We start from the raw sequence: 223,723 nt of genomic DNA, 5'->3' as shown, positions 1-223,723 counted from the left end.
GACCATCGGCGAAGATGCGATCCGCGAGTTGATGGCTGCGGTCGATGCCTATATCCCGACGCCGGTTCGTCCGCTGGACAAGCCGTTCCTGATGCCGATCGAAGACGTGTTCTCGATCTCGGGCCGTGGCACGGTCGTGACCGGCCGCGTCGAGCGCGGCATCGTCAAGGTCGGCGAGGAACTGGAAATCATCGGCATCCGTCCGACGACCAAGACGACCTGCACGGGCGTCGAGATGTTCCGCAAGCTGCTCGATCAGGGCCAGGCCGGCGACAACATCGGCGCGCTGCTGCGCGGCGTTGATCGTGAAGGCGTCGAGCGCGGCCAGGTTCTGGCCAAGCCCGGTACGGTGAAGCCGCACAAGAAGTTCGTGGCCGAAGCCTACATCCTGACCAAGGACGAAGGTGGCCGTCACACGCCGTTCTTCACCAACTACCGTCCGCAGTTCTACTTCCGCACGACCGACGTGACCGGCATCGTGTCGCTGCCGGAAGGCACGGAAATGGTTATGCCCGGCGACAACATCACGGTCGATGTCGAGCTGATCGTGCCGATCGCCATGGAAGAGAAGCTGCGCTTCGCCATCCGTGAAGGCGGCCGCACCGTCGGTGCCGGCATCGTCGTCACCATCAAAGAGTAATCGAGCCCGGCATCGCCGGATCGAAACGGATAGGGGCGGCCCTCGGGCCGCCCTTTTTCGTTGGCTAGATGTGCCTATTTGGGGTCCCAATCTCTGTTGCAAGTCTGTGAGCCTCTACAGTATAGATTGCGTTGAGGGCTTGGTCGGATGGTTCCACAGCACCGTTTGCATAGTCGGCCATGGTTGGCACTGGGGCTGATCTGCCTGGTGTCGATGCTTGCCGTGGGCAGCGCCGCCTTCGCGGCCGAGACAAAAAATTCAGAGCCGGATCCGGATCCGCCGATGCGGTTCGTCGTCGTGCGCAGCGGCGCGGCGGGCTGTGAGCCGACCTGTCCGGAATGGATATCGGCCGAGGGTGCGATATCGGCCAAGTCGCCGGCGCTGCTCAAGGCTGCCCTGAAAACGCTCGGCGGCCGCAAATTGCCGATCGTCATCAACTCTCCGGGCGGCGATGTCGATGCGGCCATCGCCATGGGCCGGATGATACGCAAGAACAAGCTCGACATCGCGGTCGGCAGGACGTGGTTCGTCGGCTGCGAGCCGGGGATGAAAAACTGCAAGGAGAACGACGCCAGAGGCGCGCACTATATCGGCAGCCCCTATGTGCTCGGCAGCTATTGCGCGTCCGCTTGTCCAATGATGCTGGCCGGCGGCACCAGGCGCCTGGTCGGGCCGCTGGCCTATCTCGGCGTCCACCAGATCACGACCACGATCGTGCAGATGAACGTGCAGTATCAGGTCCGCTACCGGATCGTGAAAGGCAAGAAGCGGGTCATCAGCAAGAAGGTCGTCAGCCGCAAGAACACCGGCAGCTACAAGACCTACGAGATGAGCAAGGGGGTGGAGCGCAAGCTGTCCGCCTATTTCAAGGAGATGGGTGTCGACCTCAGCATCATCGAGACGATGAAGAGCACGCCGGCCAGCGACATCCAGCAGATCGACCTCAGCGACATGCTGACAATGAAGCTGGTCACCAGCGACGACGCTGCAGATTTGCTGACCAGCGCAAGCCTGTGCAGGCTGAACCTTCCGGCTCCGAATTGCCGGGAGATACCGGAGAACAAGCCAGCCGGCGGCCTGCCGGACGTGGCAAAGGCTGCGCCGCTGCCGGTGAAGCCGGAGAGCGCGCCGCACGATGACGGCATGCGCTTTGTCGTGGTTCGCGGCAGCAACCCGCTCTGCAATCCCGACTGCCCGGAATGGATTGCAGCGCAAGGCGCGATTACGCCCCAGACGCCGCAGAAACTCAGCCAATTGCTCGCCACGCTTGGCAACCGGCGGCTGCCGGTGGTGATCAGCTCGCGAGGCGGAGACCTCTCCGGCGCCCTGGCGGCGGGCCGGATCATCCATGAAAAGAAGCTCGACGTTGCCGTTGCCCGCACCGATTTCGTCGGCTGCGACCCGGCAGAGTGGAATTGCCTGGCCAAGGACGGCGCCTATGCCGGGCTGAGCGTCGATGGCGACGGCGAGTGCGATTCGGCCTGCGCGCTCATGCTGGCCGGTGGCGCCAGGCGGCTTGTCGGTTCCCAGGCGCGGCTCAGCCTCTATCTGATGGGGCAGAAGCAGGCGGTCAAATCCTACCTCGACGAGATGGCGATCAGCCCCGCTTTGTTCCGGGCGCTCCAGGGCAGTTCGGTCGAGCGTCAGCTCGAACCCGACATGATGCTGGAGGTCGGCCTGACGACCGGGCGCCAGTCGGTGGATGCGCTGACGGGGTCCAGCATCTGCAGATCGGCGCCGAAACCTGAGAATTGCCGCGTGGTGCCGTCGTCCAATGGCTGATCGCGCCTATCGTCATGGAAGAGAAGCCTTGCTTCGCCTTCCGTGAAGGCGGCCGCACCGTCGTGCCGGCGTCGTCATCACCATCGAGAAATAGTCGAGCCGGTGTCAGCCGGATGGACCAGGAAAAGGGCGGTCTTTGGGGCTGCCTTTTTGTTTCCGGCGTTGCGCGGCACAAGTATTGCACGATTGTTTCAAAGCTATTGCAAGCACCGTCGCCGCAACTATTATGGATTGCATTGAGGGGTTTGCCGGGCGTGGTTTTGGGACAACGTTCAGACACTGTGGGACGGTGGCGGCGCGGGCTGGTCCGGCTGTCGACGGTGGCCGCGATGGCGATGGCTGCCTTCGCCGCGAAGGCCGAGGATGCCTCCCCCGGGACATGGCAGACAGTACCCCCTCTGCAGGGAGTGCTCTATCCGACCGATCCGACGATATGGACCGACGATCACTCGGAGATGCAGTTTGTCGTCACGCGCAGCAGCGCACCTGGCTGCGAGCCCAATTGTCCGGAGTGGATCTCCGCCGAAGGCGACATCTCAGCCGGCACGCCAGCCTTGCTCAAGCGTACCTTGAAGAAGCTTGGCAGCCGCAAACTGCCCATCATCGTCAATTCCTTTGGCGGCAACGTCAATGCAGCGCTCGAACTTGGCCGGATAATCCGCAAGAACAAGCTCGATATCGCCGTAGGCAAGACCGAGTTTTCCGACTGTTGGCCCGGGACGGATGGTTGTGGTTTTAGTTACGGCAAAGGTTCCGCCTATCTCGGCCGGGCGTCTGATGGCGCCAGCTGCAACTCCGCCTGTCCGCTGATGTTTGCCGGTGGCGTCCGCCGCGTGGCCGGCGGCTGGAACTATCTGGGTGTTCATCAGATCACCACCACCTGGTTCCCCTCCACAACGCACTACCGGACCACATATCGCGTCAAACGGGGCAAAAAATATCGGGTCACCACGCAAACGGTCACTCAAGGTGAAAGCTACAAGACCTATGAGATGAGCAAGGGGTACGCGAGAAAGATCTCGGCCTATCTCCGAGAGATGGGTATCGGGCAGGGCGTGCTGGACTTGATGAAGGCGACGCCGGCGAGCGACATCAGGCAGATCGGCCTCCACGATATGCTGACGATGAAACTGGCGACCAGCACGGACACTCTTGAGCTGTTTACCAGAGCAAGTTTGTGCATGTTCGACCCGCCGGCTCCGAACTGCCGGGAAGTGCCTGGACCGGCAGGCAAGCCGACGCCGCCGGTCGCTGCCACGACGGTCGCAGTCAAGCTCGCGAATGTGGCAGCCAAGCCCGCCGCTGTCACAAAGCCTTTGCCGGACCCCGCAGCGGCTCGTGTGGATATGAGCTTTGTCGTGGTCCGCGGCAGCGACCAGCATTGCACGCCGCAGTGTCCGCAATGGATTTCTGCGCAAGGCGCGATCACGCCTCAGACACCGCAAAAATTGCGCCAATTACTCGACACGCTTGGCAACCGGCGGCTGCCCGTGGTGATCAGCTCACGAGGCGGAGACTTGTTCAGCGCTCTGGCGACCGGACGGATCATCCATGAAAAGAAGCTCGACGTCGCCGTTGGCCGCACCGATATCGGTGACCCGGTCGAGGACGGCATCTATGCCGGGCTGAGCTTCGACGCCGGAGCCGACTGCGATTCGGCCTGCGCGCTCATGCTGGCCGGTGGCGCCAGACGGTTTGTCGGCCCCCAGGCGCGACTCAGCTTCTACCTGATGGGACAGAAGCAATTGGTGAAGACGTATCTGAATGAGATGGCGATCAGCCCCCGTCTGTTCACAGCGCTTCAGGACCGTTTCGCCGAGCGTGAGCTCGACCCTGATATGATGCTGGAGGTCGGGCTGACGACCGGGCCCCAGTCGGTGGATGCGCTGACGGGTCCCGGCATCTGCAAGTCGGTGCCGAAAGCTGAGAACTGCCGCGTGGCGCCGTCGCCCAACGCCCAGGCCGAAGCGCCGGCCAAATTGTAGCGCGGCGGGTTCACACTCGCCATCGAGGCAGGTTGAGCAGGGCGCGATTTCCGCTATCGTCGTGCCGGCGCCGGGCTGGCGGAGGATCGACAATGAGCCAGGACATCCCGACACTCTACGAATGGGCCGGCGGCATCGAAGCCCTCAACTGGCTGACGGAAACCTTTTACGACAAGGTGTCGCGCGACCCGGTGGTCGGCCCAGTGTTCAAACACATGTCGCCGGATCATCCCGCGCATGTCGCGGCCTTCATCGGCGAGGTTTTTGGCGGACCCAAGACCTACAGCGAACAGCATGGCGGCCATCGCGAGATGGTCATGCATCACTTGGGCAAGCATCTGACGGAGGAACAGCGCCGCCGCTGGATCAGCCTGCTTGCCGATGCCGCCGATGCGGTCGGGCTGCCGGACGATCCCGAATTCCGTTCCGCCTTCATGGGCTATGTCGAATGGGGGTCACGGCTTGCCAAGATGAATTCCACCCTCGGCGAGACCTGCGACCCGCAGACCGAACCGATGCCGGCCTGGGGCTGGGGCGTGCCGGGCGGGCCGTACAAGCCGCCGGCCGGGGGCTGAGCGCCGGCATGCGGCTTCAGGCAGGCGAAAAATCGAGATAGGCAGGGACGGGCTGGTCATCACCTATTCGGATTTTGGCAAAGGATCTGAAAGCGCGTCAGACAACTCTTTACAGCGCGCCCGGAAGCTTTTAGGAAGCGCCTGCGCTGAAACGCGCGTACGGGCATAGCTCAGTTGGTAGAGCGGCGGTCTCCAAAACCGCAGGTCGTAGGTTCGAGCCCTGCTGCCCGTGCCATTTTCCTCGTTGGAATCCGGCATTTTAGAAACGCCTTGTTTTGGCTCCTCGTTTGGTTGGGCTGAAGCCGCGTACTCGACGAGCGACGTTCCGAAGGCATGCGCAGAGCGAGAGCGCTGATGCGCAATGCCGAAGTCGGCGTATTTCCACGAACCGATTTCCTTGATTCAACTGCCATTGGCGAGCCAATTGCCATTTGCGTTCACAATTCAGAATAGGCCTATTTTGCTGCCGCCAGCTGCTTTTCAGCGGCTGCGAATTATTGGAAGCGGGATGCTGGCCTGGCTTCTGGAATTTTTTTGAATAGGGCTCTTGAACCGGTTTTCAGCCCTTCCTAATTCGTTTCCCGCCGAGGCCGATTGGCTTGACAAAAGGCGGCGCTGCTGGGCGGCGCCCTTGTACCCATGTTGCTTCAAGGAGGATGTGGCTATGAGAACCTTTGATACTCTCTATCGCAGCACCGTCGGTTTTGACCGTCTTTTCGACATGCTCGACAGCGGCACGCGTCCGGACTGGCCGCCCTATAACATCGAGAAGGTCGACGAGAACGATTACCGTATCTCGATGGCCATCGCAGGCTTCAGCCAGGATGAGGTTGAGCTGACCCAGCATGGACCCGAACTGGTCGTGGTAGGCCAGAAGGCTGATGACCAGAGCGGACGCCAGCTGCTGCACCAGGGCATCGCCTACCGCACTTTCAGGCAGACGTTTAAACTTGCCGACCACATGAAGATCAAGGCAGCAAACCTTGAGAACGGTCTCCTGACCATCGACATCGTCCGTGAGATTCCCGAAGAGCTGAAGCCGCGCCGCATCAGCATCGGGGCCGGCGACGCCCAGGTGGGCGGCAAGCAGATCGCCCAGGATACGGAACGCACCCGCAAAGCGGCCTGATCGTATCGATTCAGTTATCCCTGCGGTCCGCCTCCCGGCTTCGGCCGGGAGGCCCAGATTGCGGAGAATGGAGATGGACAACTTCTACGAGACACCGACACTTTCTGCGGCACGCTCGGGCAAAATTGAAACTTCTTTGTGCCTGCTCGACAATCCAGACGACGTCATCAACCATCCACGCCTCAGCCGTGGAGAAAAGCGGGCACTGCTTTCCTCGTGGGCGTCCGATGCCTGCGCGGTGGAAAACCAGCCTGCCTTGCGCCGCCTGGACAACGGCACGGTAATCCCTGTCGACCAGATTCTGAGGGCGTTGAAGGCTCTGGATGAGAAACCCACGCTGGGGAAAGAGACTTCAGGCCGGGTGCTGCCTTGGCGACCCTCCACGCGCCGCAGCGGTCTCAAGGCTTGGCGGCGTCGTGGCCGTTCTTTCGGCCCCGACGATGACGACGACCCGCCCCCGTGCCCGGCAGTGATCGCGCCGCGCCCACGCCCGCCACGCGGAATCGGCGCAGTGGCCGGAGTCGAACTCGCCTGCGCCTGAGCTAACCCTGGGTAGATCCAGCTGCCTCGGCATGGGCAGCTGGATTCCAATCTTGCGTGCGCTTCATTTGGTTTCCAAAACAGCAGGTCGCAGGTTCGTCCCCAACGCCATTTCCTGGAACTTGTAATCACGTGCCTGATCTTCCGGATGCACCCTCCGGAATTAGGGTCTGGCATTGAAAAACGGCAGGCGGCTTGCCATATTGGGTGAACTGAGGCATAAGGCCCCGATAGCCGGGACGGGACGACTGGATGGTTCCGAGGCGGCGTTTGGTCATAAAGCGGACACTTGCCACTTGCGTGGATCAAGAATCGGTTTTATGTAGACACAACAGACACGCGACGCGTGGAGCTGGGAAGCCGGCTTTACGCGTCCGATTTGCATGGGCGAAATGGCGCTGATTCGGTGCCGACTTGAACCCAGGCGGCACGTCCCGGCCAGCGGGATCATCCAGGAGACCCGGCCAACGGGTCTTGAAGACAGAGCGGCATATGGCTTCGAAAACCACAAATCCTTTCGTCTTTCTCCAGCAGGTCCGCGCGGAGACCGCCAAGGTGACTTGGCCGTCGCGCCGGGAGACGATGATCTCGACGGTGATGGTGCTCGTATTCGCGGTCATCGCGATGATCTTTTTCTTCACCGCCGACGTGGCCATGGGCTACGCGATCGAGCGGTTACTGAGCCTCGGCCATTAAGTCCGGCGATTACGGAGAAGTCTTGAAATGACCGCGCGCTGGTACATCGTCCACGCCTATTCGAACTTCGAAAAGAAGGTCGCCGAGGACATTGAGAACAAGGCCAAGCAGAAGGGCCTGTCCGCCGATATCGAGCAGATCGTGGTGCCGACCGAGAAGGTCGTCGAAATCCGCCGCGGCCGCAAGGTCGATGCCGAGCGCAAGTTCTTTCCGGGCTATGTGTTGCTCAAGGCCAATCTGACCGATGCGGTGTTCTCGCTGGTCAAGAACACGCCGAAGGTCACCGGCTTCCTCGGTGACTCCAAGCCGGTGCCGATCACCGAAGCCGAGGCGCAGCGCATCCTGAACCAGGTTCAGGAAGGCGTCGAGCGGCCGAAGCCCTCGGTCACTTTCGAGATCGGCGAGGCGATCCGCGTTTCGGATGGCCCGTTCGCCTCGTTCAACGGTTTCGTCCAGGAAGTGGACGAGGAGCGGGCGCGGCTCAAGGTGGAAGTATCGATCTTCGGGCGCGCCGTGCCGGTCGATCTGGAATTCGGACAGGTCGAAAAGGGCTGATCCGAAAACCCTGCGCCGGTTCGCCGGCAAGGGGAGGCGGCGCGGAAAGCGCGCGGCCATGAACGGGTGGGAGGCGAATGCGGCTTTAGCCGGCCGCGCGGACCGCACCACCAGACTGCAACCGCCGGTGTTCCCGATACTGGGGCCGGCACATGAGATAAAGGCAGGAAAGAGATGGCTAAGAAAATTGCAGGCCAGCTCAAGCTCCAGGTCAAAGCGGGATCGGCTACGCCGTCTCCGCCGATCGGCCCGGCACTTGGCCAGCGCGGCATCAACATCATGGAATTCTGCAAGGCGTTCAACGCGCAGACCCAGGAAATGGAAAAGGGATCGCCGATCCCGGTCGTCATCACCTATTACCAGGACAAGTCCTTCACCTTCGTCATGAAGACGCCGCCGGTGAGCTACTTCCTGAAAAAGGCGGCGAACTTGACGTCAGGTTCGAAAGAGCCGGGCAAGATCAAGGCCGGCACGATCGGCCGTGACAAGGTGCGCGCCATCGCCGAACAGAAGATGAAGGATCTGAACGCAAACGACGTCGAGGCGGCCATGCGCATGGTCGAGGGCTCCGCCCGCTCGATGGGTCTGGAAGTGGTGGGCTGAGATCATGGCAAAGATTGCAAAGCGTGTATCGAAGTCCCGTGACGGCATCGACCCCAACAAGGCCTATGCCCTTGATGAGGCGCTGAAGCTGCTCAAGGACCGTTCGACGGTGAAGTTCGACGAGACCATCGAAGTGGCGATGAACCTCGGCGTCGACCCGCGCCATGCCGACCAGATGGTCCGCGGCGTGGTCAACCTGCCGAACGGCACCGGCCGCTCGGTCCGCGTCGCCGTGTTCGCACGTGGCGGCAAGGCCGATGAGGCTCGCGCCGCCGGCGCCGACATCGTCGGTGCCGAGGATCTGGTCGACATCGTCCAGAAGGGCACGATCGACTTCGATCGCTGCATCGCCACGCCGGACATGATGCCGCTGGTCGGCCGTCTGGGCAAGGTGCTGGGCCCGCGCGGCATGATGCCGAACCCGAAGGTCGGCACCGTCACCACCGACGTCGCCGCCGCCGTCAAGGCATCGAAGGGCGGCGCTGTCGAGTTCCGCGTCGAGAAGGCCGGCATCGTTCATGCCGGCGTCGGCAAGGTCTCGTTCGACGTCAAGGCGCTGGAAGAAAACGTCCGCGCCTTCGCCGATGCCGTGACCAAGGCAAAGCCGGCTGGCGCCAAGGGCAACTACGTCAAGAAGGTGTCGGTCACCTCGACGATGGGCCCAGGCCTCAAGCTCGACGTCTCGACGCTCGCAGCGTCTTGATACGAACATCTGGATCGGCTGCCAAGGCGCTGATCCGCAAGTGAATTCCGGGCCTCCGACTTGTCGGCGGCCCGGTACCGGAAGTCGAGAGGCTTCCGGACATCCTGTCCGAGATTGCAGGCGGCCCAGAAGCCTTAATTGAATTGGGCCTGCATGAGACGGGTGAAAACCGGACAACGGAGCGACAAGCTCCAATGAAAGGTTCGAACCGTGTTTGCCTTTTGTCTGCGCATCTCCGGCTTGCCGTCGATGTGGCGAAAGGGGGCAGGATCCTCGAGCGTCGTTCGGGAGATCTGTAATGGATGGCCCGGCCGGCAAAAAGGCAACCCGACGCCTGTCCCACTAGCGGGGCAGGGGTCAACTGGAGATAGGCAGTGGACAGAGCGGAAAAACGCGAACTCGTCACGGGCCTGAATGGTGCTTTTGCAGGCGCTGGTTCAGTCGTCGTGGCCCACTACGCCGGTATCACCGTCGCGCAAATGAACGACCTTCGGTCGAAAATGCGCGCTGCCGGTGGCACCGTCAAAGTCGCGAAGAACCGTCTCGCCAAAATCGCTCTTCAGGGCACGGACTCCGCATCGATCATCGACCTGTTCAAGGGACAGACGCTGATCGCTTATTCGGAGGATCCGATTGCGGCGCCGAAGGTCGCGTCCGATTTCGCCAAGGGAAATGACAAGTTGGTCATTCTCGGCGGCGCAATGGGCACCACCTCGCTCAACGCCGACGGTGTGAAGGCACTCGCCACACTTCCGTCGCTCGATGAGCTGCGCGCCAGGCTGGTTGGCATGATCGCCACGCCGGCAACCCGGATCGCCCAGATCGTCAATGCGCCAGCGGCTTCGGTCGCGCGCGTAATCGGCGCTTACGCCCGGAAGGACGAGGCGGCATGAGGCCGTTCCTCGCTATCACAAACACACGTTCGAACCTGATGAAGGAATACAACAATGGCTGATCTGGCAAAGATCGTAGACGACCTTTCGAAGCTGACCGTCCTCGAGGCGGCCGAGTTGTCGAAGCTTCTGGAAGAAAAGTGGGGCGTTTCGGCTGCTGCTCCGGTGGCGGTTGCCGCTGCCGGCGGCGCTGCCGCTGCTGCTGCTCCGGCTGAGGAAAAGACGGAATTCGACGTCGTCCTCACCGAGGCAGGCGCTCAGAAGATCAACGTCATCAAGGAAGTCCGCGCCATCACCGGCCTGGGCCTCAAGGAAGCCAAGGATCTGGTCGAAGCAGCTCCGAAGCCGGTCAAGGAAGCCGTTTCCAAGGCTGACGCTGAGAAGTTCAAGGCCCAGCTGGAAGCAGCCGGCGCCAAGGTCGACCTGAAGTAAGCGTAAAAGCGGCGGGCGGCCTCGCGCCGTCCGCCACTCCCTTCATCAGAGGGGAGGATGCGTAGCGCGAGATGTACGAGAACCTCTTTCCTGAGGGCCGAAACCGGCCTTCAGGAAACGGGTTTTCTCCCGTTTTAGCCGTCGCCGCCAGGCGGCGGGAAACAGATCAGGGGCCGCCGCCGAGGTGGCCGCGCATGCAAGGTGAGCCGCGGCGAGGCTCGCCCCGAGTTTATAGCTAAGGAGCGACGATGGCCCAGACCCAGACTTTCAATGGCCGCAGACGCGTACGCAAGTTCTTCGGAAAGATTCCGGAAGTTGCGGAGATGCCGAACCTGATCGAGGTTCAAAAAGCATCCTATGACCAGTTCCTGATGGTGGCGGAGCCCAAGGGTGGGCGTCCGGACGAGGGACTGCAGGCCGTTTTCAAGTCGGTTTTCCCGATCTCCGATTTCTCCGGCTCCTCGATGCTGGAGTTCGTGAAGTACGAGTTCGAAGGACCGAAATTCGACGTTGACGAATGCCGTCAGCGCGACCTGACCTATGCCGCGCCACTCAAGGTGACGCTGCGCCTCATCGTGTTCGATATCGACGAGGATACCGGCGCAAAGTCGATCAAGGACATCAAGGAGCAGGACGTCTATATGGGCGACATGCCGCTCATGACGCTCAACGGCACCTTCATCGTCAATGGCACGGAGCGCGTCATCGTCTCGCAGATGCACCGTTCGCCGGGCGTCTTCTTCGACCATGACAAGGGCAAGTCGCACTCCTCGGGCAAGCTTTTGTTTGCGGCGCGCGTCATTCCCTATCGCGGTTCGTGGCTCGACATCGAGTTCGATTCCAAGGACGTCGTGCATGCCCGCATCGACCGCCGCCGCAAGATTCCGGTGACGTCGCTCTTGATGGCGCTCGGCATGGACGGCGAAGAGATCCTGTCGACCTTCTACAACAAGATCACCTACAAGCGCGCCGGTGACCACTGGCGCATCCCGTTCAACGTCGAGCGTTTCCGCGGCTTGAAGGCCGTTGGCGACCTCGTCGATGCCGATACCGGCGAAGTTGTCGTCGAGGCCGGCAAGAAGATCACCGCCCGCCAGGCAAGAGCGCTTGGCGAAAAGGGTCTGAAGGCGATCAAGGCGACCGACGAGGATCTGCTCGGCAATTACCTGGCCGAGGACATCGTCAACTACGGCACCGGAGAGATTTTCCTCGAAGCCGGCGACGAGATCGACGAAAAGACGCTGAAGGTGCTGCTCGGCACGGGCGAAAGCGAGATCAAGGTTCTCGACATCGACCACGTCAATGTCGGCGCCTACATCCGCAATACGCTCAACGTCGACAAGAACGAGAGCCGCCAGGACGCACTGTTCGACATCTACCGTGTCATGCGCCCGGGCGAGCCGCCGACGCTTGAAACCGCCGAAGCCATGTTCAACTCGCTGTTCTTCGACTCGGAGCGCTACGACCTGTCGGCCGTCGGCCGCGTCAAGATGAACATGCGCCTCGAGCTCAAGGCTGAGGACACCGTGCGCGTGCTGCGCAAGGACGACATCCTGGCGGTGGTCAAGACGCTGGTCGAACTGCGCGACGGCAAGGGCGAGATCGACGACATCGACAATCTCGGCAACCGCCGCGTGCGTTCCGTCGGCGAGCTGATGGAGAACCAATACCGCGTCGGCCTGCTGCGCATGGAGCGCGCGATCAAGGAACGTATGTCCTCGATCGAGATCGATACGGTGATGCCGCAGGACCTGATCAACGCCAAGCCGGCGGCTGCCGCCGTGCGCGAGTTCTTCGGTTCCTCGCAGCTGTCGCAGTTCATGGATCAGACCAACCCGCTGTCGGAGATCACCCACAAGCGCCGCCTGTCGGCACTTGGACCGGGCGGTCTGACCCGCGAGCGCGCCGGCTTCGAAGTGCGTGACGTGCACCCGACGCATTACGGCCGCATCTGCCCGATCGAGACGCCGGAAGGCCCGAACATCGGTCTGATCAACTCGCTGGCGACCTTCGCGCGCGTCAACAAGTACGGCTTCATCGAAAGCCCGTACCGCAAGATCGTCAATGGCAAGCTGACCAATGAGGTCGTCTATCTCTCCGCTATGGAAGAGTTTAAGCACCACGTTGCGCAGGCCAATGCCGAGCTCGACAAGAATGGTGGTTTCGTCGACGAATTCGTCATTTGCCGCAGCGCCGGCGAAGTGATGATGGCGCCGCGCGAAAACGTCGATCTGATGGACGTGTCGCCCAAGCAGATGGTGTCCGTGGCCGCGGCGCTGATCCCGTTCCTCGAGAACGACGACGCCAACCGCGCGCTGATGGGCTCCAACATGCAGCGTCAGGCCGTGCCGCTGGTGCGCGCCGAAGCGCCGTTCGTAGGCACCGGCATGGAGCCGATCGTTGCCCGTGACTCGGGCGCCGCCATCGGCGCCCGCCGCGGCGGCATCGTCGACCAGGTGGACGCGACGCGTATCGTCATCCGCGCCACGGAAGATCTCGATCCCGGCAAGTCGGGCGTCGACATCTACCGGCTGATGAAGTTCCAGCGTTCGAACCAGAACACCTGCATCAACCAGCGTCCGCTGGTGCGCATGGGCGACCGCGTCAACAAGGGCGACATCATCGCCGACGGTCCGTCGACCGAGCTCGGCGATCTGGCGCTCGGCCGCAACGTGCTGGTCGCGTTCATGCCGTGGAACGGCTACAACTACGAGGACTCGATCCTGCTCTCCGAGCGCATCGTGGCCGACGACGTCTTCACCTCGATCCACATCGAGGAATTCGAGGTCATGGCCCGCGACACCAAGCTTGGACCGGAGGAAATCACACGCGACATTCCGAACGTTTCGGAAGAAGCGCTGAAGAACCTCGACGAAGCCGGCATCGTCTATATCGGCGCGGAAGTGCAGCCGGGCGACATCCTGGTCGGCAAGATCACGCCGAAGGGCGAAAGCCCGATGACGCCGGAAGAAAAGCTCCTGCGCGCCATCTTCGGCGAAAAGGCGTCGGACGTTCGCGACACCTCGATGCGCATGCCTCCGGGCACCTTCGGCACCGTCGTCGAAGTGCGCGTGTTCAACCGCCACGGCGTCGAGAAGGACGAGCGCGCCATGGCGATCGAACGCGAGGAGATCGAACGCCTCGCCAAGGACCGCGACGACGAGCAGGCGATCCTCGACCGCAACGTCTATTCGCGCCTTTCCGACGTTCTCGTCGGCAAGGAAGCGATTGCCGGGCCGAAGGGCTTCAAGAAGGGCTCGAAGCTGTCGAAGGACACGCTTGACGAGTATCCACGTTCGCAGTGGTGGCAGTTTGCGGTGGAGAACGAAAAGCTCCAGAGCGAACTGGAAGCCCTGCGTGGCCAGTACGACGATTTCAAGAAGGCGCTCGAGCAGCGCTTCATGGACAAGGTCGAGAAGGTCCAGCGCGGCGACGAAATGCCTCCGGGCGTCATGAAGATGGTCAAGGTCTTCGTGGCCGTGAAGCGCAAGATGCAGCCGGGCGACAAGATGGCGGGACGTCACGGCAACAAGGGTGTCGTGTCGCGGATCGTTCCGGTCGAGGACATGCCTTTCCTCGAGGACGGCACGCATGCCGATATCGTGCTCAACCCGCTGGGTGTGCCGAGCCGCATGAATGTCGGCCAGATCCTGGAAACGCATCTGGGCTGGGCATGCGCGGGCATGGGCAAGAAGATCGGCGAGCTTATCGACGCGTACAAGACGGCTGGAGACATCAAGCCGTTGCGCAAGACGCTCGAGAGCTTCATCCCAGCCAACGACCGCAACGAGCCGGTCCGCGAATATGACGACGAGAGCATCGTTCGCCTGAGCGAGCAGATGCGCCGCGGCGTCTCCATCGCGACACCGGTGTTCGACGGCGCGCATGAAGTCGACATCAACATCATGCTGGAGCAGGCGGGCCTGCACACCAGCGGTCAGTCGCAGCTCTATGACGGACGCACAGGCGAGCCGTTCGATCGCAAGGTGACGATGGGCTATATCTATATGCTCAAGCTTCACCACCTGGTGGACGACAAGATCCACGCGCGTTCGATCGGTCCTTACTCGCTCGTTACCCAGCAGCCGCTGGGCGGCAAGGCGCAGTTCGGTGGCCAGCGCTTCGGCGAAATGGAGGTCTGGGCGCTGGAAGCCTATGGCGCCGCCTACACGCTGCAGGAAATGCTGACGGTGAAGTCGGACGATGTCGCCGGCCGCACCAAGGTCTACGAGGCGATCGTGCGCGGCGACGACACGTTCGAGGCCGGCATTCCCGAGAGCTTCAACGTGCTCGTCAAGGAAATGCGGTCTCTCGGCCTCAATGTCGAGCTGGAGAATACCAAGCTCGACGACAACCCTGTCCGGCTGCCAGATGCTGCCGAATAGGGGCGCGGCCGAGTAAGCAAGACATCCGGTCGCGGAACGCCGCGACCGGATGCGACAAATTCTACGGCCAGTGGGCCGACCACTCAGCGGGCATTTGGCCCGCGTTAGATGCAAGGGGTTTTCGAGGACCCCGAAAAGGAGAACGGCATGAACCAAGAGGTCATGAATCTCTTCAATCCGCAGGCGCCGGCGCAGGTGTTCGATTCCATCCGGATATCGCTCGCCAGCCCTGAGAAGATTCTGTCCTGGTCGTTCGGCGAGATCAAGAAGCCGGAGACCATCAACTACCGCACCTTCAAGCCGGAGCGTGACGGTCTGTTCTGCGCGCGCATTTTTGGGCCGATCAAGGACTATGAATGCCTGTGCGGCAAGTACAAGCGCATGAAGTACAAGGGCGTCATCTGCGAAAAGTGCGGCGTCGAAGTCACGCTGTCGCGCGTTCGCCGCGAGCGCATGGGCCACATCGAGCTGGCGGCACCTGTCGCTCACATCTGGTTCCTGAAGTCGCTGCCGTCGCGCATCGGCACGCTGCTCGACATGACCCTGAAGGACATCGAGCGCGTCCTCTACTTCGAGAACTACATCGTCACCGAGCCTGGCCTAACCGCGCTGAAGGAGCACCAGCTGCTCAGCGAGGAAGAGTACATGATCGCCGTCGACGAGTATGGCGAGGATTCGTTCACCGCCATGATCGGCGCCGAGGCCATTCATGACCTTCTGGCCGGCATGGACCTGGAGAAGATCGCCGGCGACCTGCGTTCGGAACTGGCTTCGACCACGTCCGAGCTGAAGCAGAAGAAGTATCTGAAGCGACTCAAGGTCGTCGAGAACTTCATGGAGTCCGGCAACCGTCCGGAATGGATGATCATGAAGGTGGTTCCGGTGATCCCGCCGGACCTGCGCCCGCTGGTTCCTCTGGATGGTGGACGTTTCGCGACGTCCGACCTGAACGATCTCTATCGCCGCGTCATCAACCGCAACAACCGTCTGAAGCGGCTGATCGAGCTGCGCGCCCCCGGCATCATCGTGCGCAATGAAAAGCGCATGCTGCAGGAAGCCGTCGATGCGCTGTTCGACAACGGCCGTCGCGGCCGCGTCATCACCGGCGCCAACAAGCGTCCGCTGAAGTCGCTGTCCGACATGTTGAAGGGCAAGCAGGGCCGGTTCCGCCAGAACCTGCTCGGCAAGCGCGTCGACTATTCGGGCCGTTCGGTCATCGTCACCGGTCCGGAGCTCAAGCTGCACCAATGCGGCCTGCCGAAGAAGATGGCGCTCGAACTGTTCAAGCCGTTCATCTACGCCCGCCTCGACGCCAAGGGGTTCTCCTCGACCGTCAAGCAGGCCAAGAAGCTGGTCGAGAAGGAGCGTCCGGAAGTCTGGGATATCCTCGACGAGGTCATCCGCGAGCATCCGGTGCTGTTGAACCGTGCACCGACGCTGCACCGCCTCGGCATCCAGGCGTTCGAGCCGATCCTGATCGAAGGCAAGGCGATCCAGCTGCATCCGCTGGTCTGCACGGCCTTCAACGCCGACTTCGACGGCGACCAGATGGCCGTTCACGTGCCGCTCTCGTTGGAAGCGCAGCTTGAAGCCCGCGTGCTGATGATGTCGACCAACAACATCCTGCACCCGGCTTCCGGCGCGCCGATCATCGTGCCTTCGCAGGACATGGTCCTGGGTCTCTACTATCTCTCGATCGTCAATCAGAACGAGCCGGGCGAAGGCATGGTGTTTGCCGACATGGGCGAACTCCAGCACGCGCTCGAGACCAAGGCGGTGACGCTGCACTCCAAGATCAAGGGTCGTTTCCGCACGGTCGACGCCGAAGGCAAGGTCGTGTCGAAAATCTACGACACCACGCCTGGCCGCATGATCATCGGCGAGCTGCTGCCGAAGAACGTCAATGTGCCTTACGAGACGGCCAACCAGGAGATGACCAAGAAGAACATCTCCAAGATGATCGACACCGTCTACCGCCACTGCGGTCAGAAGGAGACGGTCATTTTCTGCGACCGCATCATGGCCCTCGGCTTCAGCCACGCCTGCCGCGCCGGCATTTCGTTCGGCAAGGACGACATGCTGATCCCGGACGCCAAGATCAAGCTGGTTTCCGACACCGAGGCTTTGGCCAAGGAATACGAGCAGCAGTACAATGACGGCCTGATCACGCAGGGCGAGAAGTACAACAAGGTCGTCGACGCCTGGGCCAAGTGCTCGGAAAAGGTCGCCGACGAGATGATGGCCCGCATCAAGGCCGTCGAGTTCGAGGACAGTGGCCGTCAAAAGCCGATGAACTCGATCTACATGATGTCGCATTCGGGTGCGCGTGGTTCGCCCACCCAGATGCGTCAGCTCGCCGGCATGCGCGGCCTGATGGCAAAGCCCTCGGGTGAAATCATCGAGACGCCGATCATCTCGAACTTCAAGGAAGGCCTGACCGTGCTCGAGTACTTCAACTCGACCCACGGCGCCCGCAAGGGTCTGGCCGACACCGCCTTGAAGACGGCGAACTCGGGCTACCTCACCCGTCGTCTGGTCGACGTGGCGCAGGACTGCATCGTCAACTCCGTGGATTGCGGCACCGACAAGGGCCTCACCATGCAGCCGATCGTCGATGCCGGTCAGGTCGTCGCTTCGGTCGGCCAGCGCGTGCTGGGCCGCACCTCGCTCGACGACATCACGCATCCGGTTTCGGGTGAGGTTCTGGTCAAGGCCGGAACGCTGATGGACGAACGTGACGTGGAAAAGATCGAAAAGGCCGGCGTGCAGTCGGTCCGCATTCGCTCGGCACTGACCTGCGAGGTCAGGATCGGCGTCTGTGCGGTCTGCTACGGACGCGATCTTGCCCGCGGCACCCCGGTCAACCAGGGCGAAGCCGTCGGCGTTATCGCGGCGCAGTCGATCGGCGAGCCGGGGACCCAGCTCACCATGCGTACCTTCCACATGGGCGGTACGGCGCAGGTGGTGGACAGCTCGTTCCTTGAAGCCTCGTATGAGGGCAAGGTCGAGATCCGCAACCGCAACGTGGTGCGCAACTCGGACGGCCAGCAGATGGTCATGGGCCGCAACATGGCGGTGCTGATCCTCGACGAAGCCGGCAAGGAGCGTGCCTCGCATCGCCTTACCTATGGTTCGCGCATCTTCGTGGACGATGGCGACAAGGTGAAGCGCGGCCAGCGTATCGCCGAATGGGATCCCTATACCCGCCCCGTCCTCACCGAAATCGAGGGCAAGGTGTCGTACGAGGATCTGGTCGACGGCATTTCCGTTCAGGAAACGGCCGACGAATTGACCGGCATCACCAAGCGCGAGGTTATCGACTGGCGCTCGACGCCACGCGGCAACGACCTCAAGCCGGCGATCGCCATCCTTGACCCGAAGGGCAAGGTCGGCAAGCTGTCGAAGGGCGGCGACGCCCGCTTCCTGCTCTCGGTCGAGGCCATTCTTTCGGTCGAGCCGGGTTCGCAGGTTCGTCCCGGCGACGTTTTGGCGCGTATCCCGATGGAAAGCGCCAAGACCAAGGACATCACCGGCGGTCTGCCGCGTGTTGCCGAACTGTTCGAGGCACGTCGTCCGAAGGATCACGCCATCATCGCCGAGATCGATGGCACGATCCGCTTCGGCCGCGACTACAAGAACAAGCGCCGCATCATCATCGAGCCGCATGACTCGACGCTTGAGCCGGTCGAATACCTGATCCCGAAGGGCAAGCCGTTCCATCTCCAGGACGGCGACGTCATCGAGAAGGGCGACTACATCCTCGACGGCAATCCGGCGCCGCACGACATCCTGGCGATCAAGGGCGTGGAAGCACTTGCTTCCTACCTCGTGAACGAAATCCAGGAAGTCTACCGTCTGCAGGGCGTGTCGATCAATGACAAGCACATCGAGGTGATCGTTCGCCAGATGCTGCAGAAGGTCGAGATCACGGTGCAGGGCGACTCGACCTACATTCCGGGCGACCACGTCGACGTGATCGAACTGGAAGAGGTCAACGAGCGCCTGGTCGAGGACGGCAAGAAGCCGGCCGAAGGCCAGCCGGTGCTGCTGGGCATCACCAAGGCCTCGCTGCAGACGCCGTCCTTCATCTCGGCCGCCTCCTTCCAGGAGACGACCAGGGTGCTGACCGAAGCTGCGGTTGCCGGCAAGACCGACATGCTGCAGGGCCTGAAGGAAAACGTCATCGTCGGCCGGCTGATCCCGGCCGGTACCGGCGGCACGATGAGCCAGATCCGGCGCATCGCCACCTCGCGCGACGAACTGATCATCGACGAGCGCCGCAAGGCCTCCGGTGTCGAGGTCGCTGAGCCGATGCTGACCGACATGGTCAACGCCGCGCAGTAAGCGCGGTAGGACGAGAAGAAGGAAGGGGGCCCCAGTGGCCCCTTTTCGCGTTTTGACCCCCAATCGAATCGAGGAAAACATGAGCAAGAAGGTTTGGACTGACGTCGACGACTACATCGTTTCCTCTCTCTTCGAGGCAGATCCCATCCTCGAAGCGGTGCTTGCGGCCAACCGCGACCAGGGCCTGCCGGCCATCGACGTATCGCCGGCGCAGGGCAAGCTGCTGTCGCTGCTGGTCCGCATCAGCGGCGCCAGGAAGGTGCTGGAGATCGGCACGCTTGGCGGCTACTCGACCATCTGGATGGCAAGGGGATTGCCCGTCGGCGGCAAGATCGTGACGCTCGAACTCGAGCCGCATCATGCAAAAGTCGCGCACTCGAATCTCGAGCGGGCAGGGGTGTCGGACAAGGTCGAGCTCAGGATCGGCCCCGCGCTTCAGTCGCTTGAGACGCTGGTTGCCGAAAATGCCGCTCCGTTCGATCTGATCTTCATCGACGCCGACAAGCCGAACAATCCGAATTATCTGTCATGGGCCATGCGCCTGTCGCGGCCGGGGACGGTCATCATCTGCGACAACGTCATCCGCGACGGCACCGTGCTCAACGACGATGGCCGTGACGCGTATGTCGAAGGCGCACGCGGTGCGTTTTCCTTCATCGGCGGCGACAATGGCCTGGACGGCACCGCCATCCAGACCGTCGGCGCCAAAGGCTATGACGGGTTTGCGATTGCGATCGTCGAGTAAGGCTGCATGGTGAGTGTCCGGACTGCGGTCCGGCAGAACTCATCGCTCAATCGAAGAACGCTTCCACCACATTGCGCTTGCCGAGCATGAACGCGTCGGCGACGTGCTGCAGGGGTGCCAAATCGACATCGGAGACGCCGTCGCGTACGACTTCGGCGAAGCGCCGGTAAAGCTGGGGGTATTCGGCCTCCGGCTCGTCGTGAACCAACTTGCCGTCGATGGCAAGCTTGGTGCCGCCGCCGGACAGCACCATCTTGCCCTTGTCGGTGTCCGCCCGGATGTCCCAGCTCTGTGGTCCCGTCTGCAGCCAGTCGAGCTCCATGGTCACCGGCAACCCATCCGAGGTGCGGAAGGTCACGTGGGCCGCCACAGGCGAGGCGCGGTTTTCCGGGAAGTCGAGGACGGCCGAGGTGATGAACATCGCCGGCAGGATGTGGGTTGCGATCGACAGTGCGTTTATGCCGGGATCGAAGACGCCGAAACCGCCCGGCGCCCAGATCCAATCCTGGTTCGGATGCCAGCGGCGGACATCTTCCTTCCAGACGATGGCGGCCGAGTTGACCTTGGCCGACGCCAGGAAGGCACGCGCGGCTTCCACCGCCGGCGCGTAGCGCGAATGCCAGCTGGCGAACAGTGAGACGCCACTGGCTGCCGCCAGCCGCTTCAGGTCCTCGACCTCGCTGACGGTGGCGCCCGGCGGCTTCTCCAGGAAAACATGCTTCTTCGCCATCAGCGCGGTGCGTGCCGCGTCGTAGCGGAACTGCGGCGGCATGCACAGCGAGACGGCCTCGAGGTCGGGCACCGCGTCGAGCATCGCCTCAATGGTCGGAAAATTCGGGATGCCGTCCACCTTGCCGTGCCGGCTGGCAGCGGCGATGAGGCGGTAGTCCGCATCCTTGGCCACTGCCGGCAGATGCTGGTCGCGCACGATCTTGCCGACGCCGACGATGCCGAGCTTGATGGGACCATTGTTCGAGGGCATGGGGACTCCGCGGATTCGAATTTGGCTTGTTAAGTCGCTTGGTTCTTAGCAGAGAACCGGTGCCGGGCAAGCCGGCGCGGTACAGGCGCAAGCAGCCTGTGACGCTCAGAGCGGCACGTCAAACGTGACGATCGACACCTCACCTTCGAGGGCACCCTGAAAGGCTGACAGATGCGGCTCCTCGTCGGGTTCGCCGTCCATATCGCCGATCTGGTCGAGCTCGACTTCGGCATAGCCTTCGGCCGCAAGCGATTCGAGCACCCGGCGCACGGCCGAATCGTCGTCGGGCGCAACCAGCATCACATGGACGCCTTCCGGCTTGCCGCCCTTCTTTTTCCAGACCCGGCCGGTGACGATGGTGACCGGGCGTTCCTCATTGTCGTTCACGGGCTGATTCCTCTTGAGGCGGGGGCGGGCGAGGGGTTTTGGGCTGTCCATGGCGCCTTTTGCCATGAAGAACCCGCGCATGACAGCCAAAAGCCGGTCACTTTCTTGTCTGCCCCGGTCACTTTCTTCCTCTGCCTTGCAAAACGAAGAAAGAAAATTACATGCGTTTTTCGCATGGCTGCCAAGCCGTCGTCAGCGCGCAATATTTGGCGTGCCGGGGTTGACGGTTCACGGTCTTGCGAGTAGAAGCCGCCCAGTCAGAACCGATGTGAGGCTCTCCCTTCCGAAGCGACACGCTTTGGAGTTTGCCTCAAACAGGGTTCGTTTTACGAGCGAAAAGACATTTCCGGCGCGCATGAAGCGGTTCCCGCTTCCTCTGCATTTTGTTCGGGCAGGACCGCGAGGCGCGGTTTATGGCCCGAATTTGCGTATGGAATTGGCGCTTTGAGCGGCCCTGACCGGGCGAGACACGGAATTGAGAGACAAGAGGGTTTAATGCCTACCGTCAACCAGCTGATCCGCAAGCCGCGCATTGCGCCGGTGAAGCGCAACAAGGTCCCGGCCATGCAGCAGAACCCGCAGAAGCGGGGCGTCTGCACGCGCGTCTATACAACGACGCCGAAGAAGCCGAACTCGGCACTGCGCAAGGTGGCCAAGATCCGCCTGACCAACGGCTTTGAAGTGATCGGCTACATCCCCGGCGAAGGCCACAACCTTCAGGAACACTCCGTGGTCATGATCCGCGGCGGCCGCGTCAAGGATCTTCCGGGCGTGCGCTACCACATCATCCGCGGCGTGCTCGACACGCAGGGCGTGAAGAACCGCAAGCAGCGCCGTTCGAAGTACGGCGCCAAGCGTCCGAAGTAAGGGGCGTCCGAAGTAAGATTTTCCGGCCCTGGCGCTGCTTGAATGCGTCGGGCTACGAGATTGAGAGACAAAAGCCATGTCGCGTCGTCACAGTGCAGAAAAGCGTGAGATCAATCCGGACCCGAAGTTCGGCGATCTGATCGTTACCAAGTTCATGAACGCCGTTATGTATGACGGCAAGAAGTCGGTTGCCGAGACCATCGTCTACGGTGCGCTCGACCAGGTTCAGTCGAAGACCAAGCAGGAGCCGGTCACCGTCTTCCATCAGGCGCTCGACAATGTCGCGCCGCATGTGGAAGTCCGGTCGCGCCGCGTCGGCGGCGCTACCTACCAGGTTCCGGTCGATGTGCGCCCCGAGCGCCGTCAGGCCCTGGCGATCCGCTGGCTGATCGCCGCGGCCCGCAACCGCAACGAGACCACCATGGTCGACCGCCTCTCCGGCGAGCTGATGGACGCGGCCAATAACCGCGGCACCGCCGTGAAGAAGCGTGAAGACACCCACAAGATGGCAGAAGCCAACCGCGCTTTCGCACACTACCGCTGGTAAAGCGCGAACGAGACTGAGAAGGCATCCAAGATGGCCCGCGAATATAAAATCGAAGACTACCGCAATTTCGGTATCATGGCGCATATTGACGCCGGCAAGACGACGACCACCGAGCGCGTCCTCTATTACACGGGCAAGTCGCACAAGATCGGCGAAGTCCACGACGGCGCTGCCACCATGGATTGGATGGAGCAGGAGCAGGAACGCGGCATCACGATCACGTCCGCCGCCACCACGACCTTCTGGAAGGGTCGCAGCGGCAAGATGTACCGCTTCAACATCATCGACACTCCCGGACACGTCGACTTCACCATCGAAGTCGAGCGTTCGCTGCGCGTGCTCGACGGCGCCATTGCGCTGCTCGATGCCAATGCCGGTGTCGAGCCGCAGACCGAGACTGTCTGGCGCCAGGCCGACAAGTATAAAGTTCCGCGCATGATCTTCTGCAACAAGATGGACAAGATCGGCGCCGACTTCTACCGCTCGGTCGAGATGATCGGCTCGCGTCTTGGTGCGCATGCCGTCGTCATGCAGCTGCCGATCGGCGCCGAGACCGAGTTCAAGGGTGTCGTCGATCTCGTCGAGATGAACGCGCTGGTCTGGCGCGACGAGACGTTGGGCGCTGCCTGGGACGTCGTCGAGATCCCGGCCGACCTTCAGGCCCGGGCCGAAGAATACCGCGAGAAGATGATCGAAGCCGCTGTCGAAATGGACGAGACGGCCCTCGAGAATTACCTCGAAGGCAAGATGCCGTCGAATGACGAGATCCGCGCCCTGATCCGCAAGGGCACCATCGCGGTCAAGTTCTACCCGATGTTCTGTGGCTCGGCCTTCAAGAACAAGGGCGTGCAGCCGCTGCTCGACGCCGTCGTCGAATATCTGCCGTCGCCGGCCGATGTTCCCGCCATCAAGGGCGTCGACGCCAAGACCGACGCCGAGATCGAGCGTCATGCCGACGACAACGAGCCGCTGTCGATGCTGGCCTTCAAGATCATGAACGACCCGTTCGTCGGTTCGCTGACCTTTGCCCGCATCTATTCGGGCAAGCTGACCAAGGGCATCTCGGTCGATAACACCGTCAAGGGCAAGAAAGAGCGCATCGGCCGCATGCTGCAGATGCATGCGAATTCGCGCGCCGACGTCGAAGAAGCCTTTGCCGGCGACATCGTCGCTCTGGCTGGCCTCAAGGACACGACCACCGGCGACACGCTCAGCGATCCGCTGCACCCGGTCATCCTCGAGCGCATGGAATTCCCCGATCCGGTCATCCAGATCGCCATCGAGCCGAAGACCAAGAACGACCAGGAAAAGATGGGCCTCGCCCTTCACCGCCTGGCCGCCGAGGATCCGTCCTTCCGCGTCAAGACCGACGAGGAAAGCGGCCAGACCATCATTTCGGGCATGGGCGAACTTCACCTCGACATCATCGTCGACCGCATGCGCCGCGAGTTCAAGGTCGAGGCCAATGTCGGCGCGCCGCAGGTGGCTTACCGCGAGACCATCACCCGCAGGCACGAGCAGGACTACACCCACAAGAAGCAGACCGGCGGTACCGGTCAGTTCGCTCGCGTCAAGATCGTGTTCGAACCGAACCCGGAAAGCTCGGAGTTCGAGTTCGAGACCAAGATCGTCGGCGGTGCGGTTCCCAAGGAATACATCCCGGGTGTCGAAAAGGGCATCAACAGCGTCATGTCGTCGGGTCCGTTCGCGGGCTTCCCGATGATCGGCGTCAAGGCGACGCTTATCGACGGCGCTTACCACGATGTGGACTCCAGCGTCCTGGCGTTCGAAATCGCCGGCCGCGCCTGCTTCCGTGAAGCCGCACCCAAGCTTGGCGTGCAGCTGCTCGAGCCGATCATGAAGGTCGAAGTCGTGACCCCGGAAGACTACGTCGGCAGCGTCATCGGCGACCTGAACGGCCGTCGTGGCCAGATCCAGGGCCAGGAAGCTCGCGGCGTGGCTGTCGTCATCAACGCGATGGTGCCGCTGGCCAACATGTTCAAGTACGTCGACAACCTGCGCTCGATGAGCCAGGGCCGCGCGGCCTACACGATGCAGTTCGATCACTATGAGCCTGTGCCGACCGCGGTCGCCCAGGAAGTCCAGAAGAAATACGCGTAACCTGAACGGGTTGCATCGGTAACTTAATTCAAGGCCCGTACGGGCGAGCAGATTGGAGACATCACATGGCAAAAGGTAAATTCGAGCGTAACAAGCCTCATGTGAACATTGGCACGATTGGCCACGTCGATCATGGCAAGACGTCGCTGACGGCGGCGATCACGAAGTATTTTGGCGAGTACAAGCGCTACGACCAGATCGATGCGGCGCCCGAAGAGAAGGCCCGCGGCATCACGATTTCGACGGCGCACGTCGAATACGAGACGGCAGCGCGCCACTACGCCCATGTCGACTGCCCCGGCCACGCCGACTATGTGAAGAACATGATCACCGGCGCCGCGCAGATGGACGGCGCGATCCTGGTCGTGTCGGCCGCCGACGGCCCGATGCCGCAGACCCGCGAGCACATCCTGCTTGCCCGTCAGGTCGGCGTGCCGTCGATCGTGGTGTTCCTGAACAAGGTCGACCAGGTCGACGACGCCGAGCTGCTCGAACTGGTCGAGCTCGAGGTTCGCGAGCTTCTGTCGAAGAACGAGTTCCCCGGCGACGACATTCCGATCGTCAAGGGTTCGGCTCTGGCTGCTCTGGAAGATTCCAACAAGACCATCGGCGAAGACGCGATCCGCGAGTTGATGGCTGCGGTCGATGCCTACATCCCGACGCCGGTTCGTCCGCTGGACAAGCCGTTCCTGATGCCGATCGAAGACGTGTTCTCGATCTCGGGCCGTGGCACGGTCGTCACCGGCCGCGTCGAGCGCGGCATCGTCAAGGTCGGCGAGGAACTGGAAATCATCGGCATCCGTCCGACGACCAAGACGACCTGCACGGGCGTCGAGATGTTCCGCAAGCTGCTCGATCAGGGCCAGGCTGGCGACAACATCGGCGCGCTGCTGCGCGGCGTTGATCGTGAAGGCGTCGAGCGCGGCCAGGTTCTGGCCAAGCCCGGTACGGTGAAGCCGCACAAGAAGTTCGTGGCCGAAGCCTACATCCTGACCAAGGACGAAGGTGGCCGTCACACGCCGTTCTTCACCAACTACCGTCCGCAGTTCTACTTTCGCACGACCGACGTGACCGGCATCGTGTCGCTGCCGGAAGGCACGGAAATGGTTATGCCCGGCGACAACATCACGGTCGATGTCGAGCTGATCGTGCCGATCGCCATGGAAGAGAAGCTGCGCTTCGCCATCCGTGAAGGCGGCCGCACCGTCGGTGCCGGCATCGTCGTCACCATCAAAGAGTAATTTAGACTTAAACCGATCTGTCGCGGGCGCAGGATTTGCCCGCGCCGCGCCAGAACAAGGAAGTGACGCATGAACGGACAGAATATCCGCATCCGCCTGAAGGCGTTTGATCACCGCGTGCTCGACGCCTCGACGAAAGAAATCGTGTCGACGGCCAAGCGCACCGGAGCAAACGTCCGCGGCCCCATTCCGCTGCCGACGCGGATCGAAAAGTTCACGGTCAACCGGTCGCCTCACGTCGACAAGAAGAGCCGCGAGCAGTTCGAGATGCGCACGCACAAGCGTCTGCTCGACATCGTCGATCCGACCCCGCAGACGGTCGATGCTTTGATGAAGCTCGATCTGGCCGCCGGTGTCGACGTCGAGATCAAGCTCTAAGGGAATGAGAGCGCGGTAAGGGGCGGTGCCCCTGGCCCGGAACTCTAAAGGAATTGAACCGATGCGTTCAGGTGTGATTGCAAAGAAGGTGGGAATGACCCGCATCTATAATGATGCCGGGGAACATGTTCCCGTCACCGTTCTCCAGATGGAGAACTGCCAGGTCGTGGCTCAGCGCACGCAGGAGAAGAACGGCTATACCGCCGTCCAGCTCGGCGTTGGCCTTGCCAAGGTGAAGAACACGTCGAAGGCGATGCGCGGCCATTTCGCGACCGCTTCCGTCGAGCCGAAGGCGAAGGTCGCCGAGTTCCGCGTCTCCGCCGACAACATGATCGATGTCGGCGCCGAGATCACCGTCGAGCACTTCGTCGCCGGCCAGAAGGTCGATGTGACGGGCACGACGATCGGCAAGGGTTTCCAGGGCGTCATCAAGCGCCACCACATGGGTGGTGGCCGCGCGACGCACGGTAACTCGGTTTCGCACCGTACGCACGGTTCGACCGGCCAGCGTCAGGATCCGGGCAAAGTGTTCAAGGGCAAGCATATGGCTGGCCACATGGGCGACACCCGCGTCACCACACAGAATGTCGAGATCGTTTCGACCGACGCCGATCGCGGCCTGATCCTGATCCGCGGTGCGGTTCCCGGATCGAAGGGCGCCTGGATCCTGGTCCGCGATGCGGCCAAGGTGGCACTGCCGGCCAATGCGCCGAAGCCTGCCGCGATCCGCGCCGTTGCCGCCGAGAGTGGCGCCAAGAACGAGGCTCCGGCCGCAGAGGGAGCAGAATAATGGATCTCAAGATCACAACGCTTGGCGGCAAGGACGCCGGCAAGGTGAAACTCTCCGAGGAGATTTTCGGCCTTGATCCGCGCGAGGACATCCTGCAGCGCGTCGTGCGCTGGCAGCTGGCCAAACGGCAGCAGGGCACGCACAAGGCCAAGGGCCGCGCCGAAATCGCGCGCACCGGCGCCAAGATGTACAAGCAGAAGGGTACGGGCCGCGCCCGTCACCATTCGGCACGCGCTCCGCAGTTCCGCGGCGGCGGCAAGGCCCACGGCCCGGTCGTTCGCAGCCACGAGCACGATCTGCCGAAGAAGGTGCGCGCTCTGGGCTTGCGGCATGCTCTCTCGGCCAAGGCCAAGAGCGCGTCGATCATCATCATCGACGAGCTGAAGCTGACCGAGGCCAAGACGAAGGCGCTGATCGCGAATTTCGCGACGCTGGGCCTGACCAATGCCTTGGTGATTGGCGGTGCCGAGCTTGACCAGAACTTCAAGCTGGCGGCGACCAACATCCCGAACATCGACGTGCTGCCCATCCAGGGCATCAACGTCTACGACATTCTGCGCCGCGGCACGCTGGTCCTTTCGAAGGCCGCCGTCGAGGCTCTCGAGGAGCGCTTTAAATGACCGACCTCCGTCATTACGACGTGATCGTCTCGCCGGCGATCACCGAAAAGTCGACCATGGCTTCCGAGAACAACCAGGTTGTTTTCAACGTCGCCAAGAAGGCGTCGAAGCCGGAAATCAAGGCTGCTGTCGAAGCGCTGTTTGGCGTCAAGGTTACGGCCGTGAACACGCTTGTCCGCAAGGGCAAGATCAAGCGCTTCCGCGGCACGATCGGCCGCCAGAGCGACGTCAAGAAGGCGATCGTGACGCTGGCCGACGGCCAGTCGATCGACGTCGCGACGGGTCTCTGAGCTAGGCCGCGAGGACAGGACAATGGCACTTAAAAAATTCAACCCGGTAACGCCGAGCACCCGCCAGCTGGTCATCGTCGACCGCTCGGGCCTCTACAAGGGCAAGCCCGTCAAGGGCCTGACCGAAGGCCTGACCAAGTCGGGCGGCCGCAACAATCACGGCCGCATCACGGCCCGCTTCATCGGCGGCGGTCACAAGCGTTCGTACCGCATCATCGACTTCAAGCGCCGCAAGTTCGACGTCGTCGGCACGGTCGAGCGCATTGAATACGATCCGAACCGCACCGCCTTCATCGCGCTGATCAAGTATGACGATGGCGAGCTGTCCTACATCATCGCTCCGCAGCGCCTTGCCGCCGGCGACAAGATCGTGGCCGGCGAATTGGTCGACGTGAAGCCGGGCAATGCGATGCCGCTGGCCTCGATGCCGGTCGGCACGATCGTCCACAACATCGAGCTGAAGCCGGGCAAGGGCGCCCAGGTTGCCCGCTCGGCGGGTGGCTACGGCCAGCTGGTCGGTCGCGACCAGGGCATGGCGATCCTGCGCCTCAATTCGGGCGAGCAGCGTGTCGTTCACGGCTCCTGCATGGCCACCGTCGGCGCCGTGTCGAACCCCGACCACGGCAACATCAACGACGGCAAGGCCGGCCGCACGGTCTGGCGCGGCAAGCGCCCGCACAATCGCGGCGTGACCATGAACCCGGTCGACCATCCGCATGGCGGTGGTGAAGGCCGCACCTCCGGTGGCCGTCATCCGGTCAGCCCGTGGGGCAAGCCGACCAAGGGCAAGAAGACGCGGTCCAACAAGGCGACCGACAAGTTCATCCTGCGCTCGCGCCATCAGCGCAAGAGCTAAGAAGAGGTAACGCCAAGTGACTCGTTCTATTTGGAAAGGCCCCTTCATCGACGGCTACCTTCTCAAGAAGGTGGACAAGGTTCGTGAAGGTGGTCGCAATGAGGTGATCAAGATGTGGAGCCGTCGCTCCACCATCCTGCCGCAGTTCGTCGGCTTCACCTTCGGTGTCTACAACGGACAGAAGCATGTTCCCGTCTCGGTGAACGAGGACATGGTCGGTCACAAGTTCGGTGAATTCGCTCCGACCCGGACCTATTACGGTCACGGCGCGGATAAGAAGGCGAAGAGGAAATAATCATGGGCAAGGCCAAAGCTCCGCGCAGGCTTGCTGACAACGAAGCGCGCGCCGTTCTGCGCACGATCCGTATCAGCCCGCAGAAGCTGAACCTGGTTGCCGCGCTGATCCGCGGCAAGAAGGTCGCGACAGCGCTTTCCGATCTCGAATTCTCGGCCAAGCGGATTTCCGGCACGGTCAAGAAGACGCTGGAATCGGCGATCGCCAACGCGGAAAACAACCACGACCTTGACGTCGATGCGCTGATCGTGGCGGAAGCCTATGTCGGCAAGTCGATCGTCATGAAGCGGTTCCATGCTCGTGGCCGCGGTCGCGCCAGCCGTATCGAAAAGCCGTTCTCGCACCTCACGATCGTCGTTCGTGAAGTCGAAGAAAAAGGGGAGGCCGCATAATGGGCCAGAAAGTCAATCCGATCGGTCTGCGCCTCGGCATCAACCGCACCTGGGATTCGCGCTGGTTCGCGAACACCGGCGAGTACGGCAAACTGCTGCATGAGGACATCAAGATCCGCAAATATCTTGAAAAGGAACTCAAGCAGGCTGCGATTTCGAAGGTCGTGATCGAGCGCCCGCACAAGAAGTGCCGCGTCACCATCCATGCGGCGCGCCCGGGCCTGATCATCGGCAAGAAGGGCGCCGACATCGAAAAGCTTCGCAAGAAGCTGATGGAGATGACGAAGTCCGAGACGCACTTGAACATCGTTGAAGTGCGCAAGCCGGAAATCGACGCGACCCTGGTCGCCCAGTCGATCGCCCAGCAGCTCGAGCGTCGTATCGCGTTCCGCCGCGCCATGAAGCGCGCCGTTCAGTCGGCGATGCGCCTGGGCGCCGAAGGCATCCGCATCAACTGCGCCGGCCGTCTCGGCGGCGCCGAGATTGCGCGCATGGAATGGTACCGAGAAGGCCGCGTGCCGCTGCATACGCTGCGCGCCGATGTCGACTACGGCACGGCCGAAGCGCATACGGCTTACGGCATCTGCGGCGTCAAGGTCTGGGTGTTCAAGGGCGAAATCCTCGAGCACGATCCGATGGCTTCGGAGCGTCGCGCGACCGAGGGTGATGCTGCGCATGGCGGTGGTGGCGATCGCGAACGCGGTCGTCGTCGCGAAAACGCCTGATTATTTAGGAATTTGGAGTTAGAACGATGCTGCAGCCAAAGCGCACAAAGTTCCGCAAGCAGTTCAAGGGCCGTATCCATGGTACCGCAAAGGGCGGCACCAACCTGGATTTTGGTGGTTTCGGGCTGAAGGCGCTTGAGCCGAACCGCGTCACCGCGCGTGAGATCGAGGCGGCCCGCCGCGCGATCACTCGTGAGATGAAGCGTGCCGGCCGCGTGTGGATCCGTATTTTCCCTGATGTGCCGGTGACGTCGAAGCCGACCGAAGTGCGCATGGGCAAGGGCAAGGGCGCTGTCGATTACTGGGCGGCGCGCGTCAAGCCGGGCCGCATCATGTTCGAGATCGACGGCGTCAACGAAGAAACCGCCCGTGAGGCGCTGCGTCTCGGCGCGGCCAAGCTCTCGGTCAGGACGCGCTTCGTACAGCGCATCGCAGAATAAGGACGGGCTGATCATGAAAGCCGAAGACATCCGGACGAAGACCCAGGACCAGCTGACCGACGATCTGGCCAGCCTGAAGAAGGAGCAGTTCAACCTGCGCTTCCAGAAGGCCACCGGCCAGCTCGAGAAGACCGCGCGCGTGCGGCAGGTTCGCAAGGACATTGCGCGTATCAAGACCATCGCTGCGGAAAAGTCCGCGGCCAAGAAGGCTTAAGGACGAAAATCATGCCAAAGCGCATTCTGCAGGGCACTGTCGTCAGCGACAAGAACGAGAAGACGGTAGTCGTCAAGGTCGAACGGCGCTTCACGCATCCCGTGATGAAGAAGACCGTGCGCATGACCAAGAAGTACAAGGCGCACGACGAGAACAACGCCCACAAGGTCGGCGATCAGGTGTTCATCCAGGAATCGAAGCCGATTTCCAAGGACAAGCGCTGGATCGTCGTGTCTTCGGACCAGGCGTAACAAACCGAATTTAGGACAGACCGGGGAGGGGCTTTGAGCCCGTCCCGTTAGAAGAGAAGAAGGCGGCCAGTCATGATTCAGATGCAAACAAACCTCGACGTCGCGGATAATTCCGGCGCCCGTCGTGTCATGTGCATCAAGGTGCTGGGCGGCTCGAAGCGGAAATACGCTTCCGTAGGCGACATCATCGTGGTGTCGATCAAGGAAGCCATTCCGCGCGGCCGCGTTAAGAAGGGCGATGTGATGAAGGCGGTCGTGGTTCGCACGGCCAAGGACATCCGCCGCCCGGACGGCAGCGTGATCCGTTTCGACAAGAACGCGGCCGTTCTCGTCGACAACAAGAAAGAGCCGATCGGCACGCGTATCTTCGGACCGGTTCCGCGCGAACTCCGCGCCAAGAACCACATGAAGATCATCTCGCTCGCGCCTGAAGTGCTGTAAGGAGCCGGACCAATGCAAAAGATTAGAAAAGGCGACAAGGTCGTCGTGCTGGCCGGCAAGGACAAGGGCCGTTCGGGCGAAGTCCTCTCGGTTCAGCCGAAGGAAGACACCGCGCTGGTGCGCGGCGTCAACATGATCCGTCGTCACCAGAAGCAGTCCCAGTCCCAAGAGGGCGGGATCATCACCAAGGAAGCGCCGATCCAGCTGTCGAACATCGCGCTCGCCGACCCCAAGGATGGCAAGCCGACCCGCGTCGGCTTCATCTTCCAGAAGGACGGCAAGAAGGTGCGCGTCGCCAAGCGCTCGGGAGAAGTCATCAATGGCTAAGGCTCAAACCACGAAGCCCAAGGCTGAAAGCAAACAGTCCAAGGCCCAGAACACGCCGCGCCTCAAGCAGGTCTACAACGAGACCATCCGCAAGGCGCTGCAGGAGCAGTTCGGCTACGAGAACGAGATGCAGGTTCCGCGCATCGACAAGATCGTGCTGAACATGGGCGTCGGCGAAGCGACCGCGGATTCGAAGAAGCCTTCGATCGCGGCCGAAGACCTGGCGATGATCGCCGGCCAGAAGGCCGTCGTCACCCGCGCCCGTAATTCGATCGCCGGCTTCAAGGTCCGCGAGAAGATGCCGATCGGCGCCAAGGTCACGCTGCGCAAGGAACGCATGTACGAGTTCCTCGACCGTCTCGTGAACATCGCACTGCCGCGCGTCCGCGACTTTCGCGGACTGAATCCGAAGAGCTTCGATGGCCGTGGCAACTACGCCATGGGCATCAAGGAACACATCGTGTTCCCGGAGATCAACTACGACAAGGTTGATCAGATCTGGGGCATGGACGTCATCGTTTGTACGACTGCGAAGACGGACGACGAAGCCAGGGCATTGCTCAAGGCCTTCAACTTCCCCTTCCGCCAGTAACGGCAGCGAGAAAAGGAAAAATCTGAAATGGCAAAGACCAGCTCAGTCGAGAAGAACAACAGGCGCCGCAAGCTTGCCGACCAGTACGGTCCCAAGCGCGCAGCGCTCAAGGCGATCATCATGGACCAGTCCAAGCCGATGGAAGAGCGTTTCCGCGCTCAGCTGAAGCTTGCTGCCCTGCCGCGCAACTCGGCCAAGATCCGCATCCGCAACCGCTGCGAAGTTACCGGCCGTCCGCGCGCCTATTATCGCAAGCTCAAAGTATCGCGCATCGCGCTTCGTGATCTCGGCAATAACGGCCAGATCCCGGGCCTGGTCAAGTCGAGCTGGTAAGGAGGACATAACATGTCATTGAGCGATCCTCTCGGCGATATGCTGACCCGCATCCGCAACGCGTATGGCCGTAAGAAGTCGAGCGTTTCGACGCCGGCGTCGCGCCTGCGTACCCGCGTCCTCGACGTGCTGAAGGCTGAAGGCTATATCCGCGACTACAGCCAGACCGACTTCGACAACGGCAAGTCCGAAATCGAAATCGAGCTGAAGTATTTCGACGGTGCTCCGGTCGTGCGCGAAATCGCCCGCGTCTCGAAGCCTGGCCGCCGCGTTTACGTTTCGGCCAAGTCGATCCCGCACGTCGCCAACGGCCTCGGCATCGCCATCCTTTCGACGCCGAAGGGCGTGATGGCCGATCACGAAGCACGCGAACAGAATGTCGGCGGCGAAATCCTCTGCCAGATTTTCTAATTCGGCAGACCTGAAACAAGAGAAGTGACGAGGACAACCAAATGTCTCGTATTGGAAAGAAACCCGTTTCGCTGCCGCAGGGCGTGACCGCGACCGTCAACGGCCAGACCGTGACGGCGAAGGGCCCCAAGGGCGAGCTGAAGTTCGTGGTGAACGACGAAGTGCTGGTCAAGATGGAAGGCAGCGAAATCGCTGTCCAGCCGCGTGACCAGACCAAGACCGCCCGCTCCAAGTGGGGCATGTCGCGCACGCAGATCGTCAACATCCTGCAGGGCGTCAAGGACGGTTTCGAGAAGAAGCTCGAGATCACCGGCGTCGGCTATCGCGCGGCACTCCAGGGCAAGAACCTGCAGCTGGCGCTTGGCTTCAGCCACGACGTCGTTTACGAGACGCCGGCCGGCATCACGATCGCCGTGCCGAAGCCGACGGAAATCACCGTGACCGGCATCGACAAGCAGCAGGTCGGCCAGGTTGCAGCCGAGATCCGCGAGTATCGCGGTCCCGAGCCCTACAAGGGCAAGGGTGTCCGCTATGCCGGCGAGAAGATCGTCCGCAAGGAAGGCAAGAAGAAGTAGTAGGCCTGGCCCCGAAAAGTTGCAGACTTTTCGGAAAAGGCCAAGCCAAAGAAGTGCAACGCCGCGGGGAGCGGTCGCGGGAGGCGCTTTCGCCTACCGCACATGGCGGCCCCCGTTTTTTGAAGGCAAGGAAGACTATCATGGCTACCAAGGAATCCATCCAGCGCCGCGCGCAGCGCGTCCGCCGCCAGATCAAGAAGGTCGCCGGCGAACGTCCGCGTCTCTCGGTTCACCGCACGTCGAAGAACATCTACGTGCAGGTCATCGACGATGCCAAGGGCCATACCATCGCGGCTGCATCGACACTCGAGAAGGACCTCAAGGGTTCGCTCAAGACCGGCGCCGACACCGAGGCAGCAGCCGCTGTTGGCAAGCTGATCGCCGAGCGTGCTTCGAAGGCCGGCGTCAAGGAAGTCGTCTTTGACCGCGGCGCCTATATCTATCACGGCCGCGTCAAGGCGCTGGCCGAGGCTGCCCGTGAAGGCGGTCTGAGCTTCTAATTGCCTGATCCCGAACCGAAGGTCAGCGCAGCAAAAAGTTGCAGACTTTTCGGACAAGATCATGCAAGGAAAAATAATTCGCCCCCGGTGACCCAAAGAGGCGCACCGGATCTTATCAGCAACCGTGCTTCCGGAAAAAAACAAGGAACAGGATATGGCACAGGAACGTAGGGATGGCGGCCGCGGCCGCGATCGTGAAGAACGCGATGACGGCATGGTGGACAAGCTCGTCCACATCAACCGTGTCGCCAAGGTCGTCAAGGGCGGCCGTCGCTTCGGTTTTGCAGCACTCGTCGTCGTCGGCGACCAGAAGGGCCGCGTCGGCTTCGGTCACGGCAAGGCGCGCGAAGTGCCGGAAGCGATCCGCAAGGCAACTGAGTCGGCCAAGCGCGACATGATTTTCGTGCCGCTGCGCTCGGGCCGCACGCTGCACCACGACGTCGAAGGACGCTGGGGCGCCGGACGCGTGCTGCTGCGCGCTGCCAAGCAGGGTACCGGCATCATCGCCGGCGGCCCGATGCGCGCTGTCTTCGAGACGCTCGGCATGCATGACGTGGTCGCCAAGTCGATGGGTTCGTCGAACCCCTACAACATGGTTCGTGCCACATTCGACGCGCTGAAGAGCCAGATGCATCCCAAGGATGTGGCTGCTGCACGAGGCATCAAGTATTCGACCCTTCAGGCCCGCCGCGGCACCGCCGTTGCGGCTGAAGAATAGTCGATCTGACCAGGGATTTTGACCATGGCCAAGAAAGCAACCAAGACCATCACCGTTGAGCAGATCGGTTCGCCGATCCGCCGCCCGAAGGAACAGCGCGCGACGCTGGTCGGCCTCGGCCTCAACAAGATGCACAAGCAGCGCACTCTGGAGGACACTCCCTCGGTGCGCGGCATGATCGCTGCCGTCCAGCATCTCGTCCGCGTCGTGGACGAGGGCTGAGCAAAAGCGCAGGAGAACCCAGATGAAACTCAACGATCTGCGTGACAAGGACGGCGCGACGCACTCCAAGAAGCGTCTCGGCCGTGGCATCGGCTCCGGCTCGGGCAAGACCGGCGGTCGCGGCGTCAAGGGCCAGAAGGCGCGCTCCGGCGTTGCCATCAACGGCTTCGAGGGCGGCCAGATGCCGCTCTATCGGCGCCTGCCGAAGCGTGGCTTCAATAACATCTTCGCCAAGAGCTTTGTCGTCGTGTCGCTGGCTCGTATCCAGACGGCGCTCGATGCCAAGAAGCTTGACGCCAAGGCGACCGTGACGGCCGAGGCGCTCGTTGCCGCCGGCGTCATCCGCCGCGTCAAGGACGGCGTGCGCATCCTCTCGGACGGCGAGCTCAAGGCAAAGCTTGCCTTCGACGTCGCGGGCGCCTCCAAGGCCGCGATCGAGAAGATCGAAAAGGCCGGCGGTTCGGTCAAGCTGCCGGAAGCGGCAGCGGAGTAACGGCAATTTGAAGCGCGGTCGGCAGGAACGCTATCCGTTTTTGTTCACGATTGCGCTTTGATCCAATCAATTAGGCGGCCGCGTCAACGCGGCCGCTTGCATGTTTAGAGCCCGGAGCTTATCTCGTGAGCTTCGGTGCCACGCGCCGCCTGAGCTGCGGGCATCGAGCGTGACATACAAATCAAAGAAGTAGCGCATGACGTTGTCCGAAAACCGCTTCACACTTTTCGGCATCATGCTCTAGCGGAGAATCAGGCATGGCTTCGGCTGCTGAACAACTAGCCTCGAATCTGAATTTTGCGGCTTTCGCCAAGGCGGAGGACCTGAAGAAGCGAATCTGGTTCACCGTCGGCGCGCTGCTCGTCTATCGCCTCGGCACCTATATCCCGCTGCCCGGCATCAATCCGGATGCATTCGCGCAGGCCTTCTCTTCGCAGGCCAAGGGCGTGCTCGGCATGTTCAACATGTTCGCCGGCGGCGCCGTGCAGCGCATGGCGATCTTCGCGCTCGGCATCATGCCTTACATCTCAGCCTCCATCATCATGCAGCTGATGACCTCGGTCATTCCGTCGCTGGAGGCGCTGAAAAAGGAAGGCGAGCAGGGCCGCAAGGTCATCAACCAGTACACGCGCTACGGCACGGTACTCCTGGCGCTGGTGCAGGCCTACGGCATTTCGGTGGGCCTGGAAGGCGGCAACGGCATCGTCAATGATCCCGGCATGTTCTTCCGCATCTCGACCGTCGTCACGCTGGTTGGCGGAACCATGTTCCTGATGTGGCTGGGCGAGCAGATCACCGCCCGCGGCATCGGCAACGGCATTTCGCTGATCATCTTTTCCGGCATCGTCGCCGGCCTGCCGCGCGCCATCTCCGGCACGCTGGAGCTCGGCCGCACCGGCGCCCTATCGACCGGGCTGATACTCGCGATCATCGTGCTGGCTATCATCGTCATCGCGCTGATCGTGTTCTTCGAGCGCGCGCAGCGCCGCCTGCTGATCCAGTATCCGAAGCGCCAGGTCGGCAACCGCATGTTCCAGGGCGATACCTCGCATCTGCCGCTGAAGCTCAACACGTCGGGCGTCATTCCGCCGATCTTCGCGTCGTCGCTGCTTTTGCTGCCGGCAACGGTCGCCGGCTTCTCGCAGACGACAAACCTGCCGGCCTGGGCAAGCACCGTGCTCGCCTCGCTCGGCCACGGCCAGCCGCTCTACATGCTGTTCTATGCGGCAATGATCGTGTTCTTCGCCTTCTTCTACACGGCCATCGTGTTCAATCCGAAGGACACCGCCGACCAGCTCAAGAAGCATTCCGGCTTCATTCCGGGCTACCGTCCGGGTGAGCGCACCGCCGATTACATCGACTATGTCCTGACGCGCATCACCGTCGTCGGCGCCATCTATCTGGTGCTGGTGTGCCTGCTGCCCGAGTTCCTGATTTCGGCGACTGGCGTACCATTCTACCTCGGTGGCACATCGCTTCTGATCGTGGTCAGTGTAACCCTCGATACGGTGGCGCAGATCCAGGGTCACCTGATCGCGCACCAGTATGAGGGCCTGATCAAGAAGTCGAAGCTGCGCGGGGGGAAGAAGGCCAGATGAGATTGATATTGCTTGGGCCGCCAGGAGCGGGCAAGGGGACGCAAGCACAAAGACTGGTAGAAAAATACGGCATACCGCAGCTGTCGACGGGTGACATGCTGCGGGCGGCCGTGCAGGCCGGCACCGAAGTCGGCAAGCGCGCCAAGGCGGTGATGGACGCCGGCGAGCTGGTTTCCGACGCCATCGTCAACGCCATCGTGGCCGAGCGCATCGATCAGCCCGATTGCATCAACGGTTTCATTCTCGACGGCTATCCGCGCACGCTGGTGCAGGCTGATGCGGTTGAATCGATGCTCGCCGAGCGCGGCATTGGCCTCGATGCCGTGATCGAGTTCGTCGTCGACGACAAAGCGCTGGTCGGCCGCATCGTCAAGCGCGCCGACGACGCCAAGGCCGCCGGACAGCCGGTGCGCAAGGACGACAATCCGGTGGTGTTCGAAGAGCGCCTGCGGGAATATTACAAGAAGACCGCGCCGCTGATCGGCTATTATTATGCCAAACGCTCGCTTAGGAGTGTCGACGGCATGGCCCCTGTCGAGACCGTGACGGCGGAGATTGAAGCGCTGCTCGCGGCGGTGACGCGGGAAACCGTTACGGCAAAGTAGAGATTGCGCTTGACTGGAACGGTTCGCTGGGTTATGGCGGCCCGTCTTCCTATCAGGCATGAGGCTTGCTTGTCCGCAAGGGCAAGGCAGCCGCATTGAAACTAGGGAACTCCCGCAAGGGCCGGCCTCCACCGGACGCGGGGTAATTTGAACAGCGCCGCGCATGCCTTGTTTTGAAGGCCGGCCGGTCCCACATGGAGAAGAGAAGAATATGGCTCGTATAGCCGGCGTCAACATTCCGACCAACAAGCGCGTCGTCATTGCGCTTCAGTACATTCACGGCATTGGCAAGAAGTTCGCCCAGGAGATCGTCGACAAGGTCGGCATCCCGGCCGAGCGCCGCGTCAACCAGCTGACGGACGCGGAAGTGCTGCAGATCCGCGAGACCATCGACCGCGACTACCAGGTCGAAGGCGACCTGCGCCGCGAAGTGTCGATGAACATCAAGCGTCTCATGGACCTCGGCTGCTACCGCGGTCTGCGTCACCGCCGTTCGCTGCCGGTTCGCGGCCAGCGCACGCACACCAATGCACGCACCCGCAAGGGCCCGGCCAAGTCGATTGCCGGCAAGAAGAAGTAAGTGAGCGAATAGCGAGTAGCCATTAGCGAGTAGGGGTTCCCTATTCGCTGGTCCCTGCTCACTACTCGCTTTCAAAGGTGGAGCCGCTGGCATTACGGCGGTGTAGAGATCAACTGAAAGGACTATCATGGCCAAGGAAGCCGCTCGTGTTCGCCGTCGCGAACGCAAGAACATCTCGTCGGGCGTTGCCCACGTCAATTCGACCTTCAACAACACGATGATCACCATCACCGACGCGCAGGGCAATTCCATTGCCTGGTCGTCGGCCGGTGCCCAGGGCTTCAAGGGTTCGCGCAAGTCGACCCCGTTCGCCGCCCAGATGGCTGCCGAAGACGTCGCCAAGAAGGCCCAGGAACACGGCATGCGCATGCTCGAAGTCGAGGTCTGCGGACCCGGCTCCGGTCGTGAATTGGCGCTTCGCGCCCTGCAGGCGGCCGGCTTCACCATCACCTCGATCCGTGATGTGACGCCGATCCCGCACAATGGCTGCCGCCCGCGCAAGAAGCGCCGCGTCTAAGACATTACCGAACGCCGCGTGAGCGCCTCAAGGCGCTCCTCCACGGCACTCCAGGTCGCCCGCCACGATTGGATGGTGGCGGGTCAACGGAAGGAAAGCATCATGATCCAGAAAAATTGGCAGGAACTGATCAAGCCGAACAAGATCGAGTTCTCGTCGAAGAAGAAGACGCTGACCACGCTGGTCGCCGAGCCGCTCGAGCGTGGCTTCGGCCTGACGCTCGGCAACGCGCTGCGCCGCGTGCTTTTGTCTTCGCTGCGCGGTGCGGCTGTCACCGCCGTGCAGATCGACGGCGTTCTGCATGAATTCTCGTCGATTGCCGGCGTGCGTGAGGACGTGACCGACATCGTCCTCAACATCAAGGAAATCGCCATCCGCATGGAAGGCGATGGTCCCAAGCGCATGGTCGTTCGCAAGCAGGGCCCGGGTGCGGTTCTGGCTGGCGACATCCAGACGGTTGGCGACGTCGAGATCCTCAACCCCGACCACGTCATCTGCACGCTGGACGAGGGCGCTGAAATCCGCATGGAATTCACCGTCGACACCGGCAAGGGTTACGTGCCGGCCGACCGCAACCGCGCCGAAGACGCGCCGATCGGCCTGATCCCGGTCGACAGCCTGTATTCGCCGGTCAAGAAGGTCTCCTACAAGGTCGAGAACACCCGCGAGGGCCAGGTTCTCGACTATGACAAGCTGACCATGACTATCGAGACCGACGGTTCGATCTCGGGGGAGGACGCGGTGGCTTTCGCTGCCCGCATCCTGCAGGACCAGCTTGGCCTGTTCGTCAATTTCGACGAGCCGCAGAAGGAAGTCGCCACCGAGGCCGTCACCGAGCTCGCCTTCAACCCGGCGCTGCTCAAGAAGGTGGACGAACTCGAGCTTTCGGTGCGTTCGGCCAACTGCCTGAAGAACGACAACATCGTCTATATCGGCGATCTTATCCAGAAAACCGAAGCCGAGATGCTGCGCACCCCGAACTTCGGCCGCAAGTCGCTGAACGAGATCAAGGAAGTGCTCGCGGCGATGGGCCTGCACCTCGGCATGGAAGTGCCGGACTGGCCGCCGGAAAACATCGAAGACCTCGCCAAGCGTTACGAAGACCAATATTGAGCATGAATTTCCAAGGATCGGCGGCGTGGGCCGCTCGATCCGACGGTCATGCGGAAAACCATCAGAGGCCACGGCCTCTTGAACAACTGAAGAAGGAAAAGAGCCATGCGCCACGGTTTTAAAGGCCGCCGCTTCGCCCGAAGCATTAGCCATCGCAAGTCGATGTTCGCCAACCTCGCCGTGTCGCTGCTCGAGCACGAACAGATCGTCACCACCCTGCCGAAGGCGAAGGATTTGCGTCCGATCGTCGAGAAGCTGGTGACGCTCGGCAAGCGCGGCGACCTGCATGCGCGCCGCCAGGTCATTGCCCAGATCGGCAATGAAGGCGTCGTCAAGCGTCTGTTCGACACGATCGCGCCGCGCTACGCCACCCGCAATGGCGGCTATCTGCGCATCATGAAGGCGGGCTTCCGCCACGGCGACAATGCCGCCATGGCAGTCATCGAGTTCGTCGATCGCGACACCTCGGCCAAGGGCGCCGGCGACCGCGCCCGCATCGAGGCCGAAGGCACCGACGAGGAAGCCGCTGCCGCATAAGGCTCGGTTTTTCAGGAATGACTTCAAGGGGCCTTCGGGCCCCTTTTTTGCATTGTCGCGAGGGCATGCTTCGCCAGGCTTTTTTGCCTGCCGGCCAAGTGCTTTTGCACGACAATCGCCGCATTTCAGTGCATTAGCCTTTCATTCTGCACAATCGTCGGGACAATGCCCCCGAACTTGCCTTGGAGGATTCGCGAATGCGCGCCAACCGACTGTCTCTTGTTCTGCTCTTCGCCATGATGGCGTTCGCAGCCGCGCCGACAGTCAGGCAGGCTCTGGCCGAGGACGCCGCCAAGCCAGCCGATCCGGGGCTCTCCGATGTGCTGACCGACCTCTTGCATGGCGTCGAGGGCGAGAACGGCACCTCCGGTCCCGACAAGCGCGTGCCGTTCGGCCGCGAAGAGGTGCAGCTGTCGTTTGCCCCCCTGGTCAAGCAGACGGCGCCGGCCGTGGTCAATGTCTATGCTTCGCAGACGGCCAAGGTCACGTCGCCCTTTGACGGCGACCCGTTCTTCGAGGAATTTTTTGGCCGCGCACAGCCGCGCGCGCAATCCTCGCTCGGCTCGGGTGTGCTGGTCGATCCGAGCGGCGTCGTCGTCACCAATTTCCACGTGATCAAGGATGCCGACGAGGTCAAGGTCGCGACCGCCGACGGGCGCGAATTCACCTCGAAGGTCATGCTCAAGGACGAGACGCTCGACCTCGCCGTGCTCAAGATCACCTCCGACAAGCCGTTTCCGGTGATCGCCATCGGCGATTCCGACGCGCTCGAGGTCGGCGACCTGGTGCTGGCCATCGGCAATCCGTTCGGCGTCGGCCAGACCACCACCAGCGGCATCGTTTCGGCGCTTGCCCGCAGCCATATCGGCGTTTCGGATTCGGGCTATTTCATCCAGACCGACGCCGCCATCAATCCCGGCAATTCCGGCGGCGCGCTGATCAACATGGGCGGCCAGCTGGTCGGCATCAACACCGCCATCTACAGCCGCAGCGGCGGCTCGATCGGCATCGGCTTTGCCATCCCGGCCAACATGGTGCGTGCCTTCGCCGATGCGGCCAAGGCCGGGCTCGATTTCTTCGAGCGGCCCTATATAGGCGCCGAGTTCGAAGCGGTCACACCTCAGATCGCCGAATCGCTTGGCATGGAGAAGCCGACCGGCGCGCTGGTGTCGTCGGTCGAGGAAGCCGGACCGGCGGCCAAGGCAGGGCTGAAGCCCGGCGATGTCGTGCTGCAGCTCAATGGCACGACCGTCGAAGGCATCGAGGCGCTGGACTACCGCATGGCGACCCTGTCGATCGGCACCAAGGCGACCTTCGCCATCCTGAGCAAGGGCCAGCAGGCGACGATGGAGATCGCACTGGAGCGCGCGCCGGAAGGCGCCAAGGCGTCGGAAGTGACGCTGCATGGCCGCAGCCCATTCTCCGGCGCCAAGGTCGCGGAACTGTCGCCCAGGCTCGCCCAGCGGCTTGGCCTGCGCACCGACCTCAAGGGCGTCACCGTGGTCGACATCAACCGCGATTCGCCGGCTGCCGATTTCGGCTTCCAGCCCGGCGACATCGTGCGCGAGGTGAACGGCACCACCGTCGATACGGCGGCGACACTGGCGCAGCTTGCCCAGCAGGATACGCGCTGGTGGCGCTTTACCGTCGAGCGCGGCGGGCAGATACTGCGCCAGGTGTTGCGTTACTGAGGCGATCTTCCCATTTCTGAGGATCGTGCTCCAACCAGAAGACCTAGATGGCCGATCTGTTCAGCGTCGATGAACCGGAAAGAGCGCCGCCCGGCCGGCCTTTGGCCGATCGGCTGCGCCCGAAAAACCTTGGCGAGGTCGTCGGCCAGGAGCATCTGACCGGCCCCGACGGCGCACTGACGCGGCTCATCAACTCCGGTTCGCTCGGCTCGATGATTTTCTGGGGGCCACCCGGCACCGGCAAGACTACCGTTGCGCGGCTGCTGGCCGGCGAGACCCGTCTTGCTTTCGAGCAGATATCGGCGGTGTTTTCCGGCGTCGCCGACCTGAAGAAAGTGTTCGAAGCAGCGAAGCTGCGCCGCACCAATGGCCGCCAGACGCTGCTGTTCGTCGACGAGATCCATCGCTTCAACCGTGCCCAGCAGGACTCTTTCCTCCCGGTCATGGAGGATGGAACAGTTGTTCTGGTCGGCGCCACCACCGAAAATCCATCGTTCGAGCTGAACGCCGCGCTTCTGTCGCGAGCGCGGGTGCTGGTGTTTCACTCGCTGGGCGAGGACAGCATCGCCAAACTGATGACGCGGGCGGAGGAGACGGAGGGCAGGGCGCTGCCGCTCGACGACGAGGCGCGGGCGATGCTCATCCGCATGAGCGATGGCGACGGCCGGGCCTCGCTGACGCTGGCCGAGGAAGTCTGGCGCGCCGCCAAACCCGGCGAGGTTTTTGATCCCGAAGGGTTGCAGCGCATCGTGCAGCGCCGCGCGCCGATCTATGACAAGGGCCAGGACGGTCACTACAATCTGATCTCGGCGCTGCACAAGTCGGTGCGCGGGTCCGATCCGGACGCGGCGCTTTATTATCTTGCCCGCATGTTCGACGCCGGCGAGGATCCGCTCTATCTCGGCCGCCGGCTGGTGCGCATGGCGATGGAGGATATCGGGCTGGCCGACCCGCAGGCGCTGGTTATCGCCAACGCCGCCAAGGACGCATACGACTACCTCGGCTCGCCCGAAGGCGAACTGGCCTTCGCCGAGGCCACCGTCTATCTCGCCACCGCGCCCAAATCCAACGCCGTCTATACCGCCTTCAAGGCAGCCACGCGGGCGGCGAAGGAGTTCGGTTCGCTGCTGCCGCCCAAGCACATCCTCAACGCGCCGACCAAGCTGATGAAAGAGGGGGATTATGGCGCCGGCTACCGCTACGATCACGACCAGCCCGATGCCTTTTCCGGCCAGGACTATTTCCCCGAAAAGATGGGCCGGCAGATCTTTTACGATCCGCCCGAACGCGGCTTCGAGCGCGATATCAAGAAACGGCTGGACTATTGGGCAAAGCTGCGCAGCGAGCGGGAAAAATAGGCGCGCGGGACAAACGGGACGAACTCGGCCTGCCCGCGATGAACTGAAATTCTGTCCCCGCCAGTCACAGCAGTGTGATTGTACCGCATGACAAAAAGCCCTATCACGTCGCATGACTCGGCCGGGAGGCTGCCAGGACGGGCGATAATTCGGAACGGGGACAGCGCGCCGCGCGAACAGAAATGACAAAATCCCTTCGCAAGACGCTTCGCCAGGCTGTGATTGCTGTCCCGCTGCTCGCGCTCGGCTTCTATTTCATTCCGATCCTGACCACGATCTGGATCGTCTGCGGCCTGATCGATGTGCTGCGCAACGCCAGCAAGGATCTGTCGCTGTTGCGCGGCTATTTCCTCGGCAATGGCATCTTCACCTGGCTGCTGTCGCCCTTCAATCTGCTGGTGGACCTCGTTTGCTACCGCAACCCGGGTGTGTGGAAGCTGGAGCAGTTTCCTGCCGATTATCAGCGCGAGGTCAACGAGGTTCTTGACGTCTTCAAGGCGCGCAAGGACGAGATCATCGCCGATATCGACGCCAATTTCGGCACCGGTCGTCGCGGCATGTATGTCTATCAGTGGTACGGCAAGCACCGGATCGACAATGTCGCAGAATTCAACAAGGATTTCAAATACATCAAGACCATTGCCGTGTCTGTCTTCAGAGGCAAGGAATTGACTTCCTGGCATTTCGGACCGCTGCGGCTCAGCCTGCGCATCCTCTACAATCTCTTGCCGGTGAAGGCAGAGGTTTTCGTCGAATGCAACGGCGCCAGGAATTACTGGCACGACAACCCACTCTATATTTTCGACGACACGCTGCTGCACCGCTCGGTCAACGAGTATGACGGACGCCGCTACTGCGTGTTCATGGACATCATCCGCCCGTCGCCGTTCCCCGGCTTCATCGCCGGACTTCTGGCCATCGTTTCGGTCACCGTCGAGCGCATCAATTCCATGTTCTACAAGAACTGGAAGATGATCGGCTCGAGCAAGGCAAAGAAGGTCGAGACGACCTGAGGCGTTGGCCTGAAGGGATTGGGCATGTTCAATCTGCTTCTCGTTGTGGTCGGCGGCGGCATCGGCGCCGGCATCCGCCACCTTACCAACATCGGCGCCTTGCGCCTCGTCGGCCCCAACTACCCCTGGGGGACGATGGCGATCAACATCGTCGGCTCCTTTGCCATGGGGCTGTTCATCGCCGCGCTGATGCGGCGCGGCGGTTCCAATGAGCTCCGGCTGTTCGTCGCCACCGGCATCCTTGGCGGCTTCACCACCTTCTCCGCCTTTTCGCTCGATTTCGCGACCCTGTGGGAGCGCGGAGCGACGCTGCCGGCGTTGGGATATGCGCTGGCCAGCGTCGTTGGCGCCATTATCGCCCTGTTTCTGGGACTTTGGCTCGCAAGAACCGTTTCATAGTGTTATTGCCCCGACCTGGAGCACGCCGCATCCTCTGGACGCGCTGCAGAAACTTTGATCTTGCGCATGATCCTTTCCGAAAGCCGGAGTAGATTTTCGGGGTCACGCGCTAGAAACGGATAAAGCGAAAATCATGGCAGGCGTAGAACAGATCACGGTGGAGGCCGGCGAGGCGGGCATGCGGCTCGATCGCTGGTTCAAGACCCATTTCCCCGGTCTCGGCTTTGGCCATCTGCAGAAGTTGCTGCGCTCGGGCCAGATCCGCGTCGATGGCGGCCGGGTCAAGGCCGACAGCCGTGTCGAGCCCGGCCAGGTGGTGCGTGTGCCGCCGCTCGAGGTCGACAAGAAGGGCGAGAGTGCGCTTACGGGTTACTCGATCCGCAACCAGGGCGACGCCGATGTGCTGGCCAAGATGCTGATCCACGAAGATCCAAAAGTCTTCGTCTTCAACAAGCCGGCGGGCCTGGCGGTGCAAGGCGGCTCGGGCGTCACCCGCAATGTCGACGACATGCTGGAGGCCTGGCGCAGCCAGAAGGGCGAGAAGCCGCGCCTGGTGCACCGGCTCGACCGCGACACGTCGGGCGTGCTGGTGGTTGCCCGCACCAGGCTTGCGGCGATGAAGCTTTCCGAGTCATTCCGGGCGCGCGAGACCAAGAAGACCTATTGGGCGCTGGTCAAGGGCGTCCCGCCCAAGCGTGAGGACAAGATCTCGACCTGGCTGATCAAGGAGCCGACCGAGGACGGCGACCGCGTGCGCGTGGCAGCCCATGGCGAAAAGGGCGCCGACCACGCCGTGTCCTACTATCGCATCATCGAGCAGGCGGCCCAGACGATGACCTGGCTGGAAATGGAGCCGTACACTGGCCGCACCCACCAGCTGCGCGTTCATGCCGCCTATATCGGCTGCCCGATCCTTGGCGACCCCAAATATTTCGAGGCCGACACCAACTGGGACTTTCCGGGCGGCATTCAGAACCGCCTGCATCTGCATGCGCGCCGCATCGTCATTCCGCACCCGGACAAGGGCGTCATCGACGTCACCGCGCCGATGCCGCCGCATATGCGCCAGAGCTGGAACCTGATCGGCTTCGACGACGCCAGCGCGGAGGACTGACATTGGGCGTTGCCTCGGCATTGGATCGCCGCGATGCGGTCGATCTGGCTGCTGCTTCCATCATGGTCGGGCTGACCTTTTCCTGGGGATTGAACTACGTCGCCGCCAAGATCTCCTATGCCGGCTTCGATCCGGTTTTCGTCTCGATCGCACGTTCGATCATCGGCGGGCTCTGTGTGCTCGGCTGGTGCTGGCTGCGCGGCATCAGGCTGTTTAAGGCCGACGGGTCGCTTGTCGCCGGCATCATTGTCGGCGTGCTGTTCGGCGTCGAGTTCCTGTGCCTCTATATCGGGCTGGAATACACGACCGTTGCCCGCAACACGCTGCTGGTCAACACCATGCCGTTCTGGGTCCTGATCGGCGGCCATTTCCTGCTCGGTGAGCGTATCAACGCGCGCAAGCTTGGCGGGCTCGTTCTCGCCTTCTGCGGCCTGGTGGCGGTGTTTTCCGACGGGATTGCCGGCGGCACAGACGTGACCTTGATGGGCGATCTGCTCAGCCTCGGCTCGGGCATCCTGTGGGCGGCGACCAGCATCGTCATCAAGCGTTCGAAACTGGTCGAGACCAGTGCCGAGAAATTGCTGCTTTATCAGCTGGCCGGTGCGGCCATTGTCGGTGTCCTGGTGATGCCTTTCGCCGGCCCGCCGATCCGCGCGATGACTGCCTTGCCGACATTGGCGCTGCTGTTCCAGTCGCTCTATATAGTTGCCTTCACCTATGTGCTGTGGTTCTGGCTGCTCAGGCGCTATCCGGCATCGGGCCTGTCGAGCTTCGCTTTTCTGTCGCCGGTGTTCGGCGTCCTCTGCGGCGCTATCATTCTGGGCGAGGCGCCGACGACCAGGATCTTTGTGGCGCTTGGGCTGATCGCTGTCGGCCTGATCATCGTCAACCGGCCGGCGCGCAAGCAGGTACCTGGATAGAAAGTTCGACCATGCGTGACATCCTCAACGACCTCGAAGCGGGAAAGCATCTGTCCGATCCGGATCCGGTGCGCCGCGCGCAGATCCAGATGAAGACGCACCTGCCGAAGCGCTTCTACAAGGACGTGTCGGTCGCAGCTGTGGAAGACGGTTTTGCCGTCCATCTCGACGGCAAGCCGGTGCGCACGCCGGGCAAGGCGCTGCTGGCGCTGCCGACCGAAAAGGCCGCCGCCCTGGTCGCCAATGAGTTCGCTGCACAGGGCGAGACCATCGACCCGGTCACGATGCCGGTGTTGCGTCTGGCCAACACCGCCATCGACGGGGTCGCCAGCGACCCGCAGGCGGTGCTGGAGGACGTCTTGCGCTTCGCCTCGTCCGATCTGACCTGCTACCGCGCCGACGCGCCGCAGGGGCTGGTCGAGCGGCAGAACCAGCATTGGGATCCGGTGATCGACTGGGCGAGGGTGACATTAGGGGCTCGGTTCAATCTCGCCGAGGGCATCATCCATGTCGAGCAGCCGCGCGAGAGCATCGCAGTGCTCGGCGCTCATCTTGCCCAGCGTGCCGAGCCGCTGCGGCTGGCCGCAATCCATGTCATGACTTCGCTGACCGGGTCGGCGCTGCTGGCGCTGGCGGTCGATTACGGTGCGCTCGACGGCGATGCGGCTTGGGCCGCCGGCCATGTCGACGAGGACTGGCAGATCGAGCATTGGGGCCAGGATGCCGAGGCTGTCGCACGCCGCTCGGCCCGCAAACGCGACATGATGGCGGCCGTCGGCCTGCTCGATGCGCTGAAGACCTGATCCTCGGCCTTTGCCGCACTGCACCTAATACCAAAGTCATAAATCCAAGGTCTGTCTGCCTCCGGCGGTCGCTTTCTGTCATTTTTTACGCCGATGGCTGGTTCGAGTCGCGTTCGGAGGGAACGCCGACGATGACGCCCAGCGTCGAAGGCAGACGATTCACGGGAGGACAGTTCAATGGCATTGGCATCGACCGCCGGCGGAGCCAGCCGCGGCATGACACGAGAGGAGAAGAAGGTCATCTTCGCCTCCTCACTGGGCGCGGTTTTCGAATGGTATGATTTCTATCTCTACGGAGCGTTGGCCGGCGCGATCGGCTTGACCTTCTTCAACTCGTTTCCCGAAAGCACCCGCTACATCTTCACGCTGCTGGTCTTCGCCGCCGGGTTCATCGTGCGCCCGTTCGGCGCGCTGGTGTTCGGCCGCATCGGCGATCTCGTCGGCCGCAAATACACATTCCTCGTCACCATCACGATCATGGGTCTGTCGACTTTCCTTGTCGGCCTGCTTCCGGGCTCAGAGACACTGGGCATTCTGGCGCCGATCCTGTTGATCGCGCTGCGCATGCTGCAGGGCTTGGCGCTTGGCGGCGAGTACGGCGGCGCCGCGACCTATGTCGCGGAACATGCGCCGGATGACCGTCGCGGCTTCTACACGTCATGGATCCAGACGACGGCGACGCTCGGCCTGTTCCTGTCGCTGATTGTCATCCTGCTGGTGCAGAATTCCGTAAGCAAGGACGCCTTCAACGCCTGGGGATGGCGCATTCCTTTCCTGGTCTCGGCCATCCTGCTGGGCATTTCGGTCTGGATCCGGCTGTCGCTTTCGGAATCGCCGACCTTCCTGCGCATGAAGGAGGAGGGCAAGAGTTCCAAGGCGCCGCTGTCGGAAGCCTTCGGCCAGTGGAAAAACGCCAAGATCGCCATCCTGGCGCTGTTCGGCCTCACCGCCGGTCAGGCCGTGGTCTGGTACAATGGGCAGTTCTATGCACTGTTCTTCCTGGCCAATGTGCTCAAGGTCGACGCGCAGTCGGTCAACATCATGATCGCCATTGCGCTGGCACTCGGCACGGGCTTCTTCGTCTTCTTCGGCTGGCTGTCCGACAAGATCGGCCGCAAGCCGATCATCATGGCCGGTCTTGCGCTGGCGGTCGTCACCACCTTCCCGCTGTTCAAGGCGTTGACCTGGGCCGCCAATCCGGCGCTCGCCACCGCACAGCAGAACACGCGCGCCACGGTGACGGCGGCTCCGGGAGACTGCAACTTCCAGTTCAACCCGACCGGCACGCGCGTACCGGTCAGTTCGTGCGATATCGCGACCGACTTCCTTGCCAAGAACTCGGTGCCTTACGACATCGTCTCTACCGCGGCGGCGGGGACCCCGGCGAGTGTCATGATCGGCAGCGAAACCGTGGCGTCTTATGATGCCAAGGCCGCGGGCGACAAGAAGGCTGCAAGCGACGCTGCCTTCAAGAAGGGTATCAACCTCGCGCTTCAGGGTGGCGGTTACCCGTTGAAGCGCGCTGCCGCCAAGGTTGCCGACCAGAAGCTCGACGCCTTTGTCGCGGCCAATCCTGAACTGAAGCTCGATGCGGCAGCCATCCGCGCCGGCGAAAAGACCGCGGTCCCGACCGAACAGGCGATCAAGGACAAGGTGCTGACCAAGGATGAGGCCGCGGGCGCCACCGAGGTGACCGTCTACAGCGTTCCGGCAGCGGGCGCGTTCGCGATGTTTGCCGACCCCGCACAGGTCAACTGGGCCAAGGTCATCGGCATCCTGTTCATCCTGGTCCTCTATGTGACCATGGTCTACGGGCCGATCGCCGCGATCCTGGTCGAGATGTTCCCGACCCGCATCCGCTACAGCGGCATGTCGCTGCCCTATCACATCGGCAATGGCTGGTTCGGCGGCCTGCTGCCCGCGATCGTTTTCGCGTTCAGCGCCTACAAGGGCGATATCTACTACGGGCTCTGGTATCCGGTGGTGATCGCGGCGGTGACGCTGATCATCGGCATGATCTTCGTCAGGGATACGCTCGGCACCGACCTGCATACCAAGCAGTAGCCGACGGCTCTGTATCAAACAAAAAACCCGGCGCGAGCGATCGCGCCGGGTTTTTGATTTGTGGGCCTGTTCGATCTGTCAGCGCGGAAGACGCCTAGCTCTTGCGAGGCTGTTCGGCCTCCGCAATGGCGGCCTCATGATACCAGGCCTCGCCATGGGCAAGCGGGTGATCGCGCAGCGAAGCAAGCTCTGCCGCAAACTTGGCCTTTACGCCTAAATTTGAGGCAGTTACACGCGATGCCGCCGGGAACATCAGGATTTTGGCCGACGGACGGGCTGAGGTGATTTCCATGGTCGGTCTCCTTTCTTCTGGAGAGGCTCTTCGATTCATCTTTCCATCAAGGTAGGTCCTGCAATCCTTTTAGGCAAGATGCCTAAAGAAAGATCTGCATTTGCCTGTTATTTAAGCAAATTCTGCCTTTGATTGATCCGGGCGCATTGCTTAGGCGGCTTGCCATCACCGGCGGGATGAAAGGGTATTTTTGCCGCACCCTGACCAACTGAAGTGGCACACGATTTGCATTTTATCGACCGGCAGCTGGGCTGCTGGATGGCTCGGCGCGCCGACGTCATCCAGGTTCGGTGATCAAGCAACGAGAGGCTCTAGAATGACGAAATACAAGCTCGAGTATATCTGGCTCGATGGTTACACGCCGGTCCCCAATCTTCGCGGCAAGACCCAGGTCAAGGAGTTCGCCGAGTTCCCGACGCTCGAGCAGCTGCCGCTGTGGGGCTTTGACGGTTCCTCGACGCAGCAGGCCGAAGGCCATAGCTCCGATTGCGTGCTGAAGCCGGTTGCCGTGTTCCCCGATCCGGCCCGCACCAATGGCGTGCTGGTGATGTGCGAAGTGATGATGCCAGATGGCGTGACGCCGCATGTGTCCAACAAGCGCGCCACCATCCTCGACGACGAGGGCGCCTGGTTCGGCTTCGAGCAGGAGTATTTCTTCTACAAGGACGGCCGTCCGCTCGGCTTCCCCGAGAGCGGCTATCCGGCGCCGCAGGGCCCGTACTACACCGGCGTCGGCTATTCGAATGTCGGCCCGATCGCGCGCCAGATCGTCGAGGAGCATCTCGACCTCTGCCTCGCAGCAGGCATCAACCATGAAGGCATCAACGCCGAAGTGGCCAAGGGCCAGTGGGAATTCCAGATTTTCGGCAAAGGCTCCAAGAAGGCCGCCGACCAGATGTGGATGGCCCGCTATCTCTTGCAGCGCCTGACCGAAAAATACGAGATCGACATCGAGTATCACTGCAAGCCGCTCGGCGACACCGACTGGAACGGCTCGGGCATGCACGCCAACTTCTCGACCGCCTATATGCGCGAAGTCGGCGGCAAGGCCTATTTCGAAGCGCTGATGGCTCAATTCGACAAGAACCTGATGGACCACATCGCCGTCTACGGCCCGGACAACGACAAGCGCCTGACAGGCAAGCATGAGACCGCTCCGTGGAACCGCTTCAGCTACGGCATCGCCGACCGCGGCGCTTCGATCCGCGTGCCGCATTCCTTCGTCAACAATGACTACAAGGGTTACCTGGAAGACCGCCGCCCGAACTCGCAGGGCGACCCCTACCAGATCGCTTCGCAGATCCTGAAGACCATCGCGGAGGTTTCGACCAGCGCCCAGGTTTCGGCGGCCGCCTAAGCATCTATAGCGGCGCAGGCTTCGTAAGCCTGCGCCGTAGCCTGCTGCTACCACGTCTACGGTCTGCTATTGGTCAAACAAAAACCCCGGCGTCTGAACTGACGCCGGGGTTTTTCCTTGTCGCTGAGGCTTATCGTTCAGACCGAATAGTACATGTCGTATTCGACCGGATGCGGGGTCATTTCGAAGCGCATCACTTCGGCCATCTTGAGCTCGATGTAAGAGTCGATCTGGTCGTCGTCGAAGACGCCGCCGGCCTTCAGGAAGCCGCGGTCCTTGTCCAAGCTTTGCAGCGCTTCGCGCAGCGAACCGCAGACGGTCGGAATCTTCTTCAGTTCCTTCGGCGGCAGATCGTAAAGATCCTTGTCCATCGGCTGTCCCGGGTGGATCTTGTTCTTGATGCCGTCGAGGCCGGCCATCAGCATGGCGGCGAAAGCGAGGTAGGGGTTCGCGCCTGGATCGGGGAAGCGGACCTCGACGCGCTTGGCTTTCGGCGACGAGCCGAACGGAATGCGGCAGGAGGCGGAACGGTTGCGCGCGGAGTAGGCGAGCAGCACCGGGGCTTCATAGCCAGGCACAAGGCGCTTGTAGGAGTTGGTCAGCGGGTTGGTGAAGGCGTTGATGGCCTTGGCGTGCTTGATAATGCCGCCGATGTAGAACAGGCACGACTCCGACAGGCCGGCATATTCATTGCCGGCGAAGGTCGGCTTGCCGTTCTTCCAGATCGACTGGTGGACGTGCATGCCCGAGCCGTTGTCGCCGAAAATCGGCTTCGGCATGAAGGTGGCCGTCTTGCCATAGGCGTTGGCGACCTGGTGCACGACATATTTGTAGATCAGCATCTTGTCGGCGTTGCGGACCAGCGTGTCGAACTTGATGCCGAGCTCGTGCTGGGCAGCGGCAACCTCGTGATGGTGTTTTTCGACGCGCACGCCCATTTCGGCGAGCACGGTCAGCATTTCGGAGCGCATGTCCTGCGCGCTGTCGATCGGCGGCACAGGGAAGTAGCCGCCCTTGACGCGCGGGCGGTGGCCGAGATTGCCGGTCTCGTAGTCGGTGTCGTCATTGGACGGAAGTTCGGTCGAGTCCAGCTTGAACCCGGTGTTGTAGGGATCGGCCTTGTACTTGACGTCGTCGAAGACGAAGAACTCGGCTTCGGGGCCGACATAGATGGTGTCGCCGATGCCTTCGGCCTTCATGTAGGCCTCGGCCTTCTTGGCAGTGCCGCGCGGATCGCGGTTGTAGGATTCGCCGGAGACCGGATCGAGAATGTCGCACAGGATGACCATGGTCGACTGGGCGAAGAACGGATCCATGTGGACGGTGTCCGCATCGGGCATCAGCACCATGTCGGACTCGTTGATCGCCTTCCAGCCGGCGATCGAGGAGCCGTCGAACATGACGCCGTCGGCGAACATGTCTTCCTCGACCTCGATGACATCCATCGTCACGTGCTGCAGCTTGCCCTTCGGATCGGTGAAGCGCAGGTCGACGAATTTCACGTCGTTGTCCTTGATCTGCTTCATGATGTCTTTGGCTGTCGTCATGTCGTTTCTTCCCTGTGTGATGACGTTTCGAGGAGACGTTAATCTGAAATCAGAAAGCTCAGACGGCGTCCATCCCCGTTTCGCCGGTGCGGATGCGAACGACCTCCTCGATGTTGGAGACGAAGATCTTGCCGTCGCCGATGCGGCCGGTCTGCGCCGCCTTGCGGATGGCTTCGATGGCGCCTTCGACGGCGTCGTCGCCCAGCACGACTTCGATCTTCACCTTGGGCAGGAAGTCGACGACATATTCGGCGCCGCGATAGAGTTCGGTATGGCCTTTCTGGCGGCCAAAGCCCTTGGCCTCGGTCACGGTAATGCCTTGCAGACCGGCCTCCTGAAGCGCTTCCTTCACTTCGTCTAGCTTGAACGGCTTGATGATCGCTTCGATCTTTTTCATGTAAAAAGTGGCCTCCACTGCCAAAAAAACGGGTTGTGCGCCCCGCTTGCGCCTCCATCAAGCACGAACTGTGCCAATTTCAGCCCACGCGAAGCGGTTTCGCGCAATTCCAATGCCGCGCCGCGCCGGGATGCACATTCGCGTCATCCTCTGCTTCGGCTGCGGCAAAGCTGCCCGAAGCCTACACATTGCCGCTTCGGGCGTCTGCACGATAATTAGGCAGATTGCGCATTTTGCAGGCCCGCGCGGATCCGTGGCACCAGTCTGCGAAAGGATTGGCCGCACGCCAACGCAGCACCTGGCCGTTTGCTTCGAATCCGAAACTGGACAATGCTCGATAGGGACAAAGGGTCGGCCTTGAACGAAATGCGGGATCGGCAATCCATGAGCAATGAAGTCCTGTCGCCGGCCGAGATGGGCGAGGTCGACCGGCTGGCGATCGCGGCCGGTCCGCTCGACGGCTATGGCCTGATGCAGCGCGCCGGCGAAGCGGTCGCTGCTGTGGTCCTGGCACGCTATCCCGCAGCAAGCCGCGTGCACGTGCTGTGCGGCCCCGGCAATAATGGTGGCGACGGCTATGTTGTAGCGCGGTTGCTGGCCGAGGCTGGTGTGAATGTGACGCTCTGGGCCGAAGGCAAGCAGAAGCCCGGGAGTGATGCGGCGCGAGCTTCCGAGGCCTGCAATCTGCCGGTCGAGCACATCGGACACTGCTACCCGGAACCGGGTGAAGTCGTCGTGGACGCGCTCTATGGTGCGGGATTGTCGAAGAAGATATCCCTGCATGCCTCTGCCGTCTCAGGATTGGCCGCGGCGGAGCGCGTGCCTGTGGTGTCAATCGATCTGCCTTCTGGTGTGTCGGGCGAGACCGGCTTGAGCAACGCTTATTTCAAGGCCGACGTGACGGTGACGTTCGTGCGGAAAAAGCCCGGCCATCTGCTGATGCCGGGGCGCAGCCTCTGCGGCGAGATCATCGTCGCCGATATCGGCATTCCGGATGCGATCGTCGATGAGTTCAAGATCAAGACGTTCGAGAACACGCCTGACTTCTGGCTATACTGTTTTCCGAAAACGGCGGTCGATACACATAAGTATAAGCGCGGCCACGTCAGCGTCTTTTCCGGCGGGCCGAGCGCGACAGGTGCGGCGCGGCTGTCGGCGATGGCTGCAGCCAGAGCCGGGGCAGGGGCGGTGACCGTGCTCTCGCCTGAAAATGCCATGCAGGTAAACGCCGCGCATCTGACATCGATCATGCTGCGCGAGGCCGGTTCGATGGAGGAAGTGCAGGAATTTTTGTCGGCGAGGCACCCCGAAGTACTTGTGTTCGGACCAGGGCTCGGGCCGAAACCCAAAGTGGGGGATTTCGCGTTGCAATTGATCGCGACGGTCGCTGACCTAAACCGCACGTCGACGAGTTCATTCGGAATTCAGCGCCCTGCCATTGTCTTGGATGCTGACGCCATCACGTCATTGGCGCATCAGCCTCAGGCCCTGTTCGACGCCGCGCTGCTCCCGTTGGCGCCGGTATTGGTGCTGACGCCGCATGAAGGCGAATTCGCCAGACTTTTTCCCGACATCGCGAAGGACAAGAAGCAGTCGAAACTCGCCAAGGCGCGCGCAGCCGCTGAACGAGCCAACGCCATCATGGTCTACAAGGGCGCCGACACCGTCATCGCGGCGCCGGACGGCCGCGCGGTGATCAACGCCAATGGTGCACCATGGCTCGCCACCGCCGGTTCCGGCGACGTGCTGGCGGGCATTGTCGCCGCGCTGCTGGCGCAGGGCATGCAGGCATTCGAGGCCGCCTGCGCAGCGGTCTGGATCCATGCCGAGGCCGGCAGCCGCTTCGGACCGGGTCTGATCGCCGAGGATCTGCCGCTGGCGCTGGTGCCGGTGCTGCGTGAACTTGTCGAGGCACGGCAGAAGGTGCCGATCGGATGAAGCGTTTCGCGCTCGCCATTGCAGCCATCATCGCGCTGTTCGCCTCGCATGGCGTGCGCGCTGAGCAGCCGGTGACCATCGTCGACGATCCGGCGGTGCTCGCCGCCCTCGATGCCAAGGGGTTTGGCTTCGCCGGCATTTTCGCCGTCGACGGCGCGGACGATCTGAAGACGCTCTACAGCGAGGTGCCGGCCTATCGTGCTGTTGTCGACATGGTGGCGGCCGATATTGCCACGCTGCGGGCCGAGATAAAGGCCGGCGGGCGCACGCTCTACGAGGTGACCGACGGCAATGTCGGCCGCATCATGGATATGCGCTGGCTGAAGACCGAGGCCGCGCGCTTCCGCCTGGTCGGCGTCGTCAACCGGCTGGACCGGCGTGACTTCACCGCGCTGCAAGGCGACAAGAGCTGTGGCGAGGTGCGCTTCATCTATCGCCTGGCCTACAGTTTCCGCAAGAACGGCAAGGTTTTGGCATCGCGGCTGCCATTCAATTTCAACGCCGTCTACAGCGTGGCGCCGGATGCCGATGGCGGCTGCGTCGGCGTTGCCGGGCGCTGGACACCGCAGATCGACGAAAACGTCGATGCCGGCTGGCTGGCCGGCGGGCCGCTGGCACCGGAGGAACTGACGTTCAAGCAGCTTGAACTCAATGCGCAGGTGGTGCGTTTTCCCTCGGGACAGGAGACCCAATTCGGCGGGCAGGCGGCCTATCTGATGCGGATCTTCGGCATCGATGGCGCTACCGTCAGCGAGAATCCGCTGGAGAATACGCCAGACGTCGCGCGGCTCTCCGACGATGCTGCACTCAAGAAAAGGCTCGCCGACTATGTCATCGCCAATGTCGCGGCGGTCGATCTCGGCGTCTACGAAATCCCCGACGAATTCCTGGCGAAGAAAATCATTTCGTGGTCGACCTTCGGCAGCGCGAGACAGGCCAACCATCCGTTCACGCCGCTGTTCCAGCCAGCGGATTTCGCCGGCCTGGACTATGCGGCGCTAAAGCTGGTGCGGACACCGGAGGCGCTGGTCGAGCGGCTGGACAATGGCGCCTGCCAGGGCTGCCACCAGGCGGGCTCGACGGCCGGCTTTCACTTCATCGGCCTCGACGACAAAACGACGTCGCCTCTCAACCGGATCGAGGTCGGCATCTCGCCGCATCTCCATGCCGAGATTCCGCGACGTGAGGCCTGGCTGCGCGCGACGGAAGAAGGCAAGGAGCCGAACCGCTACCGGCCGCTGTCCTTCGCGCCGCCAGCGACATGGACCGATGCCGGCGATGTCGACTACGCCCCGGCCGAGATGGCGATGCCGTGCCTGATGCCGGATGATGCAAAACGCTTCGGCGCGACCTGGCAATGCGGTGGCGGCACCGTCTGCACGCCGCTCGCGACGGCTTCAGGCGTGCATACCGCGTTGGCGCAATGTCTGTTGCCCACGGACAGTCCAAAGATGTTTTCGGGCCATCCCTGCCTGACCGGGTCGATCGCCAGCAACCCGTCTCAGCCGTTCAACGACCGCTACAAGATCACCGGCCAGTTCGCGGCTTTTGCGCCGACCTTTTCGCGGACCGCCTACACCTGCCGGCCACCGAAAATCGGCGTACCGGCAGGCATCGCTTATCGCGCCTGCGACGACAAGGACCGCAGCTTCGCCGCATTCAAGACGGGCAAGCCGATGCCATCGGAAATTTGCGGCATGGTCGGCGGCAAGAAATTCGACACCTGCGTCGCCACCAACAATTTCGACCAGTGCCTCGGCGGCGCGGTCAACCGCGGCAACCGTCCAGCCTGCTCGGCTGATCATTTCTGCCGCGAGGACTATATGTGCCAGTCGCTGCCGCCGGACACGCCGGGTGCTGCCAAGGTGAAAGGCATCGGCTACTGCTCGCCGACCTATTTCATCTTCCAGATGCGCATCGATAATCACGCGACGCCCTGGGCGAGCGCGACCAGCGCCCCCAGGGATGCGGGGTTCGGGGCGGCGGAAGAGGAGTGAGCCTGCGAGTTGGGCGACCACCAGTTCAGCGCTGGAGATAGTCTTCCATCCGCGCAGTCCATTTGGTGTCGAATTCCGAAATGTGGCGCTGTGCTACGCTCGAGTTCAGCAGCGTCGAGAGCGCGGTCACGGCGATCGGGTCCAGGTCGGGCGGCTCCGTGTAGCCAAGCGCCGCCAGCCGTTGAGCCAATGATGGATGGGTGGACTTTGCGTCATCCGGGCTTGCCCACGCCTTGCGGGCGCAAACATCGAGGCAAATGGGTTCTCGCAGCTGGCCGGCAGCTTCCAGCATGCGCTCGAGCGGCGGTCGCGGCGGACGCAAAGCACCTCGCAATTCATGCTGCAAAGGGTCATAGACCGTCTCCGTGAAATGCACGTCTGCCGTGGCAAGAAGCAACAGCGCGCGTGCGGCGTGCTCGGCGTCGCCGGAGGATGCCGCGTGTCGATCTGCCTTGATCTCCGCTTCGCGCGAAAGCCGGATTTCTTCCCGCTCGAACGATTGCGACAGCCAGCCGATAGCGGCGTGGAGCAGGCTGCCTGTGATCGTGGTTCCGGGCGGGGCATACTCGAAGACAAATCCGAAACCGTTTTCGAACTCAGCGAGATTGAGGCTGCCATTGGTATCCTTGTTGCGCACATGCGCGTCCTCATGGGCAAGGATCGCGGCAAGCGCTCTTTCATCGGTCACTGCGAGGAGAGGGATGCCAATGGTTAGAAACAGCCGATTGCCGAGAAGGCCGAGAAGCGTGCGCTCTTCGCGCACGCTGGCGTTCAGGTTGCCCTCTAGTATGACAACCGTGCGCGCAGCACGGTGCGGTCCGGCGACGCTCCGCCACAGCGCCCACAGGCCGGGCGCTTCTGCTTCACTGACGCCTTTGATCTTGCTGCGTCGGAAGCCCGCAAACAATGTGCCGAACAGAAATGCCAAGGCCGTGGTGGCGATCGGCATGACGACGAAGCCGCTGGCGATAAACCAGATTGGATGGTTGTCGAGCAGGGACATCCAGACGCAGAAGATGATGAGAGCGGGAACAACAAAAAACAGGACCGTGAACCTGCCAAACCGCCGACCGGCGCTGATGATCAGTCGCGACATTGGATGTTACAACGGGATGTTGTCGTGCTTCTTCCAAGGGTTCTGCATGTCCTTGTTGCGCAGCATGCGCAGTGCCCGGGCAATGCGGCGGCGGGTCGAATGCGGCATGATCACCTCGTCGACATAGCCGCGTTCAGCGGCGACGAAGGGCGACAGGAAACGGTCCTCGTAAGCCTTTGTGTGAGCTGCGATCTTTTCGGCGTCGCCGATATCCTTGCGGTAGATGACCTCGACCGCGCCTCTCGCCCCCATCACCGCGATCTGCGCCGTCGGCCAGGCATAGTTCATATCGCCGCGCAGATGTTTTGAGGCCATCACGTCATAGGCGCCGCCATAGGCTTTGCGGGTGATGACGGTGATTTTCGGCACGGTCGCCTCGGCGTAGGCAAACAGGAGTTTCGCGCCATGCTTGATCAGGCCGCCATATTCCTGCGCGGTGCCGGGCAGGAAGCCGGGGACGTCGACGAAGGTGACGATGGGAATGGAAAAACAGTCGCAGAAGCGCACGAAGCGCGCCGCCTTGCGGCTTGCGTCGGAATCGAGCACGCCGGCCAGCACCATCGGCTGGTTGGCGACGAAGCCGACGGTGCGGCCTTCGACGCGGCCGAAACCGGTGACGATGTTCTTGGCAAAGTTCTGCTGGATCTCGAAGAAATCGCCTTCATCGGCAACTTTGAGGATCAGCTCCTTGATGTCGTAAGGCTTGTTGGCGTTGTCTGGGATCAGCCGGTCGAGCGACAGATCATGGTCGGTGACCGACTGGTAGCATTCGATCTCAGGAAGCTCCGACGTATTTGACGCGGGCAAAAGGTCTACCAGCCGGCGCATCTGCAACAGCGCCTCGACGTCATTGTCGTAGGCGCCGTCGGCAATCGACGATTTGGTCGTGTGGACGGACGCGCCGCCAAGGCTCTCGGCCGTCACCGTCTCGTTGGTGACGGTCTTCACCACATCCGGCCCGGTGACGAACATATAAGAGGTGTCGCGCACCATGAAGATGAAGTCGGTCATCGCAGGCGAATAGACGTCGCCGCCGGCGCACGGCCCCATGATCACGGAAATCTGCGGTATGACGCCGGAGGCCAGCACGTTGCGCTGAAAGATCTCGGCATAGCCGCCAAGCGCCGCCACGCCTTCCTGGATGCGGGCGCCGCCGGCGTCGTAGATGCCGATGATCGGCGCGCGGTTGCGTAGCGCCATCTCCTGCACCTTGATGACCTTTTCGGCGTGAGCCTCCGACAGCGAGCCGCCGAAGACGGTAAAGTCCTTGGCGAACAGATAGACCGGACGGCCATTGACGGTGCCCCAGCCGGTGACGACACCATCGCCGGCGATCTTGGTCTTCTCCATGCCGAAATCGGTCGAGCGATGCTCGACATACATGTCGAACTCCTCGAACGAGCCTTCGTCGAGAAAGACCTCGATACGTTCGCGCGCCGTCAGCTTGCCCTTCTTGTGCTGGGCGTCGATGCGGGTCTGGCCGCCACCCATGCGGGCGATCTCGCGGCGGCGCTCGAGTTCCTTCAGCACGTCCTTCATCGCTCGGTCTCCAGAAATGGAAGCTGCATTTGTGGTAATGATGCCTGCAGGCGTGTGCAAGCGCCGCTTTCGGCCTCGATTATTGCGCTGCAACATGTGGCCCCTTGCATTCCGGAGCGAACTCAGCCATATGCAGCCCATAGGCGCTTGGGCCGGAGATTCCGGCCTTCTCGACAAATGAGACTGGTTGCGTCTGTTTTCCCTCTTTCCGGTATATCGGCCCCTCTTTCCGATACATCACGAAGTGGCGAAAGAGCCCCGTGGCATGACGCCTGCGGGCACGACAGCGCAGCCGAGTGGACGTTTCCGTCCGCCCGCCTTGTCGTTTCATATCAAATTTTTCGACGGCAGGTTGCGCCCTGCCGCCATCGATGTTTGCGGCCAAGACCGCGTGAAAGAAGACTATTTTGACCAACGAAAACACCTCAGCCGGTAACGCAATCTCGACCGGCAACACTGCGGACCTCACCGGTTTCGCAGCTCTTGGGATCACGGGCGCGCTGCTCAAGGCGACGCATGGCGCCGGCTTCACCGAGCCGAAGCCGATCCAGACGCAGGCAATCCCGCCGCAGATGGAAGGCCGTGATATCTTCGGCATCGCCCAGACCGGCTCGGGCAAGACCGCTGCCTTCGCGCTGCCGATCCTGTCGAAGATCATCGCGCTCGGCACCAAGCGCCGAGCCAAGACCACTCGTGCGCTGATCCTGGCGCCGACGCGCGAACTCGCCGTCCAGATCGAGGACACCATCAAGATCCTCGCCAAGGGCGCGCATGTCTCGACCGCTCTCGTGCTTGGCGGCGTCTCGCGCTTCAGCCAGGTGAAGAAGGTTGCGCCCGGCGTCGACATCCTGATCGCCACGCCCGGCCGCCTGACCGACCTGGTGCGCGAGGGCGACCTCATTCTCTCCGACACCAAATGGCTGGTGCTCGACGAGGGTGACCGCATGCTCGACATGGGCTTCATCAACGACGTCAAGCGGATCGCCAAGGCGACCGCGCCCGACCGTCAGACGGTGCTGTTCTCGGCCACCATGCCCAATGAAATCGCCGAGCTGGCGAAGGGCCTGTTGAAGAACCCGATCCGCGTCGAAGTCGCGCCGCAGAGCACCGCGGCCGCCGAGATCGTGCAGGGCGTCGTCTTTGCCCGCACCAAGCAGAAGCGCCAGGTGCTGTCGACGATGCTCGCCGACGAGGCAATGAAGTCCGTCATCATCTTTTCGCGCACCAAACATGGCGCCGACCGGGTGACCAAGGACCTCGAACGCGACGGCTTCAAGGCCGCGGTCATCCACGGCAACAAGTCGCAGAACGCCCGCCAGAAGGCGCTCAACGATTTCCGCGAGGGCTCGGTGCGCATTCTCGTGGCGACCGATATCGCGGCGCGCGGCATCGACGTCCCCGGCATCAGCCATGTGGTGAATTTCGATCTGCCGGATGAGGCCGAAAGCTATGTCCACCGCATCGGCCGTACCGGCCGTAACGGCATGGACGGCATCGCCATCACGCTTTGCGATCCTTCCGAAAACAGCAAGCTGCGTCAGGTCGAGCGCATCATCCGCAGCAAGCTGCCGATCGTTGCCGACCATCTCGGCAGCCCGGATCCGGTGCGCAATCCGGCCGAAAAGAACGAGCGCTTCGAGCCCGCCAATGATCGCAACGACCGCAATGGCCGTCGCGACGGCAGGCGGCCCGGTGGCCAGAACAACGGCTTCGCCAAGAACCGTTTTGGTGACAAGCCGGCCTTTGCGGGTGCAAGCGAGCGCAAGCCGGAAGGCGCCAAGGCCTTCAAGGGCAACAACAAGCGCCGCTTCGGCGGCAAGCGGCCCGCGGCGCGGGCTGCCTGATCAGACGAACCGGTCAGGCTCGTCGAGCCTGGCTTGATTGCTGACGATTGAATATGAGGACGGCCGGGGCAATGCTTCGGCCGACCTTTTTCGTTTAGGGCTGCCCGGCAATTGCCTGAACCCACACGACGATCCGCTGCGCCAGGAATGCCGTGGTCGAGGGCGACAGCGCGTCGCCGGCAATGACGTGGTTGTCGGGATCGCCATTGTCGTCGACGGGCACCAGTTCATGCGGTGCGCCCCAGCGGCCGGCGATTTCGCGGGTGCGATCCTGGCGCACCACCTTGTCGGAATCCGAGAAGATGAACAGCGCCGGTATGGTTGCCTTCTCCACAGGCGCTGCGTAGGCAAGGTTGGTCAGCGCCGCCATCGGTAGCACGGCCGCCATTGGATAGGTGTGCGTCCAGAGTTTCTCGTGCAGCGCGTTGCGGGTCGTAAAGCTGCGCTCTTTGCCGCCGACGAACTCGGCGATCTGCCTGCCCCAGGGCATGGTCAGCAGCTCGGCGCCTGAAGCCCTGATGCCGAAATTCGGCGAGATGAATGCGATTGCAGCGACGCCGTCCGATGCGCCAGGCTCAGTCGCCGCCCATGCCGCCAGCGATCCACCGGTCGAGGTGCCGATGACGATCACCTTGTCGCCGATGGCCCGGCCGATGGCGAGCGCCTCCTCGTAGTCGTTGATCCAGGCATTGACGCTGCCTTGCGCCATCGAGGCGCCGTCCTGCCCATGACCGGTGAGGCGGGTGTAGAAAAGGTTGGCGTCGAGTTGGTCGGCGACCTCGTCGGCCAGCGGGCGAACCTCGCCCTTCGATGCCGAAAAGCCATGGATATAGACGATCGCCAATGGCGTCCTGGCGTGAACCATCGGATCGGCCCAGATGATTTCTTTCTCGAGCCCGTCGCGGACGTTGGGCACGGCAGCCTCTTCACGCGCGATATATGCTTGCGGATCGTCGCCGATCACCTTGGGGTCGAAGCTGATTGTTGTGTCGACGGGAACGCGCGGACCAAGCAGGAAGGCCAGGACAAGGATGATGACGACGCCCAGCACCGCAAGCACGATCCGCCGCCCCATCTCAGACTCCACGACAATTCTAAAGCTATGGCGGCCGGTGCAGTCAGGCAACAGCCGGGGCTGTGGACAGCTATTCGTTCGGCGGCTTGCGGTCGAAATTCAGCGGCCGCCCTGTCCAGCGGGTCGCCGTGCTGATGAACCACCGGCAGACTGGCCTTGGCAGCAGTGCCAGCAACTTCAGCCCCCAGCTCAGCCGGTGAGGGAAGGTAACCTCGAAGCCGCCATGCTCGATGCCGCGCAGCAGGCGGCGCGAGGCGCGGTTGACCGGCATCAGCCCCGGCATCGGCAGCATGTTCTTTTCCGTCAGCGGGGTGTCGATGAAGCCCGGATTCATCACCTGGATCCGGACATTCATCTTGTCGAAATCGTATTTCAGCGACTCGGCTAGGATGTTGATCGCCGCCTTCGAGCCGCCATAGGCCGCCGTGGTCGGCCAGCCGAAATAGGCGGTAACCGATCCGACAAGCACGATATGGCCGCGCGCACGGATGCGCATGCGCTCCATGAGCGGGACGAGGCCATTGATGATACCGAAATAGTTGACCTCGAAGGTCTGGCGAAAGTCGCGGACCCTGAGGTCTTCGCCGGGCGTGGCGATGTAGTTGCCGGCGTTGAAGACGGCGAGCACGATCGGCCCGAGCTCCTTTTCAATCGCCGCCACCGTGCTTGCCATGCGCGGCTCATCGGTGACGTCGCAAGGGTAGGCGACGACACGTCCCGGCATCTGCGCCGTCTCGACGATGAGCGCGTCGAGTGGGTCGCCGTCGAGTGCGGTGACCGCGACGACAAAGCCCTTTGCCGCGAGGTCCTTTGCCAGCGCACGGCCGATGCCGCTGCTGCCGCCGGTTATCCAGGCGACGCCGTGCTTCGGGTTGGCCCGGTAAAGTGTCATTCTGCGCCCTGCCGATCTGTCATTAGTGCTCTAGCGGTGAAAAAATCGAATGAAAAGAGCGCTTTTCCGTACTGGTTGAAATGATCGTCATCGCGCGATGTCCGGCCGCGGGAGATTGCAGTGCCCGAAATGCGACTGGACCAGGCGAATTCTTGCCTTGAAACGCACGCTTCGGGTTTCTAGGGTCTCGCCGCAGCTACATAAGGAATCCCGGATGCCCCGTTCTGTGATCGAAGCGATCGGCAACACGCCCCTGATCCGCCTCAACAAGGCCTCGGAGCAGACCGGCTGCGAGATCCTGGGCAAGGCCGAGTTCATGAACCCCGGCCAGTCGGTCAAGGATCGCGCCGGCCTGTTCATCATCCGCGACGCCGAACAGCGCGGGCTGTTGAAGCCGGGCGGCGTCATCGTCGAGGGCACGGCAGGCAATACCGGCATCGGCCTGACGCTGGTCGCCAAGGCGCTGGGCTATCGCACAGTGATCGTCATTCCCGACACCCAGAGCCAGGAAAAGAAGGACACGATCAAGCTGCTTGGCGCCGAGCTGATCGAAGTGCCGGCGGTGCCTTACAAGAACCCCAACAATTACGTGAAACTGTCGGGGCGGTTGGCCGAGCAGATGGCGAGGTCGGAGCCGAACGGCGCGATCTGGGCCAACCAGTTCGACAACGTTGCCAATCGCGACGGCCATATCCGCACCACGGCGGAAGAAATCTGGACGCAGACCGGCGGCAAGGTCGACGGTTTCGTCTCGGCGGTGGGTTCGGGCGGAACGCTGGCCGGCGTCGCCTTCGGGCTGAAGGCCAGGAGCAGCAACGTCAAGATCGCACTCGCCGATCCGCTGGGTGCGGCGCTCTATTCCTTCTACACCAGTGGCGAATTGAAGTCCGACGGCAGCTCGATCACCGAAGGGATAGGGCAGGGGCGCATCACGGCAAATCTCGATGGGTTCACGCCGGACTTCTCGTTCCAGGTGCCGGACGAGGAAGCGCTGCCGATCGTCTTCGACCTGATCCAGGAAGAAGGCCTGTGCGTCGGCGGTTCGACCGGCATCAACATTGCCGGCGCGATACGGCTGGCGCGCGAGCTTGGCCCCGGCCACACCATCGTGACCATCCTTGCCGACTATGGCACGCGCTACCAGTCGAAGCTGTTCAACCCGGAATTCCTGCGGGATAAGAACCTGCCGGTGCCGGGCTGGATGGATGAGCGCAGCACAATTTCGGTGCCGTATGAGAAGGTCGCCTGATGGCGCACAGAACAGAAGCGCTGTTTCGCGACGACGCCTATCTCAGAGCGGCTGACGCCACTGTTGTCGCCATCAACGAGCGCGGCGGCATCATTCTCGACCGGACCATCTTCTATGCCACATCGGGCGGCCAGCCTGGCGATACCGGAACATTAGAGCGCGCCGACGGCAGCCGCATCGCCATTGCCGCCACCATCACCGGCGAGACCAAGGACGAGATTATCCATGTGCCGGCGCCGGAGCAGCCGGCACCCGAGGTCGGCGAGCAGGTGAAACTCGCCATCGACTGGGAGCGGCGGCATCTCCTGATGCGCATGCACGCAGCTTGCCATTTGCTCACCGTCGTCTGTCCGTTTCCGATTACCGGTGCCGCGGTTTCCGAAGATGACAGCCGCGTCGACTTCGACGCTCCCGATGCCGGCTTCACCAGGGAAGACGTCACCGCCGGGCTGATGGAGCTGGTGCGAGCCGATCATCCGATCTTCATCAGGCTGATCACCGACGAGGAACTGGCAGCCAATCCTGGCCTGGTGAAATCCAAGAATGTCCGGCCGCCCGCCGGCACCGGCAAGATCCGCCTGGTCTGCATCGGCGACAACGCTTCGATCGACAGCCAGCCCTGCGGCGGCACCCATGTCAAAAGCACCGGCGAAGTCGGTGAAATCCATATCGGCAAGATCGAGAAGAAGGGCCGCGAAAACCGGCGTTTTCGCATTCGCTTCGGACCAATGCCGGTGGCTTGAACGAACCATGATCCCGAAAAGTGGAAGCCGGTTTTCGGGGAAGATCATGGTCAACAGGAAGCAATGCTTCGCCAAGGCGGAGCAGGAGAAGAACAATGGCCGATGACAGCTCTTTCATCGTCGATGCGGACTGGTTGCAGAGCCGTCTTGGCGAGCCCGGCCTGACGATCGTCGATGCATCCTGGTATCTGCCGGCGCAGAAGCGCGATGCGCGCGCCGAGTATGAGGCTGCGCATATTCCGGGCGCGCGATTCTTCGATCATGATGCGGCCTCCGATCCTGATGCCAAGCTGCCGCACACGCTGCCCTCGCCACAGCATTTGGCGCAATATGTAGGCGCCATGGGAATTTCGGCCGACGACACCATTGTCGTCTATGACGGTCCGGGTTTCTTCTCGGCGCCGCGCGCCTGGTGGATGTTCCGCGTCATGGGCGTGTTCCAGGTCTATGTGCTCGACGGCGGCTTCGACCGCTGGAAGGCGGCGGGCCGGCCGGTGACGGCGGAGCCGACCAAGATCGCGCCGAATGTGTTTCATGCCGATTTCGATGCCGCTCGCGTCGCCAGCCTTGCCGACATGCGCCGCATCGTCGAGACTGGCGAGAGCCAGATTGCGGACGCCCGAGGCGCGGGCCGCTTCACCGGCGCCGAGCCAGAGCCCCGCGCGGGTGTTCGCTCCGGCCACATGCCCGGCGCGCACAATTTGCCTTATTCGGCGCTGTCGCTGGATGGCGCGCTGTTGTCGAAGGACCAGTTGCGCAAGGCCGTTGAGGATGCCGGTATCGATCTGTCGAAACCGGTCGTCACCTCTTGCGGTTCCGGCATCACGGCGGCTGTCGTCACTCTGGCGCTGGAGACGCTCGGCCACACCGACAACCGGCTCTACGACGGCTCATGGACGGAATGGGGCGGGCTGGCAGACACGCCCGTGGTGACGGGCAAGGAATGATGGCGATGGAAAATGGCGCGCTGGACGACATCGAGGTCACGGTCACGTTTCTGGAAATGCATGTGCCGCCGGCCTATTCGCCGCCCTTGCCCTACAACAGGCAGATCGCGCTGCTCAGGACCAAGGACATTCCGCTGCATTTCTATCGCTATCTGATGGATCGGGTCGGGCGCAAATGGCATTGGGTCAATGTGCTGAGGCTGGACGATGACGAGCTTGCCGCCGGGATCCACCGCGAGGACCGCGACATCAGGGTGCTTTATCTCGACGGCGCGCCGGCCGGTTTCTTCGACCTCAAGCCGCATTTGCCAGAGGAAGTCGAGCTCGCCTATTTCGGCATGATGGAACATGCGACCGGGCAAGGCATCGGCCGTTGGTTCCTCGGTGCGGCGATTGCCGCAGCATGGTCGTATGGGCCGAAACGGGTAACGGTGCAGACCTGCACGCTCGACCATCCGGCTGCCTTGCCGCTCTACCAGAAGCTCGGTTTTGCGCCGGTGGCGCAAAAGAAGGAGACCGTGCATCCGCTGTCGTTCGCCGAGCGCTCGGCCAGCGTCATGCGGCCGTGACTTTCTCCGACTGAAGGCCGAACCGACCGTTCATGGCGAGGAATTCCTGCTCGTGCGGACCCAGGACGAGAACTGGCGCAGGCGCCGGGTGATGCTGCGCCGCTTCGACGATTTCATCCGCTGAGCCGGCGCGGGACCTGCCCAATGCCGAAGCAGTCCGGCCTGAGACTGGCCGGGCTGCTGACAGTTGACAGGAATCGGGTGGGAAGCACCTCGGCGGGGGCATAATTTCCGGTCAACCACACCGGAGATTTAGCCATGACCGTCCAGTTCAAAGCCTTGCCGACAGAAGATGTGAGAGCGCTGCAGCGCGGCGGGCCGGACGCCTACGGGCAAACGCCGGAGCGGAAGGTTTCAGATGGCGACGGGGTGCCGTGCCGGCATTGCCTGAGAAACGTCGCCGAAGGCGATGGCTATCTGATCATGGCCTATCGGCCGTTTCCGGCGTTGCAGCCTTACGCCGAGACAGGACCGATCTTCCTGCATGCGCAGGAATGCGAACGCGCAGCCGAGACAGAAGCGCTTCCAGAGATGCTTGAGAGCAGCGACTATATCGTGCGCGGCTATGGTGCGGATGACCGCATCGTCTATGGCAGCGGCGGCGTCATTCCGACTGGCGGCATTGCGGCGCGGGCAGAGACGCTGTTTGAGCGCGCTGACATCGCCTATGTCCACGTCCGCTCGGCGCGCAACAATTGTTATCAGTGCCGCATCGAGCGTTTCTGACAAAAAGATGCCCGCCGGTGGTCTGGCGGGCAGTTGGGAACCGTGTGACGGCTCGATCCGTCAAGTTGGCATCCCTGTCTGCGCATGCTTTTCGAATTGCGGATGTGAAGCACTTCACACAGCATCGCGATCCTCGCCGGCATGGCGACGCACGCCGATGGCGGTTGGGACTTGTCGTACTCCCGTCGCATTCTCTCGGTAAAAGACCAGCGTCGATGGATTGCCGACCGCGGATGAACCGGCGGGGATCTCGATGACCGAGGAAGCGGGGCTTTGGCTCCGCTTTTTTGATGTCCGCCAGCCTGTTCAATTCCGGCGCCAGGAATTTTGCGCAAAGAAAAAGCCCGCCGGAATTGACCGACGGGCCTTCGCCGTGTGTGTGTGCGGCGTTTAGTTGAATTTATACTTCGCGCCGACGCGAACGGTCTGGAAGGAAGGCTCGTCGGTGAGGAAGCCGCCCGAGCCGAAATCTTCTTTCTCATACTGCGAATAGCGGTATTCGAGACCAAGCGTCATGTTGCTGGAAACGGCCGTTTCCAGGCCGCCACCGACCGAGAAGCCGCTCGATCCCCAGTCGACGATGTCGCCAACGGGCGAGGAGGCATGCAGGTCGAAATGCTGCCAGCTGTAACCGCCGAGGACATAGGCCAGCGTCGATTCGTTGACCTTGGCGCCGATGCGGGCCAGGGCATCGAAGCCATAGTCGGCATCGCCCTTGATCGACCCACCCGGAATGTCCAGCTTCGAGCGTATGCCGGAATAGCGGGCGTCGACCAGAACGCCGGCGACCCAGCCGCCGAAATCATGGTCGTAACCGATGCTCGCCTCGCCGAACACGCCTTCGCCGCCGATGCCATCCAATTCGAGGGCGCTGGCGAGCGTCAGGTCATGCACCACGGTGCCGGCGCCAAGCGCGCCGCCGACATAGAAGCCGGTCCAGTTGTAGGTCGGAGCAGCAAACGAGGCCCCGCCGCCATTCTGGGCGCCGAAGCGGTAATTGGCCGCGATGTGGAAGGTGTGGCTGGACGGCTCGACATCCAGAGAGGTTCCCGGGCCGCCGATAATGCCGAGGTCAGCCACCGAGTTGTCGCCATAGTTGGCGTAGCGGTACTCGGTCTTAATCGTCCAGTTGCCGCGCAGCACGGTTTCCATGCCAACGCCGACGACATAGCCGCCACGGTTCTCCGTGAAATCAAGACCGTCGGCAAAGCCCGAACCCTCGAGCTTGAAATGGTTCCAAGTGTAGCCGCCGAGCACATAGCCGAGCGTACTGGGGTTCAAGAGATAGCCGGCGCGCAAGCCGACGTCGAAGCCATAAGCGTTCGTCAGGTCGATATCAGCGCCCGGAAGGCTGATCGACGGACCGATATTCCCGATGTTGGCGTCGATGAAGCCGCCGAGCAGGAAGCGTTCAGAGACCATGTAGTCGTAGCCGGCGGTCACTTCGCCAAACACGCCGTTGCCGCCGATGCCATTGAAGTCGAGAAACGGGTCGACGCTGATGCGGTGCACGGTGGCGCCGAAGCCGCCGCCGATGCCGACATAGGCGCCGCTCCAGTTGAAACCGGCAGGTTCTTCCACCGGCTGCACAACGTCGGCGGCATGCGCTACCGATATCAAAGCCATTGCCGAAACGGCGCCGAGAAGAACGGATTTAGCAGAAATAAACATTTTAGCCCCTTAGCATAGAACAAACCCGTCCGTGTTCTAACAGGATGCTCGTTAATATTGGAATGACAAAAATGTCACATCGACAGGCAAAAGCGCTGTCGAGAGGGGCTGCACCTTGCCCTGGAGCGGGCGTTTTGCGGTCTTGTAGCCAAGAAAAACCCGCCGGTACAACCGGCGGGTAAGGGAGGCAAAATGCCAGGTCAGGTCAGGCAGCCAGAACCACTTTCGGTTCGACCAGCTCATAGCCGAGTGCTTCGGCCACGGCGCGATTGGTGATCTTGCCCCTGTGGACATTGAGGCCGTTGCGCAAATGGTGGTCGTCGACCAGCGCCTTCAGGCCCTTGTCGGCCAGCTGCAGGCCATAATGCAGCGTCGCGTTGTTGAGCGCGTGCGCCGAGGTCACCGGCACGGCGCCCGGCATGTTGGCGACGCAGTAATGGATCACGCCGTCGACCTCATAGGTCGGCTCGGCATGGGTGGTGGCGTGCGAAGTCTCGAAGCAGCCGCCCTGGTCGATAGCGACGTCGACCAGCACCGAGCCCTTCTTCATGCCCGACAGCATTTCGCGGGTCACCAGCTTGGGTGCAGCAGCACCCGGGATGAGCACGGCGCCGACGACGATGTCGGCCGAGAAGCATTCTTCCTCAAGCGCCTCGACTGTGGAGTAGCGGGTGTGGACGCGGCCGGTAAAGAGGTCGTCCAGCTGGCGCAGGCGCGGGATCGAGCGGTCGATGATGGTGACGTCGGCGCCGAGGCCGACCGCCATGCGGGCGGCATGCAGGCCGACGACGCCGCCGCCGAGCACGGTGACCTTGCCGGGCAGCACGCCGGGCACGCCGCCGAGCAGCACGCCGCGGCCACCATTGGCCTTCTGCAGCGCGGTCGCGCCGGCCTGGATCGACAGGCGGCCGGCAACTTCCGACATCGGCGCCAAGAGCGGCAGGCCGCCGCGGTCGTCGGTTACGGTCTCATAGGCGATTGCGGTGACGCCGGACGCGAGCAGGCCCTTGGTCTGCTCCGGATCCGGGGCCAGGTGCAGATAGGTGTAGAGGATCTGGCCGTCGCGCAGCTGCGCCCATTCGTTGGGCTGCGGCTCCTTGACCTTGACGATCATGTCGGACTTGGCGAACACGTCGGCGGCGGTCCTGGCGATGGTGGCGCCGGCGGCGCGGTAGGCATTGTCATCGGCGCCGATGCCGGCGCCGGCGCCGCTTTCGACCAGCACTTCATGACCATGCGCGACATATTCGCGGACGGAGCCCGGCGTCAGGCCGACGCGGTATTCGTGGTTCTTGATTTCCTTGGGGCAACCGACGCGCATAGTCTTCTCCTGATCCGGCCCTTCGGGCTCGTTCCCTGTATCAACCGAGTGAACCACAAATCGTTGCGCAGGTGTTTGCGAATGCGCTTGCGCGGGGTCACGCGTTTCGATAATCGTTGCGCGAAATCAAGGAAATTTCGCAGGAATCACGAGAAATGCCGCTCGACAGGATCGATATCGCCATTCTCGAGGCACTGCAGAAGGATGGCCGCATACCCAATGCGGCGCTCGCCGAAAGGGTCGGCCTGTCGCAGTCGGCCTGTTCGCGCCGGCTCGACAATCTGGAGAAATCCGGCACCATCCGCGGCTATCACGCCCGGCTTTCGAATGCCGCGCTCGGCCACCAGATGACGGCGATCGTGCACATATCGCTGTCGGGACAGTTCGAAAAGACGCTGTCGGATTTCGAGGCGGCGATCAAGCGCTGCCCCAATGTGCTGTCGTGCCACCTGATGTCGGGCGAATACGACTATATCCTGCGCATCGCCGCCAAGGATCTGGTCGACTATGAGCGCATCCACAAGGAGTGGCTGTCGGCGATGCCGCATGTGACCAAGATCAACTCATCCTTTGCCCTGCGCGAGATCGTCGATCGGACCGCCATGGGAATGAAGCCGGAACTGGCTTAACGCCACAAACATACTCGGACGTCCTTCCCGATATAGCATGCGCCTTCGCGGCGAAGTTCTTCCCAGCGTTCATCACCGTGGGTGGCGCGAATGTCGGAGTTTGCATAGCCCGCCCAGACATCACCGTCCTTGTAGACATCCGCCCAGTAATCTTTAGACATTTCACTAGCGCCACTATGCGGATCAGGATAGTCGATCCCTGCAAAAACTTGCTTCGGTCCCTGGATATTGAAATCGCCGCCCTGCTCGAGTTGATAAGAGCACCTTCCGGATATGCGGGTCTGACCGCCAACAACAAGCAGGCAGCGGCCCCATTTGTAGCCGCTCGGCAAACGATGCCGTGGTTGCGCATGCAAAGGCGAAAGGGAAAACGCAATTGCGAGGGTAATTGCTATGGTTCGTCCGATCATCTCGCCACCCGTTGCGAAGCAGCCAATTCAAGAGCGGCTCGACACTGTTGGATCCGCCCGAAGCGCATGTCGAAGCGGTTCGCTGCAGCATGGTTCCCTTAAAGAGTATTTATCGACCACGTCGGATTTTTGTCACGTAACATTTGTGTTGCTACACGGCGGTCAACCGGCCTCGATGCGGCGATAAAGTGCTGCCCAAATGTGCTGTCCTGCCACCTGATGTCGGGTGAATACGACTACATCCTGCGCATCGCGGCGAAGCACCTCGTGGGCTATCAACGCATCCACAAGAAGTGGCTGTCTGTTATGCCGCACGTGATGAAGATCAGTTCGTCCTTTGCCTTGCGCGATTGTTGATCGCGCGGCGATGGAGAAGAAGCGGAGAGGCTTAGGAACTGAGTAGCGGAGTGCACGGAATTGTGCGTAAAATCAAATAAAGTGGATACTAGAAAAGCCGCTGAAGAGGTGAAGATAATCGCCGACAATGCCAATGACATGGCCCGATTGATTGAGCTTCCGTCTGCAGGTGCGCTACACGCGCGCACCGGAGATCCGCTTGTCTTGCTGAAAATTCTGTTCAGTGTGTATCGCCGCATTCGTTTGTTGGTCGAGTATAAAGATGCCGGTAAGGCGGATATTCCTCAGTTGCCTGGGAATGACACCAACGGCGATCTTTTCTAAGCGTGATATTTATGAATATGTGCGATCACACGGAGGGTCTCTGAATCTCATCACGCTAGGCTTTTAATACCTCGGTCACCAGTTGGTCCATCGGGATGTCGTGCGGCTGCGGGTAGATGGTGGGGATGCGCTGCAGTTCGTAGCCGACGCCGATGACCAATGGCTTGAACGGCATGGCAGCCAGCGTGCGGTCGAAGAAGCCACCGCCATAGCCCAGGCGGTAGTTTTGCGGGTCGATGCCGACGATCGGCGAGATGACGATGTCGGGCAGCACCGGGTCGCCTTCGGCGGGGATAGGGATGTTCCAGACGCCTTTTTCCAGCCGGTCGCCGGGTACATAAGCGCGGAAGATCAGCGGCTGGCCCTTCTCGATGACGACTGGCAGTGCCGTGCGGCCGCCGCGCTGGTTGATCGACGCCATCCACGGCCGCAGATCCGGCTCGCCGCGAAACGGCCAATAGAGGCTGACCATGCGGCCGGCAATGTCGCCGATTGCCGCGTCGAGCCCTTCGGCGATAGCCCGCGACATCGCCACCCGCGCATCGGCGGAAACCGCCAACCGTGCCGCGATCAGACGCTCGCGCTCGGCCTTGCGCCAACGGCGCACATCGGTCCAGTCGGTCAATGGCGCGCGAAATTCCGGATCGAGTTCGTGCATGAAGCAAGGCGGAGAAGAATATTGCGCCCGCCCTTTGCGATCTTTGTCATCGTCGTTGGCCATGCTTCACTCCCGTGGTTCCAGCCCCTGCAAAGCTATACCCGTCCAGGCTTGCCGACATAGGCATTCGCGACATCCGGCGACGAGTCCTGGGCAGCCTTACGCGCGGCAGTCTAGCGCGCCGCGACATTGTTGCGGTGCACAAAAATCACTAGATAAAGAGAGACAAACAGGGGTGAATGCGATGAGTGAAACCAGCCATCATGTCGTTGTCGTCGGCGCAGGGTTCGGCGGTCTCGAACTCACCCGGGCGCTGGCCGGCGCACCCGTGCGCATCACCATGATCGACAAGCGCAACCATCACCTTTTCCAGCCGCTGCTCTACCAGGTGGCGACCACCTCGCTGGCGACCTCGGAAGTTGCCTGGCCGATCCGTCATCTGCTGCGCAAGCGCGAGGACGTGACGACCCTGCTCGGCAACGTCACCGGCGTCGACCGTCCAGGCAAACGCGTGCTGCTTGAGGACGGCAGTTCTGTTCCCTACGACACGCTGGTGCTCGCCACCGGCGCGCGTCATGCTTATTTCGGCCACGACGAATGGGAGCCTTTCGCGCCTGGGCTGAAGACGCTTGAAGACGCAACCACCATTCGCCGGCGCATCCTGCTCGCCTTCGAGCAGGCCGAGCGCGAGACCGATCCGGCCAAGCGCCAGGCACTGCTGACACTGGTCATCGTCGGCGGCGGCCCGACCGGCGTGGAGCTTGCCGGCACCATTGTCGAACTCGCGCACGAAACGCTGCGCGGCGAATTCCGCAACATCGACACGCGTGAGGCGCGTGTGGTGCTGGTCGAGGCCGGAGACAGGATCCTCGCCAATTTCGCGCCAAAGCTGTCCGACTATGCGCGCAAGGCGCTGGAGCGGCGGGGCGTCACGGTCGAGCTTGGCCGCGCCGTCACGCGCCTCGATGCCGAAGGCGTCGTCTTTGGCGATACGCATCTGCCGGCGCGAACCATCCTGTGGGCCGCCGGCGTAGCGGCTTCGCCCGCTGGAGAGTGGCTGGGAGCGCCGGTGGACCGGGCGGGCAGGGTAATGGTCGAGCCCGATCTGACCGTGCCGAACAGTCCTGAAATCTTCGTCATCGGCGACACCGCGCATGTCTTGCGGCCGGACGGCAAGCCGGTGCCAGGCGTGGCGCCTTCCGCCAAGCAGGAGGGCAAGCACGTCGCCGCGACGATCAGGGCGCGGCTGGCCGGCGATGGCGCGCCGCGCCCTTTCCGCTACAAACATGCCGGCGACCTGGCGACGATCGGCAAGTGGGCAGCCGCGATCGATTTCGGCCGGATCAAGCTCACGGGATGGCTTGCCTGGTGGCTGTGGGGCGTGGCGCATATCTACTTCCTGATCGGCTTCCGCAACCGGCTGTCGGTGTCGCTTAGCTGGCTATGGATCTATTTCACCGGCCAGCGGAGCGCGCGACTGATCACCCAGGGCGATGATAACAAGGGCTGAGGTTCTCAACCGCGGCCAAGGATATTCATCCAGCCGTCACCTTTTGCTGATCGACTGACTTCCCGATGGACATGGCCGGTTTTCGGCGCGAAGCTTCCGCCCGGGGCTGGGATCTTGTCACGTCGCTGGGAAGGAAAACCAATGTCACATTTGCTCAACCCCGTCTCCCGCCGTAGTTTTCTTGCCGGTGCGGCCGCCAGCGGGGCGCTGATCATGCTGCATCCGTTTTCCGCCCGCGCGCAGGCCAACCAGGCGCATCTGAGGATCATGGAGACCACCGACATCCATGTGAATGTGCTGCCTTACGACTACTACGCCGATAAAGCCAACGACACGATGGGCCTGTCGCGGACGGCCTCACTGATCGCGGCGGTGCGCAAGGAAGCCACCAATGCGATGCTGATCGACAATGGCGATCTTTTGCAGGGCAATCCGATGGGCGATTACATCGCCTATGAGAAGGGCCTCAAGGAAGGCGATCTGCATCCGATCATGAAGGGCATGAACCTGCTGGGCTATGAATGCTCGACGCTCGGCAATCACGAGTTCAATTACGGCCTGTCGTTCCTCGACAAGGTGCTGGCCGGAGCCAATTTCCCGTTCGTCTGCGCCAATCTGATCCGCGGCACCGAGCTTGCCGCCAACCCGCGCGACGACAAGCTCTACCTCAAGCCCTATGTCATCCTCGACAAGAAGATCAAGGACGGGTCGGGCGTCGAGCAGCCGATCAAGATCGGCATCATCGGCTTCGTGCCGCCGCAGATCATGGTCTGGGACCTGAAGAACCTGGAAGGCAATGTCAGGACGCGCGACATCGTCGAGGCGGCCAGGGCATGGGTGCCGCAGATCAAGGAGGAGGGCGCCGACATCGTCATCGCGCTCTCGCATTCCGGCATCGATATCAAGCAGGGCGACGGCATGGAGAACGCCTCCTTCTTCGTCGCCGGCGTCGAAGGCATCGATGCGGTGTTCACCGGCCATCAGCATTTGGTCTTCCCCGGCAAGAAGGATTTTCAGGCGCTCGAAGGCGTCGACACCGAGAAAGGCACGCTGCAGGGCAAGCCCGCCGTGATGGGGGGGTTCTGGGGCTCGCATATGGGACTGATCGATCTGCTTCTGGAACGGGACGGATCGAAATGGCGCGTAGCCTCGGCCACATCGGAGGCAAGGCCGATCTACCAGCGCGTCGACAAGGCAAACAAGCCGACGGTGGCGGACGACCAGCGCGTCGTCGATGCGCTGAAGGCGGACCATGAGGCGACACTTGCCTATGTCCGCCGACCGGTCGGCAAGACCTCGGCGCCGCTCTATTCCTATTTCGCGCTGGTCGCCGACGATCCGTCGGTGCAGATCGTCAACCAGGCGCAGAGCTGGTACCTCAAGGACATATTGAAGAGCACGCAGTGGAAGGATGTGCCGCTGCTGTCGGCGGCAGCACCCTTCAAGGCCGGCGGGCGCAACGGCGCCGACTACTATACCGACGTGCCGGTGGGCGACCTCGCCATCAAGAACGTCGCCGACCTCTATCTCTATCCGAACACGGTGCGCGCCGTCGAAATCACCGGCGCGCAAGTGAAGGAATGGCTGGAAATGTCGGCCGGCATTTTCAGGAAGATCGAGCCGGGCAAGGCCGACCAGGCGCTCATCGACACCGAATTCCCGTCCTACAATTTCGATGTGATCGATGGCGTCAGCTACGGAATAGACCTGTCGCAGCTGCCGAAATACGATGCCAAGGGTGGCGTCGCCAATGCCGGCTCGAACCGCATCGTCGGCCTCAGCTTCGACGGCAAGCCTATTGATCCGGCAGCGAAATTCGTCGTCGCCACCAACAATTACCGCGCCGGCGGTGGCGGCAATTTCCCCGACATCAATGCCTCGAAGATCATCTACGAGGCGCCGGACACCAACCGCGACGTGATCGTGCGCTACGTCGTCAGCGAAGGCACGATCAATCCCTCGGCCGACGACAATTGGTCGTTCACGCCGCTGCCCGGCACCAGCGTCGTGTTCGAGACCGGCCCCAAAGCGAAGGATTTTATATCGGGAGTGAAATCGCTCAAGATCGAGCCGGCCGGCGAGGGCGAATCCGGGTTTGCGAAGTATCGCATCCTGCTTTGAGGCAACGTGCAGCTAACAGGGAAAACGAGCGGGCATACGCCCGCTCAATCACGCTTCGGATCAGGCCTTGTAGACCACCTGGCGCACGTCGATGTAGCTGGCCCTGAAGCCGGCTTCGCAATAGTGGAGATAGAATTCCCAAAGCTTCTTGAAGCGGTCGTCGAAGCCGAGCGGGACGATCTTTTCCCACGACGCCCAGAAGCGGTTGCGCCATTCGGCAAGCGTGCGGGCATAGTCGTCCGGAAAGACGCGCTCGCGCAGATGGGCAAGGCCATGGTCGCTGCCCAGCGTCTTCAGGATCGACGGCGTCGGCAGCATGCCGCCTGGGAAGACATAGCGCTGGATGAAATCCGGCCGCGCCCGATAGGTGTCGTAAGCGGCCTCGTTGATGGTGATGATCTGCAGGCCGGCGGTGCCGCCGGGCCTCAGGCATGCCTTCATCTTGCCGAAAAATACCGGCCAATATTTTTCGCCGACCGCCTCGAACATCTCGATCGAGGCGATGCGGTCGTAAGTGCCCGTTTCGTCTCGGTAATCCTGCAGCTTGATGTCGACCTTGTCAGACAGTCCCGCCTTCTGGATGCGCGCCTTGGCGAAATCGTGCTGTTCGCGGCTGATGGTCAGGCCGGTGACGCGGCAGCCGATCTCGCGCGCGGCAAATTCGGCAAAACCGCCCCAGCCGCAGCCGATCTCGAGCACATGGTCCTTCTTGCCGATGCCGGTATCCTTGGCCAGCGCGCGGTATTTGGCGGCCTGAGCGCTTTCCAGGTCGTTGGCGCCGGTCGCATAGAGCGCCGACGAATAGGTCATGCTGGGATCGAGCCATTGCTTGTAGAAGGCGTTGCCGAGATCGTAATGCGCCGAGATGTTGCGCTTCGAGCCGGTGCGGGTGTTTTCGTTGAACCAGTGGCGGATGCGCTGGACCGTGTTGATGAGCCAGTTGGCGCCGCCGGCAATGCGTTCCCCAACGGCCGAGTTGACGACGAACAGTTCGAGGAAGCTGGTTACATCAGGGCTTTCCCAGTCGCCGTCCATGTAGGATTCGGCAACGCCGATGGTGCCGCCGGAAAAGGCACGGCCGGGCAGGCGCCAGTTCTTCAACACCAGCTCGGCATCCGGCCCGGGTCCGTTGCCGCCGACAAGCACCGCCCGGCCATCCGGCATCCTCACCTTCAGCGAACCGCGCGGCAATTTCATCGCCGCCGACAGCACCATGCGCGCCTTGGCCGGCAGGCCCTTGACGATCTCGGCGAAATTGAGTTCGTCCAGCCTGATGGCGTCGCCGATGCCTTTGTATTCCCTGACAGCCATCTCACACCCCCCTGGACTTCCGCGGGGGCGGCGCAAGATCTGCCGGCCTCCACATCCTCCACTTTCATTCGCCAGGCGCGAACGCCGTAGCCTGCTTAAATTTTCGCCACAATCTTCCACCGCATCGACCGGAACTTCAAGAGGCAAGCCGTGCCCGGCACTGGCCCAGGTGGCGTGCCTGGGGCCAGAATCGGTGAGGGCGAGCGACCGCCGGTGAAATCGCTATGGTTAGGAACAGCCACATACGTTAGTTTCAGCCATGCGTTACGTCATCGTCATCACCGCCATCGCCTTTTTCCTGATCTGGGATGGCCTCTATAATCAGGGCCGCTATCTCGACACGACGGTCAGGGAAATGTCGCGCGTCGTGCGCTACGTCACCGGCAAAGCCTAGCTTTTGCGCCTCTGCAAAGTCGCCTGCCGGCATTGCCGGGCGCGACATCGTGGCGGTTGACGCGACGGTCCCGCTCACACAAAACATGCCGCAAATCGAACGTGGAGGCAGGTGTGATCCGGCATATCGTTTTCTTCAGCGCGCGGCGCAAGGACGATGTCGAGGCCGTGCGCACGGGCTTGCTCGCGCTGGGCAAGATCCCGCATTCAAGCCTCTTCGAGGTGACGCTCAACACCAAGGTCGATCCGCTGTCGGATGCGATCGACGTGGTCGTCTATGCCGAGTTCGAGGATGATGCCGCGCTTGCCGCCTACAAGGCGCACCCGCTCTATGCCGAGACGACCAGTCGGGTCAAACCATTGCGCGAATTGCGCTATTCGGCCGATGTCGTGGCGATGGCCTGATCGGGCTGGCAAGAGGCCTTGAACCGATTTCCGGAATGATGCACACCGCGCCGGCATGACCAGCACGATCCATCCGCTTGACCATCTTGTGTTGCCGACGGCGAGCCTCGCCGTGGCGCGGGCGCGGCTGACATCGCTTGGCTTCATCGTCGCACCAACCGGCATCCACCCTTTCGGCACCGAAAATTGCTGCGTCTTCTTCGCCGACGGCACCTACCTCGAACCGCTGGCGGTCGGGAATGAACAGGCTGCAGACGAGGCATTTGCCGGTGGCAATGTCTTTGTCGCGCGCGACCGGCTCTATCGCGCCAGGCTGGGCGATGAGGGCTTTTCCGCCGTGGTGCTGGCCACCGACGATGCCGATGCGGACCATGCGCGCTTTATCAAAGCCGGCCTGTCGGCGGGAGATGTACTGAGCTTTTCCCGCGCCTTCACCGACACGGCCGGAAAGAGCGACATGGCCTCGTTCAAACTGGCTTTCGCCGCCGGCGCCGAGACGATGGACGCCTTTCTGTTCGCTTGCGAGCGGATCAACGCCCCTCAAATCGACCGTACGGCACTGCAGGCCCATGCCAACGGCGTGACCGGCATTGCCGAAATCGTCGCGGTCAGCGGCGTGCCATCCGAAAAGCGCCACCTGATCGAGACAGCGACGGGTTCGAGGCAGAGGAGCAGCACGGCGTTCGACCTGGCGAACGCGCGTTTGAGCGTTCTCAAGCCCGCGGCTTTCGCTGAGCGCTTCGGCATGTCGGCTGGCGCGCCGACGGACCTTCGCTTCGCCGCGATCGTCTTTTCGGCCCGCAGTGTCGGCGCTGTCGCGAGGCTGCTTGCAGACAACGCCGTCGGGCACGATATAGCGGGCAACGAAATCGTCGTGCAGCCGGCATCCGGACAGGGCGCGGCTTTCATCTTCCGGGAGACCCCATGAGCAAGCCGCAAGGGCCCAATTCGCTGGCGCCGAATTCGTCGGTAACCGTCGGCAACGTCGTCTTCGACAATAGCGGGCCCTTGGCGTTGATCGCCGGCCCGTGCCAGTTCGAATCGCGCCAGCACGCTTTCGACATGGCCGGCGCGCTGAAGGAACTGACCGGCAAGCTCGGCATCGGCCTCGTCTACAAGACCAGCTACGACAAGGCCAACCGCACCTCGCTGTCGGCAACGCGCGGCGCCGGCATGGACGCGGCGCTTCCGGTGTTCGACGAGTTGCGCAAGGCGTTTTCGCTTCCCATTCTGACCGATGTCCACACCGAGGAGCAGTGCGCGATCGTAGCGCACCATGTCGATGTGCTGCAGATTCCGGCCTTCCTGTCGCGCCAGACCGACATGCTGGTCGCCGCGGCCAAGACCGGCAAGGTGATCAACGTCAAGAAGGGGCAGTTCCTGGCGCCCTGGGACATGAAGAACGTGGTGGCCAAGATCACCGGCTCCGGCAACCCCAATGTGCTGACCACCGAGCGCGGCGCTTCCTTCGGCTACAACACGCTGGTGTCGGACATGCGGGCTTTGCCCGTGATGGCCGAGATCGGCGCGCCGGTGATTTTCGACGCCACCCATTCGGTGCAGCAGCCGGGCGGGCAGGGCGGTTCCTCCGGTGGCGAGCGCCGCTTTGTCGAGACGCTGGCGCGGGCTGCCGTTGCCGTCGGCGTCGCCGGCGTGTTCATAGAGACCCACCAGGATCCCGACAATTCGACCTCCTCCGACGGGCCCAACATGCTGCCGCTGAAGGACATGCCGGCGCTGCTCGAAAGACTGATGGCATTCGACCGCATCGCCAAGAATGCTGCTGACCTGAACCGAGGCTGATGGATTCGGCGATGGCGCGCGCGCTGCCCTGCTTGTGGAAGGCATAAGCCGGCTGTAGGCTCGCTGCTGCAAATGAGCGTCTTGGCAGGAGGAAGCCATGTCCGTCGCCCGCGTCACCGAAATCACGTCGTCGTCGAAAAAGAGCTTTCAGGACGCCATCGAGAAGGGGATTGAGCGCGCCTCAAAGACCCTGAAGAACGTGGAAGGCGCCTGGATCCAGGACCAGAAGATCGTCGTCGAGGACGGCAGGATCGCGGCCTATCGCGTCAACATGAAGGTGACGTTCATCCTCGCGGAGTAACCGCCCGCCGCTCGAAAAAACGGGAACTTTCGCCCGCGCCCCTCATTGTCAAAGTATCGATCAACGACATGAGGAGCAGCAGCCATGACCACCCAGACAGGCCACACCGAAGCCATCGCCGCTTCGCGCGTCATCGGCACGTCGGTCTACAACACCGAAGGCACGAGCATCGGCAGCATCGAGGACATCATGCTCGACAAGACGTCGAACGGCATCATGTTCGCGGTTATCGGGTTCGGTGGATTTCTCGGCATTGGCGAGAAGTATCACGCCATTCCGTGGGCGAGCCTCGACTATGACGAGGACAAGGGCGGCTATGTCGTGCCGTTCTCGAAGGAGCAGCTGAAGGCAGCACCCGCCTATTCGATCAATGAACTGGCCGGCGCCGATGGCGAGGCCGCGCGTGATGCTTCCTATGATTACTACAAGGTCACGCCGTATTGGCATTGATCAGCTGCGCTGACGCCTGACGTGAAAAGGCCCCCGAATTCCGAAACGGGGGCCTTTTCAGTGCAACCCGACAGTTTCTAAATTATTCTGCCGCATGAAACGTGGACAGCTGCGTCGCCGCCCTTGGCGGCTGCTGCGTATCGCAGGACGTCAGGAACGCCGCCGCGATCAGGAACAAACTCACGATACCGCTCAACTCGGACATGGCGAAACTCCTCCTGTTTCGCCCCGCGCATCACCATCCTAGTCGACACAGAGATTGTTATCTCTGAATTATGATGACGTGGTGTTGTCGAACGTGATCCGAGGCATGCTCAGCCGAGGAGTCCGGCATTCTTCACCGCCTTGAAAACCTTTTCGTGCCAGGCGATCCGATCCGCTTCGCCATTGGCCTGCGTGGCGGAATTGGCGTTGCCGACGTTGATCGCGCGCGAGATCTTTTTGATCAGGCCGGCATCGGCAAAGGCATTGCAGCCTGACCCTTTCCATTCGGCGCAAGCTGCGAGCAGCGAAGTCTGCGGATCCTCGATCAGTTCAGGATGATTGGCGAGGTCAACCTTGGCGAGCTTGCCCTTGGCCGTGTACGCGTCGCGCCCGGTGGTCTGGAACGTGCCGCCGCCGCGGAAATTGAAGCCGTCCAACGTTCCTTTCACATTGCCCATGCGGCCGCCATAGGCCCAGTCGCCCAGGGCTTGCGGCTTGCGCAGCAGGTTGTCCTCGATCCACTGATCGGTCTTGCCCGCGGCTCGCGACCTCCATGCGTTCCGGATTGCCGCCACGTTCGTGTAGGTCAGGGATTCGCGAATGAGGGTGAAGCCACCGGTTTCCATCGCCGCTTGAGCGAAGAAATGCATCAGCCGATCATAGTTGTTGCACACCCCATGATCGCCAAGTGTCTTGAGGCCTTTGTCGGAGGTAAAGGCGCCGATGTAACCGTCATAGATTGTTCGCTTGGAACCGCTTGCCGGTCTCGGCGCGAATTTCTGGAAGACCGCTGCTGGCAAACCCTTGTTCGGATCGCCCGCAACGGCTTCGAGCACGCTCTCGACACTCTCGGTCGACAGCACCGGTTCGCCTTCGACGACCACCGAAGCATTGGGAATTCGCTTGCCGTTGTTTTTCGGGAAGCCACCGCCGGCAAAGGTTTTCAAATCGTCGATGAGGGCGATTACGCGTGTCCGGCTCTCCGTGAAATCCATGTCGGAAAGAGGACCGCTCACCTTCTTCGTCGGGTTGATGCATCCGACGCTGGACAGGAAATTGACGCCCGGATGGATCAGGATTTCGGTGCGCTTGTTGGTCTTCAGCAGTTCGAGTCCAGGTTTGGGTGGCGTCTTGCCGCCAGTGTAGCCGATGGTCACATATTTGCCTCCGGCCTGCGTCGCCAGCGGATAGGTGCCGGGCTCGATGCGCCTGCCATTGTCTTCTTTGGAATTGTCGCCTGGGCCGCGAGATTCACACACGAACCCCGATAGACCCGTTACTGCCGTGCCGTTGTGAAAGACTTTATAGGTACCAACTGTCCTGCGTCTGGTGCCCCTCGTATGCTCGACTTGGCGACTAATAAGAAGTTCCCAGCCAGTACCTGAAATCGCTGCCATTGCCGCCTCCCCAAAGAGTTCAAGTTTGTTGATTTCACTGTGGTCGCCAAATAGTTCGCGTTGTAGATGTGACCCTAACATCTTCGAATTCTCTGCATTGTGAAGTTTGTCACGTTGGCGGTAGCCTCTTTTGAAGCATCGGGTGGAGTTTGTGTGCCGCCTGGTTTCGTGACAAAGGCATTGCCGCAGGGGCGGGGCACCCACCCCATGCCGCGCCAGACATATGACGTCTGGGCGGGCTGTTTGCGTTCAGATGGCGTCGCCCATGCCCCACGGCCTGAGCGCATGGGGCGATCGTCACTATTATTTCATGCCATTCCTGATTGCCTTTTGCGGCACTTTGGCTAAGAGGGGCGCGACGCTTTCAATCGATCAATCGGGGACATCGCAATGACCGCCATCATCGACATTGTCGGGCGTGAAATCCTGGACAGCCGTGGAAATCCGACCGTCGAGGTCGACGTCGTTCTCGAAGACGGCTCGATGGGCCGCGCCGCCGTGCCGTCGGGCGCGTCGACCGGCGCGCATGAGGCCGTCGAACTGCGCGACGGTGGCGCCCGCTATCTCGGCAAGGGCGTGCTCAAGGCGGTCGAGGCCGTCAATGGCGAGCTGTTCGAGGCGATCGGCGGCATGGAAGCCGAAAACCAGATCCACATCGACCAGACCATGATCGAGCTCGACGGCACGCCCAACAAGAGCCGGCTCGGAGCCAACGCCATTCTCGGCGTTTCGCTGGCGGTCGCCAAGGCAGCAGCGGAAGCCGCCGGCCTGCCACTCTACCGCTATGTCGGCGGCACCAAGGCGCATTTGCTGCCGGTGCCCATGATGAACATCATCAACGGCGGCGCGCATGCCGACAATCCGATCGATTTCCAGGAATTCATGATCCTGCCGGTCGGCGCGCCGACGCTGCGCGAAGGCGTGCGCTGGGGCTCCGAAATCTTCCACACGCTGCGCAAGAAGCTGAAGGATGCCGGCCACAACACCAATGTCGGCGACGAAGGCGGCTTCGCGCCCAATCTGAAGAGTGCGCCGGTGGCGCTCGATTTCATCATGGAATCGATCGAGAAGGCCGGCTTCAAGCCGGGCGAGGAGATCGCGCTTGGTCTCGACTGTGCGGCGACCGAATTCTTCAAGGACGGCAATTACGTCTATGAGGGCGAGAAGAGGACCCGCGATCCCAAGGCGCAGGCCAAGTACCTGGCCAAGCTTGCCGCCGACTATCCGATCATCTCGATCGAGGACGGCCTGGCCGAGGACGACTGGGAGGGCTGGAAGTACCTGACCGACCTGATCGGCAACAAGACGCAGCTGGTTGGCGACGACCTCTTCGTCACCAACACGGCGCGGCTGCGCGACGGCATCCGCATGGGTGTCGCCAATTCGATCCTGGTCAAGGTCAACCAGATCGGCTCGCTTACCGAAACGCTCGACGCTGTCGAGACCGCGCATAAGGCAGGCTACACCGCAGTCATGTCGCACCGTTCGGGCGAAACCGAGGATTCGACCATCGCCGACCTCGCCGTCGCCACCAATTGCGGGCAGATCAAGACCGGTTCGCTGTCGCGCTCGGATCGCATGGCCAAGTACAACCAGCTGATCCGCATCGAGGAAGAGCTCGGCAAGCAGGCGCGCTACGCTGGCAAGTCGGTGGTCAAAGCCTAAATTCTGCCGAACTGGCGAAAACGATGGAAGGGCGGGATTTTCCCGCCCTTTTTCGTTGCGGCCGCTGGCTAATGCACCTGTCCGTAACCGTCCATTAAGCACAATCGAGCGACAAATGGCGGTCAAAGGATTGCGACCATGTGGACACGCCAGCACAAGCAGAGAAACACCGGCCGGCTGATCATCCCGTCCCTTTGCGTGGCGTTCCTGGCCTATTTCGGCTTCCATGCCTATCATGGCGAGTTCGGCATCAATTCCAAATATCAGCTCGAAGCGCAGACCATCGAATTGCAGGCCAAGTACGATGCCATCAAGGCGCGCCGGGTCGATCTGGAGCGGCGTGTCCAGCTGATGCATGAGGGTACGCTTGAAAAGGATATGCTCGACGAGCAGGCACGCCGGGCGCTCAATCTGTCCCAGCCCGATGAAATCACCGTCATGCTGCCGGCCAATTCGAAATAACCAAGTTTCAGTTAATCGCTGTTATCTCTAATGATTCTGGGCGTTTAGGCGCATGCCAGCCATGCATTTTTCTGCATGGCGAAACGCGGTCTCGCATGTTAGCTTCCCTCCAATCGGTGGGGAGGAGCTGATCCTCCCCGGAGCAGACATGGTGTGCTTTAGTGTCCGCAAAGAGACGCCAACAGGGAGTGATGCATGGCCACCGCCGCCAAAAAAGCGCCTGCCAAATCCGTTAAATCGACGTCCGCCAAATCAACGGGGCTTTCCGCCCCCAAGCCGGCTGACTTCACCAAGGACGAGGAGCTTGCCGCCTACCGGCACATGCTGCTTATCCGCCGCTTCGAGGAAAAGGCCGGCCAGCTCTACGGCATGGGCTTTATCGGCGGCTTCTGCCACCTCTATATCGGCCAGGAAGCGGTCGTCACCGGCATGAAGATGTCGCTGATCAACGGCGACCAGATGATCACCGCCTATCGCGACCATGGCCACATGCTGGCGATGGAACTTTCCCCGCGCGGCGTCATGGCAGAGCTGACCGGACGCCGTGGTGGCCTGTCGAGGGGCAAGGGCGGCTCCATGCACATGTTCTCCAAGGAGAAGCATTTTTACGGCGGCCACGGCATTGTCGGCGCGCAGGTCTCGCTCGGCACCGGTCTCGCCTTCGCCAACCGCTACCGCGACAACAACAATGTGTCGCTGACCTATTTCGGCGATGGCGCTGCCAACCAGGGCCAGGTCTATGAAAGCTTCAACATGGCCTCGCTGTGGAAGCTGCCGGTGATCTACATCATCGAGAACAACCGCTACGCCATGGGCACTTCGGTGTCGCGCTCGTCGGCCGAAACCAATTTTTCGCATCGCGGCGCCTCGTTCAAGATTCCCGGCATTCAGGTCGACGGCATGGATGTGCGTGCGGTCAAATCCGCCGGCGATCAGGCGACCGAATGGTGCCGTGCCGGCAACGGTCCGATCATCCTCGAGATGCAGACCTATCGCTATCGCGGTCACTCGATGTCGGATCCCGCAAAATACCGCTCCAAGGAAGAAGTGCAGAAGATGCGCTCGGATCATGATCCGATCGAGCAGGTCAAGGCGCGGCTGACGGCCAAGAAGTGGGCGACCGAGGACGAACTCAAGAACATCGACAAGGAAGTCCGCGACATCGTCGCCGACGCCGCCGAATTTGCCCAGCACGACGCAGAGCCGGATCCGTCCGAGCTCTGGACCGACATCGTATTGTAACGGGAGGGCAAGGACATGCCGATCGAAATTCTCATGCCCGCTCTCTCGCCGACCATGGAAGAGGGCAATCTTTCCAAATGGTTGAAGAACGAGGGCGACAAGGTCGTCGCCGGCGATGTCATCGCCGAGATCGAAACCGACAAGGCGACGATGGAAGTCGAAGCCGTCGATGAAGGCACGATCGGCAAGATCGTGGTTCCCGCCGGCACCGAAGGCGTCAAGGTCAACGCGGTGATCGCCGTGTTGCTGCAGGACGGTGAAAGTGCAGGCGATGTCGAAAAGAGCGGCAAGCCTGCCTCCACCCAGGATGCCGTTTCCGCTGGCGGTCAGCGGACCGATGCAGCCGAGGAAGGTACAAAAGCGGCTCCCCAGGATGCCGGCGAGGCTCCGAAGGCAGTTCCCGCCGCTCCGGCGGCCAAACCTGCCGCCGATCCGGATATTCCCGCCGGCACCGAGATGGTCTCGACCACGGTGCGCGAAGCGCTCCGCGATGCCATGGCTGAAGAAATGCGCCGCGACGGCGATGTCTTCGTCATGGGCGAGGAGGTCGCGGAATACCAGGGCGCCTACAAGATCACGCAAGGGCTGCTGCAGGAATTCGGGCCGCGCCGCGTCGTCGACACGCCGATCACCGAGCACGGCTTTGCCGGCGTCGGCGTCGGTGCGGCGATGGCCGGCCTGAAGCCGATCGTCGAGTTCATGACCTTCAACTTCGCCATGCAGGCGATCGACCAGATCATCAACTCCGCGGCCAAGACGCTCTATATGTCGGGCGGCCAGATGGGCGCACCGATCGTGTTCCGCGGACCGAACGGTGCGGCCGCCCGCGTCGGCGCCCAGCATTCGCAGTGCTATGCCGCCTGGTACAGCCATATTCCCGGCCTGAAGGTGGTGATGCCGTACACGGCTGCCGACGCCAAGGGCCTGCTCAAGGCGGCGATCCGCGATCCGAACCCGGTCATCTTCCTTGAAAACGAAATCCTCTACGGCCAGTCCTTCGACGTGCCGAAGCTCGATGATTTCGTGCTGCCGATCGGCAAGGCGCGCATTCACAAGCAGGGCAAGGACGTCACCATCGTCTCGTTCGGCATCGGCATGACCTATGCCATCAAGGCGGAAGCCGAACTGCGCGGCATGGGCATCGATGCCGAGATCATCGATCTCCGGACCATCCGCCCGCTCGACCTCGACACCGTCATTGCCTCCGTGAAAAAGACCAACCGCCTGATCGTGGTGGAAGAAGGTTTCCCGCAGAACTCGGTCGGCGACCACATCGCCAACCAGGTTTCGCAGCGCGCCTTCGATTTCCTCGACGCGCCGGTCATCACCATCGCCGGCAAGGACGTGCCGATGCCTTATGCGGCGAACCTCGAAAAGCTGGCTTTGCCCAATGTCGGCGAGGTCATAGAGGCGGTCAAAGCCGTCACGTATCGCTGACGGTCTTTCTTGCGGGGGAGGCAGAAATGGCGACGATGGCAGATGTGAGGAGAATAGCTTGGTCTCTATTTTGGCGGAGCTTCCTGTCTAGTATCGCTTGTGGATTTGTTGCTGGCGCGATTGTTGGGTTCGTCATTGGGTTCATTGGCGGTTTTTTTGGACTTCGCCATGAGGCAATTCAGGTACTGAGCTCTGTTGGGGGAGCATGCCTTGGGCTTGTAGCATCATTCCTTTGTTTGAATTTCTTCTTGGCCCGATCGATTGGCAAGGAATTCAAAGGCAAACGTCTAGAACTTGCCGTGGTTAGCCCGGCTGGCTTGCAGGGAGAGTAACTATGCCAATCAACATCACCATGCCGGCACTCTCGCCCACGATGGAAGAGGGCAATCTTTCCAAGTGGCTGGTCAAGGAGGGCGACAAGGTTTCGCCGGGCGACGTGATCGCCGAGATCGAGACCGACAAGGCGACGATGGAAGTCGAGGCCGTCGATGAGGGCACGGTCGCCAAGCTGGTCGTTCCGGCCGGCACCGAAGGCGTCAAGGTCAATGCGCTGATCGCCATTCTCGCCGGCGAAGGCGAGGATGCAGGGGCGGCGGCAAAGGGTGGTGGCGATGCCGCGCCCGCGAAAGCCGATGCCAAGCAGGATAAGGCGTCAATCTCCCCACCCGTGGGGGAGATGTCGACGAAGTCGACAGAGGGGGGCGCTGTCCCGCCGACCTCTCAGTCTGTCGCGCCCCCCTCTGGCCTGCCGGCCATCTCCCCCACAAGGGGGGAGATCAGCCAATCGTCAGGCGAGCGCACTTTCGCCTCGCCGCTGGCGCGGCGCATAGCCAAGGACGCCGGCGTCGATGTGTCCGCTGTGAGTGGCACCGGCCCGCATGGCCGTGTCGTCAAGGCCGATGTCGAGGCGGCGATTGCCGGCGGTGGCGCCAAGGCTGCACCGGCCGCGAAAGCCGCACCTGCCGGCGCTCCGGCACCTGCGGCTCCGGCTGCGGCACCCAAGGCTATGTCGGACGAACAGGTGCTGAAGCTGTTTGCCGAAGGGTCCTATGAGCTCGTCCCGCACGACAATATGCGCAAGACCATTGCGCGCCGCCTGGTCGAGGCCAAGACAACCATCCCGCATTTCTACCTGACGCTCGACTGCGAGCTCGATGCGCTGCTGGCGCTGCGCACACAGATCAATGCGGCGGCTCCGATGAAGAAGACCGACAAGGGCGAAGTGCCCGTCTACAAGCTGTCGGTCAACGACATGGTGATCAAGGCGATGGCGATGGCGCTGATGGCGGTGCCGGATGCCAATGCGTCGTGGACCGAAAGCGCCATGGTCAAGCACAAGCACGCCGATGTCGGCGTTGCCGTGTCGATCCCCGGCGGCCTGATCACGCCGATCATCCGCCACGCCGACGAAAAGACACTGTCCGCTATCTCCAACGAGATGAAGGATCTGGCGAGCCGTGCCCGCAGCCGCAAGCTGAAGCCTGAGGAATATCAGGGCGGCACGACGGCTGTCTCCAATCTCGGCATGTTCGGCATCAAGGACTTTGCCGCCGTCATCAACCCGCCGCATGCGACGATCCTGGCGGTGGGTGCCGGCGAGCAGCGGCCGGTGGTCAAGAATGGCGAGATCAGAATCGCCAATATCATGTCGGTGACGCTGTCGACCGATCACCGCGCCGTCGACGGTGCGCTCGGCGCCGAACTTCTGGTCGCCTTCAAGCGCATGATCGAAAATCCGATGGGCATGCTGGTCTAGGAAGGAAAAAGGCTGTGCGGAAATTCGTCACCAGCCTTTTCGCCCTGATCCTTTCCGGCCTGGCCGGCGGGCTGGTGGCGCTGTGGCTGGCAATCGTCACCAATGCGAATTCCGAATACATCCTGGTCTTCATGGTTTCGGCGCTGGTCACCATCGTTGCGACCGTGGCGTTTTTCATCGCGCAGTTCGTGCCAAACCCGCAAAGGGCGATAAACCTGACGGGGCTTGTTGGGGTTTCGTTGTTCGTGCTGGCCGGAATCGGGCTGATTGCCTGGACCTTCTCGCAGCCGCCTGGCAAAGCCCAGTGGTCGGGCGATCTCCCCGTTGTCGCCGGTCTGTTTTTGCCAAGCATCGCCACGGTTATCGTGCAGTGGCTGTTCGTGGGATGGCGCGTGCGGCGCGGGCTTAGGGCGGAGGCGGGTGCGGGTGCATGAAGACGATCCTCTGCTACGGCGATTCCCTGACCTGGGGCTATGACGCGGCGAGCCTCGGGCGTCATGCGCTGGAAGATCGCTGGCCGAGCGTGCTCAAGGCGGCGTTGGGCGACGATGATATCGAAGTCATTGCCGAAGGTCTGAACGGCCGCACCACGGCTTTCGACGATCACCTGGCTGGTGCCGACCGCAATGGCGCCAAGGTGCTGCCGACGATCCTGACCAGCCATGCGCCGCTCGACCTGATCATCATCATGCTCGGCGCCAACGACATGAAGCCCTGGATCCACGGCAATCCGGTCGCGGCCAAGCAGGGGGTGCAGCGGCTGATCGACATCGTGCGCGGCCACGATTATCCGTTCGACTGGGCCGCGCCGCAAATCCTGATCGTCGCGCCACCAGCGGTCAGCCGCACCGACAATGCCGAATTCAAGGAAATGTTTGCCGGCGGCGACGAGGCCTCGAAGCGGCTGGCGCCGCAATATTCCGCGCTCGCCGACGAGGCCGGCTGCGGCTTTTTCGATGCCGGCACGGTGGCCGAGACCACACCGATCGACGGGGTCCATCTCGATGCCGAAAACACGCGCAATATAGGTGACGCATTGGCGCCATTGGTGCGTGTGATGCTGGAACTCTAGAGAAAATCAGGGAGAAACCCCGTGGCAGAATCCTACGACGTCATAATCATCGGCTCGGGCCCCGGCGGCTATGTCACGGCGGTGCGCTCCGCCCAGCTCGGCTTCAAGACTGCCATCGTCGAGCGCGAGCATCTCGGCGGCATCTGCCTCAACTGGGGCTGCATCCCGACCAAGGCGCTGCTGCGCTCGGCCGAGATCATGCACTATTCCGATCATCTGAAGGACTACGGCCTGAAGCTCGAAGGCGGCAAGGTCAGCGCCGACACGGCCGCTGTCGTCGACCGCTCGCGCAAAGTGTCGTTGAGGCTCAATGGCGGCGTCGCCTTCCTGATGAAGAAGAACAAGGTCGACGTTATCTGGGGCGAGGCCAAGCTCTCCAAGCCCGGTGAGATCGTCGTCTCCAAGACGGCCAAGAAACCGATGGAGCCGCAGCCGCCGGTGCCCAAGGGCGTCAAGGGCGAGGGCACCTATACCGCCAAGCACATTATTCTCGCCACCGGCGCCCGGCCGCGCGCGCTGCCCGGCATCGAGCCGGACGGCAAGCTGATCTGGACCTATTTCGAGGCGATGGTGCCGAAGGAGATGCCGAAGTCGCTGCTGGTCATGGGTTCGGGCGCCATCGGCATCGAGTTCGCCTCCTTCTACCGCACCATGGGCGCCGAGGTGACGGTGGTCGAGCTGTTGCCGGCGGTGATGCCGGTCGAGGATGCCGAGGTCTCGAAATTCGCGCAGAAGCAGTTCGAGAAGCAGGGCATGAAAATCATCCTCGAGGCCAAGGTGACCAAGGTCGAGAAGGGTGCCAACTCGATCACCGCCCATGTCGAGATGAAGGACGGCAAGGTCGAGAAGATCACCGCCGACCGCATGATCTCGGCCGTCGGCGTGCAGGGCAACATCGATAATCTCGGCCTCGAGACGCTCGGCGTGAAGACCGATCGCGGCTGCGTCGTCATTGACGGCTATGGCAAGACCAACGTTCCCGGCATCTACGCTATCGGCGATGTCGCCGGACCGCCGATGCTCGCCCACAAGGCCGAGCATGAAGGCGTGGTCTGCATCGAGAAGATCGCCAATTTCCCCGGCGTGCATGCGACAGACAAGCTGAAGATCCCGGGCTGCACCTATTGCAACCCGCAGGTCGCCTCGGTCGGGCTCACCGAAGCCAAGGCGAAGGCCGAAGGCAAGGACATCCGCGTCGGCCGTTTCCAGTTCGGCGCCAACGGCAAGGCGATCGCGCTTGGCGAGGACCAGGGCTTCATCAAGACCATCTTCGACAAGAAGACCGGCCAGCTGCTCGGCGCGCATATGGTCGGCGCCGAGGTGACGGAGCTGATCCAGGGCTTTGTCGTGGCGATGAACCTGGAGACCACCGAGGAAGAGCTGATGCACACCATCTTCCCGCATCCGACGCTGTCGGAGATGATGAAGGAAAGCGTGCTCGATGCCTATGGCCGTGCGCTCAACGCGTGATAAATTGGTGCCGCGAGACTCAGAGGCATGCGCCGGAGGAACCTTACGGCAAGACAGTTCGTTTCCGGATGCATTTTCACCTGACACTGGAGGAGTTGGCATATGGACGTGAATGGCGTGGGCTGGATTGCGGCCATCATCATCGGCGGTTTGGCCGGGTGGCTGGCCGAGATGGTCATGAAGAGCAATACCGGCGTCTTGATGAACATCATTATGGGCATTGTCGGCGCGGTGGTGCTGAACGCAATTCTCAGGGCGCTCAACATCGAACCCTTCGGTGTCGGCTGGCTCGCCTACCTGATCACCGGCTTCATCGGCGCCTGCCTGCTGATCTTTGCCGGGCGGCTCATTCGCCGATAAAACGGCTCGCCGTTTTATCTCGTTCTTCTGACGCAATTCCGGACGGAAAACCGTGTCACACTTTTCCTGGAATTGCTCTGGATCCCCGCTATGCGAAAAAGGCTATGGCGGCATGCGCCGCCGCGGCCTTTTTCTTTGCACCGAAAAGTCCTAGATGACGTCAGAAGGGCGAATGCCGACGGGCAGACGCCAACAAGTCAGGTTTGAGATGGTCACCGTCCTCGACACGATCGCCAACGCGCCGCGCCTGCGGCACCCCGAGAAGGCACACAAGCCTGATCAGGACGTGCTGCGCAAACCCGACTGGATCCGCGTCAAGGCGCCGATGTCGAAGGGCTATGCCGAAACCCGCGAGATCGTGAAGTCGCACAAGCTGGTCACGGTGTGCGAAGAGGCCGGCTGCCCCAATATCGGCGAGTGCTGGGAAAAGAAGCACGCCACCTTCATGATCATGGGCGAGATCTGCACGCGCGCTTGTGCCTTCTGCAATGTCGCCACCGGCATTCCCACCGCGCTCGATGCCGATGAGCCGGCGCGTGTCGCGCATGCCGTAAAGCAGATGGGGCTGACCCATGTCGTCATCACCTCGGTCGACCGCGACGATCTCGCCGATGGCGGCGCGCAGCATTTCGCCGAGGTTATCCGGGCGATCCGGGCAGCGACACCTCTGACCACGATCGAAATCCTGACGCCCGATTTCCTGCGCAAGGAAGGCGCGCTGGAGATCGTCGTGGCGGCCAAGCCCGATGTCTTCAACCACAATCTCGAAACCGTGCCGTCGAACTACCTGACGGTGCGGCCGGGTGCTCGCTATTTCCACTCGATCCGGCTGTTGCAGCGGGTCAAGGAGCTCGACCCGTCGATCTTCACCAAGTCCGGCATCATGGTCGGCCTCGGCGAAGAGCGCAACGAGATCCTGCAGCTGATGGACGACCTGCGCTCGGCCAATGTCGACTTCATGACCATTGGCCAGTATCTGCAGCCGTCGAAGAAGCACCACCCGGTGATCCGCTTCGTCACGCCGGAGGAATTCAGCTCCTTCGCGACGATCGGCAAGACCAAGGGTTTCCTGCTGGTGGCGTCGAGCCCGCTGACGCGCTCCTCGCATCATGCCGGTGACGATTTCGCCAGGCTGCGGGCGGCGCGTGAGGCGCAGCTCAAAAAAGCCAGTTAAATCCTGCTTCAATGCCGAAATTCGAAGCCACACGCCGCGTTGCCCACACGCCGGAGCAGATGTTTGCGCTGGTCGCCGATATCGAGACGTATCCGCAATTTCTGCCGCTGTGCGAGGCGCTGACGGTGCGCTCTCGCAAGGAGCGTGATCGCCGCACCATTCTCCTCGCCGATATGAGCATCGGCTACAAGGCGATCCGCGAGACCTTTACGACGCAAGTGCTGTTGAAGCCGGACGAGAACACCATCGACGTCAAATACATCGATGGGCCGTTTAAATATCTAAGCAATATCTGGCGCTTCGAGCCGGCCGACGGCGGCGGCTGCAACGTCCGCTTCTTCATCGACTACGAGTTCAAGAGCCGTATCCTCGGCGTGTTGATGGGCACCATGTTCGATCGCGCCTTCCGCATGTTTTCCGAAGCCTTCGAAAAACGTGCGGACGTCATCTACGGAACGACGCCCATCTCATGAGTGTCGCCGAGCGCGCGCAGGCCGATCTCCAGCGCATGCTTGACCGTCTCACGGCGGATGAAGTCGCGGCCATTGTTGGCAAACATATTGAGCTCGGCAGCCACCGGCCCACGTCTTAGGGCAACTCCGAACCAGACGAGGCCGACCGGTTTTTCCGGCGAACCGCCGCCTGGGCCGGCAATGCCGGTGACGGCAAGCGCCAGCCCGGCGCGCGAGCGCGCCAGAGCGCCCGCCGCCATCTCCAGAACCGTTTCGCGCGCGACGGCGCCATGCGCCTCGAGTGTGGCGGGCGAGACGCCGAGCATCTCCATCTTTGCTTCATCGGAATAGGTGATGAGGCCGCGATCGACGACAGCGGACGAGCCGGCAATGTCGGTCAGTGCCGAGATGATCATGCCGCCGGTGCAGCTCTCGGCCGTCGCCAGCATGATGCCGCGCTGCTGGCAGACCTGGAGCAGGGCGTTGGCAAGATCGCTGTTGTTCATGCGGGAACCTCCCCGGGGAAGACGACACTGGCTGTGGCGATGGCGGCGATGCCTTCCTCGCGGCCGACAAAGCCGAGTTTTTCGTTGGTCGTCGCCTTGATGGAGATGCGATCGCTGGAAATGCCCAGTATCGCCGACAACGCGTTGGTCATGGCCTCGCGATGCGGGCCGACGCGCGGCGCCTCGCAGATCAGCGTGATGTCGGCATTGGCGATGCGGCCGCCGCGTTCGCGCACCAACCTGGCCGCATGCTCGACGAAGATCTTCGACGCCGCGCCCCTCCATTGCGGATCGGAAGGCGGGAAATGCGTGCCGATGTCGCCGGCGCCGCAAGTGGCGAGCAGCGCATCGGTCAGCGCGTGCAGGCCGACATCGGCATCCGAATGGCCCGAAAGCTTCTTGCCGTGCGGGATGGCGACGCCGCACAAAGTGACATGGTCGCCAGCCTCGAAGGCGTGCACGTCATAGCCATTGCCGGTGCGAATGTCTGGAAAACGCTCGCCAGTAAGCCGTTGATCCGCCATCGCGATATCCCTTGCCCAGGTCAATTTGACATTGTCCGGCGATCCCTCGACGATTTTCACCGGAATATGCGCCCATTCGGCGATCGCGGCATCGTCGGTGAAATCCGCCTTGCCGAGATGATGGGCCTTTTCATGCGCGGCGAGCAACGGCCAGAACGGAAAGCCCTGCGGCGTCTGCGCGGCATGAAGGCCGGCCCTTGGCACCGTCTCCTCGATCATGCCGGTGCCCGACTCGCGCTTCAGCGTATCGGCGACGGGCAAAGCGGGCAGCGCGCCCTGGCGCTCGCCAATGGCGGCGATGATACGGTCGATCAGGGCCGTGTCGACAAACGGCCGCACCGCGTCATGGACAAGGACACGGCCGGGCGTACGTTCCCTCAGCGCCAGCAGGCCGAGCCGGACCGAGGCCTGGCGCGACTCGCCACCGACCACGGCGGTAACCCGCTCGGCATACGCGCCGGCTGCCTTGTCGAAAAGCGCTCGGTCATCGGCATGGATGGCGACGACGACGGGGCCAATTTCGGGATGCGCCAGGAAAGTCTCCAGCGTGCGCGCGATCACGGCACGGCCACCGATGCGCTGATATTGCTTCGGCCCGTCGGCCTTTCCGGCACGCGCGCCGCGGCCGGCTGCAACGATGACCAAGCCGACCTTGTCGGTCGTCGCCTCGGCCGGTTTTTCGCTTGCGTCTGTCATGCCGAGAGGCTTAGTCGCGGCTTATTGCGAAGGCCAGCATTTTCCCAAATGCGCCGCAATGTGACGTCATTGCGCGTTGCACAATGCCTTTCTTATGGCTAGAGAATGTGCAGCAATCCGATATGCTTGGTTTTTGTGCATGCCTGAAGTGACAAAATTGGCTTCGCCGCTCGACATTGGCGGCGTGACGATCCGCAACCGCGTCTTCCTCGCGCCCATGTCGGGAATAACGGACGAGCCGTTCCGGCAGCGCGCCTACGCGCATGGCGCGGGCCTGGTCGTGTCGGAAATGGTGGCGAGCGGCGAGCTTGCCAAGGGCAGGGCCGGCTGCGACCTGCGCATCCGTCATTCCGGGCTGCCCGTCCATATGGTCCAGCTTGCCGGCCGCGAGGCCGAGCACATGGCCGAGGGCGCGCGCATCGCTGCCGGCGAGGGCGCCGACATCATCGACATCAATATGGGCTGCCCGGCCAAGAAGGTGACCGGCGGCTATGCCGGCTCGGCGCTGATGCGCGATCTCGACCACGCGCTGTCGCTGATCGAAGCGGTGATCGGCGCGGTCCAGGTGCCGGTCACGGTCAAGATGCGGCTCGGCTGGGACGACAATGCGCTCAATGCACCCGTTTTGGCGCGCCGCGCCGAAGAGGCCGGTGTTAAAATGGTGACCGTGCATGGGCGCACGCGCTGCCAGTTTTATCAAGGCAAGGCCGATTGGGGCGCCATCGCCCGCATCAAGGACGCCGTCTCGATCCCGGTGGTCGCCAACGGCGATGTGGGCTCGCCCGCGGAGGCCGCCGAAATCCTTGAACAGTCGGGCGCCGACGCGGTGATGATCGGTCGTGCCCATTATGGCGCGCCATGGACGGCGGGCCGCATTGCGGCGACGGCTGCGGGCGACGCGCTCTCCGGCGTGCCGGAAAGCCCGCAAGCCATGGCCGACTACATCGTTTCCCACTACGAGGACATGCTGACGCTTTACGGCGTCGAAAGCGGCTTGCGCCAGGCGCGCAAGCATCTCGGCTGGTATCTCGACCGCCACGCTGCTGGCGTTTCCGATGGGCGGCGGAAAGCCATCCTCACCTCTTTCGAACCCCCCCGCGTCATTGCCTTGCTGCATGAGGTGTTTTCCGGCGAAGCCACGCCCTTGCGGAGCGCCGCATGAACGCCACCGTCACACCGAGCTCCGACATGGCGGATGCCGCCAGTATAGTGCTGAACACCATCCGCCGTCCCGTCATCATGGTCGATCCGGACGGGTTCATCACCTACGCCAATGCCGATGCGGAAGACTTCTTCCGCTCAAGTGCCAACATGCTTGCCCGCAACACACTCTCCAAGCTGATCCCGTTCGGCAGCCCGCTGTTGCAGCTGGTCGACCAGGTGCGCGAGCGCCGTGCGCCGGTCAACGAATACCGTGTCGACGTGTCATCGCCGCGTCTCGGAATCGAGAAGGTCGTCGATCTTTATGTCGCGCCGGTGCCGGAATTCCCAGGCTCAATCGTGGTGATGTTCCAGGAACGCTCGATGGCCGACAAGATCGACCGCCAGATGACACACAGGGGTGCCGCGCGTTCGGTCACCGGCCTAGCCGCCATGCTGGCGCATGAGATCAAGAACCCGCTGTCCGGCATTCGTGGCGCCGCACAGCTGCTCGAACTCTCGGCGTCCGACGAGGATCGCGCGCTGACCCGCCTCATCACTGACGAGACCGATCGTATCGTCTCCCTGGTCGACCGCATGGAAGTGTTTTCCGACGAGCGGCCGATTGACCGCTATCCCGTCAACATCCATGTCGTGCTGGACCATGTGAAGGCAATCGCGAAGAACGGTTTTGCCAAGAGAATCAGGATATTGGAGGACTATGATCCATCATTGCCTCCGGTTTTCGCCAACCGCGACCAACTGATCCAGGTGTTCCTCAACCTGGTCAAGAACGCCGCCGAGGCCATCGGCGGCGACCCACAGGGGGAGATCGTGCTGTCGACCGCGTTCAGGCCGGGCATCCGCGTTTCCGTTCCCGGAACCCAGGACCGCGTGTCGCTGCCGCTTGAATTCTGCGTGCGCGACAATGGTTCGGGCGTTTCGGAAGACATTCTGCCGATCCTGTTCGATCCGTTCATCACCACCAAGCCGAACGGGTCGGGGCTCGGCCTGGCGCTGGTGGCGAAAATCGTCGGCGAGCATGGCGGCATCATCGAATGCGATTCGACGCCGCGCGGCACCACCTTCCGAATCCTGATGCCGGCCTGGAAAGAAACACCCATCGACACTGCCGATGATGAAGGCGAAGGAGACCGCAAATGACGGTTCGCGGCAATATTCTCGTCGCCGACGACGATGCGGCCATCCGCACCGTGCTCAATCAGGCGCTGTCGCGCGTCGGCCATGAGGTGCGCGTGACCTCCAACGCCTCGACGCTGTGGCGCTGGGTGGCGGCGGGCGAGGGCGATCTGGTGATCACCGACGTTGTCATGCCGGACGAGAACGCCTTCGACATGCTGCCCCGCATCAAGAAGGCCCGGCCGGAGCTGCCGGTCATCGTGATGAGCGCGCAAAACACTTTCATGACGGCGATTCGTGCTTCCGAAACAGGTGCTTACGAGTATCTGCCGAAGCCGTTCGACCTGACCGAGCTGCTCAACATCGTCAACCGGGCGCTGTCAGAGCCGCGCCGACCGAAGATCGATACGCGACCGGAAGAACAGCCTGACGCGATGCCGCTGGTCGGCCGCTCGGCCGCCATGCAGGACATCTACCGCATGCTGGCGCGCATGATGCAGACCGACCTGACGGTGATGATCTCGGGCGAGTCCGGCACCGGCAAGGAATTGGTGGCGCGCGCGCTGCACGAATATGGCCGCCGCCGAGGCGGTCCGTTCGTCGCCATCAACATGGCGGCAATCCCGCGCGACCTCATCGAATCGGAACTGTTCGGTCATGAGAAGGGTGCCTTCACCGGCGCACAGAACCGCTCGACAGGCCGCTTCGAGCAGGCCGAGGGCGGCACGCTGTTCCTCGACGAGATCGGCGACATGCCGATGGAGGCGCAGACGCGGCTGCTGCGCGTGCTGCAGCAGGGCGAATACACCACTGTCGGCGGGCGCACGCCGATCAAGACCGATGTGCGCATCGTCGCCGCCACCAACAAGGATCTGCGCACGCTGATCAACCAGGGGCTTTTCCGCGAGGATCTGTTCTATCGCCTGAACGTCGTGCCGCTTCGGCTGCCGGGTTTGCGTGAGAGGTCGGAAGACATTCCCGATCTGGTGCGGCATTTCTTCAAGATCGGCGCCAGCGAAGGCTTGCAGACCAAGCGCATTTCGACCGGCGGCATCGAATTGATGAAGCGCTATCCGTGGCCGGGAAACGTGCGCGAGCTGGAAAACCTGGTGCGCCGGCTTGCGGCGCTCTATTCGCAGGACGAAATATCAGCCGAAATCATCGAAGCCGAACTGAAGACAGGCGAAAGGCCGGTCGTTCCCGGCGGCGGCAATTTGATCCCGGACGATCTGTCCATCGGCCAGGCGGTGGAGCACTTCCTGCAGCGCTATTTCGCCTCTTTCGCCGGTGATTTGCCGCCGGCAGGTCTCTATCAACGCATCTTGTCGGAGGTCGAATATCCGCTGGTGCTCGCTTCCATGACGGCAACGCGCGGCAACCAGATCAAGGCGGCCGAATTGCTCGGCTTGAATCGCAACACGTTGCGCAAGAAGATTCGCGAGCTGGGCGTCAACGTCTACAAATCGTCGAGACCATGAGCGCCTGCTGCCCGAAGTGACGCGAGGTCATCCCCTTTTCAGGGGATCGGCGGCCGAAAGATTTCCGTCACGGCCACACTTGTTGCATAATCGCCACAATGCGTTGCATACATCCAACGCAATCACTGGCTCTTAGACGGCGACATGGCTTCGCAAGCTCTGACATCAAACGAACCGCTTTTCAGCAGATCCGGCCAGAGGGATGGACGGCGGCTGCTTGCGTTGCCTGGCGTTGTGGCAATTGCCGGCGCGCTGGTTACGGCGGCAATCTCGTTTGCGATTCTTGTCGGCGCCACGCCGATCACGCCAGACGCAAACACAACGCTGACGCTGATTGCGGCCAATGCCTTATTTGTGCTGGCGCTGATTGCCCTCGTCGGCCGCGAGGTGCATCGCATCACCATGGCGCGCCGGCACGGCAAGGCGGCGTCGCGGCTGCATGTGCGCATCGTGACGATGTTTGCGCTGGTCGCGGCCATCCCAGCCATCATGGTGGCCATCATCGCCTCGATCACGCTCGATATCGGCCTCGACCGCTGGTTCGAGATCCGCACCAAGGCGATCGTCAACTCGTCGCTGTCGATCGCCGACGCCTATGTGCAGGAAAACGCTCGCAATCTTCAGGGCACGACGCTGTCGATGGCCTACGATCTCGATGCGTCGCGCACGCTTTACGGCCTCGATCGAACCGGCTTTCTCGACCTGATGAACAAGGAAGCCGTCGGCAGAAGCCTGGTGCATGCGGCGCTGGTCAGGGAAGACGGCTCCTTTGTCGTGAGTGCCCAGACCGATGCGGACTTCGCCATGCCGGCACCGCCTGAGGGCGCGGTGGCAAGTGCGGCCGACGGCAAGCCGGTGCTGATCGAGCCGAAGACGCGCAACATCATGGGCGCCATCATCAAGCTGCGGGAGATCGAAGGACTCTACCTCTACACCAATCGCCTGGTCGACCCCGAAGTGATCAAGGCGAGGGCGATCGTCCAGTCCAACACCGCCGAATATCGCGGCCTGGAAGACAACAGGCGGACGTCGCAGGTGGCGTTCGCGCTGCCCTATCTGTCACTGACGCTGATCATCATCCTGTCGGCCATCTGGACCGGCATAGCGGTGGCCGACCGTCTGGTGCGGCCCATCCGTCAGCTCATCGGCGCGGCTGACGAGGTTGCGACCGGCAATCTCGATGTCGCCGTGCCGGTACGGCCTTCCGACGGCGATGTCGCCTCGCTTGGCGATACGTTCAACAAGATGCTGCTGGAGCTTAAATCGCAGCGCAACGAGATCCTGTCGGCCAAGGATTTGATCGACGAACGGCGTCGTTTCTCGGAAGCGGTGCTGGCCGGCGTCACCGCCGGCGTCATCGGCGTCGATCCCTACGGCATCGTCTCCATCGTCAACAAATCGGCCGAAACGATGCTGGCCATGTCGGCCACGGCGGCGCTGGGGCAGAACCTGTCCGCCGTGCTACCGCATGTCGGCCGTGTCTTCGAGATCGGCCGCAAATCCGGCAAGCCGGTCTATCGCGAGCAGGTCACCTTCTATCGCACCGGCGCCGAGCGTACCTTCAACGTGCAGATCACCATCGAGGCCGGCGACGATGGCGAGGAGGAGAAATCCTACGTCGTGACGGTCGACGACATCACCGATCTGGTCCAGGCACAGCGCTCGTCTGCCTGGGCGGATGTGGCGCGGCGTATCGCACATGAAATCAAGAACCCGCTGACGCCGATCCAGCTCTCGGCCGAGCGCATCAAGCGACGCTTCGGCAAGGTCATCACCGAGGACCGCGAGATTTTCGACCAGTGCACCGACACGATCATCCGGCAGGTCGAGGATATCGGCCGCATGGTCGACGAGTTCTCGGCTTTCGCCCGCATGCCCAAGCCCGAGATGAAAGCCATCGATCTGCGTGAATCGCTGCGCGAGGCGTCGTTCCTGGTCGAAGTCAGCCGCGCCGACATTGCTTTCGAACGCGTGTTCGGCAACGAACCGCTCAAGGGCACGTTCGATAGCCGATTGATGGCGCAGGCTTTCGGCAACGTCATCAAGAACGCGGCCGAGGCGATTGACGGGCTGGAACAAAAGGACGGTTCGCACGGCATAATCCGGATTCAAGCTGCCCGGCAGAATGGCGCGATCAGAATCGACGTCATCGACAATGGCAAAGGCTTGCCGCGCGAGAACCGCCAAAGGCTGCTCGAGCCCTACATGACGACGCGCGAGAAGGGCACCGGGCTCGGTCTCGCCATCGTCAAGAAGATCGTGGAGGACCATGGCGGGCGGCTCGAATTGCACGATGCGCCCGCGGATTTCCACGGTGGACGCGGCGCGATGATCTCGATCATCCTGCCGCCAGCTGCCGCAACCGCGCCGCCACGCGGTCAAGGCGAAACGGAACACGAACGAGAAACTGAAAAGGTCGGTAATGGCGTCTGATATTCTCATCGTCGATGACGAGGAAGACATCCGTGAACTCGTCGCGGGCATATTGAGCGACGAAGGGCATGAAACCCGCACGGCATTCGATGCCGACAGCGCGCTCGCGGCAATCGCCGACCGGGCGCCGCGGCTGATTTTCCTCGACATCTGGTTGCAGGGCTCGCGCCTCGACGGGCTGGCGCTGCTCGACGAGATCAAGACGATGCATCCGAGCCTGCCGGTGGTGATGATCTCCGGCCACGGCAATATCGAGACAGCGGTGTCGGCCATCCGCCGCGGCGCCTATGATTTCATCGAGAAGCCGTTCAAGGCCGACAGGCTGATCCTGATCGCCGAGCGGGCGCTCGAAACCTCGAAATTACGGCGCGAGGTGTCCGACCTCAAGCAGCGCAGCGGCGAAACTTTCGACTTGATCGGCATGTCGTCGGCGATGAGCCAGCTGCGCCAGACCATCGAGCGCGTTGCGCCGACCAACAGCCGCGTCATGATCATCGGTCCGTCCGGTTCGGGCAAGGAGCTCGCCGCGCGCGCCATCCACACGCTGTCGACGCGCAAGGGCGCGCCGTTCGTGACGCTGAGCGCGGCCAACATCACGCCCGAGCGCATGGAGATCGAGCTGTTCGGCACCGAATCGAACGGCACCGAGCGCAAGGTCGGCGCGCTTGAAGAGGCGCACCGCGGCATTCTCTACATCGACGAAGTGGCCGACATGCCGCGCGAGACGCAGAACAAGATTTTGCGCGTGCTGGTCGAACAGCAGTTCGAGCGGGTCGGCGGCACCAAGCGGGTCAAGGTCGACGTCCGCATCATCTCCTCGACCTCGCAGAACCTGGAGGCGATGATCGCCGACGGCCGTTTTCGCGAAGACCTCTATCACCGCCTGGCGGTGGTTCCGGTCATGGTGCCGGGACTGGCCGAGCGACGCGAGGACATTCCCTATCTCGTCGACAATTTCATGAAGCAGATCGCGCGCCAGGCCGGTATCAAGCCGCGCCGCATCGGCGACGATGCGCTTGCCGTGCTGCAGGCGCACAACTGGCCGGGCAATGTCCGCCAGCTGCGCAACAATGTCGAACGGCTGATGATCCTGGCGCGTGGCGACGATATCGATGCGCCGATCACCGCCGACCTGTTGCCGTCGGAGATCGGCGATGTCATGCCGCGCACGCCGAACCAGTCCGACCAGCACATCATGGCGCTGCCGCTGCGCGAGGCGCGCGAACAGTTCGAGAAGGACTATCTGATCGCCCAGATCAACCGTTTCGGCGGCAACATCTCGAAGACGGCGGAATTCATTGGCATGGAGCGCTCGGCGCTGCACCGGAAACTGAAGTCGCTGGGGGTCTGATCCCCATTGTTGTTGGTCCAGCGGGCCGTGGCCCGTGCAATTGCCGGTTACGGCAGCGGCGGAATCGCCTAGAAATAGCGAGACTGTTCTGAGGGATAACCCATGCCGCGCATTGCCTATGTGAACGGGCGCTATGTCGCCCATGCCGACGCTGCCGTGCATATCGAGGATCGCGGCTATCAGTTCGCCGACGGCGTCTACGAGGTCTGCGAGGTGGCGCAGGGCTTTGTCGTCGACATGCCGCGCCATCTTGCCCGGCTGAACCGCTCGCTTAGCGAATTGTCGATCAACTGGCCGGTCACCAAGGGCGTGCTGCCGCTTCTTCTGCGCGAAATCGTCGGGCGCAACCACGTCGTCAACGGCCTGGTCTATGTCCAGGTTACGCGCGGTGTTGCCAGCCGCGACTTCGTTTTCCCGGCCGATACACCGTCATCGCTGGTGATTACGGCCAGAAAGGCCGACCCGGTGGCGGCCGCCAAGCGAGCCGAGGCGGGCATCAAGGTCATCACCGTGCCGGAAAACCGTTGGGACCGGGTCGACATCAAGAGCACCGGCCTGCTGCCCAACGTGCTGGCCAAGCAGAAGGCCAAGGAGGCCGGCGCCCAGGAAGCCTGGTTCGTCGACACCGATGGCAACGTCAAGGAGGGCGGCTCGTCCAACGCCTGGATCGTTACAAGGGACGGCGTTCTGGTCACCCGGCCGGCGGAGCATGGCATCCTTCGCGGCATCACCCGCACGACCATGTTCGAAGTGGCGGCAAAGCTCGGGTTGACGATCGAGGAGCGCGGGTTTTCAGTCACTGAAGCCAAGGCGGCGCGAGAAGCTTTCATCAGTTCGGCAACGACAATCGCCATGCCGGTCGTGGCAATCGACGGTGCCGCGGTCGCCAATGGGCACCCCGGTTCGATAACACTTTCATTGCGGCAAGCCTTTTTTGACGTTGCGGAAAAAAGTCCAGCCTGATAACCGCACAGACGGACTGCACATCAATATATCTCGTTCTGCTTGTCGTTACTGACGGCAAGGGGGTGTTTGCAAGCTTGACATGTGCCCGCTAATTTGGCGCATTAGCCTGCAAACCGAAGGGGATCGGCGAAAGACAAGAACAATGGCGGAACGATCGCAAAACCTTCAGGACCTGTTCCTGAATTCTGTTCGCAAGAGCAAAAATCCACTCACCATCTTTCTCATCAACGGCGTCAAGCTGACCGGCGTGGTCACTTCCTTCGACAATTTTTGTGTTTTGCTGCGCCGTGACGGCCACTCCCAGCTCGTCTACAAGCATGCCATTTCCACGATCATGCCGAGCCAGCCGGTTCAGATGTTCGATGGCGAGGAAAGCCAGGGCGCCTGATTGGCACGTGAAAAAGACGCGGACCGCGGCGTCCGCGGGAAACCAGCACATAATTCCGGGACGGAAGCCACAGGTCCGACCCGGGCGGTTGTCATTGTGCCGGTGCTTACCCGGCATCAGCGCAACGATGACGAAACGAACCGTCCACGGCTGACGCGTTCGGCGGATGCGCGCCACGACGAAGCTGTCGGCCTTGCCCGCGCCATCAACCTGGATCTGATCCACACGGCGGTGGTCACCGTCAACGATCCACGCCCGGCAACCTTGCTCGGCAGTGGCAAGGTCGCGGAATTCGCCGAGATCGTCAAAGAGGGTCACGCGGAGGTGGTCATCGTCGACCATCCGCTGACGCCGGTGCAGCAGCGCAATCTCGAAAAAGAAATGAATGCCAAGGTGCTCGACCGCACCGGATTGATACTGGAGATTTTTGGCGAGCGCGCGCGGACCAAGGAGGGCACGCTGCAGGTCGAACTTGCCCATCTCAACTACCAGAAGGGCCGCCTCGTGCGGAGCTGGACCCACCTTGAACGCCAGCGCGGCGGAGCCGGCTTCCTCGGCGGCCCCGGCGAAACCCAGATCGAGTCGGACCGGCGGCAGCTGCAGGAAAAAATCATCAAGCTCAAGCATGAGCTGGAAACGGTGCGCCGCACCCGCGACCTGCACCGCGCCAAGCGCAAGAAGGTGCCGTTCCCGGTGGTGGCGATTGTCGGCTACACCAATGCCGGAAAGTCGACGCTGTTCAACCGGCTGACCGGGGCCGACGTGCTGGCCGAAGACATGCTGTTTGCAACGCTCGACCCGACGCTGCGCCGCGTGCGCCTGCCGCACGGCACGCCGATCATCCTGTCGGACACAGTCGGCTTCATTTCGGACCTGCCGACGCATCTGGTCGCCGCCTTCCGCGCCACGCTGGAAGAGGTCGTCGAGGCCGATCTGGTCATCCACCTGCGCGATATTTCGGATCCGGATACCGCAGCGCAAGCCGAGGACGTCGAGCGCATTCTCGCCGATCTCGGCGTCGATGCCGGCGATGCCAAGCGCGTCATCGAAGTGTGGAACAAGGTCGACCTTCTCGACGACGGCAACCGGGAGCGCCTGCTCGCCGACGGCACTGACGCCAACAAGGCGCCGCCGATCGCCATCTCGGCGGTCACCGGCGAAGGCATCGATGCGCTGAAGGCGCTGATCGAGACCAGGATGTCGGGCGAACTCGAGGAATTGACGGTGACGATCGAACCGCCGCAGTTCGGCCTTGTCGACTGGCTATACCGCAATGGCGACGTCGTTTCGCGGGTAGACAATGAGGATGGCAGCGCGACCATCGCACTCAAGGCCACGCACACCGCCCGGCAAGAGATCGAAAGCCGATTGCACCGCAAAAACAGGCAGTAAGCCTGATTATTTCACGCCCTTGGCCTGCTGCCAGAGCACTTCCATCTCGTCCAGCGTGGCTTTTTCGAGCGTGCTTCCCGATGCATCGATCGCGCGCTCGACATAGTGGAAGCGCGAGCGGAACTTTTCGTTGGTGCCGCTAAGCGCCGCTTCCGAATCGAGCTTGAGGTGACGCCCCAGATTGACGACGGCAAACAGCATGTCGCCGAATTCGTCCTTGATCTCAGCCGTTTCGCCCTTAGCCAGTGCCTCGCGCAGCTCGCCGATCTCTTCCTCGATCTTGTCGAGGATGGGTGCTGCCTCGCTCCAGTCGAAACCGACACGCGCTGCCTTTTCCTGCAGCTTTAGCGCCCGCGTCAAAGCGGGCAGGGCGACGGGCACGCTGTCCAGGAAACCCTTGCCATGGTCTTCGGGGTCGAGGCCGCGGGCGAGGCGCGCACTTCGCTTTTCGGCTTTTTCCTCAGCCTTGATCTTTTCCCACATGCCCTTTGCCATGCCGGCGCTGCGCGCCTTCTCGTCGCCGAAGACATGCGGATGGCGCCGAATCATCTTGGTGGTGATGGCCTCGACCACATCACCGAAGGCAAAATCGCCGGCTTCCTCAGCCATCTGCGCGTGGTAGACGACCTGCAGCAGGAGATCGCCGAGTTCGTCGCGCAGATCGTCGAGATCGCCGCGCGCAATGGCGTCCGCCACCTCATAGGCTTCCTCGATCGTATAGGGCGCGATGGTCGAGAAATCCTGCTCGATGTCCCAGGGACAGCCGGTCTTCGGCGCCCTGAGCGCCGCCATGATCTCGATCAGCCGGGAAATGTCGCGCGAAGGTTTCATGCGGCGAATGCTATCCCGCTGCCTGTCGTGCGGCCAACGGCGTCAGCCGGAGAGGGGAGATTGTCCACAGCGAGCTTCAGCCGAGTACCGACACAACCGCCTTGGCGAGGTCATCCATGCCGTCCTCGGGCAGGCCGGCGACGTTGATGCGGCTGTCGCCGACCATGTAGACGCCACACTCGGCACGCAGCCGCTCGACTTGCGCCTCGGTCAGGCCAAGCCTGGAAAACATGCCGCGATGGCTGGCGATGAAGTCGAAGCGGTCGGAGTTGGACTGCCGGCGCAGCGCGTCGGCGAACTGGACCCGCAGCCTCAGCATGCGCAGCCGCATCTCCTCCAGCTCCGCCTCCCAGTCGGCGCGAAGGCCATCATCTTCCAGCACCGTGCGCACGGCGGCGGCGCCGTGGTCCGGCGGCATCGAATACATGGCGCGCGCCGCCGCCAGCATCTGGCTCATCGCGACATCGGCTTGCGCGCTATCCTTCGCCAGGATCATCGCCGCGCCGACGCGGTCGCGGTAGACGGCAAAGTTCTTCGAGCAGCTCGAGGCAACGACCATTTCAGGCACCTTGCCCGCGAGAAGGCGCAAGCCGGCCGCATCGGCGTCCAGGCCTTCGCCAAAGCCCTGATAGGCAATGTCGACAAAGGGCAACAGCCCGCGCTCGACGACAAGATCGGTGACGCTGGCCCATTGCGCGATATCGAGATTGGCGCCGGTCGGGTTATGGCAGCAGCCATGCAGCAGCACGATATCGCCGGGCTCGGCTGCGCCAAGCGTTGCCAGCATCTCGTGGAAGCGCACCGCGCCGGAAACGGCATCGAAATAGGGATAATCGCGCACCTTGAGGCCGGCCCCGCGCATCACCGGCGGGTGGTTCGGCCATGTCGGGTCCGACAGCCAGACGGTTGCGTCGGGGCGGGTCCGCTTCAACAGCTCCGCCACCAGCCGCAGCGCGCCGGAACCGCCAGGCGCTTGCGCGGCGCGGATGCGCGTCATGTCGGCAGCGGGGCCGAAGGCCAGCTTGACCATCGCCGTGTTGAAGCCGGTGTCGCCGGCAAGGCCGAGATAGGTCTTGGTGTCCTGGTCCTGCAGCAACCGCTTCTCGGCCTCGCGCAGGGCGCGCATGACCGGCGTCCTGCCGTCGCGGTCCTTGTAGACGCCGACGCCGAGATCGATCTTGCCGGGGCGCGGATCGGCGCGATAGAGGCCGATCAAGGCGATGATCTTGTCGGCCGGGGCAGGTTGCAGGGTCTCGAACATCAATACGGCTCCAATGGCGGCGGAGTAATACGCAAAGCGGCCGCGTTTCGCCAGTGCTTCCATCTGCGCCAGTCCGCTAGCGTACTGGACCGTTACGCCAAGCTTTGTCTGTACGGCAGGGGTCGGCGGCTATGGCGACGGGTTCATTCCAATCCGCCGGATAAGCACCCGTCCAATCACGGCGAGACCGATGCCGGTCAGCAGGGAGAAACCGCCGAGCATGCCGGCCAGCCCGGCAAGGAACCAGCGTCCGGCGAAGCTGTCGACGGAGGCATTTTGCGGATTGGTTGGGTCGTAAGCGACAGGGACGCTGTCGCCATCACCCCAGAACGAGCTGTGGACGGCATTGTTGAAGCGGATGACGGTGCCGTCGGCGGTCGAGAACTCGATGCGGGGATTGTATTCGGCGGCGACAATCCTGCCTGTCGCCGAAGCGGTACGAGGGCCGTACATCTCGACGATGGCCAGCACGCCGGAAGCGATCAGTCCGACAATGCCAAAGATGATGAACACCCTGCCGACGATCGGCAACGCTGCAAAACCCGTTACACGACTACCATTGGCCATCTTTTGCTCCTAGGACAGACGGATAAGGCTAGACTTCATCCATAAAGCAAACATCTGCCGCACGGGAGATGGGTAAGTGCGCAGCGAACTTCTGATTGCATGATGCCTATTGTGGCGACGCAAAAAAGTTTTGGTGGCGATGGATTAAGATCCCCGCCTGTTTCGTAAACGGGGCATGAAACGGTCGATGCCACGCTTCGATATTGTCGGACAGCTGGGTTCGCTCAGGCGCTACGCACGTTCGCTGACGCGCGACGGCACTGACGCCGAGGATCTGGTGCACGATGCGCTGGTGCGCGCCTACGAGCGGCGCGACACATTCCGCTCGGGCGGCAATCTGCGGGCATGGTTGCTGTCGATCGTCCACAACGCTTTTATCGACAAGATGCGCTCGCGCCGGTCGGAAGCAGCGCGTGTCGAGCAGGCCGGCTATCTCACCGATGCCAGCACGCCGGCGCCGCAGGAACATTCCGTGCGACTGGCGCAGGTGCGCGAGGCCTTTTTCAGTCTGCCGGAGGAGCAGCGTTCGGCGCTGCATCTGGTCGCCATCGAGGGCCTTTCCTACCAGCAGGCCGCCGACGCCAGCGGGGTGCCGCTGGGCACGCTGATGTCGCGCATCGGCAGGGCGCGCGCAGCACTGCGCGAGATGGAAAACGCTGCACCTTCGCCGGCCAAAAGCCATCTGAGGATCGTGGGAGACCCGTCATGACCGACCTGTTGCGGGACCCGGTGACCAATACCGATCTCGATTCTTATGTCGACGACCAGCTGGATGTCGCGCGCCGCATTGAGGTCGAGGCGTTCCTGTCGGCTCGTCCGGAGGCAGCGGCCCGGGTGATGTCCGATTTGAGGACGCGCGACGAGCTGCGTCTGGCGCTGGCCGCATCCACAGGAATGGCGCGGCCCGCGACGACTGAAGTCGCGCGCCGGCTGGGCAGGGGGCTGGCCAGTCGCCGCGTCTTCGCCGTGCTGCAGCGGGCGGCGGCGGTCGCCATCTTTGTCGCTGCCGGCTGGCTGGCGAACGGCCTCTTCGGGCCGCTGCTGGTGACCAAGGTTGTGGCTTCGCCGCCGCCGCCCGCCTATGTCGAAGAAGCGATCCGGGCGCACAAGACGACGCTCATGCGCGAGGCGATGCCCTCGCAGCTGAATGGCGACGAAATCCGCGCCGCCACCGCAATCGTCATGCCATTGCTGCCCAAGGACTGGAAGGTCCGCGACGTGCAGATCTATCCGTCGCGCTTCGGGCCGAGCGTCGAGGTGGCGCTGGAGACGAAGGATATGGGGCTGGTCTCGCTGTTTGCGATCCGGCCCGGAACCTTCGACGTGGTCAAGCCTGCCATCGCGCCCTCCGGCGACATCTCCTCTGCCTATTTCCAGATCGGCGAGGTCGCGTACGCGGTCGTCGCGCGCAGCGATGTCCACGACCTCGACCGCGCCGCCGAGACGCTTGCCAACACACTTTACTGATCAGGACACTTTACTGAGACCACATAAGGAGAACCCGCAATGAATACCCCTGACCTCGGATACCGCATGGGCACTGGCGCGCGCGCCGGCGCCGTCTATGACGAGGGCCTGCGCAGCCACATGCTGCGTGTCTATAACTACATGGGCATCGGCCTCGTCGTCACCGGCATCGTCGCCATGGTGGTCGCTTCGACGCCGGCCCTCTACGTGCCGATCTTTTCCAGCCCGCTGAAATGGGTGGTGATGCTGGCGCCGCTCGCCTTCGTGCTGCTGTTCTCGTTCAAGATGCAGACGATGTCGGCGGCGAGCGCCCAGGCGATGTTCTGGGCCTTCTGTGCGGTGATGGGGCTGTCGCTGGCTTCGGTGTTCCTGGTCTTCACAGGCACCAGCATCGCGCGCACCTTCTTCATCACCGCCACCATGTTCGGCGCCACCAGCCTCTACGGCTACACGACCAAGCGCGACCTGACCCAGTTCTCGTCCTTCCTGATCATGGGCCTGATCGGTGTGGTGATCGCCAGCGTCGTCAACATCTTCCTTGGCTCGACCGCGCTGCAGTTCGCCATCTCGGTGATCGGCATTGCCGTCTTTGTCGGCCTGACCGCCTGGGACACGCAGACGATCAAGGAACAGTATGCGGAGAATTTCGACGCGGAATCGCAGCAGAAGCTCGCCGTTTTCGGCGCGCTGTCGCTGTACCTGAACTTCGTCAACATCTTCCAGCTGTTGCTGAATTTCACCGGCGAGCGCGAATAGTCGAACCGTAGCAAGGCAACAATCTCGATCTCGCAGTGGCCGGAGGAGAATCTCCGGCCACTGTCGTTTTGCCGTGGAGACATCGCTCCGCTATCAGCGCGATGTCGCTGCGCCCTTGAGCCCATGCGGGCTTTTGCTAACCTGCCGCTCGCACGCAGCTTTCCGCGAGAACGCATGGAACAAGTGACGCTTCACGGCGACGGCATCTCGGCAACCATTGTCGGGCAGGGGGCCGAGCTCGTCTCCTTGCGCAATGCCGAGGGTCTGGAGTTTTTGTGGCAGGCCGGGCCGGAATGGCGGCGGCATTCGCCGGTGCTGTTTCCGATCGTCGGCCGGCTGAAGGGCGACCAGCTCCGCCATGGGGGCCAGGTCTATCCCCTGACGCAGCACGGATTTGCGCGCGACAAGCCATTTGTGTGGGCTGACGCGAGCCCCCGATCCTGCACGCTGGTGTTGACCGACGATGCCGATACACGCACGCGCTATCCGTTCGCCTTTCGCCTTGCCATCACCTATACGCTCGAGCGTCGCGAACTTGGTGTGAGCTTCGAGATTGCCAACACCGGCGACGAGACGCTGCCAGCCTCCATCGGTGCACATCCGGCTTTCAATTGGCCATTGCAGCCGGGGCTCGCCAAGACCGACTACCACCTGACCTTTGCCCAGGACGAGCCGGCGCCGATCCGCCGGCTGAAGGATGGCCTGGTGCTGGCTGCACCGCGGCCGACGCCCATCGAAGGCAAAACGCTGGCGCTTTCCGAACAGCTGTTCGAGGCAGACGCCGTGATCCTCGACCGGCCGGCCAGCACCAGCGTGCGCTATGCCGCCGCGAACGGTGCGGCGATCGAGATGTCGTGGCAGGGTTTCAAGGAATTGGGCATCTGGTCGAAGCCGGGCGGCGCTCCGTTCCTGTGTATCGAACCCTGGCACGGGCTTGCCAGCCCCGTGGATTTCGATGGCGAGTTCGCGGACAAGCCGGGCGTGATGCTGATCGCGCCCGGTGAAAAGCGCGTGCTGAGCTATCAGGTACGGCTCGAGCATGCGCCGCTGTGACCGATGAACCAGAGACAGGCGCGATGAAACTTGGCTTCATCGGCACGGGTGCCCTTACAGCGGCCATTGTCAGCGGGCTCAAATCCGTCGCGGATAACTCCGTCTCCGTGCTGCTGTCGCCGCGCAATGAAGAGATCGCCGCAGAGCTGGCAGCCCGTTATCCGGATGTGTGTATCGCTGATGACAATCAGGCGGTTCTCGATCAATGCGACCTAGTCATGCTGGCTGTCCGGCCGCAAATTGCGCATGACGTCCTGCCGGGTTTGCGGTTTCGGCGCGAGCATCACCTCATCAGCTTGATCGCCACGCTGCCGCGCGAGGAGATTGCCGGCTTGACCGCACCCGCGCACCAGGTGACGAAAGCGCTGCCCATGCCGATGATTGCCCACCGGCTGGGGGCAACGATCATCTGCCCGCCGGATGCCACTGTCGCTGCCTTGTTCGGCAGTCTGGGGAAAGTGATCGAGGTCGAGAACCCAGCCGAATTCAATGCGCTGAGCGTGGTCACCGCGACCTATGCCAGCTACTTCAGATATCTCGATACGATCAACAGCTGGCTCAAGAAGAATGGCGTCGAGGAAGGAAAGGGGCGCGATTACATCGCATCGCTTTTCAAAGCCTTGGGAAGCGCTCCTGATATGTCGCCGGATGCCGACTTCATGCATCTGGCGCAGGACTATGCGACGCGCGGCGGCATCAACGAACAGGTTCTTCGCGAACTCACGGCGCGAAACGTGTTCGAGGCGCTCACCGAGAGCCTGGACGGCGTACACCGGCGCATCGTCGGCGATACGCCTTGATGGGCGGCACCTTGAAATTCCCTGATGATCAGGAGTATGGCTCCAACGGATGTTCCGGACCGTTTCGGGAGGGTCGGCGGGTGCCTGGATGCTTGAAATTGGGCTTTGTGGCAGCGGCGCTGGCTGTGCTGATTGTCTTTCCGGTCGCTGCCGCCGACATCGACCGCGCCGCCAGCCTCTACCGCGCGCAATCGGTGACCAGCGGCACTGGCGAGGAGAACCGGGCGTGGGGCCTGGCGCCGTGCCTTGAAGAGGTGCTGGTCAAGGTTTCCGGCGACCCGCGGCTGATCGGCGACCCGCGTGTTGCGGACATGAGCCGGCACGCGGCCGACTATGTCACTGGTGTCGGCTACCGCGACCTGCTCAACAACCGCCCACCGCATGACGAGCAGGGCACCCACGACCGGCCGCATTACATCACCGCCGATTTCGACCCGGACAAGATCGATGCCTTGCTGGCGTCGCTCGGGCGCAAACCGTGGGCGGTGCCGCGGCCAAAAATCGTCGCACTGCTGGATGTAAGGCCGATGAAAGGCGACGGCTTCACGCTGGTGCGCGATGGCGGCGGCGAGCTTGCGGCGGATATGCGCGTTGCGCTGGCGGACGCGGCGCACCGGACCGGTTTGCCGCTGGAGTTGCCTCGGCCGTCCGACGTCGCGCTCGCCGACGTGGCCAACACGCTGGATGGCGATGCCCTGCTTGCCGGCACTTTGGTATGGCGCCAGGAAGCGCTGGGCTGGGTCGGCGACTGGCGGCTCAGCTTCAAGGATAAGGAGTATCGCTGGCAGGTACGTGGCGTCAGTTTCGACGATGCGTTCCGCAACGCCACGCGCGGAACGCTGCAGATCCTGTCGGGGAATGGACAGCCGGAAGCCGTCACGCCCTGACTTCAAAGGAACCTTCTTGCCGGAGCACCGTAAACAAAGTGGCAGGCAAGCTTTGAGCAAGGAGGTAGAATTGCAACATCGCCGGATCGACATTGACGGAAACAGCATCTTCTATCGCGAAGACGGCCCGCCTGATGCTCCCGTCCTTCTCCTGCCGCACGGCTATCCGTGCTCGTCCTATCAATTCCGAAGGTTGATGCCGGCACTTGCCGATCGCTGGCATACATTCGCGCCGGACTTTCCCGGCTTTGGCTACAGCGGCACGCCCGAAATGTCGGACTTTGGCTATGATTTCGATGCCTATGCCGGGTTTCTGACAGCTTTCGCCGATGCGCTCGGCACGTCGCGCTATGCGCTCTGGCTGCACGATTATGGCTCTCAGATCGGACTGCGCCACGCCATCGCACATCCCGAGCGCATCGCCGCACTCATTATCCAGAACGGTGACATCTACGAGGACGTTCTCGGGCCGAAATACGCCGCCATAAAAGCCTATTGGAATGAGAAGACGCCCGAAAAGCATCGGCCGTTGGAAGAGGCGGTAAGCGAGGAGGGCTTCCGGCACGAGTTTGTCGGAGAGGTGGATGACGCTGTAGCCGAGCGCGTGCCTCCCGATCTTTGGAAACTCCACTGGCCTTTGATGGACACGCCGATCCGCCGGCGGGTCGCGGTCGGCCTGATGGAGAAGCTGGAGGCGAACCTCGGCTGGTTCCCGCGCTATCAGAGCTATCTGCGCGAGCACCAACCGCAAACGCTCATTGTCTGGGGCCCCGAGGATGGTTACATGCCGGCACAATCGGCGCATGCCTACCAGCGCGATTTGCGGGAAGCGGAGCTTCATCTGATCGATGGCGCCGGCCACTGGTTGCTCGAAACGCATTTCGATGAGGCACTTCCGCTGGTGCGCGATTTCCTGGCGCGCGTCCACAGTCAGGAAGCGAAAGGGACGGGCAGGGCGGCCGGCCGGGCGTAGACCCCTCCGTTGCGGTCATCGGATCGATCTGCAACCATGGCGTCATGATGGAAAAGTCTGCCGCGCCCTGGCCTCTGCTGCAAATCGCGATCGAGCCGAAGTCGCGGGCGGATCAGGAGAAGCTGCTTGTCACTTCGTCCAAGCTCGCGCCTGACGACCGCGACCCGTCCGCTGCCATGGCCATGGCCAGATGACGTCGCCAAAATTCTCCTCGCGGGCAGGGTTCCTTGTCGGCCTCGGCATCACGCCCGTCGCCTTTTTCCTGGCGCTCTATTCGGCCGGAGCCGGGCATGGCGACTATGGGCTGGCGCGACTTCTCTATCCGGTCCCCATGCTGGCAACGCTGTTGACCAACACAACGATCACCGGCCTTTCTATCGGATTGGCTGCGCTGCAGTTTCCCGCCTATGGGGCATTTGTTGCGGGCGCCGGCGGCTCCAGATGGCTGGCCCTTGGCGTCTTCCATCTTGTTGCAATCGCAGCAGCCTTCAGCGGCCTCCTGGAAAGCTTCTCGGGATGACGCTCCTGTTCGTTATCCTGGTGCCAGCCCGTCGAGCAGGAAGTCGAGGCCTTTGCGAAAGGCGCCATCCCAATCGATAAGGGGAGAGGGGGGAATCGACCTGAAGCAGCCGCTCGTTAATGAGGCGATCATCCCATACCTGCACCTCGATGAACTTGTCATACTTCATCGTTGGATCGGTCTTCCAGCGCTCACCGGGCATCCCAAATTCGGCCACGACGGCTTCGATCTCACCAAGAGTAAACACTTGCCCGTGGTATCGCTTTCGTTGGGGGCGAAGATCGTCACGCGTCGCGATCGGAAGACTTGCCATGCTGTCCGGATAGGTGAAAGTGAGCGTCTCCAGTGGGAACTCTCGCAGTCGCATAACGAGTGAGCTTGGCCGTGACGGGTCTTTGCCGTCGGCAAAGTCGCCAAGAAAGAAATAGACCGGACGCTTTAGCTTCGTGGGCCCAAGCAGTCGGCGCCGTTCTCGAATGAGCCATTCCTCCGTTAATCGTCGCCTCTCCAAGTAGTTTGCTTTGATAGCGCGCAGCCCAGACGCTCTGATCTCGTCAAGAACCCGTTCTGCCTGCTCTTCGGACAGCTCGCAAATATTTCTGCACGGTCTCGACGGGGATCGTAGTTGTGAGTGATGACCTCGGGGAACGAATCCATTCGGGGAAGCTATACGAACCGCGCGTCAGCAGGCCAGATCGCTGGCAGATGGATGCCCCTGAGGGTACCCGTTGGGACGTTGTCGGCAAATCATGTGTTGTATCGCAACCATGGGATGGTGACCGCCCAGTGAGCCGCCGGCCTGCATCTCAGTCAGCAGGGCGTATATTGGCACGCCGCTAATGGAAGCAGCAGCCACATATGAAAGTCGCATAAGATAGATTATGGAACTTATGCATCAGGCTGCAGCTGGGAAAGGACGCGGACTTTCATAGGGCTTGGCATGATCGACGCGTGTTGCCTTGAGCCGATGGCCAACGCTACGCTGTGTCGATGACGACAAGAAAGCGTGACATCGAAGCGGCGATCGAAGTGTTCGTGCACGGCTTCAGCACCGACAAGAGCCGCACCTTTCCATACGAAGCCAGCCGCGTCGGACCCTTGTGGCTGATGCGCGATGCCGAGCGCAAGAATGCACGCGACTACCGTGGCGAAGAATGGATCGTCCATGACGTCGCCGCCGAGGAAGCCGATGCCATCGTGCGGCAGCATGCGCGGCCGGGCTTTGCCGTTTCGGTCGTGATCGCGAATGACGGCCCGGACGAACCGACGCGAACGGCCTACAAGGCGCTCGGCTACCGGCTGCTGCGGACGGAAGGCTTTTTCATCCAGTCGCTGCGCCAAATTCCAGACCCGCCAGCAATCGTCTCTATCGAACGCGTGAGGACGGCTGAACGCGCTGCACAACTGGGAAAGGTGATACGCAGGCGGCCACTTCCAGACGATCAACTCGGCGACGATACGCCGTTTCGCCGGTATGTGGCGCTCGATGGCGACGCCATCGTCGGGCGTCTGCGCAGCATAGACGCCGTCGGCGCCACATGGTGCTCGGCAATGTTTGTCGAGCCTTCGCACCGGCGTCGAGGCATCGGCCAGGCGCTGATGGCCAAAATGCTGCATGACGACAAAGCGCATGGGTCGCGGTGCTCGATGCTGTTGGCGACGCGTGCCGGAGCGCTGCTTTATCTCCGCATGGGCTATGAGCGGATTGGAACGCTGCTGATCTTCGCGCCGAAGAACCGAACGTCCTTATAAAGATCTGCTCGTATCATGCTGTCTCATAAAGGAATTTCGATCACCATGCCGTCATAGGCCGGAGTGACGTTGGCCGGCACCTCGGCCTTCACCGTGGCATAGTCGAGCGGCACATGCATATGCGTCAGCACGGCCTGTTTCGGCGCCAGTTTTTCAATCCAGCCAAGCGCCTGACCGAGAGACAGATGACTGGGATGGGTATGGTACTGCAAGGCATCGATGACCAGCATTTCCAGGCCGCTCAGCCGCTCGGCGGTGGCATCCGGGAAGTCGCTTATATCGGGGCAGTAGGCCAGCCCGCCGATGCGGAAGCCGAGCGAAATGATGTCGCCATGGATCTGCGGCAGCGGCTCGAGGGTGAGGGCACCGCCCTCGCCTTCGATCGTCACCGCCCTTGCGTGATCGATGATGTGCGGCCTGGCGATCGGCGGATAGGAACTGCCAAGCGGCGTCTCGAAGCAATAGCCGAACGCTTCGCGCAGCCTGAGCATGGTCGGCTGGTCGGCATGGACATCGATCAAATGGCGCTGCTCCAGCACGTAGCCGCGCAGATCGTCGATGCCGTGGATGTGGTCGGCGTGCGGATGCGTATAGACGACGGCGTCGATGCGCCGGACCGCCGCCATCAGCATCTGCTCACGGAAATCAGGCCCGGTGTCGATGACGACCGTGGTTCTGGCGCCGTTGGCTGCTATCCGCTCGACGAGCGCGGCTGAGCGTGTACGCCGGTTTTTCGGATTGGCCGGGTCGCAATTGCCCCAATCGCCGGTGATGCGCGGCGTGCCAGGTGACGAGCCGCAGCCGAGGATGGTGAGGCGCAGCCGGTCGCTCATGCGTCAGAGCCCGGCGGGCCGCGGCATCTTGCCGAACAGCCGGAAGAAGTTTGCCGTCGTCAGCGTCGCGATCTCGGCTTCGCCAACGCCGACCGTCTCCGCCAGCACCTTGGCTGTATGCGCGATATAGGCCGGCTCGTTGCGTTTGCCGCGGAACGGCACCGGCGCCAGATACGGTGCGTCGGTCTCGACCAGCAGCCGGTCATGCGGCACATCGGCTGCGATGGCGCGTAAATCGGCGGAGTTCTTGAAGGTCAGTATGCCCGAGAAGGACACATAGCCACCAAGCGCCACGCCGACCTCTGCCAGCCGTCGCCCCGACGAAAAACAATGCAGGATGAAGGGGAAGGCGCCCTTCCCTGTTTCGTCTTCGAGGATGGCAGCCATGTCGTCATCGGCATCGCGCGAATGGATCACCAGCGGCAAGCCGGTCTCGCGCGCGGCCGCTATGTGAGTGCGAAAGCCCTGCGCCTGCGCATCGCGTGGCGCCTTGTCGTAAAAATAGTCGAGCCCGGCCTCGCCGATCGCCACCACCTTCGGGTGCGCGGACAGGCGCACAAGGTCCTCAGCCGTCACATCCAGCTCTTCGCCGGCATTGTGAGGATGAGTGCCGACCGAGCAATAGATTTCGTCGAAACTCTCGGCAATCTCAAGCACTTGCGCAAACCGCTTCACGCGTGTCGAGATGGTCACCATGTGACCTATACCGGCAGCCTTGGCGCGGGCGACGATGGCCGCCCGCTCCTCGGTGAAATCCGGAAAGTCGAGATGGCAATGGCTGTCGACGAGCATCAGGCGCTCGCCTCAGGGTTTTCGACATAACGCGGAAACACGCCCTCCGGCGCGGGCAGCGCCGTGCCGGGCACCAGCGCATAGTCGGCATGGACATGCGCGAAGTCACGCTTGTCCGCCGGCACCGCCAGCAGGTCCAGCAGCTTGCCGGCCGACCCCGGAATGTAGGGCTGGCACAGCAATGCCACGCGCCGCACCAGTTCGGCGGTCGTCCACAGCACTGTTTCCATGCGCGCCGGATCGGTCTTCTTCAGCGCCCAGGGCGCCTGCGAGGCGAAGTAGCGATCCGCTTCCGCCACAACGCCGAAGATCGCCGCCAACGCGAGATGGATGCCCTGTTCCGCCATCGCCTGGCGCGCGGTACCCAGCGCTTCCACCGCCTGGTCGAGGATCGCGCTGTCGGCTTCGGTCAGCTCGCCGCGATGCGGCACCACGCCGCCGCAGTTCTTGGCGATCATCGACAGCGAGCGCTGCGCCAGATTGCCGAGACCGTTGGCGAGATCGGCATTTGTGCGGTTGACGATCGCGTCATGGCTGTAGCTGCCGTCCTGGCCGAATGGCACCTCACGCAAGAAGAAATAGCGCACCTGGTCGAGGCCGTAATGCTCGACCATGGTGAAGGGGTCTACGACATTGCCGACCGACTTCGACATTTTCTCGCCGCGGTTGAACAGGAAGCCATGCGCGAAGACGCGCTTCGGCAGTTCGATGCCGGCCGACATCAGGAAAGCCGGCCAGTAGACGGCATGGAAGCGGACGATGTCCTTGCCGATAATGTGCGTGGCCGGCCAGTAGCGCCATTGCTCGGCCTTGGTGTCGGGATAGCCGGCAGCGGTGATGTAGTTGGTCAAGGCATCGACCCAGACATACATCACATGCTTGTCGTCGCCGGGCACCGGCACGCCCCAATTGAAGGTCGTGCGCGAGACCGAGATGTCCTTGAGGCCGGACCTGACGAAGCTCATCACCTCATTTCGGCGCTCGGCCGGACCGACGAAATCGGGCTGGCTTTCGTACAGCGCAAGCAATTTGTCCTGATAGGCGGAAAGCCTGAAGAAGTAGCTTTCCTCCTCATTCCATTCGACCGGCGAGCCAAGCGGCTCGCGGCGCACGCCGTCGTCGCCGAGCGTGGTTTCGCTCTCTTCGAAATAGGCTTCCTGGCGGATCGAATACCAGCCGCTGTAGCGGTCGAGATAGATGTCGCCATTGGCCGCCATCGCCTTCCAGATCGCCTGGCACGACTCGTAGTGGCGTGGTTCCGTCGTGCGGATGTAATCATCATTCGAGCCGCCCAGGACCTCTGTCATCGAACGGAAGATCGCCGAGTTGCGGTCGGCAAGCGCGAGTGGCGTTATGCCTTCCTTCTCGGCCGTCTGCTGCATCTTGAGGCCGTGTTCGTCAGTGCCGGTGAGGGAGAGCACGTCCTTGCCGTCCAGGCGCTGGAAGCGGGCCAGCGCGTCGGTCGCAATGACCGTATAGGCGTGGCCGATATGCGGCTTGCCGTTCGGATAGAAAATTGGTGTCGTGATGTAGAATGTGTCGCGTGACATGAATTAACCGTCATGAATGGCCGAATGAATGTGAGCGGTGGATATCGCATCGAGACGGCGATTGCCATCCCGCCCCAATGCCGAAACCGGTCACATTCGCATTGCGGAATTCAGGCGGTCGATCATGGTCAAGGCGTGCTGCTTCTTGTCAAGATTGTAGGTATCGGTCTCAGATATGGCGTTCAGCGCCTCGTGCCAAGTGTCGGACAGCGTTTTCGCCCGCGCGAGATCCCCAGCCAGCGCGGCTTCACTGGCGCCGGTGGAGAGCAGATCGAGCGCGCGGCGGTTGAAGATGTCGAACTGGATCGCCTGGTCGCGGCCGGCGACGGCCTCGGCAAGGCGATAGGCGCCGGCGATGTCGCTCCTGCCCGACGTGACCAGGGCGTCGAGCGTGCCGGCAATCTCCAGCCCGCCATATTGGGTCAGAAGGATCGCATTGCGGGCGCTGCCCCCTGCCCGTTCCGCCAGTGCCGCGCGCGCGGCAGGATCGGAAGGTGGCGGCGGCTCGACGGTTTCCAGAACGCTCATCAGGCTGCCGGCATCGAGCGGCGTCAGCCGCACCATCTGGCAGCGCGAGCGGATGGTCGGCAAAAGGCTGCCCGGCGCATGCACGATGAGGATGAACAGCGTGCGGCTCGGCGGCTCCTCGAGGTTCTTCAGCAAGGCATTGGCGGCGTTGGTGTTCATGTCGTCGGCCGGATCGACGATCACCACCCGGTAGCTGCCGTCATGCGAGGTCAGCGACAGGAAGCGGTTGACCTTGCGGATCTCGTCGACGGTGACGACCGTCTTGAAGCTCTTGGTCTTGTCGTTCAGCGGCCTGGTCAGATGCAGCACGCCGGGATGCGCCCCGGTGGCGATCTGGCGAAACAGCGATGAGGCCGGATCGGGAACGGCAAACACATCCGGCGCCTGGTCGAAGGCCGGATGCTTCAACAGATGGTGCGCCAGGTGAAAGGCAAGCGTCGCCTTGCCGATGCCGATCGGCCCGGCAAAGATCACCGCATGCGGCAGTTTTCCCGAGCGATAGGCGGCAGCGAGCATCGCGGCCGCCTGCTCATGGCCGACCAGGCGCAGCGTCTCGGACGGCTCCGGTACACCGTCCAGCGTGTCGTGCTGCTCGGGAGCGATGCGTTCGAAGATCATGCGGGCGCCGCCTGTCGGTTGCGCGCGGGCGCCCTCGCCTCAAGTGCGGCGAACACCACCGCGGTGATGACATCCTCCACCGTAGCGGGAGGCGCCGACGCGTCGATCACGATGCAGCGGTCCGGCTCGGCGGTTGCGATCGCCAGGAAGGCGTCGCGGCGGCGCTGGTGGATGTCCAGCGTCTCCTTTTCGAAGCGGTCGGGACCGTCCTCGGCGCCACGCCGCGCGGTGGCGCGCCGCAAGCCCTCGGCGGGGTCAATGTCAAGGATCAGCGTCATATCCGGCATCATGCCGTTGATGGCGACCTCCTCCAGAGCTTCCATGAAAGCCGGATCGAGGCCGCCGGTGACGCCCTGATAGACGCGCGACGAATCCAGGAAACGGTCGCAAAGCACGATGGAGCCGCGCTCCACCGCCGGCCGGATGACCTGCTCGACATGGTCGGAGCGTGCGGCGGCAAACAGCAGCGCCTCCATCTTCGGCCCGAAAGGCTCGGCGGCGCCGGACAGGAGCACGTGCCTGACCGCCTCGGCGCCGGGTGACCCCCCGGGTTCGCGGGTGAGGAGGACATCGTATTTCTTGGCGCGCATCTTCTGGGCCAGCCGCTCGATCTGCGTCGACTTGCCGGCTCCCTCGCCGCCTTCGAAGGTGATGAAAAATCCGCTTGCCAATCGAAAGGCCTTTGTCCTGCTTTGCGCTGGTGTCTTAGTCCGCGCCTGAGAAAAGGTCCACGCCGCAGGAACTCAACGCAGCCAGCCTACGGCCAGTTCCCTGGCGGCATCAAACGCGCGTTGCGGCAGTGTGCCGACGCCGACCGATTCGGCGGCGAAAAGCGGCGTTTCCTGGCTCAGCGTATCGCCGATCCAGACGCGCAGCGCGCCGACGGGTTGCCCCTCCTCCACCGGCGCCGATACCGGCCCCTGATAGACGATCCTGGCGGTCAGCTTGTCGCGGTTGGCGATCGGCAGCAGGACGTCGATCGGCGCCTTTGCCTTCAGCGCCACGCTGGATTTGGCGCCGCCGAACACCTGGGCCTCGCCGACCACTTCGTTGCTGGCGAAAATCTCAGTCTTCTCGAAGGAGCGGACGCCCCATTCGAGCAGCTTGCGCGCTTCCTCGGCGCGCTCGCGGTCGTTGGCCAATCCGCTCATCGCCGCGAACACCCTGGTCCCGTCATGGCTGACCGAGCCGACAATGCCGAAGCCGCCCGCCTCGCTCGACCCGACCGCCATTCCGTCGGCGCCGATGCCCATGGCCAGCAACGGGTTGCGGTTCTTTTGCGAGATCTTGTTCCAGGTGAAATCGGCCCGGCCGTAATAGAGATAGAGATCCGGATATTCGCGCCAGATATGCAGGCCAAGCTGCGCCAGTTCGCGCACCGTCGTCTGCTGGCCGTCGGCCGGCAGGCCGGTGGAATTGACGAATGTGGATTTCGCCAGCCCGATCTGGCGCGCGCGATCGTTCATCTGCGCGGCGAAATTCTCTTCCGAACCGGCCATGCCTTCGGCCAGCACCATGCAGCCGTCATTGGCGGCCTGGATGGTCACCCCCTGGATCAGGTCCTCGACCCGGATCGCCGATTTGAGCTTGGCAAACATGGTCGACGTTCCCGAAGGCGCACCGCCCTTGCGCCAGGCATTTTCCGAGACCACGAAGGTGTCGTCGAGGCTCATGCGCTTCGACTTGATGGCGTTGAAGACCATCTCCATGGTCATCAGCTTGGCCATCGAGGCCGGCGGGATCGGTTGATCTGCATCCTTGGAAAACAGCACCGTGCCGGTTTCGGCATCGATCATGAATGCCTGCGTGGCCTTGGTCTCAAAAAGCTGCGCGTTGGCCGGAACCAGCGCGGCAAGCAAGAAGCCAAGGCCAAAAAGCCCGGCAAAAGGGTGGAAAAGGCGAAATCGCATGAAGAGGCTCGACTGTTAGCCGGCAGAAACTTGCCGCAACGCTATCAGGCTTCTTCCCGGCGGATCAACCGCGCAATGACAAAACCGGCGTGCCTTTGTTGGTCAGTTGCGCACAGCCAGCGCGTCCGGCGCGCCATGCGACCATGCCGCGCGCAAGAGGTCGTCGACATTGCCATGGCCATCCGGATAGAGATTGACCGCGTACCAGTCATTGCCGTCGAGTTCGGTGCTCTGGATTTCGGTCCTGCCGAACGGTTCGAGAGCCGCAGCCACCCGCTTTGCCTCGGCAGCATCGTCGAAGGATCCGGCGGCGACATAGTCGGAAACGGCAGGCAATGCCTGCGGGTTGGATTTCTTCCACGATTGCAGGATGTCGGCTGGCGACATGCCCTGGTCGTCAAGCGCTGCAAAGACGTCGGCGCGCTGTACGCGCTCATCCGCATAGGAGAGCGAAGCCACGGCAAAGGACGATTCCGGGCGCTGAGGCACGATCGGCCCGAATTCAGGCAGCGTCACATCGCTTGAGGCCGGTGCCTGCATCGACATCACTGGCTGTGTGTCGGAATTCGTCAACTGACCAGGAAACGGCACTACGGCAGGGGGTGCGCCAACAGATAGGCTCGGCGAAGGTCCGTTCATCGCCACCATGACGCCGGTCGGCAAGCCATCGGACGGGTCCGGGCGGTTGTTGCCCGGGCGATAGGAGGCGACCAGATATTGGTCGTCGTCGCCGTCGAGCGGCGCGCGGCCGATATATTCCACTTTGACCCTGGCCGTGCCGACCTTGGCATAGTCGAGCATTTGCGCGGCGCGTTCCGAGACATCGATGATGCGTCCCTCATGATAGGGGCCGCGGTCGTTGACGCGCACGATGACCGAGCTTCCGGTCTCGGTGTTGGTGACACGGGCATAGCTCGGCAGCGGCATGGTCGGATGCGCCGCGGTCAGATGGGTCATGTCGTAGACTTCGCCATTGGCTGTGAGACGACCGTGGAAGGCATCGCCATACCAGGAGGCGAGACCGACCTTGGCGTAGCGCTTGTCTTCCTTGGGGTAATACCACTTGCCGCGCACCTGATAGGGCTTGCCCAACTGGTCGCGGCCGCCGCCGCGCCGCATGTACTGAACGCGCGGGCTGGCCTTCACGCCGTACTCGGTCTCGGCAAAATATTCCTTCGAGCGAGGCTTCTTGTAGACCATGGCTTTCGGCTCGGACTGCGGCGACGCGCACGCGGCCAGCAACGCAGCCGAAAGAGCGCACAACACCAAAGCAGGAGCGCGACGAAGACGCCGATGCGTCGTGGTCTGCATGTTTTCCGATGTCCCCTACCGTCTCGACACAGGCGCCGCTTCTAGAATTTCGGCGGAGCCAGATGAGCAATGCCTGCGACGCGCCAATCCCCATCCCTTGTGCGCAGGAATTGTTTATCAGCGTATTAATCGATTGTGTCCGAAACCGGGCAGGAATGTGGCGGCCAGGTCCCGGGCTGGCCGGGCGCCTGTGAGGAGGCATCCGAGACCTCTGTCCTTTGGAGTCTGGAAGTGAACCTGTGGCATGAAGCGCGGCTGCCTGGAACCGACCGACCCGAGATACGTTCTGCGCCTCATGGATGAATTCATTGAACGTTTCGGGCAACAGACGTGGCTGCCCTTTTCCGTAATTTCAGCCAGGCTTTTGCTCGCGGCCGTCCTTGGCTCCATCGTTGGGATCGAACGCGAATGGCGTAACCGACCGGCCGGATTGAGGACACACATCCTGGTCTGTGTTGCGACGGCTCTAATTGCGATCCTCACGATCGAGATTACTCATCTTCACGTCTTCGATGGTCAGGAAATCGCCATTGATCCTATCCGCTTGATCGAAGCCACGACTGCCGGCGTGGCATTTCTGGCCGCGGGCTTGATCTTCTTCTCCAAGGGCGAGGTTCAAGGGCTTACCACTGGGGCGGGCATGTGGCTGGCAGGCGCCATAGGCCTGGCGGTTGGGCTCGGGTTCTGGCAGATCGCGGCTTTGGCTACCTTGCTCGCACTTGTCGTGCTGGGTCTTCTGCAACTTGTGCAGGTCGGCAGCAAGGATCGCAATTAGATCCCGGCTCCTTCGAAAACGGGTTCGCAGCTCCGTTCGGGTAACGAACGCCACCCCCTATTATCCATGGCAGCGCCGATGGTTGACTTGGCGATGGGCAACGCTCTAGAGAAATGAACCGCAAGCTGGTCCGGAAGGATAGGTATCATTCGATACCAACTGTCGTTCACTGGGTCGGTTGATGTTCCTAGATGATTGAAAAGTCACGTTGGAGGGATGGCCGAGCGGTTTAAGGCACCGGTCTTGAAAACCGGCGTGGGTGCAAGCCCACCGTGGGTTCGAATCCCACTCCCTCCGCCAGATATTTGGCTACCGTGCTGAATTGCCTCTGTATTTTCAAAGAGGGCCAAATCTTTCCTAAGTTATTCCTAACTTCCTAAAACGAAGAAGCCTGCCACCGCGAGGCAGCGGGCCAGCGTGAGCGCAAACGTTGCCCCAGCCTCAGGATCAACGTTCGTCCTGGCGATAGAGCCGTTTGGTCGCGCGGTCGCTTTCCATGCGTTCTGCAGGACCACGGTGGCGTCGGGTCATAAGAACGTATGCCATCAATAGGGCCAGCAACAGTGGCCCACCAGCAACGACGATCAACCACATCACACTTTCAAACATGAGGCATCTCCTTCACGTCACAACCGTCAAGGAGAAGAACCGTTCCGTTCAAAGTTACAGCAACACCAGCACCTCCTGCGACTGAGGGCCGTTTTCCCATGTGACCGTTTCGGAAATCCGGGCTCCGCTGCAACAAAAGGCTGCGGCTGCACGTTGCGGTTGATCATTCAACCAGGAGCAAAGCAAATGGCCGACGACAAAACGAAGACGGACTTCCGCGATCGGGACCGCGTCTCTGCCGATGAGGATTATGAAGTCGAGTATTTCGCCACCAAGGCCGGCATCACCCCGCAGCAGGTCAAGGAATTGATCGCGAAGCACGGCAACCGACGCGAGACGCTGGAGCGGGAAGCGAAGGCTCTGGGGAGCGGTAGGTAGGCCGGCATGCCAGAGTACCAGGTGGAAGAGTGGCATGGAGAGGAGTGTGTCTCAACTCAGGCCACGAGCGCCGATGATCCGTTATCTGCGGTAGAGAAGGTCACGGGCCAAAGGGTGTCGCCTAGAGCGCTTCAGGAGCATTGGTTTCGTGTGGTCGATGAAGATGCGCGAAGCACGCATGAATTCAGTCTTGAGGACGGCGGCCCGGCTGGAGATTTTGCAAAATAGCCATGACCAGAATCTCGGACCTGCATTGGGACCAACGCTGCAGATAGGCGAGAAAGGTGCAGCCGCCGGGCGGACCCGACGGCTTATCGTCGATTGGATCGCTGCCGCCGCATGGGGCCTTAAGGCGCGGCCGGCGCCAGCTTGGCGGCTACTTGGTCGATCTTGTCGGCAAGTACGCTATTGGCCCAATCTGTCACCTCAGGGTCAACGGGCTTGTTGGCCATTTGGGCAAGGGCTGCATCGATCGATGGGACGTTGGCAGCGGCAGCTGTGGCGGCGGTCTGAGCAGCGGCCGCATCCTGGGTGGCGTCATCGAGCGCTGCCTGTGCTGCATCGAGGTCGGCCTGCGTCGGGACATCTTCGGGCGGGGTATTCGGGTCAGCCGCTTTCGCATTCAGCGCGTCGAGCGCCGCTTTGGCGTCGGCAACCGCCTGATTAGCGGCATCGAGCGCCGATTGAGCGTTCTTGGCTATTGCCGACTGTGTCACAAAAGCCTGCACGCCAGCGAAGTTCTTGCTCTTGGAGTGCATAAAGGCGTTGGCGTTGCGCTGCAGTGAGTTCAATCGGCCCAGCTTGGCATGGATATTCTTTTCCTTGGACACTGAACCGGTAGCGGCCTTGGCGACCTGGCCCTTGGCGGATGCCGACTTGCCGAGCGAACCGCCGCCTCCGCCATTGCCGCCAGCATTACCGTTTCCTCCGCTATTGCCATTGCCATTGCCATTGCCATTGCCGTTACCATTGCCATGGCCGTTACCATGGCCGTTGCCACCAGCAGCAGCCAGGGCCGGCGACACCAGAAGCGAGAACACCGCAAATGCAGCAAAAAGGGTCTTTCGGGATGTCATAACTACCTCCGAGATTGCCACCGCCACTAACCGCTATAGCGGGCAACATGAGGAATCGCTAACACAAAGGGTAAACTTGGATATAGCTGTGCTTTCATTGCGACAACGAAGCGGCCGGCCGGCGAAACGCCAACCAGCATAACTCTTTGAAATTGCTGAAGTAGATCACCCTCGTTGGGACCGGCCGGCCTTCCGAACTCAAAGGTCCTAGACCGCTCGGACCAAGGTCTTAAGCCGTGGTTTCGGCCGCGACTCAGAAGTCGTGACGGCGCGGCGACCTTCGGTAGTCGGCACCGTATCGGCCTGAGGCCGAGCTCGACATCGATCCGCTGCTGTGTCCCAAAACACCGCCTAAGTGGTTGTATTCTCTGCCTTTTGATATAAGCGCTAGTCTGAGGTAAATTTCGACCGGCATCTGGCGGGCTTACGTTATGCAGCATCGAACGTTCTTTGGCGGCAAGGTCACCGAGATCCCCACTCCGTTACATTGCGATCCCAGGGGAATGCTGACCGCTATCGAGTTCAGCGGTTACAATTTCCAAGCCGTGCGGGCGTTCGTCGTCACCGCGCCGCGCGGCACGTCGCGGGGCGGACATGCACACGGCTCGGGCCGGCAATTGATGATGCAGCTGTCGGGCGAGATCGGCATCGAATTTCGCTATCAGGAACAGACCGAACGGCTGACGCTCACCGCATCGAACCGCGCGGTGCTGGTCGATGCCCCGGTGTGGGCGCTGCAGACCTATGAAGGGGAGAACCCGTCTTTGCTGGTTTTCTGCGATACCGAATACGACCCTGAAAACTACGTATCGAACCCCTGATGACACTCATCGGGAAAGGAGAGGCCGCGATGCGCGCCAGGACATGACAGCGCCTCGCGGCAGAATGGCTATTCTCGGCGCCGGCATCATGGGCGCCAGCCTCGCTCTCATGATGGCCCGCAGAGGCTACGCGGTGTCCCTCTTCGACAAGGAGAGCGAGCCGATGGCCTGCGCCAGCCGTTGGAACGAGGGCAAGATTCATCTCGGCTATCTCTACGGGAACGATCCCTCGCTGCTGACCGCCCGGCATCTGCTTTCGGGAGGACTGTGTTTCGGCAGGCTTGTTTCCGAGCTGATCGGAAGCAATCTGGAAGCGCACACGACCTTTTCGGAAGACCTTTATCTGGTCCATCGCAACTCGATCGTCGCTGCCGAGGCGCTGGGGGCGATCTTTGAACGTGTGGATGTATTGGTGCGCAGCCACGCTGACGCCACCAGCTACCTTGCCGACGTATCGGCGGCGCGATCGAATCGGCTTTCCAAAACTGAATTGGCCGATGTCACCAACTCGGACCAGATCGTCGGGGGCTTCCAGGTGCCGGAGCGATCCGTCAACACGCGATGGGTTGCCGACCGGCTTTGCGCGGCGCTTCGGGGTGAACCCAATATCAGCTTGCGGATGGCGTCCAAAGTCCTGTCGGCACAGCCGGTGGACGGAATTGACAGGAAATGGCGCGTGGCGGTCGCAAGCGAAAAAAGTGAGGCGTTCGACATCGTCGTCAATTGCCTTTGGGAGGGGCGGCTGGCTGTCGACCGCACGGCCGGCATCGAGCCGGTTCCCGGATGGTCGCACCGCTACAGGCTTTGCCTGTTCGGCCGCACCAGCCAGCCTGTCGATGTGCCGTGCGCGGTCGTCGCCCTTGGCCCGTTCGGCGACATAAAAAACTATGACGGGCGCAACTTCTATCTCTCCTGGTACCCGAGCGGGTTGCTTGCGGAGAGTGGCGAATTGTCGATCGAAACGCCGCAAGCGCTCGATGCCGACGCACGACAGCGGTTCATCGGCAACGTTCGCGCCACGCTCGCCCGGTTGTTGCCCAGTGTTTCCAGCATGTTCGACGATGCCGAGGAGCTTGAGGTACGCGGCGGCTTCGTGTTTGCGCAAGGGCGTGGTTCGCTCAGCGACCCGAAAGCCACGATCCATCGCCGCGACCAATTCGGGGTCAACCGCCTGGGCAACTACATCTCGGTCGACACAGGTAAATATTCGACGGCGCCGTGGCTTGCCGACAGGCTGGCGCGGCAAATCTGCGGGATCGAGTGAATGGGTGAGACAGAACAGGGCGGCGCGAAGCAGGTAGCGCAGAAACAAGTCCAGCTTCGATCCGGCTGGCGGCCGAAGGTCACGGCGCTGGTGCCATGCTACAATTCGGCGGCATTCATTTCGCGTACGCTGGACAGCCTCGCCGCGCAGACCTGGGACAATATCGAGATCCTGGTCGGGGAGGACAATTCGACCGACGCGACATTCGAGATCGTTTCAGCCTTCGCCGGCGGCCGCGACGATGTCCGTATCCTCCGCCGGGACAAAAACCTGGGATGGCTGAAGAACTCCAACGATCTGATGGCCAATGCCAGCGGCGAATTGATGTTCTTTGCCTTCCATGACGACGTCATCGATCCAACCTATATCGAGGCGCTGGTGCGGGCGCTCGATGCCAATCCCGCGGCCGTACTGTCGTTCAGCGACGTCGAAGTGATCGAAGTCAGCGGCGAAAGTGCCACGTGGAAGTTCGACCTGCTGGAGGGCTTGCAGGACGGTTTTGCGCGTGGCCGGGCGATGGCGCGCCAGCCGCATGGATGGTGGGTTCCCAATCGTGGGATATTCAGGGCCTGGGCGTTCCACCGTAGCGGCGGGATCAAGCCCAACAGCCAAGGCGAATTCAGCGCCGACTGGACCTGGCTTCTGCATCTGTCGCTGCTCGGCGGCTTTGTCCGCGTGCCGCAAGTGCTCTGCCACAAATACTACCGGGCGGGCAGCATCAGCCGGCGCTGGGACCGCAACAGCACCCAACGAAGGGCCTTGCGGGCGGCGGGGATAAGGGAGGTCTGGCACAGCGAGGCCGGCCTTGCACAAAGAGCCTTCCTCGCTGTCTATATCGCCTTGCGGCCGTGGCGGTGGGTGCCGCGATCGCGAGAAGCGCAAAGACGGCGAAACAGGCAATCGGTGCATGGCAGCCCGGACAAATAAGAATGGCGCCGGCGACGTATCAAAGCGGCTGCGTCAAAACACCCTGCCCGGCCAACGGCGATTTCCGCGCATATCCGGCTGCCCCAAAATGGCACTCCGGTTGATTTTTCACGCGAGTTATGGTCGTTCTCCCGCCCATGAAAAAACTATTCCTTGCGGCGCTGGCCTCGGTGACGCTGGCCTGGCCCGCCCACGCGATGGACGCCGCCCTGCGCGCCGGCCTGCTGAAACTCGACCCGGAGACCCGGCTGGAGCAGAGATGCGACGCCGAAGTGCTCGACCGCATCAGCCATGACGACCACAAGTACAAGGCAGACCGCGTCGTCGCCTACGCCTTCGCGACGCCGGAAATGAAGGCCGATGCCATCCGCAGCCCGGGCGCTGCCTTCCGCAGCAAGGGGCAGTGGTACCGGCTGAAGTTCAAATGCGAGACGGCGCCTGACCATATGGAGGTCCTGCAGTTCCGTTACCGCATCGGCGACGAGATTCCGGAAGCCGACTGGGCGAAGTACAATCTCTACGACTGAATTCGCTGCGACCAGAATTCTCTCTGGCAGAACGACCTTCCCTATTCCCGTGGCTTTCAGCGTCGGCCGTTAGAGCGGTTCAGCTTTTTACAGAGCAGCTGACCCACTCTAACTCTTTGTTTTTGCATGATTCCGGACGGAAAACCGCTACGCACTTTTCCTGGAATTGCGCCGGCAGTCTCTTGACGCGCGGGAACCATACACGTTAGGGCGTCGGCATATCCGACGACGAACACGCCGATACAGCAAGGGGCTCCGGTCGATGGACATTTTCAGCGCTGCAAGCATGACGGCCCTCCTCCAGGTCATCGCCATCGATCTGGTGCTTGCCGGCGACAATGCCATCGTCATCGGCCTTGCCGCCGCCGGCCTGCCGGTCGAGCAGCGCAAGAAAGCCATCCTGATCGGCGTGTTGGCAGCGACGGTGCTGCGCATCCTGTTTGCCGCCGTCACCGTCAAGCTTCTTGCCATTGTCGGCCTGCTGCTGGCCGGCGGCATCCTTTTGTTGTGGGTGTGCTGGAAGATGTGGCGCGAGCTGCGGACGTCGCATGCCGACGAGTTCGAGGCGACCGAGGCGCTGTCCGATTCCGACCTCAACAGCGACAGAACGGTGGGTGGCAAGGCGCCGCGCAAGACGCTCGGCCAGGCGGCCCTGCAGATCGTCGTCGCCGATGTTTCGATGTCGCTGGACAATGTGCTGGCGGTCGCCGGTGCGGCGCGCGATCATTTTCCCGTGCTTGTCATAGGCCTGGTGCTGTCGATCGCCTTGATGGGCTTGGCCGCGAGCTTCATTGCCAAGCTGCTGCATCGCCACCGCTGGATCGCCTATGTCGGCTTGCTGATCATTCTCTACGTCGCGATCGATATGGTCTATCGCGGCGTTGTCGAGGTCTGGCCGCATGTCAGTCCTGTGGTGAGCTGACGCTGCCGGTCCCACAGCTTCTGTAGCAGCATGGGTATCTGCCGGAGGCAGTGGTCGCGTTCGCCGCAGCCGCTGCCCATACCAATGCCGCAATAAGTGTGGTACTGGCCGCCGATCCCGAAAAACCCGGATGTTTTCTCATGTCTGCGCCTCGCGTCAGTTTCGTCAGCCTTGGATGCCCGAAGGCGCTTGTGGATTCCGAGCGCATCATCACGCGCCTGCGCGCCGAAGGCTATGAGATCGCACGCAAGCATGACGGCGCCGACCTTGTCGTCGTCAACACCTGCGGCTTTCTCGACTCAGCCCGCGACGAATCGCTCAACGCCATTGGTTCGGCGCTTTCGGAAAACGGCCGGGTGATCGTCACCGGCTGCCTCGGCGCCGAGCCGGACGTCATCCGAGAGAAGCACCCCAACGTCCTCGCCATCACCGGCCCGCAGGCCTATGAGAGCGTGATGGCCGCGGTGCATGAGGCGGCGCCGCCCAGCCACGATCCCTATATCGACCTTCTGCCGCCGCAAGGCGTCAAGCTGACGCCGCGCCACTACGCCTATCTCAAGATTTCCGAAGGCTGCAACAACCGCTGCACCTTCTGCATCATTCCCGCACTGCGCGGCGACCTCGTCTCGCGCCCGGCGGCCGATGTGCTGCGCGAGGCCGAGAAGCTGGCCAAGGCCGGGGTCAAGGAATTGCTGGTCATCTCGCAGGACACCAGCGCCTACGGCATCGACATCAAGTACCAGACGTCGATGTTCGGCGACCGCGAAGTGCGGGCGAAATTCCTCGACCTGTCGGAGGAGCTGGGCAAGCTCGGCATCTGGGTACGCATGCACTATGTCTACCCCTACCCGCATGTCGCCGATGTCATCCCGCTGATGGCGGATGGAAAAATCCTTCCTTATCTGGACATCCCCTTCCAGCACGCCTCGCCGCAGGTGCTGAAGAACATGCGCCGTCCAGCCCATGGCGAAAAGACGCTGGAGCGCATTCGCGGCTGGCGCGAGGTGTGCCCGGATCTGGCGATACGCTCGACATTCATCGTCGGTTTCCCCGACGAGACCGACGAGGATTTCGAGATGCTGCTCGACTGGCTGGACGAGGCCAGGATCGATCGCGCCGGCTGCTTTAAATACGAGCCGGTCCGCGGCGCCCGCTCCAACGATCTCGGCCTCGAACAGGTGCCGCAGGAGATCAAGGAAGCGCGCTGGCATCGCTTCATGCAGCGCCAGCAGAAGATCTCGGCGACGCAGCTGGCCAAGAAGGTCGGCAAGCGCCTGCCGGTGCTGATCGACGAGGCGCATGGCACGTCTGCCAAGGGCCGGACAAAATACGACGCGCCCGAGATCGACGGTTCGGTGCATATCCAGTCGCGCCGCCCGCTGCGCCAAGGCGACATCGTCACGGTCAAGATCGACCGCGCCGACGCCTACGACCTTTACGGCTCGGCGGTTTAGAAAATTACCAAAAAGGGCGCCTCCCGGCGCCATCGGATTTTTGGCACAGCCCTCGGCGCGGTTTCGCAGTCGAAGCGTGCAGCCCGCGAAGTGAAAAAGGGCGCCGGGCGGCGCCCCTTCTCTTTTGCGTTTCCGATACTTACTGCGGCAACTTGTCGTCGACGCCCTTCACATAGAAGTTCATGCCGAGCAGCGTGCCGTCGTCGGCTACTTCGCCGTCCTTGAGCCACGGCGTGCCGTCCTGCTTGGCGACCGGTCCTGTGAAGGGGTTCCAGCCATCTGCGATTTTCTTGGCGGTTGCCTCGGCCATCGCCTTCACATCGTCCGGCATATTGGTGAAGGGCGCCAGCTTGACGGCGCCGTCCTTGATGCCGAGCCAGACATTGTCAGGCTTCCAGGTGCCGTCGAGCGCTGCCTGGACGCGGCTGATGTAGTACGGCCCCCATTCGTCCGTCAGCGAGGTCAGCTGCGCGTTCGGCGCGAACTTGATCATGTCGGAGGACTGGCCGAAGCCGTGCAGCTTGCGCTCTTCCGCCACCTGCAGTGCCGCAGTGGAATCCGTGTGCTGGACGATGATGTCGGCGCCCTGGTCGAACAGCGCCTTGGCCGCGTCGGCTTCCTTGCCCGGATCGAACCAGGAGTTCACCCAGACGATCTTGGCCTTGAAGTTCGGGTTGACCGATTGCGCGCCGAGCATGAAGGAGTTGATGCCCATCACCACTTCGGGGATCGGGAAAGAAACGATATAGCCGGCGACCCCTGCCTTCGATTCCTTGGCGGCGATCTGGCCGAGCACGTAGCGGCCTTCATAGAAGCGCGCATTGTAGATGCCGAGATTGTCAGCGGTCTTGTAGCCGGTGGCGTGCTCGAACATCACTTTGGGGAACTTCTTGGCGACCTTCACTTCCGGGTCCATGAAGCCGAAAGAGGTGCCGAAGATGATCTTGCAGCCTTCGCGCGCCAGACGCTCGAAAGCGCGGTCGGCATCGGGACCTTCCGAGACGTTCTCGAGATAGGCGGTTTCGACCTTGTCGCCGAGCGCCTTCTCCACCTCGAGGCGGCCTTGGTCGTGCTGGTAGGAATAGCCGAAATCGCCGATCGGGCCGGTGTAGACCCAGCATGCCTTCAACTTGTCGGCGGCCTGTGCGGACGCCGCCAGTGACATGGCGGCGGTCGTGGTCATCAACGCGATAAGCAGTTTTTTCATTGTGTTACCTCTCTGAGTTTAGCCTTGGAGCTTCCCGTTTGTTTTTGTTGTCAACGATCCGGAACGAATGGCTGCCCCAAGGAAGCCGGCGTGTTCATCATCGTCAGACGCTTGTTGCGCGAGATTAGAACGAGAACCACGACGGTTGCCAGATAGGGCAGAGAAGAAAGCAGCTGCGAAGGCACCGGAATGCCAAATGCCTGTGCATGAAGCTGGCCGATCCACACCGCGCCGAAGATGTAGGCGCCGGCCAGCACGCGCCACGGACGCCAGGAGGCGAAGACGACCAGCGCCAGCGCGATCCAGCCGCGGCCCGCGCTCATGTTCTCTACCCATTGCGGCGTGTAGACCAGCGACAGGTGGCCGCCCGCAAGGCCGGCGCAGGCGCCGCCGAAGATGACCGCGAGATAGCGGTAGCGGATGACTTTGATGCCGAGCGCATGTGCCGATGTGTGGCTGTCTCCGATCGAGCGCAGGGTGAGGCCGGTGCGGGTCTTGAACAGGAACCACATGACGGCCGCCGTCAGCGCGATCGAGATGTAGAAGATTGGGTCCTGGCCGAACAACAGCCTGCCGACGACGGGAATGTCGGTGAGCACCGGAACGTAGAGGTTTGGCAGCCGCTCGCCCGGCTGGCCGACGAAGCTGGTCCCCATCATGCCGGACAGGCCGAGGCCAAGCAGCGTCAACGACAGGCCGGTCGCCACCTGGTTGGTGGCGAGCGACAGCGTCATCACCGCAAACAGCAGCGAGAACACGGCACCCATGGCGATTGCCGCCAACAGGCCGATCCAGGGCGATCCCGTGAGATAGCCGGCGCCGAAGCCGCCGACGGCGCCCATGATCATCATGCCTTCGACGCCGAGGTTGAGCACGCCGGAGCGCTCGACCACGAGTTCGCCGATTGCCGCTATTAAAAGCGGCGTTGCCGCCGTGGCGATGGTCAAAAGGATGTTGACGGCGATGTCCATCAGCGGGCTTCCTTCAACTTCGGCGCGGCTTCAAGCTTCGCCGCGCTTTTCGTCAGCGCCATGCCGACCAGGCGAATGCGGTAATGGATGAGCGTGTCGCAACCGAGCACGAAGAACAAAAGCATGCCCTGGAACACACGCGCCACCTTGTCGGAAATGCCGAGCGCGCTTTGCACCGCCTCGCCGCCGAGATAAGTCAGCGCCAGCACCAGGCCGGCGGCGACGATGCCGAGCGGATTGAGCCGGCCGAGGAACGCCACAATGATCGCTGTGAAGCCGTAGCCGGGCGAGATCACCGGTTGCAGCTGGCCGATGGCGCCGGAGACTTCCGAAATGCCGGCAAGCCCGGCCAGCGCGCCTGACAGCAGGAAGGCGAAGAAGACCATGCGGTTGAGGCCGAAGCCGGCGAAGCGCCCTGCCCTCGGGCTGGAGCCGAGCACGCGGACCTCAAAACCCTTGAGCAGGCGGCTCATTAGCACCCAGATCAGCACGGCTGCAACAAGCGCGAAGACAAAACCCCAATTGGCACGGCCGGCGTCCGGCATCAGTTCCGGCAGGACCGCCGAGTCGTTGAACTGGATCGTCTGCGGAAAACCATGGCCCTGCGGATCGCGCCAGGGGCCGCGCACCAGCCAGTCGAGGAAAAGCTGGGCGACGTAGACCAGCATCAGGCTGGTCAGGATTTCGTTGGTGCCGAAGCGCGTCTTTAGGAGAGCAGGGATTGCCGCATAGGCGGCGCCGCCGACCATGCCGAACAACAGCATCAGCGGCAGCACAAGCGGGCCTTCGAACCCGGGAAACAGCACCGGAATGGCCGAGCCGAAAATGCCGCCGAGGATGAACTGTCCCTCAGCGCCGATGTTCCAGATGTTGGCCTTGTAACAGACCGACAGGCCGACCGCGATCAGGATCAAAGGTGCGGCCTTGATCGCCAGTTCATGCAACTGCCAGACCTGGCTGATCGGCTCGATGAAATAGATCTCGAATGCGCTCAGCGGGTTGACGCCGAGCAACGCGAACAGAACCGCGCCGGCGATGATCGTCAGGGCGAAGGCGATGAAGGGCGACAGCGCGGAAAACAGCATCGAGCGCTGCGGGCGTTTGACGAGTTCGAGGCGCATCATGCCGTCTCCAGACCATGTTCGGCGTGGCCGGGCTCGGCGCCGCCCATCAACAGGCCGATCTTTTCGAAAGTTGCCTCGGCGATCGGCAGCGGTTTCGACAATTCGCCATTGTGCATGACCGCGATCGCGTCCGAAATCTCGAACAGCTCATCGAGGTCCTGGCTGATGACCAGAACCGCCGAGCCGCTGCGCGCCAGTTCGATCAGCGCCTGGCGGATGTGGGCGGCGGCACCGGCGTCGACGCCCCAGGTCGGCTGGTTGACGACCATGACGGCAGGGCTGCGGTCGAGTTCGCGGCCGACGATGAATTTCTGCAGATTGCCGCCCGACAGGGCCGCGGCTTCCGGATCGGGCGCGCTCTTGCGCACGTCCATCGCCACGATGATGCGCTGGGCGGCGGCATAGACCGCACCGCTTTTGACCGTGCCGCCGGCGCCGACAAAAACCTTGCCGTCGGTGGCGTGCCGCGACAGAAGCAGATTTTCCGAAAGCTTCATGCGTGGCGCCGCGCCATGGCCGAGGCGTTCTTCCGGCACGAAGGCAGCGCCCATCAGCCGCCGGCCTGTGATCGAGAGCGAGCCGGCATCCTTGCCGCGGATGCGCACGGATGCGGCGTCCTGCTGCAGCACCTCGCCGGAGACGGATTCGAAGAACTCGCCCTGGCCGTTGCCGGCGACACCGGCAATGCCGATCACCTCGCCGGCGCGCACAGTGAGGTTGATATTCTTCAGCGGGATCGAAAACGGGGTTGCCGGCTTGCGGCTGAGGGCGCGGATTTCGAGCAGCGGCTGCGCGGCCTCGATGCCTTCGGCCGGTGCGCGCACCACGGCCTTCACCTCGTTGCCGACCATCATGCGGGCCAGCGACGAAGCCGTTTCCTCGCGCGGGTTGCAATGGCCGACGACCTTGCCGTGACGCAGCACGGTGGCGCGGTCGCAGATGCGTTTGACCTCTTCCAGCCGGTGCGAAATGTAGAGGATGGATTTGCCCTCCGAGCGCAGGCGCTCAAGCGTTTCGAACAGCTTGTCGGCTTCCTGCGGCGTCAGCACCGAGGTCGGCTCGTCGAGGATGATGAGCTGCGGCGTCTGCAACAGGCAGCGGATGATCTCGATGCGCTGGCGTTCGCCGACCGAGAGATCGCCGACCAGCGAGTCCGGATCGAGCGGCAGGCCATAGCTGAAGGAAAGCGCCCTCGCCTTGGCCGCGATCGAGCTGATCGGTGAGCCGTCATCCAGAGACAGAGCGATATTCTCGGCCGCGGTCAGCGCCTCGAACAGCGAAAAGTGCTGAAACACCATGCCGATGCCGAGCTTCTTCGCCATGCCCGGACTGGTGATCCGCACCGCTTCGCCGTTCCAGAATATCTCGCCGGAATTGGGCTCCAGCGAACCGAACAGCATCTTGACCAGCGTCGACTTGCCGGCGCCGTTTTCGCCAAGCAGCGCGTGGATCTCGCCCTTGGCGATGTTGAGGTCGATATGATCGCACGCAGTCAGCGTGCCGAATATCTTGGTCAGGCCACGAACCTCAAGCAGGTTCGCTCCATCATGATCTGCACTCACAGTGCCTCCCATCCGGTTTCCGGATATGTTCTGTGTTCCCGCCAACATCGTATGCGCTGGCCGCTCTCGTGCGAAAGCAGCACCCACCTTGAAAGAGCTTCAAGAATTTCAGCGGAAACTCAAGGGGTAAAGATAGGCCCGTTTCGCACAACAAACCGACCGACCGGTTTTTCGTGCAAACAGTGCCTGGGCGCCGCGGCAAAGCACTGAAAGGAAGGCAAACCTCCGTCAGGGGATCAGTATTGTCGTACCCGTGGTCTTGCGCCCTTCGAGATCGGCTTGCGCCTTGCCGGCGTCCTTCAGCGCATAGCGCTGGTTGATCTTGATCTCGACCGCACCGCTCAACACCACATCGAACAATGCCGCGGCGGAGATTTCGAGGTCTTCACGCTTGGCGTTGTAGACGAACAGCGTCGGCCTGGTAGCGAACAGCGAGCCCTTCTGCGCCAGCAGCGACATCGAAAATGACGGGATCGGTCCAGAGGACTGACCGAAAGAGACGAACATGCCGAGCGGCTTCAGACAGTCGAGCGAGGCCGGGAATGTGTCGTTGCCGACCGAATCGTAGACGACGTCACATTTCTTGCCGCCGGTGATGGCGGCGACGCCGGCGACGAAATCCTGCTCCTTGTAGTTGATGACATGGTCGAAGCCATGCGCCTTGGCGAGCTCGATCTTGTCGGTTGAGCTTGCCGTGCCGATGACGGTGCCGCCGAGATGTTTTGCCCATTGTCCCAGGATCAGCCCGACGCCGCCGGCGGCGGCATGAAACAGGATGGTGTCGCCTGCCTTCACCTTGAAGGTCCGGCGCAACAGATACTCCGCCGTCATGCCTTTAAGCATCATGCCGGCGGCCTGTTCGTCGCTGATGCGGTCCGGTACCTTGACCACGCGGTCGGCGGCGACAATGCGCTGTTCGGCATAGGCACCGACATTGACGGCATAGGCGATGCGGTCGCCCGGCTTCAGCCAGTCGATGCCTGCGCCGACCTCGAGAACCACACCTGCCGCCTCGCCGCCCGGGATCAGCGGGAAGCCGCCGGGCGGCGGATAGAGGCCGATGCGGTGATAGACATCGATGAAATTGAGGCCGATCGCGGTGTGCCTGACCAGGATCTGCCCGGCGCCGGGTTGTCCCGGATCGGCGTCTTCATAGGTCAGGACTTCCGGACCGCCATGGGCGTGGATACGGATTGCTTTGGACATTTGTGGGCTTTCCTGCGGTCAGGCTTTCTTAGTGTCCGGCTTGGCGCCGAGTTTGGGGAAGAACTGCATGATACCGCCGATGCAGGCGAGGTAAAGTCCGGTGATGGTGATGCCGACCTTGGTAAAGACGCCGACCTGTTCGCCCAAAACGCCGATCTGGTCGTAGAAGGCGGCAAGGGCCGCCTGCGCCAGCGCCAGCGCACCGAAAGCACACCAGAGCAGCGTCATGCCAAGATTAATTGGCCGCAGCCGCACCACCCGCACGGGATGAATGAAGTTGATCGGCACGAAGGTGAGGATGCCGGCCGCCACGACGACGCCGAAGGACACCCACTGTCCCGGCTCGATGACGAACAGCGTGAACACGACCATGTTCCAGACCACCGGAAAGCCTTTGAAGAAGTTCTCCTTCGTCTTCATTCCGGTGTCGGCATAATAGATGGCGCTGGACACCACGATGATGGCCGCCGACAGGAAAGACAGCCCTTCGCCCATGAAGCCGCGCTGGTAGAGCGCGAAGGCGGGGATCAGCACATAGGTGACATAGTCGATGATGTTGTCGAGGAGTTCGCCCGACCAGGTCGGCAGGATCTCCTTGACCTCAAGCTTGCGCGCGATCGGCCCGTCTATGCCGTCGACGAACAGCGCCAGCCCCAGCCACCAGAACATCGCCGTCCAGCGTTGCTCGCTTGCCGCCACCAGAGACAGGAAGGCCAGGAACGAGCCAGACGCGGTCAACAGATGCACCGAGAATGCCCGCGCCTGCGGCCAGGTGACCTTTTTCTTCGGCCTGGGTATCCGGTCGGTGATCTTTTTGGCGGCATTCCTGGCGGTTGTGTTCTTGCTCACGGGCCCCGCCAATCCAGTTTGCAGATTTCGGCCGAGCGGCCGGCAAAGTTCCAGTTGTGGCCGAACGCCCGCATCTTGCTTTTGTCGGACCTGGCCACGATGATCTCCGGCGCGATCCAGTATTCCGAGTTGCCGATCACGGTATCCTTCTCGCGATCCTTGCCGGGAATCGGTGTGACCGCCCCGTCGATGATCTTCGGTATCTGGAAAATACGGGTCTTGTCACGCGTCTCGTAGGTGATCGGCACCTGCTCGACACCGAGGAACTTGCCGACAAGGATCGACAACAGCGAGGTTGTTCCGCCGGCCTTCCCGGTGAAGATCCTGGTCAGCGCTTTCACCGCGTAGACGGAGGCGCGCTTGTCGATGAACAGGCCTGCGGTCCAGTTGCCGCGGCTCATAAAGCCGGGGATTTCCATGACCAGACCGAGATTGAGGCCGGACAGGTCGACCTCGCCGAAATGGCCTGCGTCGATGCGGAAGCCCGCCCAGGTCTGACAATAACCCTCCGTCGGCGGATGGCTGCCAAGCGACAGCACGCAAGGACAAAAAACCGTGCAATTGCAGGAGAGTACGAGCTCTCCTTTCATTGCCCAGCCTTGCTCTGCCATGGAATTCTCCCCCGTCATGCCGAGACTACTAGCAGGGCGACTACCCAGACAAGCAGTATCGCACCGGCCACTCGGGTTGGAAGGCTGCCGGTGGTCTGTTTTTCGATCAAGGTGAACAGGCCGATCAGCGCCATCCAGAACACGTTCATCGCGCCGACGGCAAACATCACCAGCATCAGCGCCCAGCAGCAGCCGAGGCACCACAGGCCCTGCTTCAGCCCTAGCCGGAAGATGCCACCCGGCTCCGCGCTCCAGTTGGAAAACAGTGTCGAGAACGGGTTCCGGCATTTTGTCAGGCAGGCCTGCTTGAGGCTGCTGAACTGGTAGAGGCCGGCAACCAGCAGCGCGGCCGCCGCGGCAAGGCCGCTCACCGGATCGAGCAATCGAGCGGAGGACGTAAATGCGTGGACGAGCAACGTCAGCACCGCGAAGCCGATAGAGGCGACAAGCCATGTCGAGAGGTAGCCGGCAGCCAGGACCAGCGGATGGGCCACCGGCTCGCCCTTGATGCGGGCGGTGTCGGCGATTTCACAATAGGTACGGATCATCGGCGCCGCCGACGGCAGCATCGTCGCCACGGCCATCAAAAACCACATCACGATCAGCGCCAGAACCGGTGCGCCGCCGGCATCAAGTGGTGCGGGCGTCAGGCACATGCCGAAGAAGCGGTCGAGGACATCCGGCAGCGGCAGTTGCGGCAGATATCGCAGGACCACATCGCCTGGTACGCCGGGGAGCCGGGCTTCGGCGCCGCGGATCGCCATGGCGCCGAGAATGAACCAGGCGAGCAGAATGCCGCCGGCGATGGCGATGTTGACCGTCAGGCGGGGGCTGCGGGCCAGGCTTGCCGTGGCGCGGCCGGCGCGGTCGAGATGGCTGAAATCGTCCTGCTGGCCGGTCATGACAACCGAATGAGCCTAATCGCCGCGTTGATCAAGCCGCATGGTCTGACCTATATCCATGGGTAGACACCTGCATCGCAAACTGGAAGTCCAATTTGGATCATCGCGAGACAGCACGGATACTGGTAGCCGGCAGCGGCCCTGCCGGACTGATCGCGGCGCTCGGTTTCGCCGAGGCGGGCTTTCCGGTAACCCTGGTCGGACCCGAAGCAGGCGGGCCCGATGGCCGGACCACGGCGCTGATGAACCCTGCTCTCAAGGTTCTCGATCGGCTGGGCGTGCTGGCCGAACTTGCGCCGAAGGCCGCGCCGCTGAAGGTCATGCGCATCGTTGATGCGACCAGCCGGCTGATCCGCAGCCCGGTGGTGACTTTTCGCGCCATGGAGATCGGCGAGGAGCAGTTCGGGCTCAACCTGCCCAATAGTGCGCTGAACCCGACGCTGGCCAAGTCCGTCGCGGCCCATCCCGGCATCGAATGGCTGACGTCGATGGTCGAGAGTTGGCGTCTGGACGCCGATCAGGCGCATGCCGTCTTGACTGATGGTCGCGAAGTCTCGGCCGCGCTTGCGGTCGCTGCCGATGGGCGCCTGTCGCCGGCGCGCGAGGCGGCAGGCATAGTGGCCTCGGTGCGATCCTACCGCCAAGCGGCGCTGGTGCTGAATTTTGGCCATCGCAGCGAACACGGCTTCACCTCGACCGAGTTCCACACAGAGACCGGGCCGTTCACCCAGGTGCCGCTGCCCGGCAACCGCTCCAGCCTCGTCTGGGTGGTGAAACCGGAGGCGGCGAAGGACCTCGCCGCACTCGATGACGCGACGCTTTCCGAGCGTGTCGAGCAGCAGATGCAGTCGATGCTGGGCCGGGTGTCGGTCGAGCCCGGCCGACAAATTTACCCGCTTTCAGCGGCATCACCGGGGCGCTTCGCGCAAAACCGTGTGGCGCTGGTCGGCGAGGCTGCACATGTGTTCCCGCCGATCGGGGCCCAAGGTCTAAACCTCGGCATCAGGGACGTCGAGGATCTGATTGGAATCGCACGCGAAAATCGCGGCGACCCTGGCGCCGCAAGGGCTTTGGCCGCCTATGATTCCAGGCGCCGTCCCGACATTCTGGCGCGTTCGGGCGCGGTCAACCTGCTTAACATGTCGTTGCTGTCGGACATGTTGCCGGCGCAGATGGCACGCAGCGCCGGCCTCAATGTGCTCGGCAGTTTCGCGCCGCTGCGCGCCTTTTTCATGCGCGAAGGCTTGAGGCCGGGCAGCGGCTTTGCGGCGCTTACCGGCGGTTCAGGGAAACAGGTCCGGCGGTAAGATGCCGTGGCGGATCATGTAGAGCAGCCCGGTCACCGTCAGCACCGAGAGACAGGTGGTGATCATGACGCTGGCCGAGGCGCGTTGCACCCAGACGCCATATTGCTGGGCGATGACGAAGACGTTGGTTGCAGTCGGTAATGCCGCCAAAAGCACGGCTGAAAAAACCCAGATTTCGGAAAAGTTCCCGATCCAGCTCAGCACGACGTAGCAGAGCAATGGATGCAGGATCAGCTTCAGCGCCGCGATCGACGCCAGTTCATGCGGCACGCGGTTGAGCGGCCGGAGCGCAAGCGTCACGCCCATGGCAAACAGGGCACAAGGGGCGGCTGCCCGCGAAAGATATTCAAGCAGGCGATCGACCGGCTGCGGTGGGTGAAAGCCGAGATAGGCGGCGCCGACGCCAAGCGCGGTCGCGATGATGAACGGGTGCAGGACGATTTTCCTGACTACGCCGAGGATGAGCCGCCACGGCGATGTCTTGTCGTCGCCCGACAGCGCCATCATCATCGGCGCGATGGCGAAATGCATGATATTTTCGAAGCAGAAGATCAGCGCGACGGGAACCGCCGCTTGTTCGCCGAAGGCGAGCAGCGCCAGCCCCGGCCCCATATAGCCGATATTGCCGTAGGCCGCGGCCAGCGCCTTGATCGTCGACTGGGCGATCTCGCCGCGCGACGCCGTCACCGACCATACGAACATGATCGAGAAGATCGTGTAGGTGGAAAATACCGAGCCGAAGATGAAGCGCCATTCGGTCAACTGTTCGAACGGCGTGCGGGCCAGCAATTGGAAGAACAGGGCAGGAAGCGCGACATAGACGATGAAAGTGTTCATCCAGCCAAGCGCCTCCAGCGGCTGCCTGGTCATGCGTGCGACCAGAAAGCCGATGAAAATCAGCCCGAAGAACGGAAGAACAAGACCGACGACGTCAGACATTTTTGCCCTGGCCCGAAACCCCTGGACCGGGCTAGCCCGTAGCTTCATCGGGCGTCAAGCGCTTCGGCATTGAACTGACACGCCATCTGCGCCAAATAAAGCCTGATCCCAGACCTAAGTCGGGCTCGATTTTTGGCCACGGTGTGTGTAAATTCAAAGTCTTAGAGCGCTCTTCGCACATTCGAGGGGACGCCGGGCGCTCTAGAGGCTTAGTGGTGAGTATGATGAAAACGGCCAAATTTTCGATCGGACAGGTGGTTCGTCATCGGCTGTTTCCGTTCCGCGGCATCATTTTCGATGTCGATCCGCAATTTGCCAACACCGACGAATGGTACGAAGCCATCCCGGCCGACGTGCGGCCGCGCAAGGACCAGCCGTTCTACCATCTGCTCGCCGAGAATTCGGAAACCGAATACATCGCCTATGTCTCCGAGCAGAACCTGCTCGAGGATCAATCGGGCGAACCGGTCCGGCATCCACAGATCGGCGAGATGTTCGACAAGCGGCCCGACGGACGCTATGAGCCAAAACGCCAGTCGAGACACTGACATCACCTTGCATCGACGTGACGGCAACAAAAAAGCGGGGCATGACCCCGCTTTTTGTCGCTCCGGTATCTGTCCCGGCGATTAGTTGGCGGCTTTGGCCTTGGCCTGCTCGTCCTTGAGCTTCTTGGCGAAGTCCTGGTTGTTCTTGACGACGAAATCCTGAAGTTTTTTCTGCCGATCCTCGATGTCCGACTGCTGCAGCGGCGCGCCGTCAAAGGCGCCGCTGAAGCCGGTCAAGGCAACCTTGATTGGATTTGGCTGACTCTGGAAGTTGATCGAGGTCAGCGTGATCGCCTGTCCCTTCTTGAAGGACGCGACGAGCGCGTCGGTCAGCGGCACTTCGGCAACGCAACGGTCGGCGAAGCAAATGACATAATCCAGCTTCGTCGCCTTGCCGGCGTCTATTTGCAGGGCGATGCCCGGGGGCACCAGGCGACCTGGGGGAACCGTGACCTGGAAGACCTTGCGGTTTACCTTGCCCTTCAGCTCGATCAGGCTGACCCCGGTGACGAACTGGCCGTTGCCGGCAGTGATGATGTTCTGGACATTGCAGATGTCGACATCTTCCTGCTTGGTGCAGGCCTTGAACCAACCCTGCGGAATCTGTTGCTGTGCCGAAGCGGTGGGAAGTCCGGCGCCCAGAAAGCCGACCACGCCCGCGGCCAGGACCGAAAGGCGGTATGCGTTGCTGTTCAGGCTCGTCATGTCGTGCATTTCCTCTCAAATGATCCCGGGACCGGCTTCTTCGCGCCGTGTGGTCCTGCTACCTGTTGCCGAATTGAGGCAACAGAATGACTTCGGAGCGCGTGTTACACTGCATGAGCAGCCGAATCCAGCCCGCCGCCTGCAATTCTTGGCCTCGCAATTTGGGTCGTGCGATTTGGGTTGATGTATCTGGCCGGAGCGCCGCGGCGCCATGTTAGGGTGCACTCCGAATCATCAAGCCGCCCAGTAAGGAGACGGTCATGGGCCGCATTCTTGTTTGGCTGATCGCCGCAATTTCGTTCTTCGCCTTTGCACCCGGCGTGGCGATGTCGGAACCGAAACATGCCATCGCCATGCAGGGCGAGCCGGCGCTGCCAGCCGACTACCAGCATTTCGACTACGTCAATCCCGATGCGCCCAAGGGCGGCAACATCACTTACTGCGTCGTCGGCAGCTTCGACAATCTGAACCCGTTCATCCTGAAGAGCCTGCGCACCACGGCGCGCGGCATGCAGGACCTCATTTTCGGCAATCTCGTCTTCGAGCCGTTGATGATGCGCAACTACGACGAGGCCTTCAGCCTCTATGGCCTGCTCGCAGACACGGCCGATATGGATCCCGAGCGCAAGTGGATCGAGTTCCATCTCAACCCAAATGCAAAGTGGTCCGATGGCGAGCCGGTGACGCCGGATGACGTGCTTTTCACCTACGATGTCTTCACCGACAAGGGCCGCCCGCCCTATAGGGACCGCATGAGCCTGATCGCCAAGCTCGAAAAGACCGGCGATCACAGCGTGCGCTTCACCTTCAACGACAAGGCCAATCGCGAGACCCCCTTGATCATCGCGCTGACGCCGATCATCCCAAAGCACGCCTTCAACAAGGATACCTTCGACAAGACGACGTTGAAGCCGGTGATCGGCAGCGGTCCCTATACCATCGACAAGGTGCAGCCGGGACAGCGCATCGTCTTCAAGCGCAATCCAAATTACTGGGGCAAGGACATCCCTTCCAAGCGCGGCTTCGACAATTACGATCAGATCACCATCGAGTACTTCCTCAACGCCAACGCCAAGACGGAAGCGTTCAAGAAAGGCATCTGCGCCATTTACGATGAGGGCGATCCGGTCAAGCGCGAGCGCGATATCGATTTTCCCGCCTTCCATCGCGGCGAGGTGATCGCCGAGACCTTCGACACCGGCATACCGCCCGTGGTGACCGGGTTCCTGTTCAACACGCGGCTGGAGAAGTTTTCCAATCCGGAGGTGCGGCGCGCGCTCGGCATGCTCTACGACTTCGAATGGGCCAACAAGAACCTGTTCGGCGGCAAGTACACGCGCACGATGAGCTACTGGCAGAATTCCGAACTTTCCGCGCTCGGCCATCCCGCCAGCGACAGGGAAAAGGCGCTGCTGGCGCCCTACCCCGGCCGCGTGCCGGCCGATGTCATGGACGGCAGCTGGCGCCCGCCGGTGAATGACGGCACCGGCCAGGACCGCAAGGTACTGAAGCTGGCGTTCGACCTGCTGAAGAGCCAGGGCTACGCCGTTAGGGACGGCGTCCTGCTGGATCCCAAGGGAAACCCGTTCGGTTTCGAGATCCTGACGGCGTCGCAGGACGAGGAACGCTTTGCCGCCATCTATCAGCGCTCGCTGGAAAAGATCGGCATCGCGGTGACCATCCGCAGCCTCGAGGCCGACCAGATCCAGTCGCGCAAGCAGCGTTTCGACTTTGAGGTTCTTGTCGGGTCGAGCGGGTTCAGCAACTCGCTGTCTCCCGGTATGGAGCAGAACCTTCGCTGGGGTTCTTCAGAGGCCAAAAGAGAAGGTTCATTCAATCTGGCCGGCGTCGCCGATCCGGCGGTCGACGCGGCGATCGACGCGATGCTGAGAGCACGGACCAAGGAAGACTATGTCGCCGCCGTGCGCGTGCTCGACCGATTGCTGATCTCCGGCAATTACATGGTGCCGATGCAGTACAACGCGCAGCAATGGCTCGCTTACTGGAATTACCTGGACCATCCCAAAAAGACGCCCATATTCGGTTATCAATGGCCGACCTGGTGGCGCAAGCCGAACTGAGCGTGGCCGAGATCGGTCTCGCTGAAACGTTCGGCTGCAGGAGATCAAGATGAGCGATGACAATTCCATTACCGTCGACGTGGTTTCCGACGTCGTCTGCCCCTGGTGCTTCGTCGGCCAGAAGCGGCTGGATAAAGCGATTGCCGCTGCCGGCGACGTTGAGGTTCATGTGCGCTGGCGGCCGTTCCAGCTCGACCCGACCATCCCGCCCGAGGGCAAGGACCGGCGCGAATACATGCTGGCCAAATTCGGCAGCGACGAGCGCATCCGTCAGATGCATGCCCGCGTAGAGCCGCTCGGCGAAGCCGAAGGCATCGATTTCGCTTTCGACGCCATCAAGGTCGCCGCCAACACGCTGGACGCGCATCGTGTCATCCGCTGGGCCGGTGCCGCCGGTGAAGCCGTGCAGAACCGGCTCGTGCGCCGGCTGTTCCAACTGTATTTCGAGAAAGGCGGCAATATTGGCGACCACGCCGTGCTGATCGATGCCGCCCGCGAGGCCGGCATGGACGCTGCCGTGGTCGAAACGCTCCTGCCGACCGATGCCGACGTCGAGGAGGTGCGCACAGAAATCGCCACGGCATCGCGGATGGGGATCACTGGCGTGCCGTGCTTCCTGCTCGAAGGCAAATACGCCGTCATGGGCGCGCAGGACGCCGACACGCTGACTGATGCCATCCGCCAAGTCGCGGCCGCAAAGGCCAAGGGCGAGCTGGAAAAGGCCGGCTGACCGAAGTTATTTCACCGTCACCTTGGCTTTGCTGAGGAAGAAGCCATGCCCGTTGCTGCCCGTGCAGGTCAGTCCCTTGGTTGACGACTGGCAGGTAAACGGCCCTTTGCTCCAGCTGTTGCCATAGGCCAGCTTCGCGACATCGCTGCAGCAGCCCTGCTCTCCCGGATTCTTGATCAATGTCGCCGGGCCGTTCGGCCCAAGGATCACGGTGACGTAGCTGGGCTCGACGCGCGAACAGCTCAGTTCCGGACCGCCATCCTGTGGTTCGTAGGTGCTGGTGCCGCCCTTCGGCGTGTAGATGCAGCCGATGTTGCCGGACGGAGCATTGAACTCGATTTGCCCTTCGGCGCTTGCCGGAATGGTCTGGCTGACGGCATGCGCAAGAGGCAGCCAGGCAAAGAGCGTCACCATTGCGGGAACGGCTGCGCGTGCAAGCATTGGGGAGCTTCCTTGTTGGGGACCGGACATGCATCGGTGCCGACAGTGCCCGGCAAGGTTCATTCCAGTGCGCTTGATTGTCAAACGGTGTTGAGCTGCAGCTAAAAAGGGTAGTGTGCTGAGAGTTCTGCAAATTCGCTGAGAGGGGGCGGTCATGGCAGGCTGGTGATTGTTCACGTCACCTGATTCCCGCGAAGGAACGCCACCATGACCAAGACTGAAGTTAAGACCGCCAGCGCTGCCGTCAAAGACATTTTGCTTTCGAACCCGGATGGATTGCACGAAGTGCTCCGTGCGGTGATGCAGGAGGTGCTTGAGGCCGAGATGGACGAGGCGCTGGGTGCCTCGAAGAGCGAGCGCACGCCCGAACGGCTTGGCTATCGCTCGGGCTATTACGGCCGTACCCTTGTGACGCGGGTCGGCAAGCTCGAGCTGCGGGTTCCGCAGGACCGGGCCGGCCGCTTCTCCACCGAGCTGTTCGAGCGCTACCAGCGTTCCGAGCGGGCCTTGGTGGCGACACTGGCGGAGATGTATGTCCAGGGCGTGTCGACCCGCAAGGTGAAGGCGATCACGGAAGAACTGTGCGGCCATGCCTTCTCGGCCTCGTCGATCTCGGCCATCAACAAGCGGCTGGACGAGAGCCTCGCTGCCTTTGCCAGGCGCCCCCTTCAAGAGCCGTTTCCTTACCTCATCCTCGATGCGCGCTACGAGAAGTGCGTGAAGCCGGTGTTGTCATGAGCCAGGCGGTGCTGATCGCGGTCGGTATCGACTGGGACGGAAGGCGCCAGATCCTGGCCGTGGAGATGGCCAATCGCGAGAGCCGCTCGGCCTGGAGGGACTTCCTCGTCGGCCTCAAGGGCGTCGAGTTGGTTGTGTCCGACGATCACGCCGGCCTGGTGGCAGCGATCGGCGAGGTGATCCCCGAAACCGCCTGGCAACGCTGCTACGTGCACTTCCTCAGGAACGCGCTCGATCATCTGCCGAGGAAGCACGGCGACGACTGCCTGCAGGAATTGCGCTGGCTCTACGACCGGCGCGATCTCGCAGAGGCCAGGGCTGATCTTGCCGCATGGCTTGCCAAATGGTCGGCACGCTATCCGCGCCTGACAGGCTGGGCCGAGGATGCCATCGAACAAACCCTGACCTTCTTCAGGCTGCCGAGACAGCACCACAAGCATCTTAAATCCACCAACATGCTGGAGCGGCTCAACGAGGAAATCCGCCGGCGCACCTATGTCGTGCGCATCTTCCCCAACACCGAAAGCTGCCTGCGCCTGGTCAGGGCCTTGGCCGTCGAGACCAACGAAAACTGGATGGAGGCCAACCGATACATCAACATGGACGACCTGCGCGAGCACAAGAAGCTCGCTCTGCGCCAAGCCGCATGACCAGCATCATGGCTGCCCCATTTTGCAGAACTTGACGCACACAACCCTAAAAAGCGCGTGCCACCTCATGAACAGTCGCTTTACAGGAGCGACGATCTTGCGTGCCCAACCATGATGGCCAGTGAAATGATTCGGGCGGCCTGGGGCGATCACGGACGGCAATTTTTCGGGCGATCCGGTTAGCGCGCGGTGGGAAAACCGGCCGACGGGCAGGCCTTTTGGTCACAAAGCCGTGTATGAGCCTTCCCCCAGGGAATATTTTCGCACATCTAAGCGTTCTCACAACACATTGAAACAAAGGACAAATTCGGCCCAAAGACGGCGGTCTCGCAGCACCAACTGTTGCCTCATAGCAACGGGGGTGGGCTGCCTCACATTCGCCGGGATAAAATTCATAGAAAATGATCAATTGGTGTTACTATCCGTAACAAAACTAAAAAAGGTTTGGGCGGGATTGTGATTCGGGTCGACAGACCGCGACGTTCAATATCGGCACTTTGGAACCGCGACGCCCCCGCCGGGCCGTCGCCCCTGACGCCAGTATCGTCGATGCGGACCTTCTGGGGACTGATGCGGGCCTACTGGTTCTCGGACCGGTGGAGGGAAGCCTGGGCTCTCACCGTCGTCCTCGCACTCATCATAGCCCTGTCGAGCAAGGCGGACGTGTGGTTTACCGTGTTGGCGGGCGAACTGGCAGCCTCAATCGCTTTTTTTCACGACGCCGCGAATACCACGCCCCTTGAATCGGTGCTTACCAATGCCGGCCTGCTTGTCCTGCTGGTCGTGTTCAAGGACATGGGAATCATAGGCGCCTGCAAATTTGTATCGGCGACATTGCATCGCAAATGGCGCGCCTGGTTGAACGCGCGTTTCAATGCGGCGCTGCTCGATACCAACCATACGCACTACCACGCTCAGAATGGCTCGCCAGATGTGGCTGCGCCCGACAACATCGATCAGCGCTTGCAGGAATCGATCAAAGACATGGCGGGCGGCGCCATCGGGCTTGCCCAAGGTGTCTTCGGCGTCTTCACCTCACTTTATTTTGTCGGCGGCGCTTTGCTGGCGAATTCCGTGGAGGTAAAAGGCCTGGATGCCCTCGGCAGCTATGGCAGCGCCGTCCTCGCTCTGCTGGCGGTTGCCATCTATGTGCCCGTCAATACCTGCATCGCGATCAAACTCGGCGGAATGCTGGAGTGGCTCAATGTCAGGATGCAGAAGGCCGAAGGCACCTATCGCAGCGAGCTGATCACCTTGTTGCGCCGCAGTTTCCATGTGTCGGCGTCGCAAGGCGAAGACGTGCAAAAGACGATACATGGACGGCTCTATCTGGATATCGATACCACCTGGTCGAAGCTCAACATCGTCAACACCCTCTATGCGGGATTCGAATCGGTCTATAATTTCGTCGGGGCCAAAGTTGTCGCCTACGGACCTGGTCTGGTGCCGTTCATCCACAACGGCGTCGACCTCAAGGGCTACATAACCGGTTCCGAGCAGGTCAACGCGCTGATCAGCAAATGTTCCTGGTTCATCCATGTCATGCCGAGTCTCGCCACCTTGCGGGCCAACAGCCAGCGCGTCATTGAATTGGCGCACGCCATTGAAAACGTCCAACAGCCGCAGGAATTCTACAGCCAGACCGGCCGTTCCGATTTCCACTATGCCAGCCAGAACCCGGTCTTCGGCCTGACCATCCAGAAGCTTGAACTGGCGCATCAGGGTGAAGACGCCACGCCGTTCCTGAGCGCAGCCAATCTGCGCTTTCGGCGCGGCGAGTGGGCATTCCTCAAGGGCGAATCCGGCTGCGGCAAGACTTCGCTGATCAAGGCGATCAACGGCTTGTGGCCTTATGGCCGCGGCACCATCGTCTTCCCTGACGGTGTGAGGAGCTTCTATGCCGCCCAGGAGGTCAAGCTGCAGCAGGTGTCGCTGAAGCAGCTGGTGTGCCTGCCCGGCTCCGAGGACGACTATGGCGATGCGCAGGTCGCGGCAGCCCTGCACAAGGCCGGCCTTGGCGATTTCATCGAACACATGGCCGATGAAAGCCGCGAGGGAAAGATCTGGGACCAGCTGCTGTCCGGCGGCCAGAAGCAGAAGCTGGTGGTGGCCCGCATCGTGCTGCAGCAACCGGGACTGCTGTTCCTCGACGAAGCGACCGGCGCGCTCGATCCGGATGGCAAGATCGCCTTCCACCAGGCCATCAAGGACAACTGTCCCGATGTCACGGTGATCAGCATCATGCATGAGGCGGTGGCGCCACGCTCGGCCTCGGGCGAGGAATTCTACCACAGCGTGGTCGCGATCGCCGACGGCGTCGCCACCAAGAGGCCGCTTGTTCCGAACCTTCCGCGCGAGCTCACCACCATCCTTACGCAGCCGCGGCCGGTCGAGGACAAATGGATGCGTTTTTCACGCCGGCTGAAGCAGAAATAGCAGCCACGCCGAAGCGCGTTCCGCCACTGGCGGCGGGGCACTCGCTCCCTCCCCCTTCAATAATCATCACAGTCTCGCGATTGGGCGGCTCCCGGCTGTTTTCCGCCACCCCCGCGATTGACTCGCCAAGATGCGCTCCTATGTTGCGCCCGCTCGCTGAATTCCAACTCGAACCCGCGAGCAGAAAGGTCACCGCGCCATGCCTGGCGACAGTAGTCGAACGCAACCGCCGTCCGCCTCGATGTGACCTCTAACGGCTCACGTCCCGCCGGACGGCAAGGAGTGAGCCATGAACGAATTTACCCCCGTCGTAGCAAGCGACGATGCCGTCGCTATCGCGCGTATCCTTGCCAATGATCACGTCGCCGATGTCGTCGAGGCCCTGAACCGGGAATCTCGCGATACCGCGATAGAACTGCTTTGCGAAATGCCGTTCGAGCGGCTGGTCGAGATCTTCGACCAGCCTGAACTCGACGGCGCCTCCGATCTGGCCGAGGCGCTGCCGCGCGCCAAAGCGTGCAAGCTCCTGACCGCCATGTCGGTCGACCGCGCCGCCGATATCCTGCGCGAACTGGACGAACCGGCGAGCTCCGAGCTGCTCGGCGGGTTGGTCCCGCCGCTGCGGGCAACGCTGCTTTCCATTCTCGGCTATCCCGAAGGCAGCGCCGCCTCGATCATGACGACCGAATTCGTCAGCGTGCCGTCGGACTGGTCCGTCGGGCGCACGCTCGACTACATCCGCAAGGTGGAGCGGACGCGGGAGACCGTCTACGCCATCTACATCGTCGATCCAGACACGCATGTGCTGGTGCGCTCGACCGGCCTGCGCCGGCTGATCACCGGCGAGCCGGACGATCCGATCCTGTCGGTGGCGCCGGATCGCGCCCCGGTGACGGTGACGCCGCTGACCGATCGCGAGACACTGGCGCAGACGATCTCCAAATATGACCTGCTCGCGGTTCCCGTCGTCGACCACGGCAAGATCCTCGGCATCGTCACCATCGACGACATCATCGACATCATGATCGAGGAGACGACCGAGGACGCGCACCGTTTCGGCGGCATGGAGGCGCTCGACGAGCCCTACATGAAGATGAGCTTTCTCGCGATGATCAAGAAGCGCGGCGGCTGGCTGTGCGCGCTGTTCATCTCGGAGATGCTGACCGCCAACGCCATGCAAAGCTATGAAGGCGAACTGGAGAAGGCGATCGTGCTCACTCTGTTCATTCCGCTGATCATGAGCTCGGGCGGCAATTCCGGTTCGCAGGCGACCTCGCTCGTCATTCGCGCGCTGGCGCTGCGCGAGATCGGCCTTCGTGACTGGTGGCGGGTGGCGTTGCGCGAATTGCCAACCGGCCTGGTACTCGGCGCCATGCTTGGCGTGGTCGGCATCTGCCGCATCGCGCTCTGGCAGTATATGGGCTTCTACGATTATGGGCCGCATTGGCCGCTGATCGCGGCGACCGTGGGGGCAGCCCTTGTCGGTATCGTCACCTTCGGCTCGCTGTCGGGGTCGATGCTGCCGTTCGCGCTGAAACGGATCGGCTTCGATCCGGCGAGCGCCTCGGCGCCGTTCGTCGCCACGCTGGTCGATGTCACCGGCCTGGTGATCTATTTCTCGGTGGCGCTGGTCATCCTGCGCGGCACTTTGTTGTAATAAGCTTCAGGCCTCCCATCGCGGTGGCACAGCGGCTGCCATGGGGGGTTCTTCAAGATCGAGCGCGCGGGCGTCAATCGACCCGCACGCCGTTCTTCACGCGGTAGGTGGGCTTGTACATGGTGACCAGTTCCTCCGCTGCCGTCGGGTGGACGGCCATGGTGCGGTCGAAATCATCCTTGGTGACGCCGGCCTTCAGCGGAATGCCGAGCAACTGCGCCATCTCGCCGGCGTCCGGCCCGAGGATGTGCGCGCCGAGCACTTTTCGCGTGGCGCCATCGACCACCAGCTTCGTCAGCATCCTTTCGTCGCGGCCCGACAGCGTGTGCCGCATCGGCCGGAATGTGGCGCGGTAGATTTCGATATCGGCGTAGCGCTTGACGGCATCGTCCTCGGACAGCCCGACGGTGCCGATCTCCGGCTGTGAGAAGACGGCGGTCGGAATGGTGTCGTGGTCGGGCGCGGTCGGATTGCCCTTGAATGCGGTCTCGATGAAACACATGGCCTCGTGGATCGCCACCGGCGTCAACTGCACGCGGTTGGTGACGTCGCCGATCGCCCAGATGTTGTCGATGTTGGTGCGGGAATATTCGTCGACAACGATGGCGCCGGTTATGCCGAGCTCGATACCGACGCCTTCCAGGCCCATATTCTCGGTGTTTGGGAGGCGGCCGATGGCGAGCATGACCTGGTCGATCGTCAGTACCTTGCCGCCGGTGACCAACGCATCCAGCCTGCCGTCCGGCCGTTTGCGGACCCATTCCGACACGGCGTGGCAGAGGATCTTGATCCCCTTCTTTTCCATGGTTTCGTGCAGCATGTGCCGCAGGTCCATGTCGAAGCGTGACAGTATCTCCTTGCCGCGATAGACCAGCGTGGTGTCGACGCCCAAGCCATGGAAGATATTGGCGAATTCGACGGCGATGTAGCCTCCGCCCTCGATCATGATCGCCTTCGGCAGTTGCTTGAGGTCGAAAACCTCATTGGAAAAGATGCAATGCTCGTGACCGGGCAGCGCCGGGTGCGGCGCCGGCCGGCCGCCGGTGGCGATCAGGATCTGGTCGGCGGTGACGGTGCGGTCATCGCCCAGGAGATGCACGACATGCGGGTCGACCAGCATGGCGCGCGAGTGGAACGTCTCGCCGCCGGCGCCTTTCACGTTCTTTTCGTAGATCGCTTCCAGACGGGCAATCTCGCGGTCCTTGTTGGCGACCAGCGTCGGCCAGTCGAAGCTCGCCTCCGGCACCGTCCAGCCATAGCCGGCGGCGTCGGCAAAATGCTCGGGAAATTGCGAGGCATAGACATAGAGTTTTTTCGGCACGCAGCCACGGATGACGCAGGTGCCGCCATAGCGGTATTCCTCCGCGATGCCGACACGCTTGCCGAGCGCTGCCGCCACGCGCGCCGCTCTCACCCCGCCGGAGCCGCCGCCGATGACGAAGAGATCGTAGTCGTAACCGGCCATGCTGCTGTTCCTTGCCTCAGGAAATGTTTGCGACAGGTAGGCCGCATGAAGCCAAAAGAAAAGCCCGGTTTCCACCGAGCTTTCTGGTCCAGCGGCAAGGATGCCGGTGGCGAAATCAGACGTCTTAGTTCTTCGGCGCTTCCGGCTGGTCACCGTCTGCGGGCGCATCGCCGTCGGCAGGTGCAGCGCCATCGGCGGGGGCAGTTGCGTTATCCGGCGCAGGCGCGGCCGGAGCAGCGGCCTTCGCGGCTGCTGCCAGCGTTTCGCCGACCTGCTGGGCGAGATCGCGCGCCAGGCCGTTCTGCCAGATGTCGGCGGCCTTGACCAGTTCGCGCGTCACGTTGGGGCCGTTGTCGAGCAGCTTCTTGCCGGCATCGGAATTGTAGAAGGCGGCGATGTCGGTGAGATCCTTCTCGGAGAACACCTTGGCATAGGCGAGCGCTGCTTCCTTCTCCAGATCGGCACGGCGCGAGGCCAGCGCCAGTGCCTTCTCGCTGACGGTCTTGCCGATCAGCTCCTGCATATCAGGGTTCTTCTGGATGAGCTGCTGCTCGAGCGAGGCCGCTGCTTGCGGCAGGATGTTGTCGAACGAGTCGGTCGCGTGGATTGCCGTGACCGCCGCCCGTGCCGCCTTCAGATGCGATTCCGTGATCTCCTGCGAGAACGCCGGGGAAGAGAAGGCGAAAACGGCCGAAGCCGCCAGAACGGCGCAAAGATTGCGAACCCGGTTATGCAACATCATGATCGGTAGAACTCCCTGGTTTTCGGGCGGCATGGACGGTTTGGATGCCGTCGCCGCCGGCGATGATGGCCGCTGACGCCAGCCCGATGAAAAGACCATGCTCGACCACACCAGGAATGGCATGGAGAGCATTCGAAAGCGCTCTTGTATCCGGAATGCGGCCAAAAGATGCATTGAGGATAAAATGGCCGCCGTCTGTAACAAAAGGCTGGCCCCCCGTCATCCTCAATGTAACCGGGCCGGAAAGGCCGAGACTTTTGGCCGCTGCCGCGACCGCGATTTCGGTCGCGCGCAGGCCGAACCGGTTGACTTCGATCGGCAAGGGAAACCGGCCAAGGGTGTCGACCATCTTCGAGCGATCGGCAATGACGATCATGCGCTGAGATGCCGCCGCGACGATCTTCTCGCGCAAAAGCGCGCCGCCGCCGCCCTTGATCAGCGTCAGCGCCGCGTCGATCTCGTCGGCGCCGTCGACGGTGAGGTCGAGCTCGGGCGTTTCCTCAAGCGTCGACAGCGGCACGCCAAGTTCGCGGCAAAGGGCTGCAGTGCGCTCCGACGTCGGCACGCCGATGACGGACAAGCCGGTGGCGATCTTTTCGGCCAGCAGCCGCACGAATTCGTCGGCCGTCGTCCCGGTGCCGATGCCGATGCGCATGCCGTCGCTGACATGGGCAAGGGCAGCCCGCGCGGCCTCGACTTTCAACTGCCTCGCATTCATGCTCACCCCGGGGGTTTGGCTTGGTTCTGATTTTTCTGGATGCGCGCTCCTAGCACTTTTGCCCGCAGGGTCAAAGACTTTGGCTCCCACCGGCTTGCCTGAAAGAAGCGCAGCCGCTATCGCCTGCCTGCAATGCATCAGCCACAGGATAGGCCATGACCCAACCGATCATCGTGTTCGACCTCGACGGGACGCTGATCGACACGGCGCCGGATCTGCTCGACAGCCTCAATCACAGCCTTGCCGCCAGCGAGCTTGCCGCTGTCGACGAGGCCGGCTTCCGGCGTTTTGTCGGCCAGGGCGGACGGGTGATGATCGAGCGCGCGCATACCGCGCAGCAGAAGTCGCTGGCGGTGGAGGAGCACGACCGGCTGCTCAAGCTGTTCCTCGACCACTACACGCTCAACATCCCCGGCAAGTCGCGCCCCTACCCCGGCGTGGTCGAGGCGATCGCCCGCTTCGAGAAGGCCGGCTACCTGCTTGCCATCTGCACCAACAAATATGAGGCGAATTCGAAAGCGCTGATCGGGGCGCTCGGCCTGACAAAGCATTTCGCCGCGATCGCCGGCCAGGACACGTTCGCCTTCCGCAAGCCCGACCCGCGCCATCTCACCGAAACCATCAGGCTCGCCGGCGGTGACCCGCACCATGCGCTGATGGTCGGCGATTCGCAGACCGACATCGACACGGCCAAGGCCGCCGGCATTCCGGTGGTCGCCGTCGATTTCGGCTACACCGACCGCCATGTCAGAGAATTCGAGCCGTCGGCGGTGATTTCGCATTTCGACGCGCTGACGCTCGACCTGGCGGAACGGCTGATTGCAGCTGCGGCCGGCTGAGCGAAACGGGCGATTGCGCGGCAGCGTCCGCCCTTGCCTATTTCAGGCGTAGAAGGCAGGCGCATCGCCTTGACTTCAACCGCATGCCTCTCTTATATCGCGGCTCGCTTGGCCTTCGGGCAACGAGCGGGCGATTAGCTCAGCGGGAGAGCACACCCTTCACACGGGTGGGGTCGCAGGTTCAATCCCTGCATCGCCCACCATTTTCTTTCCCGGAACAGCACACTCCAAGCCAGCACTCCTAGCAGCTGCAACTCGCCCCTTCCCCACCAAAATTCTTCTGCGCAAAGTTCAACGCGCTTGAGTAGCTCGTGTAGCTCTGGAATTGGCAGACATCGGATCCGTTCCGCACCTTCATCTGCTCGAGATCCCAGAACGAAACCTCGATGTGATCGTTGGCGCAGTAGACCGTGTATTTTTCAGGCTCCAGCGCTCGTGCCTTCTGCGCCGGGATGGAGACGGCAGGAATGGAAAGCACGGAAAGTGCAAGCATGACGGCGTAGCGCGTGCGCATGTAAACCCCTTGAGTGAAACCGGCCCGTATTATCGCCGCTATTTTGAAGCGCTGCATCACGGCTTTTTGACGAACGACTTCTTTCCGGTGCCCGGCTCGCCGTCAGCTATGTGCTGATCCAGATCTCCGCTGTGTTGGCGCTAATTGGTACCGCTCGGGGGCGCGTGGCCGGCAGCAGGGAGGTCGGCTTGGATTGCGTCCTTTCGGTCATGGTGTTCCCTGCAAGGCATCGCAGGGCCGCGCGAGCCTAAGCCTTCTTCTTTCGTCTCCGTGATCCCGCCCGCATTGCAATTTCGCCGCCACGAACCGTTTCGTACTGGTCGGCGTCGACAATCGATTTGTCGAAGCTGACGCCGGTCATTTCGGAGATTTCGGTCAGCGGGTACATGGCGCCGATGAACTCGTCGGAGACGGCAAACTCCAGCTCCGTGTCCGACAGATCCTGTTCGAGGACGAAGCCATAGCTGGCGAGCCCGTCTGTGACGCGCGCCACGATCACCTTCCAGAAACGGCGCGGCACCGGCGCGCGAAGACTTGTTCCCTTGGGACCCTTGCCGGCAAAGGTCCGGTCGTCATCGGCGAGCACCGGCCCGGCGAAGACGCAAAGCCGCTCGCTCGCCGCCTCCGACAGGACGTGGTTCTCAAGATCGCCCCAGTTCTTCTCGCCGCTGTCGGAGCGGTTGTAGCCTTCGACCTGGGGCGAGCAGTTGGTGACATGGAAGGAGCAGACATTGCCCCTGAGCAGCAGCTCGAAGGTGCTGCCCCAGGCCACGTCATCGCGCCTGACGATATGACCCTTGTCGAAGGCGCCCTGATCCTGGGTGTAGAAGACGTCGGGGATCTGGTACTTGTCGTCGAGCCGCAGATCCGGGAACCAGCGCTCGCTGAACAGGCCGCCACGCGAATAGTTGCGGCCCTTTTCCGGCTCGCGCAGATTGCTCTCCTCGGTGACGTTGGAGGCGGTGAACAGCGCCAGCCGCCGCTTGGCGTGCATCTTGAGCGAAAAATTCTGGTAGTCGAGTTGCGTGCCGCCGGCCTTGAGCGGCGCCAGCACTGAGAGGTCGGTGGCCTCAGGCATTGGCACAATGACCGGTGCGAGTTTAGTGCCGCCAGAGAGAAATTTCTCGTCGTAGCCCTTATAGCCGGCATAGTCCGCGACCGTTTTGGGAACGAATGCGCCGCCTGGAGGGGTCGGCTTGGCCGCTTCGCGTTCGACCGATTCCGTGACCGCTTCATGGCCAGGCGTTGCGCCGAGCGAGACGGTGATGCGCAACGGCACTTCGAAGGTGACGCTGCCGCCCGGCGAAACGACGACGCCTCCGGATGGAGGCGTCTGGGTGGCGACGCCCGGGATCTGCTGGACGCCGCCGGCTTCAACCAGGTTTACGCCCTCGGCCGGCGATCCACTGTCCGCCTTGGTCCACCATGCGCCCCAACCGTTGGGGCCGCCGCTGGCGGCGCCGGCGAAATTGAGGCCGAGGTCGACGACACGCTGGTCCTTGGCGAGCGCGCCGGTGGGCACGGCGTAGTTGCGCTCGAGATAGCGGCCGGCGAAATGCAGCGCCACGACCTCGCCGGTGGCGAGGTTGATCATGGCGGTGCCGGAGTTGCCGCCAGTGGTCGAGCAATCATGTGTCGCCGCGCTGACGATCTTGCCGAAACTCTCCGTATCGAAGCCGCCCTGCAGCATGCCCGGTTGCAGGCGCTTGACCTGGAAACGATTGCGCATGAGCTCGTTCTGGACATCGACCGCGTTGCGATTGTCGAACGCGGGATAGCCGATGGCGACGACTTCCTGGCGCAGCATATCGCGCGCGTCGGCGACCGCGAGCGACAGCGGCGTGATGTTGTCGGGCAGGCCTTCGACTTCGAGGATCGCCATGTCCCAATAGGGATGGATCATCCGGACATTGCGGATCTTGAAGACGTTTCCCGCCGCCGAATCGCGCTTGAAGTCGATGCCGGCGGCGCGGCCGTTGATGAATTGCAGATTGCGGTCGCCAAGGCCGTCCGCAAATATCTGCGCCACATGACGATTGGTCATCAACAGGTTGCGGCCGACGACGAAGCCCGTGCCGCCGTAAGGGATATTGGTGTTCCACAACAGTTCGATACGCCCGATCGCCGGCAGGGCGGCTTCGATGCGCTGCTTCGATGCGGCCTCGCTGGTAAGCTTCGTCCACAGCGAATGGCCAGGTGTCGGAGCGCCGTCGAAAGTCAGCGTCGTAAAGGTGCCATCCTTGATGTCATAGACCGGTCGCAACTCCGGGATGATTATGGCTTCCAGATCGGAAAGCTGCTCGGGCGCGACTTCGGCGCCCCGCGCGAGGCTCTCCATGCCAGCGCGCGCCGATTCAAACGCCGCCTCCGCCTTGCCGGCTTCCGCAGGCGCAAGGGATTCCAGAGCGCCGCCTGCCATCGTCTCCACGTTGCCGAGGACCGATTCAGTCCCCTCGCCCCCGGTGACGAGATCGAGATATTGACGGATTCGCTGCTCTCTGCTGACCGGCATAGTCGCCCCCAAAGGTTCTGTCCAAGTAAAGAACTGTATTGCCCCATTTTAGACTGGTGCAATTCTGACCGGCAGGCAAGGAAACAAATCAACTCGCGTCGAAGATGACCGGAGCGCAACGTCGGCATGTCTCTTTGCCGGCAGTCGCTCGCGCGATGTATGACGTTCGCATTATTTCAGCGATGCCGTATGTGATCTCCGTCACAGACGCTCACGCTGTTTGCGCCCACCTATCGCAACGGGTGGAAGGGCCATTGCGGCCGCTCGGTTTTACAGAAATTTTATCACCTATCCATTTTTATCAGTTGCCGCCTGCACGCGCGGCTCCTCTCGCCGCGCGTGCAGGCGGCTTTCCGCCCGGCACGAGCCAGGCACTGGGCGCGACCACGGCGCCAAGCCTTTACAAGGCGTAATCGCAAGGGATGAACGCCGGCCTTTGACGCGGTGCACTCTTGCCTTAGACTTCGGGCCTTAAACTTCGCCGATTGCGGCAATTGGGAATTTGGAACATGGCTTTTGGCGGCCCTAACGACAGAAACGATCTGCCGCGCCTGGCACGCATCGATCCAAAGCTGTTCGATATCCTGTTCAGCGGCTGCAAGGTCGAGCGCTACGCCGCCGGCCAGCATCTGTTCGTCCAGGAAGATGCCGCCGACCGGATCTACGGGGTGATGAGCGGCACGGTGGAAATCTCGATCTATTCGCCCGGCGGACAGAAGCTGGTGGCCAATATCGAGCTGTCGCGCAGTCTGGTGGGCGAGATCGGCGCCCTGGACGGCCGGCCACGCACCGCCACCGCCATCTGCCTGACCGCTTGCGAGCTGGTTTCGCTCAGCAGGATACAACTCTTTGATCGCATTGAGAGAAATCCACCGCTGGCACGCGCGATGATCGAACTTCTGTGCGCCCGGCTGCGCTGGGTCAGCGGCGAACTCGGCGATCAGGCCTTCTTCGGCATCGAGGCGAGGCTCGCCAAACGCCTGGTCTTCCTGGCCAAGGTGATGGCCGACAGCGCCGGCTGGATCCCGATCTCGCAATCGGAACTCGGAGAGTTCCTCGGCGCCACGCGCGAGTCCGTCAACAAGACGCTCAACGACTGGCGCAACCGCTCGTTCATTGCCATCAAACGCGGCGGCCTGCGCATCACCGACACCGGGGCACTGCGCCACATCGCCGAGTCGCAGGACGACGACTGACGCCGAATCAGAGCCGCGAAATCAGGTAGCGCAGCGCCGAGCGGCTGGGCATGAAGAAATATCCACCCCCCTTGGTGGTGACGAATTGCGGCATGTCACGGAGCGTCGTGACCTTTTCCCATGACGGAATGGTGAACCTGCCATCGCCGCCGCGCGAACCAATCGTCGGGTCCTTTTCAGCGACGAGGCCCTGGAACGTGGCCGACGAAACCCAGGTCTGCTGAATGAATTCGTACTGGCGCTCTATGTCGGCGTTGAGGCACATGAACAGCAGCCCCTTTTCGACCTTGCCATTCTTACCGTCCTGCTTCTCATAGGTGCGGCCGACCCGCAGGATACGATGGCGCTTGCCGATATTGATCTGCGTATCGCGGTCCTCACCCAGCGAGTCGCGTGGGTTGGAACGGCGAATGTGGGCACCAAGCGGGCAGCGATGGCCTTGCGGATCCTCGGCGCCGGCGGCGAAGTTGTTGTCGATGACGCGTCCCGGATGATCCGGGTTGCGCACCAGCGAGCTACCGTTCTGCCAGCGGCCGAGCATCTTGGCGGCAATCCAGTCTTGCGTGATGGCTTGGTTGCCGAGTTGGCTCGCGACCAAGGCTGCAGCCTTTTTGCAGTAGTTGTTGAAGACGTCGACGTGCTGCTCGAACTGGCGAATAACCAGGAATGAACCGTTGCGCCCGAAATCGCGCGGCGGTGGCGGCAGGCCCGGAATCAGCCGGCTACGGCGCACCTGCGAAAGGATTCCAGTCCGATCGCGTGATGCGCTTACCGAGGGCGAGGCTGGATAGAACCCATGCTCATCACGATAGCCGAACAGGAACTCGCCGGGCGCGACCAGATGCATTGATGCAGCACCCCTGCTGGCGCGGGTCGTGCCCCGGACAATCGGCTGCGAAATCCCGTCCGCGAAACCGAAATGCTCGTAGGCTGGCCCACGTTCCGACCGATCGTCACGCTTTGCCCCGTCGGACGATTTCGTCTTCGTGTCGGTCGGACCCCGGTTTACGGCGAGCGGCAGTTCGGCGACGACCTTCATGCCTGCACCGGTCGTCTTTCGTCTCACGGTGGCAATCTCGGTCTTCAACCGTCCCGGGTCTTCAGCATAGCAGACGATGACCAGGTCCACAGGGTTCTCCAACGACCCCCACTCCCATTCGTCCGGGCCGTCGCGGCCTCGGTCGTCCAGTATGCGCCCACGCTCGGGATTGCCCATGCCATGGCGAAAGGCGATCGGAAATGTTTCCAGTGGATCGCCCTCCACACCCTCGTCGAGCCCAAACTGCCGCAGGCCACCGGGACCAAAGGCGACTATCATAGCTCGCCCGGCGGGCCTGCCTTCGCCGAAACTCGTCTGCTCGACAACGAAATCGAGCCAGGCTCTGCGCTTGGGCGCCGGCAACTTGTCCGGCACCCGGATCGCAAGCATATGCGAATAAGCGAGCGGGCCGAGCGGGCCGAAGAAGATGGACTGGATCTCGCCGGTTTCCAGCTGCTGTTCGAGAGGCGCCGGAAAGGCAGAGCTGATATTGGCCAGCAGCGAAGTGGTCTTTTGAACGGTGGTCGTTTCGCTCGCCGGGCGCCGTAGCGAACCGAACAAGCTCAGCCAGTCGCGCGCCTCGTTGCCGACGGCGGAAGCAATGCCGCGCCTGACCCGGGAATTGATCCGGATGCGCTCTGTGTTGATTTGGGGATAGGCGGAGTACCAGAACAGGGTCGGCACCTGCTGGCGCCGCGCCCAGCGCTTGAAACGATCGCCGTCGCGGGCGCCGTCCAGGAACAGCCATCGTGTGCGTGGATAGCCCACGGTGTTGCTCCACACGCCGGTCAGGCCAGCGGACGCCTTGGCGATGAAGTCCTCAAGATAGCTTTCCCAGCTGCCGCCGTAGTTGGAGAAGAACATCAATCGGTTGGAGCCGGGCAGCAGTATCCAGCGGGCGAAATGGATGGTGTTGATGGTGTTGAGGAAGCCTGGCTTGAATACCTTCTGGGCAGCTATCGAGATCAGGTAGAAAGAAAACCTGAGCGCCAGCCGCCGCAGAATGCCGGCCTTCATCGTCGAAATCGCAGTCAGATGGTTTTGTGCCGCGTGGCCCTCCTTGACGAGTATCGCGTTCAATTCAGATATGCCGATCGATGTGCTTTCCGGCCGATCCCTGTCCTCGCGGCGTCGCAGCGCCAGCAAGCACGAAAACGCCAGCAGCGCCGCTGCCACCAACATTCCGAGTCCCGACAACAGAAGTGAGGTGATTGCTACGGCTATGGCGGTGAAGGAGATTTCCTGGGAACTGATGTCGATAGATCTGCCGAACACCACACCGTAGGTCATGTACCAGCAAGCAGCCCAGATGATCGCCACCGTGACGAAGACCGGCGGCACCAGCAACGTCGTCATCAGGGCACGGCCCCAATGACCCGGCGGCTTTTCGAGCAGGCTTTCGGCCGGCTCGAACGCCCAGGCAAACGTCCCTAATGACTGGACACGCTGGCGAACTTCAGCGAGCACGGCAGGAGCGTTGCCGGCGCCTTTGCGTGGCCGCTCGACGATGTCGCGCACGGCTTCGAAAAGCTGCTGCTCGGCCTTGATACGCTGGACCGAGTGCCCCGGCGTGCCCGAAAACACCAGTCCGGCATTGCTGCCGAAAGACGGCGATATGTCGACATTGTGCTTGCGCAGGAAATCGTTCAATGCGCCGCCATCGCGCAGATCGCAGACCTCCTTGAAGATCGGCCGCAGCCGGTGCCCGATGGCGTGCGTGACTGCGTCGATGACATCGTCGATGCTGCCGTCACCGGAAATCTCGAGAACCAGAGCTCCTTTTTCCTGACCGGAATCAGCGCCGATCTCGCCGGTGCCGACCACGGTCAGGCTGGTGAAGTGGACGGTGCCGGCAATGTCGAGCGCGGTGCGGATCTCTTCGACGGCCGGGTTGCCGAGGCTGGCAACCTTGTCGCGGACAGCATCCAGCGACGCGGACCGGGTGACCGGGCAGACCACCGTCACCATAGACTGCGTTACGGTGCGGCAGAGTTCTGCCCGTTCGAAATCGACCTTGAGGGTTTCGGGATAGGCGCCGATGCGGGTCATGCGCCCGGCCTTGCCGGGCATGCGGCGCACGCCCTGCTTCTGGAACAGGGCGCGCAGGCTTTCGCCGATCTGGATCCTGGCGATCTCGGCGCCGATGCACTGATGAATGCCGTGGCCGAACACCATGTAGTCGCGATGCGGGCGCGATGTGTCGAACTGGTCCGGGTTCTGCACGGCGTCGGCATCGAACATCGCCGACAGCGTCGCCGGCATCACCACCGTGCCGGCCTTCACCAGGCGCTCGCGGCGCGTACCCTTGCCGATGATCGCGTCGCGGGCCGTGTAGCGCCAGGGGCCGACCCAGATCGGCTTGAAGCGCATGGCTTCAAGGACGGCCCTGTCGAGCTTGGCGGTATCGTTTTCGGTCAATGCGGCATCGATAGCCTGCCGTGCGTCGGGCCGCGACAGGATCACGTCGAGGCAATTGCCGGCGGCCAACACATTGGTCGGGACGAAGCCGGCGATCATGCCCAGCATGATCGAATTGAGGTCGTCCCGCGACAGGCGGCCCTGATCCATCTGGACAACCAGCCTCGCCAGCGGTTGCTCGGCCTTCAAGCCCCGGTCCCTGGCCGACTGGATGGAGCGATCGATGACTTTGAGAAGACGGTCGCCCGCCACCACTGCGAGTTCGCGCATGACGGGGCTCGCCGTCGGGTCCGAAAAGAACAGCGCACTCAGCGCGATCGCCCAGTCGGCGAATTCGGATTCATCGTCGATCTCGACGCCGAAATAATCTCGACAGATGTGCACCGGGACGATCTTCATCAACCTGGAGATCGCATCGAAGCCGGGGCTAGCGCGCGTCATGATCTCTTGCGAATGACGCGCCGCGATCGGCCTGACGGCGGCTTCGACCTCGGCCGGCGGGAATGCACTCAGCACCGACGATTTCATGCGCCGGTAGTCGGCGCCGTCCTGCATGCCGAGGATGAAGTTGGATCCCCGGGCAAGCTCGGTCATTTCCGGGCCGTATGGGGTCTGGAATTCGTCGCCGCGCTCCAATATGTCGCGGACATCGGCGTTCTTGGTGACCACGAGAACACCGAAGAGCTTGCCGGTCGGCCGGAAACGCCGCAACAAGGAAAGCGCCCAGCGGGGGTCTTCGGCCAGAGACCCGACGATGCGCGCAATCAGCCCTGTCTTCCGGATCCGGCCGAGATCGAAGGGCGGCATTTCCGACAGCGGGCGCTGGTTTTTCTGGGCCGCGCGAATAGCGTCGAAATACTTCAGTTCGGTCATGCGCGTTCAAGCCCCCCGGCTATCCACGTTATTGCGATGCCGGCCGTTCAACGCCTAGGTTTGCATCGGTTGCACGTATGTGAATCTTTTCACAGTTGGTCCATGTTCCAGCCAGCATTGACGCCATGTTCATTTGGCCAGTCGGAAATTGGCGACGAGGATCTCGTTCGCGGCCTTGTCGGTGAACGGTATCCAGCGCACACGCTGTTCTGAAAAATCGGGATGCCGGGTGGTGAAAATGGTCATCTCGCGCCGCGCCTGTTCCGGCCGGCCGCTTCGCATCAGCGCGCCGATCTTCAGGAACCTGGAATAGAAATAGCCGGGAGACAGGTTGAGCGAGCGGTCAGCGGCAGCGATCGCCGCCGGCCAGTTCTCGACCAAACAATAGGCCGCCGTCAGTTCCCCCAGATTGTGGAAGCGGTAGAGGTCGAACGGGCTCAATCGCTCGGTATCGAGAAAGAACGGTATCGCGGTCGCGGCATTGCCGAGCAGCAGCTGGGCGCTGCCCATGGCCGAGCGCGCGAAGGCAAAGCTCGGATTGATGTGGATCGCTTCCTCGAGATGGTCGACGGCCGACCGCGGTTCGCCGCGCATGATGTCGACGGCGCCGAGATGGGCGTGCGGGCGCGCATCCAGGCTGTCCACCAGCAACGCCTTGCGGGCAAACTGCTCGACCTTGTTCAAATCGTCGCTGTCGCCGAAACGCAGCCATGCCCGCCAGAAATACCACCACGCCAGTTCGTTGAGCACGGCGCTCGAGTTGGCGTCCTCGCGGTAGGCCTTCTGGAAGAACTCGAGTGCGGTTTCGGTGTCGCCGCGGGTGCGCCGGTTCATGTGCCAGCGGCCCCGTCGCACCAGTTGCCAGGTCTCCAGGCTTTCCCAGGGAACCTGGAAGGTGCGTGCCTGTTCCGCCCGGTCGACCTCCTTGTCGAGGATCGAAACGATCTCAGCGCCGATCTGGTCGCGCAGGTTGAAGATGTCGACCAGATCGCGATCGAAGCGCTGCGACCACACCAGCCGCCCGTTGGACGCGTCGGCCAGCGAGGTGTTGAGGCGGATCTGGCCACCATTGCGCATCAGCGTGCCGCTGACGATGTAGCGCGCGCCGAGCGCGTTGCCGATCACCCGCGTGCCCAGCGTGTCGTCGCGGAACTGGAAGCTGGAGCCCTTGGCGATGACCGAGAGCCATCTGGTGTTGGATAGACCATAGATGATGTCCTCGGCGATGCCGTCGGCCATGTAGCCGATGTCATGCTCGCCGCCATCGGCGTGGAAGGGCAGGACGGCGATCGCCGGCGGCCCCTTGGACGACAGCTTCTGCTGCGCATTGGCCTGGGGAATGGCCGCGAACGACGCCGCCGGCGAGGATCCGTTGCCGCTGCGGCCGGCGATCAGAACGCGCACCGGCAAGGCGATGTTCTTCAGCATGAATTCGCCGAGATCGGTGAAATCGGCCGCCGTCTTGTCCTTCACATGGTGCCAGGTCGTCTCCGAAACGGCGAGACCGTTGCCCGGCGCGAATTCCTGGATTCTCGCCGCGATGTTGACGTCGTCGCCGTAGAGGCGGCCATCACGCACGATGACGTCGCCGGTGTTGATGCCGGCGCGAAACGGCATGCGCATATCGTCGGCAACCTCGGCGTTGAGGGCGACGATGCGGCCCTGGAAATCAAAGGCTGCGCGCAACGCCTCGATCGGATTGCCGAACTCGGCCATGATGCTGTCGCCGGCGTCGCCGAACGTGCGGCCGCCAAATGTGCCACAGCTGTCGGCGATGATGTCGCGCCGTTCCTCGAATGCCGCGACAGCAGACTCGTCGTCGATGCCCATCAGCCTCGAGAACCCGACGGCATCGATAGAAATGATTGTCGCCAGCTGACGGGTGTAGTTCCGTACAGCCATGTTCGAGCCCCCGCTCCCTTTCTGGTTCTGGTCCAGCACAGGCGACGACCCGTTCCTGAAACACTTCGCCGCGCGCTGAGAGATGAAGATTCCGGCGGGGTTGGCGCGCCATGCCACCCCGCCAGGACCAGAAGTCTAGCAGGGTCTTTGGCAAAGCTCTACCACCATCGGGTTGTCCAGCGCGGGCCGTGGCAGCACTCATGGTTGGCCGGCCGTTGGCGCAAATATGGGCGTGCCGTCGCTCTGATCGCCGCGATCCAGGGCTTCACGGAACCTGCGCGACGTCAGCTATCGGAACAAACTGTGCTGCCTGCGAGTTTCCGGTGCGGTTCAGCCAACGTGAAATGAGGGTAATCATGCGAAATCTTGTTCTGGCGACCGGTGTCGTCGTTGTTCTGGCCGGCTCGACGGCCTTTGCCGCGGATGACAGCCCGCTGCCGCCGACGAATGCCCAGAAACTGTCGGCAATCATCGCCAAGGTCGAGCAGCGCGACGGCTTTCGCTATGTGAAGGAGGTCGACTGGGACAAGGACGGCTACACCGTGACCTATTACACCGCCGACAAGGCGAAAGTCGAAATCACCTTCGATCCCGTGACCGCCGAACCGAAATAGCGCCGATACCGCACCGCTTCGGCAATTCCGTCCGCCGCGTTTTTTGCCTACGATGGTGGCAGTTGTCGGACAACGGGGCGACCATGCTTTCTTCCAATCGAATTGCCAACTCGTTTGCGCTTGTCGTCGCACTTGCTGGCGGGGCGGTCTGCCTTGGTCCAGCGCGTGCCGACGGGCCGTCCTTCGACTGCCGCAAAGCCAGCCTGCCGGTGGAAAAGGCGATCTGTGCCGACCCGCAACTGTCGGCAATTGATGCCTTGGTCGCCAAGGCCTTTACGGGTTTCGAGCCAGCCTTTGGCCGCGAAAAGCGCAAGATCGCCCGTGCGCTCATCACTGACAGGAACGCCTGCGGGCAGGATGCCGCCTGCATCGTCAGCGCCCAGAACAATGCGCTGCAGACCTACGGCAATGCGCCGTCCTGGGTGCAGGATTACAACATCGCCCTGATCGGCAAGAAGGCGCTCGACACCGCGGCCCGCCATCCGGGCAGCCCCGACCAGCCCCTGCCCTCGTCGATCGGCCAATGCGCCTTGACCCACATCACCGCGCTGACGACGCGGCTCGGCGACGACCCGCTGGAAACCGCCGGCCCTGAAGCCGGCAGCCTGGCGCGGTTCAGCAATGGCGGCGCCGGGGTTTCCTACGAGCGGGAGCCTGGCCTTGCCAGTTCGAAAGCCGGCGATCCTGTCGTCATGTGCCTGATATCGATCCCGAGGGATTGTCCGCAGGGCGACGAGCGCGGGCGGGTCTATTACGGCGTCGACCTCACGATAAAAGGCACATGGGTTTTGCCGGATTCACAACATCTATGCGGCGGCGCCTGAAGATTTGCCGCAAAGCACTGCTGGATGCACTCTTGCGCCGATCCGCCTTTGATGGCTGAGTGCGCGTAACAGTTGCAGGGCGCGGGGGTGCATGGCCATGGTTAAGCATGTTTTGAAGCGCATCCTGATGATGCTTGCCGGCTATTTCGTTTCGGTGCTGATCGGATTGTTCGCGGTCGTGGCGATATATTGCGCACTCGCCGTATTGCCCAACGCGCCGGACTATTTCGGCGCCATGCAATTTTCGCCCATTGTCGTGCTGCTGTGGCCGCCGCTCGGCATGGTCGTCTATTTCCTGACGATCGTGCTGACCGGCCTGCAGACGCTGATCTTCGCGCTGCTCGCCGAATTCTTTGCCCTGCGCAATTTCCTGGTGCACATGCTGTTTGGCGCCGCTGCCGCTGCAGCCGGCTTTTTCCTGGTCTGGCCGGCCGCGGAAGAGGATGCCGGACACTGGGCCGATATCGGCATCATCGCCGCCGCCGGCCTCGTAGCCGGTCTGGTCTATTGGCTGATCGCGGGCCGCGACGCCGGCTTCCGGCGTCCGCTCATCCAGCGCTGATCGCAGGAAACGGCCGACCGTCTATCGGCCAAAAATCTAATAAAACCAGAGAGACAAAGTGAGTTCCTCGTTTCGTTGAACGAGGAACTCCGCTGGTTCAGCTCGTCGGCGAACGCACCGCTTCGGTCGCGTCAAGCGCCTGCATCAGCCGCGTGTCGCGGTCGTAGACGTCGTTGAAATATTCGACTTTGCCGGACAGGTCCGGCCAGGCAGTGAAGTAGGAGACATAGACGGGAATCGTGCGTGTCACGTCTTCGCTGGCATGGCCGTGCTTGAGCTTTTCGGCGATGTCGTCGACCGAGACGCCGAGCACCGCCGCCGCCATCCCACGTGGATCCTGAAGGCGAATACAGCCATGGCTGAGCGCCCGCATATCGCGTTGGAAGAAGGATTTTTGCGGCGTGTCGTGCATGTAGATGGCGTGCTTGTTGGGGAACAGGATCTTCAGTTCGCCCAGCGCATTGGCTTCGCTCGGCTGCTGGCGCACGCTGTAGGGAATGTTGGCGCCGTAGGCGCCCCAATTGACCGAGGAAGAGGGAACCCGCCTGCCGCGCGAATCGGTCACCTCGTAGCCGGCACGGTCGAGATAGCCCGGATCGCCACGCAGCCTTGGCAGCATCTCGTTGACGATGATCGACTGCGGCACGCCCCAATAGGGATGGAAATCGACCTGCTTGATCTCCTTGAAGAAGAAGGCGGTCTGGTTGGTGGTCCGGCCGATGACGACGCGGGTCTTCAGCTTCTCCTCGCCATTGTCGATATAACTGGCGGTGAAGGCGGGCTGGTTAATGAACACCCGCGGGCTACCAAGATCGGACGGCAGCCAGCGCAACTCTTCCAGCGCGACCTGCACCTTCTGCAGCCTGTCTGCCTTGGATGCGCCGGCGAGCGAGGCGACGGTGCGCGGGCCGATGACCCCATCGCCCTTCATGCCGGCCTTCACCTGCACGGCCTTGATGATCGGAACCAGTTCGGGAACATAGACATCGCTGGTGCCGAGACGAGACAGGATCTCGCCATAAGCGCCGCCCATCTCGTCGTCGAGATTGCGCGCGATCAGCGTCAGCAGCTTCGGCAGTTCGGCGCTGGTCTCGCCGGGCTTCAGCAACAGCTTGGGATCGACCACGATTTCGTTTTCGGCGCTCGCCTGCAGCGATTCAAGTTCGACGCGCAGCGCCTGATATTCCGCGTTCTGCGGGTGCCGCGATTCGAGGTAGGTGCGCACTTCCTGGGTGTGAGCCAGCGTCTTGAGCGCGCCTTCCATGTCGACCGGCTTCGGCGGAAATTCATAGTAGCCGGTGATGCGATTGGGATCGACGCGCCCGCTCTGGGCGTCACGGGCATAGCGCAGCACGCGCGCCGACAGCGCCATCTCGAAGCGCACGAGTTCCTTCAGATGGGCATCGGCATTGACCGCCGATGCGTTGGCTGCCGGCACTTCGACCGTGTAGTCGGCCGACGTGAGACCATAGCTTGCGGCTTCGCCAAGCACCCGCACCGCATCCTGGGCGCGGGCATTGGGATTGCCTTCGTTCACCCAGATGAAATCAGGATTGGCAGAGTAATAGGCAATCAGTGCCTTGGCGATATCGGGCTCGGCATAGAGTTCATAGTCGCTGAGGCCTGCAACGGCTTCGCGGAAGGCAGTGCTGGTCGCCGACGGCACAAAGGCGGCGTCTTCAGCTGTTGCCACCTGGGGAGGTGCTGCCACCAACGCGGCAAAGTCGACGCGCACCAGCCGGTCGGCCTTGTAGGTGTAGTAGGACGGGCTGCTGATCCTGGTGCCGCCACCGCCCGACACGGCGGGCTTCGGCTTGCGCTTCGGCGGCGGCGGGAATTCGCCTTGCGGCCTGTGCTTGACGCCACCGCCGAACAGCATGTCGAACAGGCCTTGCGCGCTTGCCTGCGGCACACCGAAGGCCAGTGCTGCCGCTACTGCAAGCGGCATCACGGCGGCTTTATTTCCGAGGAATCTCATTAATCACCCGCTCCGGCTGCAAGCCGGCTCCCGTTCCGCGCCGCTAGACGATCTTGCCAACCGCATGGCGGATGTAAGGCGCTACTATACCGATTCATACCGATTTCGTTAAGCTTCCATAAATTTCCGCGGGCCTGTTGCAGAACGGTTTCACAACATCGTGACGTCTGGAGCGGCGTTGCCGCCCCAGACCGGTCAAAGCGGCTGCTGCTTCAGGCGTTGGCGCCACCGTCGATGGTGAGCGCGGCGCCGGTGACGAAGCGCCCTTCCGGACCGGCGAGCCAGGCAACCATGCCGGCGATCTCGTCAGCCTTGCCGAAGCGGGGCGTCGCCATCTTCCGCCGCTGGTGTTCGGCATGCGGGCCTTCGGCCGGGTTCATGTCGGTGTCGGTCGAACCGGGATGAACGACGTTGGCGGTGATGCCGCGCGGACCGAGGTCTCGCGCCAGCGCTTTGGTCAGGCCGACCAGCGCAGCCTTGCTGGTCGAATAGGCGCTGAGGCTGGTGTCGGTGACGCGCTCGGCCAGATTGCTGCCGATCGAAATGATGCGGCCGCCCTCGCCCATGTGAGCCGCTGCCGCCTTCGAGGCCACGAACGGCGCTCTCAGATTGACCTCAATGGTCTCGTCAAAGTTGGCCAGCGACATCTGTTCGATGGGCGCCGCGCGCCAGATGCCGGCGCTGTTGACCAGGATGTCGAGCCGGCCGAAGGCATTCACCGCCTCGGCGACCGAGCCTTCGATGGCGGCGGCGTCGCGATTGTCGGCTTGGATGGCGATCGCGCGACCACCTGCCGCTATAATCTCGGCGACGACAGCTTGGGCCGGCGCCGCACTGTTGACATAGGTGATGGCGACGTCGGCGCCATCGGCCGCGAGCCGCTTCGCAATCGCAGCACCAATGCCGCGGCTGCCGCCGGTGACGAGTGCTGCCTTGCCGTTCAATCCGTTCGCTGACATGTCATGCTCCTTTTATGTAACGATCAATACATAAATCTGGCAACCTTGCCTCGCGACGTCAAGTGAATTATGTATCGGTCAACACAGAAAAGATCGTCATGCCGGAAAGAGGCCGTCCCCGCACCTTCGATCGAACCGCCGCCTTGCGGCAGGCGATGGAGCTGTTCTGGGCCAAAGGCTATGAGGGCACCTCGATCGCCGACCTGACCGCGGCGATGGGGATCAGCTCGCCCAGCCTCTATGCCGCCTTCGGCAGCAAGGAGGCGCTGTTTCTGGAAGCGACCGAGTATTACACCCGCAACGAAGGCACCGAGATCTGGAGCGCGCTGGACGAAGCGCCGACGGCATGCCAGGCGATCGAGAATTTCCTGAGCCAGACGGCAAAAGCGTACTCTCAGGACGACCGCCCGCAGGGCTGTCTCATCGCGCTGGGCGCACTGCACCAGGATTTAAGCAGCGGCGCGATCTGCGATGATTTGCGCCGCCGCCGCGCCGAAAACCACACCCTCTTGCTGAGACGGCTGGAACGCGGTGTGGCGGAAGGCGAATTGCCGGCGGGCTTCGACAGCAACGCGGCGGCGACCTTCTATGCGACGGTCCAGCACGGCATGTCGATCCAGGCCCGCGACGGCGCCTCGTGCGACGCGCTGATGGCCACAGTGGCCGGAGCGATGGCGGCGTGGCAGGGGCTGGTCGGAACAGCGTGACAAAGCGCGGAGCTTGTGCTGGAAATCCAGTCGGCGGCGAAATGCGCCGGGAGGGATCATCCGTGAAAAAAGGGTATCGCGAGTTGCTCGACGAGGCCAATGCCGAGATCGAGGTGGTCTCGCCCGAGGAAGCGGCCGGGCTGCTCGACGACGAGGACACCATCTTCGTCGACCTGCGCGATCCACGCGAGATCGAGCGGGACGGCCAGATCCCCGGCGCCAAACATGTCACTCGCGGCATGCTGGAATTCTGGATCGATCCCGAAAGCCCCTACCACAAGCCGTTCTTCGCCTCGGGCAAGAGCTTTGTCTTCTTTTGCGCGGGCGGCTGGCGCTCGGCGCTGGCCACCAAGACGGCGCAGGATATGGGGCTGTCGCCGGTCAAGCACATCCTTGGCGGCTATACCGCCTGGAAGGCGGCCGGATTGCCCGTCGAGCCGGGCGGCAAGAAGAAGGGCTAGCTCACCGCTCCGGCGTTGTCGGTGTCGGACAATACACCGATTGGAATCAATGCAGCATCGGCTCGCGCTCGTTTTTGACAAAGGTCACAGCGCGTTCGATGACACCTTTGTCGGCGAGAATGCGACGGTGGCCGAGCCCATCGGCCCAGTGCAGCCGCACATGGCTGCCGGCGCCGGCGTAGCGCCTGGCATGGTCGGCCGGAACTTCGCGGTCGTCCGGCGCGTGGATGACCAGAGTCGGCACCGGCGCTTCGGCCAGCTGGCGATCGCCGGTGAATTCGTGCAGCGGCCGGCCCGACAACCTTTTCACCTGATCGGCCATGGAAACCTGCGAACGCGGGCCGACGTTGAGCATGCGGCTGAAGTCGGCGAAGATCGCCGGCAGGGAACTTGGCGCGGCCACCAGCACCAGCCGCTCGGCCGCCACTGGGTGGATACCCCTGATCGAACCGGCAATGGCATTGGCGGCGACGGCGCCACCGAAGGAATGGCCGACGATCGCCTTGAACGGACCGAACCATTCGCTGGCGACCCTGACCGCCTCGACCGCATTGATCATGTTGAGATGCCGGCCCAGCGACTGGCCGTGGCCCGGCAGGTCGAGCGAGGCGACCCGGTAGCCCGCATCGCGAAAACCTTCGATCAGAGCGCGCATATATTCCGTGCGCGAACGCCAGCCATGGACGACCAGCACCGTGCCGGCGGACGCCCTGCCCGGCTCGGGCCGGAATTCGTGCACCATGACGCAGCCGGCCTTGGTCGTAAGCCGACGATGGCGCGCCTCGGCCATGAAGCCGGCGGCGCGGTCGACCGCACGCCGCTCGCCGTCACTGAGCGCCTTCACGCTCGGCGTGCGGCAGAACAGTTCGAAGGCGGCGCGCCCGCTCAGGCGGGGCGCCACATGCTCGGCGGCGCGGAACACGCCCCGGATGACCTTCAGTCCAAATGATGCCATAGTGGCGATCCATCCATTCCGTTCAAGCATGAACATAATAGTTCAAACATGAACATTAAACAAGAGCTGCCCTGGGACAACCCGCGCTTTCGCAACTGGGTCGCGGTGGCGCGCGCCTGCCATGTGCTGGAGCGTGCGCTGGCGGTAAAGCTGGCGCCGCTGGATCTCAAGCCGGCGCAGCTCGACGTGCTGATGAACCTCTATCGCCATCCCGGCATGTCGCAGCACGATCTCGCCCGCAAACTGCTGGTCGGCCGCTCCAACATCACCATGCTGTTGCCGCAGCTCGAGGTGCGCGGCCTGCTGCGCCGCGAAGGCGACGAGAAGGACAAGCGCGTGCTGCGGCTGACGCTTACCGAGGCCGGCACGGAGCTTTTGATGAAGGCGCTGAAGGTGCATATGGCGCTGATCGAAAAGGCGATGAGCCAGTCGACAGCGGAACAGTGCGACATGATCGGCGAACAGATGCGCAAGATCTATGACGTGCTGAAGGATACCTGAGCCGTTCGATCCACGCGCCTCCCACCTCACCACATCGTCTTCTTCGCCCGCTCCGGCCATTCCTTGTCGTAAGTACCGGCATCGATATTCTTGCGGCTAGTGACTTCCAGGATTGTTCCGGGTGTCGGCAGCGATTTCGGGTCGACGTGCTTTGCCGGGTTCCACAGCTCCGAGCGAACGATGGCGCGGGCGCACTGGAAATAGACCGAATCGACATCGACCACGGTGACCGAGCGCGCCGGCTTGCCTTCGACGGCGAAGGAGGCGCAAAGCGCGGCGTCGGTGGCGATGCGGGCGCGGCCGTTGACGCGCAGCGTCGTGCCCGAACCCGGCACAAGAAACAGCAGCCCGACGCGAGGATCGCGGATGATGTTCTTAAGCGAATCGGCGCGGTTGTTGCCGCGTCGGTCCGGCATCATCAGCGTTCTCGGGTCATGCATGCGCACAAAGCCGGCGAGATCGCCGCGCGGCGAACAGTCCAGCCCTTCCGGCCCGCTCGTCGCCAGGGCGACAAAAGGCGAGGCTTCGATGAAGGCGGCATATTCGGGAATGACGTGGTCGAGTTCCTTGATCGTCGACGCTTCGCCGGGCAGGCCGTAGAGGGCTTCGAGCTGTTCGACCGTGGTGATGTCAGACATTTTCCCGTCTCCGAACCTTTGCCGGCGTTACCCCCAGTCAATGACGTTTTGCGGACAGTGCCGACTAGCGGTCGCGGCTCAGTCCCTTCTCCTGGAGCTCGGCGAGATAGGCATTCCAGCGCGCGTCCTTTTCGTGGCCAAGCGTGTGCAGGTAATTCCAGGTGAAGATGCCGGTGTCGTGAAAATCGTCGAAGGTGATGCGCACGGCGTAGTTGCCGACCGGCTCGATCTTCAGGATAGCAACGTTACGCTTGCCGGGAACCGTCACCCGCTGGTCCGGCGAATGGCCCTGCACCTCGGCCGAGGGTGAAGCGACGCGCAGCAGTTCGGCCGGCAGTTCGAACGGCCGATGATCGGGAAAGGTGACGGACAGCAGTTTTCTGTCCTTCGAGACCCTGAGTTCCTTCGGCGCCGTCATTGTTCTGCATCCCGCATCGATCCGCCATTCCCTACGCTGCTTCGCGCGAGCGGAAAAGGCCATTTGGACCCGGCCGACATCGGATGTCGGCCGGGGAATGTCACCAAAGATCGAGAGCGGCTATCTTGAATGGCGGGTTGGATCGTATCACATAGCCGTATATAACGGCACCACTCGCAGCATTGGAAACGCTTGAACGCATGGACATGATCGATCCCTTCGGTCGCACGATCAGCTACTTGCGCGTGTCGGTCACCGACCGCTGCGATTTCCGCTGCACCTATTGCATGGCCGAGGACATGGCGTTCCTGCCCAAAAAGGACCTGCTGTCGCTCGAGGAACTCGACCGGCTCTGCACCGTCTTCATCGAAAAGGGCGTGCGCAAACTGCGCCTCACCGGCGGCGAGCCGCTGGTGCGCAAGAACATCATGCATCTGGTGCGCCAGTTGTCGCGGCACTTGAAGAGCGGCGCGCTGGAAGAGTTGACGCTGACCACCAATGGCTCGCAGCTGTCGCGCTTTGCCGCCGAGCTTGCCGATTGCGGTGTCGAGCGCATCAATGTCTCGCTCGACACGCTCGATGCCGACAAGTTCCACGCCATCACCCGCTGGGGCCATCTCGGCAAGGTCATGCAAGGCATCGATGCCGCGCAGGCGGCGGGGCTGAAGGTGAAGCTCAACGCCGTTGCGCTGAAGGACTTCAACGACGTCGAGCTGCCGGAGATGATGCGCTGGGCGCATGGCCGCGGCATGGACTTGACCGTCATCGAAACCATGCCGATGGGCGAGATCGACGTCGACCGGACCGACCAGTATCTGCCGCTGTCGCTGCTGCGCGCTTCGCTCGAGCGCCAGTTCACGCTGAGCGACATCCCCTACAAGACCGGCGGTCCGGCCCGCTACGTCCATGTCGCAGAGACCGGCGGCAGGCTGGGCTTCATCACGCCGATGACGCATAATTTCTGCGAAAGCTGCAACCGCGTGCGGCTGACCTGCACCGGCACGCTCTATATGTGCCTGGGCCAGGAGGATGCCGCCGACCTGCGCGCCCCGCTGCGTGCGTCCGAAGGCAACGAACTGGTCGCTGCTGCCATCGACGAAGCGATCGGCCGCAAGCCGAAAGGCCATGATTTCATCATCGACCGCCGCACCAGCCGCCCGTCGGTGTCGAGACATATGAGCGTCACCGGCGGCTGATTTTCTCCGCGATTGGTGCAAGGAATGTCTCCCATTGTCGGCTGGAGACATCGAATGAAGCGTCTTTCCATTGGATTGGCAGTTGCACTGATCGCGGCAGGCAGCGCCAATGCAGCGCCGTTCACCTACACCAATGCGCGCTTTGGCACGGTCTGCACCTTTCCCGACGACATCTTCACCGATCGCCAGCCCGAGCCGTACAATGGCGACGGACAGCAGTGGCTCAGCGCCGACGGCGCCAGCCTGATCTGCTCCGGTATTTTCAACGTCAGTGACGACACCCCAAAGAGCTTCGTCGCCGAGGAGAAGGCAATCAAGGAAGCGGGCTACCAGATCAGCTACAGCAAGACCGGCAAGAACTGGGCGGTGCTGTCGGGACTGAAGGATGGCAAGATTTTTTACGAACGGCGCCTGTTCGGCAAGGACGGCGTCATCCGCACCGTGCGGATCGACTATCCGCCGGCCGTTAAAGCGAAATACGATCCGCTGGTCGGCGCCATTGCCGGCAGCCTCAAAGGACCGTGAGCTTTTCGGACACACACCAGAAAAAGTCTCATGCGCATATAGCTGGCGGATTTACCGCAAGCGCGTTCGAGCCTAGATTCCTGGACATAGCGGCTCGTCGCTCGGTTTGGGGGAATACGACATGCGCACATTCTTACTTTCTCTTGCAATGCTTGGGTTTGCCGCCGCGCCGGCAGCAGCACAGTCCATCGGTGGCAGCTACACCGTCGCGGGCACCAATTTCGACGGCTCGAAATATGGCGGCGAAGCCACCATCACGCTGACCAGCGAGACCACCTGTACCATCCATTGGGAGACCGGCGGATCATCGTCGGACGGCATCTGCATGCGCAACGACGATGCCTTTTCCGCCGGCTATGTCATGGGCAAGGAAATCGGTCTTGTCGTCTACAAGGTAGAGGATGACGGCTCGCTGCACGGCCTGTGGACCATCGCCGGCAAGAACGGCAGCGGCACCGAGGTGCTGACGCCGAAATGAGCCTGCTGGTCATCCAGCCAGCCCTCTCAGGGATTTCTATTGGCCACGGGTGAAAATCCTTGGCCTATTTCTTTGACGTTGCTGTCTTGCCGCCGGCTGCTACAGGCTTGAGCGGTTCACCGTTTCGCCGAAACGTCGAACCGCTTTATTCTTTGTTTTCACGCAATTCCGGACGGAAAACCGTTTCACACTTTTCCTGGAATTGCTCTTGCAAAACCGGTAACGCCCTTGCCTCTTTCCCCAAACATTCGCGGCGCGCTGTGCATGATGGTGGCCATGATCGGCTTCACCCTCAACGACGCCATTACCAAGTTCTCGTCGGAATCGATGAACATGGCGCAAGTCATGCTGGTGCGGGGCGCCTTTGCGTCGCTGCTGGTCGGCCTGCTCGCCTGGCAGCAAGGTGCGCTCGCACGGCCGGGCTCGATGCTGCAGCCGCTGGTGGCGCTTCGCGTGGTCGCCGAGGCCGGCGCCACCGTCGCCTTCCTTGTCGCATTGGCGCATCTGCCGATCGCCAATGTCTCCGCGGTGCTGCAGGCGCTGCCGCTGGCGGTGACGATGGGGGCGGCACTCGTATTCAGCGAAGCGGTCGGCTGGCGGCGCTGGCTGGCGATCGCCGTCGGCTTCGGCGGCGTGCTGATCATCGTGCGGCCAGGCTTCGAAGGCTTCAGCGTCTATTCGCTGTACGCACTCGTCAGCGTCGCCTGTTGCGCAGTACGTGACCTCGCCACCAAGCGCATCCCGAGGGCTATCCCGACCTTGCTGGTGTCGACGGCAACGGCAATCGCCATGACCATCGTTGGCGCCGTGCTGCTGTCGCCGATGGGTGGCTGGACGCCGATGTCCGGCAAAGGCACGGCACTGTTGGCATTGGCGGCGGTGCTGGTGCTGATCGGCTACCAGTTCATCATCATGGCAATGCGGGCCGGCGACATCTCCTTCATTGCGCCATTCCGCTACACCGCCCTCTTTTGGTCGATGCTGCTTGGCCTCATCATCTTCGGCGATGTTCCCGACCTGCCGATGATCTTCGGCTCCGCCATCATCATCGGCTCCGGCCTCTACGCGCTCTATCGCGAGCGGGTCGCCGGCCGGCAAAAACCCGCAGCCGAAAGCGCTGGACCCGACATGGCGCCGGACGGCATATAGTTTGGCCATGAGCCAAGACATTGCAGGAATTATCCTGGCCGGAGGCCTGTCACGGCGCATGGGCGGCGGCGACAAGACTTTGCTGGCGCTTGGCGGGCGTCCGCTTCTCGACCATGTCGTTGCCCGCCTGGCGCCGCAGGTCGGATCGCTGGCGCTTAGCGCCAATGGTGACCCGGCGCGCTTCGCCGCGGCCGGTCTTCCGGTTCTCGCCGATATGGTCGAAGGCTATGCCGGACCGCTTGCCGGAATCCTCACCGGCCTCGAATGGGCGGCAGCGAATACCGCTTTCAAGGCATTGGCGACGGCCGCCGGCGACACCCCGTTCCTGCCGGTGGACCTGGTCGTGAGGCTGGCTGCGGCTGTTGACGAGCGACCAGGCTCGATTGCGGTTGCCAGTTCCGGCGGCCGGCAGCATCCGACCTTCGCGCTGTGGCCGCTCGGGCTGCGTGAGGCCTTGCGTCATTTCCTGATCGACGAGGACAACAGGCGCGTCTCCGCCTTCATCGAGCGGCACGACTGTGTCGAAGTGGAATTTCCGTTGCTGGCCCACGGCAGTGACGAGATCGACCCGTTCTTCAACATCAACACACCGCACGACCTTGCGGTGGCCGAGCGTCTGTTGCAGAGCATCGGCCCATGAACATCTTCGGCATCACCGGCTGGAAGAATTCCGGCAAGACCACACTGACCGAGAAGCTGGTCACAGAGCTCGTCCGGCGCGGCTGGACGGTGTCGACGGTCAAACACGCCCATCATGAGTTCGACATCGACAAGCCTGGCGCCGACAGCTTTCGCCACCGCCAGGCGGGCGCCACCGAAGTCGCGGTGGTGTCGGGCAAACGCTGGGCGCTGATGCATGAATTGCGCGGTGAGGACGAGCCGACGCTGGAGACGGTCCTGTCGCGGTTGGCCCCGTGCGACATCGTGCTGGTCGAAGGCTACAAGCGCGAGGCGCACAAAAAGATCGAGACCCGGCGGCGGGAGGCCAAGGACCGCTCGCCGCTGTCGGCCAACGACGGACATATCGTGGCGATTGCCGCCGACTTCGCGGTTACCGGCGAAAGCCTGCCTGTGTTCGATCTCGACGACTCGGGAGGGATAGCCGACTTCATCGAGCGCATGACCGGCCTCAAACCTTGAGGCCCCTGCCCTCGCCCGGGTCAGCCGCCCTCTTCAGCCGTTGCATTGTCTAAGCGCGTCGCGCCTGAACGGCCTCATGCGACGCTTCAGGTTGTTTTATTTATGCATGTCGTCGTCCCAAAACCGCTGCGCACTTTTGGGCGACATGCATTAACCCGGCGTCGGCATTGGCTGGACCCGCAAATCCCGCAAGCAACGGTTTTGCAGTTGCTTTTCTCCCGAAAACAGTGGGAGTATCGCGCCAGCGGGCGGTCAAAAGCACCGCCCCACAGAGCCGTTCCGGAACGACGGCCGGGAGCCATAAAGAGAGGACTATCATGCGTATTGCACTGCGTATCGCGCTCGCCGCATCGGCTGCGCTGCTGACGCTCGGCGTCGCCCAGGCTCAGGAAACGACCCTGAGAATCGGCACCGAAGGCGCCTACCCCCCATTCAACAACCTGACCTCCGACGGCCAGCTCGTGGGCTTCGACATCGACATCGCCAAGGCGCTCTGCGACGAGATGAAGGTCAAGTGCACCTTCGTCGCCCAGGATTGGGACGGCATCATTCCGGCCCTGCAGGCCGGCAAGTTCGACGCCATCGTCGCCTCGATGTCGATCACGCCGGAGCGCGCCGAGAAGGTCGACTTCACCCACAAATACTACAACACGCCGTCGGCGATCGCGGTACCCAAGGATTCGACCCTCAAGGGCGTGACCAAGGAAGACCTGGCCGGCAAGACCATCGGCGTCGCAACCACCACGACGCATTTCAATTATGCCTCGAAAACCTATACGGACAGCACGGTCAAGGGCTATCCGAGCAGCCCCGAAGAGCAGGCCGATCTCGCCAATGGCCGTCTCGACGCGATCGAGGACGATATCGTCGTGTTGCAACAGTTCCTGGATTCGCCTGATGGCGCCTGCTGCAAGATTCTCGGCCAGCCTTCGCCGCAGCCGGTCGATATCTTTGGACCGGGCGCCGGCATCGCCGTGCGCAAGGGCGAGACGGATCTGGTCAACAAGTTGAACAGCGCCATCGACGCAATCCGCGCCAACGGAAAGTACAAGGAAATCAACGACAAGTACTTCAAGTTCGACGTCTTCGGCGCCGAGTCCTGATCGTCTGAACAAGGCGGCAGGGGAAGTTTCCTCCTGCCGCCTTGGCCTGACAGAAGTGGAGACAAGACCCGTCAATGCCAAGCCAGAACATATGGATACTTCTCACTTGGGGACCCGATGGCTGGATTGACGATATTGCCTATGGCGCACTGGTCACCATTGCGCTCGCGCTGGCGACACTGCCGATCGGCCTGACGATCGGCTTTTTCGTCGCCTGGGCGAAACAATCCGAAGAGCCATCGCTTCGCGTGGCTGCCAACATCTACACCACGGTGTTTCGCGGACTGCCGGAACTGGTGACGCTTTTCCTGTTCTTCTTCGGCATGCCGATCCTCTTGCAGTATGTCATCCGTCTGTTCAGGCCGGAAGCGACGGTCGATGTCGACAGCTTCCTCGCCGGCATGATCGTGCTGTCGCTGATCTTTTCGTCCTATTCCAGCGAAGTCTTCCTTTCGGCCTTTCGCGCCATTCCGAAGGGCCAGTATGAGGGCGGCTATGCGATCGGGCTGTCGAAATGGCAGACGATGCGCAAGGTGATCCTGCCGCAGCTGCTGCGCATCGCCTTCCCCGGCCTTGAGAATTGCTGGCTGAGCCTGCTCAAGGACACGGCCCTGGTGTCGGTCGTCAACCTGGCTGAAACCTTGCGCAACGCCGGCGTGGCGGCCCGTGTCACCAAACATTCCTTCCTGTTCTACAGCGTCGCGGCGATGGTGTTCCTTATCCTTGCCATCCTGTCGTCGATCGCCACCGGCTTCATCCTGCGTTCGCTCGGGAGGAGGGAGGCACGATGAGCGTCGTGACGCGCGCCGCCGTCGACATCGAGAAGCCACCACCACGGGCGCGAGGCTGGCCGCGGGCCCGTATCGTCGGCTACGCGCTGGTCGGCTTCTGGATCCTGTTCGGCATCGGCATCGCCGTCTATCTGGTTTACGCTTGGAATGGCGAATTCTTCGCCAGATACGCGCCGGCCTATCTGCAGGGCTTGGGAACCACGCTTGCGCTGGTGGCCATCTCGATGGTGCTCGGCGCGCTTTTTTCGCTGCCCGTCACCTATGCCCGCATGTCGAAGAACCGCTATCTGTCCGTCCTGGCCTATTGCTACGTCTACTTCTTCCGCGGCACGCCGCTGCTGGTCCAGGTCTATCTCGTCTATTACGGCCTGGGCTCGTTCCGGGTGCAGCTCGAATCCGTCGGACTGTGGTGGTTCTTCCGCGACGCCTTCAATTGCGGTGTGTTCGCCTTCGCGCTCAACACCGCCGCCTACCAGGCCGAGATCCTGCGCGGCGCCATAGAAAGTGTTCCGAGGGGCCAATGGGAGGGCGCTGCTTCGCTCGGCCTGCACAAATTGCAGACGCTGCGCAAGGTCATCCTGCCGCAGGCGTTTATCGTCGCGCTCCGGCCCTACGGCAATGAACTCGTCCTGATGATCAAGGCCTCCGCCATCGTTGCCATCATCACAGTCTATGATTTGATGGGCAACGCGAAGCTGGCCTACGCCAAGTCCTTCGACTTCCAGGCCTATGTCTGGGTCGCCATCGTCTATCTGGTGATGGTCGAGATCCTGCGCCACGGCGTCGAATGGATCGAGCGACGGATCACCATTCATCTGATCCGCTGAGCGTTCGGCTGTACCAGTCGATCGGCTCATGCGCGTCTTGACGAATGGCGCGTAGAGCCTAGAGCTGTCCAAGACAATTCCGTTCCGTCTGAAGGGCAAACCCATGGCATCTGTGGCATTTCTCGGTCTTGGCGTGATGGGCTATCCCATGGCCGGGCACCTCAGGAACAAAGGCGGCCACGACGTCACCGTCTACAACCGCACCGCGGCGAAGGCGGAACAATGGGTGGCCCAGCATGGCGGCAAGCTTGCTTTGACGCCGGCGGACGCCGCAGAGGGCCAGGATTTCGTCTTCTCCTGCGTCGGCAATGACGACGATCTGCGCTCGGTGACGACCGGGGCCGATGGCGCCTTCGCCGCGATGAAAAAAGGCTCCGTCTTCATCGACAACACCACCGCTTCGGCCGAAGTGGCGCGCGAACTGGCCGACGCCGCTGAAAAGGCCGGCTTTTCCTTCCTCGACGCGCCGGTTTCCGGCGGGCAGGCGGGCGCCGAGAACGGCGTGCTGACGGTGATGGTCGGCGGCGAGCAGGCTGCCTTCGACAAGGCCAGGCCGGTCATCGACGCCTTTGCCCGGATGGTCGGGCTGATGGGGCCGTCGGGCGCCGGCCAGCTCACCAAGATGATCAATCAGATCACCATTGCCGGGCTGGTGCAGGGACTGGCCGAAGGCATCCACTTCGGCAAGAGGGCCGGGCTCGACATCGAGAAGGTCATCGAAGTCATCTCCAAGGGCGCTGCCGGGTCCTGGCAGATGGAGAACCGCCACAAGACGATGAATGCCGGTAAATATGATTTCGGCTTTGCCGTGGACTGGATGCGCAAGGATCTCGGCATCTGCCTCGATGAAGCCGACCGCAATGGCGCGAGACTGCCGGTGACCGCCCTTGTCGACCAGTTCTACAAGGATGTGCAGGCGATGGGCGGCAAGCGCTGGGACACCTCGTCCTTGCTGGCGCGCCTGGAAAAATAAGCGTTCGCAATGGCCGAGCTTTCGCCCCAATCGAGCGCCGATGAGATCGTCGCCCATTTGCGCTCGATCGGCTCGGAGGACAATCGCCGCGGCATGTTGCGCTACGGTATCAAGACCGAGCGCGCGCTCGGCATCTCGCATGGCATGCAGCGGCAGATCGCCAAAAAGATCAAGCGCAACCACGAGCGAGCTTTCGAACTTTGGCAGACCGGCATCATGGAAGCGCAGTTCATCGCTTCCGTCACGGCCGACCCGAAGCGCTTCTCAGCCGCGGATGCACGACAATGGGCCGCGTCCTTCGATTCCTGGGATATCGTCGACGGCGTCTCCGATCTCTTCGTCGACACGGACGCCTGGAAGGAGCTGATTGAAGAGTTCGCGGCGGACGAGCGCGAGTTCGTTCGACGCACGGCCTTTGCCATGATGGCGTGGTCCGTCGTGCACCGGAAGCAGGAGCCGGTGGCGACTTTCCTCGGCTTCCTGCCGATCATCGAAGCGCATGCCGCCGACAGCCGCAATTTCGTGAAGAAGGCGGCAAACTGGGCGCTTCGTTCGATCGGCAAGCGATCGTTGGAGATGCACGGCGCTGCCCTTGCCGTGGCCGAACGACTGGCCCAGTCGGCCGACAAGACGGCGCGCTGGATTGGCAAGGACGCCGTACGGGAACTCACCAATGCCAAGATCGTCGAGCGGATCGCCGCCAGAAAAGGCTGACCTAGCCAACGTCCGGTTCACCGAGGTGACGCGGCAGACGCGCGCCGATTTCGAAGGCCTCTTCGAAGCGCAAGGCGGTCCGAAGTATTGCTGGTGCATGGCCTGGCGGCCCCTGCCCGGCCGCCGCGAGCATGTCCAGCACGCCGAGTTGAAACGGGCCATGATGGCGCTTGTCGAGGCCGGTACGCCGGTGGGAATCTTGGCCCAGATTGACGGCAAGACCGTCGGCTGGTGCTCGGTCGCGCCGCGCCAGACCTATCGGAAGCTGACGTCGCAACAGGACGATGACGAGACCGGCATCTGGTCGATCGTCTGCTTCTATGTGCCAAGGGCGCTGCGCGGCGGCGGGCTGGCGGCAGCGCTGCTTGACGCTGCCATAGATCACGCCTTTGCCAAGGGCGCCGGCGTGATCGAGGCCTACCCGGTCGACGAGGCATCGCCGAGCTACCGTTTCATGGGGTTTCGCGGCGTGTTCATCGCTCGCGGGTTCCATGAGGTCGGCATGGCCGGCTCTCGCAGACATGTGATGCGGCTCGAGCGTTGACGCGATCGGCCGCGGCGTCTTTACTCCTGCACAAAGGAAGCGGCCGATGAGCAGTCCTCTCAAATCGACCTTGGCGCTTGCAGCCGCGTTGTTGGTGTTCACCGCTACCAACGCCTCAGGCCAAACCGCGCACATCTTCTGGAAAGATCTGCGTCCTGCGACGCAGGCGGTGGCCGAAGATGCCGGCCTGCCGATGATTGCGGCAAAACTGCCCGATCGTGGCGAGACATTGTCGCTCAACCTGCAGGACAAGATGGTACAATTAGCCGGCTATGCATTGCCGGTCGACCGCGATGGCGACCTCGTCTACCAGTTCCTGCTGGTGCCGTGGACAGGCGCTTGCAGCCACATGCCGACGCCGCCGCCCAACCAGATCGTGCTGGTGACGCCGGCCCGTCCCTACAAGATGTCGCAGGCCTATGAGTCGGTTGCCGTGACCGGCGCCTTGCGGCCCGGCTTGGAGAAGAGCCAGTTGTTCATTCTCGACGGCGTCAGCATCATCCAGTCCGGCTACACCGTACGCAAAGCCGATGTGGTGGCAGTCGACACGGTGCCGGACACGATCACGCTGCCGGTCAACTCGCCCTGGAGTTTCCTCAACAAAAAGAAAAACTAAGCGCCGCCGGCTTGTGCAGCGTCACCGCCCAGTCACGGACAACCGCGCTCAGGCCGCGTTGGCGCCGGATTCCTTGTCCAGCAGCATGTAGTCGAGCGGCATTTCGGTCGTGTACTTGATCTGCTCCATGGCGAAGGACGACGACACGTCGCGGATCTCGATCTTGGCGATCAGCCGCTTGTAGAAGGCGTCATAGGCGGCGATATCGGGCACCACGACGCGCAAGAGATAATCGACGTCGCCGCTCATGCGGTAGAATTCGACCACCTCGGGAAATTCCTGGATGACTTCCGAGAAACGCCGCAGCCATTCATGGCTGTGCGAATTGGTGCGGATCGACACGAAGACGGTGACGCGCACATTGACCTTTTCGTGGTCGAGAATGGCGACGCGCCGCTTGATGACTCCCTCTTCCTCCAGCTTCTGGATGCGGCGCCAGCACGGCGTCGTCGACAGGCCGACTTTCTTGGCGACATCGGCAACCGCGAGCGTCGCGTCCTCCTGCAGGAGGCGGAGAATTTTTCTGTCGAGGCGATCCATTGAGGTGCTCCTGGTGCAGGCCGCGTTCCCTCGGGCGCGACGCGCTTTGGGAATAGATTGGCTATACTCCCTCTTATTTCGACCTTTCACAAGAAAGAAATTCTGCCGGATGGCACAAAAGCGAGCGATATCTTGCTTAAAGTCTAATCTATGCGATAGCGGATTTCCGATCTCAGAAACGGCAGCAAATCCATTTCAAACCATGGATTCTGCTTCCGCCATCCTGAGTTGCGCCATGACGGGTGTGGCAGCGGCAGCACTTTCAGGCTGGCCGGCGCATCCCAGATGGTGCGCCAGTCCTTCACGGTTTCGGTCAGCGACGGCCGGCGCGTGGCGCCCATATGCCAGGATTGCGCGTAGGAGCCGATTGTCAAAACGAGGTCGATCTGCGGCATCAGCGCCATCAGCGGCGCGCGCCAGGCCAGCGCGCATTCTCGGCGCGGCGGCAGGTCGCCGCCCTTGGCGTCCTGGCCGGGGAAGCAGAACCCCATTGGCACGATGGCGAATTTATCCGTGTCGTAGAATTCCTCGCTTGTCACGCCCAGCCAGCTTCGCAAGCGGTCGCCGGACGCGTCGGTGAACGGCATGCCCGACAAATGCACCTTTGTGCCTGGCGCCTGGCCGGCGAGCAGGATGCGGGCACTGGATGATGGCAGCAGCACCGGGCGCGGCTCGTGCGGCAGTGGCCTGCCGACCGGAGTGTCGACGCAGATGCGGCAGGCGCGGACCTTTGCCGTCAAGCGTTCGAGTTCCGCCTCCATCAGGCGGAAGCGCTCGGACGGCTCGAGACGGCGCTGTACCAGCGCAGCACGTTGGTGCACTCGTCCGGCACTTTGATGCGCGCCGGTTTCATGAAATCCATGGCGATCATGCCGGTGATATCGGCGATCGAATAGGCGTCGCCGGCGGCGAATTCGCGGTTTGCCAGTTCGGGGTCGAGCAGTTTCAGGAATTCGACCGCTTTCGCCTTGTTGGCCTCGCCCCATTGGGGGATCTGCGGAATTTCCCATTCCTTCATCGCCGGATGGATGTGGCGAAAAGCCTGGGCGACGCAGCTGAGCAGATTGAACTCCATGCGCCTTTGCCACATCTCGACCTTGGCCCTGCCGAGCGCGCCTTGCCCGAACAGCGCCGGTTCGGGATGCAGTTCCTCGAAATAGCGGCAGATGGCGACGGATTCGGTGAGGATGGTACCGCCGTCGAGCTCGAGCACCGGCAGCCGCTGCAGCGGGTTGCGCGACCTGACCGGCTCCTGCTTGTGCCCCATCGCACCCATGTCGACCGGCACCAGCGGCACTGCGATGCCCTTTTCGGCGAGGAAAACCCGCACGCGCCGCGGATTGGGGGCGCGGCCGCCGTCGAACAGTTTCATGCTTATCCTCCCGATCTGGTCCTTCAACTATAGTGCTCGTCACCAGAAGCGAAACATCTCTCGCAAGGCGTCACCGACCGAAGCCAGGGTGCCGTGCTTTCTTTCGAGCGGGCCGCCGTGGTGGCTTTCGCGCCAGTCTTGCGGCTCATCGAACGTGCCGGCCCAGATGCCAACCTTGCCGGCGCGGGCAATGGCCTGCTCGGTGTCGAAATCGCCATAGGCAATGGCCCAGCCGGCCTCAACCTGGGCCCGGTTGAGATCCTTGCCGCCGGCCTTGCAATCGCCGAGCAGGCGGCCGTAGCGGTCGCGCTGCCAGCCGCTGCAGGTCACCGGATTTCCTGATATCAGCCGCACCAGCGCCTGGCGCGCCAGCCTGCCGCAGGCGTAGTCTGCGCCATCCCTACGGCAGATCTGCTGGTATTCCGGAGCGTCGATGCCGCGCATGCGGATACGTTCGGTGCCAAGAGTGAGTGAATCGCCATCGTTGACGATCGCCACCCCTTCCGCCTTGCGCGTCTCGAAACGGTCGAGGCGTGCGGCGAGCAGGATCAGCAGGCCGAGCAGAATGACCGTCAGCGCGTAATCCAGCAGCTTGCGCCACAGGCTTCGCGGCGGCGGCGGATAGTATCGCCGGCGCGGCCTTGGCGACCACGAACGGCTCATATGGCAAACAGTCTCTTAATCATTCGAACGTAGCTTAACGAATTGAGATCGCTGCGCGCATAAATCGAAGTTTCCATGCCTCTGCTACGCTCGAACACAGCGGATAAATTCATTGTGGACCGCCGGAAACCGCACCGCAACAGCGATGTGGCGCGCGCGGTGCGCAAGACGCGCGACCGTCTTTCGCAGCAGGTTGGCAATCTCGACTTCGACCGTGAACTGCTGAAGCTGCATGCCGGGACCATGGTGCGCGGCGCAGCCGTCATCCCACTGCTGGTGTTGGCGGTCGCGGCGGCCGGGCTGCTGGCCGGTGTGGACAAACAGATCAGCGTCTGGGCGCTGTTCACCCTGATCTGCTATTCGATCGTCGCCTTCATGGCGCGCCGCGTCGAGCGCACCGAAGCCGCCGAGCTCAATCCTGTTCACACCCGCAGGGATTTCCTGATCGGACATTCGCTGTGCGGCCTCGGCTGGGCGTGGTTCGCATGGCTCGGCTGCGCCACCTGCCAGATCGACCAGTTCCAGGCCGCCAAGGCGGTGGTGCTGCTGCTGGCCATGGCGGCGACCGCTATCATGGCGTCGTCCTTGCGCGGCTCTCTGCTTGCCACCTTCGTCGTTCCGGTGGCGGTCTATGCCTATGCTGAAACGAAATTTTGGGTGCCGGTCGGGACGATCATGGTCGCCCTGCTGGTCGCGGCATTGCCGTTCTTTGCCTATATCGCGCGCCATCTCAACCGCTCGTCGCTGATACTTCTGTCCTTCCGCTCCGAAAAGGACGCGCTGCTCGCCGAGGTGGAGACAGCGAAATCAATGTCGGACGAAGCTCGTCGGCGGGCCGAAGACGCCAATCTGGCGAAGTCGCGCTTCCTTGCTTCTATGAGCCATGAGCTGAGGACACCCCTCAACGCCATTCTCGGGTTTTCCGAGGTGATGGCCAATGAGGTGCTCGGGCCGATGAGCAACCCCACCTATCGCGACTACGCCCGCGACGTGCACGATTCCGGCCAGCATCTGCTCGACCTGATCAATGAAATCCTTGATCTGTCGCGCATCGAGGCCGGCCGCTATCAGCTCAACGAAGAGCCGGTGATGCTGCTCAACATCGCCGAAGATTGCTGCCACATGATGGAATTGAAGGCGCGCAACAAGGACATCCGCATCGTCCAGGATTTCGAAAGTGCCCTGCCGCGGCTGTTCGCCGACGAGCGCGCGGTGCGGCAGATCACGCTCAACCTCCTGTCCAACGCCATCAAATTCACCGCCACCGGCGGCGAAATTCGCGTGCGCGTCGGCTGGACGGCGGGCGGCGGCCAGTACATTTCGGTCAAGGACAATGGGCCGGGCATACCGGAAGACGAAATCCCGATCGTGCTGTCCGCCTTCGGCCAGGGCTCGATCGCCATCAAGAGCGCCGAACAGGGCACCGGGCTCGGACTGCCGATTGTGCAGGGCCTGCTCGCCATGCATGGCGGCGAATTCGAACTTCAGTCGAAATTGCGCGAAGGCACCGAGGCAATCGCCATCTTCCCGCTCGCCCGAGTGATGGAGGAACTGCCGGCGCTGCCAACCAAGACCGTGGCGGCGGCCCGCCGACGTTGACAGCTTGTTCTAGGCTTTGACCGCCGCCGCCATGCCCGAACTGGTAAGCGCCGCCGCCTTGACCAGACCGGCGGCAAGGGCGGCCCCTACCCCTTCGCCGTGGCTGATGCCGAGATCGAACAGCGGCCCGAGGCCGAGCCGCTCGGCGGCAAGCCTTTGGCCGGGTTCGGGCGACTGGCTGGCCAGCAGGCAATGGTCGAGCGCACCCGGGTTGGCGGCATGCAGCACGGCAGCGGCAGCGGTCGCGGCGAAGCCGTCGAGCAGCACCGGGATTTTTTGCATCCGGGCGGCGAGGATGGCGCCGGCAATGGCCGCAAACTCGCGGCCACCGACCCGGCGCAGTGCTTCCAACGGGTCCTTCAGAGCCGCACCATGGAAGGCGACGGCTGCATCGACTACATCAGCCTTGCGCGCCTGCATGGCCGCGTCGGCACCGGAGCCGGGGCCGACCCAGTCGGCGCCGCTGCCACCGAACAGGGCGGCGCACAAAGCCGCCGCAACGGTGGAGTTGCCGACGCCGAGATCGCCGAGGCAAATCAGATCGGAGCCACCGGCAATGGCTTCCATGCCGAAGGCCATGGTGGCGGCGCAGCCGCGTTCGTCGAGGGCGGCGTCCTCGGTGATGTCGGCGGTCGCAATGTGCAGCGCCAGATCGAACACCTTGAGGCCAAGATTGTTGGCGACGCAAATCTGGTTGATTGCCGCACCGCCGGCGGCGCACAGCTCAACGGCGTTTGCGGTCGCAGCGACAGGGCGCGGCGAGATGCCGTGGCGGGTCACGCCATGGTTACCGGCGAAGATCGCCACTAGGGGCCGGTTCACCGCCGGCGGGGCGCGCCCGCTCCAGACAGCAAGCCAGGCGGCGATGTCCTCGATACGTCCAAGCGAGGCTTTCGGCTTGTCGGCCTTGGAAAACAGGGTGCGCACCCTGTTTTCCGCGACTGTATCGGCAGGCGGCAGGCTCGCCAGCAGATTGCGAAAGTCGTCGAAGGGCAGCGCGCTGGTCATGTCGGTCCTGATCATTCCCTGTGGTTGATCAGCGGCATAACCGCCTTGCCCGGCCGGCACAACTCCCCTCGACATTGGCGCGAAAGCGGTTGCCCGCGCCGCATTCCGAAGGGCTTGCATTGGCTTTGCCGTTGCACCATGTGGAGATGGAACGAGGGATTCCGGACGGAACCTTCAAGAGAAAGTCATGACGGCCATCGAATCCCCGTGCATCCTGGTCTGTTCGATCGACATGAAAACCGGCTTCTGCTTCGGCTGTGGCCGCACGCGCGATGAAATCGGCGCCTGGATGGGGATGACGCCGGAGGTACGCCGCAGCGTCATGGCCGAGTTGCCGGCCCGATTGGAAACGGTCGAGCGCCGGCCGCGCCGGGAAACACGCCGCAGCCGCATGGCGCGCGAGCGCGACGTCCTCTCTTGAGGCGGCAGGTCCAATGAACCGACTGTTCTGGATCGTGATGGCGGCAATCGGCCTCGGGCTGGTGCTGCTGATGATCAACAACGACGCCGGCAGCACGTTCGGCATCGAGAATTACGATTTCAGCCGTCTGGTCTGGCTGGGGGCGATCGGCTTGCTCGTCAGCGCCGGCCTTGTCCGGTCCGGCAGGCCGCTCGGCGTCATGGCCCGCAATCTCGGCACGTGGGCCCTGATCGTGCTGGCGCTCGTCGCCGGCTACCAGTACCGCTACGAGTTGCAGGATTTCGCCAGCCGGGTGACGGCGGGCCTCGTTCCCGGCAGCCCGCTGGCGCTCGGCGTCGAGGACGGCCATGCCACCGTGACCCTGGACAAGGCCGACAGCGGCCATTTCGAGGCCCGCATCACGATCAACGGCGCGCCGATCCGCACCGTCGTCGATACCGGCGCGACCAGTACAGTGCTCACCGCCGAAGACGCGCAGGCGGCCGGCTTCAATCCGGCCGCGCTGAGCTTCACCGTCCCGGTCTCGACCGCCAATGGCATGGCACGCGCCGCTTCGGTGCGCACCGACGAACTGGCGATCGGCGGCATCGTGCGCAAGAACATGCAGGTGATGGTCGCCGCGCCCGGCGCGCTCAGCCAGAGCCTGCTCGGCATGAACTTCATCGGTTCCCTGTCGGGTTTCGACGTGCGCGGCGACCGGATGATTCTGCGCGACTGAACTGCTTAAGCGGCCTTTTCAACACGGTCGAAATCGACGGCAGCGAACGCTGCCTTCAGCACATCCGGTCCGGCGCCGGGTTTCGTCGCGTCGGTGGACAGTATCTGCCGGAAGCGGCGCGCGCCCGGCAGGCCGTGGAACAGCCCGACCATGTGGCGGGTGACGTGGCCGAGCCGCCCGCCCTGCTCGATATGCCGCGCGGCGTAGTCGGCCATCGTGTCGATCAGCGCGGCAAAATCGTAGGCGCCGGCCTTGTCGCCGTAGAATGCCGCGTCGACGCCGGCCAAGATGCCTGGCGTGTGGTAGGCGGCGCGGCCAAGCATGGCGCCATCGACATGATCGAGGTGGCGAGCCGCCTCTTCGAGCGATTGAACGCCGCCGTTGATGCCGATGAATTTGTTCGATTTTCCCGCCTTGAGGCGATAGACCCTGTCATAGTCGAGCGGCGGGATGTCGCGATTTTCCTTCGGGCTCAGACCCTCCAGCCAAGCCTTGCGCGCATGCACCCACAGCGCGTCGGCGCCGGCCGCGAAAACGCCGTCGGCCAGCGCGTCGAGCGCGGGCTCCGGATCCTGCTCGTCGACGCCGATGCGGCATTTGACCGTCACCGGGATTTTCACCGCCGCCTTCATCGCCGCCACACAATCGGCGACGAGGTCAGGCACTTTCATCAGGCAGGCGCCGAACGTGCCGGACTGGACGCGGTCGGACGGACAGCCGACATTGAGATTGATCTCGTCGTAGCCGAAGCCCTCGCCGATGCGCGCCGCCTCGGCCAGCTTTTGCGGATCGGAGCCGCCGAGCTGCAGTGCCACCGGATGTTCGGTCTCGTCAAAACCAAGCAGCCGCTCGCGCGCACCATGGATGACAGCGTCCGCCACCACCATTTCGGTGTAGAGCAGCGCACGCTGCGTCAACTGGCGGTGGAAGAACCGGCAATGCCGGTCGGTCCAGTCCATCATGGGTGCAATAGCCAGTCTATGATCTTGATTTTTCAGCATTTTTTCTTTAACATCAAATCGTTAGAGCAGCCCGAGTGCACGCGAATTTACGCCAGAATACGACCCTTTTCGCCACGTTTCGATCTCTCAGTGCACACGGAGCGCACACGAGAAAATGGCCACCTACACAAAACTCTCGTCCGGTTCATGGCGTGTCCAAGTACGTCGCAAGGGTCGCTACGTTAGCGAGACCTTTCTGCGCCGAGACGACGCCAGGCGCTGGGCAACCTAAACCGAGCGCCAAGTCGATCGCGGTGAGACGCCGACCAAGTCCGTATAGCGCGCCTGAAAACTTTCGGCGAACCCATCGACCTTCATATCGACGACATGTGCGATGTAGGCAAGTCCCCTCGCCGCTCCAAGGCCGCAGCCCTCGATATGCTCCAAAGACATCTGGGGAAGTGCAACATAGCTGCCCTTGATCGCGAACGGCTCATTCGTTTTGGTCGCGACCGGGCCGCCCAAGGTGCCGGACCGATGACGCTCGGCATCGACATTGGCTTTGTAAAACTCATTCTGGCTCATGCCGCTGCGGTGCACGGTCTGCCCGTCAAGGTCGAACCGGTTGATCTCGCGCGTATTGCCCTGAAGAGGCTTCGCGTGGTTGGAAAGCCCATCAGCGCGACAGGCGCCCGACGCAGGATGAACTCGACAGGCTCATCGGTCACTTCGTGTCACCATGACGACGTTTCAGATAGCCCATTTAGATGGGCCCGTTGCCATCCGATGATTTAGCGGGCTTAGGTTATACTGGCCCGAAGGTGGAGGAGCGCATGCCGGGGCAGTTTGCAATCGGGGTCATCGGCTACGCTGTCGCGGTAAACTTGCTGGCTTACACCACCATGTCGTTCGACAAGGCTATGGCCAAAAACGGTGCCCAACGCATTCCAGAGTCGACGCTTCTTACACTCGCCATCATTGGCGGTAGCATCGGGACTGTGATCGCGCAAAAGACGATCCGGCACAAGACGCGCAAGGAGCCGTTCCGCTCCAGCCTCGCTCGCATCGTCCTGCTCCAAGTCCTCGCGGTAATCGCGATTGAAGTGGGATTGCTCTTTCCGGGATTGCCCGAAGCGCTCTCGCAATTACTGACATTCGGAGGCGAATTCGGGGGCCTCTAGTTTCAAGGGTGTCAAGAGCGGACGTTCAAGCGGCACCGGATCAGCGATGAATGCCGGCGCGCGCCCTACCGGAACCGACCCCGACTGCTGGCCATCAATGCGCGGCTAGCGTCAACCTTCGCGAAAAAGGGACGAGCATCGGCACCTTTCGCGAGTACGCGTCGTATTCTGGAAAGGCGGCCAAGGACAAGACGCGTACTTCGTTCAACATCCGCCGGTATTGAATGGCAAAATTCACTGCGAGGAGCCAAAAATCGCGATCGTGGTTACCCGGTGGGCAGGCCATTGGAACCAGCTCGCGAATTCAGCGTTTCGAGCGGATGATCAGAAGTTTCGCTTACGCCCTTATCCTCGTCCAGGTATCCATGGCGACCGCGCTGGCTACACAGGTCTTCCTTACGACCGCCGAGGAAGCCCGTAGCTCAGAACTCTCGCTGGCGCCGGCGCCAGGCGAAGAGGGATGCGCCAAGGCGATGTGGCCCAATATTCCGGAACGATGTCTGCAACGAGTCGAGCCGAAGGTGGTGACGCTCGTGCTCAGCCAAAACAACTAATGGCGCATGGCGCTTTCTGATATGCAGCTGGCTTGCGCCGCTGGCTGCGCTGCCGCAGGACCACCAACGCTCCGTTAAGCCTCGCTCAATCTCTGCAAGCTATCTTGTTGCCAGTTTGTCGAGGGTGACATGAAGCGCAAGTCGATAATGCTCTTTGCCTTCCCAGCTCTGATCCTGCTGATCTTGGCAGGGGAGCGCATGGCGACTTTCTTGCTGGGAGCATATCCGGCCAGTCCCGCAATGTGGCGGATCTGGCTTGAACTAAGGCCGCTGTCGACGATGTTCTGGCAACAGGTCGATCTTTATCTCGGGTCGTCGATGGTCCTTGATGCCTTGATGCTGGCCGCCGCGTCGATGGTTTGCTGGATGGCGTGCCGCACAAGAAGGTCGGCCGCGTTCTTCTTCCTTGCCAACCACGTCGCCCTGCTTTTCGCCGGGTTGATGATCGCTGTCACCAGCCATTCCGAAACAGCCAGCACGATCGCCTCTTTCACGGTACCCGGCGGCCTTCCGTTCCAACTTACGGTCGATTTCACCTTGAACAACAGTCTTGTGCTGTTTCTGGGCGTGACGGCATGCGCCTACTGCCATGTCATCTTCCTCAGCGAAACCCGACAGCGGTCCGAAGCGCTGGCCGCTAGGCTCGTTGCTCTGCAGCGAGATCTCTAGGATAGCCCCACCTTTTTCCGGCGTTAGTTGATCTTCCGGTAGTAAACCTTGCCGTCGGCCTGCTCTATGCGCTGGTAGTCGGGGCTTGGGGCAGGCGCTGCAGCTGCAATCCTCCTTTTGGGCGGACGCGGTGTATCGACGACGCTGGGCTCGGTCGCGTCTTCACCATCGAGAACAGCAGGCGCCTCCGCCATGCTGCCGGTCGCGACCATCGAAGGTTCCGTTGGGCTCGACATGACTTCGTCACGTGCAAGAGGCTGGTTCTGTGCCAGCCGGGCCATGCTCCGGTTGATTTCGCCAAAGCTGCTCTGCAGCTGACTGTCCAGTTTTTCAAATCGGCTCTGAAAACCGTTGTTGACCGTATCCAACTGGCTGCCGATTCGTTGTTCGAACGTCCCGAGTTGTTCCAGGCGCCCTTCCAGAAAGCGCATATCGCTGATGCCGCGGTAGAGATAAACCGCGGCTATCATATTCACCAAAGTGAGCAGGGACGTGCCGATGATGACGGCGCCGACAATGCTTCTGTCGCTCGGTTTCACAACGGCAGCTTGCTCTCCAATGCGGGCTGCTGTCCCAATCTCGATTGCCGGCATGTCCGGTTCGCTGATCATCGTCATTGAACCACCACCTTTGCGCCGATCGCGACGCGCTTGAAGAGATCGATCACATCGGTGTTGGTAAGGCGAAAACACCCCGATGTTCCGTCGAAGCCAACACCCTTGGGATCGTTGGTTCCGTGTATCCGATAGAGCGTGTCACGCCCGTCCCGAGAGAGATAGAGCGCCCTGGCGCCGAGTGGGTTGTAGGGACCGGCAGGCACCATTTGCGGCAGGTCCGGCTGGCGGGCGCGCATTTCGCGGGGTGGGCGCCATTCCGGCCATTCGGTCTTCGCCCCCACCTTGACTACCCCGGTCCAGCCAAATCCGTCGCGTCCGACGCTGATCTGATAGCGAAGCGCCTGGCCCTGTCGGGTCACCAGATAAAGCGCTTTCTCGCCCTTGCGGATAACGATTGTTCCGGGTTGTTCCCTGGTTTCAAAGGCGACGGTCTTGCGCAGGCTGGGGCCCATTGCCGGCAGCGGCGGCCGATCCGAAAGTGCCGATCGCGCGCTGGCGGAGTCCTGGACCGACATCGTCAGCGCCATGCCCATGGCGCAGACCAACCCAAGGACGATCCGATACCTACTTGGCAGCAGCGTCATCGAGCCGCTCTTTGAACATCCGCTTGAGGTCCTTGTTGAAGCGCGCACGCCCATCCACCTCGGCAGGCAGGATAGCACGGTTCAACGCATCGGTGAGAAGCGAATTGTCCAGCGCGACCGACTTGATGTGCGGCGCCTTGAAGATCTTTTCGAGTTCGCTGCGCGAAAAATGGTTGCCGAACCATTTGCGCTTGTGCTTGTTGGCGACCAGCGTGATGCTGACAGCATTGCCACGCAACTCACGGATCTTCTTGTATAGCCGTTTGCCTTGCCGCAGCGAGGCGACGTTGAGTTCGAAGACGATGAATATCTCATCGCTCGTCGACAGCACGGAATTGTGCCAAGGCGTCTCGATGTTCGGCAGGTCGATGACGATGTCGTCAAACCGGTAGGCGACGAGGTCCAGCAGCCGGAAGACAAAATCACTGCCCTGCGGTTCGAAAGGCAGTTGCGGCCTCTCGAAGGAATAGAGCGTCAGCCCGGACGGGCGCGAGAGCTTGATGACATCCATCAGCTCGACGTCGAGCCTCTCCGGCTGGCCGATGATGCCGCCGAGGTCGAACTGGTTGAACTGGTTGAGATAGGCGCCGCAATTGGCGCTCTGGAAATCGAGGTCGACCAGACAAGTGGAAGCCGCCCGCTCTTTCGACTTCGATGACAGGAACTCGGCCGCCGAGAGAGCGAGCGTCGTCGCGCCGGCGCCGCCGCTGGCACTGATGAAGGTAATGATGCGGCTTTTCGTTCCCTGGTTGCCGGTGTCGTGGAAAGTCACTGCGTTGAGCAGTTCCTTGCCATCGAGCGGCTTGTGCAGCCAGTCCGAAGCGTTCATGCGCACCAGCACCCGCGTCTGCTCCGACGACAGCTCGTCGGAGACCGCGATCAGCGGCACGGTCGCCCAAAGCGCGCGCGCCTCGACGATGCCCGGCCTTCCGAGCAACTCGCCATTGCCAAGGTCGAGGATTACGATGCCGGGGCGCGTATCCGCGGGCGGCCCCCTAAGGAAGTCGCCGGTCTCGGAAACCCTGACGTCGTAGATCGCCAACGCATCGAGCCGCGTCGCCACATCGCGCTTGAAATTCGCATCCGACGAGAAAAGCGCCACCTGCTTGCGCTTGGTCGGTGTAACCTTGGTGTTGATGGCGTTCATGGTGCCCACGTGCTCTTCATGTCTTCGCCCGTAACCGTGCTCAGCATGGAGGGCATGGTGATGTTTCCGAATCCGAGCAGTCCGGCCAGGAAGAAGAACTGAAACGGATGATTGGTGATGCTGACGGTGATGGTCGGCACCGGCCCACTGGGCCGCGTCCAGTAACCGAGGCCGGAGGCGGCGTATTCGATCCGCACCTCTGACTTTTGCAGCATCGGCAGAAAGTCATGCATTCCGGCACGGTTGGCGGTACCGTCATAGATCGCGTCGAACGAGGTTTGGCTGGCATTCGCGGGTAGGCACGCGCTTCCTCCGATACTGCAGCATGCGACACCTGCTGCGCTTGCAGTGCAGACATAATCATACGTGCCGGCCGGCACTGCGGTTCCGACTTTGGTTACATCGCTTTGCGTTAGCGTCTCAGATGGAAGGCCCAGTGCTACAGGTGTAGAAATCTGCGCCAGTCTTGCACCGGCTTGCACTGCTTTATTTCCAGCGTTCCATTGGTAAAAGGCATAGCCGAAATCGACGAAGCCAAGCAGAACCGTCATTAGTAGTGGCAGAACGATGGCCATTTCGACCATCGCAGTGCCCGACTGCTCGGCGCAAAACTTTCGGTTTCCCATCACCATCCGATAACTCGTTCTTGATGGGAGACACTAAGGGTAAGAGCACCAAAGCCGAGATACGACAAGAATCCGAGATCCGGGTAAGAATAGGATGTACTGACGTCCACGACATCGACAGTGCTCTTGCTGCTAAGATAAAGCTGCGTGCCCGTGGCCACATCAACTGCGTCCAGCGAGACGGCCTTGGTGATCGCAACTGCCGTTGGTTGCCATCCGGTCACCCTGGCGCTGCCGTTGGCGACCGCCCCATTGGCAGCAAGGTTTTGAGCCAGCCCCTTGCAGGTCTCCCAGTCACTGCTGCACCGTGCCATGTAGCGCCCCGCATCCTCAACGCCGGCTTCGAGAAGCAGGCGCGTGTTCAGGATATTGGAGAACTCAAACACACCAGCCGATAACAGCAACACCAGTGGTATAGTGAGCGCGGCTTCCACCAACGCGGCGCCACTTTCGTCGCCCTGGAACCGCCGGATGATTTGCCTAAGCTTGGTCATGTCGGCTCTACCGGTACAACTGGGCTTCGTTGCGGAATGCTTTATCGACGAGCGTGTTATTGGCAAACCCGCCATCGACGTCGACGATCTCAAGGCTGATCGGCTTCTCGGCGCCGGTGCCGTCTGGGTCGTCACTTGCGTTAGATTTCGCAATAGGCGCGACCAGGAAAACACTGGCGTATCCGTCTGGCTTTAGCTGCGTATGCCCGTTGATCTTGGCCTGGTTAGCGATGCAGTCGACGATAGCCATGTTGAGCAGCCGCCGATCGGGATCTGAAGTCGGGGTGGTGCCCTTGAAGCAGGCCGGCGTTCCTCTCTCGTTTGACGGCCCCTTTGACTTATCGCCAACAAGGCCGTTCGCGATTTCATATTTGTAGACGTCGTATCGAGACGCCGGGGCCGTCTTCGATATCGGGTTGGTAGCGCTGGGAATGCTAGGGACGCTGGTTTTGTGATTGCTAGACCAGTAATCGCCGTAGAATGTCGTGGCGTTGGTGATCTTCTGCGAATATGCGTTGTTGCCAGCAACCCAGGCTCCGGGCGGAAGCGGCAACGCCGTGGCGGGAGGCCCATCGGTCGCAGGATCGTATTTGTTGCACGTATTGCTTTGCTGCCCCTTGCGGACGTTGGATGCCGGTCGATAAGCCCAGTTCTTGTCGTATTTACTCAAAGAGCCGCTGTATAGATCGAAGCGGACATTAAGACCGGCGCCCACCTGCCCCAGCGTGACGCCGGTTTTGGTGGTAATGGCATTGCGGTTATAGCAGGTTCCGGCGGTACCCATGGCGATCGCATCGCGAAGGGATGTTAGATTGTTGTCGAGCAAGCCAAAGTTGCCTGGCCCGGGATTGCTGTCGACTTTAAGGATACGGAACTCGCGGCTGTAGGTTTCCCCCGATGCAAAGGCCTGCTGGATGGTCTTGCTGGTCGAGGTGTCGGACGTCTCGAACGGATTGCACATGAAGACCGGCACGGTTTCGCAGATCGACTGGACGAACCCGGCCACGGCCTGGGGCTGGATGTCCATAGTGTCGTTGCCGCCGATAAAGCTTGCAGGAAAGATCGTTGCGAAGGCGCCTGCACCGTCCGCCAAGCCAGAAGCGTTCACCGTCACCAAGGAGAAAGACACGGCTGCGGGGTCAGTACTGGCCCAGTTGATTCCGTTCGAGTCGACGCCGGCAGCGCTCAACCTGATGGTGTCGCTGGCGGGAATGCCGGTCAGGTAGGTTACCGTTACATCAGACAGGGCGAGTGTGTGATCTCCTGACGTCGAAAACTTGGTTTTGTTGGTGACAAGGGTCGTCTTCGCCAGGTTGGCTCGGATGATCGAATCCGATCTGCCATCCAGTTCCGCGGCTGTCGCAAGCGCAAGGGCGTCTATACCCTTCTGAAGGTCGTTGTGAAGGCTGTTTGCCCGGCTCATGTCGATCGCCAGCAATGCGAAGCCAACCAGCACAGGCAGCATGATTGCGACAAGGATCATCGCTACGCCGCGTTGATCGTTCCAGAACGCCCTAATGGTCCCCAACATGACCTTACTCTCTAGCTTCCTTGCACCTGGCCCTCGTCCCGCCCGGCGCATCGCGACCGCATCCTTCTGTTCAATTCGCTCCGTTGGTCACACCCGACCCGCCGACGTTGACCGTTATCGCAGGCGGTGGCGGTGGTGGCGGTGGAAATTTGTAGCCCTGTGCAACAGCGGCTGCTCGGGCGCCGTCGCCTTCGATATGTGTGTTCTTCGCGTTCGGATTGAACGGATCGACCGCCTGCAGCAGCGAATTGTATTTCTGCGTATCGCCGGCGGCCAGCGTCACCGAATCGTAGTGGTTCAGATAGTCGGCGGCGCAGCTTGACAGCGCGCCGGCACACAAGAGGAGGACCAAGGCGCTATTTCTTGACATAGAGCATCTTGTCCTTCGATTTGAAGTCCAGCATGTGGCCATAGGGGCCGGTCACACCGTCTCCCGTTTCATATTTGCGGATCATATCCTTGTTCACCTCGAGCTGACCGAGGATGAAGAACTCCGGATCGTTGGCCGGCCGCGTCTTATCGAACGGGGTCGCCAGTTGCTCGCCGGGTTTCACCGGCCGGACGATATGCGGCGTGACGATCACGACGAGTTCGGTCTCTTCCTTCTGGTTGCTCGAATTGCGGAACAGTGAGCCGATGACCGGAACCTGGCCGAGCCACGGCACCTGGTTCTGCAGCTTGGTGGTCTTGCTGGACAACAACCCGCCGACAGCGAAACTCTGGCCGTCGCGCAGTTCGACGACGGTCGCCAGCTTGCGGTTGGTGAAGATCGGGTCGCCGGCGGTGGTGAAACCGGTCAGGTCGCTCACCTCCGGCGCCAGCTTCATATGGATCTTGCCGTCGTCGAGTACGACCGGCGTGAACAGCAGATTGACGCCGAATTGCTTGTACGTGATGGTTACCTCGCCATCGGTGCCGACGACACGGATAGGCACTTCGCCCCCGGCGTTGAAGCTGGCCGGCTCACCGGACAGCGTGGTGAGATTGGGCTCAGCCAGCGTGCGCACAGCCCCCTTGGCCTCAAGCGCTTCAATGATCAGGTCGACCTTGATGTTGCTGTCGATGACGCGGGTGATCAGCGCCGCGAAGGGACTACTGTTCGACAGTAGACCGCTAAGCAGACCGCCCGGTCCAAGCACCACATCGTCTTCGTCGACGGCGGCAATACCGGTTCCGGTGCGTGACGTGCCGCTACGGTTTGTGCTCCTGATCGACACACCGAGGTCGCGCCCGGTATTGCGCTTGGCCTCGAGCACACGCACCTCGAGATTCACCTGCTGGCTGTCGTCGACGATGACGGAATTTATGATGGCGTCGGGGCCATATTGCTGCACCACCTCAAGGATCGATGCCAGCGTGGCGCCATCCTTGACGTGACCGCCAAGCCTGACCTTGCCGTTGATCGAACCGATTTCGATGCGCGCCCGAGGCGCCACCTGCCGGATCGCCTGCGCCATGTCGCTGACGTCGACACCGACTTCGATCTGGATGACGCCCAGCGAACGCTTTTCCGGGGAGAAGAGATTGACCGTGGTGGTGCCGGCGCTCTTGCCGATGACATAAAGCGTTCGGTCGGTCATCGGCTGGGCATCGGCGATCTTCTCGTCGCCGACGACGATATCGCCGAGCTTGGCGCTCACCTGGAGCGTCACCGACTGTGACATCGGCAGGAAGACGCGATGGACGCTGGGGGTCGACACGTCGATGAAACGGTCAGCCGCATCGGCCGCAAGGCCCGATAGCACCAGCGCAGCCAGACCGGACAACGCGGCCGCCCCCATCCTAGCCCAAAACCCCTGCATCCTATCTCCCCAATCACTGCCGCCGGCAGCCCTCGATTGCCGCGTGTCTGCTATGGTTGTCGCGGCACATCGTAGGATTCGAGCTTTACGCCGCGAAACACGCCCACAGTAACATTCTTCGGCGGTTCCGGCTGTACGTATTTTACCACTTCCTTAACTTCCGGCGCCGACGCCACGGTCGGCTTCACTTTGCCCAACTCGTCGAGGCGGCTTCCCACTCTGTCCACCGCCTGGGTCAATCCGGCAATCTTGTCGTCGGCGCGCTTGCGCTCAGCTGCGGCCGCGGCGTCGGCCGCCACCTGCTTATCCAGTTCGGCCTGCCTTTTGGAAACGTCGTCAGGCGTTTCGCCGGTCAGATCCGAAAGCGTCACGCGTTCGGTCGTCTCGCCCTTGCTGGCCGCAGCCTGGCGAAGCGCCAGCGACAGCTGCCCGGCGCCGGCCGCCAGTGTCAGCTTCTGCGCATCTTTGGTGCTGGCCTCGAGCGTCACCGACTTCACAACCGTCGGGCTGTCCTTGCTTTCATCCGCCACCTGGTCGATGGCGAGCACCTTCATGCTCTGCAACAGCACGTCGACAAAACTCTTGTCCGCGCCATCGTCACCGCGCACCGTGCGTGTCAGCAACACATCGACCCGGTCACCCGGAAACACGAAGCCGGCAACGCCGAGCACGTCGTTCACCCTGATGGAAACGGCCTTCATGCCTTGGCCGAGCACAGCCGAAAGCGTGGCGCGCTGACCTGGGCCGGTGATCTTGCTGGCGAGGACAGGTTCGTTCGCGCTAATGGTTTGAAGCGCCTGCCTCGTGCCTTCGCCTGCCAGAGCCTCCTTCGTTGTCTTGAAGGCGCCCGTTGGAACCGCACCTGCCGGCCACGCGACTTCGCGCAATTTATCTGCGGTGAGCGCGTCGCCGAACTTCAGCGGCATTGCCGCTACGACGACTGTGCTGCGGTCAACGAGGCCGGTTTGCGCCATGGCGCTACGCTGGCCGGCGAGCCAGATATTGACCAGCACAACTGCCAGAACGCCGAATACGCCGGCGAGAACGATCATGATAAGCGTATTGGCGCGCATGCCCAAGCCCCAAGCCCCGATGCGGGATTCGCCCGCTGCGATCGGACTCAGGCCCGGCTCGAACGATCCGGGCCTGAGTGTAATAGTCAGGCGATCAGCTGCCGGTGCCGAGGGCGGCATTGCACGTGCCGGTCGGGTGCCCGTCGAGCGCGGTGCAGAGCGCCGAGAAGCGACCGTTCACCCAGCCGCCAATTGCAAGGACCGTCAGGATCGATGCAACGGCGATGATGCCGATAAGGATGGAATATTCGACCATGGCAGCGCCGTTCTCATCGTCGCGGAACTGCCGGGTCACCGTCATGAGCTTCTTCATGTCAATGTCTCCCTTTTGGAGGTTTGAACCCGACGAGACAGAGCCAAGGATGAACCCCATACCCAAGCATCCCCCGTCACCTCAATCCTAGGTCCCACGAAAAAGCAGAGTCAAACGGATTAACGGTTCCTTAACCTTCCAATACCTGAACTAGCGAACTCAAAAACCATTTGGATTGTAACAAGAGCTTGATTCGGCTGGATTTTCAACCGTCCTTAACCATTCGTTCACAATTTGGCCGCAGCCAACGCAAAACGACAGTCGTATTAGCCAATCTGCATATTCCTTTATATCTAAGGGTTTACGGGGATCTTTCACCCGCATCTCATTTGTTGCGGTATGAAAGGTCCCGTGAGGTGGAAGTTGGCGAGACGGTGAAGCGCGCGGCATCGAAATAAAACGATATTTTTCTGGCGCCCTCCTTAACTATGTTGAAAGCATTGGTCTCACGTGAGACCCTCCAGCGCTTGTGCCTCGCTTGGTTAACGTTTAGTTTCCGCTAATAAGGGCTAGCGGGGGTATAAGGGATTATGCTGGGGCGGTTTATCAAGGGACCAAGCGAGCAGCAGGCTGCGACAAGGCCCGAGCAGCCGACGGTACTGCCTGCCGCTCCGGCCCTTTCGCCGGCCGCTGATATTGAATCGCGCGGCGACGATTTTCTGACACTCAAGGTCGAACTTCATCGGCACCTTATCGATCGTTTCAATCTGACCGCTCTTGAAAATGCCTCAAAGGACGAGATCCTGAACGAGATCCGTCCGATCGTGCGTGAGTTCGTTCGTGGCCGAAACGTGCCGCTTAATGCGCGCGAGCTCGATCAACTGACCAGCGACACGGCGGACGAGATGCTAGGGCTGGGGCCGATCGAGCCGCTGCTCAAGGACGATTCCATTACCGATATCCTGATCAACACCCACAAGCGTGTCTTCATTGAACGGCGTGGCCTGGTTGAGGAGACGGCCATCCGGTTTCGTGACGAGGCGCATCTGCTGCGCGTCATCAACAAGATCGTTTCGGCGATCGGCCGGCGTGTCGATGAATCGTCGCCGATGGTCGATGCGCGGCTGGAGGACGGCTCTCGCGTCAACATCGCGGTTCGGCCGATATCGGTCGACGGCCCGCTGGTCTCGATCCGAAAATTCTCGAAGAACCCTTATTCGCTCGAGCGTTTGATGGCATTTAATTCGATCCGGCCGCCGATGATCGAGCTGCTACGGATCGCCGTCCAGGCGCGCAAATCGATCCTGGTTTCGGGCGGCACCGGCAGCGGCAAGACCACCTTGCTCAACGCGCTGTCGAGCTACATTCCCTCCAGGGAACGCCTGATCACCATCGAGGATGCGGCGGAACTGCAGTTGCAGCAGCCGCATGTCGGTCGGCTCGAAACACGGCCGCCGAATGTCGAGGGCAAGGGCGAGGTCCGTCAGCGTGAGTTGGTCAAGAACGCACTGCGCATGCGGCCAGACCGCATCATCGTCGGCGAGGTGCGGGGCGAGGAAGCCTTCGATATGCTGCAGGCCATGAACACCGGCCATGAAGGCTCGATGACCACCATCCATGCCAACACACCACGAGACGCCATCTCGCGCCTGGAGCAGATGGTCGGCATGGCCGGCATGCCGATGACACACGAATCCATCAGAGCTCAGATCGCCTCGGCCATCGACATCATCGTGCAGACGCAGCGTCTTTCGGATGGGGGCAGACGGGTCATTTCGATATCGGAACTGACCGGCATGGAAGGCAATGTCGTTCAGCTTCAGGAAATCTATCACTTCGTCCGACGCGACGTCACTGCGGACGGCGCGATTATCGGCGATTTTCGCGCAACGGGTGTCCGTCCGCGTTTCGCTCCGGAGGCCGCGACGCTTGGCCATCATTTTGCCAAGGACGCCTTCAACCCGCAGGTTGCCCTCTGATGCCAACTGGTCAAGCTCTACTGTATTTCATCTATATGCTGGCGGCAGCGTCGGTCATTCTCGCCGGCGAAGCTCTTTATCTTTCATTTGCTGGCCGCCGCTCCCGGTCTCTAGCAATTAATCACCGTTTGAAGCGGCTCGTCGGCGAGGTTCCGGCCGAACAAACGTTGCAAGGGTTGCTGCGAGAACGCGGCCTCACGGACTCCGGCGACTTTCTTTTTGGACTGGTCTGGTTGAACAGGCTCTATACCCAGTCCGGCATCACCGGAAATCCGTTGACCTTCGCCGCAACATTTCTGCTTGCAGGGCTGGCTATGGCGGTGTTGCTGATACTCATCAATTTTTCCGCTTCGGCGTCGCTTCTTATCTTTCTGATCGTAGGGCTTGTCCTGCCGCTCCTCGTCCTCCGGCGCGCCCGCAACAAACGAATCCGGAAATTTGCCAAACAGCTGCCGGATGCGCTCGACATGATCGTTCGTTCGCTGCGGGCCGGACACCCTGCTTCGGTCGCGATCGGTCTGGTCGCTCGCGAAATGCCCGATCCGCTCGGCACCGAGTTCGGCATCGTCTCCGATGAAATCACGTTTGGCCTCAGCATCGAGCAGGCCGTACGAAAGCTTTCGCAGCGTGTCGGCTTCGAGGGCCTTCAACTGCTGTCGGTATCGCTGTCGATCCAGGGCAAGACGGGCGGCAATTTGACCGAAATTCTGGCCAATCTTTCCTCGGTGCTGCGTGAGCGGCAGAAATTGCGAATGAAAATCAGGGCGCTTTCGGCTGAAGGTCGCGTCTCCGCGTGGATCATTTCCTTGTTTCCTATTGTGATGTTCTTCACACTTCAAGTCCTTTCCCCAGCTTACTACGGCGCCGTCTGGGGCAATCCGCTTATCTTCCCGATATTTCTGATTTTTGGGTTGTGGGCGCTGCTTGGCGACTACATCATGTACCGGATGGTTACTTTCGATTTTTAACTGCGAGCGACGAACAAAGTGTTTTCGAACATTCAGGACCTGGGATTCTTGGTGTCTATCGCCGTCTTTGTGGCGGCGGTGTCCCTTTTTCTGTTCGGTGCGCTTGTCTTCTTGCCCGCTCTGCAGACACGAAAGCTGGTCGTGCAAAGCCTGATGGGCGAAGAAATTACTGACCGCCGATCGATGCTCGGACAAGACGAGCTTGCCAAGATTGCCGCGCAACGGCCGGTCGATGCCTACTTCAAGTCGATCGAGAGGGAGCGGGAAGAGCCAAACGCCTTGGAAGCGAAGCTGTTTCGCGCCGGCTTTTATCAATCAAGCGCACCGCTGATTTATACGCTATCCCGCCTTGTCGCGGTCTGCGTCGGTTTTCTGGCAATGTACGCACTTTTGTCGCGGGTTCTGCCGCCGCACCTGCCAGGCTTCATCACCCTTGCCGGTTCTGCCCTGTTCGGCCTCGCCTGCATGGTTATTCCCGCCATTCTGCTCGACCGTTTCGAGAACGGCCAGAAACAGATCTATCGTCGAGCCTTCCCCGACTTCATGGACATGATGATCACCTGCGCCGATGCCGGCATGAGCCTGGAGGGCGCAGTCGAACGCGTCAGCCATGAAATGGCCGCCACCCACAAGTGGCTAGGAATACAGCTGTCGATCATGAATTTGCAATTGCGTGCTGGCAAGCCGTTGCGGGAAGCGCTCCGCGAACTTTCAGATCGCATTGGACTTGACGAGGCGCGGGCACTGGCTGTCCTGTTCCGTCAATCAGAAGAACTCGGCACCAGCCTCACCGATGCCTTGCGTGTTTATAGCGCCGAGATGCGTGGGCAAAGGATTTTGAGTGCAGAGGAACGCGCCAATTCGCTGCCGGTCAAAATGATGATTCCGTTGGGGCTGTGCATCTTCCCAGTGGTGATGATGGTGATCATGTTACCCGTGATCATTCGAATGAGAGGCGTTTTCTTCTAGATGAACATGTGCTTTGGTCAGGAAACGGGTCGGACGACCTTTGGGGAGACTAGATGATAAGGCCAATGCGCCTCGTGGCCGCCGCCAGTCTGCTGATCGTTGCGCTTTCTGGTTGCCAGACGGCCGATCCCGATGGTGTGGTTCGCACCAATGAGCCCTCAAAAGGCGACGTAACGTCCTTTGGCGATGCTTTCGACGGGCTGAAGACGGTCGGCGACGTCGAATACTATGCCTCGGACCAGGCCGTCGCCGAGGCCAAAAATCAGTTCCGTGCAGAAAATTACGGCAATGCCGGCGCCCTGTTCTTCAAGGCGACGCAACTGGCCCCCAATGATGGTGGCGCCTGGATGGGACTGGCCGCCTCATGCGACCGGATCCACCGCTTCGACCTCGCCGATCGGGCCTATGGCCGAGCCTTCAAGCTGGTCGGCGCGACGCCCGAATATTACAACAATGTCGGCTATTCCTATCTGCTGCGCGGCAAGCTGCAGGACGCACGCGCGAATTTCCTCAAGGCCTACGAACTGGCGCCCAACGATCCGACCGTGGTCAACAATCTGAAGCTGCTGTCATCCAGCGTGCAGAACGTCGAGCGGTAGAGCGCCTGTATGTTGTTTGCCGCTTCGCTGCTGCTGAAGGCGTTTGCGATCCCTCTGCTGGCATGGGTCGCCTGGATAGACTTCTCATCCCAGAAGATATCCAACCGTCATGTGCTGCTGCTTTTGTGTCTCGGGCTGGGATCGCTTCAGCTTGTTTCCATAGCAAGCCGATCGTGGTGGGATATGGGATTGAGCCTGATCGCCGGAATTTTGCTGTTCGTCGCGCTCTTCCCGTTCTGGATTTTGCGCAAGGTTGGAGCCGGCGACGTCAAGCTGATTGCGGTCGTCCCGTTTCTGACCGGTGGAAGCGGTCTCGCCATTTTCTCGGTGCTGCTATTGGTTTTCGCCGTCGCCACGGTGGCGGTCATGAAAAACCCGTTCCTGCTGCCGGAAGGCGCGTTTCGCGTCTATGTCCAGCATATGGACAGGAAGGGCGTCGTGCCGTTTGGCGTGCCGATTTCGGCAGCTGCGATTGGCGCTGTCGGTTTCCAGATTTACGGGAGTTGGGTGGTGGCGAGCAGCTCAGGAATCCTGGATCAGCTTAATTGAACCTCGGCAGTCCGCTTTGCTGCACGAAGCGCGCACCGACGTAATCTTTGCTTAGTGCCGAACTGGCAGTCTATCTGCCTATTGAGGGTGCGCTATGATACAGGATTACCGGTCGACAGTTGCCTGGTTGGCGGCTGGATTGATTGTTGGTGCCGTGGCGTTCCCGTTTGCGGCTGTTGTCAACAAACCGGCGACACCAACAATTATCAGCGCCGAACCGCCACCGCTCCCAATCATCAAAAAGACGTTCGTCCGAAAATGGCGCCGTACATAGCGATCAGTGGTGCCTGTCCCCAATACCCCGCACCGTCTGCAGCCAGACCGGATTGGACGGATCGCGCTCGATCTTGCGGTGCAGGGGGTTGATCTGGAGTCGATGGTGCGCTCACCGACTTCGGAATCGTCACCGGCGAGTTCATAACGCGGCATGGTTTCGCCGACCCGTGCGGCGAAGACCGCCAGGGTCTCCTGCTCGCGGCCGCGCCCGCCACCCCGCCTCAGTTCGCGCCTGGACAGCGTGCCATGCGTTCCCCAGCGCTCCTAACGACATTGGTAGGATCATCGAAGATCGCTTCAATGGCAGGTTCCAGATCGAAAAAAGGAAGGGAAGAAGAATCTGTGCGCTCTCTGCACACAGTCTCCCAAATTATCTGCTTTTGCAGGAGTCGCCTGGTGGTGATCTGCCTCGGGAGCCGGCGATCGGCGCGGAGGCGACCATTCCTGGCAAAAAAATTTCCGGCTTCGCATGACCTTCCGCCGCAACACGGACAAGACGCTGCCGGCAAGGGCTGAGCAATAAAAAGCCCGCCACCGTGAGGCAGCGGGTTCTCTTTCGGAAATGATGAGCTGCCTTTTACGGCCGGCCTTCATGGGGCGGGGTTGCGGATGCCTCTGGCCGGACATTCGACGTCATTGAAGCGAGGCACTCCTCCAGACGTTCCAGCCGCGCCTTCTGGCATCGCAGTGTGTGCGCGACGTCATGCAGCCTGGATTTACCCTGAGAGTTGGCGGCAGCGATCAAGTCTATTTGGAGCAGACTGATCTCGCTCCGCAGATCGCGAGCGTCAGCTTCCATCAGACCCCTGATCCATCCAGCCCCGCGCATTCCAGCACACCATCCACCGAGACCTGCGTCGCACGATAGCAGCGAGTTTGCTAACAACCATGCCATGAACCTTCTCGAATTTTATGCATTGCTAATATATAAAAGGCCCGCCACCGTCAGGCGTCCGGGCAGTTTTTGCCCCGTCGGATCGGACTGTGAGGTTTGTCACGGACGCATCGACGTATCGGCGTAGGCTACGTGCAGTTTCCTGCAGGGGTAAAGGGAGTGGTCCCGATGCTTGTGAACCTTCCTATGCTTGTAAATCTTCGTCTTGTCGCAGTTGGTCCCCTTGCCGATTGGGTCCGTCATCGAGCCGAGCAGAAGGCGATGTTGAAGGCGGCGGACGAGTTGAGCAAGTCACCAGACGACATGCTCAGCGACATCGGGATTTCCCGTGACGACATCACGACGTTTGCGTTCCGCAGCCCGGCGTCGAGACGTTGGGGCTGAGCAACAAAAAAGCCCGCCACCGTGAGGGAGCGAGCCAAATTATTCGAGAAGCAAACTGGATCGTTCCAGGTTCTGTAGCGCGGGAAGCGCCGCCGGTCGCCGAACACCCGGCCGAGGATGCGAATGCAAGAAGATGGCCCTCGTCCGCACACCATGGAATCGAGAAGGAACGTCTCGTGCAGACTTCCCTTGGCGGCAAAGCGGCCCCCATAGCCTCGCCCGTGATTGTTGCGCCAGCTCATGGTTTGCGGATGACCGCCTCCAAACATGGCGACCACAACGCACCCGTCCTCCAGTTCCGCGTCTGGATCAATGATAAGGCTTTCAGCCCGAAGCTCGGGGTAGGTGTCTGTCACCGCAAACACGTTGTAGGCCCACTTGCTGGCGGCACTGCGAGGCAAAACTGCTGCCCCAGGGTCACGTGACCATGCCGAGACGATCGCGGGCTATCAGATGCCGTCGACGTTCTCTTGAGCCGCGACCGAAATTCGACTAGTCGAGTCAGCCGCTTCCGATGATCGCCAGTATATCAAGCAAACGACCAGCCCGGCGTACCCGACTTGCAGAACGATCAGCGCAAGGACCGCACAGCCGAGCGCGGTCCAAATTGAACCGGCTTCGATGTAGGTCCAGATCGCCACAATGATCGCGGTGGCAGACATGCCGACCAGAAACTGTGGAAAATACATTCCTCCGCGTTTCATTAATTTAGCGATTGCGCAATTAGCCGATTCTAAAATATCGCTGCAGCATGATGTCGCATCGGCTAGCACTACCCATCCACAGAAATGGTCGCTGCAGTCTTTGGGTGTGGGGCCGCACCGGCCACCGCGCGTTGCCTAAGATATACTCATATTAGCGATCGCGCAATTAAGCATGTAGGCGCTCCCAATCCGAAACTCAGGGAATCCCTGTTGAAGGCTCAAACGAGAGGACAACCTAATACCGTTGAGAGTCGCGGGCATGGACGACGGAATGGGCGGAGCATCTTGGGTTTTCGACCTTGACGCTTTGCGCAAGGCTTTCCTCGAGTTCGTAGAGGAGCATAAGACCACGGATCATCCTGAGTGGGGCGAACTCGCCAAGCTGTTCCTCGAAAAAGAACGAGAGCGGCACCAAGAACCGGACCCTGCCCAGCCGGAGGGGTGAACGCACCAGCGCTGTGTGACCCGACCGGCGCAGAAGCCATGACCAGAACAAACCGGGGATTCACGGATTCGCGGTGTCGATCTACATTTGCTCTGAGATGGCATTGGCGTGGCGCTGGCCGGTTAGGTAAGCGAGCCCCTTGTCAGGCAGTCCGGCATGTAGGACATGACCGGCACGTCGGGGAAGCCTCAGGCTAAGTCCACCCTTTCGGCGACACGACGATTCACTTCGATAATCAATTCGAAGACGCTTTCAAGCTCGCCGTTGATCTCGTCGGCAGGAATCCCGGCCTTCTCGGCAGCTGTCATCAACTGGTCTTTCAAGTCGCCAACCGAGATGGGGTCTCCCCGCGCCACAATGGGCAGTTGTTTGGCTACCCACTTATCGAGAAACCTCAGGCCACGGACGCTCATTTGTTAGCAACCTCTCATCCTTGACACTGCACCCGCCTGCGGCCGGGTGACACCCGATGGCATAAGCGTGACGATTCCCTCCTATGACTTCCCGCATGCGGTTGTCGATTCGACTTCGAAGGCCGTGATCGGCCAGATATGGAATTAGTCGGCCCGGTCACGCGCATCGACGGCGACAAGGTAACCGTCAGCCTGCGGCCACTGGTGACTGTCGACGCCGAGCACGTGCGCGTTGTTGAGAGCCATGTGGGGTCGCCACGGCGAAAAAAGCCGATTGTTGACAAAGCCTAACGGCGCTGCTTGAGGAGATCAAAGGCCTCGTCGCAGGGGCAGCCGCCGGAAAGAATGGGATTCGGGCCGCTTTGGATTATTATGCGGTTCCCGAGCCAGCACGGCGACAAGTACCGAGCAGTCGAGTTCCTCGTTGAACGAAAAGTGCGGGTCGGCCTCTGGCAAGATCTGAGCCAAGCGTAGCGATTTCAACCTGGCTGTCTTGGCGGCACGTTCTGTGCATTCAACCTCATTGATCGCTTTCGCGGACCGCACTGCACCTCGGCGTTCTCCCAGCCAACACATTTCCTGGTAGCCTCATTCTCACCTCCCCCCAACGCAAATTTCTACATTCGGATGAACCATGTCGCCCTTCATTCTGATGAAGCCCAAGCTGAAGCAGCGGACCAGATGGCCCGCGATTGTGGGCTCGCACCGCCCGGCGAGGTGACGCGAGCCCGGCCGAGTCTTGCGGGACCTCGACCAGCAGCGAACACCCACTCGCTGCCGTTCTATCAACAAAGCCCCCAAATTTCAGGTTCCGCTTATATACAAAAAGCCGGCCTCCTTTCGGCAGCCGGCCAGTTCCAACAGAACAAGGGAACGTGCACTGATGGGGCAGTGCAACGCCCGAAGTGTTCGAGGCCACAATGTTCCAAGGGTGAGAATAACGAGGCAGCCTAGCTAGCGGTTGGTGCCAGCCGCATGGCTTGCCCCCTCCGCCCTCTTGACTGCCCGAGCGGGTTAGGTACCTTCACTGCGTGCCTTGAGAGAAGCGGCCCGGGCACCTTTGGAAATCAAGCCGCGTGATAACCGACGAGGGGGGAGCCCTTACGTCGTAGACAACGAGCAGCACGGCTGCCCAAGCACAACTCCAAACAACAACAATCCGGCTTCCGCGCCCATGGCGGCGTTGCGGCCACTAAAAAACATGGAGCAAAGTGATGACCAAAATTGTCGAATATCAGGATAGTAACGTGACGGTGGTATCGCGGAATCCATTGCGAGGCGCACTGGAACTGGTGACCGATGACGACCACACAACCTTCCTCGAACTGGACAGGGACAGCGCGGAGTGGCTGGTGTCGGCGCTCCTCGACTTCCTCATGGAAGGCAAACACCCAGAAACACCAAAGATGACTGTTGAACCGGCCGCTGACGCCGCCAGAGGCCGCGACCAAGTTCTAACCGCCATTTTTGAAGGCATAGCAGCAGCCTATCAAGCCACGCTCTATGAAAACAATGATCCTTTGGACAATTGCGCGACCTTTGCAGAGACGGCACTAGCGTGGCTGGAGTCGAGTGGCTTAAGAGTGGTGCGTTAAGCCACCTTTGCTGCCTGCACGGTTTCGGGCGAACCGTGCAGGTTGCCCAATGGGGGCGAAAGTGGAACAAACAGGGGATTCACATTCCCGGAGTTCCGATCTAGAATCATTCCATGGAAACGGTGTTCGATGATATCGCCAACGCCCTCAGAGAGCCCCGCTCAGACGTGTGGCGCCCAGTCCGCGCCTTCGCCCTCGATCTTGCCGCCAAGCTGTTCCTTGGCCTCGCTGTCGGCCTAGGCGTTTGCTTTGGAATGGCGCTGGCTGGTTAGCTATCTCGCTGCGGCCGACTGAAGTGCGACAGCAGCAAAATCTGCCGTTGAGTTTCCCGAAAACGTAGCAGTCTCTGATTCAGCGGAGGTCGAACTTGTTGATGCATGGATGCCAAGGAAATCCTTTCCACAAAGGGCACTAAAATCTTCGGTGACATTGCTCATGGACCCGGAGGTGGTGCCGGAAGCGATGAGCGAGATAAAAGCGATGCCATCGGCTGGAATGGTGATGGTAATCCTGTCGCCGCTTTCTGCAGCTATCGCGGCAGGTATCTCAGAAGCTCCAACCACTCTGTAAATCTGCGCCGTGACAGACGGGTTGCCGCCATCAAAAGTGAACCCGATGTCGGTCGACGTTGTGTTTTCCAATATGTCGCCGCTGCCGGCTGATATGAACCAGATCTCGGAATTGGCGCTTGAGGGCACATCATGACTGCGCACCAGGCGCCTTGCCCGAAGGTCGCCGACAGTTACGGTATCCAGCGTCCGCAACTCCCCGAAAAACTTCCATGAGACTTCGAGCCAGATATCCCTACCGGTAGCAACAGCACCAAGGTTTTTCGAGGGCGCCTTAACCGTGGGGCCAGGGACGAGCCCCCCACTATTAAAGGCCGAGACAGCCGAGACCATGATCGGTGACGAGCGCTGTAAATTCTGAAAGCCAATGATCGCCGCCGTGATCGCCAACGCCGCCAGGACAAGGGCAATCGCTATCCAAACAACTGACCGGCGTCGATTTCGCATCGTTGCCCCAACCCTAGGGGAAATATCAACGTATTAGCAACTGCTTGTATTTCTCGTGAACCAGGATCATTCTTGCCGCACGGAGGCCACCAGTAACGATGGAAAAGGGGAACGTCATGGAATCCGTTTGCTACGCCCAAAGCTCGATCTGTTTGCTGTCGCTCTTAGTCAACACCACGATGGCGCTTATTGTCTTGACGCCATTCGCAGCGACGCGCCTGCTGGTGTTGAGGATGCGCGCGGACTCGGGCCGAAACCTTCAACTCGCCTAAGGCGCCGTGGGCAAACCACGTTACCGAGGCGCAGATCATGCGAATATTTCTGTTGATCCTTGCCGCTGTCGCCGTGTTCTACATCTGGGGCAACGTGGCGAACAAAGGGCTGTACACTGCCCAGATTGAACGCAGCGTGGGTCTAGTCGCAGGCTTCGAACTCATAAACTAGCGCATCGCGATTGGTTGCACATCATGGCCAGAAGGTTGCCGCAACCATCAGACTGCACCGATGTGGGCCATGAAATCGGCAATGACGGTGTCCCTCTCGGGTGCGCTCGGTACCGTCGAGAACGTTGCAAGCTCAAAAATCTGCGGTCGAGATAGCCGCCAACCGATTTGCCGAGGCACATCTTGCGCGTCGTCAAATCGTTGATGGTATTACCCGACGCCACGGACGCCTCGATGCCATTGACGGAGAATAGAGGCTCCCGCCTTCGTGGCGCCATGTCGTCACCACAGGCACGCCGGTCGAAATGGCAGTACTGGGAACCTGCCAAGGGTACGACACGAAATTCGATCCTTGGCCAATGGGCCCCGGGATAGAAGTGCCATTTGCAAATAACCAGCGTCGTCACCCCACAGGATGTCATTGTTAGCGGCGTTGCCTGCGCCAGTGTTGTTGGTGTTGTTGGTGTTGATGGCATCGATGTAGCCCGAACAGATCACAAAGCCGGACGACAGCCTCACGAAATTGGAGATGCTCGCGCCTATCAGTTGGCTGGTGATGCCGTTGAAATCGGCGCATGTCCGGCTGATTGGACCTGCAGTTGTAACGGCCGGCTGCGCACTGGTGACCCCAATCTTCTCGAAGTGCCGGCCGCCGCCGGTCTGGTCCTTGAAGGAATCGGTGCCGGGCGTCGGAATCTTCGCCCTGGAAGGGTTGTCGATGTTGGCTTCGATCTTCAGTGCTTCGAGCCTGCCGCTCAGACTCCGCCGAGCGTCGGTTCTTTGCGGTAGGCATTTTCCGCCGCGACGAATTCCGAGGTCGGTCTCGGGAGCTTCAGTGCTGATCTGAAGTAAGCGGCGCTGGCCGTTTTCGAAGAGCGAGATATCTTGGCAGCGATGTTCATTGCCATTATGTCCATCGCAAACGCGATGCGTCCCGTCGCGTTTGTCACGTTTGCCGAAAATATTCCCGCCTAGCCGCTACCTCGGCTTTCCATCTGCCGCCGACGCGCCGGCCGAAACCTTTCCGATCTTCTGGCTGAGAGCCTCGGCGGCAACCGCCGTCTCGACCCAATCTCCAGAACTCCGATCCTCGAACTCCGTTTCGATCTCAGCGACGAGCGCCGCTATTTGCGCGAGTTGGCGTCTGATCGCTGCGAGTTTGCGCACGGTGCTCATGGGCACGTCTCGATCGATGCCGGAACCAAAGTCGTTGAGCAAAGTTTCCTTACCGAAGGGCGTTTTAGGTTTTTGGAGAACTCGAAATGAAGACCATCATCCTTGGCGCATTGGCGCTTTGCTTGGCTGCGCCTGCGGTCGCGTCCGCAGAAGAAGGCATCGTCGTCCAGACCCAGCGACATCACCACCGCCATTATTGGGACGACAACAATAACGACCGTGTGGTCATCTATCGGAACGGACACCGTCTCCATCGCCGCCATCATGGCGAGCAGGCGTTTTACGACAATGGCGAGCGCGCCTGGCGCCGGCATCATCACCGGTCCAGCGACTTTGTGGTCACCGGATCGATCAACCGTCCGATGCATCACCGCCGTCACGTCGTCATTCAGCAGGACGACAACAACGATTATGACACCGACTATTGATCGCAGTCTAACGGCCCGGCCTTCGACGAGAGCCGGGCACCGGAGGGGAGGGGTTTCGCCATGACGATGCTGTTTCAATCCTTGGACTTGGACGGTCACAAGCGCAGCGAGCTTTACCATGCGGCGCGGTTGTCGATGCTCCAATGTCGTGTGTTGACGCGCTTCGATCGGGTCGAAGAGGCTGCCGATAAGGTGCAAGCAGCGGCTGAGTTGTTCGCTGAGGCGGCTCGACGTGTCGGAAGCGCTCAAACGCTCGGTATGTGAGCGCCAAGTCGGCGGCGGAACCGGCAGGCGGCAACGCGCGTTGCCTTTGCATGGTCGACTATCTCAAATCGGTACTGAAGGAACTGTGTCCTGCCTGGCTCATGCGGAAGGCGGGCGTCGTAGACGTTCGCCCTGTTGAGCAGCAGCCAGCCATAAGCGATCTAATAGGTGCGGCGCCGCCGACGCGATATCGTGGGCCGGTGCGGTCCGAGCCTCCCGACCACAGGCTTAACGAGTCCATAAGCAAGCGCAATTCGGGCTGACCCGCGACGCAGGAAGTTCGAAAAGCTTCCAGGACCCCCAACAAACTGGACGACGCAAACGACGCAAACTGGACGCCGCAGACAACAATCAGGTTCACGGACATCCTGGTGAGCATTCGCATTGGAGCGGATAGTATCGTCGGCAAAAGAGGGTCCGAAAAGGCCTTTCGGCAGCTCCTCGTAGGAACGAAAAAAGAAGAGAAGCGGAACTTGCGTGTGCAGTATTTGCACACGAACCCTCATAAACATTTGATTTGATTTTCAGCATCTGTTTAACATCAGAACCTTAGAACCTGCCGCACACGCTGCGTCAGCAAGACCTTCCTGCAACGCGACGTTGCGCGGCGCCGGGGCACCGACACCAAGTCGATCGCAGTGAGACGCCGACAAAGCCCTGTTAGCGCGCCTGAAGCCTTCGGCGAACTCATCGACCTCCATATCGACGACATGTGCGATGTAGGCAAGTCCCCTCGCCGCTCCAAGGCCGCAGCCCTCGCTATGCTCCGAACATCTGGGGAAGTGCAGCATCGCCACCCTCGATCGCGAACGGCTCGTTCGCATCGGTCGTGATCGAGCCGCCCAGGGTGCCGGACGATGAGTCTCGGTATCGACATCACCTAGGGAAGGTCGTTGAGCGTCGTTCCTGGATGATCTGCCTGGTCGTGATCGCGACAGCCGCTGGCGAGAGCCGCCAAACACGCATGAGATTGTCTGAAGCGGAGGACCATCCATGGAAGGACCCATTTCGAGCTATTTTGCATCGATTGAACCCGTGGGGCCCTGACGTTTTCTGGACCGCTTGCTGCATCCGGCGCGGCATTTCAAACATCCCCACGACGTTTTGGCCGATGTTGCCCTGGACGATCAGGAGAAGCGCGCCATTCTTTCGCCATGGGCATCGGATGCCTGCGCCGTAGAATCCGTGCCAGCGCTTCGCATGCTGCCGCGAGCGGGTGAACCGGCCAGCTTCGACACGATCATGGATGCGTTGCAACAGTTGGATCAATCGGATGAGCGTGCCGGTCCTGACTGCAGTGACAGCGCGGCAGTGGCCGCGTTCGTACCATTCGTCGATCGGATTTAAGGGCGACGTAGTTGTTCTTGCACCATGGACCCGTCGGCGAGTGACCCCGCCGGCGGAAGGGGTGGCATTGGTGCGTTCGCCCAGATTGCCGATGAAAATTTTCCTATTCTTGCTCTTGAAGGTGCAAGTCGCGATTCTAAATTGATGGTCGCCGGCCGCCCAATGGGGCCGGCAACACCAGGAGGCGGCAAGGCTCTTGGGTGCCTTCTGTTGTCCATGTTGCTCAAAGGAGGATGTGGCTATGAAGACAAACCTCGATTTTACCCCTCTATACCGGTCCAGCATCGGCTTCGACCGCATGGTCGACATGCTTGAAAGTGCGAGCCGTGTGGCCTCGTTCGACAACTGGCCGCCCTGCGATATCGCCAAGGTTGATGATGATCAGTATCGCATAACGATGGCGGTCGCCGGTTTCCCGCAGGACCAGTTGACCGTCACCCACCAGCCCAACATGCTGGTTCTGAGCGGGTCGCAATCCGGCGATGAGAACGGCCAGTATCTCTACCGCGGCATCAACGGGCGCGCTTTCGAGCGTCGGTTCGAACTGGCCGATCATGTCAAAGTCGAGGGCGCCAGCCTTGAGAACGGGCTGCTGAGCATCGATCTCAAGCGCGAGGTTCCCGAGGAGATGAAACCGCGCAAGATCGAAATCTCCAGCGGGGCTCCCATGCCGAAGATCGAGGCTCCCAAGATCGAGACCGACAAGCTGGCCGCCTGAGCAATCCACTATGAAGGCTTTCGCTTGAGCCGGGCGTCCCGTCCGGCTCAGAGACCTACGAAAGGAGAAAGACAATGAGCGTACGTGACTTGATCCCCTGGGGCCGGGGCAACGGAAACTCGGCGCCCAGTCTCTTCCCCGACGGAGATCGAGACCCCTTCGTCTCCCTCCACCGGGAGGTAAACCGGCTGTTCGATGACGCCTTCCGCAGCTTTGGCGCCAGACTGCCGGCCTTCGGTCCCTCTTTCGCCGCCAGTTGGCCGAGTGTCGAAATCTCCGACACGGACAAGGAAGTCCGCGTCACGGCGGAAATACCTGGCCTGGACGAGAGCGACATAGAAGTCCTGCTGGAAAATGGGGCGCTCAAGCTTAAAGGCGAGAAGCGTTCCGAGACCGAGGACAAGGACCGGCAGTTCTCCGAGCGGTTCTACGGTCGCTTCGAGCGCCTCATTCCGCTCGGCTACGAGGGTGAAGAAGACAAGGTCAACGCCGCCTTCAACAACGGGGTGCTGACCGTGACGTTGCCCAAGACCGAGCGGGCGCAGGCGAAGGCCAAGCGGATCGCAATCAACGGGAAGAACTGACGGATGCAGTATGGGTGGCGGCCCTTACGGCCGCTGCCCGTGCGACCCTTCATAACGGGAGGGACAGGCAATGGAGACAGTTCAAAGCAGCGACAACAGAAACCTAACCAAGACGTCCGTCCGGCCGGACAATGACAATCGGCCTCGTCTAGACGGGCCGGCTTTGTCAATGGGACGGTCAGTGTTTCCGGACGGCGCAACGGCGCGGATCTACCAGCCCTGCCGCTCGGCCATGACCTCGGCAAAGCCCCGCAAGGACTGGCGATTGGTCTTCGAACGCCGCACAGCCCCGTTCATCGAGCCGCTGATGGGCTATACCGGTGGCCGAGACACCCTGACCCAGGTTGAACTGAACTTTCCGACGCTGGAAGCGGCGATCCGTTATGCCGAGCGTCAAGGCCTCAACTATGTCGTGCAGGCTGCACCTCCTGCTTCCCAGGCCAAGGTCACGCGCCAGCATGCATCGGAGGAGAAACAGGCCTTTTCCGACCTGGTTTGGCAGCGGCTGCAGTTGGCTTGGCTCCAGGCAAGCCACGGCTATGGCGCCGGCGCACAGGCAGCGCACATACAGACGGCGCTTTCCGAGCCGGAGACATTCTACGCCTCTCCGATGGAGGTTGTGGATGACCCGGTGCTCGCACCCGACGAGAAACGCGCTGTGCTCAAGAACTGGGCCTGGAACGAGTACCTGATCGACCTGGCCACCGCCGAAGGCATGCCGGAAAATGCACGCCCGTCGCGATTGGACGAGGTCGAACTCGCCTTGCTGGCCTTGGAAGTCCGAAACCGGGGCTTCCAGACCAGGACCAGCCCGGTGCACTCCCGGATAGCCGCATGATAAGGCAAGAAGGAACCCACTGATCGTCTTCGACGCCCAACGGACCATCCCGAAACCCTTCCCGCTTGCGGTCGCGGCAGCGGGCGGGCGCGCGCCGACAACTTTCCCAATGCGTGGGCGCCCGATTGCGCCTCGGCAGAACTCGGCCCAGTTGTTAGGATCGCGCTGATATGGACTCCAATGAATTGGCGACAGAGGTTCCTATGTATCAATCCTTCAACGGCTCCGCCCATCCCCTGGCACCGAAAGAGATCGCGATCGCTGCCGTCCCCGAAGACGAGCGTGTCTGGGTCCCACAGGCGGAGGGCGTGTGGTTCCGACCACTTATGCTCAACACAATGCAAGGGCAGTGGTGCAATCTGCTCCGCGTACGCCGGGCCGGGATATTAAGCCGTCATCTGCATCCGGCCCCCGTGCATGGCTATGTGATCAAGGGGCGTTGGCACTATCTTGAACACGACTGGGTGGCAGAGACGGGATCTTACGTTTTCGAGCCGCCCGGTGAAATCCACACGCTCACGGTTCCAAGCGACGTGCCCGAGATGATCACCTTCTTCAACATTTCCGGCTGCATGGTTTACCTGGACAAGGATAACAAGCAGATTGGTTTCGAGGACGTTTTCACCAAGATCGACATGTGCAGAAATCACTATGCGAGCGTGGGTCTCGGTGACGATTTCGTCGATCAATTCGTACGGTAGACATCCGCCCGTTTGCCTTCCGCTGCGGTGAGTTCGCGCTCCGCCACAGAGGCGAAACGAGGAGATTTTTTGGTGACCGATTCCATATGGGCCATGCCCTTCTTCGCGGGCAAGACCGTCGTCATTACCGGAGGCACGACAGGCATCGGAAACGGCATCGCCATGGCGTTCGCCGGGGCCGGGGCAATCGTCCACGCGACGGGGGCGACGGCCGCCGAGGTGGCGGCCGCTCGTGCATACGGCACCGCCGTCTCGTATTCAGTACTCGACGTCCGGGACATGACTGCGGTCGAAGGATATTCAAGTCAGTTCACATCCGTTGCAGCGCTCGTAAATTGCGCAGGGGTAAACCTGCGCGCCGCCGAATTCACTGTCCAGGGTTTCGAAACGGTGGTCGATATCAATCTCACCGGCTCCATGCGGAGTGCGAGCGCGTTCCGAGGGGCACTCTCGAACGGGGGCGCCATCGTCAACATCGCATCGATGTTCGCGTTTTTCGGCGCGGCTCATGCGCCGGCTTACGCCGCATCCAAGGGCGCGGTCGTGCAACTTACCAAGTCACTTGCGATCGCCTATGCCGGGGATGGCATTCGCGTAAACGCATTGGCGCCTGGCTGGATCGAGACCGCCATGACCGCCGCGCCACGGGCCGATCCAGCTCGCAACGCGGAATTGATGAAACGCACTCCGATGGGTCGCTGGGGTACGCCGGGCGACCTGACTGGCCCCGCCTTGTTCTTGTGTTCGCCGCTCGCGGGGTTCATCACTGGGGCAATTTTGCCGGTTGACGGTGGCTATCTCATTGCGTGAGGCGTTGGCTATGCTGCGCGACCGATCTCCAAGCCTGTGTCGTCGAGATCAAGATCGAACGCGACCAATCGACCATGCCTGACCGCAATTGCCGCCACCAACTCCGCAAGCTCGCCATCCGTATGCTCGCAAAAAGCTGCCTGTTTCCTGACAATCGTGACCGCATCCCGGGTCGATACGACAGAGAACGGCCTCCGGGATCTCACGA

234 protein-coding genes, 3 tRNA genes and 3 pseudogenes (1 of these 240 only partly in view) are annotated in these 223,723 nt (G+C 61.9%); 164 read left to right on the top strand and 76 right to left on the bottom strand.

The window, feature by feature from the left end; genetic code table 11:
- The 16 genes from tuf (AC3EMP_RS22520) to AC3EMP_RS22445 all read left to right on the top strand — a co-directional run.
- Positions 1–640 carry the 3' portion of an elongation factor Tu gene (tuf, locus tag AC3EMP_RS22520; RefSeq protein WP_023723394.1) on the top strand. Its footprint begins 536 nt before the window's first position, so 640 of the gene's 1,176 nt are visible here — the last part of the coding sequence; the start codon falls outside the window, past its left edge; the stop codon is at positions 638–640.
- Positions 641–787: 147 nt separating this feature from the next.
- Positions 788–2,422, top strand: a complete 1,635-nt coding sequence (locus AC3EMP_RS22515; RefSeq protein ID WP_023751340.1) for a COG3904 family protein — start codon at positions 788–790, stop codon at positions 2,420–2,422.
- A gap of 113 nt (positions 2,423–2,535) precedes the next feature.
- Positions 2,536–4,407: a COG3904 family protein gene (locus AC3EMP_RS22510; protein WP_245274250.1), complete on the top strand. Its 1,872-nt coding sequence runs from the start codon at positions 2,536–2,538 to the stop codon at positions 4,405–4,407.
- Positions 4,408–4,499: 92 nt separating this feature from the next.
- Entirely contained in the window at positions 4,500–4,982 is a 483-nt protein-coding gene (locus tag AC3EMP_RS22505) for a group II truncated hemoglobin (protein ID WP_023751339.1), read from the top strand.
- A gap of 159 nt (positions 4,983–5,141) precedes the next feature.
- Positions 5,142–5,217, top strand: a tRNA-Trp gene (locus AC3EMP_RS22500).
- A gap of 429 nt (positions 5,218–5,646) precedes the next feature.
- On the top strand, positions 5,647–6,111 hold the full coding sequence (locus AC3EMP_RS22495; protein WP_286487389.1) for an Hsp20 family protein: 465 nt from the start codon (positions 5,647–5,649) through the stop codon (positions 6,109–6,111).
- A gap of 73 nt (positions 6,112–6,184) precedes the next feature.
- A complete protein-coding gene (locus tag AC3EMP_RS22490; RefSeq protein WP_352597758.1) occupies positions 6,185–6,652 on the top strand; it encodes a hypothetical protein in 468 nt (155 codons plus the stop codon).
- Between the two features lie 491 nt (positions 6,653–7,143).
- Positions 7,144–7,347: a preprotein translocase subunit SecE gene (gene secE, locus AC3EMP_RS22485; protein ID WP_023667439.1), complete on the top strand. Its 204-nt coding sequence runs from the start codon at positions 7,144–7,146 to the stop codon at positions 7,345–7,347.
- A 27-nt stretch (positions 7,348–7,374) separates the two neighbouring features.
- Positions 7,375–7,902: a transcription termination/antitermination protein NusG gene (nusG, locus tag AC3EMP_RS22480; protein WP_006333333.1), complete on the top strand. Its 528-nt coding sequence runs from the start codon at positions 7,375–7,377 to the stop codon at positions 7,900–7,902.
- Between the two features lie 174 nt (positions 7,903–8,076).
- Entirely contained in the window at positions 8,077–8,505 is a 429-nt protein-coding gene (gene rplK / locus AC3EMP_RS22475; RefSeq protein WP_006333334.1) for a 50S ribosomal protein L11, read from the top strand.
- 4 nt (positions 8,506–8,509) lie between these two features.
- Positions 8,510–9,208 (top strand): 50S ribosomal protein L1, encoded by a 699-nt coding sequence (gene rplA, locus AC3EMP_RS22470; RefSeq protein ID WP_352713658.1) that lies wholly within the window; start codon positions 8,510–8,512, stop codon positions 9,206–9,208.
- 374 nt (positions 9,209–9,582) lie between these two features.
- Entirely contained in the window at positions 9,583–10,101 is a 519-nt protein-coding gene (gene rplJ, locus AC3EMP_RS22465; RefSeq protein WP_023667437.1) for a 50S ribosomal protein L10, read from the top strand.
- Between the two features lie 54 nt (positions 10,102–10,155).
- The gene (rplL, locus tag AC3EMP_RS22460) at positions 10,156–10,533 is read left to right on the top strand and encodes a 50S ribosomal protein L7/L12 (protein ID WP_023667436.1); all 378 of its coding nucleotides are present in this window, start codon (positions 10,156–10,158) and stop codon (positions 10,531–10,533) included.
- A 248-nt stretch (positions 10,534–10,781) separates the two neighbouring features.
- On the top strand, positions 10,782–14,918 hold the full coding sequence (gene rpoB, locus AC3EMP_RS22455) for a DNA-directed RNA polymerase subunit beta (protein WP_488494676.1): 4,137 nt from the start codon (positions 10,782–10,784) through the stop codon (positions 14,916–14,918).
- Positions 14,919–15,065: 147 nt separating this feature from the next.
- Positions 15,066–19,262, top strand: coding sequence for a DNA-directed RNA polymerase subunit beta' (gene rpoC / locus AC3EMP_RS22450; RefSeq protein ID WP_460222009.1), 4,197 nt, complete (start codon positions 15,066–15,068; stop codon positions 19,260–19,262).
- 79 nt (positions 19,263–19,341) lie between these two features.
- Complete coding sequence (locus tag AC3EMP_RS22445) at positions 19,342–20,007, top strand: O-methyltransferase (RefSeq protein WP_023702453.1); 666 nt, start codon at positions 19,342–19,344, stop codon at positions 20,005–20,007.
- Between the two features lie 46 nt (positions 20,008–20,053).
- Here AC3EMP_RS22445 and AC3EMP_RS22440 read toward each other — a convergent pair whose 3' ends face one another.
- Positions 20,054–20,989, bottom strand: coding sequence for a Gfo/Idh/MocA family protein (locus AC3EMP_RS22440; protein WP_023702452.1), 936 nt, complete (start codon positions 20,987–20,989; stop codon positions 20,054–20,056).
- Positions 20,990–21,094: 105 nt separating this feature from the next.
- Positions 21,095–21,376, bottom strand: coding sequence for a hypothetical protein (locus AC3EMP_RS22435; protein ID WP_023694876.1), 282 nt, complete (start codon positions 21,374–21,376; stop codon positions 21,095–21,097).
- A gap of 495 nt (positions 21,377–21,871) precedes the next feature.
- Between AC3EMP_RS22435 and rpsL the strand changes: the two genes are divergently transcribed.
- From rpsL to AC3EMP_RS22240, 39 genes are all read left to right on the top strand, one after another.
- Positions 21,872–22,243, top strand: a complete 372-nt coding sequence (gene rpsL / locus AC3EMP_RS22430) for a 30S ribosomal protein S12 (RefSeq protein WP_006333356.1) — start codon at positions 21,872–21,874, stop codon at positions 22,241–22,243.
- Positions 22,244–22,319: 76 nt separating this feature from the next.
- On the top strand, positions 22,320–22,790 hold the full coding sequence (rpsG, locus tag AC3EMP_RS22425; RefSeq protein WP_008875664.1) for a 30S ribosomal protein S7: 471 nt from the start codon (positions 22,320–22,322) through the stop codon (positions 22,788–22,790).
- A 30-nt stretch (positions 22,791–22,820) separates the two neighbouring features.
- Entirely contained in the window at positions 22,821–24,911 is a 2,091-nt protein-coding gene (fusA, locus tag AC3EMP_RS22420) for an elongation factor G (RefSeq protein ID WP_023667430.1), read from the top strand.
- 65 nt (positions 24,912–24,976) lie between these two features.
- Positions 24,977–26,152 (top strand): elongation factor Tu, encoded by a 1,176-nt coding sequence (gene tuf / locus AC3EMP_RS22415; protein WP_023723394.1) that lies wholly within the window; start codon positions 24,977–24,979, stop codon positions 26,150–26,152.
- A gap of 69 nt (positions 26,153–26,221) precedes the next feature.
- The gene (gene rpsJ / locus AC3EMP_RS22410) at positions 26,222–26,530 is read left to right on the top strand and encodes a 30S ribosomal protein S10 (RefSeq protein WP_010909272.1); all 309 of its coding nucleotides are present in this window, start codon (positions 26,222–26,224) and stop codon (positions 26,528–26,530) included.
- 61 nt (positions 26,531–26,591) lie between these two features.
- Entirely contained in the window at positions 26,592–27,320 is a 729-nt protein-coding gene (rplC, locus tag AC3EMP_RS22405) for a 50S ribosomal protein L3 (RefSeq protein WP_023682606.1), read from the top strand.
- A complete protein-coding gene (gene rplD / locus AC3EMP_RS22400; protein ID WP_023672750.1) occupies positions 27,320–27,940 on the top strand; it encodes a 50S ribosomal protein L4 in 621 nt (206 codons plus the stop codon). The genes rplC and rplD overlap by 1 nt, the downstream gene beginning before the upstream one ends.
- Complete coding sequence (locus AC3EMP_RS22395; protein ID WP_023672751.1) at positions 27,937–28,230, top strand: 50S ribosomal protein L23; 294 nt, start codon at positions 27,937–27,939, stop codon at positions 28,228–28,230. Before rplD ends, AC3EMP_RS22395 begins: the two co-directional genes overlap by 4 nt.
- Before the next feature lie 22 nt (positions 28,231–28,252).
- Entirely contained in the window at positions 28,253–29,086 is an 834-nt protein-coding gene (gene rplB / locus AC3EMP_RS22390; RefSeq protein ID WP_488494675.1) for a 50S ribosomal protein L2, read from the top strand.
- A 16-nt stretch (positions 29,087–29,102) separates the two neighbouring features.
- Positions 29,103–29,381: a 30S ribosomal protein S19 gene (gene rpsS / locus AC3EMP_RS22385; RefSeq protein WP_006205463.1), complete on the top strand. Its 279-nt coding sequence runs from the start codon at positions 29,103–29,105 to the stop codon at positions 29,379–29,381.
- A gap of 2 nt (positions 29,382–29,383) precedes the next feature.
- The gene (rplV, locus tag AC3EMP_RS22380) at positions 29,384–29,773 is read left to right on the top strand and encodes a 50S ribosomal protein L22 (protein WP_006205462.1); all 390 of its coding nucleotides are present in this window, start codon (positions 29,384–29,386) and stop codon (positions 29,771–29,773) included.
- Positions 29,773–30,498, top strand: coding sequence for a 30S ribosomal protein S3 (rpsC, locus tag AC3EMP_RS22375; RefSeq protein WP_023672753.1), 726 nt, complete (start codon positions 29,773–29,775; stop codon positions 30,496–30,498). The genes rplV and rpsC overlap by 1 nt, the downstream gene beginning before the upstream one ends.
- A gap of 26 nt (positions 30,499–30,524) precedes the next feature.
- On the top strand, positions 30,525–30,938 hold the full coding sequence (gene rplP / locus AC3EMP_RS22370) for a 50S ribosomal protein L16 (RefSeq protein ID WP_006205460.1): 414 nt from the start codon (positions 30,525–30,527) through the stop codon (positions 30,936–30,938).
- Positions 30,939–30,951: 13 nt separating this feature from the next.
- Positions 30,952–31,152, top strand: coding sequence for a 50S ribosomal protein L29 (gene rpmC, locus AC3EMP_RS22365; RefSeq protein ID WP_006205459.1), 201 nt, complete (start codon positions 30,952–30,954; stop codon positions 31,150–31,152).
- 11 nt (positions 31,153–31,163) lie between these two features.
- Entirely contained in the window at positions 31,164–31,403 is a 240-nt protein-coding gene (rpsQ, locus tag AC3EMP_RS22360; protein ID WP_010909280.1) for a 30S ribosomal protein S17, read from the top strand.
- Between the two features lie 72 nt (positions 31,404–31,475).
- Entirely contained in the window at positions 31,476–31,844 is a 369-nt protein-coding gene (gene rplN / locus AC3EMP_RS22355) for a 50S ribosomal protein L14 (RefSeq protein WP_006205457.1), read from the top strand.
- A gap of 12 nt (positions 31,845–31,856) precedes the next feature.
- A complete protein-coding gene (gene rplX / locus AC3EMP_RS22350) occupies positions 31,857–32,171 on the top strand; it encodes a 50S ribosomal protein L24 (RefSeq protein WP_013531428.1) in 315 nt (104 codons plus the stop codon).
- A complete protein-coding gene (rplE, locus tag AC3EMP_RS22345; protein ID WP_023672755.1) occupies positions 32,164–32,763 on the top strand; it encodes a 50S ribosomal protein L5 in 600 nt (199 codons plus the stop codon). Before rplX ends, rplE begins: the two co-directional genes overlap by 8 nt.
- 27 nt (positions 32,764–32,790) lie before the next feature.
- Positions 32,791–33,096 carry a 30S ribosomal protein S14 gene (gene rpsN / locus AC3EMP_RS22340; protein ID WP_010909282.1) on the top strand — a complete coding sequence of 102 codons (306 nt, stop codon included), beginning with the start codon at positions 32,791–32,793 and terminating at the stop codon, positions 33,094–33,096.
- A gap of 12 nt (positions 33,097–33,108) precedes the next feature.
- Positions 33,109–33,507: a 30S ribosomal protein S8 gene (gene rpsH, locus AC3EMP_RS22335; protein WP_006205453.1), complete on the top strand. Its 399-nt coding sequence runs from the start codon at positions 33,109–33,111 to the stop codon at positions 33,505–33,507.
- A gap of 41 nt (positions 33,508–33,548) precedes the next feature.
- Positions 33,549–34,082: a 50S ribosomal protein L6 gene (rplF, locus tag AC3EMP_RS22330; RefSeq protein WP_352597277.1), complete on the top strand. Its 534-nt coding sequence runs from the start codon at positions 33,549–33,551 to the stop codon at positions 34,080–34,082.
- A 140-nt stretch (positions 34,083–34,222) separates the two neighbouring features.
- On the top strand, positions 34,223–34,582 hold the full coding sequence (rplR, locus tag AC3EMP_RS22325) for a 50S ribosomal protein L18 (protein ID WP_023682602.1): 360 nt from the start codon (positions 34,223–34,225) through the stop codon (positions 34,580–34,582).
- Positions 34,583–34,736: 154 nt separating this feature from the next.
- Positions 34,737–35,300, top strand: coding sequence for a 30S ribosomal protein S5 (gene rpsE / locus AC3EMP_RS22320; RefSeq protein ID WP_006333394.1), 564 nt, complete (start codon positions 34,737–34,739; stop codon positions 35,298–35,300).
- A 24-nt stretch (positions 35,301–35,324) separates the two neighbouring features.
- Positions 35,325–35,522 carry a 50S ribosomal protein L30 gene (rpmD, locus tag AC3EMP_RS22315; protein WP_006205449.1) on the top strand — a complete coding sequence of 66 codons (198 nt, stop codon included), beginning with the start codon at positions 35,325–35,327 and terminating at the stop codon, positions 35,520–35,522.
- 22 nt (positions 35,523–35,544) lie between these two features.
- A complete protein-coding gene (rplO, locus tag AC3EMP_RS22310) occupies positions 35,545–36,015 on the top strand; it encodes a 50S ribosomal protein L15 (RefSeq protein WP_023672760.1) in 471 nt (156 codons plus the stop codon).
- A 257-nt stretch (positions 36,016–36,272) separates the two neighbouring features.
- Complete coding sequence (secY, locus tag AC3EMP_RS22305; protein WP_023672761.1) at positions 36,273–37,613, top strand: preprotein translocase subunit SecY; 1,341 nt, start codon at positions 36,273–36,275, stop codon at positions 37,611–37,613.
- The gene (locus AC3EMP_RS22300; RefSeq protein ID WP_023726809.1) at positions 37,610–38,218 is read left to right on the top strand and encodes an adenylate kinase; all 609 of its coding nucleotides are present in this window, start codon (positions 37,610–37,612) and stop codon (positions 38,216–38,218) included. The genes secY and AC3EMP_RS22300 overlap by 4 nt, the downstream gene beginning before the upstream one ends.
- Before the next feature lie 211 nt (positions 38,219–38,429).
- On the top strand, positions 38,430–38,798 hold the full coding sequence (gene rpsM / locus AC3EMP_RS22295; protein WP_006205445.1) for a 30S ribosomal protein S13: 369 nt from the start codon (positions 38,430–38,432) through the stop codon (positions 38,796–38,798).
- Between the two features lie 127 nt (positions 38,799–38,925).
- A complete protein-coding gene (rpsK, locus tag AC3EMP_RS22290; RefSeq protein ID WP_488494674.1) occupies positions 38,926–39,315 on the top strand; it encodes a 30S ribosomal protein S11 in 390 nt (129 codons plus the stop codon).
- Between the two features lie 102 nt (positions 39,316–39,417).
- Complete coding sequence (locus AC3EMP_RS22285; protein WP_023682599.1) at positions 39,418–40,428, top strand: DNA-directed RNA polymerase subunit alpha; 1,011 nt, start codon at positions 39,418–39,420, stop codon at positions 40,426–40,428.
- Positions 40,429–40,533: 105 nt separating this feature from the next.
- Positions 40,534–40,965, top strand: coding sequence for a 50S ribosomal protein L17 (rplQ, locus tag AC3EMP_RS22280; protein WP_023682598.1), 432 nt, complete (start codon positions 40,534–40,536; stop codon positions 40,963–40,965).
- 197 nt (positions 40,966–41,162) lie between these two features.
- Positions 41,163–42,656 carry a DegQ family serine endoprotease gene (locus tag AC3EMP_RS22275; protein ID WP_023688416.1) on the top strand — a complete coding sequence of 498 codons (1,494 nt, stop codon included), beginning with the start codon at positions 41,163–41,165 and terminating at the stop codon, positions 42,654–42,656.
- Positions 42,657–42,703: 47 nt separating this feature from the next.
- Positions 42,704–44,014 carry a replication-associated recombination protein A gene (locus AC3EMP_RS22270; protein ID WP_023714163.1) on the top strand — a complete coding sequence of 437 codons (1,311 nt, stop codon included), beginning with the start codon at positions 42,704–42,706 and terminating at the stop codon, positions 44,012–44,014.
- 182 nt (positions 44,015–44,196) lie between these two features.
- A complete protein-coding gene (locus AC3EMP_RS22265; RefSeq protein ID WP_488494673.1) occupies positions 44,197–45,027 on the top strand; it encodes an aspartyl/asparaginyl beta-hydroxylase domain-containing protein in 831 nt (276 codons plus the stop codon).
- Positions 45,028–45,051: 24 nt separating this feature from the next.
- Positions 45,052–45,426, top strand: coding sequence for a fluoride efflux transporter CrcB (crcB, locus tag AC3EMP_RS22260; protein WP_023688419.1), 375 nt, complete (start codon positions 45,052–45,054; stop codon positions 45,424–45,426).
- Between the two features lie 133 nt (positions 45,427–45,559).
- Positions 45,560–46,540 (top strand): RluA family pseudouridine synthase, encoded by a 981-nt coding sequence (locus tag AC3EMP_RS22255; protein ID WP_023672769.1) that lies wholly within the window; start codon positions 45,560–45,562, stop codon positions 46,538–46,540.
- Positions 46,541–46,602: 62 nt separating this feature from the next.
- Positions 46,603–47,460 carry a DMT family transporter gene (locus AC3EMP_RS22250; protein WP_352842721.1) on the top strand — a complete coding sequence of 286 codons (858 nt, stop codon included), beginning with the start codon at positions 46,603–46,605 and terminating at the stop codon, positions 47,458–47,460.
- Positions 47,461–47,471: 11 nt separating this feature from the next.
- Positions 47,472–48,263 carry an ATP12 family chaperone protein gene (locus AC3EMP_RS22245; RefSeq protein WP_352712911.1) on the top strand — a complete coding sequence of 264 codons (792 nt, stop codon included), beginning with the start codon at positions 47,472–47,474 and terminating at the stop codon, positions 48,261–48,263.
- 177 nt (positions 48,264–48,440) lie between these two features.
- The gene (locus AC3EMP_RS22240) at positions 48,441–50,327 is read left to right on the top strand and encodes an MFS transporter (RefSeq protein WP_352712913.1); all 1,887 of its coding nucleotides are present in this window, start codon (positions 48,441–48,443) and stop codon (positions 50,325–50,327) included.
- Between the two features lie 94 nt (positions 50,328–50,421).
- Here AC3EMP_RS22240 and AC3EMP_RS22235 read toward each other — a convergent pair whose 3' ends face one another.
- Entirely contained in the window at positions 50,422–50,619 is a 198-nt protein-coding gene (locus AC3EMP_RS22235; RefSeq protein ID WP_023691255.1) for a DUF2735 domain-containing protein, read from the bottom strand.
- Positions 50,620–50,935: 316 nt separating this feature from the next.
- Between AC3EMP_RS22235 and AC3EMP_RS22230 the strand changes: the two genes are divergently transcribed.
- Positions 50,936–51,976 (top strand): glutamine synthetase beta-grasp domain-containing protein, encoded by a 1,041-nt coding sequence (locus AC3EMP_RS22230; RefSeq protein WP_023672774.1) that lies wholly within the window; start codon positions 50,936–50,938, stop codon positions 51,974–51,976.
- Between the two features lie 137 nt (positions 51,977–52,113).
- Here the strand turns inward: AC3EMP_RS22230 and glnA are convergent, their stop codons facing one another.
- Complete coding sequence (gene glnA / locus AC3EMP_RS22225; RefSeq protein WP_023672775.1) at positions 52,114–53,523, bottom strand: type I glutamate--ammonia ligase; 1,410 nt, start codon at positions 53,521–53,523, stop codon at positions 52,114–52,116.
- A gap of 58 nt (positions 53,524–53,581) precedes the next feature.
- Positions 53,582–53,920, bottom strand: coding sequence for a P-II family nitrogen regulator (locus tag AC3EMP_RS22220; protein ID WP_006205430.1), 339 nt, complete (start codon positions 53,918–53,920; stop codon positions 53,582–53,584).
- Between the two features lie 384 nt (positions 53,921–54,304).
- Between AC3EMP_RS22220 and AC3EMP_RS22215 the strand changes: the two genes are divergently transcribed.
- Both AC3EMP_RS22215 and AC3EMP_RS22210 read left to right on the top strand, forming a co-directional pair.
- The gene (locus tag AC3EMP_RS22215) at positions 54,305–55,858 is read left to right on the top strand and encodes a bifunctional ADP-dependent NAD(P)H-hydrate dehydratase/NAD(P)H-hydrate epimerase (RefSeq protein ID WP_023743040.1); all 1,554 of its coding nucleotides are present in this window, start codon (positions 54,305–54,307) and stop codon (positions 55,856–55,858) included.
- The gene (locus AC3EMP_RS22210; RefSeq protein WP_352712915.1) at positions 55,855–57,855 is read left to right on the top strand and encodes a hypothetical protein; all 2,001 of its coding nucleotides are present in this window, start codon (positions 55,855–55,857) and stop codon (positions 57,853–57,855) included. The genes AC3EMP_RS22215 and AC3EMP_RS22210 overlap by 4 nt, the downstream gene beginning before the upstream one ends.
- A gap of 25 nt (positions 57,856–57,880) precedes the next feature.
- Here the strand turns inward: AC3EMP_RS22210 and AC3EMP_RS22205 are convergent, their stop codons facing one another.
- Both AC3EMP_RS22205 and AC3EMP_RS22200 read right to left on the bottom strand, forming a co-directional pair.
- The gene (locus AC3EMP_RS22205; protein ID WP_023835257.1) at positions 57,881–58,951 is read right to left on the bottom strand and encodes a M48 family metallopeptidase; all 1,071 of its coding nucleotides are present in this window, start codon (positions 58,949–58,951) and stop codon (positions 57,881–57,883) included.
- Positions 58,952–58,957: 6 nt separating this feature from the next.
- Entirely contained in the window at positions 58,958–60,490 is a 1,533-nt protein-coding gene (locus tag AC3EMP_RS22200; RefSeq protein ID WP_352712916.1) for an acyl-CoA carboxylase subunit beta, read from the bottom strand.
- 407 nt (positions 60,491–60,897) lie between these two features.
- Here AC3EMP_RS22200 and AC3EMP_RS22195 point away from each other — a divergent pair, with 407 nt between their 5' ends.
- Positions 60,898–62,334, top strand: coding sequence for a DEAD/DEAH box helicase (locus AC3EMP_RS22195; RefSeq protein ID WP_488494672.1), 1,437 nt, complete (start codon positions 60,898–60,900; stop codon positions 62,332–62,334).
- Between the two features lie 94 nt (positions 62,335–62,428).
- Here the strand turns inward: AC3EMP_RS22195 and AC3EMP_RS22190 are convergent, their stop codons facing one another.
- Both AC3EMP_RS22190 and AC3EMP_RS22185 read right to left on the bottom strand, forming a co-directional pair.
- A complete protein-coding gene (locus AC3EMP_RS22190) occupies positions 62,429–63,409 on the bottom strand; it encodes an alpha/beta hydrolase (protein ID WP_352712918.1) in 981 nt (326 codons plus the stop codon).
- 70 nt (positions 63,410–63,479) lie between these two features.
- Complete coding sequence (locus AC3EMP_RS22185) at positions 63,480–64,301, bottom strand: SDR family oxidoreductase (protein WP_023805244.1); 822 nt, start codon at positions 64,299–64,301, stop codon at positions 63,480–63,482.
- 214 nt (positions 64,302–64,515) lie between these two features.
- Between AC3EMP_RS22185 and AC3EMP_RS22180 the strand changes: the two genes are divergently transcribed.
- The 5 genes from AC3EMP_RS22180 to AC3EMP_RS22160 all read left to right on the top strand — a co-directional run bounded on the left by AC3EMP_RS22180 (position 64,516) and on the right by AC3EMP_RS22160 (position 68,535).
- Positions 64,516–65,550 (top strand): cysteine synthase A, encoded by a 1,035-nt coding sequence (locus AC3EMP_RS22180; RefSeq protein WP_023682581.1) that lies wholly within the window; start codon positions 64,516–64,518, stop codon positions 65,548–65,550.
- A complete protein-coding gene (locus AC3EMP_RS22175; protein ID WP_023736674.1) occupies positions 65,550–66,293 on the top strand; it encodes an alanyl-tRNA editing protein in 744 nt (247 codons plus the stop codon). Before AC3EMP_RS22180 ends, AC3EMP_RS22175 begins: the two co-directional genes overlap by 1 nt.
- A 95-nt stretch (positions 66,294–66,388) precedes the next feature.
- Positions 66,389–67,240 carry a 3-mercaptopyruvate sulfurtransferase gene (sseA, locus tag AC3EMP_RS22170; RefSeq protein ID WP_023755204.1) on the top strand — a complete coding sequence of 284 codons (852 nt, stop codon included), beginning with the start codon at positions 66,389–66,391 and terminating at the stop codon, positions 67,238–67,240.
- A 5-nt stretch (positions 67,241–67,245) separates the two neighbouring features.
- Positions 67,246–67,809: a GNAT family N-acetyltransferase gene (locus AC3EMP_RS22165; protein WP_023682574.1), complete on the top strand. Its 564-nt coding sequence runs from the start codon at positions 67,246–67,248 to the stop codon at positions 67,807–67,809.
- A 258-nt stretch (positions 67,810–68,067) separates the two neighbouring features.
- Positions 68,068–68,535 (top strand): DUF1203 domain-containing protein, encoded by a 468-nt coding sequence (locus AC3EMP_RS22160; protein WP_023736671.1) that lies wholly within the window; start codon positions 68,068–68,070, stop codon positions 68,533–68,535.
- A gap of 390 nt (positions 68,536–68,925) precedes the next feature.
- On the opposite strand, the gene AC3EMP_RS22155 is transcribed toward AC3EMP_RS22160, so the two are convergent.
- The gene (locus AC3EMP_RS22155; protein ID WP_488494671.1) at positions 68,926–70,206 is read right to left on the bottom strand and encodes an outer membrane protein; all 1,281 of its coding nucleotides are present in this window, start codon (positions 70,204–70,206) and stop codon (positions 68,926–68,928) included.
- A 205-nt stretch (positions 70,207–70,411) separates the two neighbouring features.
- Positions 70,412–71,527, bottom strand: coding sequence for an alanine dehydrogenase (ald, locus tag AC3EMP_RS22150; RefSeq protein WP_023688436.1), 1,116 nt, complete (start codon positions 71,525–71,527; stop codon positions 70,412–70,414).
- A gap of 155 nt (positions 71,528–71,682) precedes the next feature.
- On the opposite strand from ald, the gene AC3EMP_RS22145 reads away from it, so the two are divergent.
- Entirely contained in the window at positions 71,683–72,156 is a 474-nt protein-coding gene (locus AC3EMP_RS22145; protein ID WP_023668897.1) for an Lrp/AsnC family transcriptional regulator, read from the top strand.
- Here the strand turns inward: AC3EMP_RS22145 and AC3EMP_RS22140 are convergent.
- Positions 72,153–72,566: a hypothetical protein gene (locus AC3EMP_RS22140; RefSeq protein ID WP_352712921.1), complete on the bottom strand. Its 414-nt coding sequence runs from the start codon at positions 72,564–72,566 to the stop codon at positions 72,153–72,155. The two genes, AC3EMP_RS22145 and AC3EMP_RS22140, sit on opposite strands and share 4 nt — an antisense overlap.
- Before the next feature lie 174 nt (positions 72,567–72,740).
- Here AC3EMP_RS22140 and AC3EMP_RS22135 point away from each other — a divergent pair.
- Both AC3EMP_RS22135 and AC3EMP_RS22130 read left to right on the top strand, forming a co-directional pair.
- Positions 72,741–72,923 (top strand): annotated as a pseudogene (locus AC3EMP_RS22135) (Lrp/AsnC ligand binding domain-containing protein); the annotation flags it as partial.
- A 60-nt stretch (positions 72,924–72,983) separates the two neighbouring features.
- Positions 72,984–73,247 carry a hypothetical protein gene (locus tag AC3EMP_RS22130; RefSeq protein WP_352712923.1) on the top strand — a complete coding sequence of 88 codons (264 nt, stop codon included), beginning with the start codon at positions 72,984–72,986 and terminating at the stop codon, positions 73,245–73,247.
- Positions 73,248–73,302: 55 nt separating this feature from the next.
- Here AC3EMP_RS22130 and AC3EMP_RS22125 read toward each other — a convergent pair whose 3' ends face one another.
- Positions 73,303–73,968, bottom strand: a complete 666-nt coding sequence (locus tag AC3EMP_RS22125) for a 5-formyltetrahydrofolate cyclo-ligase (protein WP_023736668.1) — start codon at positions 73,966–73,968, stop codon at positions 73,303–73,305.
- A gap of 181 nt (positions 73,969–74,149) precedes the next feature.
- On the opposite strand from AC3EMP_RS22125, the gene AC3EMP_RS22120 reads away from it, so the two are divergent.
- Positions 74,150–75,415 carry an NAD(P)/FAD-dependent oxidoreductase gene (locus tag AC3EMP_RS22120; RefSeq protein ID WP_023682568.1) on the top strand — a complete coding sequence of 422 codons (1,266 nt, stop codon included), beginning with the start codon at positions 74,150–74,152 and terminating at the stop codon, positions 75,413–75,415.
- A gap of 141 nt (positions 75,416–75,556) precedes the next feature.
- Complete coding sequence (locus AC3EMP_RS22115; RefSeq protein WP_352712925.1) at positions 75,557–77,536, top strand: bifunctional 2',3'-cyclic-nucleotide 2'-phosphodiesterase/3'-nucleotidase; 1,980 nt, start codon at positions 75,557–75,559, stop codon at positions 77,534–77,536.
- A 60-nt stretch (positions 77,537–77,596) separates the two neighbouring features.
- Here the strand turns inward: AC3EMP_RS22115 and AC3EMP_RS22110 are convergent, their stop codons facing one another.
- Positions 77,597–78,847, bottom strand: coding sequence for an SAM-dependent methyltransferase (locus AC3EMP_RS22110; RefSeq protein WP_023668904.1), 1,251 nt, complete (start codon positions 78,845–78,847; stop codon positions 77,597–77,599).
- A gap of 259 nt (positions 78,848–79,106) precedes the next feature.
- On the opposite strand from AC3EMP_RS22110, the gene AC3EMP_RS22105 reads away from it, so the two are divergent.
- The 6 genes from AC3EMP_RS22105 (at position 79,107) to AC3EMP_RS22080 (ending at position 82,199) form a co-directional block, all read left to right on the top strand.
- On the top strand, positions 79,107–79,241 hold the full coding sequence (locus tag AC3EMP_RS22105) for a hypothetical protein (RefSeq protein WP_023668905.1): 135 nt from the start codon (positions 79,107–79,109) through the stop codon (positions 79,239–79,241).
- A gap of 113 nt (positions 79,242–79,354) precedes the next feature.
- Positions 79,355–79,645: a Dabb family protein gene (locus tag AC3EMP_RS22100; RefSeq protein ID WP_023682566.1), complete on the top strand. Its 291-nt coding sequence runs from the start codon at positions 79,355–79,357 to the stop codon at positions 79,643–79,645.
- Positions 79,646–79,700: 55 nt separating this feature from the next.
- Complete coding sequence (locus AC3EMP_RS22095; RefSeq protein ID WP_023714175.1) at positions 79,701–80,573, top strand: VOC family protein; 873 nt, start codon at positions 79,701–79,703, stop codon at positions 80,571–80,573.
- A complete protein-coding gene (gene kdsA, locus AC3EMP_RS22090) occupies positions 80,570–81,448 on the top strand; it encodes a 3-deoxy-8-phosphooctulonate synthase (RefSeq protein ID WP_031198152.1) in 879 nt (292 codons plus the stop codon). Before AC3EMP_RS22095 ends, kdsA begins: the two co-directional genes overlap by 4 nt.
- Positions 81,449–81,545: 97 nt before the next feature.
- Positions 81,546–81,749, top strand: coding sequence for a dodecin family protein (locus tag AC3EMP_RS22085; protein ID WP_023668908.1), 204 nt, complete (start codon positions 81,546–81,548; stop codon positions 81,747–81,749).
- Between the two features lie 84 nt (positions 81,750–81,833).
- The gene (locus AC3EMP_RS22080) at positions 81,834–82,199 is read left to right on the top strand and encodes a PRC-barrel domain-containing protein (RefSeq protein WP_023668909.1); all 366 of its coding nucleotides are present in this window, start codon (positions 81,834–81,836) and stop codon (positions 82,197–82,199) included.
- A gap of 82 nt (positions 82,200–82,281) precedes the next feature.
- Here AC3EMP_RS22080 and AC3EMP_RS22075 read toward each other — a convergent pair whose 3' ends face one another.
- The gene (locus tag AC3EMP_RS22075) at positions 82,282–82,404 is read right to left on the bottom strand and encodes a hypothetical protein (RefSeq protein ID WP_023668910.1); all 123 of its coding nucleotides are present in this window, start codon (positions 82,402–82,404) and stop codon (positions 82,282–82,284) included.
- A 109-nt stretch (positions 82,405–82,513) separates the two neighbouring features.
- Positions 82,514–84,004 (bottom strand): glycoside hydrolase family 19 protein, encoded by a 1,491-nt coding sequence (locus AC3EMP_RS22070; protein ID WP_352907982.1) that lies wholly within the window; start codon positions 84,002–84,004, stop codon positions 82,514–82,516.
- Between the two features lie 186 nt (positions 84,005–84,190).
- On the opposite strand from AC3EMP_RS22070, the gene eno reads away from it, so the two are divergent.
- The 12 genes from eno (at position 84,191) to AC3EMP_RS22010 (ending at position 94,911) form a co-directional block, all read left to right on the top strand.
- A complete protein-coding gene (gene eno, locus AC3EMP_RS22065; protein ID WP_023706542.1) occupies positions 84,191–85,465 on the top strand; it encodes a phosphopyruvate hydratase in 1,275 nt (424 codons plus the stop codon).
- 138 nt (positions 85,466–85,603) lie between these two features.
- Positions 85,604–85,927 carry an FtsB family cell division protein gene (locus AC3EMP_RS22060; RefSeq protein WP_023706543.1) on the top strand — a complete coding sequence of 108 codons (324 nt, stop codon included), beginning with the start codon at positions 85,604–85,606 and terminating at the stop codon, positions 85,925–85,927.
- A gap of 195 nt (positions 85,928–86,122) precedes the next feature.
- The gene (pdhA, locus tag AC3EMP_RS22055; protein WP_023682559.1) at positions 86,123–87,169 is read left to right on the top strand and encodes a pyruvate dehydrogenase (acetyl-transferring) E1 component subunit alpha; all 1,047 of its coding nucleotides are present in this window, start codon (positions 86,123–86,125) and stop codon (positions 87,167–87,169) included.
- Positions 87,170–87,184: 15 nt separating this feature from the next.
- Positions 87,185–88,606 (top strand): pyruvate dehydrogenase complex E1 component subunit beta, encoded by a 1,422-nt coding sequence (locus tag AC3EMP_RS22050; protein ID WP_023682558.1) that lies wholly within the window; start codon positions 87,185–87,187, stop codon positions 88,604–88,606.
- A gap of 26 nt (positions 88,607–88,632) precedes the next feature.
- Positions 88,633–88,938 carry a hypothetical protein gene (locus tag AC3EMP_RS22045; RefSeq protein WP_023714177.1) on the top strand — a complete coding sequence of 102 codons (306 nt, stop codon included), beginning with the start codon at positions 88,633–88,635 and terminating at the stop codon, positions 88,936–88,938.
- Between the two features lie 2 nt (positions 88,939–88,940).
- Complete coding sequence (locus AC3EMP_RS22040) at positions 88,941–90,362, top strand: pyruvate dehydrogenase complex dihydrolipoamide acetyltransferase (protein WP_352712928.1); 1,422 nt, start codon at positions 88,941–88,943, stop codon at positions 90,360–90,362.
- A gap of 14 nt (positions 90,363–90,376) precedes the next feature.
- Entirely contained in the window at positions 90,377–90,796 is a 420-nt protein-coding gene (locus tag AC3EMP_RS22035; RefSeq protein WP_023668917.1) for a hypothetical protein, read from the top strand.
- Entirely contained in the window at positions 90,793–91,434 is a 642-nt protein-coding gene (locus AC3EMP_RS22030) for an SGNH/GDSL hydrolase family protein (protein WP_023682555.1), read from the top strand. Before AC3EMP_RS22035 ends, AC3EMP_RS22030 begins: the two co-directional genes overlap by 4 nt.
- Before the next feature lie 21 nt (positions 91,435–91,455).
- Entirely contained in the window at positions 91,456–92,904 is a 1,449-nt protein-coding gene (gene lpdA, locus AC3EMP_RS22025) for a dihydrolipoyl dehydrogenase (RefSeq protein ID WP_023668919.1), read from the top strand.
- A 102-nt stretch (positions 92,905–93,006) separates the two neighbouring features.
- Positions 93,007–93,264 (top strand): GlsB/YeaQ/YmgE family stress response membrane protein, encoded by a 258-nt coding sequence (locus AC3EMP_RS22020; protein ID WP_023668920.1) that lies wholly within the window; start codon positions 93,007–93,009, stop codon positions 93,262–93,264.
- Between the two features lie 208 nt (positions 93,265–93,472).
- The gene (gene lipA, locus AC3EMP_RS22015) at positions 93,473–94,438 is read left to right on the top strand and encodes a lipoyl synthase (RefSeq protein WP_023668921.1); all 966 of its coding nucleotides are present in this window, start codon (positions 93,473–93,475) and stop codon (positions 94,436–94,438) included.
- A gap of 11 nt (positions 94,439–94,449) precedes the next feature.
- Positions 94,450–94,911, top strand: a complete 462-nt coding sequence (locus tag AC3EMP_RS22010) for a type II toxin-antitoxin system RatA family toxin (protein ID WP_023668922.1) — start codon at positions 94,450–94,452, stop codon at positions 94,909–94,911.
- Here AC3EMP_RS22010 and AC3EMP_RS22005 read toward each other — a convergent pair.
- Positions 94,887–95,396 carry a CinA family protein gene (locus AC3EMP_RS22005; protein WP_023752291.1) on the bottom strand — a complete coding sequence of 170 codons (510 nt, stop codon included), beginning with the start codon at positions 95,394–95,396 and terminating at the stop codon, positions 94,887–94,889. The two genes, AC3EMP_RS22010 and AC3EMP_RS22005, sit on opposite strands and share 25 nt — an antisense overlap.
- Positions 95,393–96,616 carry a bifunctional 2-C-methyl-D-erythritol 4-phosphate cytidylyltransferase/2-C-methyl-D-erythritol 2,4-cyclodiphosphate synthase gene (locus AC3EMP_RS22000; protein WP_023752290.1) on the bottom strand — a complete coding sequence of 408 codons (1,224 nt, stop codon included), beginning with the start codon at positions 96,614–96,616 and terminating at the stop codon, positions 95,393–95,395. Before AC3EMP_RS22000 ends, AC3EMP_RS22005 begins: the two co-directional genes overlap by 4 nt.
- A 139-nt stretch (positions 96,617–96,755) precedes the next feature.
- Here AC3EMP_RS22000 and dusB point away from each other — a divergent pair, with 139 nt between their 5' ends.
- From dusB to hflX, 8 genes are all read left to right on the top strand, one after another.
- On the top strand, positions 96,756–97,778 hold the full coding sequence (dusB, locus tag AC3EMP_RS21995) for a tRNA dihydrouridine synthase DusB (protein WP_352712931.1): 1,023 nt from the start codon (positions 96,756–96,758) through the stop codon (positions 97,776–97,778).
- The gene (locus tag AC3EMP_RS21990; protein ID WP_023706549.1) at positions 97,775–98,920 is read left to right on the top strand and encodes a two-component system sensor histidine kinase NtrB; all 1,146 of its coding nucleotides are present in this window, start codon (positions 97,775–97,777) and stop codon (positions 98,918–98,920) included. The genes dusB and AC3EMP_RS21990 overlap by 4 nt, the downstream gene beginning before the upstream one ends.
- The gene (gene ntrC, locus AC3EMP_RS21985) at positions 98,917–100,374 is read left to right on the top strand and encodes a nitrogen regulation protein NR(I) (RefSeq protein ID WP_023701735.1); all 1,458 of its coding nucleotides are present in this window, start codon (positions 98,917–98,919) and stop codon (positions 100,372–100,374) included. The genes AC3EMP_RS21990 and ntrC overlap by 4 nt, the downstream gene beginning before the upstream one ends.
- A gap of 144 nt (positions 100,375–100,518) precedes the next feature.
- Entirely contained in the window at positions 100,519–102,807 is a 2,289-nt protein-coding gene (locus AC3EMP_RS21980) for a sensor histidine kinase NtrY-like (protein WP_023821336.1), read from the top strand.
- Positions 102,797–104,158, top strand: a complete 1,362-nt coding sequence (gene ntrX, locus AC3EMP_RS21975) for a nitrogen assimilation response regulator NtrX (protein WP_023668929.1) — start codon at positions 102,797–102,799, stop codon at positions 104,156–104,158. Before AC3EMP_RS21980 ends, ntrX begins: the two co-directional genes overlap by 11 nt.
- A gap of 102 nt (positions 104,159–104,260) precedes the next feature.
- Entirely contained in the window at positions 104,261–105,121 is an 861-nt protein-coding gene (locus AC3EMP_RS21970; protein WP_352712934.1) for a D-amino-acid transaminase, read from the top strand.
- Positions 105,122–105,266: 145 nt separating this feature from the next.
- Positions 105,267–105,512: an RNA chaperone Hfq gene (hfq, locus tag AC3EMP_RS21965; RefSeq protein WP_006202172.1), complete on the top strand. Its 246-nt coding sequence runs from the start codon at positions 105,267–105,269 to the stop codon at positions 105,510–105,512.
- Complete coding sequence (gene hflX, locus AC3EMP_RS21960; protein WP_023668931.1) at positions 105,513–106,904, top strand: GTPase HflX; 1,392 nt, start codon at positions 105,513–105,515, stop codon at positions 106,902–106,904.
- 6 nt (positions 106,905–106,910) lie between these two features.
- Here the strand turns inward: hflX and mazG are convergent, their stop codons facing one another.
- From mazG to AC3EMP_RS21945, 3 genes are all read right to left on the bottom strand, one after another.
- On the bottom strand, positions 106,911–107,735 hold the full coding sequence (gene mazG, locus AC3EMP_RS21955; protein ID WP_023688462.1) for a nucleoside triphosphate pyrophosphohydrolase: 825 nt from the start codon (positions 107,733–107,735) through the stop codon (positions 106,911–106,913).
- A 76-nt stretch (positions 107,736–107,811) separates the two neighbouring features.
- The gene (locus AC3EMP_RS21950; protein ID WP_023668933.1) at positions 107,812–108,996 is read right to left on the bottom strand and encodes an amino acid aminotransferase; all 1,185 of its coding nucleotides are present in this window, start codon (positions 108,994–108,996) and stop codon (positions 107,812–107,814) included.
- Between the two features lie 129 nt (positions 108,997–109,125).
- On the bottom strand, positions 109,126–109,563 hold the full coding sequence (locus AC3EMP_RS21945) for a DUF3592 domain-containing protein (RefSeq protein WP_023706554.1): 438 nt from the start codon (positions 109,561–109,563) through the stop codon (positions 109,126–109,128).
- Positions 109,564–109,738: 175 nt separating this feature from the next.
- Between AC3EMP_RS21945 and AC3EMP_RS21940 the strand changes: the two genes are divergently transcribed.
- From AC3EMP_RS21940 to AC3EMP_RS21900, 9 genes are all read left to right on the top strand, one after another.
- Positions 109,739–110,272 carry a sigma-70 family RNA polymerase sigma factor gene (locus AC3EMP_RS21940; RefSeq protein ID WP_023688465.1) on the top strand — a complete coding sequence of 178 codons (534 nt, stop codon included), beginning with the start codon at positions 109,739–109,741 and terminating at the stop codon, positions 110,270–110,272.
- Positions 110,269–111,030 (top strand): anti-sigma factor family protein, encoded by a 762-nt coding sequence (locus AC3EMP_RS21935; RefSeq protein ID WP_352842717.1) that lies wholly within the window; start codon positions 110,269–110,271, stop codon positions 111,028–111,030. The genes AC3EMP_RS21940 and AC3EMP_RS21935 overlap by 4 nt, the downstream gene beginning before the upstream one ends.
- 39 nt (positions 111,031–111,069) lie before the next feature.
- Complete coding sequence (locus AC3EMP_RS21930; RefSeq protein ID WP_023824945.1) at positions 111,070–111,786, top strand: Bax inhibitor-1/YccA family protein; 717 nt, start codon at positions 111,070–111,072, stop codon at positions 111,784–111,786.
- Positions 111,787–111,960: 174 nt separating this feature from the next.
- A complete protein-coding gene (locus tag AC3EMP_RS21925; RefSeq protein ID WP_023825573.1) occupies positions 111,961–112,839 on the top strand; it encodes an aldose 1-epimerase family protein in 879 nt (292 codons plus the stop codon).
- A gap of 23 nt (positions 112,840–112,862) precedes the next feature.
- Positions 112,863–113,639: a pyrroline-5-carboxylate reductase gene (locus tag AC3EMP_RS21920; protein ID WP_023734024.1), complete on the top strand. Its 777-nt coding sequence runs from the start codon at positions 112,863–112,865 to the stop codon at positions 113,637–113,639.
- A gap of 107 nt (positions 113,640–113,746) precedes the next feature.
- On the top strand, positions 113,747–114,526 hold the full coding sequence (locus tag AC3EMP_RS21915) for a DUF2066 domain-containing protein (RefSeq protein ID WP_352597278.1): 780 nt from the start codon (positions 113,747–113,749) through the stop codon (positions 114,524–114,526).
- A 70-nt stretch (positions 114,527–114,596) separates the two neighbouring features.
- Positions 114,597–115,499, top strand: coding sequence for an alpha/beta fold hydrolase (locus AC3EMP_RS21910; RefSeq protein WP_050485921.1), 903 nt, complete (start codon positions 114,597–114,599; stop codon positions 115,497–115,499).
- Positions 115,500–115,689: 190 nt separating this feature from the next.
- Positions 115,690–116,019 carry a hypothetical protein gene (locus tag AC3EMP_RS21905; RefSeq protein WP_023696110.1) on the top strand — a complete coding sequence of 110 codons (330 nt, stop codon included), beginning with the start codon at positions 115,690–115,692 and terminating at the stop codon, positions 116,017–116,019.
- Between the two features lie 990 nt (positions 116,020–117,009).
- Positions 117,010–117,771, top strand: coding sequence for a GNAT family N-acetyltransferase (locus tag AC3EMP_RS21900; protein ID WP_352712939.1), 762 nt, complete (start codon positions 117,010–117,012; stop codon positions 117,769–117,771).
- Positions 117,772–117,794: 23 nt separating this feature from the next.
- Here AC3EMP_RS21900 and AC3EMP_RS21895 read toward each other — a convergent pair whose 3' ends face one another.
- From AC3EMP_RS21895 to AC3EMP_RS21865, 7 genes are all read right to left on the bottom strand, one after another.
- The gene (locus AC3EMP_RS21895; RefSeq protein ID WP_352712941.1) at positions 117,795–118,604 is read right to left on the bottom strand and encodes an MBL fold metallo-hydrolase; all 810 of its coding nucleotides are present in this window, start codon (positions 118,602–118,604) and stop codon (positions 117,795–117,797) included.
- Between the two features lie 3 nt (positions 118,605–118,607).
- Positions 118,608–119,396, bottom strand: coding sequence for a TatD family hydrolase (locus AC3EMP_RS21890; RefSeq protein ID WP_023696113.1), 789 nt, complete (start codon positions 119,394–119,396; stop codon positions 118,608–118,610).
- The gene (metG, locus tag AC3EMP_RS21885; protein ID WP_023825572.1) at positions 119,396–120,946 is read right to left on the bottom strand and encodes a methionine--tRNA ligase; all 1,551 of its coding nucleotides are present in this window, start codon (positions 120,944–120,946) and stop codon (positions 119,396–119,398) included. The genes AC3EMP_RS21890 and metG overlap by 1 nt, the downstream gene beginning before the upstream one ends.
- A gap of 90 nt (positions 120,947–121,036) precedes the next feature.
- Positions 121,037–122,092: a DNA polymerase III subunit delta' gene (locus AC3EMP_RS21880; RefSeq protein WP_023745049.1), complete on the bottom strand. Its 1,056-nt coding sequence runs from the start codon at positions 122,090–122,092 to the stop codon at positions 121,037–121,039.
- Positions 122,089–122,763, bottom strand: coding sequence for a dTMP kinase (gene tmk / locus AC3EMP_RS21875; RefSeq protein WP_352597250.1), 675 nt, complete (start codon positions 122,761–122,763; stop codon positions 122,089–122,091). The genes AC3EMP_RS21880 and tmk overlap by 4 nt, the downstream gene beginning before the upstream one ends.
- Positions 122,764–122,835: 72 nt before the next feature.
- Complete coding sequence (locus AC3EMP_RS21870) at positions 122,836–124,002, bottom strand: D-alanyl-D-alanine carboxypeptidase family protein (protein ID WP_352597248.1); 1,167 nt, start codon at positions 124,000–124,002, stop codon at positions 122,836–122,838.
- Positions 124,003–124,104: 102 nt separating this feature from the next.
- Entirely contained in the window at positions 124,105–125,313 is a 1,209-nt protein-coding gene (locus AC3EMP_RS21865) for a septal ring lytic transglycosylase RlpA family protein (protein WP_352546056.1), read from the bottom strand.
- Between the two features lie 244 nt (positions 125,314–125,557).
- On the opposite strand from AC3EMP_RS21865, the gene AC3EMP_RS21860 reads away from it, so the two are divergent.
- Complete coding sequence (locus AC3EMP_RS21860) at positions 125,558–126,088, top strand: MgtC/SapB family protein (RefSeq protein WP_023728036.1); 531 nt, start codon at positions 125,558–125,560, stop codon at positions 126,086–126,088.
- Between the two features lie 210 nt (positions 126,089–126,298).
- Positions 126,299–126,388 (top strand) — tRNA-Ser (locus AC3EMP_RS21855).
- A gap of 147 nt (positions 126,389–126,535) precedes the next feature.
- Here AC3EMP_RS21855 and AC3EMP_RS21850 read toward each other — a convergent pair.
- The gene (locus AC3EMP_RS21850) at positions 126,536–126,697 is read right to left on the bottom strand and encodes a hypothetical protein (RefSeq protein WP_023691300.1); all 162 of its coding nucleotides are present in this window, start codon (positions 126,695–126,697) and stop codon (positions 126,536–126,538) included.
- 186 nt (positions 126,698–126,883) lie between these two features.
- On the opposite strand from AC3EMP_RS21850, the gene AC3EMP_RS21845 reads away from it, so the two are divergent.
- Positions 126,884–127,075 (top strand): DUF3606 domain-containing protein, encoded by a 192-nt coding sequence (locus tag AC3EMP_RS21845; protein WP_023668952.1) that lies wholly within the window; start codon positions 126,884–126,886, stop codon positions 127,073–127,075.
- A 347-nt stretch (positions 127,076–127,422) separates the two neighbouring features.
- On the opposite strand, the gene AC3EMP_RS21840 is transcribed toward AC3EMP_RS21845, so the two are convergent.
- Positions 127,423–128,151 (bottom strand): hypothetical protein, encoded by a 729-nt coding sequence (locus AC3EMP_RS21840; protein WP_023688477.1) that lies wholly within the window; start codon positions 128,149–128,151, stop codon positions 127,423–127,425.
- A gap of 431 nt (positions 128,152–128,582) precedes the next feature.
- Between AC3EMP_RS21840 and AC3EMP_RS21835 the strand changes: the two genes are divergently transcribed.
- The 6 genes from AC3EMP_RS21835 (at position 128,583) to rimO (ending at position 134,066) form a co-directional block, all read left to right on the top strand.
- Positions 128,583–128,972 (top strand): sugar 3,4-ketoisomerase, encoded by a 390-nt coding sequence (locus AC3EMP_RS21835; protein ID WP_352597244.1) that lies wholly within the window; start codon positions 128,583–128,585, stop codon positions 128,970–128,972.
- A gap of 64 nt (positions 128,973–129,036) precedes the next feature.
- Positions 129,037–130,236, top strand: a complete 1,200-nt coding sequence (locus AC3EMP_RS21830) for an FAD-dependent oxidoreductase (RefSeq protein ID WP_023706820.1) — start codon at positions 129,037–129,039, stop codon at positions 130,234–130,236.
- Complete coding sequence (locus AC3EMP_RS21825; RefSeq protein WP_023691313.1) at positions 130,237–131,163, top strand: glycosyltransferase family 2 protein; 927 nt, start codon at positions 130,237–130,239, stop codon at positions 131,161–131,163.
- 119 nt (positions 131,164–131,282) lie between these two features.
- On the top strand, positions 131,283–131,690 hold the full coding sequence (locus AC3EMP_RS21820) for a DUF930 domain-containing protein (RefSeq protein WP_032889884.1): 408 nt from the start codon (positions 131,283–131,285) through the stop codon (positions 131,688–131,690).
- 262 nt (positions 131,691–131,952) lie between these two features.
- Positions 131,953–132,612 (top strand): TerC family protein, encoded by a 660-nt coding sequence (locus AC3EMP_RS21815; protein WP_023668959.1) that lies wholly within the window; start codon positions 131,953–131,955, stop codon positions 132,610–132,612.
- Between the two features lie 140 nt (positions 132,613–132,752).
- Complete coding sequence (gene rimO / locus AC3EMP_RS21810; RefSeq protein ID WP_023688481.1) at positions 132,753–134,066, top strand: 30S ribosomal protein S12 methylthiotransferase RimO; 1,314 nt, start codon at positions 132,753–132,755, stop codon at positions 134,064–134,066.
- 139 nt (positions 134,067–134,205) lie between these two features.
- On the opposite strand, the gene AC3EMP_RS21805 is transcribed toward rimO, so the two are convergent.
- The 8 genes from AC3EMP_RS21805 to AC3EMP_RS21770 form a co-directional block, all read right to left on the bottom strand.
- Entirely contained in the window at positions 134,206–135,273 is a 1,068-nt protein-coding gene (locus AC3EMP_RS21805) for a BMP family ABC transporter substrate-binding protein (protein ID WP_023682527.1), read from the bottom strand.
- 50 nt (positions 135,274–135,323) lie between these two features.
- The gene (locus tag AC3EMP_RS21800) at positions 135,324–136,244 is read right to left on the bottom strand and encodes an ABC transporter permease (RefSeq protein WP_023668962.1); all 921 of its coding nucleotides are present in this window, start codon (positions 136,242–136,244) and stop codon (positions 135,324–135,326) included.
- Complete coding sequence (locus AC3EMP_RS21795; RefSeq protein WP_031193354.1) at positions 136,244–137,368, bottom strand: ABC transporter permease; 1,125 nt, start codon at positions 137,366–137,368, stop codon at positions 136,244–136,246. Before AC3EMP_RS21795 ends, AC3EMP_RS21800 begins: the two co-directional genes overlap by 1 nt.
- Entirely contained in the window at positions 137,365–138,942 is a 1,578-nt protein-coding gene (locus AC3EMP_RS21790) for an ABC transporter ATP-binding protein (RefSeq protein ID WP_023691315.1), read from the bottom strand. Before AC3EMP_RS21790 ends, AC3EMP_RS21795 begins: the two co-directional genes overlap by 4 nt.
- A 216-nt stretch (positions 138,943–139,158) precedes the next feature.
- The gene (locus tag AC3EMP_RS21785) at positions 139,159–140,136 is read right to left on the bottom strand and encodes a quinone oxidoreductase family protein (RefSeq protein WP_023807406.1); all 978 of its coding nucleotides are present in this window, start codon (positions 140,134–140,136) and stop codon (positions 139,159–139,161) included.
- An 18-nt stretch (positions 140,137–140,154) separates the two neighbouring features.
- Complete coding sequence (pcsA, locus tag AC3EMP_RS21780; RefSeq protein ID WP_023682522.1) at positions 140,155–140,985, bottom strand: phosphatidylcholine synthase; 831 nt, start codon at positions 140,983–140,985, stop codon at positions 140,155–140,157.
- A complete protein-coding gene (locus AC3EMP_RS21775) occupies positions 140,982–141,596 on the bottom strand; it encodes a DUF1326 domain-containing protein (RefSeq protein ID WP_023691317.1) in 615 nt (204 codons plus the stop codon). The genes pcsA and AC3EMP_RS21775 overlap by 4 nt, the downstream gene beginning before the upstream one ends.
- 14 nt (positions 141,597–141,610) lie before the next feature.
- Positions 141,611–142,498, bottom strand: coding sequence for a DUF2182 domain-containing protein (locus AC3EMP_RS21770; RefSeq protein WP_023691318.1), 888 nt, complete (start codon positions 142,496–142,498; stop codon positions 141,611–141,613).
- A gap of 95 nt (positions 142,499–142,593) precedes the next feature.
- Between AC3EMP_RS21770 and AC3EMP_RS21765 the strand changes: the two genes are divergently transcribed.
- A complete protein-coding gene (locus tag AC3EMP_RS21765; protein WP_023730587.1) occupies positions 142,594–143,805 on the top strand; it encodes a UbiH/UbiF family hydroxylase in 1,212 nt (403 codons plus the stop codon).
- On the opposite strand, the gene AC3EMP_RS21760 is transcribed toward AC3EMP_RS21765, so the two are convergent.
- A complete protein-coding gene (locus AC3EMP_RS21760) occupies positions 143,782–144,744 on the bottom strand; it encodes an AEC family transporter (protein WP_023734007.1) in 963 nt (320 codons plus the stop codon). The genes AC3EMP_RS21765 and AC3EMP_RS21760 overlap by 24 nt on opposite strands.
- A 224-nt stretch (positions 144,745–144,968) precedes the next feature.
- On the opposite strand from AC3EMP_RS21760, the gene hspQ reads away from it, so the two are divergent.
- On the top strand, positions 144,969–145,292 hold the full coding sequence (hspQ, locus tag AC3EMP_RS21755; RefSeq protein WP_023668971.1) for a heat shock protein HspQ: 324 nt from the start codon (positions 144,969–144,971) through the stop codon (positions 145,290–145,292).
- A gap of 81 nt (positions 145,293–145,373) precedes the next feature.
- Here the strand turns inward: hspQ and AC3EMP_RS21750 are convergent, their stop codons facing one another.
- The gene (locus AC3EMP_RS21750) at positions 145,374–145,997 is read right to left on the bottom strand and encodes an invasion associated locus B family protein (RefSeq protein ID WP_023668972.1); all 624 of its coding nucleotides are present in this window, start codon (positions 145,995–145,997) and stop codon (positions 145,374–145,376) included.
- Between the two features lie 260 nt (positions 145,998–146,257).
- Here AC3EMP_RS21750 and AC3EMP_RS21745 point away from each other — a divergent pair, with 260 nt between their 5' ends.
- The gene (locus AC3EMP_RS21745; RefSeq protein ID WP_023688488.1) at positions 146,258–148,078 is read left to right on the top strand and encodes an extracellular solute-binding protein; all 1,821 of its coding nucleotides are present in this window, start codon (positions 146,258–146,260) and stop codon (positions 148,076–148,078) included.
- Positions 148,079–148,127: 49 nt separating this feature from the next.
- Complete coding sequence (locus AC3EMP_RS21740) at positions 148,128–148,808, top strand: DsbA family oxidoreductase (RefSeq protein ID WP_023688489.1); 681 nt, start codon at positions 148,128–148,130, stop codon at positions 148,806–148,808.
- A 6-nt stretch (positions 148,809–148,814) separates the two neighbouring features.
- On the opposite strand, the gene AC3EMP_RS21735 is transcribed toward AC3EMP_RS21740, so the two are convergent.
- A complete protein-coding gene (locus tag AC3EMP_RS21735; RefSeq protein WP_023682515.1) occupies positions 148,815–149,249 on the bottom strand; it encodes a hypothetical protein in 435 nt (144 codons plus the stop codon).
- A gap of 207 nt (positions 149,250–149,456) precedes the next feature.
- On the opposite strand from AC3EMP_RS21735, the pseudogene AC3EMP_RS21730 reads away from it, so the two are divergent.
- The 3 genes and pseudogenes from AC3EMP_RS21730 to mgtE all read left to right on the top strand — a co-directional run bounded on the left by AC3EMP_RS21730 (position 149,457) and on the right by mgtE (position 154,730).
- Positions 149,457–150,637 (top strand): annotated as a pseudogene (locus tag AC3EMP_RS21730) (IS256 family transposase).
- Positions 150,638–151,186: 549 nt separating this feature from the next.
- Positions 151,187–153,073 (top strand): ABC transporter ATP-binding protein/permease, encoded by a 1,887-nt coding sequence (locus AC3EMP_RS21725; RefSeq protein WP_352711827.1) that lies wholly within the window; start codon positions 151,187–151,189, stop codon positions 153,071–153,073.
- Positions 153,074–153,362: 289 nt separating this feature from the next.
- Positions 153,363–154,730, top strand: coding sequence for a magnesium transporter (mgtE, locus tag AC3EMP_RS21720; protein WP_023818901.1), 1,368 nt, complete (start codon positions 153,363–153,365; stop codon positions 154,728–154,730).
- Between the two features lie 73 nt (positions 154,731–154,803).
- Here the strand turns inward: mgtE and gor are convergent, their stop codons facing one another.
- From gor to rpiA, 3 genes are all read right to left on the bottom strand, one after another.
- Positions 154,804–156,195, bottom strand: a complete 1,392-nt coding sequence (gene gor / locus AC3EMP_RS21715) for a glutathione-disulfide reductase (RefSeq protein ID WP_352462453.1) — start codon at positions 156,193–156,195, stop codon at positions 154,804–154,806.
- Between the two features lie 124 nt (positions 156,196–156,319).
- A complete protein-coding gene (locus AC3EMP_RS21710) occupies positions 156,320–156,937 on the bottom strand; it encodes a DUF2059 domain-containing protein (RefSeq protein ID WP_023668979.1) in 618 nt (205 codons plus the stop codon).
- Positions 156,924–157,655 carry a ribose-5-phosphate isomerase RpiA gene (gene rpiA, locus AC3EMP_RS21705; RefSeq protein WP_352711830.1) on the bottom strand — a complete coding sequence of 244 codons (732 nt, stop codon included), beginning with the start codon at positions 157,653–157,655 and terminating at the stop codon, positions 156,924–156,926. The genes AC3EMP_RS21710 and rpiA overlap by 14 nt, the downstream gene beginning before the upstream one ends.
- 155 nt (positions 157,656–157,810) lie before the next feature.
- Here rpiA and AC3EMP_RS21700 point away from each other — a divergent pair, with 155 nt between their 5' ends.
- Positions 157,811–158,494, top strand: a complete 684-nt coding sequence (locus AC3EMP_RS21700; RefSeq protein ID WP_023825560.1) for a phosphoglycolate phosphatase — start codon at positions 157,811–157,813, stop codon at positions 158,492–158,494.
- A gap of 128 nt (positions 158,495–158,622) precedes the next feature.
- A tRNA-Val gene (locus AC3EMP_RS21695) sits at positions 158,623–158,697 on the top strand.
- Positions 158,698–158,735: 38 nt separating this feature from the next.
- Here AC3EMP_RS21695 and AC3EMP_RS21690 read toward each other — a convergent pair.
- Both AC3EMP_RS21690 and AC3EMP_RS21685 read right to left on the bottom strand, forming a co-directional pair.
- Positions 158,736–159,008, bottom strand: a complete 273-nt coding sequence (locus AC3EMP_RS21690; protein WP_352597232.1) for a hypothetical protein — start codon at positions 159,006–159,008, stop codon at positions 158,736–158,738.
- Positions 159,009–159,255: 247 nt separating this feature from the next.
- A complete protein-coding gene (locus AC3EMP_RS21685; RefSeq protein ID WP_352842916.1) occupies positions 159,256–161,520 on the bottom strand; it encodes a DNA/RNA non-specific endonuclease in 2,265 nt (754 codons plus the stop codon).
- Positions 161,521–162,029: 509 nt separating this feature from the next.
- Here AC3EMP_RS21685 and AC3EMP_RS21680 point away from each other — a divergent pair.
- Positions 162,030–162,716, top strand: coding sequence for a Crp/Fnr family transcriptional regulator (locus AC3EMP_RS21680; protein WP_023738834.1), 687 nt, complete (start codon positions 162,030–162,032; stop codon positions 162,714–162,716).
- 7 nt (positions 162,717–162,723) lie between these two features.
- Here AC3EMP_RS21680 and AC3EMP_RS21675 read toward each other — a convergent pair whose 3' ends face one another.
- Together AC3EMP_RS21675 and AC3EMP_RS21670 are read right to left on the bottom strand one after the other, a co-directional pair.
- Complete coding sequence (locus AC3EMP_RS21675; RefSeq protein ID WP_352711839.1) at positions 162,724–167,046, bottom strand: cytochrome P450; 4,323 nt, start codon at positions 167,044–167,046, stop codon at positions 162,724–162,726.
- A 129-nt stretch (positions 167,047–167,175) separates the two neighbouring features.
- Entirely contained in the window at positions 167,176–168,948 is a 1,773-nt protein-coding gene (locus AC3EMP_RS21670; protein WP_352711842.1) for an adenylate/guanylate cyclase domain-containing protein, read from the bottom strand.
- A gap of 356 nt (positions 168,949–169,304) precedes the next feature.
- Between AC3EMP_RS21670 and AC3EMP_RS21665 the strand changes: the two genes are divergently transcribed.
- The 3 genes from AC3EMP_RS21665 to AC3EMP_RS21655 all read left to right on the top strand — a co-directional run bounded on the left by AC3EMP_RS21665 (position 169,305) and on the right by AC3EMP_RS21655 (position 170,948).
- Entirely contained in the window at positions 169,305–169,562 is a 258-nt protein-coding gene (locus AC3EMP_RS21665) for a PepSY domain-containing protein (protein ID WP_023726587.1), read from the top strand.
- Positions 169,563–169,645: 83 nt separating this feature from the next.
- Complete coding sequence (locus AC3EMP_RS21660; RefSeq protein ID WP_050588903.1) at positions 169,646–170,386, top strand: lysozyme inhibitor LprI family protein; 741 nt, start codon at positions 169,646–169,648, stop codon at positions 170,384–170,386.
- Between the two features lie 91 nt (positions 170,387–170,477).
- The gene (locus tag AC3EMP_RS21655) at positions 170,478–170,948 is read left to right on the top strand and encodes a hypothetical protein (RefSeq protein WP_023805158.1); all 471 of its coding nucleotides are present in this window, start codon (positions 170,478–170,480) and stop codon (positions 170,946–170,948) included.
- Between the two features lie 97 nt (positions 170,949–171,045).
- On the opposite strand, the gene AC3EMP_RS21650 is transcribed toward AC3EMP_RS21655, so the two are convergent.
- Positions 171,046–172,926 (bottom strand): L,D-transpeptidase family protein, encoded by a 1,881-nt coding sequence (locus AC3EMP_RS21650; RefSeq protein ID WP_023805157.1) that lies wholly within the window; start codon positions 172,924–172,926, stop codon positions 171,046–171,048.
- 212 nt (positions 172,927–173,138) lie between these two features.
- Entirely contained in the window at positions 173,139–173,885 is a 747-nt protein-coding gene (locus AC3EMP_RS21645) for a 3-oxoacyl-ACP reductase family protein (RefSeq protein WP_023805156.1), read from the bottom strand.
- A gap of 98 nt (positions 173,886–173,983) precedes the next feature.
- Between AC3EMP_RS21645 and AC3EMP_RS21640 the strand changes: the two genes are divergently transcribed.
- Together AC3EMP_RS21640 and AC3EMP_RS21635 are read left to right on the top strand one after the other, a co-directional pair.
- Positions 173,984–174,592 carry a TetR/AcrR family transcriptional regulator gene (locus tag AC3EMP_RS21640; protein ID WP_488494670.1) on the top strand — a complete coding sequence of 203 codons (609 nt, stop codon included), beginning with the start codon at positions 173,984–173,986 and terminating at the stop codon, positions 174,590–174,592.
- 62 nt (positions 174,593–174,654) lie between these two features.
- Positions 174,655–175,053, top strand: a complete 399-nt coding sequence (locus AC3EMP_RS21635; protein ID WP_023682502.1) for a rhodanese-like domain-containing protein — start codon at positions 174,655–174,657, stop codon at positions 175,051–175,053.
- Positions 175,054–175,099: 46 nt separating this feature from the next.
- Here AC3EMP_RS21635 and AC3EMP_RS21630 read toward each other — a convergent pair whose 3' ends face one another.
- Positions 175,100–176,008: an alpha/beta hydrolase gene (locus AC3EMP_RS21630; protein WP_023805154.1), complete on the bottom strand. Its 909-nt coding sequence runs from the start codon at positions 176,006–176,008 to the stop codon at positions 175,100–175,102.
- Positions 176,009–176,056: 48 nt separating this feature from the next.
- Between AC3EMP_RS21630 and AC3EMP_RS21625 the strand changes: the two genes are divergently transcribed.
- On the top strand, positions 176,057–176,509 hold the full coding sequence (locus tag AC3EMP_RS21625; RefSeq protein WP_023805153.1) for a MarR family winged helix-turn-helix transcriptional regulator: 453 nt from the start codon (positions 176,057–176,059) through the stop codon (positions 176,507–176,509).
- A 26-nt stretch (positions 176,510–176,535) separates the two neighbouring features.
- Here AC3EMP_RS21625 and AC3EMP_RS21620 read toward each other — a convergent pair whose 3' ends face one another.
- Entirely contained in the window at positions 176,536–177,147 is a 612-nt protein-coding gene (locus AC3EMP_RS21620) for a pyridoxamine 5'-phosphate oxidase family protein (protein ID WP_023726591.1), read from the bottom strand.
- Between the two features lie 64 nt (positions 177,148–177,211).
- Positions 177,212–177,565 (bottom strand): gamma-butyrobetaine hydroxylase family protein, encoded by a 354-nt coding sequence (locus AC3EMP_RS21615; protein WP_023668999.1) that lies wholly within the window; start codon positions 177,563–177,565, stop codon positions 177,212–177,214.
- Between the two features lie 200 nt (positions 177,566–177,765).
- Here AC3EMP_RS21615 and moaA point away from each other — a divergent pair, with 200 nt between their 5' ends.
- The 13 genes from moaA to AC3EMP_RS21550 all read left to right on the top strand — a co-directional run bounded on the left by moaA (position 177,766) and on the right by AC3EMP_RS21550 (position 187,621).
- Entirely contained in the window at positions 177,766–178,761 is a 996-nt protein-coding gene (moaA, locus tag AC3EMP_RS21610) for a GTP 3',8-cyclase MoaA (protein WP_352711848.1), read from the top strand.
- A 54-nt stretch (positions 178,762–178,815) separates the two neighbouring features.
- Positions 178,816–179,286 carry a hypothetical protein gene (locus AC3EMP_RS21605; RefSeq protein ID WP_023726592.1) on the top strand — a complete coding sequence of 157 codons (471 nt, stop codon included), beginning with the start codon at positions 178,816–178,818 and terminating at the stop codon, positions 179,284–179,286.
- 121 nt (positions 179,287–179,407) lie between these two features.
- Entirely contained in the window at positions 179,408–179,764 is a 357-nt protein-coding gene (locus tag AC3EMP_RS21600; RefSeq protein WP_023669002.1) for a hypothetical protein, read from the top strand.
- 228 nt (positions 179,765–179,992) lie between these two features.
- A complete protein-coding gene (locus AC3EMP_RS21595; protein ID WP_352543587.1) occupies positions 179,993–180,913 on the top strand; it encodes a DMT family transporter in 921 nt (306 codons plus the stop codon).
- A gap of 7 nt (positions 180,914–180,920) precedes the next feature.
- Entirely contained in the window at positions 180,921–181,553 is a 633-nt protein-coding gene (mobA, locus tag AC3EMP_RS21590) for a molybdenum cofactor guanylyltransferase MobA (RefSeq protein ID WP_352597222.1), read from the top strand.
- A complete protein-coding gene (gene mobB, locus AC3EMP_RS21585) occupies positions 181,550–182,053 on the top strand; it encodes a molybdopterin-guanine dinucleotide biosynthesis protein B (RefSeq protein WP_023714210.1) in 504 nt (167 codons plus the stop codon). The genes mobA and mobB overlap by 4 nt, the downstream gene beginning before the upstream one ends.
- 317 nt (positions 182,054–182,370) lie before the next feature.
- A complete protein-coding gene (locus AC3EMP_RS21580; RefSeq protein WP_023688509.1) occupies positions 182,371–183,156 on the top strand; it encodes an ABC transporter substrate-binding protein in 786 nt (261 codons plus the stop codon).
- Positions 183,157–183,230: 74 nt separating this feature from the next.
- Positions 183,231–183,947, top strand: a complete 717-nt coding sequence (locus AC3EMP_RS21575) for an ABC transporter permease (protein ID WP_023669007.1) — start codon at positions 183,231–183,233, stop codon at positions 183,945–183,947.
- Complete coding sequence (locus AC3EMP_RS21570) at positions 183,944–184,774, top strand: ABC transporter permease (protein ID WP_023688511.1); 831 nt, start codon at positions 183,944–183,946, stop codon at positions 184,772–184,774. The genes AC3EMP_RS21575 and AC3EMP_RS21570 overlap by 4 nt, the downstream gene beginning before the upstream one ends.
- Positions 184,775–184,877: 103 nt before the next feature.
- A complete protein-coding gene (locus tag AC3EMP_RS21565; RefSeq protein ID WP_023726595.1) occupies positions 184,878–185,747 on the top strand; it encodes an NAD(P)-dependent oxidoreductase in 870 nt (289 codons plus the stop codon).
- Between the two features lie 9 nt (positions 185,748–185,756).
- Positions 185,757–186,461, top strand: a complete 705-nt coding sequence (locus AC3EMP_RS21560; protein WP_023710489.1) for a DNA alkylation repair protein — start codon at positions 185,757–185,759, stop codon at positions 186,459–186,461.
- On the top strand, positions 186,421–187,005 hold the full coding sequence (locus tag AC3EMP_RS21555) for a GNAT family N-acetyltransferase (RefSeq protein WP_023669011.1): 585 nt from the start codon (positions 186,421–186,423) through the stop codon (positions 187,003–187,005). Before AC3EMP_RS21560 ends, AC3EMP_RS21555 begins: the two co-directional genes overlap by 41 nt.
- A gap of 46 nt (positions 187,006–187,051) precedes the next feature.
- Positions 187,052–187,621: a DUF3299 domain-containing protein gene (locus AC3EMP_RS21550; protein WP_023669012.1), complete on the top strand. Its 570-nt coding sequence runs from the start codon at positions 187,052–187,054 to the stop codon at positions 187,619–187,621.
- A gap of 48 nt (positions 187,622–187,669) precedes the next feature.
- On the opposite strand, the gene AC3EMP_RS21545 is transcribed toward AC3EMP_RS21550, so the two are convergent.
- The 4 genes from AC3EMP_RS21545 to AC3EMP_RS21530 form a co-directional block, all read right to left on the bottom strand.
- Entirely contained in the window at positions 187,670–188,161 is a 492-nt protein-coding gene (locus AC3EMP_RS21545) for an Lrp/AsnC family transcriptional regulator (RefSeq protein WP_023669013.1), read from the bottom strand.
- Positions 188,162–188,304: 143 nt separating this feature from the next.
- A complete protein-coding gene (locus tag AC3EMP_RS21540) occupies positions 188,305–188,922 on the bottom strand; it encodes a uracil-DNA glycosylase family protein (protein ID WP_023669014.1) in 618 nt (205 codons plus the stop codon).
- Positions 188,922–189,533 carry a glutathione S-transferase gene (locus tag AC3EMP_RS21535; RefSeq protein WP_023669015.1) on the bottom strand — a complete coding sequence of 204 codons (612 nt, stop codon included), beginning with the start codon at positions 189,531–189,533 and terminating at the stop codon, positions 188,922–188,924. The genes AC3EMP_RS21540 and AC3EMP_RS21535 overlap by 1 nt, the downstream gene beginning before the upstream one ends.
- 39 nt (positions 189,534–189,572) lie before the next feature.
- Positions 189,573–190,196, bottom strand: a complete 624-nt coding sequence (locus AC3EMP_RS21530; RefSeq protein ID WP_023726596.1) for a thermonuclease family protein — start codon at positions 190,194–190,196, stop codon at positions 189,573–189,575.
- Positions 190,197–190,271: 75 nt separating this feature from the next.
- On the opposite strand from AC3EMP_RS21530, the gene AC3EMP_RS21525 reads away from it, so the two are divergent.
- Positions 190,272–191,795 carry a sensor histidine kinase gene (locus AC3EMP_RS21525; RefSeq protein ID WP_023690732.1) on the top strand — a complete coding sequence of 508 codons (1,524 nt, stop codon included), beginning with the start codon at positions 190,272–190,274 and terminating at the stop codon, positions 191,793–191,795.
- A gap of 9 nt (positions 191,796–191,804) precedes the next feature.
- Here the strand turns inward: AC3EMP_RS21525 and AC3EMP_RS21520 are convergent, their stop codons facing one another.
- Entirely contained in the window at positions 191,805–192,803 is a 999-nt protein-coding gene (locus AC3EMP_RS21520) for a nicotinate-nucleotide--dimethylbenzimidazole phosphoribosyltransferase (protein ID WP_488494738.1), read from the bottom strand.
- 187 nt (positions 192,804–192,990) lie between these two features.
- Between AC3EMP_RS21520 and AC3EMP_RS21515 the strand changes: the two genes are divergently transcribed.
- Together AC3EMP_RS21515 and AC3EMP_RS21510 are read left to right on the top strand one after the other, a co-directional pair.
- Positions 192,991–193,224, top strand: a complete 234-nt coding sequence (locus AC3EMP_RS21515; protein ID WP_023824914.1) for a DUF1289 domain-containing protein — start codon at positions 192,991–192,993, stop codon at positions 193,222–193,224.
- 13 nt (positions 193,225–193,237) lie between these two features.
- Positions 193,238–193,942 carry a TIGR02281 family clan AA aspartic protease gene (locus AC3EMP_RS21510; protein ID WP_023726599.1) on the top strand — a complete coding sequence of 235 codons (705 nt, stop codon included), beginning with the start codon at positions 193,238–193,240 and terminating at the stop codon, positions 193,940–193,942.
- Positions 193,943–193,947: 5 nt separating this feature from the next.
- Here AC3EMP_RS21510 and dusA read toward each other — a convergent pair whose 3' ends face one another.
- On the bottom strand, positions 193,948–194,943 hold the full coding sequence (gene dusA / locus AC3EMP_RS21505) for a tRNA dihydrouridine(20/20a) synthase DusA (RefSeq protein WP_023726600.1): 996 nt from the start codon (positions 194,941–194,943) through the stop codon (positions 193,948–193,950).
- 228 nt (positions 194,944–195,171) lie between these two features.
- A complete protein-coding gene (locus AC3EMP_RS21500; protein WP_023726601.1) occupies positions 195,172–195,468 on the bottom strand; it encodes a hypothetical protein in 297 nt (98 codons plus the stop codon).
- Between the two features lie 248 nt (positions 195,469–195,716).
- On the opposite strand from AC3EMP_RS21500, the gene AC3EMP_RS21495 reads away from it, so the two are divergent.
- From AC3EMP_RS21495 to AC3EMP_RS21485, 3 genes are all read left to right on the top strand, one after another.
- A complete protein-coding gene (locus AC3EMP_RS21495; RefSeq protein ID WP_352670632.1) occupies positions 195,717–196,064 on the top strand; it encodes a DUF1294 domain-containing protein in 348 nt (115 codons plus the stop codon).
- Between the two features lie 224 nt (positions 196,065–196,288).
- A complete protein-coding gene (locus AC3EMP_RS21490) occupies positions 196,289–196,618 on the top strand; it encodes a hypothetical protein (RefSeq protein ID WP_352842921.1) in 330 nt (109 codons plus the stop codon).
- A gap of 129 nt (positions 196,619–196,747) precedes the next feature.
- Positions 196,748–197,287, top strand: coding sequence for a hypothetical protein (locus AC3EMP_RS21485; protein WP_023714719.1), 540 nt, complete (start codon positions 196,748–196,750; stop codon positions 197,285–197,287).
- Between the two features lie 23 nt (positions 197,288–197,310).
- Here the strand turns inward: AC3EMP_RS21485 and AC3EMP_RS21480 are convergent, their stop codons facing one another.
- The 10 genes from AC3EMP_RS21480 to AC3EMP_RS21435 all read right to left on the bottom strand — a co-directional run bounded on the left by AC3EMP_RS21480 (position 197,311) and on the right by AC3EMP_RS21435 (position 205,474).
- Positions 197,311–197,904, bottom strand: a complete 594-nt coding sequence (locus tag AC3EMP_RS21480; protein ID WP_352711857.1) for a hypothetical protein — start codon at positions 197,902–197,904, stop codon at positions 197,311–197,313.
- Positions 197,901–198,488, bottom strand: coding sequence for a L,D-transpeptidase (locus AC3EMP_RS21475; RefSeq protein WP_352711860.1), 588 nt, complete (start codon positions 198,486–198,488; stop codon positions 197,901–197,903). Before AC3EMP_RS21475 ends, AC3EMP_RS21480 begins: the two co-directional genes overlap by 4 nt.
- Positions 198,469–199,635 carry a CpaE/TadZ family protein gene (locus AC3EMP_RS21470; protein ID WP_352711988.1) on the bottom strand — a complete coding sequence of 389 codons (1,167 nt, stop codon included), beginning with the start codon at positions 199,633–199,635 and terminating at the stop codon, positions 198,469–198,471. Before AC3EMP_RS21470 ends, AC3EMP_RS21475 begins: the two co-directional genes overlap by 20 nt.
- Entirely contained in the window at positions 199,632–200,267 is a 636-nt protein-coding gene (locus AC3EMP_RS21465; RefSeq protein ID WP_352711863.1) for a TadE/TadG family type IV pilus assembly protein, read from the bottom strand. Before AC3EMP_RS21465 ends, AC3EMP_RS21470 begins: the two co-directional genes overlap by 4 nt.
- Complete coding sequence (locus tag AC3EMP_RS21460) at positions 200,261–200,755, bottom strand: TadE/TadG family type IV pilus assembly protein (protein WP_352711866.1); 495 nt, start codon at positions 200,753–200,755, stop codon at positions 200,261–200,263. The genes AC3EMP_RS21465 and AC3EMP_RS21460 overlap by 7 nt, the downstream gene beginning before the upstream one ends.
- Positions 200,756–200,762: 7 nt before the next feature.
- Entirely contained in the window at positions 200,763–202,286 is a 1,524-nt protein-coding gene (locus AC3EMP_RS21455; RefSeq protein ID WP_352711868.1) for a TadE/TadG family type IV pilus assembly protein, read from the bottom strand.
- Between the two features lie 70 nt (positions 202,287–202,356).
- On the bottom strand, positions 202,357–202,638 hold the full coding sequence (locus AC3EMP_RS21450; protein WP_352711871.1) for a hypothetical protein: 282 nt from the start codon (positions 202,636–202,638) through the stop codon (positions 202,357–202,359).
- A gap of 4 nt (positions 202,639–202,642) precedes the next feature.
- Positions 202,643–204,088, bottom strand: coding sequence for a type II and III secretion system protein family protein (locus tag AC3EMP_RS21445; protein WP_352711874.1), 1,446 nt, complete (start codon positions 204,086–204,088; stop codon positions 202,643–202,645).
- Positions 204,089–204,138: 50 nt separating this feature from the next.
- Entirely contained in the window at positions 204,139–205,161 is a 1,023-nt protein-coding gene (gene cpaB / locus AC3EMP_RS21440; protein ID WP_352711876.1) for a Flp pilus assembly protein CpaB, read from the bottom strand.
- Between the two features lie 94 nt (positions 205,162–205,255).
- Positions 205,256–205,474, bottom strand: a complete 219-nt coding sequence (locus tag AC3EMP_RS21435) for a Flp family type IVb pilin (RefSeq protein WP_352711879.1) — start codon at positions 205,472–205,474, stop codon at positions 205,256–205,258.
- A gap of 530 nt (positions 205,475–206,004) precedes the next feature.
- Between AC3EMP_RS21435 and AC3EMP_RS21430 the strand changes: the two genes are divergently transcribed.
- From AC3EMP_RS21430 to AC3EMP_RS21410, 5 genes are read left to right on the top strand one after another with little or no spacing between them, the layout of a single operon-like run.
- Positions 206,005–207,393, top strand: a complete 1,389-nt coding sequence (locus tag AC3EMP_RS21430) for a TadA family conjugal transfer-associated ATPase (protein WP_352711882.1) — start codon at positions 206,005–206,007, stop codon at positions 207,391–207,393.
- Positions 207,393–208,361, top strand: coding sequence for a type II secretion system F family protein (locus tag AC3EMP_RS21425; RefSeq protein ID WP_352711884.1), 969 nt, complete (start codon positions 207,393–207,395; stop codon positions 208,359–208,361). Before AC3EMP_RS21430 ends, AC3EMP_RS21425 begins: the two co-directional genes overlap by 1 nt.
- An 18-nt stretch (positions 208,362–208,379) precedes the next feature.
- Positions 208,380–209,330 (top strand): type II secretion system F family protein, encoded by a 951-nt coding sequence (locus tag AC3EMP_RS21420; protein WP_352711887.1) that lies wholly within the window; start codon positions 208,380–208,382, stop codon positions 209,328–209,330.
- A 53-nt stretch (positions 209,331–209,383) separates the two neighbouring features.
- Positions 209,384–209,929 (top strand): tetratricopeptide repeat protein, encoded by a 546-nt coding sequence (locus tag AC3EMP_RS21415; protein ID WP_352842924.1) that lies wholly within the window; start codon positions 209,384–209,386, stop codon positions 209,927–209,929.
- Between the two features lie 9 nt (positions 209,930–209,938).
- Entirely contained in the window at positions 209,939–210,478 is a 540-nt protein-coding gene (locus AC3EMP_RS21410) for a prepilin peptidase (protein ID WP_352711893.1), read from the top strand.
- 277 nt (positions 210,479–210,755) lie between these two features.
- Here AC3EMP_RS21410 and AC3EMP_RS21405 read toward each other — a convergent pair.
- The 3 genes and pseudogenes from AC3EMP_RS21405 to AC3EMP_RS21395 form a co-directional block, all read right to left on the bottom strand.
- Positions 210,756–210,988: pseudogene (locus AC3EMP_RS21405) on the bottom strand (winged helix-turn-helix domain-containing protein); the annotation flags it as partial.
- A 900-nt stretch (positions 210,989–211,888) separates the two neighbouring features.
- Positions 211,889–212,389 (bottom strand): hypothetical protein, encoded by a 501-nt coding sequence (locus AC3EMP_RS21400; protein WP_488494669.1) that lies wholly within the window; start codon positions 212,387–212,389, stop codon positions 211,889–211,891.
- 93 nt (positions 212,390–212,482) lie between these two features.
- The gene (locus tag AC3EMP_RS21395) at positions 212,483–212,806 is read right to left on the bottom strand and encodes an exopolysaccharide production repressor protein (protein WP_348524880.1); all 324 of its coding nucleotides are present in this window, start codon (positions 212,804–212,806) and stop codon (positions 212,483–212,485) included.
- Between the two features lie 190 nt (positions 212,807–212,996).
- On the opposite strand from AC3EMP_RS21395, the gene AC3EMP_RS21390 reads away from it, so the two are divergent.
- Positions 212,997–213,182, top strand: a complete 186-nt coding sequence (locus AC3EMP_RS21390; RefSeq protein WP_023824900.1) for a hypothetical protein — start codon at positions 212,997–212,999, stop codon at positions 213,180–213,182.
- Between the two features lie 188 nt (positions 213,183–213,370).
- Here AC3EMP_RS21390 and AC3EMP_RS21385 read toward each other — a convergent pair whose 3' ends face one another.
- Complete coding sequence (locus tag AC3EMP_RS21385) at positions 213,371–213,595, bottom strand: DUF768 domain-containing protein (protein ID WP_023741142.1); 225 nt, start codon at positions 213,593–213,595, stop codon at positions 213,371–213,373.
- A gap of 1,214 nt (positions 213,596–214,809) precedes the next feature.
- Here AC3EMP_RS21385 and AC3EMP_RS21380 point away from each other — a divergent pair.
- Positions 214,810–215,190 carry a hypothetical protein gene (locus AC3EMP_RS21380; RefSeq protein WP_023824899.1) on the top strand — a complete coding sequence of 127 codons (381 nt, stop codon included), beginning with the start codon at positions 214,810–214,812 and terminating at the stop codon, positions 215,188–215,190.
- A gap of 272 nt (positions 215,191–215,462) precedes the next feature.
- Here the strand turns inward: AC3EMP_RS21380 and AC3EMP_RS21375 are convergent, their stop codons facing one another.
- On the bottom strand, positions 215,463–216,206 hold the full coding sequence (locus AC3EMP_RS21375; protein WP_023824898.1) for a hypothetical protein: 744 nt from the start codon (positions 216,204–216,206) through the stop codon (positions 215,463–215,465).
- Between the two features lie 827 nt (positions 216,207–217,033).
- On the opposite strand from AC3EMP_RS21375, the gene AC3EMP_RS21370 reads away from it, so the two are divergent.
- Positions 217,034–217,438 carry a hypothetical protein gene (locus tag AC3EMP_RS21370; RefSeq protein ID WP_155923320.1) on the top strand — a complete coding sequence of 135 codons (405 nt, stop codon included), beginning with the start codon at positions 217,034–217,036 and terminating at the stop codon, positions 217,436–217,438.
- A gap of 189 nt (positions 217,439–217,627) precedes the next feature.
- On the opposite strand, the gene AC3EMP_RS21365 is transcribed toward AC3EMP_RS21370, so the two are convergent.
- Positions 217,628–217,825, bottom strand: a complete 198-nt coding sequence (locus AC3EMP_RS21365) for a hypothetical protein (RefSeq protein WP_023824896.1) — start codon at positions 217,823–217,825, stop codon at positions 217,628–217,630.
- An 86-nt stretch (positions 217,826–217,911) separates the two neighbouring features.
- On the opposite strand from AC3EMP_RS21365, the gene AC3EMP_RS21360 reads away from it, so the two are divergent.
- The 8 genes from AC3EMP_RS21360 to AC3EMP_RS21325 all read left to right on the top strand — a co-directional run bounded on the left by AC3EMP_RS21360 (position 217,912) and on the right by AC3EMP_RS21325 (position 223,515).
- The gene (locus AC3EMP_RS21360; protein WP_023734669.1) at positions 217,912–218,253 is read left to right on the top strand and encodes a hypothetical protein; all 342 of its coding nucleotides are present in this window, start codon (positions 217,912–217,914) and stop codon (positions 218,251–218,253) included.
- A gap of 60 nt (positions 218,254–218,313) precedes the next feature.
- Entirely contained in the window at positions 218,314–218,517 is a 204-nt protein-coding gene (locus AC3EMP_RS21355) for a hypothetical protein (RefSeq protein ID WP_023824892.1), read from the top strand.
- 1,062 nt (positions 218,518–219,579) lie between these two features.
- Positions 219,580–219,864, top strand: a complete 285-nt coding sequence (locus tag AC3EMP_RS21350) for a hypothetical protein (protein ID WP_348626017.1) — start codon at positions 219,580–219,582, stop codon at positions 219,862–219,864.
- Positions 219,865–220,105: 241 nt separating this feature from the next.
- A complete protein-coding gene (locus AC3EMP_RS21345) occupies positions 220,106–220,582 on the top strand; it encodes an Hsp20 family protein (protein WP_352597176.1) in 477 nt (158 codons plus the stop codon).
- Positions 220,583–220,656: 74 nt separating this feature from the next.
- Positions 220,657–221,166, top strand: coding sequence for an Hsp20/alpha crystallin family protein (locus tag AC3EMP_RS21340; RefSeq protein WP_352711899.1), 510 nt, complete (start codon positions 220,657–220,659; stop codon positions 221,164–221,166).
- 70 nt (positions 221,167–221,236) lie between these two features.
- Positions 221,237–222,004, top strand: coding sequence for an NADH dehydrogenase ubiquinone Fe-S protein 4 (locus AC3EMP_RS21335; RefSeq protein WP_031215424.1), 768 nt, complete (start codon positions 221,237–221,239; stop codon positions 222,002–222,004).
- Between the two features lie 203 nt (positions 222,005–222,207).
- Positions 222,208–222,705 (top strand): 2,4'-dihydroxyacetophenone dioxygenase family protein, encoded by a 498-nt coding sequence (locus AC3EMP_RS21330; protein ID WP_023710477.1) that lies wholly within the window; start codon positions 222,208–222,210, stop codon positions 222,703–222,705.
- Between the two features lie 72 nt (positions 222,706–222,777).
- Positions 222,778–223,515 carry an SDR family oxidoreductase gene (locus tag AC3EMP_RS21325; protein WP_352711902.1) on the top strand — a complete coding sequence of 246 codons (738 nt, stop codon included), beginning with the start codon at positions 222,778–222,780 and terminating at the stop codon, positions 223,513–223,515.
- Positions 223,516–223,723 lie beyond the last annotated feature (208 nt).

It is taken from the genome of Mesorhizobium sp. P160219 (genome assembly GCF_057786095.1).
Note: the sequence above shows the minus strand (reverse complement) of the source record. Positions and strands in the feature narration are given on the sequence as shown.

Bases quoted from the DNA above. Each gene is read 5' to 3' on its own strand.
- AC3EMP_RS22515 (WP_023751340.1), top strand. From the start codon at position 788: ATGGTTCCACAGCACCGTTTGCATAGTCGGCCATGGTTGGCACTGGGG.
- AC3EMP_RS22510 (WP_245274250.1), top strand. From the start codon at position 2,536: ATGGACCAGGAAAAGGGCGGTCTTTGGGGCTGCCTTTTTGTTTCCGGC.
- AC3EMP_RS22505 (WP_023751339.1), top strand. From the start codon at position 4,500: ATGAGCCAGGACATCCCGACACTCTACGAATGGGCCGGCGGCATCGAA.
- AC3EMP_RS22495 (WP_286487389.1), top strand. From the start codon at position 5,647: ATGAGAACCTTTGATACTCTCTATCGCAGCACCGTCGGTTTTGACCGT.
- AC3EMP_RS22490 (WP_352597758.1), top strand. From the start codon at position 6,185: ATGGACAACTTCTACGAGACACCGACACTTTCTGCGGCACGCTCGGGC.
- secE (WP_023667439.1), top strand. From the start codon at position 7,144: ATGGCTTCGAAAACCACAAATCCTTTCGTCTTTCTCCAGCAGGTCCGC.
- nusG (WP_006333333.1), top strand. From the start codon at position 7,375: ATGACCGCGCGCTGGTACATCGTCCACGCCTATTCGAACTTCGAAAAG.
- rplK (WP_006333334.1), top strand. From the start codon at position 8,077: ATGGCTAAGAAAATTGCAGGCCAGCTCAAGCTCCAGGTCAAAGCGGGA.
- rplA (WP_352713658.1), top strand. From the start codon at position 8,510: ATGGCAAAGATTGCAAAGCGTGTATCGAAGTCCCGTGACGGCATCGAC.
- rplL (WP_023667436.1), top strand. From the start codon at position 10,156: ATGGCTGATCTGGCAAAGATCGTAGACGACCTTTCGAAGCTGACCGTC.
- rpoB (WP_488494676.1), top strand. From the start codon at position 10,782: ATGGCCCAGACCCAGACTTTCAATGGCCGCAGACGCGTACGCAAGTTC.
- rpoC (WP_460222009.1), top strand. From the start codon at position 15,066: ATGAACCAAGAGGTCATGAATCTCTTCAATCCGCAGGCGCCGGCGCAG.
- AC3EMP_RS22445 (WP_023702453.1), top strand. From the start codon at position 19,342: ATGAGCAAGAAGGTTTGGACTGACGTCGACGACTACATCGTTTCCTCT.
- AC3EMP_RS22440 (WP_023702452.1), bottom strand. From the start codon at position 20,989: ATGCCCTCGAACAATGGTCCCATCAAGCTCGGCATCGTCGGCGTCGGC.
- rpsL (WP_006333356.1), top strand. From the start codon at position 21,872: ATGCCTACCGTCAACCAGCTGATCCGCAAGCCGCGCATTGCGCCGGTG.
- rpsG (WP_008875664.1), top strand. From the start codon at position 22,320: ATGTCGCGTCGTCACAGTGCAGAAAAGCGTGAGATCAATCCGGACCCG.
- fusA (WP_023667430.1), top strand. From the start codon at position 22,821: ATGGCCCGCGAATATAAAATCGAAGACTACCGCAATTTCGGTATCATG.
- tuf (WP_023723394.1), top strand. From the start codon at position 24,977: ATGGCAAAAGGTAAATTCGAGCGTAACAAGCCTCATGTGAACATTGGC.
- rpsJ (WP_010909272.1), top strand. From the start codon at position 26,222: ATGAACGGACAGAATATCCGCATCCGCCTGAAGGCGTTTGATCACCGC.
- rplC (WP_023682606.1), top strand. From the start codon at position 26,592: ATGCGTTCAGGTGTGATTGCAAAGAAGGTGGGAATGACCCGCATCTAT.
- rplD (WP_023672750.1), top strand. From the start codon at position 27,320: ATGGATCTCAAGATCACAACGCTTGGCGGCAAGGACGCCGGCAAGGTG.
- AC3EMP_RS22395 (WP_023672751.1), top strand. From the start codon at position 27,937: ATGACCGACCTCCGTCATTACGACGTGATCGTCTCGCCGGCGATCACC.
- rplB (WP_488494675.1), top strand. From the start codon at position 28,253: ATGGCACTTAAAAAATTCAACCCGGTAACGCCGAGCACCCGCCAGCTG.
- rplV (WP_006205462.1), top strand. From the start codon at position 29,384: ATGGGCAAGGCCAAAGCTCCGCGCAGGCTTGCTGACAACGAAGCGCGC.
- rpsC (WP_023672753.1), top strand. From the start codon at position 29,773: ATGGGCCAGAAAGTCAATCCGATCGGTCTGCGCCTCGGCATCAACCGC.
- rplP (WP_006205460.1), top strand. From the start codon at position 30,525: ATGCTGCAGCCAAAGCGCACAAAGTTCCGCAAGCAGTTCAAGGGCCGT.
- rpmC (WP_006205459.1), top strand. From the start codon at position 30,952: ATGAAAGCCGAAGACATCCGGACGAAGACCCAGGACCAGCTGACCGAC.
- rpsQ (WP_010909280.1), top strand. From the start codon at position 31,164: ATGCCAAAGCGCATTCTGCAGGGCACTGTCGTCAGCGACAAGAACGAG.
- rplN (WP_006205457.1), top strand. From the start codon at position 31,476: ATGATTCAGATGCAAACAAACCTCGACGTCGCGGATAATTCCGGCGCC.
- rplX (WP_013531428.1), top strand. From the start codon at position 31,857: ATGCAAAAGATTAGAAAAGGCGACAAGGTCGTCGTGCTGGCCGGCAAG.
- rplE (WP_023672755.1), top strand. From the start codon at position 32,164: ATGGCTAAGGCTCAAACCACGAAGCCCAAGGCTGAAAGCAAACAGTCC.
- rpsN (WP_010909282.1), top strand. From the start codon at position 32,791: ATGGCAAAGACCAGCTCAGTCGAGAAGAACAACAGGCGCCGCAAGCTT.
- rpsH (WP_006205453.1), top strand. From the start codon at position 33,109: ATGTCATTGAGCGATCCTCTCGGCGATATGCTGACCCGCATCCGCAAC.
- rplF (WP_352597277.1), top strand. From the start codon at position 33,549: ATGTCTCGTATTGGAAAGAAACCCGTTTCGCTGCCGCAGGGCGTGACC.
- rplR (WP_023682602.1), top strand. From the start codon at position 34,223: ATGGCTACCAAGGAATCCATCCAGCGCCGCGCGCAGCGCGTCCGCCGC.
- rpsE (WP_006333394.1), top strand. From the start codon at position 34,737: ATGGCACAGGAACGTAGGGATGGCGGCCGCGGCCGCGATCGTGAAGAA.
- rpmD (WP_006205449.1), top strand. From the start codon at position 35,325: ATGGCCAAGAAAGCAACCAAGACCATCACCGTTGAGCAGATCGGTTCG.
- rplO (WP_023672760.1), top strand. From the start codon at position 35,545: ATGAAACTCAACGATCTGCGTGACAAGGACGGCGCGACGCACTCCAAG.
- secY (WP_023672761.1), top strand. From the start codon at position 36,273: ATGGCTTCGGCTGCTGAACAACTAGCCTCGAATCTGAATTTTGCGGCT.
- AC3EMP_RS22300 (WP_023726809.1), top strand. From the start codon at position 37,610: ATGAGATTGATATTGCTTGGGCCGCCAGGAGCGGGCAAGGGGACGCAA.
- rpsM (WP_006205445.1), top strand. From the start codon at position 38,430: ATGGCTCGTATAGCCGGCGTCAACATTCCGACCAACAAGCGCGTCGTC.
- rpsK (WP_488494674.1), top strand. From the start codon at position 38,926: ATGGCCAAGGAAGCCGCTCGTGTTCGCCGTCGCGAACGCAAGAACATC.
- AC3EMP_RS22285 (WP_023682599.1), top strand. From the start codon at position 39,418: ATGATCCAGAAAAATTGGCAGGAACTGATCAAGCCGAACAAGATCGAG.
- rplQ (WP_023682598.1), top strand. From the start codon at position 40,534: ATGCGCCACGGTTTTAAAGGCCGCCGCTTCGCCCGAAGCATTAGCCAT.
- AC3EMP_RS22275 (WP_023688416.1), top strand. From the start codon at position 41,163: ATGCGCGCCAACCGACTGTCTCTTGTTCTGCTCTTCGCCATGATGGCG.
- AC3EMP_RS22270 (WP_023714163.1), top strand. From the start codon at position 42,704: ATGGCCGATCTGTTCAGCGTCGATGAACCGGAAAGAGCGCCGCCCGGC.
- AC3EMP_RS22265 (WP_488494673.1), top strand. From the start codon at position 44,197: ATGACAAAATCCCTTCGCAAGACGCTTCGCCAGGCTGTGATTGCTGTC.
- crcB (WP_023688419.1), top strand. From the start codon at position 45,052: ATGTTCAATCTGCTTCTCGTTGTGGTCGGCGGCGGCATCGGCGCCGGC.
- AC3EMP_RS22255 (WP_023672769.1), top strand. From the start codon at position 45,560: ATGGCAGGCGTAGAACAGATCACGGTGGAGGCCGGCGAGGCGGGCATG.
- AC3EMP_RS22250 (WP_352842721.1), top strand. From the start codon at position 46,603: ATGGTCGGGCTGACCTTTTCCTGGGGATTGAACTACGTCGCCGCCAAG.
- AC3EMP_RS22245 (WP_352712911.1), top strand. From the start codon at position 47,472: ATGCGTGACATCCTCAACGACCTCGAAGCGGGAAAGCATCTGTCCGAT.
- AC3EMP_RS22240 (WP_352712913.1), top strand. From the start codon at position 48,441: ATGGCATTGGCATCGACCGCCGGCGGAGCCAGCCGCGGCATGACACGA.
- AC3EMP_RS22235 (WP_023691255.1), bottom strand. From the start codon at position 50,619: ATGGAAATCACCTCAGCCCGTCCGTCGGCCAAAATCCTGATGTTCCCG.
- AC3EMP_RS22230 (WP_023672774.1), top strand. From the start codon at position 50,936: ATGACGAAATACAAGCTCGAGTATATCTGGCTCGATGGTTACACGCCG.
- glnA (WP_023672775.1), bottom strand. From the start codon at position 53,523: ATGACGACAGCCAAAGACATCATGAAGCAGATCAAGGACAACGACGTG.
- AC3EMP_RS22220 (WP_006205430.1), bottom strand. From the start codon at position 53,920: ATGAAAAAGATCGAAGCGATCATCAAGCCGTTCAAGCTAGACGAAGTG.
- AC3EMP_RS22215 (WP_023743040.1), top strand. From the start codon at position 54,305: ATGAGCAATGAAGTCCTGTCGCCGGCCGAGATGGGCGAGGTCGACCGG.
- AC3EMP_RS22210 (WP_352712915.1), top strand. From the start codon at position 55,855: ATGAAGCGTTTCGCGCTCGCCATTGCAGCCATCATCGCGCTGTTCGCC.
- AC3EMP_RS22205 (WP_023835257.1), bottom strand. From the start codon at position 58,951: ATGTCGCGACTGATCATCAGCGCCGGTCGGCGGTTTGGCAGGTTCACG.
- AC3EMP_RS22200 (WP_352712916.1), bottom strand. From the start codon at position 60,490: ATGAAGGACGTGCTGAAGGAACTCGAGCGCCGCCGCGAGATCGCCCGC.
- AC3EMP_RS22190 (WP_352712918.1), bottom strand. From the start codon at position 63,409: ATGGGGCGGCGGATCGTGCTTGCGGTGCTGGGCGTCGTCATCATCCTT.
- AC3EMP_RS22185 (WP_023805244.1), bottom strand. From the start codon at position 64,301: ATGACACTTTACCGGGCCAACCCGAAGCACGGCGTCGCCTGGATAACC.
- AC3EMP_RS22180 (WP_023682581.1), top strand. From the start codon at position 64,516: ATGCCCCGTTCTGTGATCGAAGCGATCGGCAACACGCCCCTGATCCGC.
- AC3EMP_RS22175 (WP_023736674.1), top strand. From the start codon at position 65,550: ATGGCGCACAGAACAGAAGCGCTGTTTCGCGACGACGCCTATCTCAGA.
- sseA (WP_023755204.1), top strand. From the start codon at position 66,389: ATGGCCGATGACAGCTCTTTCATCGTCGATGCGGACTGGTTGCAGAGC.
- AC3EMP_RS22165 (WP_023682574.1), top strand. From the start codon at position 67,246: ATGGAAAATGGCGCGCTGGACGACATCGAGGTCACGGTCACGTTTCTG.
- AC3EMP_RS22160 (WP_023736671.1), top strand. From the start codon at position 68,068: ATGACCGTCCAGTTCAAAGCCTTGCCGACAGAAGATGTGAGAGCGCTG.
- AC3EMP_RS22155 (WP_488494671.1), bottom strand. From the start codon at position 70,206: ATGTTTATTTCTGCTAAATCCGTTCTTCTCGGCGCCGTTTCGGCAATG.
- ald (WP_023688436.1), bottom strand. From the start codon at position 71,527: ATGCGCGTCGGTTGCCCCAAGGAAATCAAGAACCACGAATACCGCGTC.
- AC3EMP_RS22145 (WP_023668897.1), top strand. From the start codon at position 71,683: ATGCCGCTCGACAGGATCGATATCGCCATTCTCGAGGCACTGCAGAAG.
- AC3EMP_RS22140 (WP_352712921.1), bottom strand. From the start codon at position 72,566: ATGATCGGACGAACCATAGCAATTACCCTCGCAATTGCGTTTTCCCTT.
- AC3EMP_RS22125 (WP_023736668.1), bottom strand. From the start codon at position 73,968: ATGGCCAACGACGATGACAAAGATCGCAAAGGGCGGGCGCAATATTCT.
- AC3EMP_RS22120 (WP_023682568.1), top strand. From the start codon at position 74,150: ATGAGTGAAACCAGCCATCATGTCGTTGTCGTCGGCGCAGGGTTCGGC.
- AC3EMP_RS22115 (WP_352712925.1), top strand. From the start codon at position 75,557: ATGTCACATTTGCTCAACCCCGTCTCCCGCCGTAGTTTTCTTGCCGGT.
- AC3EMP_RS22110 (WP_023668904.1), bottom strand. From the start codon at position 78,847: ATGGCTGTCAGGGAATACAAAGGCATCGGCGACGCCATCAGGCTGGAC.
- AC3EMP_RS22105 (WP_023668905.1), top strand. From the start codon at position 79,107: ATGCGTTACGTCATCGTCATCACCGCCATCGCCTTTTTCCTGATCTGG.
- AC3EMP_RS22095 (WP_023714175.1), top strand. From the start codon at position 79,701: ATGACCAGCACGATCCATCCGCTTGACCATCTTGTGTTGCCGACGGCG.
- kdsA (WP_031198152.1), top strand. From the start codon at position 80,570: ATGAGCAAGCCGCAAGGGCCCAATTCGCTGGCGCCGAATTCGTCGGTA.
- AC3EMP_RS22085 (WP_023668908.1), top strand. From the start codon at position 81,546: ATGTCCGTCGCCCGCGTCACCGAAATCACGTCGTCGTCGAAAAAGAGC.
- AC3EMP_RS22080 (WP_023668909.1), top strand. From the start codon at position 81,834: ATGACCACCCAGACAGGCCACACCGAAGCCATCGCCGCTTCGCGCGTC.
- AC3EMP_RS22075 (WP_023668910.1), bottom strand. From the start codon at position 82,404: ATGTCCGAGTTGAGCGGTATCGTGAGTTTGTTCCTGATCGCGGCGGCG.
- eno (WP_023706542.1), top strand. From the start codon at position 84,191: ATGACCGCCATCATCGACATTGTCGGGCGTGAAATCCTGGACAGCCGT.
- AC3EMP_RS22060 (WP_023706543.1), top strand. From the start codon at position 85,604: ATGTGGACACGCCAGCACAAGCAGAGAAACACCGGCCGGCTGATCATC.
- pdhA (WP_023682559.1), top strand. From the start codon at position 86,123: ATGGCCACCGCCGCCAAAAAAGCGCCTGCCAAATCCGTTAAATCGACG.
- AC3EMP_RS22050 (WP_023682558.1), top strand. From the start codon at position 87,185: ATGCCGATCGAAATTCTCATGCCCGCTCTCTCGCCGACCATGGAAGAG.
- AC3EMP_RS22045 (WP_023714177.1), top strand. From the start codon at position 88,633: ATGGCGACGATGGCAGATGTGAGGAGAATAGCTTGGTCTCTATTTTGG.
- AC3EMP_RS22040 (WP_352712928.1), top strand. From the start codon at position 88,941: ATGCCAATCAACATCACCATGCCGGCACTCTCGCCCACGATGGAAGAG.
- AC3EMP_RS22030 (WP_023682555.1), top strand. From the start codon at position 90,793: ATGAAGACGATCCTCTGCTACGGCGATTCCCTGACCTGGGGCTATGAC.
- AC3EMP_RS22020 (WP_023668920.1), top strand. From the start codon at position 93,007: ATGGACGTGAATGGCGTGGGCTGGATTGCGGCCATCATCATCGGCGGT.
- lipA (WP_023668921.1), top strand. From the start codon at position 93,473: ATGGTCACCGTCCTCGACACGATCGCCAACGCGCCGCGCCTGCGGCAC.
- AC3EMP_RS22010 (WP_023668922.1), top strand. From the start codon at position 94,450: ATGCCGAAATTCGAAGCCACACGCCGCGTTGCCCACACGCCGGAGCAG.
- AC3EMP_RS22005 (WP_023752291.1), bottom strand. From the start codon at position 95,396: ATGAACAACAGCGATCTTGCCAACGCCCTGCTCCAGGTCTGCCAGCAG.
- AC3EMP_RS22000 (WP_023752290.1), bottom strand. From the start codon at position 96,616: ATGACAGACGCAAGCGAAAAACCGGCCGAGGCGACGACCGACAAGGTC.
- dusB (WP_352712931.1), top strand. From the start codon at position 96,756: ATGCCTGAAGTGACAAAATTGGCTTCGCCGCTCGACATTGGCGGCGTG.
- AC3EMP_RS21990 (WP_023706549.1), top strand. From the start codon at position 97,775: ATGAACGCCACCGTCACACCGAGCTCCGACATGGCGGATGCCGCCAGT.
- ntrC (WP_023701735.1), top strand. From the start codon at position 98,917: ATGACGGTTCGCGGCAATATTCTCGTCGCCGACGACGATGCGGCCATC.
- AC3EMP_RS21980 (WP_023821336.1), top strand. From the start codon at position 100,519: ATGGCTTCGCAAGCTCTGACATCAAACGAACCGCTTTTCAGCAGATCC.
- ntrX (WP_023668929.1), top strand. From the start codon at position 102,797: ATGGCGTCTGATATTCTCATCGTCGATGACGAGGAAGACATCCGTGAA.
- AC3EMP_RS21970 (WP_352712934.1), top strand. From the start codon at position 104,261: ATGCCGCGCATTGCCTATGTGAACGGGCGCTATGTCGCCCATGCCGAC.
- hfq (WP_006202172.1), top strand. From the start codon at position 105,267: ATGGCGGAACGATCGCAAAACCTTCAGGACCTGTTCCTGAATTCTGTT.
- mazG (WP_023688462.1), bottom strand. From the start codon at position 107,735: ATGAAACCTTCGCGCGACATTTCCCGGCTGATCGAGATCATGGCGGCG.
- AC3EMP_RS21950 (WP_023668933.1), bottom strand. From the start codon at position 108,996: ATGTTCGAGACCCTGCAACCTGCCCCGGCCGACAAGATCATCGCCTTG.
- AC3EMP_RS21945 (WP_023706554.1), bottom strand. From the start codon at position 109,563: ATGGCCAATGGTAGTCGTGTAACGGGTTTTGCAGCGTTGCCGATCGTC.
- AC3EMP_RS21940 (WP_023688465.1), top strand. From the start codon at position 109,739: ATGAAACGGTCGATGCCACGCTTCGATATTGTCGGACAGCTGGGTTCG.
- AC3EMP_RS21935 (WP_352842717.1), top strand. From the start codon at position 110,269: ATGACCGACCTGTTGCGGGACCCGGTGACCAATACCGATCTCGATTCT.
- AC3EMP_RS21930 (WP_023824945.1), top strand. From the start codon at position 111,070: ATGAATACCCCTGACCTCGGATACCGCATGGGCACTGGCGCGCGCGCC.
- AC3EMP_RS21925 (WP_023825573.1), top strand. From the start codon at position 111,961: ATGGAACAAGTGACGCTTCACGGCGACGGCATCTCGGCAACCATTGTC.
- AC3EMP_RS21920 (WP_023734024.1), top strand. From the start codon at position 112,863: ATGAAACTTGGCTTCATCGGCACGGGTGCCCTTACAGCGGCCATTGTC.
- AC3EMP_RS21905 (WP_023696110.1), top strand. From the start codon at position 115,690: ATGACGTCGCCAAAATTCTCCTCGCGGGCAGGGTTCCTTGTCGGCCTC.
- AC3EMP_RS21900 (WP_352712939.1), top strand. From the start codon at position 117,010: ATGACGACAAGAAAGCGTGACATCGAAGCGGCGATCGAAGTGTTCGTG.
- AC3EMP_RS21895 (WP_352712941.1), bottom strand. From the start codon at position 118,604: ATGAGCGACCGGCTGCGCCTCACCATCCTCGGCTGCGGCTCGTCACCT.
- AC3EMP_RS21890 (WP_023696113.1), bottom strand. From the start codon at position 119,396: ATGCTCGTCGACAGCCATTGCCATCTCGACTTTCCGGATTTCACCGAG.
- metG (WP_023825572.1), bottom strand. From the start codon at position 120,946: ATGTCACGCGACACATTCTACATCACGACACCAATTTTCTATCCGAAC.
- AC3EMP_RS21880 (WP_023745049.1), bottom strand. From the start codon at position 122,092: ATGATCTTCGAACGCATCGCTCCCGAGCAGCACGACACGCTGGACGGT.
- AC3EMP_RS21870 (WP_352597248.1), bottom strand. From the start codon at position 124,002: ATGCGATTTCGCCTTTTCCACCCTTTTGCCGGGCTTTTTGGCCTTGGC.
- AC3EMP_RS21865 (WP_352546056.1), bottom strand. From the start codon at position 125,313: ATGCAGACCACGACGCATCGGCGTCTTCGTCGCGCTCCTGCTTTGGTG.
- AC3EMP_RS21860 (WP_023728036.1), top strand. From the start codon at position 125,558: ATGAAGCGCGGCTGCCTGGAACCGACCGACCCGAGATACGTTCTGCGC.
- AC3EMP_RS21850 (WP_023691300.1), bottom strand. From the start codon at position 126,697: ATGTTTGAAAGTGTGATGTGGTTGATCGTCGTTGCTGGTGGGCCACTG.
- AC3EMP_RS21845 (WP_023668952.1), top strand. From the start codon at position 126,884: ATGGCCGACGACAAAACGAAGACGGACTTCCGCGATCGGGACCGCGTC.
- AC3EMP_RS21840 (WP_023688477.1), bottom strand. From the start codon at position 128,151: ATGACATCCCGAAAGACCCTTTTTGCTGCATTTGCGGTGTTCTCGCTT.
- AC3EMP_RS21835 (WP_352597244.1), top strand. From the start codon at position 128,583: ATGCAGCATCGAACGTTCTTTGGCGGCAAGGTCACCGAGATCCCCACT.
- AC3EMP_RS21830 (WP_023706820.1), top strand. From the start codon at position 129,037: ATGGCTATTCTCGGCGCCGGCATCATGGGCGCCAGCCTCGCTCTCATG.
- AC3EMP_RS21825 (WP_023691313.1), top strand. From the start codon at position 130,237: ATGGGTGAGACAGAACAGGGCGGCGCGAAGCAGGTAGCGCAGAAACAA.
- AC3EMP_RS21820 (WP_032889884.1), top strand. From the start codon at position 131,283: ATGGTCGTTCTCCCGCCCATGAAAAAACTATTCCTTGCGGCGCTGGCC.
- AC3EMP_RS21815 (WP_023668959.1), top strand. From the start codon at position 131,953: ATGGACATTTTCAGCGCTGCAAGCATGACGGCCCTCCTCCAGGTCATC.
- rimO (WP_023688481.1), top strand. From the start codon at position 132,753: ATGTCTGCGCCTCGCGTCAGTTTCGTCAGCCTTGGATGCCCGAAGGCG.
- AC3EMP_RS21805 (WP_023682527.1), bottom strand. From the start codon at position 135,273: ATGAAAAAACTGCTTATCGCGTTGATGACCACGACCGCCGCCATGTCA.
- AC3EMP_RS21800 (WP_023668962.1), bottom strand. From the start codon at position 136,244: ATGGACATCGCCGTCAACATCCTTTTGACCATCGCCACGGCGGCAACG.
- AC3EMP_RS21795 (WP_031193354.1), bottom strand. From the start codon at position 137,368: ATGATGCGCCTCGAACTCGTCAAACGCCCGCAGCGCTCGATGCTGTTT.
- AC3EMP_RS21790 (WP_023691315.1), bottom strand. From the start codon at position 138,942: ATGGGAGGCACTGTGAGTGCAGATCATGATGGAGCGAACCTGCTTGAG.
- AC3EMP_RS21785 (WP_023807406.1), bottom strand. From the start codon at position 140,136: ATGTCCAAAGCAATCCGTATCCACGCCCATGGCGGTCCGGAAGTCCTG.
- AC3EMP_RS21775 (WP_023691317.1), bottom strand. From the start codon at position 141,596: ATGGCAGAGCAAGGCTGGGCAATGAAAGGAGAGCTCGTACTCTCCTGC.
- AC3EMP_RS21770 (WP_023691318.1), bottom strand. From the start codon at position 142,498: ATGACCGGCCAGCAGGACGATTTCAGCCATCTCGACCGCGCCGGCCGC.
- AC3EMP_RS21760 (WP_023734007.1), bottom strand. From the start codon at position 144,744: ATGTCTGACGTCGTCGGTCTTGTTCTTCCGTTCTTCGGGCTGATTTTC.
- hspQ (WP_023668971.1), top strand. From the start codon at position 144,969: ATGAAAACGGCCAAATTTTCGATCGGACAGGTGGTTCGTCATCGGCTG.
- AC3EMP_RS21750 (WP_023668972.1), bottom strand. From the start codon at position 145,997: ATGACGAGCCTGAACAGCAACGCATACCGCCTTTCGGTCCTGGCCGCG.
- AC3EMP_RS21745 (WP_023688488.1), top strand. From the start codon at position 146,258: ATGGGCCGCATTCTTGTTTGGCTGATCGCCGCAATTTCGTTCTTCGCC.
- AC3EMP_RS21740 (WP_023688489.1), top strand. From the start codon at position 148,128: ATGAGCGATGACAATTCCATTACCGTCGACGTGGTTTCCGACGTCGTC.
- AC3EMP_RS21735 (WP_023682515.1), bottom strand. From the start codon at position 149,249: ATGCTTGCACGCGCAGCCGTTCCCGCAATGGTGACGCTCTTTGCCTGG.
- AC3EMP_RS21725 (WP_352711827.1), top strand. From the start codon at position 151,187: ATGCGGACCTTCTGGGGACTGATGCGGGCCTACTGGTTCTCGGACCGG.
- mgtE (WP_023818901.1), top strand. From the start codon at position 153,363: ATGAACGAATTTACCCCCGTCGTAGCAAGCGACGATGCCGTCGCTATC.
- gor (WP_352462453.1), bottom strand. From the start codon at position 156,195: ATGGCCGGTTACGACTACGATCTCTTCGTCATCGGCGGCGGCTCCGGC.
- AC3EMP_RS21710 (WP_023668979.1), bottom strand. From the start codon at position 156,937: ATGATGTTGCATAACCGGGTTCGCAATCTTTGCGCCGTTCTGGCGGCT.
- rpiA (WP_352711830.1), bottom strand. From the start codon at position 157,655: ATGAATGCGAGGCAGTTGAAAGTCGAGGCCGCGCGGGCTGCCCTTGCC.
- AC3EMP_RS21700 (WP_023825560.1), top strand. From the start codon at position 157,811: ATGACCCAACCGATCATCGTGTTCGACCTCGACGGGACGCTGATCGAC.
- AC3EMP_RS21690 (WP_352597232.1), bottom strand. From the start codon at position 159,008: ATGCGCACGCGCTACGCCGTCATGCTTGCACTTTCCGTGCTTTCCATT.
- AC3EMP_RS21685 (WP_352842916.1), bottom strand. From the start codon at position 161,520: ATGCCGGTCAGCAGAGAGCAGCGAATCCGTCAATATCTCGATCTCGTC.
- AC3EMP_RS21680 (WP_023738834.1), top strand. From the start codon at position 162,030: ATGGCTTTTGGCGGCCCTAACGACAGAAACGATCTGCCGCGCCTGGCA.
- AC3EMP_RS21675 (WP_352711839.1), bottom strand. From the start codon at position 167,046: ATGACCGAACTGAAGTATTTCGACGCTATTCGCGCGGCCCAGAAAAAC.
- AC3EMP_RS21670 (WP_352711842.1), bottom strand. From the start codon at position 168,948: ATGGCTGTACGGAACTACACCCGTCAGCTGGCGACAATCATTTCTATC.
- AC3EMP_RS21665 (WP_023726587.1), top strand. From the start codon at position 169,305: ATGCGAAATCTTGTTCTGGCGACCGGTGTCGTCGTTGTTCTGGCCGGC.
- AC3EMP_RS21660 (WP_050588903.1), top strand. From the start codon at position 169,646: ATGCTTTCTTCCAATCGAATTGCCAACTCGTTTGCGCTTGTCGTCGCA.
- AC3EMP_RS21655 (WP_023805158.1), top strand. From the start codon at position 170,478: ATGGCCATGGTTAAGCATGTTTTGAAGCGCATCCTGATGATGCTTGCC.
- AC3EMP_RS21650 (WP_023805157.1), bottom strand. From the start codon at position 172,926: ATGAGATTCCTCGGAAATAAAGCCGCCGTGATGCCGCTTGCAGTAGCG.
- AC3EMP_RS21645 (WP_023805156.1), bottom strand. From the start codon at position 173,885: ATGTCAGCGAACGGATTGAACGGCAAGGCAGCACTCGTCACCGGCGGC.
- AC3EMP_RS21640 (WP_488494670.1), top strand. From the start codon at position 173,984: ATGCCGGAAAGAGGCCGTCCCCGCACCTTCGATCGAACCGCCGCCTTG.
- AC3EMP_RS21630 (WP_023805154.1), bottom strand. From the start codon at position 176,008: ATGGCATCATTTGGACTGAAGGTCATCCGGGGCGTGTTCCGCGCCGCC.
- AC3EMP_RS21625 (WP_023805153.1), top strand. From the start codon at position 176,057: ATGAACATTAAACAAGAGCTGCCCTGGGACAACCCGCGCTTTCGCAAC.
- AC3EMP_RS21620 (WP_023726591.1), bottom strand. From the start codon at position 177,147: ATGTCTGACATCACCACGGTCGAACAGCTCGAAGCCCTCTACGGCCTG.
- AC3EMP_RS21615 (WP_023668999.1), bottom strand. From the start codon at position 177,565: ATGACGGCGCCGAAGGAACTCAGGGTCTCGAAGGACAGAAAACTGCTG.
- moaA (WP_352711848.1), top strand. From the start codon at position 177,766: ATGGACATGATCGATCCCTTCGGTCGCACGATCAGCTACTTGCGCGTG.
- AC3EMP_RS21605 (WP_023726592.1), top strand. From the start codon at position 178,816: ATGAAGCGTCTTTCCATTGGATTGGCAGTTGCACTGATCGCGGCAGGC.
- AC3EMP_RS21600 (WP_023669002.1), top strand. From the start codon at position 179,408: ATGCGCACATTCTTACTTTCTCTTGCAATGCTTGGGTTTGCCGCCGCG.
- mobA (WP_352597222.1), top strand. From the start codon at position 180,921: ATGAGCCAAGACATTGCAGGAATTATCCTGGCCGGAGGCCTGTCACGG.
- mobB (WP_023714210.1), top strand. From the start codon at position 181,550: ATGAACATCTTCGGCATCACCGGCTGGAAGAATTCCGGCAAGACCACA.
- AC3EMP_RS21580 (WP_023688509.1), top strand. From the start codon at position 182,371: ATGCGTATTGCACTGCGTATCGCGCTCGCCGCATCGGCTGCGCTGCTG.
- AC3EMP_RS21575 (WP_023669007.1), top strand. From the start codon at position 183,231: ATGCCAAGCCAGAACATATGGATACTTCTCACTTGGGGACCCGATGGC.
- AC3EMP_RS21570 (WP_023688511.1), top strand. From the start codon at position 183,944: ATGAGCGTCGTGACGCGCGCCGCCGTCGACATCGAGAAGCCACCACCA.
- AC3EMP_RS21565 (WP_023726595.1), top strand. From the start codon at position 184,878: ATGGCATCTGTGGCATTTCTCGGTCTTGGCGTGATGGGCTATCCCATG.
- AC3EMP_RS21560 (WP_023710489.1), top strand. From the start codon at position 185,757: ATGGCCGAGCTTTCGCCCCAATCGAGCGCCGATGAGATCGTCGCCCAT.
- AC3EMP_RS21555 (WP_023669011.1), top strand. From the start codon at position 186,421: ATGCCAAGATCGTCGAGCGGATCGCCGCCAGAAAAGGCTGACCTAGCC.
- AC3EMP_RS21550 (WP_023669012.1), top strand. From the start codon at position 187,052: ATGAGCAGTCCTCTCAAATCGACCTTGGCGCTTGCAGCCGCGTTGTTG.
- AC3EMP_RS21545 (WP_023669013.1), bottom strand. From the start codon at position 188,161: ATGGATCGCCTCGACAGAAAAATTCTCCGCCTCCTGCAGGAGGACGCG.
- AC3EMP_RS21540 (WP_023669014.1), bottom strand. From the start codon at position 188,922: ATGGAGGCGGAACTCGAACGCTTGACGGCAAAGGTCCGCGCCTGCCGC.
- AC3EMP_RS21535 (WP_023669015.1), bottom strand. From the start codon at position 189,533: ATGAAACTGTTCGACGGCGGCCGCGCCCCCAATCCGCGGCGCGTGCGG.
- AC3EMP_RS21530 (WP_023726596.1), bottom strand. From the start codon at position 190,196: ATGAGCCGTTCGTGGTCGCCAAGGCCGCGCCGGCGATACTATCCGCCG.
- AC3EMP_RS21525 (WP_023690732.1), top strand. From the start codon at position 190,272: ATGCCTCTGCTACGCTCGAACACAGCGGATAAATTCATTGTGGACCGC.
- AC3EMP_RS21520 (WP_488494738.1), bottom strand. From the start codon at position 192,803: ATGACCAGCGCGCTGCCCTTCGACGACTTTCGCAATCTGCTGGCGAGC.
- AC3EMP_RS21515 (WP_023824914.1), top strand. From the start codon at position 192,991: ATGACGGCCATCGAATCCCCGTGCATCCTGGTCTGTTCGATCGACATG.
- AC3EMP_RS21510 (WP_023726599.1), top strand. From the start codon at position 193,238: ATGAACCGACTGTTCTGGATCGTGATGGCGGCAATCGGCCTCGGGCTG.
- dusA (WP_023726600.1), bottom strand. From the start codon at position 194,943: ATGCTGAAAAATCAAGATCATAGACTGGCTATTGCACCCATGATGGAC.
- AC3EMP_RS21500 (WP_023726601.1), bottom strand. From the start codon at position 195,468: ATGAGCCAGAATGAGTTTTACAAAGCCAATGTCGATGCCGAGCGTCAT.
- AC3EMP_RS21495 (WP_352670632.1), top strand. From the start codon at position 195,717: ATGCCGGGGCAGTTTGCAATCGGGGTCATCGGCTACGCTGTCGCGGTA.
- AC3EMP_RS21490 (WP_352842921.1), top strand. From the start codon at position 196,289: ATGGCAAAATTCACTGCGAGGAGCCAAAAATCGCGATCGTGGTTACCC.
- AC3EMP_RS21485 (WP_023714719.1), top strand. From the start codon at position 196,748: ATGAAGCGCAAGTCGATAATGCTCTTTGCCTTCCCAGCTCTGATCCTG.
- AC3EMP_RS21480 (WP_352711857.1), bottom strand. From the start codon at position 197,904: ATGACGATGATCAGCGAACCGGACATGCCGGCAATCGAGATTGGGACA.
- AC3EMP_RS21475 (WP_352711860.1), bottom strand. From the start codon at position 198,488: ATGACGCTGCTGCCAAGTAGGTATCGGATCGTCCTTGGGTTGGTCTGC.
- AC3EMP_RS21470 (WP_352711988.1), bottom strand. From the start codon at position 199,635: ATGAACGCCATCAACACCAAGGTTACACCGACCAAGCGCAAGCAGGTG.
- AC3EMP_RS21465 (WP_352711863.1), bottom strand. From the start codon at position 200,267: ATGGTGATGGGAAACCGAAAGTTTTGCGCCGAGCAGTCGGGCACTGCG.
- AC3EMP_RS21460 (WP_352711866.1), bottom strand. From the start codon at position 200,755: ATGACCAAGCTTAGGCAAATCATCCGGCGGTTCCAGGGCGACGAAAGT.
- AC3EMP_RS21455 (WP_352711868.1), bottom strand. From the start codon at position 202,286: ATGTTGGGGACCATTAGGGCGTTCTGGAACGATCAACGCGGCGTAGCG.
- AC3EMP_RS21445 (WP_352711874.1), bottom strand. From the start codon at position 204,088: ATGCAGGGGTTTTGGGCTAGGATGGGGGCGGCCGCGTTGTCCGGTCTG.
- cpaB (WP_352711876.1), bottom strand. From the start codon at position 205,161: ATGCGCGCCAATACGCTTATCATGATCGTTCTCGCCGGCGTATTCGGC.
- AC3EMP_RS21435 (WP_352711879.1), bottom strand. From the start codon at position 205,474: ATGAAGAAGCTCATGACGGTGACCCGGCAGTTCCGCGACGATGAGAAC.
- AC3EMP_RS21430 (WP_352711882.1), top strand. From the start codon at position 206,005: ATGCTGGGGCGGTTTATCAAGGGACCAAGCGAGCAGCAGGCTGCGACA.
- AC3EMP_RS21425 (WP_352711884.1), top strand. From the start codon at position 207,393: ATGCCAACTGGTCAAGCTCTACTGTATTTCATCTATATGCTGGCGGCA.
- AC3EMP_RS21415 (WP_352842924.1), top strand. From the start codon at position 209,384: ATGATAAGGCCAATGCGCCTCGTGGCCGCCGCCAGTCTGCTGATCGTT.
- AC3EMP_RS21410 (WP_352711893.1), top strand. From the start codon at position 209,939: ATGTTGTTTGCCGCTTCGCTGCTGCTGAAGGCGTTTGCGATCCCTCTG.
- AC3EMP_RS21390 (WP_023824900.1), top strand. From the start codon at position 212,997: ATGGACGACGGAATGGGCGGAGCATCTTGGGTTTTCGACCTTGACGCT.
- AC3EMP_RS21385 (WP_023741142.1), bottom strand. From the start codon at position 213,595: ATGAGCGTCCGTGGCCTGAGGTTTCTCGATAAGTGGGTAGCCAAACAA.
- AC3EMP_RS21380 (WP_023824899.1), top strand. From the start codon at position 214,810: ATGACCAAAATTGTCGAATATCAGGATAGTAACGTGACGGTGGTATCG.
- AC3EMP_RS21375 (WP_023824898.1), bottom strand. From the start codon at position 216,206: ATGCGAAATCGACGCCGGTCAGTTGTTTGGATAGCGATTGCCCTTGTC.
- AC3EMP_RS21365 (WP_023824896.1), bottom strand. From the start codon at position 217,825: ATGAGCACCGTGCGCAAACTCGCAGCGATCAGACGCCAACTCGCGCAA.
- AC3EMP_RS21360 (WP_023734669.1), top strand. From the start codon at position 217,912: ATGAAGACCATCATCCTTGGCGCATTGGCGCTTTGCTTGGCTGCGCCT.
- AC3EMP_RS21355 (WP_023824892.1), top strand. From the start codon at position 218,314: ATGACGATGCTGTTTCAATCCTTGGACTTGGACGGTCACAAGCGCAGC.
- AC3EMP_RS21345 (WP_352597176.1), top strand. From the start codon at position 220,106: ATGAAGACAAACCTCGATTTTACCCCTCTATACCGGTCCAGCATCGGC.
- AC3EMP_RS21340 (WP_352711899.1), top strand. From the start codon at position 220,657: ATGAGCGTACGTGACTTGATCCCCTGGGGCCGGGGCAACGGAAACTCG.
- AC3EMP_RS21335 (WP_031215424.1), top strand. From the start codon at position 221,237: ATGGAGACAGTTCAAAGCAGCGACAACAGAAACCTAACCAAGACGTCC.
- AC3EMP_RS21330 (WP_023710477.1), top strand. From the start codon at position 222,208: ATGTATCAATCCTTCAACGGCTCCGCCCATCCCCTGGCACCGAAAGAG.